Source organism: Streptomyces sp. NPDC088252 (assembly GCF_044740965.1).
Lineage (GTDB): Bacteria > Actinomycetota > Actinomycetes > Streptomycetales > Streptomycetaceae > Streptomyces.
This window is the reverse complement of the sequence record NZ_JBIURS010000007.1, coordinates 56,160-283,132: the sequence shown is the minus strand read 5'-3', so window position 1 is coordinate 283,132 and position 226,973 is coordinate 56,160. Positions and strand designations below refer to the sequence as shown.

The window sequence follows — 226,973 nt, the reverse complement described above, 5'->3', positions numbered from 1 at the left end:
CGGCGACCTCGTGGGCGACCAGCAGCTCGCCGTCCACCAGGAAGACGTCGGCCTCGACGCTGGTGAAACCGTGGGCGAGTGCGTCGTACAGGGGGTGCGTGTGCAGGTAGTCGTTGTGTGCGTGGGCCCGGCGCAACGGGCGCGGGCGGTGCCTGCCCGCGGCCGAGGGCGCGGCGGACACATCGGACGCGGCGGCCGTCTGCGGAGTCGGCACCGCACCTGCGGCCACGGTGGCGAGCGCGGTGCTGACGACGCTTCGACGGGTCGGGAACGCCATGGGTTCTCCCGGGGACGAGGGGGTGGGCCGGACGGTCGGACGCGACCGAGTATGGAGCCGGAATTCCCTCGACGAGGCCCCACCGCACAAGAGTTGACCGGATCGTCCCGCCCTCGTCGCCTGCTGTTCGCCGGGTCAGGCGGGGACGGCCCAGCGTTGGTTGGCGCCGCCGCCGCAGGTGTGGACGATGAGCGGGGTGCCGTTGGCGCTGCCGCCTCCGTAGGCGTCGAGGCACTGCCCGGTGGCGGGATTCACCAGGGCCGTGCCGCTCAATCGCCACTGCTGGGCGGCCGAGCCGTCGCAGGCGGCGGTCCGTACATCCGTGCCGCTCACGGTCATGCAGGTGAACTGGGCGCGAAGGGTGCCGTCGGCGGACCGCACCCAGTTCTGATTGTTGCCGCCGCTGCAGCTCCAGAGGTTCAGCTGAGCTCCGACGGTGCCGCCGGGGATGTCGACGCAGGCACCTCCTGTGCCGGTGATCGATCCGGACGACGAGTTGCCGATGCCGTCCTCGTGCACGCTCCCCCCGCTCTGCCCGGACACCTCGGCATCACTGGAGCAGGTGCTGCTGACGCTGGTGGAGCCGAGGGCGGCCGTGACGGTACCGCCGCCCGACGTGCCGGTGGGGAGGTCGAGGAATGCCTTGGAGTAGGGCGAGTCGGCGCAGGTGGCGGCGTTGTCGTTCCAGTCGAAGTACTCGACCCAGTCGACCATGCCGCCCGGCGCGACCGCCGCACCCGAGCCCACTTGGAGGCTGCCGAGGACGAATGACGTACCGGCGGTGACATCGCTGACCGTGGCCTTATACCAGCCTGCTGTCGTGTCCGGTGCGACGCGGTACCGGTAGTGGTGCCCGGCGGTGAAGCGTTCGCCCAGCCGGCAGGTGTATCCGGCACCGCCCTCGGTGAAGGTCTGACAGTACGTGCCGGCGCTTCCCGCCCGGCCTCCGGTGGAGTCCCAGAGGGAGAAGAGGAACAGACCTGTTCCTGAGCGGTTGCGCTGCATGCCGATGTAGCCGCCGACCCCGTTGGTGAAGCCGAACTGGTGGGACCAGAAGACGTTCGCCCGGCCGGGGTCGGACTGGACGGTCGTTCCGAAGGTGACCTCGTCCAGGGCCGACGTCCCGGCCGGGAACGTGTAGTTGCTGTACGACCCCGGGGTCCGGCCGGACGCGACGGACGGTCCGGCCGACCCCAGGCAGGCGGCGACGACAAGGATCACCGCCATGACGACGACGCGTGCTCTGCGCATGTCCCACTCCTCCTGCCCGACGGACCCGATGAGCGACTAGCCATGAACTCGTCAAGCATGATGGCGTGGGCACCACGCGATGGGCATGGACTTATCCGGTCGGACCCATGGACTCCCGCGATGCTCCCGGTCCGGAGATCTCCTGCCAGCCCACCGTGCGGTCGCACCAGCGTTCCAGCAGCACCCGGTCGTGGCCGACGGCCAGCAGTCCGGCCCCGTGCTCGCGTCGGTACGCCTCGACCACCGCGACCAGTGCGGCCGTCGTCGACGCGTCGAGCATCGCGGTCATCTCGTCGCAGATCAGCCAGCGTGGCCGCAGGACCAACGCCCTTGCCAGGCAGGCACGCTGCAACTGACCGTCGCTCACCTCGTGCGGGCGCCGGTCCAGCAGCTCGGTCGTGAGCCCGACGGCCGGTGCAAGCTCGGCCACCCGGTCCGGCACCTCCGTGCGCCGCCCGGTCGCCCGCAGCGGTTGGGCGATGAGTTCACGCAGACTGAGCCGGGGGTCGGCCGAGAGCCGGGGCTGCTGGAAGACGACGCCGACTGCCGTGCGCTGGGCACGCGGGGCGCCGTGCCGCCAGCCCCGCACCGGTCGGCCGTCGAGCGTGACCGTACCGGCGTCCGGCCGGTGCAGCAGGGCGGCGACCCTGGCCAGGGTGGATTTGCCGCAGCCGCTCGGGCCGAGCAGCCCGACGGACTCCGAGGGGGCGACCGCCAGCGAGGCATCGCGGACGACGGGGTCGCGGGGATCGTATCCGGCGGTGACACACGTGAGTTCAAGCATGGGCGGACTCCTCCGCGTCTGCCCGCGCACCGTGGTGGCAGGCGAGATGGCCGTCGAACGGGGGCGGTACGGAGCACCGGTCGTCGGCGCGGCCGCAGCGGGGCGCGAACGCGCAGCCGTCGGGCAGCGCTCCGAGCTCCGGTGGCATCCCGGGAATGGCGGTGAACGCGCGCTCGGGCAGGGCGTCGAGCAGACCGCGGGCGTACGGGTGACGCGGACCCGGCTCACCGAAGAACCGGTCGGCGTCGTCGAGCTCGATGATGCGGCCCGCGTACATCACGGCGACCCGGTCGGCGATCCGTTCGGCCGCCGCCAGGTCATGGGTGATGATCAGCAGCGCCCGGCCCCCGTCGGTGTGACGGCGCAGTTCGTCCACGGTCCGCTCGACCAGGTCGCGGTCGAGTCCGGTGGTCGGTTCGTCGGCCAGGAGCACGGGCGCGTCACCGATCAGGGCGAGCGCGGTGGCGGCGCGCTGGGCGAGTCCGCCGGAGAGCTGGTGCGGATGGTTGTCCAGGTGGCCGGCCGGAAACGCGGCACGTGCGGCGGCCTGCTCCGCCGCCGCACGCAGCGCCGGCTTCCGGATGCCGGTCAGCTCGCGGAGGGTCTCCTCCAGTTGGGCCCGCACCGTACGGACCGGGGTGAGGTGGGCCGCGGGGCTCTGCGGTACGAGCGCGACGCGGCGGCCCCGTACCGTGCGGGCGAGCGTCCGCTCATCGGCGGTGAGAAGCTCGGTGCCGTCACCGAGCACCGCCGAGCCCGTCGTGCGCGCGTTGCCGGGGAGCAGCCCCAGCAGCGCGGAGGCGAGTACGGACTTGCCGCAGCCGCTCTCGCCGACCAGGGCCAGGCACTCCCCCGCGGCAAGGTCGAAGTGGGCGTCGCTGACGGCCGCGACCTGCCGTCCGCCGCGCATCCGGAAACGGACGGAGAGCCCGCGGACGGAGAGCACCGGGGCCCGCGTGCCCGGCGCCCGCGGATCCGGAGCCTGGGGGTCCGGAGCCTGGGGGTCCGGAGCCTGGGGGTCCGGAGCCTGGGGGTCCGGAGCCTGGGGGTCCGGAGCCTGGGGGTCCGGGTTGGTCTTCACAGCATCAGCTCCGATCGGCGTCGGGGGTTGATCCGTTCCCGCCAGGCGCCGGCGAGACCTGCCAGAGCGAGGGTCGGAACGATCAGGAACAGACCGGGGAAGAGCGTCGGCCACCAGTCCCCGGCGAGCAGCGAACCGCGCGCCTGCTGCACGAGGTTGCCCAGGCTCGCCTGATGAGTGGGAAGTCCGAGCCCCAGGAAGGAGAGGGCGGACTCGTGCCACATGGCGTGCGGCACCATGAGCACCGCCGCGAGACCCGCCTGCGGCAGCACCGCGGGCAGCAGATGCCGGACGACGACCCGCCCGCGCGAGGCGCCGCCGGATATCGCCGCGTCGATGAACGGCCGCGAACGCAGCGACAGCACTTCGGACCGGACGATCCGGGCCGTCGAGAGCCAGTGCGTGAGGGCGACGGACACGATCACCGGTCCGACGCCTGGCCGGAACATCGCGACGACGAAGATGCCGAGCAGCAGATGCGGTACGGACGAGAAGGTGTCCACGAGTCGCATGACGATCCGGTCGGTCCACCCCCCGAACGCGGCGGCGAGCGCGCCGACCGCGGTCCCGATGACGGTGGCGGTGAGCCCGGCGACGATACCGACGAGCAACGAGACACGGAGCCCGTAGACACACCGCAGGAGCAGGTCGCGGCCGACGTCGTCGGTGCCGAACGGGTGCTCCCGGGACGGGGGCCGGAGTTTCGCCGTGAGGTCGACGGCCTGCTGGTCGAGCTGGACCAGCGGCGGTACCAGGAGGACCGCGAGCAGCACCGCGGCGACGATTCCGGCGGAGCTGACGACGCGGATGCGGCGGGTGGTGCGGCGGGCGTTCCCGAGGACGAGTTCAGCCATCGAAGCCCACTCTCGGGTCGGCGAGCGCGTACAGCAGATCGGAGAGGAGGTTGCCGAGGACGACGGCCGCGGTGGCGAGCACCGTGAGTGCGGCGAGCAGCGGGAAGTCGACGGAGGTGGCGGCCTGCACGGTGGCGGCGGCGATGCCGGGCCAGCTGAAGACCGTCTCGACGAGCAGGGCGCCGGTGATGAGTTCGGGGACGCGGGAGCCGATGAGGGTGAGCATCGGCAGCATCCCGGAACGCAGCGCGTGGCCGAGCAGCACGGTGCGTTCACGCAGTCCGCGGGCACGGGCCCCGCGCACCGGGTCCTCGTCGAGCGCGTCGGCGACGCCCTGTCGTACGTAGAGGAAGAACCAGGGCAGTTGGGAGATCCCGAGCACGGCCGCGGGGAGCACCAGATGGGTGGCGACCTGGCCGAAGGTGACCGTGTCACTGGCCGCGTCGGTGAGGCCGCCGGCCGGGAGCGCATCGAGTTTCAGGGCGAAGAACCAGATGGCGAGCAGTCCGAGCCAGAAGGCCGGGGCGGCTTCGAGCGTGTACGCGGCCGAGCTGACACACCGGTCGAGGAGGCCGCCCGGCCTGCGCGCGGCCAGCACACCGAGGCCGGTTCCCAGGACGACGGCGACGAGGAAAGCGGTCGCGGCGAGCAGCACGGACCAGCCCAGGCGTTCGCCGATGACCTCGGTGACCGGTTGACGCATCACGCTGGAGTCGCCGAGATCGCCGCTCAGCGCGGAGGTCAGCCAGTTCCACCAGCGGGTCACGAGGGGCTGGTCGACGCCGAGGTTGGCCCGCAGCTGGTCGAGGTTCTCCTGCGAGGCCGTGAGGCCCGCGGTGCCCGCGTACGCCTTGACCGGGTCGAAGGGGGAGGCGGCGGCCACGGCGAAGACACCGAACGTCACGACGGCCAGGACGGGGACGGCGAGCAGTAGCCGCCGTCCCGCCATCCTGCCCATCGGCCCCCAGGGGAGGCGGTGGCTCACTTCTTCGGCGTCCAGTCCTCGACGTTCCACCACGGGCCGGAAGCCAGACCGTGGTCGTGCGGTTCGACCTGGGTGGTGAGGGCGCCGAAACGGTCCTTCACGACGTAGAGGTGGTCGATGTGGGTGAGAAAGGTGTAGCCGGGGTTCTTCACGAGTTCGCGCTGGACGGTGTCGTAGGCGGCCTTGCGTGCGGCCTTGTCACCGCTTCTGCGGCCGACTTCGAGTGCCTGGTCGACGGCCTTGTTGTCGTACCACGCCATGTTGTTGAAGCCGTCGCCCGCGAGCGAGGACTTCAGCAGCGTGTACTGGTCGAAGTCGGGGTCGGCGGGCGATCCGCCGCCGGCGAGGACCGCGTCCTGCTTCATCCGGGGCTCGATGACCTCCCAGGTCCCGGCCTCGGTGGTGATGGCGATGCCGGCCTTCTTGGCGTCGGAGGCATAGGCGAGCGCGTGGTCCTGGCGGAGCTTGTCGCCGGTGAGGTACCAGAGCGGGAACGCCGCGCGGACGCCGTCCTTGGTGCGGATGCCGTCCTTGCCGGGCTTCCACCCGGCCTCGTCGAGGATCTTCTTCGCGGCGGCCAGGTCGTGGGTGCGTTCGGTGCCCTTGGTGAACCACTCGCTGTCGGTGGGCACGGGACCGTAGGCGGGCCTGCCCTCGCCGTTGAGGATGGAGTCGACCATGGCCCGGCGGTCGACGGCGACATCGAGGGCGCGGCGGATCGCGGTGTCGCCCGCGACCTTGTTGTGGGTGGGCAGGGTCACCGTGCGGTAGTCGTACGTCGTTGCGGCGTACGTCCGCATACCGCTGCCGCGGGCGAAGCCCTTGGCCAGGTTGGGCGGCAGGATCGCGCCGTCGAGTTCGCCGGAGCGCAGCCGGGTGGCGCGCACGTCGTCGTCCTTGATGATCGCCATGGTGAACTTCTTCACCTTCGGCGCGCCGCCCCAGTAGTCGGGGTTGGCCCTGAAGCTCAGCTTCTCGCCCTTGGACCACTTGGTGAGGAGGTACGGGCCGGTGCCGATGGGGTGGGTGGTGAAGGCGCCGGTGTTGACGTCCTGCTTGCCCGCGATGTGCTCGGGGGCGATGGGCAGGACCGTGCGCTGCGCGAAGGGTGCATAGGGGTACTTGAGCGTGAAGACCACGGTGTCGTCGCCGGACGCCTCGACGCTCTTCACCGCGTCGAGTTCGGTCCGGGACGCGTTGTTGGTCTTCTCGTCGAGGATGGTGCGGTAGGTGAAGACGACGTCCTTGGCGCCGAACGGCTTCCCGTCGCTGAACTTCACGCCGCTGCGGAGCCTGTACGTGTACGTCAATCCGTCGTCGCTCACCTCGGGCAGGGCCGTGGCGAGCGCGGGCCGCAGTTTCATGTCCCCGTCGAGGGCGAGCAGCCCGTCGAAGATCTTGGAGTTGCCGTCCTTGCCGTAGCCCAGGAGCGGGCTGAGGCTGTCGGGCTCGTAGGCGATACCGACCACCGTCGAGTCCGCACCCGAGCCGGAGCCGCTGCCGTCCGAGCCGCCCGGTTGTGAACAGGCCGCCGCGGTCAACGACAGCACGGTCGCCAGTGTCACGGCGACCGCTCCCCGTATCGATCGGGCCGTCATACTCTGCACATCCCTTATTGAAGATCGACTGTTGTTGCGAACCAGTCGCAATTAAACAGCAGGTAAAGGGATGCTCGGTACCCCGTTGCACGGGAGAACGACGGAGCGGAGGTGCGTGTGCGCGCACCTCCACTCCCAAGTCCCCCTGTGTCGCGGCTCGTTCGCCCGCGTCCGGTTACGGCGCGGGCAGTTCCACGAGTTCGGCGACGGCCCCGCGATGGTGTCCGGCCGTGCCGTACGCGATCGAGTCGGCCTTGGCGCGCTTGAGGTACAGGTGCGCCGGGTGCTCCCAGGTCATGCCGATGCCGCCGTGCAACTGGATGCACTCCTCCGCCGCGTGCACCGCGACCTTCGAGCAGTAGGCCTGTGCGACGGCCACTGCCAACGGCGTGTCGGGGCTGCCGGTCGCGAGGGCGTCCGCGGCGTTCCGCGCGGCGGCGCGGGCCGATACGACCTCCAGCCAGAGCTGCGCCATGCGGTGCTTGAGGGCCTGGAAAGAGCCGATCGGCCGGTTGAACTGGTGCCGTTCACGGGTGTGGCGGACCGTCTCGGCCAGGCACCACTCGGCGATTCCGAGCTGTTCGGAGGCGAGCAGACCGGCACCGGCCAACAGCCCTCGGCGCACGGCGGCGACTGCGGAAGCGCCGTCGGCCAGGCGGGTTCCGACGGCTCCGGCGAGGGTGACGGTGGCGAGCGGGCGGGTCAGGTCGAGGGGGACGACGGGTTCGACGGTGACGCCTTCGGCGTCGGTCTCCACCGCGTACAGGCCGTCGGTCGTGGGGACCAGCAGTACATCGGCCGCGGACGCGTCGGCGACGCCGGTCATCCTCCCCTCCACCGCGTCGGCGACGACACCGGCCGGTTGCGCGGCTCCTGGCGCCGGGGCGGAGAACGGCACGGCGAGCACCGCGACCTTGCGCCCGGAGGCGAGGTCGCCGAGGAGTCCGTCGACCGGCCCGTCCCGCGTCGGAAGCGCGAGAAGCGTCTCGGTGGCGACGACCGCGCTCGTCAGATACGGGGCGGGGGCGACACTGCGGCCCAGTTCCTCCAGCACCACCGCGGCCTCGCGATGGCCCGCGCCCTGTCCGCCCAGCCTCTCCGGCACCAGCAGCCCGGCGGTGCCGATGTCGGTGGCGAGGGCCTTCCAGAGCCGCGGGTCGTAGGGCGTGTCGGATTCGACGCGGGCGAGCACCGCCGGTGCGTCGCACCGGTCGGTGAGCAGCGAACGCACCGCTGCCCGCAGATCCTCCTCGGCCTCGGAGTACAGCAGATCGGGCGCCTCGGTCTCTTCGGTCGGTGCGTTCATCGGGCGAGGTCCTTCCAGGCGACGTCCTTGTCGTTGCGCGGTTCGACGGGCAGGCCGAGTACACGCTCCGCGACGATGTTGAGCAGTACCTCGCTGGTGCCTCCCTCGATGGAGTTGCCCTTCGCGCGGAGGTATCGGTAGCCGGCGTCACGTCCGGTGAAGTCGACGAGCTCCGGGCGACGCATGGTCCAGTCGCTGTACAACAGTCCTTCCTCACCGAGGAGTTCGACTTCCAGTCCGCTGATCTCCTGGTTGAGCCGGGCGAAGGCCAGTTTCATTCCGGAGCCTTCGGGGCCGGGCTGTCCGGCGACGAGCTGCTGGCGCAGCCGGGTGCCGGTGAGCCTGGCGACCTCGGCCTCGACCCAGAGGGTCAGCAGGCGCTGGTGAAGGTCGTGGGTGCGCAGTTCGGGCCGTTCTCGCCAGGTGCGGGCGACCGGGCCGATCATGCCGCCCTCGCGCGGGACGCGCGCCCCGCCGATGGAGACCCGCTCGTTCATCAGGGTGGTCCGGGCGACCTTCCAGCCTTCGCCGACCGGGCCGAGACGTCTGCTGTCCGGGATGCGCACACCGGTGAGGAACACCTCGTTGAACTCGGCCTCGCCGGTGATCTGGCGCAACGGCCTGACCTCGACGCCGGGGTCGGTCATGTCGCAGATGAAGTAGCTGATGCCGAGGTGCTTAGGCCGGTCCGGATCGGTGCGGGCGATGAGGATCGCCCAGCGGGCCAGATGGGCGCTGGACGTCCAGACCTTCTGCCCGTCGACCACCCAGTCCTCGCCGTCGCGGACCGCGCGGGTGCCGAGCGCGGCGAGGTCGGAGCCCGCGCCCGGTTCGCTGAAGAGCTGGCACCAGACCTCCTCGCCGACCCACAACGGCCGCAGGAAGCGCCGCTTCTGCTCGTCGGTGCCGTAGCCGAGGATGGTGGGGGCGGCCATGCCGAGACCGATGCCGATCCGGCGCGGGTCGTTGTCGGGGGCACCCGCGGCGGCGAGTTCGGCGTCCACGACGGGCTGCAGGGAACGCGGCGCGTCGACACCGCCGAGGCCGGCCGGGTAGTGCACCCAGGCGAGTCCGGCGTCGAAGCGCGCCTTGAGGAAGTCGGTGCGGTCGGTGGTGGCCGGGGGGTGCGCGGCCAGCAGGTCCCGGGTGCGGCGGCGGAGTTCGGCAGCGTCGGGCGCGGTCATCGGGCGGCTCCTTGCGGGAGGACGACGATCCGGCCGGTGGTGGTGCCGTCGGCGACCCGCTGGACGGCGACGGAGGCCCCGCCGAGCCCGACGCGTTCGCTGATCAGCGGCTTGACGGCACCCTGAGCCGCCAGCCTGGTCAGCTCGTCGTGACAGGCGCGGACGGCGGCCGGGTCCTTGGTGTTGTACAGGCCCCAGTGGAGCCCGACGATCGAATAGTTCTTGACGAGGGCGTGGTTCAGCGCCGGAGCGGGGACAACGCCGCTCGCGAAACCCACGACGATCACCCGGCCCTCGAAGGCGATGCACTTCACGGACTTGGCGTACGCGTCGCCACCGACCGGGTCGTACACCACGTCGGCGCCGCGTCCGCCGGTGGCTTCCTTGACCGCGGCGACGATGTCCTCGCCGTGACGGTCGATGACCAGGTCGCAGCCGAGCGCGGCGGCGGTCTCGGCCTTGTCGGAGCCGCCGACCACACCGATGACGGTGGCTCCCGCGGCCTTGCCGAGCTGGACGGCCGCGCTGCCGACACCACCGGCCGCCGCGTGGACCAGGAGGGTCTCGCCCGCCCGGAGGCGCGCCCTGCGGTGCAGGCCGAACCAGCCGGTCTGGTAGCCGATGTGCAGGGCGGCGGCCTCGGCGTCGTCCAGGGTCTCCGGGGCGGGCAGGAGCGCCGACTCGTCCGCGACGACGTACTCGGCGAATCCACCGTTCGGCAGAGTCGGGGTGGCGAGCACCCGCCGCCCGTCCGTGGTCCTGCCGCAGATCTCCACACCGGGGGTGAACGGCAGGGGCGGGCGCACCTGGTACTGGCCCCGGCAGAGCAGCGCGTCGGGGAAGTTGATGTTCGCCGCGAGCACCTGGACGAGCACCTGCCCGTCACCCGGCGTGGGCCGGTCGGTCTCTTCGAGCCGCATCACCTCGCCCGGTTCGCCGTTCCGGTGCACTCGCCATGCCTGCATGAGGGGCCTCCACAACACTGTCGGCATTACCACTGCTCCGGCGCATACTAAGCGGTCGCTTGCTTCTCTGGGAACAACCTGCTCCTACCGGTTTCGGCCTCGGACGCGCAGGGATGCGCCCGGTCCCGCCCGAAACTCTTCGGGCGGGACCGGGCGCGGGACGGTTCCGTGAGCAGGGGGGCGGACGGCGGGATCCCGCCCCCGCTGTCCGCCCGTCGAGCCTCACTCCTGCCCGGTCACCACCACTTCGGCGATCTGCGGCGCCGCCGATCCCGTACGCCAGAGGAGGCGTACCGAGTCGGCCGTACGGGCCGCCGTGCCCACCTGGCTGTAGGGGCCGTCGAGGGCGCCGATGGTCTGCCAGGTTCCGTCGGCGCCCCGCAGCTGGACGTCGGCGCGGCCGGCGGATCCGGCCGACTGCAGCACAGTGACGGACCGTATTGAACGAGCGGCGCCGAGCGCCACCTCCAGCGCCTCCCCCGCCTCAGGGGCGCGGGCCGCTCGGTAGACGGTTGCGGGGTCTCCGTCGGAGGCCGCCCGCAGCGAGGATCCGGCCGCTGCGGGCGGTCCCCCGGTGACGGCGCCGTCCGTGGTCACCACTGCGAACTCCCGCACGACGAGCCAGTTCTCCTGGCCGGCGGTCGCCCGTGCCCGCACGTAGCGCGCCTTGGTTCCGGTGGGCACCGCCGCGGTGACGTCCGGCTTTCCGGAGAAAGCGGTGAGCTGCTGCCACTGTTGTCCGTCGGCCGAGTACTCAAGAACCCCTTCGTGGATGTAGTCGTCGGCGCTGCCGGGTTTGGCCATGGCGAGAGTGATGTCGCCGATGTCCCGTACCCGGCCCAGGTCCAGGGTGATCCCGTCACCGGCGGCGGGCGCCCCGTCGCTCCAGAAGTAGGTGGAGTCGTCGCCGTCGAGCATCCGCGCCGGCGTGTTGCTCTGATACGTACCCAGGCCGGTCGTCACCGAGGGCCGCCCGCTCACCCCGAGTATCCGGTCGTGCTCGGCGTTCGCCGCGTCGATGAAGCGGTCCAGCACCCCGTCACCGACGAGGACCGGTACCTTGCGGCCGTCGAGGCCGGTGTAGGTGAAGGACTTCGCCGCGGTGACCTGGGCGGCCAGTCGCTGCCGGAGTTCCCATGCCTGCGCACCCTTCCCGGCGCGGGCGGCCTCGACCATGCCCAGAGCCGTACGGGCGGCGACGGCCCAGGACTTGGTCGCGTCCAGCCAGGGGCCGGAGTCGGCGAGGAAGCCCCGGTCCGGGAGACTGCCGCGCAACCGGTCGGGGGCGGAGCCGAGCGCGCCGAGCGCCGAGTCGAGACGGGCGGCGTCACCGGACTTCCAGTAGTCGGCGAACTCCAAGGCCAGTTCGGGAGCCTGGTCCTTGTTGAGCGCCGAGCTGTAGTTGACGTCCGCGAAGGCCCTGAGTGCCTTCGCGGTACGGGGGTCGCCCCCCGCGTACTCCTTGAGCCCCTCGCCCCACGAGGTGCGGGGGTCGTACGCGGCGTCGTTCCACGCGTAGTCGGCGACGGTGTACAGGGCGATCTTCGAGGCGTACGGCTGGATCATCGGGTTGGCGGTGATCCCGGCCAGCCTGCCGGGCAGCCCCTTCTCCCTCCCGTTGAACGGGCCGAGCAGCAGCCGGTCGGTCGCGTAGTCGTTGACCGGGTAGTTGTCCCACGTCAGGATCGGGTGGCCGAAGACCGTACGGGCGGCCTCGGCCTCGGCGACGGTCATGGTCGGGGCGACGACTCCCACGCCGGTCCATTCGACGAGGACATCGGGGTCGAGCTGCTCGGACAGCGCCTTCTTGTACGGCGACGCGGAGACGTTGTAATACTCGGTGGGAACCATCTGGAGCGGCTGGGCGCCCGGGTGGGCGGAGATGAACTCCTTGTTGATCCGGTTGAGCAGATAGGCCTGGGCCGCGCCCGCCGCACCGCCGCCGGTCCCCCATTTCGCCTTGTCCTCGGCACAGTTCCAGTCGGTGTAGCTGATGTCGTCGAGCGGCACGGCGAAGGTCCGTACGCCGACGTCCCAGATGGTCTGGAACTTGTCGACCAGCGCCTTGGCGTCCGCATCCGAGCTGTAGCAGACGGAGAGGCCGGGCGAGAGCGCGTAGGTGAACTCGACGTGCCGCTGGACGGCCCGGTCGGTGAGCTCCTTGATCCGGGCCAACCGGTCGGCCGGGTAGGCGTCGCGCCATTTGGCACGGAGATACGGATCGTCCTTCGGCGAGTACACGTAGATGTTCATCTTGTGCTCGCCGTAGTAGTCCAGCTGGTCGAGCCGGGCCTCGTGCGACCACGGGGTGCCGTAGAAGCCCTCGATGACTCCGCGCAGCGCGGTACCGGGCCAGTCGCGCACGGCGAGCCCGGCGACCTCGGCACCCGGATGCCTCTCCTGCGGCAGGACCTGGCGCAGGCTCTGTGCGGCGTAGTACGTGCCGGTGGTGTCCTTGCCCGCGAGGACGATGCGCCCGGCACCGATGCCGAGGACATAGCCGTCGGCGGGCAGTGCGGACGGGCCGTCGAGGCGCAGGGCCGCGAGCGCGGCGGCGTCGCCGACATGGACGGTGAGCCCGCTCCTGCCGGGCTCGTCCCCGCGCACGACGCGCTTCGCTCCGGCCCGGCGCAGCGCGCTCTCCACCACACGCAGGGAGGGTTCGTCGGAGGTCGCGCCCGCCACCAGGGTGACGGTGGGGCTGATGGTGATCCGGTCGGATCGCTTCTTCACGGACTGCGGGGTCGGCGCGATGACCGGAGTGCCCCGGCCCTCGTCGGCCTGCGCCTGACGGGTGGTCCGGGTGCTGTCGGCTGCCTGGGCGGGCGGCACTGCGGTCAGCAGGCCGCCCGCGAGCAGGGTCGCCGCCGCGCCGAGCGCGGTGAGACGGGATGGGCGAGGCGTCACTGGTCCTCCATTGATCACTCAAGTCACCGGAGTCGCGCAACACAACAACACCGCATTCAACATCATGAGGCTTGCATGTCAATGGTCTGGACAACATCAACTCTCTGACCTGGGGATTTGCGTCCAGAACTGCGATTCGTGACGCATGGGCGATGCGCTCATGCATCGACTCCGACAAAGACGATCGCGGCGGACTTTGCATGATCATGCGAGATTATGCATACTCTTCCTATGTCTAAGGTCCTCACCTCCCTCCCCGCCGGCGAGCGCGTCGGCATCGCCTTCTCCGGCGGTCTCGACACCTCGGTCGCCGTCGCATGGATGCGCGACAAGGGCGCCGTCCCGTGCACCTACACCGCCGACATCGGCCAGTACGACGAGCCCGACATCGCCTCGGTGCCCGGCCGCGCGAAGACCTACGGTGCCGAGATCGCGCGCCTGGTCGACTGTCGCGCGGCACTGGTCGAGGAGGGTCTGGCCGCGCTCACGTGCGGGGCGTTCCACATCCGCTCGGGCGGACGCGCCTACTTCAACACCACGCCGCTCGGCCGCGCCGTCACGGGCACCCTGCTGGTCCGGGCGATGCTTGAGGACGACGTACAGATCTGGGGCGACGGCTCGACCTTCAAGGGCAACGACATCGAGCGGTTCTACCGGTACGGCCTGCTCGCCAACCCGCACCTGCGGATCTACAAGCCCTGGCTGGACGCGGACTTCGTGACCGAACTCGGCGGCCGCAAGGAAATGTCGGAGTGGCTCGTCGCCCACGACCTGCCCTACCGCGACAGCACGGAGAAGGCGTACTCCACGGACGCCAACATCTGGGGCGCCACCCACGAGGCCAAGACCCTGGAGCACCTGGACACCGGCGTGGAGACGGTGGAGCCGATCATGGGCGTGCGGTTCTGGGAGCCGTCGATCGAGATCGCCGCCGAGGACGTGACGATCGGCTTCGACCAGGGCCGGCCCGTGACGATCAACGGCAAGGAGTTCGCCTCCCCCGTCGAGCTGGTGATGGAGGCGAACGCCATCGGCGGCCGGCACGGCATGGGCATGTCGGACCAGATCGAGAACCGGATCATCGAGGCCAAGAGCCGCGGCATCTACGAGGCGCCCGGCATGGCCCTGCTGCACGCGGCGTACGAGCGCCTGGTCAACGCGATCCACAACGAGGACACCCTCGCCCAGTACCACAACGAGGGACGGCGCCTCGGCCGGCTGATGTACGAGGGCCGCTGGCTGGACCCGCAGGCGCTGATGGTGCGCGAGTCGCTCCAACGCTGGGTCGGCGCGGCCGTCACCGGCGAGGTGACGCTGCGGCTGCGGCGCGGCGAGGACTACTCGATCCTCGACACCACGGGCCCGGCGTTCAGCTACCACCCGGACAAGCTGTCCATGGAGCGCACCGAGGACTCGGCATTCGGCCCGGTCGACCGCATCGGCCAGCTCACCATGCGCAACCTCGACATCGCCGACTCGCGCGCCAAGCTGGAGCAGTACGCCGGGATCGGTCTGATCGGCACCGCCAATCCCGCCATCGGCGCCGCCCAGGCGGCCGCGACCGGGCTGATCGGCACGATGCCGGAGGGCGGCGCGGAGGCCATCGCCTCCCGCGGCGAGGTCTCCGGCGACGACGAGATGCTGGACCGCGCCGCGATGGAGTTCGGCACGGACTGACCAGTCCCGTCGGACGGAATGCTCGACACCCCGAGGGGAAAGCACCACCGGAGAAGGCCGGCTCGGCGCCCATGGCGCCGGGTCGGCCTTCTCCGCTGTGCGGGCGCCGGTTACGGCGGTACCCGGTCGGCAGCTGCGGCGATCCGCCGGGACCGACCCGGGACCGGCCGGATTCGGCCCCGTCCACGATCGGCCCCGTTCCCGCCTCCCGGCGTTGCCCATCTCTCACCCGAGCAAGCTATACCCCCCGGGGTATCAATGTTAATCTGGAGGAGAGATACCCCCCGGGGTACGCCGTACGGAAGGAGTCGTGTCGTGTTCTTCGTCGACACCATGGAGACAGCGGGCCTCGGCAACCGCAGTTATCTGGCGGGCGGGCAGCGGGCCGCCGTGGTCGTGGATCCGCCGCGCGACATCGACCGGGTCATCGCCGCGGCCGCCCGGCGCGGCGTGCGTATCGCCCTCGTGGTGGAGACCCATCTGCACAACGACTACGTGACCGGCGGCCTGGAGCTGGCGCGCGTCACCGGTGCGCGGTACCTGGTGCCGGCCGCGGCGGAGGTCTCCTTCGCCCGGGTCCCGGTGGCCGACGGTGACATCGCCCCGGTCGACGAATGCCTCACGCTGCGCGCGCTCGCCACTCCCGGGCACACTCCGCACCACACGTCCTACGTGCTGGAGGAGAAAGGCAGGGCAGTCGCCGCCTTCACCGGTGGCTCGCTGCTGATCGGCGGCGTCGGCCGACCCGACCTGCTGGAGCCTCGGCTCACCGCCGAACTGGCGCGCGCCCAGCACGCCTCCGCGCACCGGCTCGCCGACGAGCTCGAAGACACCGTGCCGGTTCTGCCGACGCACGGCTTCGGCAGCTTCTGTTCGTCCACCCGGGGCGAGGGGGCGGCCACGACGATCGGCGAGGAGCGCAGCCGGAACGATGCTCTGGTCAAGGACGTCGACACCTTCGTCGCGGAACTGCTCGCCGGCCTCGACGACGTGCCCGCGTACTACGCGCACATGGGACCGGCCAACGCGGCAGGCCCCGCTCCGCTCGACCTGACCCCGCCGGATACGGCCGACGCCGAGGAGATATCCCGGCGGCTCGCCGCGGGCGAGTGGGTGGTGGATCTGCGCAGCCGGCTGGCGTTCGCCGAGGGCCATGTCGCCGGATCGTTCAACTTCGAGGGCGAGGGACAGCTCGCGACATATCTGGCCTGGCTGATCCCCTGGGGCAAGCCTGTCACCCTCCTCGCGAGCACGGCCGCGGATGTCGCGCACGCGCAGCGGGAGCTGTCGCGCGTCGGCATGGGGCGGCCGGTGGCCGCCGCCACCGGCCGCCCCGAGGACTGGGTGCGCGCACCGGCGGCGCTGCGGTCGTTCCGCAGATCCGACTTCGCGGGTCTGGCGGCCGCACGGGCGCGCGGCGAGGACCCGGTGGTTCTCGATGTGCGCAGGGACGCCGAGCACAGCGGCGGAGCGATCACGGGGGCGCTGCACATTCCCGTGCACGAACTGCGGCGACGGCTGGACGAGGTGCCGCCGGGCGTCGTGTGGGTGCACTGCGCGGGCGGGATGCGGGCGGCGATCGCCGCGTCACTGCTGGATGCGGCGGGACGAGAGGTGGTTGCCGTCGACGACGGCTTCGACGGGGCGGCGGCAGCGGGCCTGAGCCTGACCGTCCCTCTCTCCGCCGACCCGGCCGCCGCCACGGCCTGACCACCCGACGACCACACACCCGCACCCGAGGAGTGTTCTTCATGTCTTCCCTGATGTCCTTGTTCCGGCGCGGCCCCGGCCGCGTCACCCCTGCCGAGGCCGCCCGCATGACCACCGACGGTTCGGCTGTTCTGCTGGACGTACGTGAGTTGCCCGAGTGGAACGCCGGTCACGCGCCGGGGGCGATCCATCTGCCCCTGTCCCGGATCGCCGAGGGCGCGTCGCTGCCCGACTCGGCGACGGGCCGTCCGGTGGTGGTGATCTGTCGCTCCGGCAACCGGTCCCGACAGGCGGCCCGGATCCTCGCCGATCGCGGCGCCCAGGCCGTCGACGTCGTGGGCGGCATGACCTCCTGGGCCACTGAGGGGCTGCCGGTGCGCGACCGGCGCGGGGCGGCGGGCACCATCGCATGACCACGCTCGTTCTGGCGCTGCTCGCCGGGGCGGTGGTCGGTCTGGCCCTCGGCGGACTGGGGGGCGGCGGAAGTGTTCTCGCCGTCCCCGCGCTGATCTATCTGCTCGGCTTCACCCCGGCCGCCGCCACCACTGCCGGGCTCCTCATCGTCATCGCCACGTCTCTCACCGGCCTCGTCGCCCATGCCAGGGAGGGCAGGGTCCGCTGGCGTACGGGCGGGCTCTTCGCTGCGGCCGGAATCGTCCCGGCCGCCGTTGCCGGGGCCCTGTCCATGCGGATTCCGTCCGGGATCCTGACCGCCGCGTTCGCCGTGCTCGCGGTGGTCGCCGCGGTCCGGATGCTCCGGCCGCGGGCCGAGGCCGCGCCGCAGGGCCCAGTTCCCGCCGGGCGGGCCGCACGGGCGGGTGCCGGACTCGGTGCCGTGACCGGGTTCCTGGGCGTGGGCGGCGGTTTTCTCGCGGTGCCCGCCCTGGTCACCGTGCTGGCCGTCCCGATGGCCTCGGCGGTCGGGACCAGCCTGCTGGTCATCACCGTGAACTCCACGGCGGCCCTGGTCACCCGCCTCGCCGCGCCCACCGCGCTGGACTGGGCGGTGATCGCCCCGTTCACGGCGGCGGCGGTCCTCGGGGCCTGGGACGGGCAGCGACTGGCGTCGAAGGTGTCCACGTCCGCGCTCCAACGGATCTTCGGCGTGGTGCTGCTGGCCGTGGCCGTGTTCATGCTCGTCGACGCCGTGGCGTGAGAGCCACGACGTCGATCCACCTGCCGGCCGGTGCCGCCCCCGGCTCAGGCCAGTGAGAGAAAGAGCTTCTCCAGCCGCGTACGCATCTGCTCGCGATCGGCGGGCTCACCGCCACCATCGGCCATGCAGTGCTGCAGGCCCGTGGCGATGATCGCGAAACCGGCCCGGTCGAGCGCCCTGGAGACGGCCGCCATCTGTGTAATGACGTCCTCGCAGTCCCGGCCCTCCTCGATCATCCTGATGATCCCGGCGAGCTGGCCCTGAGCGCGGCGAAGGCGGTTGAGGACCGACTTCAGTTCGTCGGCCGCCATGTCGAGTTCCACACATCCTCCTCCTGATACCCCAAGGGGTATTCTAACCCGAATGGGGAAGGAAGGGACCGAGTCCCTCCCCCAGCCCCGGTGAACGAAAGGAAACACTGCTCGTGACCAACCCCGTCTCCCTCTCCCCCGCCCAGGCCGCGGCCCGTCTCGCGGAGTTCACCGTCATCGATGTGCGGGCTCCCGGCGAGTACGCCTCCGGGCACGTTCCCGGTGCCCTGAACATTCCGCTGGACCGCTTCCCCGAGGCCGTGCCCGCGCTGAAGTCCGCCGCGGCCCGCGGCTCGCTGCTCGTGGTCTGCGCCTCCGGCGTCCGCTCGACCCGGGCCTGCGACATTCTCGCGGCGGCGGACATCGAGGCCGTCACGCTGTCCGGCGGCACCTCTGCCTGGGAGGGCGAGGGGCGCGACCTCGACCGTCCCGCCGGAGCACGGGCGACGTGGCCGATGGATCGTCAGGTCCGGCTCGCCGCCGGTTCGCTCGTGGTGGCCGGCCTGCTGGCCGGGGTGCGATTCCCGGCCGCGCGCTGGATCTCCGCCGGTGTGGGCTCCGGACTCGTCTTCTCCGCCGTGACCAACACCTGCGGCATGGCGGCGGTGCTGTCGAAGCTGCCGTACAACCGTGCCCCTCACTCGGCGACGAACCTGGACGCGACGCTGGACGCCCTGCAGAGCTGAGCGGCCACGCGCGGAGACAGCCCCCCTACGAGCATCGCCCTCCGTGGTGTCAGGAGCCGGTCACGCACCCCGCGTGACCGGCTCCTCCCGTCGAGAGGGGACGGGGTCAGACCTCGTCCCGGACGAGGGCGAGCAGCCGGTCCAGAACGCGCGGTCCGCCCGCGCGCAGCCCGTCGTGCTCGAACTCGTCGGTGACCCAGGTACGGAGCCCGCGGATCGCCGCCGCCGTGCGCAGCGCGTGCCCGGTGTCGACATACATGTCGTCGTGGTAGACGGCGGCGGCGACCGGCACTTCGTTGGCGGCCAGGCGCGCGGGGTCGTACAGCGGTGCCCAGTCGGTACGGGCGGCCAGCAGTTCGGCGGTCTCGCGCAACGGCCGCAGCGCCGGGTCGACCTCGAAGTGCCAGGGGTGGATGCTTTCACCGGTGAAGAGCACCGGGCCGTCGCCCTTGAGCGACTCGGCCGCGTCGAACTGCGGGAACTCGGCACGGACCCGCTCTGCGGCCCAGGCGGTGGGCCGCTCGTCCTGACCGTAGATCGCCTCGTGCATGAGCGCGTACAGCGGATGCCCGGCGAATGAAGCGGCCGTGCGCATGGCTTCCTGGAAGGTGTCGGACAGCTCGGTACCGTGCGGCGTGCGGACGAAGGCGTTCTCCAGCAGATAGTGGAGCTGGTGGCTGCCGCTGCCACCGCCCAGCATGATGCCGAGGGACTGGAATGCCTCGGGCGTCAGACGGTGTCCGGCGCTGTCGGGGCGGTGCTCCGCGAGGTGAGCGGTGATCTCCCGGGCGCGCCCGACATCCTGCGGGTAGCGGGCGTAGTGGGCCGCGACCTTGCGCTCGATCCGCGGGTAGGCGGCCCGGTAGACGTCGTCGGCGTGTGCGTCGAGCGAGGGCAGTCCACCGGTGATGAGGACGGTCTTGAGCCCTTCGGGGGCGGCCGACAGGTAGCGGACGGCGCAGAAACCGCCGAAGGACTGGCCGAGTACCGTCCACGGTTCACCGCCGGTCAGCTGCGGGCGGATCAGCTCGCAGTCGCGCACGATGTTGTCGGAGCGGAAGTGGGCGAGGTAGTCGGCCTGCTCGCGCGGGCCGCCGCGCAGCGGCAGGGTCTGCCGGTTGGCCGGGGTGGAGAGACCGGTTCCGCGCTGGTCCAGGAGCAGCACCCGGAACTCCCGCACGGCCCGTCCCAGCCATGCCTCCGTACCGATGAAACGCCGGGCGCCGAAGCCGGGGCCGCCCTCCAGATAGACCAGCCAGGGCGGTTCCTCGCCGGTCCTGCCGCTCGCCACGGCTTCTCGGCCGAAGATCTCGATCTGCTCACCGCCCGGATCGGTGTGGTCGAGCGGGACCGTGAAATAGCGGTCGGTGAAGATGATGCCGGGTTGCCGGTAGCTGCTCACAAGGTGCTCCTGAATCAGATGTTCCACGCACAGTTCAGCACACGGCCCGCGACACGGACGGTCGCGGCCGGTGTGCGGCCCGCCCGGAGGCCTCCTACCGTGCAGGAATGATCCGGTTCGAGCAGGTCAGCAAGGTCTACCCGGACGGTACGAGCGCGGTCGACGGACTCTCCTTCGAGGTGGCCGAGGGGGAGCTGGTCACCCTCGTCGGCCCGTCCGGCTGCGGCAAGACCACCACGATGATGCTGGTGAACCGGCTGATCGAGCCTTCGTCCGGCCGGATCCTGGTCGGTGGCGAGGACGTCTCCGGCGTGGACCCGGTGAAGCTGCGCCGCCGGATCGGCTACGTCATCCAGCAGGTGGGGCTCTTCCCGCACCGCACGATCCTCGACAACACCGCGACCGTCCCCTCGCTCGTCGGCTGGAAGCGGGCGAGGGCTCGTGAGCGCGCGGCCGAACTACTGGATCTGGTGGGCCTCGACCCGAAGACCTACGGCTCCCGCTACCCCGCCCAGCTCTCCGGTGGCCAGCGCCAACGAGTGGGCGTGGCACGGGCATTGGCCGCCGATCCGCCGGTGCTGCTGATGGACGAGCCGTTCGGCGCAGTCGACCCGGTGGTGCGGGAGCGGCTGCAGAACGAATTCCTGGGCCTGCAGGCCACCGTCAGGAAGACGGTCCTGATGATCACCCATGACATCGAGGAAGCGGTCCGGATGGGCGACCGCATCGCGGTGTACGGAGCGGGGCGCATCGAGCAGTTCGACACCCCGGGGGCTGTGCTCGGGTCTCCCGCGACTCCGTATGTGGCCCGGTTCGTCGGCGCCGACCGGGGCCTGAAACGTCTGTCGGTCACCACGATCGAGCCGGACGATCTGGAGGAGCCGCCGGTCGCCCGGCTGGACGAGCCGGTCCGGTCGGCGGCGGCGCGGCTGGGCGGTGCGGGTGCCCGTTGGGCGGTCGTGCTGAACGGCGAGGGCCACCTGCACGGCTGGGTGGCGACGGACGCGCTGCGGATCGCCGGGGAGTACGGCACGGTCGGGGACCTGGCCCGCAGGATGGACGCCTGGGTACCGGTCGGGGCCCCGCTGAAGCGGGCGTTCAGCGAAATGCTCCAGCACGACGCCGGATGGGTCGCGGTGCTGGACGGCTCACGGTTCCTCGGCGTGCTGACCCCGGCCAAGCTCCACGAGGCACTGCGCCGCTCGGTGGACGCCGACGCACAGGGCGTAGGACGGGACGAGGTGCGGTTCGACTCGGTGGCGGACGCGTAGGGCGCGCTGTACTGCCGCACGCCACGTACCGGTCAGGACTCGCCCTACCGCCCACGCCGGTAGCTGCTGCCGTCCTTCGGTCGGACCAGCAGTCCGGCGACGACCAGATGGCGGCGCAGTGCCGAGCAGTCCTCGTGCACCGTGAGCAGTGCCTCGTTGACCTCGCGTTCGGTGTAGGCCCGGTCCTGCTCGAAGAGCGTCTCGGCGAGGTGTACCAGCAACTGCTCGCGGCGGGCCGTCCTACGGGGGATCGCCGTCAGCCGGCTGTGCGAGAAGAGCGCCGCGACCTGGTGCGAACCGCTTGAATCGTTGTCGGACATGGGAGGGAGCGTCGCAGGCATCCGGCCCGCGGGCAACGTGATTTCACGCGCCCGTGGGCCGGATGCCGCCTCGGGGCCGTCCTGTGGATCGGCGTCGGACCGGCCTTGAGCCGTCCGGTCTCCGCGGACCGCTCGCCCGCCGCGCAGACCGTGTGCGCCGTCGTGGGTACCGAGGCTCGGCGCGGCGCTGTGACCGCTGTTCCCAAGGCACCCTCGTCCGCGCACCGCCCGCCCCGTACGGTGTGATCAACCATCCCTTGCGGTGATCACTCACCCTGCGAAGAAGGCGGTCCTCATGTCCCTGTTCGATCTGCCGCTCGACGAGTTGCGCGACTACCGCAGCCGCTCGGTGGAACCGGAGGACTTCGACGCGTTCTGGTCGCAGACACTCGACGAGGCCCGGTCCCATGATCTCGGCGCCCGGTTCGAGCGGCGTACGGATACGGGGCTGGCGACCGTGGACGTGTACGACGTGACGTTCGCGGGCTTCGGCGGGCACCCGGTCAAGGGCTGGTTCGTCCTGCCCGCGGGCACCACCGAACCACTGCCGGTGGTCGTGGAGTTCATCGGTTACGGCGGCGGGCGGGGACTGGCCCACACCCATCTGCTCTGGGCGTCGGCCGGTTTCGCGCACTTCGTGATGGACACCCGGGGCCAGGGCAGCGGCTGGGTGGTCGGCGACACCCCCGACCCGGTGGGCAGCGCGCCCGCCTTCCCCGGTTTCATGACCCGGGGCATCGAGGATCCGCACGCGTTCTACTACCGGCGTGTGTTCACCGACGCGGTACGGGCGGTGGAGGCGGCGCGCTCGCATCCGCTGACCGACGCGACACGCACCGCGGCCATCGGTGTGAGCCAGGGCGGTGGCATCACGCTCGCCGTCGGCGGACTGATACCCGACCTCGTGGCGATCGCGCCGGACGTGCCGTTCCTGTGCGACTTCCCCCGCGCGCTCACCGTCACCGACCGCACCCCGTACCGCGAGGTAGGCAACTACCTCAAGACGCACCGGGGCCGGGCGGAGCGGGCGCGGACGACCCTGTCCTACTTCGACGGAGTGCACTTCGCCGCGCGCGGGCAGGCACCCGCACTTTTCTCGACCGCCCTGGAGGACATGACCTGCCCGCCCTCGACCGTCTTCGCCGCCTTCAACGCCTACGCCCACCAGGACAAGGCCATCGAGGTGTACGACTTCAACGACCACGAGGGCGGCGGGCCGTTCCAGCAGGCCGTGCAGCTGGGCTGGCTGCCCGGCAGGCTGACGGCCTGACCCGCCAAGCCCTGGCGTCGTGGCCGGGTCGGTCCGCCCGCCGGTGAGCCTCTCCGGTCACAGCACGGTGCGCGTACCGGCGTCGGGCGCCGGGCTCCTCGCGGACACCGTCTCAGGGCCGGATGAGCTTCTTGGACTCCAGATACGCGCGTGCCACGTCCTCGGGCAGCCGTCGCCAGCTGTCGACCCGCTCGTCGAGCCGGGCCAGGTCGGCGGTGGTCAGTACGGTGTTGAGCTTGCCCAGTGCCTTGCGTACGCCTTCGCCGCCCGCCCGGGAGCGGTTGACGACGGGGACGAGGTAGTCGGCGTTCTGCAGGTGCTTGTCGTCGGCGAGCAGGACGAGGCCGAAGGCGTCCAGGGTGGCGTCGGTGGTGGTGGTCAGCACCATCTGGTCCTGACCCTTCTGGACGGCCCGTTTGGCCTGGGTGGTGCCGACGCCCTTGGGGTCCACGGCGGTGACGCGGATGCCGTAGGTCTTCCGCAGCCCCGGTGCGCAGTAGGGGCGCTGAACGCATTCGTCACCGGCGGCCAGCCGCACGGGCAGCCCTGACCGGCCCAGATCGCTGAGGGTCTTCAGACGGTGCTTCGCCGCGTACGGAGCGGCGACCGCGAAGGCGTTCTGGTCGACGGCGCGCCCGGGGTCGAGCACGGTGAGGCCACGCGGTTCGGCGAGGACGCGCAGGGCCCTCATGGTGGCGGCGAGGTCGGGCGAACCGACCGGGGCGGCGTCCGCGCCGTTCTTCCTGGCGTTCAGCCAGTCGGCGAAGGTGGCGGCGTACTCCGGCACGACATCGATCTGGCCGCTCTCCAGCGCCGGTTCGTAGATCTCGCGGTTGGAGACGGAGATGATCTTCGTGGAGTAGCCGGCCCGGCCGAGCAGAGCGGCGTACATCTGGGCGAGGAGATCGCTCTCGGTGAAGCCGGCGGAGCCGATGGTGAGGTGTTTGCTGTCGCCCGGCGGTGCGGTGACCCCGCCCCGGTCCTCCAGGGCGGGACCGGTCGTGCAGGCGCTCGCCGGCAGAAGCACCAGGAGCGCGGAGAGTGCCGGGAGCGGCCTCATCCCGGTCCCTCGCCGCGGCCCCGGTCGGGGGCGAGCCGCTGCACCACTTCGAAGAGCCCTTCGACGACGAGGGCGAAGGCGGCGACGAGAACGGCCCCGGCCACGACCTGCGGGGTCGAGGCGAGGTTGAAGCCCGCAGTGATGATGCGGCCGAGTCCGCCGCCGCCCGCCAGCGCCGCGAGGGTGGCGGTGGCGACGAGTTGCACGGCGGCGATCCGTACGCCGGTGAGAATCAGCGGCAGGGCGAGCGGCACCTCGACACCCAGCATCAGCTGCCTGCCCGTCATGCCCATTCCCCTGGCCGCCCGCACGACGTCGCGGTCGACCTCCCGCATGCCCACGTAGGCGTTGGTGAGCAGCGGCGGTACGGCGAAGAGCACGAGGGCGATGACGGTCGGCCACTGGCCGTGCCCGCCGATCGGGGTGAGGAGCAGCAGCACCAGCACGGCGAAGGTGGGCACGGCCCGGCCGATGTTGGAGAGGTTGACGGCGAGCGCGCCGCCCCTGCCGAGATGGCCGAGGACCAGGGCGACGGGCAGCGCGATCAGACAGCTGATCAGCAGGCAGACGACCGTGAGGAACAGATGCTGGCCGAGCCGGTTCCAGATGCCGCCGTCGCCCGACCAGTGCGCCGCGGTCGTGAGCCAGGTCCAGGCGTCGGCGAGGGTGTTCACGGCCGCCTCCGGGTCCAGGGCGTCAGGATGCGCTGCAGAAGAAGGAGCATCAGGTCGGCGGCGACGGCGATGAGGACGCAGAGGACGGAGGCGGTGAGCACCTGGGCCTTGAAGTACGTGTTCATCCCGGAGTAGATGAGGTTGCCGAGTCCGCCGTACCCGACGATCGCACCGACCGTGACCAGGGAGACCGTGGAGACGGTCGCGATACGCAGTCCGGCCATGGCGGCCGGCAGGGCGAGCGGAAGTTCCACGGCGACGAGCAGCCTCACCGGCCCGTATCCCATGCCGCGCGCGGCCAGCCTGGTCTCCTCGGGCACGGCCCGCAGCCCGGCCAGGATGTTTCGGACGAGCAGGGTGAGCGAGTACAGGACGAGTCCGGCGACGACGAGCGACGCGGAGAGTCCGTACACCGGCAGCAGCAGCGAGAACATGGCGAGCGAAGGCACGGTGTACAGGGTCGTCGTCACGCCGAGAACCGGGCCCGCGGCCCAGCGCCGGTGGCGGGCCGCGAGGGCGAGCGGAACGGCGAGGGCCAGCCCGATGAGTACGGAGGCCGCGGTGAGCTGGAGGTGCTCGACGACGGCGTCGCGGAGGATCTCGCGACGGCTGCTCAGATAGGCACCGCAGAGCCACTCATTGCGCGCGAGGCAGTCGTCGGGAGGCGCGGTCACCCGTCCATTGGAGCGTGGGTGGGCGAGCGGACGCGCGTCCTGATCGGCTGTCCGGGGGGCGTGCGGGCCGGCAGGCGTGCGAGGCGGGCGGCCCGGAGGGCCGCGGCATCCTTGGGACGGGCGGCCCCTCGGCCTACTCGCAGGCCGCTGCCTGCGCCGCGGGCCGCTGGACCTTCTGCACCGTGACGTCGTCCGGCCCGATCCGCCGCCCGTCCGCGGAATGGATCTCCAGCGCCCGGGGCGGGCGGCCGTGCCGCAGATCGACCATCTCCGAATGCGGTTCGTCCGGTTCGAAGAAGTGCCCCTCGCCCCACTGCCGCAGCGCCACGATCACCGGGAAGAGATCCCGGCCCTTGGCCGTCAGCACGTACTCGTGGTACGCGCTGCCGTCGGCCGCCGGGACCATGTCGAGGATGCCGCCCGTGACCAGGCCGCGCAGGCGCGCCGCGAGGATGTTCTTCGCCACGCCGAGACTGCGCTGGAACTCCCCGAAGCGGCGGTTGCCGTCGAACGCGTCGCGGACGATCAGCAGCGACCACCAGTCGCCGATCGCGTCGACCGAACGAGCCACCGGGCAGTCGCTGTCGTTGAAGCGTGTCCGCTTGACCATGCCGTTCCCCTTCGCACCATCGGTTGCAACATGCTACCAGCCAGCGCTACGGTCCTGCTGGTGGCAAGTTGCAACCGATTCGATCGAGGGGTGCCCCATGGCCGACGGCGGGACGACGACGAGAACCGGGAACGCGAGCGGGGCGACACCGGCGAGCGCACAGGCCCGACGCACGACGCTGCTGTTCGCGGTCGCGTCCGGTGTGGCGGTGGCCAATGTCTACTTCGCGCAACCGCTTCTGGTCACCCTGAGCCGGGACTTCGGGATCGGTGCGGCGACCGTCGGCATCGTCGTCACCCTCACTCAGATCGGCTACGGGCTCGGACTGTTCCTGCTCGTGCCGCTCGGCGATCTCGTCGACCGGCGGAGCCTCGTCGTGACCCAGCTGGCGCTGCTGGCAGCGGCGCTCATCGCCACCGGCACCGCCGCCACCGCACCGATCCTGCTGACCGCCCTGGCCGCCGTCGGCCTTCTCGCCGTGGTCACCCAGACCCTCGTGGTCCTCGCCGCATCGCTGTCCGCCCCGGAACGGCGCGGCCGCGCGGTCGGCCTGGTCACCAGCGGAATCGTCATCGGGATCCTGCTCGCCCGCACGGTCTCCGGTGCGCTGGCCGACTTCGCGGGCTGGCGATCGGTCTACCTCACCTCCGCGGCGCTGACGCTCGTACTGGCCCTGGCCCTGTACCGGGTGCTGCCGCGACGCCCGGCGGCGCCCTCCGCCATGCGGTACACGCGGCTCCTGCGCTCGACGCTCGTGCTGTTCGCCGAGGAACGAGTACTGCGGGTCCGCGCCCTGCTCGCCCTGCTGATCTTCGCCGCCTTCAGCACCCTGTGGAGCTGTGTCGCGCTCCCGCTGAGCGCCCCGCCGCTGTCGCTGTCGCACACCGCGATCGGAGCGTTCGGGCTCGCGGGGGCGGCGGGCGCGCTCGCGGCGGCTCCGGCGGGGCGCCTGCACGACCGCGGTCTCGCCGGACGGACAACCGGTATCGCCCTGGTCCTGCTCACCGCGTCGTGGCTCCCCCTCGCCCTCACCCGGCAGTCACTCTGGGCGCTGGCGATCGGCGCGGTCCTCCTCGATCTCGCCGTGCAGGCCGTCCACGTCACCAACCAGAGCCTGATCTACGCGGTCCGCCCCGACGCCGGAAGCCGTCTGATCGGCGGATACATGGTCTTCTACTCGGTCGGCAGCGCCGCGGGCGCCCTCGCCTCGACGACCGTCTACGCGAGGGCCGGGTGGGGCGCGGTGTGCGTACTCGGCGCCGCGTTCAGCGCACTCGCGCTCGTCGTCTGGGCGGCGACCCGCACGGGCATGCCCGCGGCGGGCCCGACGGGGACGTCCACCACGCCCGCCGGCTGACCGGGCGGGTGCCGAGCGTGGCCTGCCTCGCACGGCCGCGTCGAAGACGGGGAGACGCCGCGGACAACGGCGGCGCCTCCCCCGGGCCGTCGTCAGTGCTGCCCGGCCGCCGGTTCCAGCACGAAGACCGGAATCTGCCGGTCGGTCTTGACCTGGTAGTCGGCATAGTCGGGGAACGCGTCGACCGCGCGCTGCCACCACACCGCCTTCTCCTCGCCGGTGACCTCACGGGCGTTCATGTCCTGCCGGACCGGGCCGTCCTGCAACTCCACCCTGGGGTCGGCGACGAGGTTGTGGTACCAGACCGGGTGCTTGGGAGCGCCGCCCTGCGAGGCGACCACGGCGTACGTGCCGTCGTGCTCGACCCGCATGAGCGGGGTCTTGCGGATCTTGCCGCTCCTGGCCCCGCGGGTGGTCAGGATGATGACCGGCAGGCCCCTCAGCGTGGTCCCCTCGGTACCACCGGAACTCTCGAACAACTCGACCTGATCGCGGACCCACTGCGCGGGGCTCGGCTCGTACTCGCCCTTGAGAGGCATGGCATCTGTCCCATCGTCGGCATTCGGTGGTGCGCATACGCGGACACGCGGGTCTTGGTGTGTCCCGTCGCTCCGAGAACTCTTTCATCATCGTGCCCGCCCGGGACGGGGGCGCAACCGCGTGTCATGACGACAGCCGTAGCGGGTTCAAGGGCGCGGCGGGCTCAGCCGCAACTGCAGCATCGCTTCGAATCTGGCCTCCGGATCGTCGAGGTCGATGCCCGCCACCACGGCCAGCCGTCTCAGCCGGTACCGGAAGGTGTTGGGGTGGATATGGACGGCGGCAGCGGCGGCGGGCACATCGCCGAAGGTGCTCAGCCAGGCCTCCAGAGTGTCCGTGAGGGCGGTGTGGTGCTGGGCGTCGTACGCGCGCAGCCGGACGACCGGGCCGTCGGGGAGGTCGTCCTCGGCGGCGATCCGGTCCGTCAGTTCCTCCAGCAGCGAGGCGGCGTAGACGTCCGACAGCCGTGCGGACCGTCGCGGGGTGCGGCCGGATCCCAGGACCCGCAACGCCCGGTCCGCGTCGGCGCGGGAGCGGCGCAGCTCGGCCGGGCGGGCGGCGAGTCGCCCTATGCCGATGACGGCGGGGACACGGTCGCCCACGCGGCCGAGGAACGCATCGGCCACCCGTAGCGCGTGCTCGTCCGAACTCGTGGGCAGGACCGCGTAGGTGACGCCCCCCAGCGAGGCCGCGGCCGTCCGGGGATGGATCGCGGCCAGATGCAGGGCGAGGGCCTCGGCGACGCGGTGGCCCGCGGCCACCCGGTCGGGTGCCGAGGGCTCACCGGTCACCGCGAGTGCCAGTACGCAGGCGGACTGGGCGGACAGGCCCAGCCGCACGGCGGCCTGCGGGGCGTGTGGGCCGCCCTCCAGGACCGTGGCGAGCAGGTCCGCGCGCAACCGCCGTTCGACGTCCTCGCCCGTGCGGTGGCGCAGCAGATGCAGGGCGGCCACCTTCGCGGCCTCGTGCAGGGCCTGCGTACGGTCCTCGCTCAGCGGTCCGTCGACCACGACCCAGATCGACCCGAGGATCTCGCCGCCCGCGCGGACGGCGATCGCGACCCGGGGCTTGTCGGAGATGCCGGCCACATAGACGGGTTCCTCCTTGCGGTAGATGGCCTGGAAGGCGCCGAGTTGCTCCAGGGCGCGCAGTTTCTCGGCGGGCACCTGGCGGTCGAGGACGGTGGCGATCCTGGCGTCGTCGCCCTCGTCCTGCCTGCTGGAGAAGGCGAGCACCCGGCCCCCGCGGTCCTCCACGGTGACCGGGCCGTCCAGCAGCCCGGCCGTCGCGTTGGCCAGCGCGAACAGGTCGCCGACGAGCGGCTCGGCGCCGTCGGCCTCGTCGGGGCCACCGACCGTGCCCAGTTCGTCCGCGGCGAGCAACGACCGCAGCAACGCGGCCACCTGGGCCCAGGACGCGCCGGGCGTCAGTCCGAGCACGGTCAGGCCCGTTCGCGCGGCCGCCTCGGCGACGGGTCCTTCCACCGGGACCGGGGACCGGACCACCACGGCCACCGCGCCGAGCCCGGCCGCCCGGTCGACCAGGGCGGCGACCGGCTCGGCGCCGTACACCCCGACGCCGAGCACCACCGCGCCGGGCAGCCTGGCGGGCTCGTCCAGCGGGTCCTGGATGAGAACTCCACTGACGGTGCGGGCCGGGTCGGCCTCTCCGGCCACCACCTCGATCAACGTCGAACCCAGATCGCTGAGGATCCGGCCGAGCACGGCTCGTGGCTGCTCCGTCATCGTCACAAGGTAGTTGATCGGAGTTCGTCGACGGCGAGCCGTGCCACCCGGCCGATCACGCGGTCCGCCCGGGGATTACGGAAGTCGGGGATGTCGGACCGGGTGAAGACGGCCACCGCCCAGCGCCCGCCGCCGGGGGCCTCGACGACCCCGGCCTCGTTGCGCCAGCCCGGCAGCGTTCCGGTCTTGCCCGCGAGGCGGTAGCCGTCGTCGAAGCCGGACGACAGCCGGTGCGGCCAGATCTGCTGCGCCATCACAGCCCGCACCTCGGCGCACGCCTCGGCCGGCCCGGCCTCGTCGCGCCAGACGAGGGCCAGCAGTTCGACGATGTCACGGGCCGTGCCCCGGGTGGTACGCCGGGGCACGCACACCGACAGCTCCATGACCTTCTCCGGCCCCTGCGCGGTCAGTGCCGCCATCCTCGCGTGTGCCTCGACCTCGGTGGTCACACCGAGATCGGCGAAGAGCGAGCTGGTCAGCTCCAGACAACCACCGATCAAATGGGTCTGCCTCCGTCCCAGTTCGGCGAGCATCGCGTTCACCGTGTCGAGCCCGACCCGGTCCAGCACGACATCGGTGGCGGCGTTGTCGCTCATCGTCATCATCATGTGGACCAGGTCCCGCAGGCTCATCCCGACCGGGTCGGCGCAGCCCGAGGTGCCGATGCCGCCGTCGCGGTACTTCGGATCCACCTCGTGGCGCTCGGTCCGCTCCAGTCGTCCCGCCGCTGCCTCGCGGGCATAGGCGAGGGCGACCGGGATCTTGAAGACGGAGGCCAGGCAGACCGGTTCGTCCGCCGCGACGGCGATCGTCCGTTCGCCGTCGATGTCCCGGGCGAAGAAGAATCCCTCGACACCGGCTTCGTCGAATGCCGTCCGGATCCGTTCCTCGACGGTGGCGGACCGGTCGGCGGTCATCGGCTGATCCATTCGGTGGTCTCCGTCACTTCGGCCAGTTGCCCGGGGACCGGCGAGAGTCCGAGGCCGGGCGCGCGCGGCACGTCGAGATGGCCGTCCTTCAGCACGAACGGTTCGGTGATGTCGGTCCGGTAGTACCGGTCGGAGGCCGAGGTGTCACCGGGCAGGGTGAAGCCGGGCAGCGCGGCGAGGGCGACGTTGGCGGCCCGGCCGAGGCCGGTCTCCAGCATTCCGCCGCACCAGACGGGGACACCGTGCGCGGCGCACACGTCGTGGATCCGCCGGGCCTCCAGATAGCCGCCGACCCGCCCCGGCTTGATGTTGACGACCGAGCAGGCACCCATCGCGATCGCGTCGGCCGCCGAGCGGGCCGAGACAATGGACTCGTCCAGGCAGATCGGGGTTCTCACCCGCTCGGCCAGTGCCGCGTGGCCCCGGATGTCCTCCTCGTCCAGGGGCTGTTCGATCAGCAGCAGCCCGTACGGGTCGAGCCGGGCCAGCTGTGCGGCGTCTGCCAGGGTGTACGCGGTGTTGGCGTCCACCTGGAGCAGTACGTCGTCGCCGAAACGCTCCCGGACCGCGCGCACCGGTTCCACGTCCCAGCCGGGCTCGATCTTCAGCTTGATCCGCAGATAGCCCTCGGCCAGATAGCCGTCGACGGCATCCAGCAGTGCGGGGACCGAATCCATGATCCCGACCGACACCCCGGCCGGCACCCGTTCGGCCGTTGCCCCGAGCCATTGCCCCATCGACAGTTCATGGGCGCGCAGCCAGGCGTCCAGCACCGCGGTCTCCAGCGCGGCCTTGGCCATCCGGTGCCCCTTGAACGCGGCCATTGCCGGGGCGACCGCCCAGGGGTCGAGCTCCGGGAGGGCGGCGAGCGCGGGCACGAGATAGCTGCGCAGCACATCCGCGGCGCCCTCTGTGTACTCCGAGGAGTACAGCGGATCGGCCATGGTGACGCATTCGCCGTAGCCCTCATGGTGCTCGGTCTCGACCCTGATCAGCAGGACCTCCCGGGTGGTCATGGTGGCGAACGAGGTCCGGAACGGTGCGACCAGCGGCATCGCGATCCGGCGCAGTTCCACACCGACGAGCTTCATGCCTGCTTCTCCTGACGTTTGTCGATCACGTACCAGCCGTCCCGGGTGAATCCGGCGACGGTGTGCCCCTCGGTCATCAGGCCGCCGAGCACCTCGCGCAGCGCGTATCGCCATGCGCGGGCCAGGGGTGGGTCGGTGCGGCGCAGCGTCTCGATCTCGGCGGGGATCCGGACCAGGACGGTGTCGCCGTCCCGACGCCCGACAGCGGGACCGCCGTCGGGTTTGGCGTCCAGGCCGACCACCGCGTCTTCGCCCGCGGTGTCGACCGTGACACGGCGGGGTGTGCCCGCGGCGGATCCGACGGCGTGTTCGCCGGTCAGTTCCCAGAGGACCATCAGACGGTCCGTCTCGGTTCCGGCATTGACCTCGTCCTGCATCGCGCCGTAGAAGTCGGCCAGGTACTCGCTCGGCACCGCACCCAGTTTGGCCAGGTTGAAATAGGCGTTGCGGCTGATCAGCGGGTCGAAGGTCCAGGTGACCGCGGTGATGCCGCGGCTCAGGGCCCAGGCCCGCTGATGCAGTTTGACGGCGTGGCCGACGTTGCGGCCCCGGGCGCTGCCGTCCACTCCGGCGATGTGCGAGTGCAGCCCGGCGGTGGCCAGGAAGCCCAGGCAGAATCCGACCATCCGGCCGCCCTGGTGGACACCGACGACATAGCTGCCGGAGTGGGCGAAGACCCGCAGCAGCTCCGGGGTGATCAGCGGATTGCCGGGGTCGGGCCGCCAGACCCGGTCCAGCACCTGGCAGGCCGTCCGCATCTCGTCCAGTCCGTGCAGCTCCGTGACGGTGACGCCGGCCCGGTGCGCCGCCAGGTCCGCGGCGGCGGCCGCGGCGGCGGCCTCCGTGCCGTTCACGCTCTCACCCGGCCTGCCGGCGGCTCGCGTACGAGCGAGGCCACCAGGTGGGCGACCAGTGCCGCGCGACGGGGCAGTTCGGCGACGACCACATGCTCGTCGTCCGCGTGCGCCCCACCGCCGACGGCTCCGAGCCCGTCGAGCGTGGGCGTGCCCGCTCCGGCGGTGATGTTGCCGTCGGAGCCGCCGCCGACCGCCACGCCGCGCAGGGGGCCGAAGCCCAGCTCCTGGTAGCTGCTTCGGGCCAGTTCGAACAGTTCCGCCGAGGCGCTCGTCTGCAGCGGCGGCCGGTCGGGGCCGCCGGACAACGTGAGCGAGGCGCCCGCGAGCACCGATGGGAGGGCCCGCACGGCACGGTCCACCCGCTCCTGTTCGGCGGCGGTCTCCACCCGTACGTCGACCAGCAGCCGGGCACCGTCGGGCACCGTGTTGCGGGTGGTGCCGGAGGAGGCCACGGTCGGCGTCACCGTGGTGCCGGTGGCCGGGTCGGCGAGCGCGGACAACGCCATTACCTGATGGGCCAGTTCAACGGTCGTGTTGACGCCGCGGTGGGGTTCGAGACCGGCGTGCGCGGCGCGCCCGGCGATGTTCAGTTCGTAGCCGGACACGCCCTTGCGCGCGGTTTTCAGTGCGCCGTCCTCGCTCGCCTCCAGGACGAGGACGGCCCGTGTGCGGCGGGCCTCGGCCTCGATCAGGGCGCGCGAGGTCGGGGAGCCGATCTCCTCGTCGCCGGTGAGCAGGACCGACACCCCGTCCAGGTCGTCGAGCACCGACAGTGCGTGGAACAGCTGTGCGACGCCGGCCTTCATGTCGAAGCAGCCGGGTCCGGTCAGCCGGCCCCCGGCCACTGCGAAGGGGTGACCGGCCAAGGAGCCCACCGGCCACACCGTGTCGAAGTGGCCGAGCAGCAGCACCCGGTCACCGGACCCGAAGCGCCAGCGCAGAGCGGGCCGTCCCGAGCCGTCGAGCCACTCGGGCGCCGCGCCGGTCAGCCGGGTTCCGAGCCCGGCGACGACCCGGGCGCAGTCGGCGACGGCGGCCAGGTCCTCACTGGGCGACTCGGTACGGACCAGCGTCTCGATGTCGGCCAGCAGGCCCGGCAGCCCCGCCTCCAGGGCGGTGGCGATTGCGCTCACGTCAGCCCACCTTGGGGGTCGCGCGGCCACCGTGGTGGAGGTAGGGCGTACCGTCGGCGAGTGTGTAGAACACGACCGGGATCCAGGCCTTGAGGCCCGGTCGCTGCACCACGAACAGCCCCGGCTCGACCGGGTGCAGCTCGTACTCCTGCTCCGTGTCGGAGATCAGCCCGGCGAGCGGTCCCGTGATCCGGTCGAGCATCACCAGGCCGCCGTCCCGCTCCACGATCTCCACCCTGCTGGAGAGCCGCTGGTAGACGCCGACGTGGTCGGCGGGGTCCACCGCCACCGGATCCGTCGCCGGCCGGATCGTGCCGCGCATCGTGACCCCGGCCAGCTCCTGGACGATCTCCGCGAACACGTCCCGGTAGAGGCTCATGGTGTCGCCGCCATTGGTGAGCAGGCAGATCGCCAGATCTGCCTCGGGCAGCACTCGCAGGAACGCGCTCTGCCCGATCGTGCCGCCGTCGTGTCCGTACACCCGCTGCCCGTCCCAGCTGTCGAGGAACCAGCCCAGCCCCCAGGCATCGCCCAGGATGTACGGGTCGGGGAGTTCGACCTGCGGGGTCTGCATGGCGGTGGCACCCTCGGCCGAGAGAATCTTGGTGCCGTCCTCGGTGACGCCGTTGTCGAGGTGCAGCCGGGCGAACTTCAGTACCTCGCGCGGCGTCGAGCAGATCAGCCCGGCCGGTCCGGCAGAACGCATCAGCCCCCACTGCGGGGCCTGCACCGGCGGGTCCCCCAGGTGTCCGATGGCGGCCCGGAAGCGCAGCGCCTCCTCCGGCAGGGTCACGGTGTGCGTCAGGCCCAGCGGACGGAACAGACGTTCCCGCATCAGCTCGTCCCACTGGACGCCCGTGACGACTTCCAGGACCCGGCCGAGGAGCGTGAAGCCCGCGTTGCAGTACGACATGGTGGCGCCGAGCGGGTGGTTGGGGGTGGCGTCGCCGAGCAGCGCGACGTACTTCTCCAGGCAGTCGTCGCCCCGGCCGGTGTCGGTGAACAGGTCTCCGTCGATCCCGCTGGTGTGATCGAGGAGATGACGGAGCGTCACACCGGTGGTCAGTTCCTCGTTGGCCAGTCGCAGTTCGGGAAGTACGGAGAGGAGGGGCGCGTCCAGTTCGAGCAGGCCCTCGTCGACCAGGGCCATCGCCACGGTGGTGGTCCACACCTTGGAGATCGAGCCGATCTGGAACAGGGTGTCGGTGGTCGCCGCGATCGCGGCGTCGGTGTTGGCCAGTCCGACGGCGGTCTCGGCGATCAGCTCGCCGCGGTGCAGGATGCCGAGACCGGCGCCGGGGACGGAGTGGCGGGCGGTCAGTTCGGTGAGGCGGGCGGTCCAGCGGGCTGACAGGGCGGTGGTGTCGGTCATGTTCGGCTCCCATTCCGTTTCGTTCTGCGGTTTCGGGGTGTTCGGCGGCTTCAGCGGTCGGTGTGCGTGGTGACCCACTCGATCAGCCGACGGGAGTAGTCCTCCCGGTGCGAGGGCCGACCGTCCAGGAGGAAGAGGTGCGAGCTGCCGGGGTACACGACCAGCCGGACCGGCACGTCCCGGGTGCGCAGCGCGTGGAACCACTGCTCGGCCTGACCGACCGGGCAGGTGTGGTCCGCGCCGCCGTGCAGGATCAGTGTGGGCGCGTGGACCGCGTCCGCGTGGTTGATCGGCGAGAGCTCCGTCAGCCGTTCCGGGTCGCCGATCTCGAAGTCGGCGATCAGGTGTCCTTCCTCGGAGGTGCCGGCCATGCTCCTCAGGTCGACCAGGGTGCCGCCCGGGACGACGGCGGCGAAGACGTCGCTGCGGGCGGAGAGCCAGCAGCTCAGATAGCCGCCGTAGCTGTAGCCGGTGAGCGCGATCCGTTCCGGGTCGACGAGCCCCTCGGCGACGAGGGTGGCGACCGGTTGCAGGACGTCCTGCTCGTCCGTCTCGCCCCAGGCACCCACGGCGGCCGTGTAGAACGCCTCGCCGTAGCCGTCGCTGGCACGGACGTTCAGCGTCAGGACGGTCCAGCCCCGCGAGGCCAGCTCCTGGTGGTAGAGGTGGGCGGGATCGGAGTGCGGCGCCCAGGCGTTGTGCGGGCCGCCATGCACGTCGACCAGCAGCGGCCCGCCCGCGGGCGTCTGCGCGGCCCGGGTGATCATGCCGTGCACCACGGTGCCGTCCGTGAGGGTGAACTCGCGTTCGGTGACCGGGTGGAGGGCGATCTCGGGCAGCGACCGGGCCATGTGGTCGGTCAGTCGCACGGACGGTGCTCCGGCCGACGGCCCGCCCGGATCCCCGGACGTCCAGGCGTCCAGGTCGAGCAGTTCGATCTCGGCGAAGCTCGACGCGTCGGAGACCACCACCGCCGCCCGCCCGGCCTTCGTGGCGACCGAGCATCCGCTGACCCCGGTGCCGACGGGCAGCGGAGATGCGCTGATCCCCGCCGCGTCCACCCGGTACAGGCGGGTGGCGCCCCGATCACGGGCGCAGAACACGATGGCGTCGCCGTGGAACTGCGGCAGCGCACCCGGATAACCCGGCCCGCCGGACAGGACATTGCGGTCCAGGGCGGCGCCGAGCGGCACCGGCGCCGATCCGTCCAGGGGCTGACGCAGCAGTTCCTGATGGCCGACAGCGAACGTGGTCCGGCCGACGACGAGCAGGGCGGATCCGTCGGGGAACCAGCTCACCGGGCCGGCCAGGCCCTCGGCCGGGCCGATCCGGCGGGGCTCGGGCGCACCTTCCCCGACCCCTACGACATGGGCGGCCGAGGTCCCGAGCACGGCCGTGTCCGGGGCGCTCTGCGCCGAGTAGGCGAGCTGTGTGCCGTCGGGCGACCAGGTGGGCGGGCCGGCGTGCCGATCGCCGTGCGTGAGCTGCCTGACCTCGCCCGACTCCACCTCCACCACGAACAGTTGGGTCCGGACCGATCCGATCGTCCCGGCCCCGTCCGCCTTCCAGCCGAGGGCGTCGATGACCACGGGGGCAGTCTCCTCGCGCCGGGTCGCGGGGGCCGAGAAGGCGATCCGTGATCCATCCGGGCTCCAGACCGGCGTGCCCGCTCCCGCCGGGCACCGGGCGGGCGTGGTGAGCGGTACGGCCTCTCCCCCGTCGACGGGGAGCAGATGGACCTGCCCCTCGCGCAGGAACGCCAGCCGCGCCCCGTCCGGGGACCAGCGCGGCGTGGTGTCCGCGGGACCGTGGGTGAGCCGCCGGGCCGGTCCTCCCCCTGCGCGCACCTCCCACACGGAGCGGACCACGCGGTCGTTCTCGGCGTCCTGGGTGGCCAGGGTGTAGGCGACACGTTCCCCGTCCGGGGACAGCGCGGGATCACCGGGGATCTCGAACCGGTACAAGTCGTCGATCTTCAGCGGTCGGGTCATGACGCCTCCTCGGCGAGAGCGAGAGTCGGTACACAGGAGATCAGGTTCCGGGTCGTCGGGTGCTCCGGGCGCTCCAGCACCCGGCCGGTGGGGCCGCACTCGACGAGACGTCCGCCGTCCATCACGGCGACCTGGTCGGACAAGTAGCGGACGACCGCGAGGTTGTGGGAGATGAAGACCATCGCGAAGCCCAGCTCGCGCTGGAGGCGGCGCAGCAGATTGAGCACCGCGCCCTGGACCGACACGTCCAGGGCCGAGGTGATCTCGTCCGCGATCAGCACGGCGGGGCGGGCCGCCAGAGCCCTGGCCAGGGCCACCCGTTGGCGCTGGCCGCCCGAGAGCGCGTCCGGGGTGAGCGCCGCCCGCGCGGGGTCGATGCCGACGAGCTCCAGGTAGTGGGCCACCTCCGCGTCACGTGCCGCGCGGCGTTCACGGGCCGTTGCCCTGCGGACGGCTTTTTCGCGCCGGCCGGACCGCGGGGCCGGTGCCGTGCGGGCGAGAGCTTCGCCCGGGTCGGCTCCGCGGGGCGACGTCAACGCTTCGGCGACCGACGCGCCGACGGTCATGCGCGGGTCGAGCGAGGCGTACGGATTCTGGAACACCAGCTGCACCGGGCTGCGCCCGTGCCGTCGCCCGGCATCGTGCCCGGCGACCAGTACCCGCCCGGAGTGCGTCGGTGCCAGCCCGACGACGGCCTTCCCGAGGGTCGATTTACCCGACCCCGAGCCGCCCACGAGTCCGGTGACCGTTCCCTCCGGCACCAGCAGGTCGACGTTCTCCACCGCGGTGGAGCGACCGTAGCGCACGGTGATTCCGCGCAGTTCGAGTGAGCTCACGGCGTTGCCTCCGCTCCGTTCGAGGTGGTCCGGGCGGGCGTGCCGACCGCCACCGCGTCCACCGGGTACCAGCAGGCGACCCTGTGGCCGGGTCCGGACGAGGTGAGGTCGGGAACCTCGTCGTGGCAGCGGTCCCGGGCGCGTTCGCAACGCGGCGCGAAGGGACAGCCCGGACCCGCCTCCCCCGGTTCCGGCGGGCGGCCGGGGATGGTCGCCAGTTCCGTGCCGGGATCCGTGGCCATGGTCGGGACGGCCCCCACCAGCGCCCGGGTGTACGGGTGGGCCGCACCGCCGATCAGTCCGGCGACGGGAAGATCCTCGACGACCAGGCCGCCGTACATCACCAGGACGCGTTCGCAGACCTGGGCGACGACGGCGAGGTCGTGGGAGATCAGCAGCAACGCGGCGCCGGACTCCTCGCGCACCTCGGCGAGCAGGTCGAGCACCTGTTGCTGGACGGCCACGTCGAGCGCCGTGGTCGGCTCGTCGGCGATGACGAGTTTCGGCTCGCCCATCAGGCCCATCGCGATGACGGCCCGTTGTCGCATCCCGCCGGAGTACTCGTGCGGCCGCTGCCGTGCGCGCCGCTCCGGCGAGGGGATACGGACCGCGCCGAGCCGGTCGGTGGCGCGTGCCATGGCCTGCGCCCGGGACGCTCCGAGGTGCACCTCGGCCACTTCGGCGAGCTGGCGTCCCACCCGCAGGGCCGGATTGAGCGACGCCATCGGGTCCTGGAAGACCATGGCCAGCTCGATGCCCAGGTGCGGGTCCGCGCGCGGATCGTGGCCGTCGAAACGGAGCGTGCCCGCGTCGACCCGTCCCGGGTGCGGGACCAGATCCGCCAGGGCCAGGGCGCTCAGGCTCTTGCCGGATCCCGATTCCCCGACCAGGCCGACGGCTTCGCCGGCGCCGATGTCCAGGGAGATCCCGCGTACGGCGTGTCGGCCGCCGGGAAAGGTCACGCGCAGGTCGCGCGCCCGGACCAGTGGCGCGTCGTCGTCGCCGGGGTCCGTGTCGACCGGTGCCGCGGCCCGCTGTACCGGCGCCGGGACCGGTGTCCGCGGCGTCCGTCGGCCGCCGGCCTGGGCGAGCGCTTCACCGAGCAGCCCGAACACCAGCCCCGTCAGGACGACGGCCGCGCCGGGTGCCAGGGCCGCCGCCGGGTTCACGTAGATCCGGTTCAGCTGCTCGTTGAGCAGCCGCCCCCAGTCGTACTCGGGCGGCTGTACGCCCAGGCCGAGGAACGAGAGGCCGGAGAAGGCCACCAGGATGCCACCGGTCGCCTGGGCGGCGAACAGCACCGACGGCTCGGCTATGTTGGGGAGCAGATGGCGTACCACCAGCCGGAACCGGCCCACACCGAGGATCCGTGCAGCGGCGACGTAGTCCGATCCCGCTACCGAGGCCGTCAGGTTCTGCACCAGCCGTGCCATGGGCGGGACCATGGCCAGTCCCACGGCGAACACCGCGCCGGTGCTTCCGACCCCGAAGATCGTGGCGAGGAAGAGCAGGAACAGCAGTCCGGGAAAGGCCACCAGTACGCCCACGGTCGCGGTGATCAGCCGGCCCGGGCGCCGGCCCACCACCGCCGGTGCGACACCGAGCAGCAGCCCGCCGCCGACCCCGACCACGGCGGCCAGCAGGGTGAGTCGCAGGGTCAGCCGGGTCGCCATCACCACACGGGCGGCGATGTCACGGCCGAGCTGGTCGGTGCCCAGCAGATGCGCGGCGCTGCTGCCCTGGTTGATGGCGTCGGTGTCGACCCGCGCGGCCTGCTCACCGAGCAGGACCGGCCCGAACACGGCGACCAGCGCCACCACCAGGCAGCCGGTCAGCGCGGTGATGCCGATCGGTGTCCGGAACGTGCGCCCCAGCCGGTGCCGCAGTGAGGTGTCCTGATCCTGGTGTGGCATCGTCAACTCCCTCGGACGGTGGACTGGGGGTCGGCGACGGCCACGGCCACGTCGACGGCGAAGGTGATGAGCAGCGCGGCCGCCCCGTAGACCAGCACGACGCCCTGGACCAGCGGATAGTCCTTCTCGGTGATCGCCTGGACGATCGTCGTGCCGAGTCCGGGCCAGGCGAAGACGTTCTCGACCAGTACGGTGCCGGCGAGCAGCGAACTGAACAGCAGGCCGCCCAGGGTGAGCGAGGACGTCAGCAGATTCGGCAGCGCGTGCCGCAGATAGCGCAGCCGGGCCGGAAGCCGCTTCGCCCGCGCGGTGCGCATGTAGTCCTCGCCGAGCACCCGCAGGGTCTCCACCCGGACGATGCGCGACAGTGCGGCCGCCGGGACGACGGTGAGCGCGAGCACCGGCAGTACGTAGGAGTCCGCACCGCCGCGCGAAGCCACCGGGAAGACCGGCCATGCCACGGCGAACGCCGCGACCAGGCCGACCGCCAGCAGGAATTCGGGGACCGCGCCCAGGAAGCCGGTGACGCCGGTGAAGGCCAGCTCACCGCGGCGCCTGCGGCCGTCCTTGGTCAGCACCGCGGCGGTCATTCCGACCGGGACGGCGAGCAGCAGGATCAACGCGAACGCGGGGACGGCGATCTGCAGGGTCGCCGGGAGCCTGCTGGAGATGATCTCGGAGACGGGCATCTGGGCGCCGATCGAGTCACCGAGCCTGCCCTGGAGGAGATGGCCGACGAAGTCCCCGTACTGCTCCGGTAGTGACTGGTCCAGGCCGAGCGAGTGTCTGCGGGCCGCGATCAGCGCCGGGTCGGCGGTGGTGCCGAGCGCCGACCGCACCGGGTCGCCGGGGATCAGATGGATCATGGCGAACGCGGCCGTGATCAGCGCGGCCAGCGAGACCACCAGCCGCCAGGTGCGGCGCAGGACGAATCCGACCCAGGGGCTGCGGGCGGTCGTGCTCAGGGAATCGAGGGTGATCGACGCCATCAGCCGGCGCTCCGCCGCAGAGTGCTGGGGATGATGCCGGAGCCGTCCACCTCGAAGGTGATGCCCTTTCCGTAGTACCGGAGCGGCCTGTTGACGATCGGCACGATGTCGACGTTCTTGACCAGGGCGGCGTCGGCCGCGTTCCACAGGTCGCAGCCCGAGACGCCGGGCTTCGCCGAGGCCTGTGCGGCGAGCCGGTGGTAGTCGGCATTGGCGATGGAGCCGAAGTTGTTGCCCTTGGGCGGTGGCGGCCCGTCGTAGAACTGGGTCAGCTGGTCCGGGAGGACGACCCCGATGGGAGCCCAGGCCACATCCCAGTCGCCGCCGGTGAGGGTGCCGAGGATGCTGGAGGAACCCGTGGGCTTCGCCGATGCCTTCACACCGAAGGACGTCCACTGCTGGACGGCCAGTTCGACCGCCGAGGCGACCTGTGGGCCCTGATTGGTCGGGTGGCTGAGCCCGACGGCGAGCGGCTTGCCGTCCTTGGTCCAGGTGCCGCCGCTCTTCGCCCAGCCCGCGGCGGTGAGTACGGCGGCGGCCCGCGCCGTGTCATGGGCGGGGAGGTTCCCGGTCACCGTGTCGCCGGTGCAGGGGGTGGGAGCCGTCTCCCCGATGCCGGTGGCGGGCCTGCCCTTTCCCCCGGTGGCCACGTTTGCGAGTTGCTTCAGGTCCAGTACGGAGACCAGGGCCTTGCGGACCGCCCGGTCGGCGCCCGGGTGGCCGGCGGCCTGGTTGAAGAGGAGCTGCCCGAAGAGCGCCTGGGTGGTCTCGCGGTTCACCTTGGCCGCGTCCAGCCGGTCCTGGTCGGCGCCGTTGATCAGGGCCCCGTTGATCTGCCCGGCCATCAGGAGATTGGCCGCGGTGGACTCGTTGGCGACCACCTTGAACACCAGCTTTGCGGGGAGGCCGGCTCCGGTGGATCCGCGGGGCCCCCAGGCGTATCCGTCCCGTTTGACGTAGGTGTAGTGGTCGCCCGGAACCGCTTCGGTCAGCCGGTACGGTCCGCTCGCGTCGGTCGCCTTGGCCAGGGCTTCCGGTGTCGCCAGGCTCTTCTTGCAGAGCAGGGGCAGCAGCCGGGACATCTGCACGATGAACGGCGCGGGTTTCGTCGTGGTGACGGTGACGGTCCGGCTCGCCCTGTCGGCCTCGGCCACCGCGGTGACGGGGACGGAGAGCCCGAGCATCGGGGACTGGTTCTTCGGATCGGCGATGTGGTTGTACTCGGCTGCCACGTCGTCGGCGGTGAGCGGCGCCCCGTCCTCGCAGGTCACCCCCGGGCGGATGGTGAACTTCACGGAGGTCGGCGTGGCGGACCATTTCTCGGCCACCCCGGGAACCAGTGAGCCGTCGGCCTCGATGTGCACGAGCGTGTCGTAGGCGAAGGAGTTCATCGACAGTGCGGTGCCGGCCAGTGCCGTGGTGGGGCTGAGGGTGCCCGGATCGGCGGCGACGGCGAGCACCACCGTCGCCCCGCCCCCGCCTTCGGCGGACGAGCCGCCACCGCACGCGGCCGCGGTGGTGACCAGGCCGAGCGCCGTGACCATCGCGGCCGCGGACCGGCCCCCTCGCCTCGTGCCCAATCTCGTCTCCGTGCCTGCGGTGCTGGCCATCGTCACCTCCGGGGGAGCGGCACGCCGCCGCCGAGTGAGGGAACATTAGGCAGCCGTGCACCGGCTCCGAGTGGTCGCGCCGCACGAAAAACCGCCCTGCCGACGGTGCTCCGCGACGAAGACGAAGACGAGGGTGCGGGGGCAGGAACGGTCCGGTCGGGCGGAGCGAAAACCGATCGCGGTCGACTCGGTTGCCTGGAAGCCTGTGGCGCATGTCCGCCCACCACCAGGTACGTGCCCACTACGACGAACGGACGATCGTGGTGCACCAGGCGTACTCACCCGCGGTCGCCGGACCGTCGCTGCGGGCGAACCGGTTCGTGCCGCCGTTCTCGTTCAACCGGATGACCTGGATCAAACCGTCGTTCCTGTGGCTCATGCACCGCAGCAACTGGGCACAGAAGTCCGGGCAGGAACGTGTCCTCGCGGTACGCCTCACCCGTTCCGGCTGGGAGGAGGCGCTGTCCCGGGCCGTGCTGACGACGACCGACCCGGCGGTCGTCGCCCGAGCCCCCGTCCACGTCCAGTGGGATCCCGAGCGTTCACTGCGGGGAGCCGCGCTCAATCACTACAGCATCCAGGTCGGGGTCGGACGCGGGCTGATCCGCACCTTCGCGCAGGACTGGGTCGTCGGCCTCACCGACGTGACGCCACAGGTTCGCAGGATCGCGGCACTCAAGCAGAGCGGCCGGACCGCACAGGCCCAGCGGCTGCTTCCGCCCGAACGGATCTACCCGGTGCCATCGGCCACCGCGCGAAATCTCCTCGTCGACGCGTGAACGCCGCCTCCCGGCCGTCCCGAGCGGCCGCGGTGGCGGCAGGCCGTGCCGTTCGGCGCGCCGGGCCGGGGAGCGGCGGCTTGACGCCGCGTCACTCCGTTCGCTTCGCACCGTGACACGCGGAGCACCGACCGCCTTCCCCGCTACAGCGGTGGCTCGGTGAGGAGTTCCAGCCGCCAGTGGGCGCTCTCCGCATCCCTCGGCGCAACGGCGCCGGCGGCCGCACGGGGAAAGAGACGCTCCAGGAACGGGCCCGGCCGATCGTGTGCCTTCGCAAGCACCGTGGACCGCCCCCGGCGCCGACCGCGTGAGGTTCCACGGTGGCGTCCGCGACGGCATGGCGCACGAAGGGCACGAGCCACGGAGCGTGCCAGGGTGAGGGGTTCGGGCCGCGGGTTCGCCACAGCAACGCAATCCCTCGATCAGGTGTCAGACCACCTGGCGGGTGAATCGAACACCACATCACACCCTCTTCGTCAGCGCCCCCAAGCCTCCCCGGTCGAGCCGAACCTTTGTCCGACGATTCGTCCGTCTTAGCCCGTGACGAGTCCCCGCGCCACGCGTTTTCCGATCACACGTCCGGTAAGGCCGACTTCGAGGAGGAACCGTGAGTCTCCGTCCCATCCCTACTGTTCTTCACCTGGTGTTCGAGAATCGTCCTGCGCACGCGCCACCCCCGCGGCACCTCGTTGACGCCCGGTCCGGCCCGGTCCGTCCCTCGGTGCCGCTCGGGAATCAGGAAGCGGGTGCGGCGTGAAGGTCTTCGGACGGGTACGGATGGCCGAGCCGGCCGTCTCCGCGAGCGAGAAGGAACTGTTCGGCGGTCCCCTGCGCTATGACACGGGCTGGTCCGAGCACGAACTGTCGACACTGGACCTGACCATGCCGGAGGCGGTGCGCGTGCTGCCCCGGCTGGTCGGCACCACCCTGCGGCGGGCCTGGCGCGCCGATCGCCCGGCTCTGGTGGTGCTGGCCGTGAGCGAGATCGGACAGGGGGTCGCCGCAGCGGTCGGGCTGCTCGCGGTCAATGCCGTGATGCACGCGCTGCTCGGCACAAAGGCCCCGGTCGACCGGCTGTACGAGGCGCTGCCCGCAATGGCCGCGGCCGGGGCGATCGCGGTGATCAGCGCGTGCCTGGCCTGCTGGTCCACCGCACGGGCGGGGCGTCTGGAGCCCCTGGTGGAGCGGCTGGCCACGACGGAGTACCTGGCCGCCGCGGCGGCGGTGGAGCTGGAGGCGATCGAGGATCCGGAGTTCCGCCGCCTCATCGAGGTCGCGCAGTACGGCGCCGCCTCCGCCCGGCGCATGATCGGCGCCTGTGTCGCAGCCCTGAACGGCACCATCTCCCTCCTCGCCACCGGCGGCGTCCTCACCGTTCTGCATCCGGCGCTGCTGCCGATGCTGGTGCTGATCGCCGCACCCCGCGGCTGGGGAGCGATGCGGGTGGCGCAGAAACGGTACGTGTCGGTGATGACCTGGATCGAGCACGTGCGGGCGAGCCGTCTGATCGGCACGTTGCTCACGTCCCGCAGCGCGGCTCAGGAGGTGCGCATCCATGCGGTGGGCCGGTTCCTGCTGGAGCGGTACGAGGACATGGCCGAGAGCGCGGAGGCGGAACAGAGACGGCTCGCGACGGACAAGGGCCTCACCGAACTGGTGGCCGCGGGCATGTCCGGGATCGCCGTGGTCGGGACGTACGCCGTCCTGGGCTGGCTCATCGTGTCGGGGCACATGGAACTCGCCGTCGCGGGCACGGCCGTTGTCGCGGTGCGCTCCGGCTCGGCGAACCTCGGCGGCCTCGTCATGAACGTCAATCAGCTCCACGAGGAGAGTCTGTACGTACAGGACCACGACCGATTCCTCGGCGAGGCGGCCCGCCGCGCCATCCCCACCGGTGGTCCGGACCTTCCTGACCGTGTCGGCGCGGTGGTACTGGAGAAGGTGACATACCGATACCCGGACCGTGACGAGCCCGCCCTCGACGAGGTGTCCCTGTCGCTCCCCATGGGGTCGGTGACCGCCGTCGTCGGTGAGAACGGTTCGGGCAAGTCCACGCTGATGAAGGTCGTCGCCGGACTGCTGCTGCCACAGAGCGGCTGTGTGCGCTGGGGAGGCGTGGACGAGACCGATCTCGACCGGGCCCGGCTCTTCGAGCGGGTGTCGCTGCTGACACAGGATTTCGAGCGGTGGCCGGTGACCGCCGCGATGAACATCCGTATCGGACGCCCCCAGCGGGCCGCCACCGACGAGGAGCTGGAACGGTCGGTCGAGTACGCCGGAGCGTCGCCGGTCGTCGCGAAACTCCCCCACGGACTGGCGACGCTGCTGGCCCGCATGTTCCGCGGCGCGTCGGAGATCTCCGGCGGCGAGTGGCAGAAGATCGGTCTGGCCCGCACGCACTGGCGGACGAAGACCTGCGCCGCGGACAGCGTACTGATCGTCGACGAGCCGACCTCGGCCCTGGACCCCGAAGCGGAGATCGCCGCGTTCGACCGGATCCGGCAGCTCGCCGGCCCGCATCGGGCGGTCGTGCTGGTGACCCACCGCATGTCCGGCGTCCGCCACGCCGACACCATCCACGTACTGAACAGGGGCCGACTGATCGAGCACGGCACCCACGACGAACTCATCGCGGCCGACGGGCGCTACGCCTCCATGTTCCGTACCCAGGCGGCCCAGTACGCGCCCCGCACGGACGCCGTCCTCCCGCACCAGAGCACGCCGACGACGCGCGACCATGCGTGAACCGGCGACGTCGCACCGATCAACGCCCGCCGCCCAGAAAGGAGACAGCTCTGCGGACCATCAAGTCCACCACGACGGGCACTGGTTGACCGAAGATCCGTGACGCGCTCCGCAGGGGACCCGCCTCCGACCGGAGGCGGGTCCCCTGCGAGTCGGCTTCGGTGATCAGTGCCTCGGCAGACGGGTTTGGCATATGCCAGGATCGTGTCATGAGTACTTCTTCGCAGTCGCCGGCCGACAGACTTCAGACGGACCGGCCGCACTCGGCTCGGGTTTGGAACTACATCCTGGGCGGCAAGGACAACTACACCGTCGACCACCAGATGGGCGACATGATCCTCACGATGTTCCCGGACTTCGCCGCCGTCGCCCGCCTCCAGCGGGCCTTCCTCGCCCGCGCGGTGCGCTTCCTCACCGCGGAGGCGGGCATCCGCCAGTTCCTCGACATCGGCACGGGCCTGCCCACCGCCGACAACACGCACGAGGTGGCCCAGCGGGTGGCCCCGGAATCCAGGATCGTGTACGTCGACAACGACCCGCTCGTCCTGACCCATGCCCGTGCCCTGCTCACCAGCACTCCCGAGGGTGCCTGCGCGTACATCGACGCCGATGTCAGGGACGCCGACGCGATCCTCTCCGAAGCCGCCAAGACACTGGACTTCAGCCGGCCGGTCGGGCTGACCATGCTGGGGATCATGGGACAGCTGCCCGATGAGGACGACCCCTGGACGCTGGTCGACCGACTGGTGGACGCGCTCCCCCCGGGAAGCTATCTGGCCCTCAGCGACGGCACGAACACAAGTGACGCGCTGAACCACGCAGTTGCCTCCTACAACGCGAACTCGGCCAGTTCGTACCATCTGCGCAGCCCTGAACGGATCGCCGACTTCTTCCACGGTCTGGAACTGGTGGAGCCGGGCGTCGTCAAGACGTCGGCCTGGCGCCCCGATCCCGAACAGAACCCGGCGGACGCCCTGCAGGGCCACGCGGTGAGCGGCGTGGCACTCAAGCGCTGAGCCGCCCGAGTCCTCCGGAAGCCGAAGCCATGTCCTCCACGGCTGCGGCTCCGGAGGACCAGGAGCGCAGCGGGCGTCGGCGGATACCGACCGCCTCACCGGCCCGACGGGCCTGCGCCCAGGTCGAGTTCTACCGGCGTTCGAGCACACCCCGGACGAAGGCCGCCTGGCCCGCGTGTTGCAGATCGTCCGAGATGACACTGATCAGACGCACCCCCAGGGTGACCGGGGGCGACCACGAGTCGTCCACGACGCGGCCCAGCGCCCTGCCGTCGAGCCCACGAAGGAATCGGAGGGTCTGTTCGTGGACGTCGTCGTAGTAGCCGCTCAGCAGTTCGGCCGAACCCACCCGCGCAGCCGCGACGTCCGCACTGCTGTGTCCGTAGCCGGTGGCTTCCTTCGCGAAGGGGAGATCGAAGCGCGAGGCCCAGTCGTGGGTGAACCAGACCTGCTCGATCCCGGCCGCGTCCGATACATGGTCGTCCTGGATCCGGGTCAGGTGCCACACGAGCCAGGCGATCGTGTTCGCCCCGTCGTCGAGGCGGGCATGGAGATCGGCGCGCGAAACGCCCTCGACCGCCGAGTGCACCGCTTCCTGGACGCGAGTGAAAGCATCCGTCAAAAGGTCAATGCTGTTCATGCCCTCACCATGGCCGCTCTCGTACTGCTCCCCCGCCATCGACACGCGCCGCGCCCGACGCGGCCTCGGGCGTGGTGGCGACGGGGAGGCGACCCACATGAGTCGTGGGGGCCACGGACAGTGCGGCAACCGTCATGCCGGGGCTGCGGATCCGCTCCTGTCGCTCGTCAGGTCCGCGAGCCGGGCCAGCCGACGCAGTGAATCCAGCAGAGCCGCGCGGTCATAGGTGCTGGTGGTGACCAGCACCTCGTCCGCCCCGGTCTCCTCGATCACCGCTTCGAGCGCCGGGACCACGTGGTCCTCCGTTCCCTGGAGATGACCGTGCAGTCCCTTCTCGTAGAAGCCACGCTCCTTCTCCGTCATGGTCAGCGCCTCGATCCGTTCGGCCGGGGCGAGCGGCGGGAACACGCCATGCGTCCGGGAGTGGGCCAGGGACCAGGCCTCCGGCACCAGAAGGCGCCGGGCCTCCTCCGCGCTCCTCGCGAGCGCGATCGTTCCCGACACGACGACATAGGGCTCATGGGCCCAGGACGAGGGGCGGAACTCCCGACGGTAGCGCTCGACGGCCCGCAGCAGCGGCTCCCGGCCGCGGAGGTCGCCGACGACCAGCGGCAGCCCGGCCGCGGCGGCGATACCGGCCCCCTCGCCGGTGGCCAGTACGAACGGGGGTATGCGCAGCCCCTCCGCGGGGCGGGCATGAACCTGCGGGTAGGTGCACTGCGTACCCTCCAGCCAGCCGAGGAGTTCGCCGAGCCGGCCGGCGAACTCCTCCGCAGCCGACTTGTCCCGGCCGAGCGCGCGGCGAATGCCGTCGGTGAAGCCCACCGAGCGTCCGAGGCCCATGTCGATCCGGCCGGGGAAGAGCGATTCCAGCACCCCGAACTGCTCGGCCACCACCAGTGGTTGATGATTGGGAAGCATCACACCGCCCGTACCGACCCGAATGGTCGATGTCGCCGCCGCGACAGCCGCTGCCAGCACGGTCGGCGCCGAACCGGCGACGCCCGGCACGCTGTGATGCTCGGACACCCAGAACCGGTGAAAGCCGAGCGCTTCGGCCTCCTGGGCGAGACGCACGGTGTCGCGCAGCGCTTCCGGGCCGTCGTGGCCCTCGCGGGTCCGGGAGCGGTCGAGGACGGAAAACCGGGTGGATGCGATCACAGAGCTCACACCCTTGTTCAACGTCCGGACCGCACCAGGATTCCCCGGCCGGCCGCAGGCGCGCGCGGGCCCGGGACGATGGCGTCCGAGGGCCCGCGGCCGACAGGCGTGCACGGCGTCGGGCGGAGGCGCCGGGGTACGGCCGGGCGCTACTTCATGGGGTAGATGTCCCCACTCGCCATGCCGCTGACCTGATCACTCTCCGCTTCGATCCTGCGGGCCTTGTCCTTCAGGCGCTGACGTTCCTTGGGGTCGGTGGTGCGCTCGGCCGCCTCCTCAAGGTCCTTGGCCTTGGCACGCATCTGCTTCACACGACCTCGGTATTCTTCTGACTCGCTCATGATCACTCCTTGGATCTGCGGCCGGAGCGGGCTCCGCGCACGGAATCACGGAACCGGGCCCTGGAGGCAACGCGTCCCGGTCGGTCACCCACCGTCGGGCGCGACGCAAAAGAGTCCGGCCCGGGTCAGCCGTCAGCCGTCAGCCGTCAGCCGTCAGCCGTCAGCCCAGCGTCCCGGGCGGCCAGTGCCGCTTGGACACGGTTTCCGACCTCCAGGGTAGTCAAGATGCGACTGACGTGGGCCTTCACCGTGCTCTCGCTCATCCGCAGCCGCCCGGCGATCTCCGCGTTGGTGGCTCCTTCCCCGACCAGTACCAGGACATCACGCTCGCGCGGTGTCAGGCGGCCCACCCGGCCGCGTACGGCAGCGGTCCCCGGCCGGACGGCGCGGTGGTAGCGGTCGATCAGCCGCCGGGCCGCGGACGGGTGCAGCATCGCCGATCCGGCCGCCACGAGATGCACGGCCCGCAGGATCTCGGCAGGGTCCGAGTCCTTGAGCAGAAAACCATCGGCACCCGCCGCCAGCGCCTCGTACACGTACGCGTCCAGGTCGAAGGTCGTCAGGGTGATGACGCGTGGCGCATGGGGCAACAGACGAAGTCGCGCGATGGCCGTGATGCCGTCGAGTCGCGGCATCCGTACATCCATGAGCGCTACGTCCACCCGGTGTGCGGCGGCCTCCTCCACGGCCTGGAGGCCGTCGGACGCCTGCGCGACGACTTCGATGCCGGAATCCGTCGCCAGCAGATCGGTCAGGGCCAGTCGGACCAGGGCGTCGTCGTCCACCACCATCGCCCTGATGGACACCTCGCTCACCTCCCGGCCCCCGTCCGGAGCCGCCCGCCGCGTCCCACCGACAGCTTCCCGGCCCGGTACACCAGGGCTCTGCCGACGCTCTTTCCCATGCCCTTGTGCGAGCTCTTGCCCATGCCCATGCCCATGCCGGTCGCCTCGCCTTTACCTTTGCCTCCACCAGTGCCAGTGCCAGTGCCGACGGTCCTTCCCGTGCGCGTTCCGGCCGGACCGGTGACCCACTGCCCGCCCTGTCCGCGTTCCGGTTCGCCGGCCGGCGCGTACAACGGGAGCCGGGCCGCGAGCCGCCATCCGCCGTCGGGTTCCGGGCCGTGGACGAACCGACCGTGCAGCCCGGCCACCCGCTCACCGAGCCCGATCAGGCCGTAGCCCGGGCCTGCCACCTCGTCGCTGCGTCGCACGGGGCCTGTGGTGGGGGAATTGACCAACTCCACCTCGGTGGCGGGCGCGCCGTAGTGCACCCTCAGCCGAACCGCCGTGGCCGGTGCGTGCTTCCGGGCATTGGTGAGGCCCTCCTGGACGAGTCGGTGCACGGCCAGCAGATGGGTGGCGGGCGTGGTGCCCGGATCGCCCGTCACTTCCGCCATCACCTCCTGACCGATGGCCCGTACCTCGTCGAGCAGTTCGGACAGGTTCCGGATCGCGGGAGCGGCGACCGTCCGGCGCCCCGAGTCCTCCCCGTCCCGGTGGCTCCCGTCCTCCTTTGCACGCAGTGCGCCCAGAACGTCCCGGAGATCGGCCAAGGCCTGTGTGGACGTGGCGCGCAGCAACGCGATCCGCTCGCCGACCTGCGGCGGCATGGAATCGGCCCGCAGTGCCAGCACGCCGGTGTGCAGCGCCAACAGGCTCAGCCGGTGTGCCAGCACGTCGTGCATCTCGGCCGCGATCCGGGCACGCTCGGCCGACCTGGCCTGTTCCGCGCGGAGTTCCACCTGTTCGCTCAGCGAGTCGATCAGCCGTCGACGGCTGTGCCACCACAACCCGGCCGTCAGCGCCAGCAAGAACAGCAGTCCGGCACCGTACGACGGTGTCACGCCGCCGCTCAGGGGTGCGGCGCACACCCACGGCAGCACACCCCCGACCGCCCCGGCCGCCACGGCGAGCCGGACCCGGCCCTGGGCGGACAGATGGAAGACCATCACCGTCATGGGCTCATACGCGCCCTGGGCGATCAGCGCCACCGCCGCGGCAGCGAGCACCAGGGGCGGGCGGCGCCAGCGCAAGGGCAGGAGCAGCGTGGCCACGACGGCCGACACCGGCCCCGCGGCAGGAGGCCGTGTGTCGAGGCCGGCCTTCATCACCCCCTGCGCGACCAGCAGCAACACCCCGCCGGACAGCAGCCACTCCGTCCATACCGGACCTCGATGAGGGTATTCGCGTTCCACCGGCCGATCGTAGGCACCTCATCACCCCGGGCCCATCGGCCTCCGGTCGCGTGCGCCCCCTACTTTCGTGGGGGTTCCCTACGCCTCTTTGATGACATCGGTACCGGTTCGCCCGGACACAACGGCCGATTTCCGGAGAGCATGCGCTCCTTAGCGTCGCCGGTATGACTTCATGGCCCCGCTTCACCGACACCCGGCTCTTCGTCACCGAGGCCGTACGCGGCTTCCGTACCACCGGCGCGGTGGCACCCAGCAGCCGGAATCTCGCCTCCGCCCTCTGTGAACCGGCCACCGAGCGGGCCGGACAGCCGCTGGATGTGCTGGAGGTGGGGGCGGGCACGGGCCCCGTCACCCGCTTCCTGCTTCCGTTGCTCGCCCCGGGCAGCTCGCTGGACGTGGTCGAGGCCAACCCGCGCTTCGCGGCCGTCCTGCGGAGCGTCGTCGACGAACGGCGCCCGGACCGGGAGGACCGCTCGACGCATCCGCACGTCCGGCTCCACGGCCACGCACCGAACCCCGGTCGAAGCCCCCTTCAGGTCCGGGTTCACGAGACGCGTATCGAGCTCTTGGACACGCACAAGTCCTACGACGTGATCATCTCGGGCCTGCCGTTCACCAACTTCGGTCCGGACACGGTCGCCTCCCTGATGGACCGCTACCTGGATCTGCTGCGCCCCGGCGGGTCGTTGACCTACTTCGCGTACGTCGGCACCGCCCCGGCCCGCCGGTTGGTCGCCCGCTCCGCCGAGGTGGCCCGGCACCGGGCGGTCGAGGCCGTACTCGCCGCATACCGCCGGCGCGGGCCGGCCCAGGGGCGCACGGTGTGGGCGAACGTCCCACCGGCCCGCGTCTGGCGTCTGGATCCGACGCCCTCACGCACCCGCACCCCCGCTCCGCGCGGCGAACGAACCGCCACGGCCCGCCCGGCCAAGGGGTGAGCGGTCAGCGCCGGGCCCGGCGCCGGGCGCACCTCGATGAGGCCCGGCGTCCCCGGTGGCAGCCCGCGGTCAGGAAACCCAGACCGACGCCCAGCATCCAGGAGTCCTTGGCCATCGGGATGCCGTTCTGGGTGGGGCGCAGACTGCCGGGCTCCCGCATACCGGGAACGCGCAGGTAGAGGCCGAGGAGTCCGCTGGAGAACCCGGTCAGTGCCAGTCCGGCCAGCCGGGTCGGCACGACGGGTGCGAGCAGCGCACCCCCGATCGTGACCTCCGACCAGCCGAGCATCCGGGTGAATCGCCCGGCCTCCAACTTCTCCAGGAACGGGTAGGCGACACAGGCCATGCCGTGCACGGCCCGCGCCGTCTCCTCGTCCGCCTTCAACTTGCTCAGACCGGAGTTCAGGATGAACGCGCCGATGGCGAGGCGCGGGGCCACATCGCGTGGTTCGAACGTCATGGTCATGGGAGCCTCCGTCGATCTGGTATTGGGCCCCTCGACGAGCTTAGCCAGGAGATGCCCGTGGCGCTTCGCAAGGCGCCCCGCCGGTGCGATGCGCATCGCACCGGCGGGGCGCCCGGCAGGATCTCCCGGTGGTGCGCGGCGCACCGTCCGCGGGATCGGGCAGGACGTCGGTCCTCAGGCCGTCCGCCGGTCGGCCCCGGTGCGGTGCTGCGCGTGCCCGGGGGTGATTACGCGGTCCGGCCGACGGCCGCCGCCGACGCGTTGCCCGTCACCGTGACCTGCTGTCCGCGGCCGGTGGCCGTGGAGCTGGTGCTCAGGCAGCTGCCGGACGACGGGTCGGTGGCGGTGGGAAGGCCACCCGTGTGGTCGACGCCGGCCTCGGTGCCGACCGGTTTGCCGTACGTCACGGTGACACGCTGCCCGCAGCCGGCCGAAAGGTAGGGCTCGATGAATCCCTGATCGGCGCTCTTGAACCGGCCCGAGGCCGACGGCAGGCTGAAACTGCCGATGTGTGCCACGGGCGTTCCTGTCGCCGTCTCGACGACGTCGCCGGACATCAGCTGCGTCGCCCCGCTCACCGCGGCGCGTTTCAGCACCAGGGAGTACATCGTTCCCGGCGTGTAGACGAAGCGGACCGCACAGCTCACTCCGGCGCCGCCGTCGGCTCCGTAGGTGCAGTGGTCGTCAGCCGTCGTGGCATCGGCACTGAAGGAGCTGAAGATCGCCTGGAGCACATGGTTGCCGTTCGCGTCCACGGGCTTCGGCTGGAAACCGGCGTACGGGCGTGTGCCGCTCTCCAGGGTGGTGTAGAAGGCGAAGTAGATGCCGGACGCGTCCGGAGCGGAGTCCACCGCCATCGGAAGCGTCAGCGTGGTCACGGGGGTGGGCGCGCCGGTGGTCCAGCGGAGTATCGGAGTCGAGGCCCACGACTGGCCCGCCGCGCCGACGGCGAGCAGTGCGGCGGCGGCGAGGACCGTGCCCGCCCGCATGAGGCGGCGCAGGGGCCTGGCTGGTGCATCCGATACAAAACTTGCAGTGCACATGTCATCTCCTTCGGTGGGACTGCTGCGGCCGGCGATGTTGCGGGCGGATGCGACGGACACGGCAAACTCCCATGGGATCAACGGCACCGGAGTGAAGTGCGGGCCGCGCGCCAGCATGTAAGCGATTGCCATGAAGCCGCAAGAGCGTCCTCAAAGTTTCTAACTTTTACTATGGCCAAGGCATGTGACGGCAACAGTAATCGTTCACATTCAACAGGCATGACCGAGCGAAAAGGCGAGCACGCATCGGATGCCGGCCGACGCCTGGCCCCGACGACCACCCGGCGGATCGGGACGCGCACGCGGCCGTCCCGTTCGAGGACGGATCGGAGATCGGGCTCCCGTTCGATGCCCCACTGCCCGCCGGCCGGCATGACGATCGACGCCCGGTGCCGGACGAAGCGCCGACGGCTTCCGCGGCTCACGGAGCAACCTGAAGCACCCGACCGCCGTCTTGATCCACAACAAGGCGGTTCGCCGCACGTCACCAGCAACCTCCGACCCCCACGAACGCCCGGGTTCGACCACCGGGCGACTATGCACAAAATGTATACATGAAGTGCATAGTTGCTCTGCCGCCGACCCGGCCGCGCGCGAAAGGCACCCATGCACAGCAAGGCAATGGCGCCCGAGTACCAAGGCGCTCTCACCAAGATGTCGGTGAACTCCTCTCTCACGGATGTACTGGCGGAGGGCGTACGTCACTTGAGAGAGGCCGAACTCAGCGGCTCCCAGCAGGAAGTGGCGAAGTGCGGGCTCGCGGTGGCGGAGGCTCATCGCCGGCTCGGCAACGTTGCGGAAGCCGATCGGGCCTGGAAGGCCAGCTACCGGGCCGCCCGCTCGGCCGGTGACCTGGGAGCGATGGCGTGGGCGCTGTGGAGCGGCGGGACGCTCGCCCGGCAGCGCGGTGAACTCAGGCTCGCTTTCCGTCTGTTGGGGCTCGCCGCCGACATGGCAAAGCGCGGCGGGGATGTCGTGGCCCGTGGATACTCCCTCGCCGGCCTCGCCGAGACCGGGCGAATACAGGGCGACTACGGGACTGTCGCGGTGCTGCACGAACAACTGCTCGCCGAAGCGCGGGCCCGTGGCGAGGCACGGCACACCGTGTGGGCCCTGGAGGGAATCGCGCAGATCCACCGCAACACCGGGTCGCTCGACAGCGCCCTGGCCATGTTCGAGGAAGCGGCCGAACTGGCCGGGAACGCGGACGACCGGCGTGGCCGCGCATGGGCCCTGCGCGGCATGGCCGACATCATCTCCCTGCGGGACGACCCCGAGCGCGCTCTGGCCCTGCTGACGGAGGCGGAACTCACCTGCCGCGAGATGAAGTTGTCCAGCGCACTGGCGTACAACCACAAGATGCGCGCCAACGTCTTCTTCCGTGCCCATCGGTACGAGGAAGCACGTCAGGTGTACGAGGAGGCACTCGCGGAGTTCCGCGCGATGGCCGAACCCCGGGGTGAAGCCCTCGCCCGGCTCGGTCTCGTCAAGTCACTGGCCCGGCTCGGCCGGGACCGGAACGAGACCGCCGCCGACCTCGGCGAGCTGCGCCGCACCCTCAGCCGGATCGGCCTGCTCAACGCCCGGGACATGGTGGACAAGGCGTATGCGGAACTCGGCGTGACACCGGTCGGTGCCGATTCGGACGAGGAAAGCGGGCACCGATGACCCCCTCGCCCGTAACCCACCGGGCCACGGCGCCACAGGCCCTCACCCGCTGCCGCGAACTCGTCCGCCCCGCGCTGGCCGGAGCCGTGCAGCGTCTGCACCCCTGGCACGCGGAGATGGCCGCCTTCTCCCTCGGCTGGGACGGAGCGGACGGCAGCCCCGTCCCCGGCTCACAGGGCAAGGGGGTGCGCCAGGCCCTCACGCTGCTCAGCGCCGAAGCCGCCGGCGCACCGGCGGAGGATGCCGTCGTCGGCGCGGTCGCCGTCGAGCTGATCCACGTCTTCTCCCTCCTCCACGACGACATCATGGACGGCGACGAGACCCGCAGACAGCGCGCCACCGTCTGGAAGGTGTACGGGACCGGCCCCGCGATCCTCGCAGGGGACGCGCTCTTCGCACTGGCCGTCCAGACATTGGCCGACTCGCCCGGCGCGCACGGCGCGGCCGCGGTCCGGCATCTCGCCACAACGCTGGCCGACCTGGTGCGCGGCCAGGCCGAGGACCTGCTCTTCGAGACCCGGCCCTGGACCGGACCCGAAGCGGTGCGACCCCACGAGTACCGGTGGATGGCCGAGCACAAGACCGGCGCGCTGCTCGGGTGCGCGACGGGTCTCGGTGGACTCCTCGCCGGAGCCCCGGCCGCGACCGTCGACGCCCTCGCCGGGGCCGGCCGGCACCTCGGAGTGGCGTTCCAGGCCGTGGACGATCTCCTCGGGATCTGGGGGGACCCGGTGCTCACGGGCAAGCCGGTCCACAGCGATCTGCGCAGGCTGAAGAAGACGTACCCCGTCCTCGCGGCCCTGGCCACGGACGAGCCCGCCGCCCGGCATCTCGCCGCGCTCCTGGGTTCCGGCAACCCGCTCGACGCCGCCGCGGCCCGACGGGCGGCCGACCTCGTCGAAGAAGCCGGCGGCCGCTCGGCGACGCTGGCCGAGGCCCACCGGCACCTGGACAGCGCCCGCCGCAGCCTCGACGGCGTTCCCCTGGCCCCGGCCGCGCTCGGTGAACTCCTCGCACTGTTCCCGTTCTTCGTCGAGCGCGCCATGTGACCCGCCGGGCGCCCCGACCGGGCCCCACCCCCGTCCCGGGCCCACGCGCCGGTGGCCGGAAACCCGTCACCCGGGCCCGGCCACCGGTGGCTCGTGAACCATGGCTGCGAACAGGGCGATTCCCCGCCGCCCCGCGGCCTACTCCTCGATGGCTCCGCCGGTCCGCCGGAGGTGCTGCCGGAAGGTGTACGACGGATCGGCTGTGCGCCGGGCCAGATAGTCGTCGAAGGAGGTCTGCTTGCGCAGCGTCTCGCCCGCCCTGATCATGAGGGCCTGTTCGCGCTCGGTGCGGCGGATCTCGTGCGCGGTGGTCAGCACCTCCTCGACACGTGGGGCCGGGACGAACAGCACTCCGTCCTCGTCGCCGAAGACGACGTCCTCCGCGCTCACCAGGTGCGGGCCGAATCGCGCCGTGGTCAGGGCCTCGGGCTCCCGCTCGTCCAACCGGACGGGGCCGGAAGGGTAGTTGCCATAGCTGAACACGGGAACGCCGATCTCCCGCAGTTCCGAGGTGTCGCGGTGCAGCCCCCACACCACCAGGGCCACCACGCCCGCGGCCTCGGCCTCAAGCACCGCCAGGTCTCCCACACATGCCTCGTCCGACCGGCCGCCGTTGTCGATGACCAGCACGTCACCCTGCTCCGCCGCGCCGAACGCCTCCAGGAAGACGTCCACGCTGCCGTAGTGCCGCACCGGCAGCGCCCGGCCCGCGATCCGGTGCCCGGAGACCACCGCGCCGATGCCGGACGGCGCGATGCGAAGAGGCACGTCGACGCGGAGGCAGGCATCGGCCACCAGCGGTGTGGACAGGTCCTCGAAAGCCTTCAGCATGGTTCTCCCTGGCACGGTGCTGCCGTCTCCGGCCGACAGCGGGCGACGTCAGCGGCTTGAGCCGCGATGTTACTTGCGCAGCCCCGATGAGTCGACGGAGCACCGCGTCAGGCCCCGCCGCGGGTGCGGTACGGGCGCCGGGGAGCGCACTTCAGCTCGGGACCGGACCGCTTCGCCGCACCAGCGGCAGGTACACCTCGTCGACGATTTCGACGAGGACGTCGTCCGGTGCGGTGGGAACCCCGCGCATGACGAACTCGTTGCGCAGCAGGACGACGGCCACGGTCGCGACCCGTGGCCGGAGCGCTTCCGGAGCGACTTCCCCACGGGCCACCGCGCGCTCCAGGACGGTCAGCCAGGGGACGGCTGCGGCGTCGCCGGACTGGTCCTGCAGCTGCGCCAGAAGTTCCGCTGCGCCACCGGCCGCGGCGAGGAGTTCACGCAGGATCATGCCGAGCGGGGAGCTCCAGTGGCGGTTCGCCCGGCGCAACAGCTCCAGGACGTCATCGCGCAGATCGCCGGTGTCGGGTGGCCGGACCGTCGTGGTCAGTTGCCGGTAGGCGGCGATGCCGAGCGCGAGGCGGTTCGGCCAGCGACGGTAGATGGCGTTCTTGTTGGTGCCCGCGCGGGCGGCGACCTTGTCCATGGTCAGCCCGGCGTATCCGGATTCGGTGAGTTCATCGACCGCGGCGCGCAGAATCGCCTCCTCCAGGGCAGCTCCGCGTCGGCGCGTCCGTCCGGCGTTCTGCTGCCCCGTCACGTCCCCTGCCATGGCCCCTGCCTCACTCGGTACCGATCACACCTCCATTCTGCTCGGCGTCCCCGACGCACGAAAAATAGGGTACGTTGCGTACCGTATTTCGATTCCGACAAGAGAGGATGCGACCCATGCGGGCCAGAGGCATCAGTTACGACACCGGCTTCGTCCGGAACGGAGTGAACTCCCGCAGGTTCTTCGACCCCGTGGTGGTCGAGCGCGAGTTGCGCATCATCCGCGACGACCTGCACTGCAACGCCGTCCGCGTCATGGGCGGTGATCCGGAACGGGTGGAGCTCGCGGCCACGTACGCCGCCGACCTCGGTCTTGAGATCTGGTTCTCCCCCTATCCCCTCGAACTGACCACCGACGAGATGCTGTCGCTGTTCGCCGACTGCGCCGAGCGCGCGGAGCGGCTCAGGCAGCGGGGGGCCGAGGTCGTGTTCGTCACCGGCGCCGAGCTGAGCATGATGAACAAGGGGTTCCTGCCGGGCGACAGCACCGACGAGCGGGTCGCACTGCTGAGTCGGCCGGAGGGCGTGCGTGAGCACGTGGGCCGGGTCGGTCCGCGGGTCAACGACTTCCTCGGCAAGGCCGCGGCGCTCGTCCGCGAGCGCTTCGGCGGCAAGGTGACCTACGCCTCCGTGCCGCTCGAACGCGTCGACTGGGCGCCCTTCGACATCGCGTCCATGGATCTCTACCGGTCGGCCGAGACCGCCGACCGCTTCGCCGCAGGTGTCCGTGACCTCACTGCGACGGACAAGCCCGTCGCGATCACCGAGTTCGGCGCGGCCGGCTACCGAGGTGCGGGTGACAGGGGCGCCCTCGGTCTGGAGATCGTGGAGTACGACCCGGCCGCCGGTCCGGTCCGGTTGAACGGTGAGTACGTCCGCGACGAGGCCGGTCAGGCCGCGTATCTGCGCGAGTTGCTGGAGGCGTTCGAGGACGGCGGCATCGACAGCGCCTTCGTCTTCACCTTCGCGCTGTACGACCATGTGCACCGCCCCGACGGCGACCCTCGCGAGGACCTGGACCTGGCCAGCTACGGCATCGTGAAGGTCCTGGACGGTCGCCTCGGAGACACCTACCCCGACATGCCGTGGGAGCCCAAGGCCGCGTTCGCCGCCGTCGCCGACCACTACCGGGAACGCTGAGGTGGCGAAAGCGGCCCTGTGCGGGGCGGGTTCACCGTTCGCCCGGGTCGGCGAGGGGAAGCCGGGCCCGTGGCGGACCGGGTCGGGAGTCGGCGGAGATGCCGGACGGGCCGGCCCTGCCCCGCGTCATTCGGACGGCAGGTCCGGCGGCCCGTAGTGGGTGGTCCAGCCGCGGCGCATCTCCCAGGTGGCACCGTCGGCGGAGGCACCCCGCAGACCGTGCACGGTCTCGGCGCCCGCGAGTTCGGCCAGCCGAGGGGTGCCGAGCGAGGCGAAACCGAAGGTGCGGGCCGGTTCCCAGTCGGTGGAACGGCGCAGACGCCGGGCGAGCCGGGCCGTTCCGAGTCTCGTTCCTCAGTGCGCGGTCGGTGAAGGAGTGGGCTTCGGCGTCGCCGCAGCCATGGCGGAAGGGGAGGCGCGGCGAAGCCGGTCGGGCGGCAGTCCGGTCGCCACCCCCGGCGACGCCTTCGCGGAGGCGGGTTTGTCTCTCGCGCGCCGGCCCTCCGGGTGCCCCGTGTGCCACGACGGGCGATGTGCGGAGCCCGGCGGGGGTTCAGCGGGCGTCATGGAAGATGAGGCCCAAGGTCTGGCGCCGCCCGGACTCGACCGCGCCGGTGCCGTGCCGCACGGGGTGCCGGCGGTAGCCGTTCCGGCCCCGGACCGGGCGGTGACGCACCGGAATGATCATCCCTTGGCCCAGCTCCGGCTTGACGACCACGGCCGTGGACTGGGAGCGGGGGCGCTGGTCGACGAAGACGTTCTCCCCGCCCGTGAAGTCGTCGCCCGGCCGGTTGAGCATGATCGCGATCTGCAACGGCAACTCGATGTCGCCGTAGATGTCCTGGTGGAGGCAGGCGTGGTCGCCCTCCCCGTAGGAGAGGATCAGCGGGGTCGGACGGTGCTGGCCGTTGGCCGCGCACTCCTCGGTGAGTTCCGCGAGCGTGTCCGGGAAGGTGCGTTCGCCGAGCATCGGCGCCCGTTGGTCGGCCATCCAGGCCAACGGCGGGTAGAGGCTCTCCCGCAGCACACGGACGAGTGACGGCAGCGGATGCGCGTAGTACTTGTACGTGCCGCGGCCGAAGTTGTACCGCTGCATCACCACCGTGCTGCGGAACACTCCGTCGTCGTCGAACATGCCGATGGGCTCACAGAAGACCTCCGCGCCGGCTTCCGGTCCCTTCGCTGAGCTGAGGACTGTTGCGCAATCGCCGGTACGCCGCGCTCGGGATCACGGGACAGCCCCTGGGGTCCTACGCCGGAGATTCGTCATCGGCCCGACCGGAACGAAAAACGGACCCGCACGCCCCTGTGCATGAGCGCTTCTCGGCTGCGCCCACGTCGAGGTCACCGGGTATGACGCCCATCGACACGGAGAAGGCCCTACCAGTAATGCCGACGGCCGCCTACAGCGTGCCCGACGGCACCCAGGATCCAGAGAATGATGCCGATGACGACGAGCACGACACCGATGGTCCACAGGATCCCGATGCCCGCCACCAGGCCGATGACCAGCAGAATGACACCTAGGACGATCATTACGTCCTCCTATCAAGCACTTTCTCCCAGTATGCGCCCGGCGACCGCTCCCGCAGGTTGACGGAACGGGCCGGGAGGATCACTCGCCGAACCCGCGGAGCCGGTACCAGGCCGCCCGGGGTGCGGACGGGGGCGGCTTGGGGGCGAAGGAGGACGTCGAGCCGGGACACGAACGGATGGACTCGGGCATCCGCGCATCCGCGCATCCGGGCAGGAGGACGTATCGGCAGGAGGACGTACGGGCTCTCGCTGCCGTTCCACGACATTCGGCTCCCGGCCCTTCGGCGACACGGGCCATGAGACGCAGACCGACGACGGTGTTCGACAACAGGCCCCGATGGCGGCGGCGTCCCGGTCGGCAGACACCTCTCCCCCGCGCCGGCCCTCCTGGACGACCGCACGGAAGGCGTCTTCGGCCCGGCCGGACATGCACCGGGCCAACTCGGTCGCAGTCTCGTGCGTCCCCGCCGGTTCCGCCGCGGTGTTCACGGCCATGCAGCCACGGCGGCCGGGGTCGGCGCGATCCATCTCGGCGAGGAGCCGCAGCACCCCGCGCAACCGATTCTTCACGGAAGCCCCCGCGCCCGACTCCCGGGTGCGCCTCGCGGTCCCGGGGCCGTCGGCTCCGCCCATAGGGTGACTTCCCGCGCATGTCGCCGCACGGGCCCGCAACGGCGCGGTCTCTGCTTGGTACCAGCAGGGAATGCCCAGGCCATCGCATCCGCAGCCCGACAACACGGAAGCCGGAGCACCGCCCGAAGGACGGCGCCACCGGATCCGTGCCGCATCACGCCAGGCGTTGCGCGGCATGCCGCGCCCCGCAGCCCGGGACTCGGGCCTGCAGCACGCACGGCCCGGTCAGCCGTACGAGCCACGCGTGAACCCGGCGCTGCGGACGGCCGCCGCGTACTCCTGGCGGATCCTCGTCCTGGGAGCCGTCGTGTACGCCGTCTTCTCGGCACTGGGACGGTTCCACGAGGTGGCGGCGGCCGTCTTCCTCGGTCTGATCGGCGCCGCGTTGTTGCGTCCGGTGGCGGATCTCCTGGCGCGCCGCATGCCCCGGCCGCTCGCCGTCGCCCTCGCGCTGCTCGGCAGTGCCGTCCTCGTCCTCGGTGTTCTTTCCCTCGTCGGCGAGACGGTCGCCGACGAGCGCGCCGGGCTGGAGCGGGAGTTCGGTGACGGTCTCGGCCGCATCGAGCGCTGGCTGGAGGCGCGGCCGTTCCGGCTGAACCCGGCAGCGCTCGACGACATCAAGTCCCGGATCGGGAAGTTCCTGTCCAGCCATCGTTCCATCCTCATCAGCACGGCCGTGAGCGGCGTCGGGCGGCTGGTGGAGGTGGTGACGGTGTTCGTGCTCGGGTTGTTCTGCTCGGTCTTCTTCATCCACTCGGGCGACCGGCAGTGGGACTGGTTCTGCGACCAGCTTCCGCGGACCGCCCGCACCCGGGTCGCGATCGCGGGCCGTGCCGCGTGGCGCACGTTCACCGGGTACACGCACGGCATCCTCCTGGTGGCGGCGACCAACGCGGTACTCGTCGGGCTGGCCCTGTTCGCACTCGGAGTACCACTGGCGCTTCCGCTGGCGCTGCTGGAGTTCTTCGCCGCGTTCATTCCGCTGATCGGCTCGCCGATCGCCCTCGCGGTCGCCGCCGTTGTGGCTCTGGCGTCGAAAGGTCCGATCGTGGCGGCCGTCGTCATCGCGCTGATCGTGGTCATCGGCCAGATCGAGGGCCATCTGCTGCACCCGATCGTGATGAGCTGGGCGGTCCGCCTGCACCCGGTGGTCGTCGCACTCGCGGTGATCAGCGGCGCCATCGCGGCGGGGGTGCTGGGGGCGGTGGTGGCGGTGCCGCTCGTGTCCGTCGTCTGGTCGGTCCATCAGGCACTGCGCCGGGCAGGCGAGTCCGCGGGCGAAACACCTTGAGGGTTTGCAGGCCCCGCGAGCCCGGCCTCAGCCGCTCTCCTCCCAGAAGCCACTCGGGAGACGCAGCGGTACCGGCCCGGGGCCCCGGGCCGGGCCGGGCACGCCAGAAGGCGAATCACCGGGGTGTCCCGTCGTACCACCATCGCCGCCGACGCCTCCTGGGGCCGGTACCGGCCGCCCGGTCCGAGGCAGGTCCCTGCCCCGGCTCGCGGGGTCCTGCCTCGGACCGGGTACAGCCGCCCGTGTCAACGGCGCGTCGCGTGCTCCCTCTTCACCACCAGGCCCTCGGGCGCCTCGATGTGCGCCGTACCGTCCGCGTCGACGGAGATGTCGAGCCGCCCACCCGCGACGTCGAGTCCCTCGACCTTGAGCGGCCGGTACGCCTCCGCGAACGCGGGCGCGACCGTGAGCGTTCCGCCGGGGACATCGGCGGAGAGACCGAGCACCGACTGGAGGATCATGACGGACGAGGCCGCCGCCCAGGCCTGCGGTCGGCAGGACGCCGGATAGGGCGAGGGCCGCGCGTCGGTCGCCGCGCCGTGGCCGGCGAACAGCTCGGGCAGCCGCGCGTCGAAGGCCGCCGACGCGGTCAGCAGCCCCTCGGACAGGGATGCGGCCGCCTCCGGGAACCCGGCCCTGACCAGGCCGTGCACGGCGATGGCCGTGTCGTGCGGCCAGATGGAACCGATGTGGTAGCCGTACGGGTTGTAGGCCACGTGATCGCTGCTCAGGGTCCTCAGACCGTGGCCCGAGTCGAGGTCGGGCGCGCCGAGCCTGGCGGCCAGCAGGGCGCTCTCCTCGTGGTTGAGCAGGCCCGTACCCAAGAGGTGACCGAAGCCCGAAGTGACCGAGTCGACCGGCTTCCTGTCCCGGTCGAGCGCCACGGCCGGGTACGGTCCCCGCTCGTCCTCCACCCAGAAGTGCTTGCGGAAGCGATCGCTCAGCCGCTCGGCCCACTCCTCCCACTGGTCGGCGCCGGGGCGACCGAAGGCGCGCAGCAGGTCCGCTCCACCGCGGGCCGCCTCGTACGCGTACGCCTGGACCTCGCAGAGCGAGATCGGGGACGCGGCGAAGCCCCCGTCGCGGTACCGGATGGAGTCGCCGGAGTCCTTCCAGCCCTGGTTGGCCAGGCCCCGCCCGGTGTGGTCGATGTACTTCAGGAAGCCGTCCCCGTCCGCGTCGCCGTGGTCACGCATCCAGGCGAGGGCGGACTCCGCGTGCGGCAGGAGCTGTTCGACCTGCTCGGGCGCGAGGCCCCAGCGCCAGGAGTCGTGCAGCAGGGTGATCCAGAGCGGGGTGGCGTCGACCGTGCCGTAGTAACAGGGCGGCAGGGAGAAGTTCTCGTTGAAGTCCTGGGTGGCGCGGCGCACTTCGTGCAGGATCTTGCCGGGCTGTTCCTCGGTGTCCGGGTCGGACTTCGCACCTTGTCGCCGGGCGAGCGTGCGCAGTGTGCCGGCGGCGAGTTCGGTGCCCAGCGGCAGCATCATGCGGGCCGCCCACAGGGAGTCGCGGCCGAAGAGGGTGAGGAACCACGGGGCACCGGCCGCCAGGAACTGGTCGGCGGGCTGCTCCGGGTCGGTCAGCCGCAACCGGTCGAGGTCGGCGGCCGACTGGCTCAGCCAGTGGTCGAAGCGCCGGTCGGCGCTGCGCAGCGCCGGTGCACGCCAGGGCAGGCTCCGCGCGGGAGGCGCGGGGAACTGGTCGCCGTCATCGTGCGCCGCCTCGCAGTCCAGTACGGCGGTCCATGACGAGCCGGGGGCGAGTGCGATGTCGTACTCCAGCCGTCCGGCGGCCGGGTCGACGGCGGCGGGCTCCGGGGAGCTGGTGAGGTGTACGGCGAAGCCGTCCCGGGACCAGTCGAGTCCGCTTCCGGTGGCGGAGGCGGTGACCGGGCTCTGCGCGTGTCCCGACTTGACGCGCTCGATCGGGGCGAGGTCCGTCCCGGCGGTGACGATCAGCCGGACACGGACGTGCTGCCGCCCCGCGTTGACGACTTCGAGGGTCTCCTCCAGGTGCCCGGGGGTGACGCGGCGACGCCGGTGCAGGGTGACGGCCGGGTCCGGCGTCTCCTCGCCCAGCCCGCGCAGCACACTGCGGAAGGCAGCACGGTCCGCTCCCTCGAAGGCTCCGCGCACCGGGGCGAGCGCGATTCCGTCCGCCGCGACGGTCAGCCGAGCAAGTGCCCTGCTGTCGCCGTGGTAGAAGCCGTCGGCCGAACCCTCGATCTGCCCGTCGTCGTGCGAGATCGCGAAGCTCGGAGCGTACAGCGTCACACAGGCGTCGTGCAGGAACGGCTGGAGGCCCTCGACCGACGGGCCGACCTCCGTCTCGGAGTTTGTTATGTCGTGGGTCTTGACAGTGGTGTCCAACAGAGCAGAACCTCTCAGGCATTGGAGCGTTCCAAGAACCCTAACGACGACCTCAGGGCGTTGACAATGCTTTTGGAACGCTCCAATAATCTCGTCAGTTCGCACAACCGGTTCCGGAGACTCCCATGCCCCGCTCCCCCAACACCCCCGCGACCAAGGCCGCTTCGGTAACCCTGGCCACGGTCGCGCGGCGGGCCGGAGTCTCTCCGCAAACAGTCTCGAACGCACTCAATTCGCCCGAACTGCTGCGTCCGGAGACCCTGGACCGAGTTCTGCGCACCATCGACGAACTGGGCTATCGCCCGCACCGAGCGGCGCAGACCCTGCGCACCCGCTCCAGCAAGCTCATCGGGTACGGGATCCGCCCCACCGCCCCGGGCACCTCGGCCCCGGTCATGGACCGGTTCCTGCACGCCCTGTCCCAGACGGCCGACGAGGCCGGGTACCGGGTCCTGCTCTTCGCCGCACCCCCCGGCAGCGCGGGCCTGGACGGGTACGAGGAACTCCTCGACCTGCACAGCGTGGACGGTTTCGTGCTCAGCGGCACCGACCGGGGCGACCAGCGCCAGGCCTGGCTGGAGAAGCGCGGCGTACCGTTCGTGGGCTTCGGCCGGATGTGGTCCGGTCGGCAGGTCGGCGACTGGGTCGATGTCGACGGCGCCTCGGGCACGGACGCCGCGGTCGAGCACCTGGTCGGCCTGGGGCATCGCAGAATCGCGTTCCTCGGCTGGCCGGGCGGCTCCGGGGTCGGCGACGACCGCGCCATGGGCTGGCAGCGCGCCATGCGCCGGCACGGACTTCCGGTGCGCGGCAGGCGGGCACGGAGCGTCGATGACATCGCTGCGGCGCAGGCCGCTGTCGGACCGCTGCTCGACGCGGGTGCGACGGCTGTGATAGCCGCCAGCGACATGCTCGCACTGGGCTGCTATCACGCCCTGCGCGAGCGCCGAGCCGTGCCGGGCAGGGATGTCGCGGTCATCGGTTTCGACGACTCCCCCACGGCCGCGCTCCTGTCCCCCGGACTGTCCACCGTCGCCCAGCCGCTTGAGGCTGTCGGCCGCGAATGCGTCCGGCTGCTGCTGGCCCGGATGTCGGACGTCGGCGCTCCGCCCGAACGCGTCCTGCTCGAACCGTCTCTCGTCGTGCGTGACAGCACGTCCGCGTCGGACGACTGAACCACCCCCCAACGCCCGTTCACGGGCCTCTATTCACAGCGCGCCCTTCCGGGCAGCTGAGCCGCAAGTGTCATCCCTCCTGGAGGAACTCATGGGAACCCGTACGGCCGTTGCCGCCTTCGCCACCTGCGCGGCGCTACTGGCCGCCACCGGCTGCTCATCCAGCTTCGGCGACAAGGAGCCGGAGCAGGACAAGGCCGGCAAGCAGAAGCTGACGGTACTGATCGCCACCTCGGGGGACGCCGAGACCCAGGCAGTCAAGGCCGCCGCCGCCGCGTATGAGAAGAAGTCGGGCAACTCGGTCACGGTCGAGACCGCCAAGGACATGAACCAGCAGCTTGCCCAGGCCTTCGCCGGGCACAAGCCGCCGGACGTCTTCTACGTCAACTCCGACCAGTTCGCGAACTACGCCAAGGGCGGCTCGCTGTACCCGTACGGCGACCGGATATCCGACGCCGACGACTTCTCCCAGCAGCTGCGGACCTCGTTCTCGTACGACGGGAAGCTGGTCTGCCTGCCGAAGGACACCTCCACCCTCGGTCTCGCCATCAACACCGACCTGTGGAAGAAGGCCGGGCTGACGGAGAAGGACTATCCGAAGAGCTGGGAGGAGCTGAAGACCGTCGCGGACAAGCTCACCGGCCATGGCGTCACCGGTCTGGTCACCAGTGACGAGTACCAGCGGCTCGGGGTCTTCATGAAGCAGGCGGGCGGCTGGCTCACCGACCCGAGCCAGAAGAAGATGACCGCCGACAGCCCGGAGAACGCCAAGGGGCTCGAGTTCGTCCAGTCCCTGCTCAAGTCCGGCTCGATGAAGTTCGCCAAGCAGGTGGACACCAGCTGGGGTGGGGAGGCGCTCGGCAAGGGCAAGGCCGCCATGACCATCGAGGGCAACTGGCTCGAAGGCGGCATGAAGCTCGACTACCCCGATGTGAAGTACACCGTCGCACCGCTGCCCGCGGGGCCGGCCGGTGAGGGCACCCTCGCCTTCAGCAACTGCTGGGGCGTCGCCGCAGACAGCGCGCACCGCGACGCGAGCGTCGACCTCGTGAAGCACTTGACGTCGGCCAAGCAGCAGGTCGCCTTCGCCGACGCGTTCGGTGTGATGCCGTCGCGGACCAGCGCCCTCAAGACGTACGCCGAGAAGAAGCCCGCCGCCAAGGCCTGGGTGGACGGCAGCGCCTACGCGCAGGGCCCGGTGACGATCGCCGGCTTCGACAAGGTGCTGAGCCAGTTCAACACCGATCTGCAGTCGCTGCGCACCGCCGACCCGAAGAAGATCCTCGCCGACCTCCAGCGCAACGGCGAACAGGCCATCGCGAAGGGCAACTGAGCCCCATGCCCAACCGCACGATGCGCGCGAGCGGTACCCCCCGAACGACCGGCACGCCGGGCGCACCTGACAGCGCACCCGGCGCGACCGGTACGACCGCGAAGGCTCGCGCCCGGCGCGCGGGCCTTCGCGGGGAGGGCACCTGGGGCTGGCTGTTCGTCAGCCCCATGGTGCTCGTCCTCGGCCTGTTCATGGTGCTGCCCATCCTGATGGCGCTGTGGGTGAGCCTGCTGCACTGGGACGGACAGTCCAACCCGTTCTCCAGCCAGGCCGATTTCGTCGGCCTGGACAACTACCGGTCGCTGCTCACGCAGGACGGACTGGACCGCACCCTCTTCGCGACCGCCCTGCGCAACAACGCCTACTACGTTCTGCTGACCGTCCCTCTGCAGACGCTGCTGGCACTGGGGCTGGCCCTGATCGTCAACCAGAAGCTGCTGCGGGGGCGTGGCGCCCTCCGTACGACGTTCTTCTTCCCTTCGGTCACCAGCTCCATCGCCGTCTCCACGGTCTTCCTCTTTCTCTTCCAGGGCAGCGGAGCCGTCAACTCCATGCTGTCCTGGATCGGAGTCAAGGGACCGAACTGGTTCGCCGATCCCCGCGGGGTGCTGTCGCTGATCCTGGGCGGCCTGGGAATCGTCGACCCGGAACGGCCCACCGGGATGCTGGCCGATCACTCCGTCATGGGCCTGTCGTGGTTCGAGTGGCTCTCGGGTCCCTCGGTCGCGATGTGCACACTCATCCTGCTCGCCGTGTGGACCACCTCGGGCACCTTCATGCTGATCTTCCTCGCGGCACTGCAGAACATTCCGCGGGAGCTGGAGGAGTCGGCCGCCATGGAAGGGGTCAACCGTCGCCAGATGCTCCGGTACGTGACACTGCCCGCGCTGCGTCCTGTGCTGTTCCTCGTCCTGACCCTGGGGCTGATCTCCACCTGGCAGGTCTTCGACCAGGTGTATGTGATGGGTCAGGGGGCTCCGGGCAACACGACGCTCACGCCCGCCTTCCTGTCGTACTCCTCGGGCTTCGAGGACGCGGACTTCGGGCAGGGCGCGGCGATCGCGTTCATCCTGCTCGCCCTGATCCTCATCCTCACCGCGTTCCAGCGCTGGGCGCTGCGGGATCGTGGCGCACGCACCGGGAGGAACCGATGACCGCCGTCGGCACGACCGCACGCGACCGGAATCGGCGTTCCTCTCGCCGTCCCGCGTCGCGCGACCGGGCACGCCCCGTCCTGAGCCGCTTCCCGCTGCCGTGGCGGCTCGTGGGGTACTCCGCGGTGCTGGGGCTGGGTCTGCTCTATCTGCTGCCGTTCGTCCTCCAGCTGGTGACCGGCTTCAAGACGGACCCGGACGCCGCCGCGCATCCGCTTGCCCTGATGCCCACCACTCCGACCACGGCCGCGTACCAGCGGCTGTTCGGACTGAGCCAGGCCGCCGGGGAGGTGCCGTTCCTGCGCTGGCTGGGCAATTCGGCGCTGGTGGCGGTGCTGGTCACCGCCGGCCGGGTGCTGTTCGACTCCATGGCGGGATACGCGCTGGCGCGGCTGCGCTTCCGGGGCCGCTCGGTACTCTTCGGCTTCGTGCTCGCGGTGATGGCGGTGCCCGGTGTGGCCCTGCTCATCCCGAAGTTCCTGGTGCTCAACACCTTCGGGCTCTTCGACACGTACACCGGCATGGTCCTGCCGCTGCTGGTGGACGCGGCGGGCATCTTCATCATGAAGCAGTTCTTCGAGTCGGTGCCGCGCGAGGTCGAGGAGGCTGCGCGGGTCGACGGGGCGGGGGTGTTCCGGATCTTCTGGTCCGTCGTCCTGCCGATGGCGAGACCGGCGTTGATCACCTTGACGATCCTGTCCTTCCAGGGGTCGTGGAACGAGTTCACGCACTTCCTCGTCAGCACGCAGTCCGGCCAGTACGAGACGCTCACCACGGGCCTGGCACGCTTCGTGTCGGGCGGACTCGGCGGCGGAACGCAGTATCCGCTGAAGCTGGCGGCCGCCCTGCTCTCCACCCTCCCGGTGGCCGCGCTGTTCTTCTGTTTCCAGCGCTACTTCGTGAACGGCGCCAACGCGGGCGCGGTCAAGGAGTGAGCTCCGGCGCCGTCGGAGACCGACGGCGCCGGGCCCCGCTCGCCATCCGGCCTGATCCGAAGGAAAGGCCCCGAGGGCTGTCCCGTAATCCCTGACAGGCGCACGACGAGAGCTACGGCACCTCGCCGCGTTTTCGGGACGTCCGCATACGTCCAGGGAGCGGACGCCCCTCCGCCTCGCGATGCACCGCATCCGACGCCGCTCGCTGATCCACTCTCTGTTGTGCACCAGGCCGTTAGACTCGGCGGATGGCGAAGTATTTCGACGTGCATCCCGAAAATCCTCAGCAGCGCACCATCCGCACCGTGGCCGACAGCATCCGATCGGGCGCGCTCGTCGCGTACCCGACGGACTCCTGTTACGCGCTGGGATGCCGACTGGGCAGTCGGGACGGTATCGGCCGGATCCGGTCGATCCGGAACCTCGACGACCGTCACCATTTCACTCTCGTGTGCCAGAACTTCGCTCAACTGGGTCAGTTCGTGCACGTCGACAATGATGTGTTCCGCGCGATCAAGGCGGCGACGCCCGGCCGCTACACCTTCATCCTTCCTGCGACGAAGGAGGTGCCGCGCCAGTTGCTGCACCCGAAGAAGAAGACGGTCGGAGTACGGATTCCCGACCACGTCGTCACTCAGGCCCTCCTCGCCGATCTCGGCGAGCCGCTGCTGTCCAGCACCTTGCTGCTGCCCGACGAGGACGAGCCGCTGACGCAGGGCTGGGAGATCAAGGAACGGCTCGACCATGTGGTGGACGCCGTGCTCGACTCGGGCGACTGCGGCACCGAACCGACGACGGTCATCGACTTCTCCGCCGGCGAACCCGAGATCGTGCGCCGGGGAGCGGGCGACACGACAAGGTTCGAGTAGCGGCCCGGAGGCGACGAGACGGTCGAAGCGAGCCGGGGCCAGGCCGTCCGGCACGCACCAGGCATCCTCTTTCCCGGCATCGGCGGACGTCACGGCGCCCGGTCGAGGCGTCAAATGCTGCGAGGGGACCGGACCACCGGCTCCCAGAGACCGCTCAGGTGAGCGTGAAGGACGTCCTGCGCCTCCGGTGGAGTGAAATGGCCGACGAGGACATGTGAGGTGAGACCGTCCGCAAGGGCGAGGAGGGTCCGGGCCTCGCGTTGTGGATCGAGGGGTACGGCGCGGTCGGCGCCCTCGTCCGCTTCCGAGATGAGACGGGCGAACATCTCCTGCAGGGCCGCGTAGTTCGCCTTCAGCGTCCGGGCGAGCGGCTCGCTGACAACCGCCTGCGCGACGAAGGCGAGCCAGACCCTGGCCTCGGCACGGTGTTCCTCCCGGAGCAGTGACATCTCGGCGACCGCGTGGCCCAGGGCGGTGGCCGCCGACTGGGCCGGGCTCCTGACGAGGCGGGCCCGCACGCGCTCGCCGATCCGCTCCCCGATGTGCCCGAGAGCGAACACGAGCATCTCTTCCTTGGTACGGAAGCATCGCTGAACAGCCCCCATCGACACCTGCGCACAGGCGGCGACGTCGCGAAGGGTCACACCCTCCAGTCCGCGCTCGTCGGCAATGCGGCAGACGGCCTCGGCGATCCGGCGTCGCCGCTCCGCGTGATCCACCTGTCTGGGCATCGGTCGCCTCCCTGACGCACGGTGCTCTGTTCCGTGGCCAACTTTATTCGATGCGAGCGTATCGTTTCTCGGGCTACAGTTCCGATGCAAGCGCATCGGAACGTGGACGGGAAAGGATACGAGCACATGCAGGACCCCCTGTGGAAGATGCCGGCCGCCGCTCAGGCGGAGGCAGTGCGCAACGCACACGTCTCGGCTGTCGAACTGATCGAAAGCCACCTGGAACGCATCGCTGAGGTCAACCCACGCATGAACGCGGTCACGCAGCTCCTGGCGGAGCGCGCACGGGCCGCCGCGGCGCAGACCGATCGCCGACGGGCCGCAGGTGAAGAGCTGGGGCCGCTGGCGGGTGTGCCGTTCACCGTGAAGGAGAGCACCGCCGTCGAAGGCGTGCCGACGACGTTCGGCACGGAGCGCTTCCGCGATCTGGTGGCACCGGGCGACGCTCCCCCGGTGGCACGGCTGCGTGCGGCGGGGGCCATCCCCATCGGGCACGGCAACATACCCACCCTGATCCTGGCGGGGATGCACACGCGCAGCGAGCTGTTCGGCGACACGGTCAACCCGTGGGACAGCAGCCGGACCCCGGGCGGCTCCAGCGGGGGTGACGCGGTGGCCGTCGCCACGGGCATGGCAGCGCTCGGACTCGGCAACGACTCCGGCGGGTCGGTACGCGTCCCGGCCCAGTTCTGCGGTGTGGCCGCGCTGAAGCCGTCCACGGGCCGGTTCCCCGCCGACCACCGCATTCTGGGAGCGGACGACCCCGGCCCGGCGTCCCAGATACTGGTCACCGACGGCCCGCTGGCACGGAGTGTGGGCGACCTGCGGCTTGCTTACGAGGCGCTGGCCGGAACCGATCCGCGAGACCCACGTGCCGTGCCGGTGCCCGCCTACGGCGAACCCCTCGCCGGGCCGGTGAAGGTAGCGGTTGTGGCGGACCCCGGCGGGCACGGCGTCCACCCCACGGTTCGCGGAGCCGTCGCGACCGCGGCCGAGGCGCTCCGCGATGCCGGATACGACGTGCGCGAGGTGCGGGACGTACCGCGGATGGACGAGGCCCTTGAGGCGTACGGCCGTATCACCGTGACCGAGTTCGCCCCGAATTGGCCAGTGGTACGCACGCTGCTCGGCGAAGGTGGTGACCGCTACATCGAGATGGCGATGGAGCGGACCCCGCCCGCAAGCGCGGACGAGTTCATGAAGCTGATGGGCACCTGGATGAACATCCGCCGCTCATGGGCCGAATTCCTCGATGAATACCCGCTGTTGCTCGGCCCTTCCTTCACCGAGCCCCCGGTCGAGCCGGGGCTGGAGTCACGCGACAGGGCGGGCCGGGACCGGGTCGCGTCGGGAATGCGTCTGTGCACCGTGACGAGCTTCGTGGGCGTGCCGGGCGTGGCCGTGCCGACCGGAGTGGTCGACGGCCTGCCGTCCGGGGTCCAGGTTGTCGGACGCGCTTTCCGGGAGGACCTGTGCCTGGCCGCGGCCCAGGCGATCGAGGACAGGCTCGGCGTGTTCACCCCGGTCGATCCGCGCATGGGTGCCGGCAGCGGCTCTCGGCCGTGAGCGGAGCCATCCCTGTGCCCGGCAACGGCGAGCACCCGGACCTGGATCGTGAGGGCCGTTGACCATCGGTCACCGGTGGACTCCATCAGCTGATGGGTTCTCCGGTGGCCGCCGAAGCTGCCGAAGTCGTGTCGCAACACCGCTGGCGGGCCTGCTCCGTGAGCGTCTCCCCCGGCGTTCGGCGTGGATCGACCGGGACCGAGTTTCCGCAAAGGGAATCCGTACCGGAGGTCTTCTGTTCCACACTCGACCCATGACGGGTGACGGGCGCAGGAGGCAGGGGAACTTACGGCGGCGGCTGGCGGCCGTGATGTTGGCGGTGGCGGTGGGATGCGCGCCTGTCCTGGTCGGGCCGCCAGGACACGCGATCGCCCAGCCGGAGACCGGTCGGCAGTCGAAACCGAGGATGCCCGACGGCTGGGTGGAGATACCGACGTACGACAACCCGATCACACAGATCGGTTACGACGCCCGGAAGGCCCGGCACAGGGGCAGTCCGAGCGACTGGGGCCGCAACATGGCCGTCGGTTTCGCCGACGTGACCTCCCTCTTGGCCGGGGAGGGAAGAGCGAAGCTCCAGGAGAAGTACGGACCGTACGAGATCCGGGAGGCCGCGGACGATCCCGACCTCTTCGCCGCGCTGGGGCTGGATCCGAGCATCAAGGCCCTGTTGGTGATACCGAAACTCAACGCTCCGAAGGGGGATCACTCCGAGGAGGAGATCTTCCAGGCGCTTGACGAGAGGGGCATCTCTCCGGACCTGCTGGTGGCGCTGTGGTCGGAGCGTTCACCGTGCGCCACCGTGTGCGCGCCCCGGATCAGAAGTCGTGCGAAGAATGTCAAGATCTTCTTCTCCGTGAAGGACAAGTCCTGGCGTGGCGGCAGTGTGAAAACAGTGGAGCGCTTCATCGTGCGTGCTCTCACGGACAAGGCCGACAGTACGGCGCGGAGCGCGAAGTCACCGTCGAAGGAACGGGATGCGGCACTCCAGCGGCAGCAGGAGGCCGCCACCGCCTTCACCCACGGGGAGGCTGCCACCGACTGCTCGCTCGGCTCGCAGGGTCTGGGACGCAGCGAGATCACCCTGACCGCGTACAGCCGCCCGTGCCCGCCCGAGGAACTGGCTTCGGCCCTGGCCAGGATGCTCGGCCGACCCGATTCCAGTCCCGGCGGAATCGACTTCTCCACCCTGGAACTGCGCTACATGGCCGACACCGGCTCGGCGAAGACCGGCCTGCGCTACTCCTTGAGTGCGGTTCCTGTCGCCCCCGTGGCCGCCGGGAACGACGACAACAGCCGGTCCGACGGCGTGAACGCCGTGCGCGAGGCGTCGGATGCGTTCTTCGTGTGGCTGACGCTGCCGACGTCCACGTTCTGGGTGAACCTCAATCCCAGCGAGCCCCGGCGAATCGTGGACGACTCCCTCGGACGGACCGATGCCGGGCGCGTCCTGCTCCAGGCCGACCTGCGCATGAAGAAGACGATCGCCCAGCTGATCCACCCGGACAGCACGCTCGGGGCCCGCTACTGGAAGCAGCTTCGGGGCACGTGCATGTCGATGCGCACCTGGATCGTGCCGGCACCGGCCGAGGTTCATGAGTCGTCCGATCAGCTGTACATCCTGGACGCCCCGCTTTCGGTGAAGATGGAGACCCAGTACCTCAACGCGCAAAACCCGCTCGGTACTCACCGGACCGGCTCGTGCCGGCGGCAGGAGAAGTCCGTCGAGGCGCACAACGAGTCCGTCTTCCGCAGCATGATCCTGCCCCGTGTGGAACGGGCCGTGAACACCGCCCCGGAGTACGCCTCGCTGCGACGCGTCTACCGCAGTCGGGTCGCGGCAGAGTGGTACCGCCGGATCAGTGAGCAGAAGACCACCGCCTATGGCGGGCTCATCAACCGGGGTGACATCGGCGATTGGGCCACCCGCACCCCCTGGAGGCCCGTCGACACCTTCAATGACTACGTCGACTCCTACACCAAGGGCGAGTTCAAGGTGACGCACCGGACCAGGAAGGGCAACACCATCTACACCGACACCTATGTGTTCGGTGGTGTCGACCTGACCAAGGTGCCGTTCCACGAGGTGGCGGACAACGAGTTCAGGGCGAAGTGGCCCAGGATGCCCGACCGTGTCGACCAGTCATGGGGGATGCCCGTCTCCGACACCGGATCGGTCTGGCTGGGCGGTGGCATCTCTCCCTCGAAGGCGCGGCAGGCCGCCGAAGGGGGATCGGGCCTCGACCGGTCCTCCATCGGCCCCGAACTGCGGTGGGCCATTCCGGTCGTTGTGCTCGCCGTGCTCCTGCTGCTCAGGCGTCGGCTGCGCCGTTCCGGGCGACTGCGCGCGTGAGCGGGAGGCGGACGTGGCGGGCGCGCCTCGCTCCACGTCGTAGGGCCCCGGAAGGGTGAGCGCGTCGTCCGGGGCCCTACGGAACAGCGGAACCGTCGCGAGGGCTCGCCGATCTCTCGTCGGCGGCTGAAGAGTTCGTCGACAGGGACCGCTATTCCACGGTGATGGCCTGCACCGGGCAGACGCGGACGGCTTCCTTGACCATCGGGTCGGTCACGTCCTGCTCGTGGCCCGGCAAGAGTTCGCTGAGGCCGTCGTCGTCCTGGGTGAAGACCTTCGGCGCGGTCAGCGCACACTGGCCGGCACCGATGCACACATCTTTGTCGATACTGATCCGCATCACCGCGGCATCCTTTCCGAGAGGGGTCCGGTCACCACGCCACGGGCAGTTCGAGCATGCCCTGGATCGTGTCGCCGGGCTTGAACGGGATCTCGTCGACGGGCGCCGCCAGCCGCAGCTCCGGCAGCCTGTCGAAGAGGGTACGCAGCGCGATCTCCAGCTCGGCGCGCGCGAGGTTCTGGCCGAGACACTGATGGATCCCGAAACCGAAGGCGACATGGTGGCGTGACTGCCGGCCGAGGTCCAGTTCGTCCGGCGCCGCGTACACGGTCTCGTCCCGGTTGATCACCGAAGTGGCCAGCACAACGCCGTCACCTGCGCGGATGGTCACCCCGCCCACCTCCATGTCCTCCGTGGCCACCCGTGAAATGGCGTCGGCGATGGACAGGAACCGGAGCAGTTCCTCGACCGCGCTGGGCATCAGATCCTCGGACGTGCGCAACCGGTCGAGCTGGTCCGGATACTGGAGAAGGGTGAACGTACCCAGGGAGATCATGTTCGCGGTCGTCTCGTGGCCCGCCACCAGCAGGATCTCTGACAGCTGGACCAGTTCCTCGCGGTTGATGGCTCCGCTGTCGAGATGCTGGGCGATGAGCTCGTCGAGCAGACCCTCGCCCGGCTCGGCCCGCTTGCGCGCGATCAGTGTCCGGAAGTACTCGTCGAGTGCGGCCCGTGCGTCCTCTACGTCGGCGGCATCCGGGCCGCGCAGCAGCCTGCGCGACTGAGCCTCGAAGAACTCATGGTCGGCGTACGGAACGCCGAGGAGCGAACAGATCACCATGGAGGGAACGGGCAGCGCGAAGGCACTCACCAGATCGGCGGGCGGCCCCTGCTCGATCATGGCGTCCAGCAACCGGTCCACGGTCTCCTGGATCCTCGGTCGCAACGCGGCGGTCCGCTTCACGGAGAAGCTCGGGATCAGCATCCGGCGCCGCTCGTTGTGCTCGGGATCGTCGACGCCGAGCAGTTCGACGCGACGCTTCGTACTCCGGGCCAACCGCTCCGTGACCATCGGGAACGCGGGGTTCTCCCGGTTCGACGACAGCCGCGGGTCCACCAGCAGCGCACGCGCCTCGGCATGCCCGGTCACCAGCCACACCCGGCGGCCGTCGAAGAGTCTGACCAGGGCCAACGGCCGGTGCCCGTCGCCCTTGGACCGGTACTCGGTCGGCGGGTGGTACGGACAGGTGCGGTCCTGGGGGAAGGAGATGGTCTCGGTATCTGCCATGGCGGGCCTCGCAAACAGGATGGAGGGAGTCCTACCGATCTCCCTCCACTAGATGCCTCAGTCACCTAAATGGTCTACGCGATGTTCGGCCAACTCGTCTCGGAGGCATCCCCTCCGCTCCGGACCCACGGTTCGTGGGCGGGCTCGGGCGACACCCTCCGCCCGGGTATGCCGTTCACCGGAAGCCTAACTCCGCGACCCGCGTCCCGCCCCGGGAACCACCGAGGGGCCCGATCACGGCCGGGAATCGCCCTGGCGCACGCACCCGCCGTACCGGAGCGCGGGGCGCGCACGCGCGTCGCGGATGTGACCGTGCCCGGGCGCCAGGCACCCGGAACACCACCTCGAACGCCACGATCGAGGACGAGCGGCCGCGCGGACCGGCGGCCACGGCGGCGTCTTCGGCTCACGCCGTGTCGTAACGGGCACGCCCTTCGGCCGTGCCCGTGGCGCAGAGACGCGGTTCGGGTTGCGCGAAAGCATCACACCACCGATCCACCCGCCCTTCTGCGCACACCTCGGAACGTCTCACCCACGCCCCTCCGGAAGAGGCCGGCCACAGGTTCACCGCATGTCCCGGACGTGCTCACCTCCCGTCGAATGGCATGCCGAAGGACCGGCACGGGCAGCTTCGGTGCTGCCGTGCCGGTCCCGGCTCACGCGGCGGGTGTGGAGTTCGCCGCTCAGTAGGCCGAGTTGACGTTGTCGATCGAACCGTAGCGGTGGGCGGCGTAGTTGGCGGCCGCGGTGATGTTGGCGACGGGGTTGGTGAGGTCGTGCGCGGTGCCGTCGACGTGGTAGGCGCTGAACGTCGGCTGGATCACCTGGAGCAGACCCTTGGACGGCACACCGTTGCGGGCGTTGACGTCCCAGTTGTTCTGGGCGTTCGGGTTGCCGCCCGACTCGCGCATGATGTTGCGGTGCAGCCCCTCGTAACTCCCCGGGATGCCCTTGGCCTTCATGATGGCCAGCGACTGCTTGATCCAGCCGTCGAGGTTGTTGCCGTACCCCTGGCCGCTCTTGCCGTCGGCCGCCGAGACCTTGGCCACGGAGGCGCCCACCGACTTCACCTCGGCGGCCTGGGCGGAGGTGGACGTCAGGGTGAGGGCGGCCGCCGCGGCACCCAGGGAAGCGATACCGGCGACGGACAGGGAACGGATACGGGCGATACGGGAGGTGCGGGACTGCGTGTGCGTGGTCATACGGAAGGAACTCTCCAATGCGGGGACGTCACGTGGTGCCCGCCGTCTCGATCACGGCGGCCTGCGGAGCGGAGCCCCGCCGTGCGGGCCGGTGCGATCCGGTCCGACGCGATCCGCCCGGCCCGGTCGCGGTCTCCCGCAACGACAGCCATGGTTAACGCCCGACCGAACCCGACGCAAGAATGTGACGTACTACCCAAATTAGGAGCAATGTCCGAAATACTAGATTCTGCGGCATTTTTGTGCCGATCGCGCCGCGCCGGTCCTCCTAGCCTCCTTAGGATGTGACGCACCTCCTATGGGTGGCATCACATCCCAGGGGCCGTATCGAGCGTCTCGACGGGCCTGCGACGGCACCCGAACGGGGCAGCCGACGGGGCCAGTGACGTCCCGCGGTCCCGGCGCGGGACCAGGGTGACAGCGCCTCGCCGCCCCGCACACACTCGACCCCGCCTGCCCCGGGGTGCGGGGGGCCGAGGTCGGCACCCCCCGCACCCCTGTCCAACGGCCGCGGAGGACAGGCAAGGGTCATGGGATCCGGCCGGGTCAGGTCTTCCGCAGGTCCGGGGCCGGGACATCGATGAGCAGCCTCCGCAGCGCGTCCCACGCCACGCGCATCGCTCGGGTGATGGCGGGTGAGTCGCTCCCGACGATGCGTACCCACGCACCGCAGTCATCGGGCAGCGTGCTCGCTCCGAACGCCAGGCCTGTGGCCACAAGCGCCTCGTGGAGGGTGTCCGCCACCCGGGTCGCGGGGGCGAGCGGAGTGACCGCGTACAGGGAGGCCATCAGATCGTGGTCCGCGAAGACCGCCGGACCGGTGACCGCGCCGGGCGCCTGCGGATCGAGGCGGACGCTGTCCACGGCCAGGAGTGTCCCGTCGGGACGCCGGATCTCCAGGTCACTGAAGAGCATGCGGTAGGCATGGCGTTCACCGCGGGCCAGCCGTCCGGCCGCGATCGTCTCGCCCAGGAGCACGGTGGCGGTCGGATCGACGGTCACCCTGGTGTGCTGGTAGAGACGTGCGTCCCGGTACGGGATCAGGGAGTCCGGCAGGTACTCGACGTAACTTCCGTCTCCAGCCGTGAGGTTGACGACCTGGGTCGCGTGGTCGAACTCCATCCGGTGGACCTTGGTGGCGGCCTGGGTGGTGAGGTGCACCGCGGTGCCGGGGCCGCAGTCGATGTCGATCCGGTTGCGGTCGGCCTGGATGACCCCGCCGCCGGTCGACATCAGATAGGTCACCGGCAGATCGGGCCGCGCCGGATCGACATAGAGCGGGCGCATGATCTGCAGCGGTGACTTCTGATAGCGGTCGACGAGCTCGGTCCGGTCGCCCACACGTGCGTAGCGCAGTTCGAGCAGGCCGACCTTGCCGGGGCGCCCGGCGGCCAGCGTGTCCGGGCGACCGGCGAGGTCGAGCATCCGGGCCGGTACCCGCCGGGGTTCGTAGTGCGCGGGTTCCAGCCGCGCGGGCGCCTTGGTCACGCGGAGGCCGCCACCTGGGCGGCTTCGTGGGACAGGAGGAAGTCGGCGATGATGTCGAGTCCCTCTCCGGTGAGGGAATTGGTCAGCACCACCGGCCGTCCGTCCCGGACGCGGTATGCGTCCGACTCCATGACGCCGAGATCGCACCGCACATAGGGTGCGATGTCCACCTTGTTGATGACGAGCAGCTCGCACTCGGTGATGCCGGGGCCCCGCTTGCGCGGCATCTTGTCGCCCTCGGCGGTGTCCAGTACGAACAGGAAGAGGTCGACCAGCGCGGGGCTGAAGGTGAGTGTCAGGTTGTCTCCGCCGCTCTCGAAGAGCAGGGTGTCCACGTCGGGGAAGCGCTCCACGAGTTCGTCCGCGGCGGCCTGGTTCATCGTCGGGTCGTCGCGGACCGCGGTGTGCGGGCAGGCCCCGGTCTCCACCCCCACGATCCTCTCCGCGTCGAGGAGCCCGGCGAGGGTACGGCGCACGTGCGCGGCGTCCTCGCTGGTGTAGATGTCGTTGGTGATGACGGCAGGGGTCCGGCCGCGCTCGATCAGCACGGGCACGAGCGCTTCGATGAGTGCGGTCTTTCCGGAGCCGACCGGTCCGGCGATGCCGACGCGCAGTACGCCGTCCTTGGGCCGCTGCATGAGCTCGTCCTGGTCGTGGTGGTGCCTGGCCTGCATCGGGTCGTGCATGGTGATCCTTCCGGTGTGGTGGTCTTCCAGGTGAGGGAGGGAGGGGCGGATGATGGGGCCTTTCGTCCGGAACACCCCGGGTTCGCATGCCCCGGTGCCGTGCCGCTCGCCGATCCCTGAGGGCTGTGCATCTGACGCCGCGCGCTGATCCGCCAGGGATTGCGGGACAGCTCTCAGCTGGCGAAGAGGCGTGCCTCGGCGCGCTCGTGACGGCCGGCCATGACATCCGCGACCGGGACACACCCTCCGATGTCGGCCAACTCCCGCCGCAGCGCGGCGTCGACGGTCTCCTCGATCACCGGGGCGGCCCCGTGCAGCACGACCTGCGCCCGGCGGTGGTCGGTCAGCCGCAGCCGCACGGCGGCCCCCACGAAACTGGCCGCGAAGGCGAACAGCTCGCAGGTGACCGCCTGGCGGGTCGACAGTCCGTTGGCCGCGTGGACGACGGCGGCGACGACCGGCTGGCAGCCGCGTACGGCTCCCTCCCGGTAGAGGGCCTGGTATCGCTCGATCTGTGGTGTGCGATAGACCTCGCCGGCGAGGTCCAGCAGCTGCCGTCCGGTGCGGACGGCAGCCTGCCGGGCCTCTCGACCCAATTTGGTGGCATGCAACCGCTGTTCCACGGCCACCACCTCCGCCCAGTCGTCGGCGGTGACCGCACGGTGGGCGAGGGCGAGGGCGGTCGCGTCGGCCGGCCCCGCACTGTTGCGCAACAGGTCCTGGAGGAGGGCGGGCAGGCCGCGCGGGGTGACCGCGCGGGCCTGTTGGAAGCCTTCCAGGCCGTGGGAGAGGGTGTAATAGCCGCTGGGGAAAGCCGAGTCGGTGAGCTGGAGTCCGGTCAGCAGCGCCGGGATCGGCATCGGGTCGTTCACGCCGGGGATTCCGTTCGTGCCAGGGGGCCGTCCGAGGTGGTCCGGCCGGTGACGGCGGTCGAGGACGGTCAGACGATGTAGAAGAGGTGGTTGAGCGGGAGCCGCTCCGCCGGCTCGATGGTGGCGGGCTCGCCGTCGACCGTGACCTTGTACGTCTCCGGGTCCACTTCGATGCGCGGCAGCGCGTCGTTGCGCACCATGTGCTCCTTGCCGATGGTCCGGCAGCGCTGCACGGGTTCGATCCGCCGCTGCAGCCCCAGCTTGTCGGGGACGCCCGCGGCGATGGATGCCTGGGACATGAAGGTCACCGACGTGCGCTGCCGGGCACGGCCGTACGTGCCGAACATCGGCCGGTAGTACACCGGTTGCGGTGTGGGCAGCGACGCGTTGGGGTCGCCCATCAGCGCCCAGTTGACCATTCCGCCCTTGATGACCATCTTGGGCTTGGCCGCGAAGGAGTGGATCGGCCAGAGCACGATGTCGGCGAGCTTGCCGGGCTCCAGGGAGCCGATCACGTCCGCGGCACCGACGGCGGTCGCGGGGTTGATCGTCAGCTTGGCCAGATACCGCAGGACACGCGCGTTGTCGTTGCGGGAGCTGTCCTCGGCCAGCGGACCACGCAGATCCTTGCAGTGGTGTGCCGTCTGGAAGGCGCGGACGAAGGACTCGCCGACCCGCCCCATTGCCTGGGAGTCCGACGAGAAGATGCTGATCACGCCGAGGTCGTGCAGAACGGTCTCGGCCGCGATCGTCTCGGCCCGCACCCGGCTGTCGGCGAACGACACGTCCTCGGGGATGTCGCGGGACAAGTGGTGACAGACCATCACCATGTCCAGCAACTCGTCCACCGCGTTGATCGTGTACGGCAGGGTCGGGTTGGTGGAGGCAGGCAGTACGTTGGCCTCGCCGGACACCCGGATGATGTCGGGGGCGTGACCGCCACCGGCGCCCTCGGTGTGGAAGGTGTGGATGGTCCGGCCGTCGATGGCCGACAGGGTGTCCTCGTAGAAGCCGCCCTCGTTGAGGGTGTCGGTGTGAATGGCCATCTGGACGTCGTGCTCGTCTGCTACCCGGAGCGCGGTGTCGATGGTGGCGGGGGTGGCGCCCCAGTCCTCGTGCACCTTCAGTCCGGCCGCGCCCGCCTCGACCTGCTCGCGCAGCGCCTCGGGCAGGCTGCCGTTTCCCTTGCCGAGCAGACCCACGTTGACCGGCAGGTCCTCCACAGCCTCCAGCATCCGGTGGATGTTCCACGGGCCGGGGGTGCAGGTGGTGCCGTTGGAGCCGTCGGTCGGCCCGGTGCCTCCGCCGAAGAAGGTGGTGATGCCGTTGGACAGACCCTCCTGGGCCTGCTGGGGCGCGATGAAGTGGATGTGCGTGTCGACGCCCCCGGCGGTGGCGATGAGGTGTTCGCCGGATATCACCTCGGTGCCGGGGCCGATGACGAGCTTGGGGTCGACTCCGCTCTGCAGATGCGGGTTTCCCGCCTTGCCGACACCGACGATCAGGCCGCCGCGTACGCCGATGTCGCCCTTGACCACACCCAGAACCGGGTCGAGCACCACAACATTGGTGATGACGAGGTCCAGGGCGCCTTCGCGGTTGAGTACGGAGGGGTCCTGGGCCATCCCGTCCCGGATGGCCTTGCCTCCCCCGTAGACGGCCTCTTCCCCGTAGGAACCGGCGTTGTGGTCGTACTCGACCTCGACGACCAGATTGGTGTCGGCCAGGTGGAAGCGGTCGCCGACGGTGGGACCGAACAGATCCGTGTACTGCTTGCGCGGGATGATCGCCATCAGGTACGGGCCCCCTCGTGGTCGGTCTCGGTGTCGCTGTCGTCGTGTGTGAAGCCGAGCTCCGCCGCGCGACGGAGGGCGACGCGCTTGGTGTCCGGGGCCGACAGTCCCCCGTTGACGAGCGCGGCGAAGCCGGTGAGCCGCCCGGTGCCGGCGAAGGCGCACAGCTCCACCTCGCGGGTGTCGCCGGGCTCGAAGCGCACAGCGGTGCCGGACGGGATGTCCAGGCGCATGCCGTAGGCGGCCTCGCGGTCGAAGCGCAGGGCGCGGTTGATCTCGAAGAAGTGGTAGTGCGAGCCGATCTGCACGGCCCGGTCACCGGTGTTGGCGACCGTGAGTGTGATCCTGGCCCGGCCGGCGTTGATCTCGACGGGGTCGTCCCCGTAGAGGTAATGAGCTCCGCCAGACATCTGTGTCTCCTCGGTGTTTCAGGCGCTGATCGGGTCGTGGCAGGTGACCAGCTTCGTCCCGTCGACGAAGGCTGTCTCGACCTGGAGGACGGTGAGCATCTCCCGCACTCCGGGCATCACGTCGTCGACGGAGACGACCTTGCGGCCCAACTCCATGCATTCGGCGACGGTGCGGCCGTCACGCGCGGCCTCCAGGACGGCCTCGGTGATCAGGGCTGCGGCTTCGCTGTAGTTGAGTTTGGTTCCCCGGTTCCTGCGGCGGCGGGCCAGGTCCGCGACCACATAGACGTGGAGTTTGTCGATTTCCCGCGGTGCGAGGTTCATGGCGTCACATTGCTTTCTCGGACGAGATGCCGGGCCGGCCCAGGAGTGGACCAGCCGCCAGGAAGAGCCAGGTCGTCACGGTGAACGGCCAGGTGAAGGGGTATCCGCCGGAGGGCTGGGCAACTGCTTCCCAGGCAGCGGTGAACGGGACGGAGGCCGCCGCGGCGAGCGCGGCGTACCCGGCGGTCCACGGAGTGGGAGTCAGGAAGGTGGCTGTCAGCGCGATCGCGCAGAGCACCGCGTTGTATCCGTACAGCCCCTCGGTGATCCGGTCGGCGGGCAGTCCTGTCAGGCAGGCGGTCAGGAACGCGACGACGCTGGCGCCGATCGCCGCGACGGCGGCGATCCGCGAGGCGACGAGCAGCCCGACGAGCAGGATCAGGCCCGCGTACCACTTGTCCAGGTAGAAGATCTGACCGATGTTGTTGCAGAGCGCCCGCCCGGTCTCCGCGGCTGTCGTGGTCGTGAATCCCGAGACGCGTGCGGCCGGACCGGCGGCGACCGGCGCCTTGGACAACGTGACCACCAGCGCCCCGGCGACCAGACAGTAGGGGGCCGTCAGCACCGGCAGCCCGAGGGGACCGAGGAGGCGGCCCGCCGCGGCGCTCAGCACCGAGCAGACCGCCGCGCCGAGCACGGCCAGCACGGCGGTTTGCCACGAGGTGCCGAGCCGGACGACGAGGGCGATCCCGGTCAGGCAACCGCAGTAGCCCTGCAGCCCGTTGGCCAATCCCTTCCGGTCGGCTCCCAGGAGCGCCGCGGCGGCGGTGGACGAGGCAGCACCCAGCAGGCCGTACACACCCAGTCGCCATCCGTCCACGAACAGCGCCACGGTGAACAGCAGCCCGGCCCATGCGTTCGAGCTGAGTGCGACCTGGGCGACGCCGCGCAGTTGTATCTGTCCGGCGCGGGTAGAGGCCCAGTTCTTCGCCTGCACCACCTGTTCCACTGCAGGCATGTCTTCTCCTTTGAGGACATGACGAAATCACCAAAGCCCCCCGCATCCGGGACGCTTTGAATCTTGATCAACATTCTGTTGAGACCGTACGCCCGGCATGGGCGGGCCAGGGGTACGAAAATTCGATGCTCAGCGTGACCACATGGACGCGATCAGACATATCCGCTGCTGAGGGGATGCGATTCCCGGGCCTGCAACGACGATTTCCAGCCCCGTCGCGTCAATTTCTTGGTCAGAGGTTGAACATTCCGTACCTGTCGTTTGACCGAACCGGGCGGGCGCGACCACACGTCTCGCCCTCTTCGCGCGGGGCCCGCGAGGGTGCCGCGCTCGGCGCACCCCGTGCGGCGGCCCGCCGCGCACCCGTACGGGCATGCCGCTCGAAGTATCCCGAATCCGCGACGACTTGACGTACACAGCGCGGATATTTGCGTGGCGGAACTCCGCCTCGGAAACGCGCCCGTGTGTGACGTCGAGGGCGCGCCCCCGCCGCTCGATCCGGAAGCGCAGCGTCCCTACGCGGCCCTGACGGCCCGTCGGAAAATGCGGTCGAATTCGGGCAGCTGGGGAGTGAAGAGGTGGAGGGACCACTCGCCGTCGAGTACGCGGGTCCAGGCGGTGTCCGGAGAACCCGCAGGGTCGGTCGCCGGGCGGGACCCGAGGAAGTCGTCGCAACTGGCCCCAGGGTTCCCGCCGGTTGAGGGGAGAAGAGTCACGTACGAGCACGGCCTCCGACGGGGACGGCTGGTCATCCGCGCACGTCAGCATGGGAGCCGTGGGTCGAGCGACACCGTCCGTCTGCTCCCCCTCGGCATCCTCCTCCACGCGCCTCACCTCTCGCGCGTGCCCGTAACCGGAGCGGCGATGAAAGACCAGCCTTCATTCCTGCGCACTGTCGGCGGCTTCCTTTCCCGGTACGTGCCGCCACCCGCGCTGACCGGCTTCCTCGTACTGCTGGTGGCGATGTTCGCCGTGTCGTACGAGGTCGGCTCCGCCGTCGGCCCGGTCGCCCCGGGAATGCGCTCCACCCCTGTCGGTGACAGTGGTGGCGGTCGGTCAGAACCACGCGGTCACGACATGGGTGACATGTGCTCAGGTGATGGACGATGACGACTGCCCGGTCCACGAGCACCCTCACGACCACCGATCTGGTCATCGGTGGGATGACCTGCGCGGCGTGCGTGAACCGCGTGGAGAAGCGTCTCACCCGGCTCGGCGGGGTGACTGCCACGGTCGATCCCGCCACCGGGCGGGCCAGGGTGAGCCATCCCGCCGCGGTCACGGCGGACGATCTCGTGGCCGTAGTCGAACGGGCCGGATACACGGCCGAACTCACGCCGGTGACCGAACCGCGGGCAGCGACCGGCCGGTCGGACCGAGCTCGGGACGCGGCAGTGCCCGAGCGCGATCGGCTGTTGATCACCGCGCTGCTCGCCGTGCCGGTGCTCGTGCGGTCCATGGTGCCTTCACTGCAGTTCCGCAACGGGCAGTGGCTGTGCTTCATGTTGTGCGCCCCGGTTGCCGTGTGGAGCGCCTGGCCCTTCCGTCTGCAGGCGCTGCGCGGGCTGCGACACGGTTCGGCCACGATGGACACCCTGGTCTCCCTCGGAGTCATCGCATCGTTGTGCTGGTCCGTGTACGCGCTCTCTCTCGGCGGAGCGGGCGCTGCGGGCATGCGCATGCCCTTCGTCCTGCTTCCGTCCGCCGACGGCGGGATCGGACACGTCTATCTGGAGGCCGCTGTCGCGGTACCGCTGTTCGTCCTGACCGGCCGGTTCCTCGAAGCGCGGGCCCGCAGCGGTACGGGTGAGGCCCTGCGCTCACTGGCCGGGCTGGCCGTCAAGGACGTGACCGTGCGGGAGAACGGGCGAGAGCGAAGAGTGCCTGTCGAGCGACTGCTGGCCGGGCAGCAGTTCGTGGTACGTCCTGGCGAACGGGTCGCCACCGACGGGGTGGTCGTCTCACCTGGCCAGCCGTCCCCCGCACGGCATCCCGATTCCCGGGTTCCGCATCACCGAGGAAGGACGTCATGACGAAGGACTCCGCGATGAAGGACCTCGGGGCGAACGGCGGTCGCCGACGGCTGGTCTCCGTCGCGGCGGCGCCTGCGCGAGGGGCTGGTCGCCGCTCTCGCCCCCTTGACGGCCTGCTCCGTGGCGCTCGGCGGGCTCACGGCCTGGACCGCCACGGGTGCCGCCGGAAGCCCGCCCCGCATCGAGGTCGGCGACGGGCGGGTCTTCGTGCCCCACAACAGCGAGGGGAACACCGCGGTGTTCTTCCGGATCGTCAACAACGGCGGGGTGGACGACCGGCTGGTGGCCGTCACCTCCGCGGCCGTCGACAGCGCCATGCTCAGCCGGCATGTGCGTCACGACGGCGGCGCGGGCTCCATGCGCCTGATCGGCTCCGCCGGTGTGCCGGCCGGGAGGACGCTGGCCATGTCGGCGAACACGGTGGACGTGATGGTGAAGCCGAAGGGCCATCGACAGGCCGGCGAGACGCTGCCCTTCGTGCTGCACTTCCGCCACAGCGATCCGATCGAGACCGTGGCGGTCATGGTGCGGCCAGGCGGCTGAACCGGCCGCCGTCACCGCCGCCACACCGACGAGGTCCGGCTCGCCCTTCGCGGGCTCCACGGCGCCGATGCCCGCCGTGGTGTCCGCGCTGTGACTCCGGGTGAGTGTCATGGACAACATCCCCAGTCCGTCCACCGGGCGCGGGCCGAGGGCTTCGAGCAGGAAGGGCTGCAGCACCGAGAACGCCGTGGCACAGGTGGGCAAGGCCGTCGACCTGTCAGCTCCTGTCACCTGCGCCGCCGATGTACCTCGTCCGCCCGCACCGATGTCTCCGCCCCACGCCACTGGCCGTTCCCCGGCCACGTCAGGAGTCGGCGCCAAAGGCAGTCCGGTTCCCCACCGATTCTGTGGCGTGCGCCACACGTCACAGCGCCGAGGCCGTCGCCTTCGCACTTTTCGTACCCACCCGCGGCGACCGTGGGAGGAATGCAAGGATGGGCCAGCCATGACTCCAGGCCGAGGTTGTCGCGCGGTACGCGCTGCGGTGTTCGCAGCGACGTGTGTGCTGCTCGCTGCCCTCGGCCACGTCCTCATGTCCGGTACGGCCGTCCCCTGGTGGGCCATGGCCGCCGCCTTCACCGCGACTGCCACCGCTGCCTGGCTCCTCGGTGACCGCGAACGCGGCGTTCTCACGGTGACCTCGATGGTGGTGGTCGCACAAGCGGCGCTGCACACCGGTTTCTCCCTGGCTCAGGCGACGGTTCGTCCCTCGGTGCCGGACGGCGTGTCCTTCGCCCAGCAGTGGGCCCGGTCCCTGCTGTGCGGGCCGACGGGCTCGGCCCGGATCACCGACACGGAAGCCGTACGCATCGTCACCGAAGCGGGCCTCGGCAGCCGACTGCACCAACCACCGCCCGGCGCCGCGCACATGACCATGCCGGGCGGGATGCAGCACGCCCATCACGGCATGCGGGCGATGACGGACCACGTGGCCCTCGTGCCCACCGGACACGACATGGGCGGCATGTCGTCGACCGGAATGCTGGCCGCCCACCTACTGGCGGCGCTGCTCTGCGGCCTCTGGCTGGCCTGCGGAGAGCAAGCCGCCTTCCGCCTGCTGCGTGCCTGCGCGGGATGGATCATCGCGCCCCTGCGCCTGCTCCTGCGCCTCCCCACACCTCTTCACCGGCCGCGCCTGCACGGCCGTCGTGACCACCGAGCCCGCGTCCCGCGGCAGCTCTTCCTCATCCACGCCCTCACCTCGCGGGGTCCGCCGTCCGGGATCGCTGTCATCTGACAGCCGGATTCCCGACGTGCCGGTGTCCATCACCGCACGCCTCGGGCATCGGCATCGCCCGTGGGCGATGCCGTACACCTCACCGGCTCCGCGCACACGCGGAGCCGGATCCCGGACCCCGGAAGGACATCAGGCGATGCCCCCTGCCCAGCCACCGGCCGCGGCCGACGACGGCACCACACGCGACACCCACGGCGCCGACGAGCCCGTGACGCGTCTGGCGCTGGCCGCACGCGACGGCTCCCCCGACGCCGTCGACCGGTTCGTACGCGCCCTGCACCGCGACGTATGGCGTTACGTCGCCCACCTCGGCGCCGACCCCCAAGCCGCCGACGACCTCACTCAGGAAACGTTCTTGCGCGCTCTCGGCAGCCTCCACCGGTTCGAGGGGCGTTCCTCCGCTCGCACCTGGCTGCTCTCGATCGCCCGCCGCACCGTCGTGGACAGCCTCCGACATGCCGCCGCCCGGCCCAGAATCTCGGACCGGGACGACTGGCAGACCGCGGTCGAGAGGGCACAACCACGTGATCTGCCCGGGTTCGAGGACGGAATAGCACTCGCCGACCTCCTGGCCGCACTCCCGGCGGAACGCCGTGAGTCCTTCGTGCTCACCCAGCTCGTCGGACTCCCCTACGTGGAGGCCGCGGCGGCCCTGGGGTGCCCGGTCGGCACCGTTCGTTCACGTGTGTCCCGTGCCCGCGGCGCGCTGCTCGACCTGCTGAGAGACGCGGAGACCCACACCACGCACGGGGGGCCGGTACGACCTGCCCCCGGTGGCCGGGCCCCGGCGCTCCTGTCCACCGCGGCCTGAGAAGCCGACGGCGTACGCTCCACGGGGCGCCGGCGCCGGGCTCGACCGGTCCGGCGCCCCTCCGTCCAACTGCGGTCCCGGCCCGCCACGGACGGACGAAGTCGAGCGGAGCGCGAACGCGCTCGACGTACGCCCATTCCGGCTTGCGGTTTCCGCTGCGTCAACTCCTACGGTCGTCCCTGTGGCCGGAGGGACCGGCCGGGTGATGGGAGGCACGGCAATGGCCTGGTCGATCGCGGATGTGGCCCGGATGTCCGGGGTGACGTCCCGGACGTTGCGGCACTACGACGAGATCGGTCTGCTGCCGCCTGCGCGGATCGGAAGCAACGGGCACCGCTACTACGAAGAGGCCGGTCTGTTGCGACTGCAGCAGATCCTGCTGATGCGGGAGTTGGACCTGGGACTGCGCGAGATCCAGATGGTCCTGGACAGCCAGGCCGACCAGGTGACCGTGTTGCGCGAGCACCACCGGCGGCTCCTCGGGGAGCGTGACCGGCTGGAGACGCTCGCCCGCACGGTCGAGCGAACCATCGCCGAACTGGAGGAAGGCAAGGAACACAACGACATGGCAAGGATCAACAGGCCGGAGAACCTGTTCGAGGGATTCGAGCACTCCGACGCCGACGCAGAGGCCGAGGCGGAGGTGCGCGAGCGGTGGCCGCAGGCCTGGGAGCAGTCCCGAAAGGCCGTCGCGGCGATGACCGCCGAGGATCAGGAGCAATGGCAGCGTGAGGTGACGGCACAGATGATCCGCATCGCGGAGTTCATGGTGGCCGGCACGCCGGTTGCCGATCCTGCGGTGCAGGCCGAAGTGGATTCCCATCATCAGGACATCTGTCGGTTCTGGTCCCCGAACGCGGTCGCCTACAAGGGATTGGGCCAGACCTACGTCGATGACCCGCGAATCCGGGCGAACTACGACAGGATCGCCGACGGTTTGGCCGTCTACCTGCGTGACGCGATGGTCGTCTACGCCGACGCCCGGCTGAGCTGACCGGCGGCTGACACCGCCGGGGGGCTGCAGACCCCCGGCGACAGACGACTCGCCCCATGCGCGGAACGCCCGTGGTCCCGGTCGACCGGCGCCCGTGCCGGGGCGGGCGGTGGGCAACCGGCACGGCGCAGAGATCGTCCGCCAGGACCACACCGAAAAGAATTTTGCACACCACGCAAAATTACATAGCATGCACCCCATGAGTGCCGACGACATGTCTCTCGGACTGCGCGAACGCAAGAAGCGTGCGACGCGTGACGCCCTTGCGGACGTGGCGTTGCGCATGGCCGCGGACCGTGGGATCGAGAACGTGACCGTGGAAGCGGTCACCGATGCGGCCGGCGTCTCCGTGCGCACCTTCTTCAACTACTTCCCCTGTTTGGAAGACGCGATCACCCGTCCCGATCAGGACAACGCCGAGCGGGCCCGTCGGGCGGTACTCAACGCACCGAAGGAACTCACGGCACTCAATGCCCTGCGCGAGGCGATCGGCCAGGAGCTCGCCCACATCGAGGAGGATCACGAACGCTGGGAACTCCAGATGGCCGTGCTCAGGACGAGTCCTTCGCTGCTTCCCGGATTCCTGGCCGCACAGGGCGCGGACGAGCGCGCCCTGGTCGCTGTCGTGGCCGAACGCCTCGGCCAGGACCCCGAGTCCGATCTCTACCCTCGGCTTCTCGCGCATGTGGTGATCGCCGCCGTGCGCGCCGCCGTCGAGCTCTGGGTGGCATCCGGCCGTACCCGCACGTTCCAGAGCATCTATCGCGAGGCGTTCAACTCGCTGGCCGACGGTCTGAGCGGCTGAAGCACATCCGAAGCCCCCAGCCGGGGGCCCTTCACCAGAGAATGAGGAACGTCAGCCGATGACCGCTGCCGTCACACCCGAAACCGGTGCGCCCGAGGGGGCGGCGCCAGGCGCCATGACACGTCGCCACATACTCCAGGCCATGTCGGGCCTGATGGCCGGCATGTTCGTGGCCATCCTGGCCTCCACCGTGGTCTCCAACGCCCTCCCCAGGATCATCGCCGATCTGCACGGCAGCCAGTCCTCCTACACCTGGGTGGTCACCGCCGAGCTTCTGGCGATGACGGCGACCGTCCCGATCTGGGGCAAGCTGTCCGATCTCTACGACAAGAAGCTGCTCATCCAGCTCTCCCTCTCGATGTTCATCGTCGGCTCGCTCGTCGCCGGCTTCTCGCACAGTGTCGGCCTGCTCATCGTGAGCCGCGTGGTGCAGGGCATCGGTGCGGGCGGTCTCACCGCGCTGGCCCAGGTGGTGATGGCAGCGATCATTCCGCCGCGTGAACTCGGCCGGTACTCCGGCATCTTCGGCGCCGTCTTCGCCGTCGGCACCGTCGCGGGACCGCTCATCGGCGGTGTGCTCGTGGACACCTCCTGGCTGGGGTGGCGCTGGTGCTTCTTCATCGGTGTGCCGTTCGCCCTTCTCGCGATCGTGCTGCTCCAGCTGACCCTGAAGCTGCCGACGGTCCGCAGAGAAGTGAAGATCGACTACCTCGGCGCCGTCCTCATCATGAGCGGGGTCAGCGCACTGCTGCTGTGGGTGACCCTCGCGGGCAACCGGTTCGACTGGGCTTCGTGGCAGACCGCCGCACTGGTCTCCGCCGGTCTGGTCCTGCTGGTCGCGGCGGTCGTGGTCGAATCCAGGGTCCAGGAGCCGATGATCCCGCTGGACATCTTCCGCAACCGCACCGTCACGCTGACGACGGTGGCGAGCCTGTTGGTCGGTGTGGCCATGTTCGGCGGCACGGTGTTCCTCTCCCAGTACTTCCAGATCTCGCTCGGCAAGTCTCCGACCGTCGCGGGCCTGATGAGCCTGCCGATGATCCTCGGTCTGATGCTGTCCACGACGATCGCCGGGCAGATCATCTCCGCCCGGGGCAAGTGGAAGGGCTTCCTCATCGCAGGCGGCATCATCATGACCGCAGGCATGGGCCTGCTGTCCACGATCAGCGCGGACTCCTCGTTCGGGCTGCTCAGCGTCTACATGGTGGTTCTCGGCGTCGGCGTCGGCATGCTGATGCAGAACCTGGTCCTGGCGGCCCAGAACGACGTACCCGCGTCGGAACTCGGCGCGGCGACCTCGGTGCTGTCGTTCTTCCGCAGCCTCGGTGGGGCGATCGGCACGAGTGCGCTGGGCGCCGTGCTGGGCCACCGGGTGGCGAGCGAGCTGGAGAAGGGCTTCGGCGGGGCGGCGGGCGGCGGGGGAACCGGGCACGGCGTTCCCGACCTCTCCACGCTTCCCGCACCGGCCCGGCTGGTCGTCGAGCACGCGTACGGCGTCGCGACCGCGGATGTCTTCCTGATCGGAGCCCCCTTCGCGTTTCTCGCCCTGATCGCGGTGCTCTTCATCAAGGAGAAGCCGCTCAAGACGCAGAGCGGCATGGAGCGGCTCGCACAGGAGAATGCCGCCGCGGCAGGGGCGCCGTCGGCCCCGACGCACTGAGCACACCGAGTTGGAGGAGGAGGGCCGCCGTGCCCGGACAGAATCTGCGGACGCGCAGGATGCAGCGTACGCGTGAGGACGTGGCACGTACGGCGGCCGAACTCTTTCTCGCCCAGGGGTACGAACAGACCACCGTCGACCAGATCGCGGAGACGGCGGAGGTCTCCCCACGCACGGTCTTCCGCTACTTCCCCGCCAAGGAGGATCTGGTGCTGGCCCCGCTGACCGCGAGCGGGGACGCGCTGGTCGCGGCCCTTCGGTCGCGACCGGAGGAAGAGAACCCCATGCGTGCGATGCGCGCGGCGTTCGGTGCGGTTCTGCGCACTCTGGAGGAAGGCGGCGCATCGGGTGTCGATGCGTCGCTTCTCCGGCTGATCGACCGGACGCCCGGCCTGAACGCCGAACTGCTGCGCCGTACCGCCGGACTTGAGGCTCGGCTGGCCGAGGTCATCGCGGAACGGGAAGGCATCCGCACCGGTTCCGACATGCGCCCCCAGCTGATGGTCGCCGTCTTCGTCACGGCCGGCCGCGTGGCGACGCGGAACTGGTGCGGCCAGGAACCCACCACTGCGTCGCACCTCGGTGCGCTGCTGGAATCCGTCCTCGACCAGATGGGTCCGGGACTCTTCGGGGACTGGCGCAGCAGGAGCGAGGTCGGCACGGACCCGTCACGGCCGTAGCTTGAGGAGCGGGGGCTCGGGTTGAACAACTGGTCGCCGGAGGTGGATGAGGTGCTGGAGGCGTCGGGATGGGCGCCTGGGCGGGGGTGGATACGGGGCGTCGGCGATCCATGTTCGAATCAGTCGGCCTTGCCGTGCACGACCCTGCGGAAGCCTTCCTGTGACCCCGCTTTTCGCGGCACGGGCGATGTGCTACTGGGTCCGCCCGTCGCCGCCGCGAGTTACTCGGCCTCCCGAGTCGGCCAAGTGGCGCCACGCATGACCCGACGCGCATTGGCCTCCGCGTCCCGTTCGAAGCGGTCGGAGGGGTCGGACACCTTCAGCCCTGCACCGTTGTCAGTGCCGGCGACAGGCCCCTGGCGTTGTTGGATGACGTGGGTGAGTTCGTGGGCGAGGGTGTGCCTGTCGGCGCCACCATCACCGATGACGACGTGATTGCCGCTGGTGTAGGCGCGAGCGCCGACTTCGGCGGCGGACGCCTGAGCGGCACTGTCGTCGTGGATGCGCACATCGGAGAAGTCGGCACCGAGGCGGCTCTCCATATCGGCGCGAGTGGTGCCGTCCAGTGGCCTGCCGTTGGTACGGAGGACGTCCTGGACCGCGGAGCGCTGCACCGGAGCCGGCGTGGAGTGGGGGCCATGGTCGGCATCGCGCTGGTGATGTTCCTGTGCCCAGGAGTGCCCGGCCTGCCGGAGCATCTGTACGACGGCGGCATTCCCGACGGCGGACTGCAGGGCAAGTAGTCCCAGGGGCCGGCTGCGAGCCGCAGCCGCGGATCCGTGGGCCACCGAACGGACGTCGCCTGTCCCCTTCGATCTGACGCTCTCGTGGCGCTGCAAGAGGGCTTCTTTCCTAGGAGGGATACGGCTTCGTCCTGCATACGCGGTGAGCGAGCACGGGCGCCAGGTACTTGAGGGCAGAGTGAACGGGCCACGCGGGCAATCACCCACGACTGTGGCAGCTGTTCGTGCTCGGCGAGGGCGCGAGCAGCGGACGGCAGACCACTGAATCCCGCGGCGCGATCAACAACGTGCCCGAGGTGATCACACGTACGTCCACGAACGGTGGTATCACCTGTCATCAGGACAGGAGATACCACCGCGTTCATTTTCAGGGCAGGAATTCGTAGAACGGGCCGTCCGGCGCGAAGTTGCGAGAACAGACCGTCACGTCCCTGCCCTTGAGGTAAGCCAGCAGCCACTCACCGAACGTCATCTCGTAGAGAGTCCAGGCCGGACTGTCGAACTCCTGAACCAGGATGCGCCAGGGTGACGATGGGTTGTCGGGAATGCGAAGGAAAACCGCCTCGCCCGTCGTGGCCGACGCCACTGGTATCAGTTCCCCGGGGTCCGCCCCCACCGGACTCGGCAGGAACTCCGTCATGTCCTCATCGCGCCAGAGCTCGAGATCCCCCCTGATATTTTCTCCCAGACTGTGCAGAAGATGGCCGGCGGGGTGCTTCAGATACAACTGCTTATTGATCTCTATCGAGCCGTAGGCATCCACGATCTCACGGAAGTCCGCAGGAAATTCAATACCCAGTTCCTGCTCCAGTCCGATCCATGGAGCCGGATCCGACCAGTTGAACCGGGGTTCGCCCAAGAGGGCTGTGATCTCTGGAAGCGTTGTCACCACTAGGTCCTTCTTGCACGTCGAGCGGGTGCCTGTCTTGGAGTTGACCGCAGTACAGGCGACAGTCTCCTCGGCCTCCTGAGCCGTACATGGTCGCCCCCACCTGAACGGTGACAGGAACGGCCGAGTGAGGGTCTCCGTTCACCACCTCGACCTGACCTGGTGCTTCCGCGAGCGACGCTGTCCGAGAGGCGGTCAGAACAACGCACGGGCCGAAGCCCGCGAAGAATGTCCGACGGTAGGCCGACGCGGCGGAGCCCCGGACACGGGCGGCGAGTGGTCGTGGACATCGAGGCCGCCCGCCTGACGCCGCCCCTGGACCTGGACCTGGACCTGGCCCCACGTGATCACAGCGCGTGCGCGCGCCTGCTCCTGTGATCCGAACACGACACAAGTACAGCGTGCGGACCAGATCCTCCTCGTGTCGGATCTTCTTGCTCACGAGATGTCAGTGAGGTTTTCTCAGCGAAATGATCTCATAAGGTGACTCGACCCAGGGGATCCCGCGAGCCGCGATGAGTCCTGCGGCGTCCGGCGGTCGTACTGTCGAACCCGTTACCGAGGAGGACTTCTGATGCGCAGCGTGACCTATTCGATGAGCGTCTCACTTGATGGCTACATCGTCGGGCCGGACGGCGACTTCAACTGGACGGCGCCCGCCGAGGAGGTCTTTCGCTCCTGGATCGACGAAATTCGAGAGGTCGACGTCCACCTGTTGGGACGACGGCTGTACGAGACGATGTTGTACTGGGAGACAGCCGACCAGGATCCATCGCTCGACGACTCCATGCTCGAGTGGGCCGCGATCTGGAAGCGGCTCCCCAAGGTGGTGTTCTCCACCACGCTGTCGGCGGTGCAGGGCAACGCCCGCCTGGCCTCCGGCGGCCTGGCGGAGGAGATCGCGCGATTGCGAGCAGAGCCGGGGGAGGGTGACATCGCGATCGGCGGCGCGACTCTCGCCGCCGAGGCAGCCGCGTCGGGTCTGATCGACGAGTACCGGGCCAGGGTCTATCCGGTGCTGGTTGGCGGTGGCATTCCGTTCTTTCCCCAGCACGAGCGCCGGGTGGATCTCGAACTCGTCGAGACCCGCACCTTCAGCTCGAGAGTCGTCCACCTCCGCTACCGCGTGGCGCGTTAGCCGGCTCGTCCGCCGAGCCCCAGTGAGAACGGGCCAGTCAGTGACGTCTTCTCAGTGGAGATCGCTTCCAGTGTCTGTTGAGGACGAGGGCGGCGCGGGTGATGTCGCCGATTCGGCTTGGGCTGACGGAGACATGTTGCAGGATGCGCCAACGTTGTTTGAGTTCGGCGGCGGTGCGTTCGCTCAGGACGCGGACGTTTCTGATCAGGGCGTTCGTTGCACGGGTGTCGGCATGCAGGGCCTGCACGGACTGGCCCTTGGGACGGCGAACGGGGACCCGGATCCCGATACCCGCACCGATATGGCCTTTGTTCGCCAAAGTCGGCATTCCCTCGGCGGCTGCCTTGTACAGCGCGGGTAGTGCGTGGCAGCGGGCGTCGGCGTGAAGCCTCTGGCTGTCGCGAACGTGATCTTGCGGTGCGACCTGTCCCATCAGAGGCTTCACGCCTGTCCGCGACCGACTCCCACGCGTCCGACCTGCACACGCGCGCACGATTCACGCCGCATCGCGGTACTTTGACCTCCGCGTGTCAGTTGCGGTGGTGTCCGGATCTTGAGCGGGAAAGCAGAAGTGCCTTCCGTCCCAGGACGACAGGGATTGTCCAAGGCTTCTGTCGTCTCGTGAGGGAAGGCTCTTTCTACCGCACACTATCGGGTCGCGTCCCGGACTTGTCGTTTCGTCCGATGGTTACAGGGTGGTCTGCCACGCCGGGTCCCGACCGCCGGCCGATCTCGCCGATGTCACTGTCCTGACCGGCGACTTCCACGACACGCTGCACGGGTTGCGACCGCATCACGGTCCTGGACGATGCGCTCGCCCAACTGCCCCCGGCCCACCGAAACGGCACCGAGATCCTCATGCGCGCCAAGAGCGCGGGCAGCGCAAAACCTTCCCGGCCCACCTGTGCCAACTGCGCGAGCGGGGGCTGAACACCTCGCCTCCCTGCCCGGCCCTGATCCGCCGGACAGGCCCCAGCACTGTAGAGCGTGTATCGAGAGTGCTGCCATGCGCCTGAGCTGTGTGCGCGAAGGCTGAGCGCAACTCGGTGGCGTCCGGAGTGAAAGCCAGGAAGGCTTGCGCGCATGGTTTCGGTATTGCAGAACGTGGCGATTGACTGTGCGGATGCCTACGAGCTGGCCCGGTTCTGGAGCAGGGTGACCGACCGCCCACTGCATCCGGAGACCAAACCGGGTGACCGGGAGACTCAGGTGCTGCTGGCGGAGGGTCCAGTGCTGTACTTCAACCAGGTGCTTGAGGCCAAGAAGAGCAAGAACCGGATCCATCTGTGTTTGCGCCCTGATCGTTGACGGCCACGATGCGAACGGCCTCCTCGTGGCGGACCGCGAGTTCGCGTGAGGATGCGGCCCAGGCCCCGTCCCGCTGCCGGCGGCGACACAGGTCGTACACCCGGCCCCAGGGCCCGTGGCACTGTGGGACGTCCCGCCACGGCGCCCCGGTCCGGGTTCGCCGCCTCATGCCATCGATCAGTTGTCGCGGGATCCGTATCGGAGTCCGGCCCGGCTTCTTGTCTCTGGGCAACAGCGGCTCGAACCGGGCCCACTGTGCGCCCGTCAGGTCTCCACGTGTGACAAACCGAGATCATTGCAGTACGGCAATCCGGCCGCCATCGCGTGCCAGCGCTCGTCCGTGAACTTCGACCCGTCGAACGCGGCCCGATGTACGGCGGCGAACACGTGCGCCTGCTCCGGCCCGACCAGCTCGATCCGCACGCCTGGATCCTTCACCGGGTCCGTGAGGTCGCGGCGCAGCGGCGTCCACGGCTCGTCGGCGTTCCAGCCGTCCTCGAACAGCAGATCTTGGACCAGTGCACCCATCCGAGCCTCGATGTTCACCCTCCCCTCGGGCAGCACGCCGCACTCCGGCTCGGTCACGTCTTCAAGCAACCGCTGCGTCAACTCCTCGTCCCGCTGAGCGTCCGGCGCGATTGTCAGCCGCGACAGCCCGGGACCGTCCAGCAGCCCGACGGCGAGAATCTGTCCGTCCCGGCTCCATGTCCTGACCGCCGCGGCGGTCGCTTCCGCACCTGACCGCCAGAACCAGCCCAGGTCCCCCGGATGCAGTTGCATCGGCGCCCCGTCGTTCTGCCACTCGCGCAGGCGGCGACATAGCTGCGGACCATCCCTGCAGGAGACGCCGGCACTGCGTTCCTCGACCAGCCGGTGGAAGATGCGGGCCCGTGTGCCGCTGTTCGCGAGGCGCGTCCGGTTCGACCTTCGGCATCCGCGGCATGGCAGCACCGGACGGGGTTGCCCTGAGCAGCTAGCGCACTCGCCCTGCTCGGGCAGGTCGAGGGCCCGCGCGCTCGGGCTCGGCTCGCATCTCGCCGCCGGGTACGCCGCGACCACGGGTGGACGGGCCGTGCTCGCACCGGGCCGCCCTGACGCGGTCAAGAGAGCGCGGTCACGGCTCAGGAGTTCATGTCCTCGTTCCGGTATACCGGTTCGGCCTGCCGCAGATAGGCCGAACCGGGGGGCCCGGCGACGCCATGTGGTCGACGAAGCGTGCTGCGACCGCTTTGTCGACCACATGCGCAAGTGGCTCGGAGCGTCGGACGGTGGCAGTCGTCGACTGCTACACCTCTACTGCACCTTCCGCGCCACGAATCCCCACTGGTCGACCGGTGCAAGGCCCTCGTCCTCGGCTCGCCAGAGAGTGATCGACCCGAATCCGGGCTCGACCAACTCCATCCCATCGGCACTGGCGAGGATCTCCTCCGGTCGGCGCACCAGATACGGCGGGGTGTCGCCCGACGCATACGCCTCCTGCGCGGCCAGCGTCTGGGGTGTGGCGACCGTGTCGCAGAGGACCAGATAGCTTCCTGTCACTGTGCCGTCCATGTACCGCCGCATGAGTTCGATGCCTGCCTGCGGCTGGAGGTGTCCCAGCGTGGACAGCACCATGACGGCAACGGGTTGTGACATGTCCAGGGTGCGCGCCGCTTCCTCAAGTACCCGCTCGGCTTCCCGCATGTCCGCGTGCACGTAGTCCGTCAGCCCTTCCGGTGCACTTGTCAGCAGGGCGCGGGCGTGTGCCAGGACCAGCGGGTCGTTGTCGACGTACACGATGCGAGCCTTCGGCTCGGTGTTCTGCGCAACCTCATGGGTGCTGTTCTGCACGGGAAGCCCGGTCCCGATGTCAAGGAACTGGGATATTCCCGCTTCGGCCAGATACCGCACCGCCCGCGCCTGAAAGGCCCGTGAGGCCAGGGCGAGTTCCCGTGTCTGGGGATAGCTCGCGATGACTTGGTCTCCCAGCTCCTGGTCCACCGGGTAGTGGTCCTTGCCTCCGATCCAGTAGTTCCAGACGCGGGCCGAGTGCGGAACAGCACTGTGGAAATGCTCTGCGTTGTATGACTCGTGCTTCATAACGCCCTCTTCTATCACGGCTGTTCACGCCTCACGCTCACACCTCACGCCCACGCCTCGGGGTGCCCGGAGAGCGTGTGCCCGCCCGTAGCGAAGAGTTGGCGCTTCGGCCGATCCGTTGCACGGACATCCGCGGCCGCGCATCCCCTGAGCGTCCGGGCGCGGATCGGTCGTGAGCACGAAGAAGAACGGCAGTCGCGGCGGCCACTCCGCATGCGCGAAGACGTCGGCGTCGGCGTCGGCGTCGGTATCGGCGTCGGCGTCGGTATCGGTATCGGCGCGGGCCCGTGAACCACCGATTCCGTGCGCGTATACGCGCCGGAGGCAGCGTCTGCGCTCACCACCGGATGAGCAGCAAGAACCTGGGCAGCCCGTGGATCTACGGCATCGGCAGCGCCCACCCGCGCGCTGTGGTGTTCTTGAACCCGGTTGCTGATGGGGCGCCGACGGCAGACTTCTCGCGTCGGGTGGGCCGGGACATCATGGTGCGACCAGTACCGGTGTGGCAGGAGCCCGGTTCGGTTCAGTTCAGTTCAGTTCAGTTCAGTTCAGTTCAGTTCAGTTCCAGCATCCCCACCGTCTGATCCCCGCTGGTCTCTCCGGTCGGGCGGAATCCAAACCCCAGATAGAAGCCTGTCGGGCCATCCGCTCCGGGATGCCAGGTGGTCGTCAGGCGTGTGCCACCACGACGCCGGATCTCGGTGGCGACGGACTCCACTGCGAAGCGCCCGTAGCCCCGTCCCTGCTTTCCGGCCGCGATGTTGAGGCGCCAGAGCCCGGAGCGGAAGTCCGTGCCTTTGCCTGTCCAGTCGATGTCGAAGAAGGCCATGAGGAACCCGACGACCTCGTCGTCGTCACAGATGAGGCGAGGCCATGCGACAGCGGGGTGGACATATGCCTCGGCGAGAGACTTCATCACTGGCGCCACCAGGTGTTCCTGATCGGGACGGACCCTCAGGTCGATGGCGGTCTCGAAATTGTCAGGGGTGATCTCTTGCAGATGCAGTGAACTCGGCATGTCTGCACCCTATGCAGGCACTGCAAGTGATTTTCGAGGCTTGTCGCCCACCGTCGGCCGGGCCGGTGCTTCTCGGCCGAGCATTCCGGCGACATCACAGCGCACCGAGACCTACCACGCTGCGGAACTTCTACGCTGCGCCGATCGGCCTTCCGGCCACGGGTGCGCGCCGATGGCTGGACCGTGCAGACCATGACCGAGATGACCGAGCGATTCAGCCGGTCGGTGAGGGATTCAGTCGGTTCGACCGTGTTCCGCATCGACGTGCGCGGCCGGCACCGAGGTGCGAGACCGATCGCTGTCCCAGCGCAGGGCGGCGATCGTCGCCGGGAGCGCTGCCAATGCCCAGATGACCACCGTCATCACCACGGCCGTCCAGGCATCCCAGATACGGCCGGCGACAAACGCCACGACGAGCGGTAGGGCCACCACGCCGACGCACTTCGCCGGGCCGAACGGAACCCGGGGTGCGAAGGGGCGGCCGGTGGCGAAGCGGCGGGCCCGACGGGCGCTGCCGAAGGCGGCGACGAAGGCCAGGACCGCCGACCAGACACCGGCCAACATGAGCCCGACGAGCATGGTGGCCTTTTCGTCGGGCAGCCCGGGAAGAATCTCGCTGATCCCGTCGTGGCTGACGGCGACCCGCACGTTCCGCCACGTCATGACCTCCACCTCGTCCCCCGGCTTGATGCGCTCCGACAATTCACCGTGCGAATCAAGGTGCATCGGCCGATCGGCGGGGACACGCCATGGATCAGGCCACAGGTCCGGAGTCGGCAGCGTGATACCCGCTCCTGGTTGCCGGGTTACAGCAATCTCGGTCGTGCCGTCCATGCGGCAACGGGCTGCGTGACCACGTGCGGCGGCCTCGATGTCGTCCGGTACGAACGCTCAAGGCTCGTGGCGATCACTGAAGTCCCAAGTGGAGCGGATTTGAGTGTGATTCAATATTAGGTAAGCCTTACCAAACTTGTTCGGATCACTGGGGGTTGGCATGCAGTGGTCAACGGTCCTCGGGTACGGAGTTGCCTACGGGTCGGTGCTCGGCGTGGTGTTCACTGCGGCGGTGTTCGCCGCTGATGATCTCGGCGATGATCGGGCTCGACGGCGCGCTGGACGACGGCCTGAGTTTCCTGCCCGCGGCCCTCTGCGCGGCCCTCGTCTTCACCACGCTGTCGGTCTGGGATCTGGTCGTGTTCGACTGGATCATCTTCGCCGGACTGCGCCCCCGCCTCCTCGTTCTTCCCGGCACCGAAGGCATGGCGGAATACCGTGACCTGCGCCACCACCTCAGCACCGCACTCAAGGGCAGCCCACTGATCATCATCGTCGGCCTGGTCACCGGAGGAGCCTCGCCCCTCGTCCCGTAGTCGTCGGGACATTCCAGCAGCGCCGAGTTCAGGGGAAAACATGTACGAGACCGCTGGATCCGGCGTTCACCACCGTCGTACCGGCCAAAACCTCTACGGACGCCCTGGTCAGGATCGACGAGGAGGACTTCCCGGTCCGCCGGGCGGCAGTCGAGCTGTGATCATCCCGGGGTGCACGATCAGCGAATCCCGAGGTGCAAACGGCGGACGGTCAGCCAGCCGAACCGGATGGGCTTGGTCGAGAACTGATCCGCCTCGGGTGTTGCGCCAGGTGGCTCAATCACTTCCGCCACGCTCGCGCATCGCGATCCGGGCCAGCTTCGTCAGCATCAGGCCGTTGCGGACCGCGACAATGTAATCCACGGGCAGTCCGTGCATCCGGGTGCCGGGGCCCCGCAGTGGGTGCCAGTCGAGAACGAAGAGGGTGTTGGCGCCCCAGGGGATCAAGTTCATGGCGATGCGAGCTGCGCCGAAAGGATCCGCCTTCGCTTCCAGTTCGAGGCGGTGTTGCGGTTCACAGATGCGGACTACGCACGTGTCGTCGAGAGTCAGTGGGCCGGCACCGACTCGGACTTTCAGGCGGGCGCCCACTTCTGGCCAGTGCGGGTCCGCGGCAAGGACCTGCCGGGTTCCTGTGACCCACTCCCCGTAGCGGTGGCCGTCGGACAGCAGGCCCCAGACCTCGGACGGCGAACTGAGGATCAGACGGTAGTTCCGGGCCACGCTGAGCACGCTCCTTCCGCATCCCTTACCGCTTTCACCGCACCATGGGTGAACTCCGCCCTTCGCGCCGCTCGGCGAATGGCAGCTTCTTCCACGAGCCCGAGCCGTCGACTCCGACATCGATGGCCCCTGGATTCTCACACTGGTCAGCCGTGGCCGTCCTCGGCTCGACGGCTTGGCGCGGCCGTAGAGGGTTTCCAATCCGGCCGCCCACGGACTCGGCCTCCAGCCTCATGCCGGCCGCACCAGCTGCACAATCCGACAGGTCCATACGGGGCTGAGCCGAAACGGATCCCGTAGGAGCCGTTCCCTCATCCATCTGGCGTGGTGCCAACGGCGAGTCGTTCGCATACGTGGGCGAGCGGCGTCGCCGGGACGGCCGTGCATCGCGTGGTGGAGGCACAGCTGACCGCTTCCCCGTGCGCGCCGGTCACCCGGCCGGTAACCGCGCTCGTGAAGCGGAAGGTCGCTACGGATCGGAGACACGGCAGAGTGCCTCCGTCGGCAAGGACGGCCGGTCCCGGAGCGACGTACCGCCAGGTGCGGTCCATCCCCACACCTATTCGAGGCACATGACAGTCCGTCACCATCACCGATGCGCAAGGTGACTGCTATTGATGCGGGCATGAACCGAAGGAAGTACTCACCGTCGTCGGGTCGGCGCGCGCCACGCGCACGGACCGCCCGACTTGCCGCGGCGGCACTGGCAGTCGTCGTCGGCGCCGGAGCGTCGTTGACGCTGGACGTCGGCGCCCGGGCTCAGCCGCGTGCCGCGGGATCCCCTCTGGTCGATGAGACGTTCACGCAAGCCACGGCCCCGCAGTTCACGGGTGTGGGGTCGGCCTGTCTCACCGGCGCCCCGGCCGCCGCCGCGCCGGGTCCCGGCGATCACCCGCTGGGCGGTTGCCCGGAGGGGGTCGGGCCGGTACCGCCCCCCAACGGAGCGCCGCACGGTTACCTGCGGCTGACGGACGCTTCGAACGACCAGACGGGGGCCGTCCTCTACAACCAAGCGCTGCCCGCCAACCAGGGCCTCGACGTCACGTTCGACCAGTGGCAGTACGGGAGCACGACCCCGGCCACCCCCGCCGACGGCATCTCGTTCTTCCTGGTGAACGGTGACGGCGCGCTGACCCACCCGGGCGCCTTCGGCGGCAGCCTGGGGTACGCGCAGAAGCTCCCCGACGACAACCCCACCGCCACGTTCCTGCCCGGTGTGGACCGTGGCTACCTGGGCGTGGGGCTCGATGTCCTCGGGAACTACTTCGGCGACTGGGAACACCGCGGAAACGGTTGCGCCAACCGTTCGCCGGCCGGGACGGGGTTCCGCGTTCCCGCTCCCGGAGCCAACATGGTCACGGTGCGCGGTCCTGGCGACGGGACCGAGGGCTACTGCTTCCTGACCGCCACCACCAGCAACTTCACCACCACCGGGCCCTGGCCGTCGACGCTTCCCGGGATGCTGCAAGGACCGCTGACCGCACTGCCTCCGGGAGCCACCCCCGCCCAGGCCGAGGCCGCGCTCGAACCGTCGCGCCGCCGGGTCCATGTGCAGCTCACCCCGGCACCCAACCCGGTACTCACCGTGTCGGTCGACTTCAACGACGGTACCGGCTCCCACCAGGTGCTCAGCACTCCCGCTCCGCAACCGGTGCCGCCCACGTACAAGTTCGGTTTCGCCGCGTCCACCGGTCTGTTCACCGATGTCCACCTCATCCGCAACGTGCTCGTCACCAGTGACCAGCCGCTGCCGAAGCTGAACCTCGTCAAGCAGGTCAGGCAGCCGCTCCCCGGTGACCTGATGGCCGGGTCGAAGGTGCCGTACGACTTCGTGGTCACCAACTCGGGTGCGACGGACATCACCGGGCTCGCCGTCAATGACCCGAAGATCGGCCCGGTGACCTGTCCCACGACGACGCTCGCGAGCGGTCGGACGGTCACGTGCACCGCCACCTACACGGTCACGGCCGCCGATGTGACGCATGGTTCCATCGACAACACAGCCATCGCGACGGGTACGTCGAACGGCCAGACGGTCACCTCACCGCCGTCCTCACAGAGTGTGCCGATCGAACGGCCCCCCGGTCTCGTCGTGGAGAAGAAGGCGCAGACGCCCGGCCCCTACTCCGTCGGGCAGACGGTCACCTTCTCGTACACCGTCCGCAACACGGGCGGGTTGGAGCTGACCGATGTCAAGGTGAACGACGACCATGTCGCCGACATCACCTGCCAATCGACCACATTGGCCCCGGCGGAGAGTCCGGGCGACAGCACCACCTGCAGTGGCACCTACACGATCACCGCGAATGATGGTACGGCCGGTTCCGTCACCAACACCGCCACGGCGACCGGTAGGACGGACGGCGAGACCATCACCTCTCCGGAGACCCAGCTGACGCTGCCCGTCGGGGCACCGCACATCACGCTGAAGAAGCGGGTTGTCACGCCCGGTCCGTTCTTCGTCGGGACGAAGGTGCAGTACTCCTACATCGTCACCAACACAGGCAGCACAACGTTGGACGACGTGCTGGTCAGCGACGACCGCGTCACCGATGTCATCTGCGACGCGACCTCGCTGGCGCCGGGTGCCTTTACGACCTGCCACGGCACGTACACGATCACCCAGGTCGACGCCAATGCCTGCAAGAAGACCAGGTCGGGCGGCGACGGCAAGCTCTGCCCCGTCACCAACCTGGCGGTGGCGGCAGGTACCGACCCGCAGGGGAACCAGATCGCCAGTACGCCCGCGAAGGTCACCATCGACATCAGCAAGCCGCGGCCTCCCAAGCCCCCGCACCACAAGCCGCCCCACAAGAAGCCCCCGCACCACAAGCCGGTGCACAAGAAGCCCTCACACAAGAAGCCGGTGCACCACAAGCCCGCGCACAAGAAGCCGGCGCACAAGAGGTCTCTCAGCGAGGAAGGATCCAACGGACAGGCACCAGCCTGACAGCAAACAGGGAACCCGACAGTCCGACGAGCCCGACTGCCAGGGGAATCCCGTTCCGGCCGTTCACCTCGCGCCCCGCCCCGAAACGTCCGACGTCCGGAGCGGGGCGCGAGGCATGTCCCGGCCCGTTGGACGGTTGTACTCGGCCACGGCGTCGGTGGCAGTCGGCCGACCGGGGGCCTGCCGCCGGGCGGGGTGGGTCGATGAATGCGGGAGTGGTCGCCCGGCTCGGACCACGGACTCCGGGACACGACGCCCCACTTCCCGAGCACGGCCCGTCCGGGGGGTGACGGCCCAACGGCGGCTGAGGGGTCCGGTTCATCCCCCATCTGCAGCGCACGTCCTCCCTGCATGTGACGGTCTTTCAGCGCCCTCCGTCATGGATCGCTCCGCGCCGGGATCGACCGGTCCAGGCATGGCAGCGCCGCTTGTTCCAGCCGGCTCCGCCGGTGCAGCGAATGGCGCGAGGCTGGGAGTACATGGTTCGGGAGGCGACTTTGCCTGCACTGCTCGGCAACCGCGGCATGGCCGCTCTGGGGCGTCGGGAGGCACTGGCCCACCTGCACCGCCAGGTCAAGGATCCTGAGCTGCGGTCCCTGCTGACCCCGGACTACGCGTTGGGTTGCAAGCGGGTCCTGCTGTCCGACGACTACGACCCGGCACTGGTTCAACCCGACGTCCGCGTCGTCACCGACCCGATCGCGAGCGTCGGTCCGGACGCCGTCCTCACCGCACCGCGCGACGGCCCGCAAACCCCACCCGGTGGCGCCGCACCCGCCGACGCCATCCATCCAGTGGACGTACTGATTCTCGGAACCGGCTCCCGTGTCACCGACGCCTCCTACGCGCAGCGCATCATCGGTGGTGACGGACGGTCCCTGCGCGAGGTCTGGCAGGGGAGCCCGCAGGCATACCTCGGCACGACCGTCGCAGGATTCCCCAACCTGTTCCTCATGGCAGGCCCCAACACGGGCGTGGGACACACCAGCCTCATCTACGTGATCGAGTCACAGATCAACTACCTCATCAGCACCTTGCGGCTGATGCGCAGCCGCAGCCTGGGTGCCGTGGATGTGCGCACGAAGACGCAGCACGCGTACAACGCCGAACTGCGGAACCGAATGGCTCCCACCGTCTGGGCCGCGGGCGGCTGCTCCAGCTGGTACCAGGACCGCACCGGCCGTGTCACCAGCGTCTGGCCCGCGCCGGCCTGGCGGTTTCGCCGTCGCACCCGAGCCATCGACCCGATCGACTACATGTTGACGGCATCGCGCGACGCCCCGGACCGGCACGTCTCCGGCGGGTCCGACCGCGTGGACGCCGGCGAAGCGCAGCCGGGTTCATGACGAGTCCTCGCCACCCCCGGGCGATCGGTTGCGCCTGCGGCCGACGGCGGCTTCTGTCCAAGGAGTCGCTGGTGTCCACGGCACTCAGCCGCACCCCGGCCACGCGGCTCTTCGCCTTCGAGGCGCCGAGCACCGTACTGTTCGCGGTGCCCATGCTGACGGTCACCACAGCAGGCCGTCCCGGAGTGCCCGAATGGGCCCGGTCACTGGGGCCGGCCCTGCTCCTCACGCTGATCGGCACGCTCGTGCATACGTGTCGGCCGACCATCGCCGATGGCCTGAGACCGACCACCCGTGGGGCCACCGGGCCGGGCGAGGGCGTGACCGGGCGACTGCGTCAACAGTCCTCATCGGAAAGGCGGTTGGGTGGCTGCTGGTTCTGTATCCGGCCGCGCTGGTGATCCTGCTGCCGGTCCCCGACACCTGGGTGCGTTTCTGGTTCTGGTCCACGCTGCTTCTCAGCCTGTCCGGGTTGCTCTCACTCTGCATGCTGCTGCGTGGCGCGGGCCACGCCGACTGCCGACAGGGAGGGCTTCTGAAGGCTGCGGGCCGCGGCCGCACGCGGGCCGGAACCGGAAACGGCCTGGCCATGGGGGCCCATCGGCGGTACGCCGCACGCGAAAGACCCGGTGAGTCCCGCCGCCGTGACACTGCCGCGGAACACACCGGGGTGCGGAAGGAGGTCAGGCGCCGCGCTGGACCGGACCGATGAGGGTGCCGGTGGCCACCTGGAACTCGCCCTCGGCGACGGACGTACCGGGGATCTCCCCGTCCGGGGCCTGAAGCGTGAACGACGCCTCCGTCGCGGCGGTGCCGCGGCCACTGTTGGGAACCTGGATGTCGAAGTGCACCGGGTGCCCCGGGCCGAAGGTCACCACGGTCGCCTGGCTGCCGTAGCGTCCGGCAGTGACCCCGATCTCCGAACCACCGTTCGAGAACCGCACGTCGGTGGGTGAACCGGCCAGCTTGCACGGCTCGTATCCGCGCGGCGCGGTCAACGTCACGCGGTAGTGGCGGTGCCCTGCGCTGGCGGGACCCGCGGTGATCTTCGCAATGTGGTTGGCCGGCCGGCAGGCCGAAGGGGCGACACCATCGGCCGATACGGACGAAGCCTGCGCGACTCCCGCACCAGCGACTCCCGTCAGCACAGTGGCGGCGACGGTGACCGCGAACTTCCAGTTCGTACGCATTCTGAACACTCCTTGCCTTGCTCAATGGCCCTGCGGGCGCTCTCCGTCAGAACCATGGTCAATACGATTCCTGCCCCCCGACCCGCACGGCGAATGTCTCAGGATCGACACGGCGGTGCGGCCGGGCGTGTGTCGATGAGCGCCTCGCTCCGGGCACCGCCCTCATCCTGCGTGGGTCCGAGGAGAACAGCGGCACGGGTCCGGCCCGGTTCATGGTTCAGTGCGTTTGGCCGTGGGTACGGGCCTCGGCGGTGGTCTTCAGGTCGCGCAGCCACGCTTCGAGGCCGTTGGCGAGGATCTCGGTCGCGGCGGGAACGTCCGCTTCGACCTGGTCGCCGGTGTGGGTCTCTTCGGTCCGCACGCGGACACCGCCCTCAATCCTGGTGAAGGTCCACACGTGGACGCCGTCGATGCGCAGCCCTTCACCGACCGCGGGGCCCGTCCAGCGGATGCAGGAGTTGCGCTTGAGCTGCTCGACGGTCGAAGTGATGTCCAGGCTGGTGGCAGGGGTCGCAGGATTGGGGGGTACCGGAGTCGTCCACCGGAAGGCCGAGCCCTCCCGGAGGGGCCCCTGGTCGAGGCGTTCGATGGATTTGACAGGGGCCTGCCAGATCGGCCACCGCTCCACGTCGGTCTGCAGCTTCCAGATGGTCTTCAGGGGCGCGTGGATCACGGTCTCGGTCCTGTAGCGGACACGCGCGTCGGGATCGACACCTTGGCCGTGGCACATGAGGGACTTGGCGGAGCGGGAGGGGACGGCCGCGGCAGGTGCCGCGGCGGTACCGAGAAGGCTGACGGCGACGAGTGGGATAGCGAAGAGGGCGGCAGGGACGCTGGTGCTCCTGATGCCGGGCATGGCGGTCTCCTTGTCAGTTGCTGAACAAGCTTTGGTGGTTGAGCGCCCATCGGTCGACGTGCGGGTTTCGCGTCACCGCGCGGGAAGGCTCCGGCGGCCGCACCACCAGAGCCCTTAGAGGCTCTCCCTTGCGTTAGAAGGTATAACGAACCATGCCGGGGGGGCAACACTTTTCGTGATAACCTCTAACGAAACTTTGAAGCTGTACCCGCTCAGATGGGTAAGGGTGGTAACTCGTGACGAAGTCGGACACGAAGACCCCGCGGGAGCGCTATCGGGCCGAGGTGCGCGCGGAGATCAAGGAACGCGCCTGGGAGCAGATCGCCAGGGCGGGAGCGTCCGCGCTCTCCCTCAATGCGATCGCCAAACAGATCGGCATGAGCGGGCCCGCGCTCTACCGCTACTACGCGGGCCGCGACGCACTGATCACCGAACTCGTCAAGGACGCCTACCGAAGCCTCGCCGACACCCTACGCACGGCCGCCGCCACCGGCGCCGACCTGGCCGGACTGGCACACGCCCTGCGCGACTGGGCCCTTCAGGACCCCCAGCGGTACTTCCTCATCTACGGCACGCCCGTCCCCGGCTACCACGCACCCGAGGTAACCACCGCCATCTCCTCCGAGATGATGGCGACCCTGCTCGATGCCTTCATGGCGCTCCCGGGGGACAGCCCCGCGACGTCGTTCGACAAGCACCTGGAGGAGCACCGGGACTGGGCCGGCAACCACCCCGCCCACCCCGCTGTCCTCCATCGGGCCCTGACCTTCTGGACCCGTGTGCACGGAATCCTGTCCCTCGAACTCGCAGGCCACTTCACCGGGATGGGCTTCGACCCCGCCCTGCTTTTCGCGGCCGAACTGGATGACCTGCTGACACGCCGAGCCTGAAGCCGCCCGACCGGGTCTTCGTCGTCACCGGCCTGCGAGGAAGTCGGCTGGCATGACGTCATGAGACCGGCGGGGACGAGGACGCGGACGATGTCCTACGTGGATCCATCGAAGAACTGACGTGGCAGCAAACCGGTCGACAAGCTGCCCACGATCCTCCGGTCGTCCAGCCACTCGGTGCCGCTCGTCAGGCCGTCGCCCCTGTGCGCAGCCACCGCACGTCCCGCACGAGCGTCTGCGCGGCACTGACGAGGGCACCGAAGGCCGAGATCCGAGCACTGACGCGGTTGGTCACACGGACATCCTCAACGACGACCACGACCACGACCACGACCACGACCACAGGGTGATCCCAACGAATCGGCGTGGATCGCTCCCCTGGAGCAATACGACAACGCGCGGAGCTGCCATCTGCGGCAACGTGGTGGTGCCCGGTGCTTGTTGGCGGTCTGCAGGGCACCGCCCGGCGGAGCTGAAGAAGGAAGCAGCACCAGAAACGGTCCGACAGGCTTTGGAGGATGTGAGTGGTCACGAGGCGGCGTGTCGTCCAGGCAGCGGCCGGCGGAATGTTCGCGCTCCTTCCGGCGGCCACTGTGGCTCCACGCCTCCGCGTACCCGGCGGCAGGGGTGTCCTGGATCCGGGAACGGTGGACAAGTACGTCACGCGGCTCGTCGTCCCTTCCACGATGCCGCAGTCCGGCGGCGCCGTCGCTGGCCGCATCGACCACTACGTGATCGGCGTGCGACAGTTCCGGCAGCAGGTACTGCCCCCCGGCCTGCCGGCGACAACCGTGTGGGGGTACGGCTCGACTCTGCATCCGCGCAGCTTCCACTACCCCGCGTTCACCGTCGAGGCCCGCTACGGAACGCCTGTGCGGGTGAGATGGAAGAACCAGCTGTTTGATCGCAAGGGTCGTTACTTGCCGCACCTGCTGCCGGTCGACCCCACACTGCACTGGGCGAACCCGACGGGCGGAACCTCTGCCCGGGACACACGTCCCGGATTCCGCTCGACACCCGGAGCGTACTCGGGCCCGGTGCCGATCGTGACGCACCTCCATGGCGGGCGGAGCACGGAGGAGAGCGATGGCTACACCGAGGCCTGGTACCTTCCCGACGCGGTCGACCTTCCTGCGGGATGCGCTGAAGTCGGTTCCTTCTACGCGGAGTTCAAGGACAAGTTCGAAGACCGGTTCAGCGACGCCTGGGGCCGGGGAGATGCCGTGTTCCAGTACGCCAATGCGGAGAGGGCCTCGACCTTCTGGTTCCACGATCACGCGCTGGGTGTCACGCGGTTGAATGTCTACGCCGGACTGGCAGGGTTCTACCTCCTACGAGGCGGCCCTGCGGACCTTCCCGACGGGGTATTGCCCGGTCCCGCACCCCGGGCCGGCGACCCGCCCGGTCGAAAATATTACGAGATCCCTCTCGTCATCCAGGACCGGTCGTTCCACGTCGACGGCAGCCTCTCCTACCCGGCCGGACGCGCTGCGTTCGACGGATTCAAGGGCCCCTACATTCCGGCCAGCGACATCTCTCCGATCTGGAGCCCCGAGTTCTTCGGCAACACGATGGTGACCAATGGGAGAACCTGGCCGATCCTTCAAGTCGAACCGCGCCGCTACCGGTTCCGGCTTCTCAACGGATGCAACTCGCGGTACCTGATCCTGAAGATCGTCACCCGCCCGCTCGCTCGTAGGCCCGTGCACGCAGTACTCCCCTTCTGGCAAATCGGCAGCGAGGGAGGCTTTCTTCCCGCGCCCGCACGGCGCGACGAATTGCTCATCGCTCCCGCCGAACGCGCCGACGTGATCGTCGACTTCGCGACGGTATCGGTCGGGACCGAGTTGTATCTCATCAATGAGGGCCCCGACAAAGCGTTCCAGGGCGGGAAGGCGGGGGCGGACTTCTCCCCGGCGGACCCGGCCACCACCGGGCAGGTCATAAAGCTCACGGTCGGAGCACTCACCACGCCGGACACGACCGTCCCGCCCTCCCAGCTGTCGCTGCCGTCGATCGAGCCCCTGGGAGAGGCGAGTCGCATCCGACGGCTATCCCTGAGTGAGCAGAACTCCGCGTCACTCCCGCATGTCGGCCCCCGACAAATACTGCTCGGCACCCTTGACCACAACGGAGCCGCTGTGCCGATGCTCTGGGACGACCCCGTCACGGAGAATCCGGCTCTGGGTGCGACCGAGATCTGGGAGATTCACAATCTCACGAAAGATGCCCACCCGATCCACATCCACGAGGTCCAGTTCCAGGTCCTCGACCGGCTGCGGGCCGGCCGTGCCGCCCAGCCCGCAGAGCCGTGGGAGCGCGGGTTCAAAGACACCGCAGTCGCCTACCCGGGTGTCGCCACGAGGCTGAAGGCGACGTTCGACCGGCCGGGCCGGTACGTCTGGCACTGCCACATGCTCGAACACGAGGACAACGAGATGATGCGCCCCTACACGGTCGGATGACGGCGGAGGTTCGCCACTCCCCTGCACAGCGGAGCGCCTCCCCGGAGCGAGATCACCCAGCCGGAACCGTGGACTGCCGGGCACTCCTGCGCCCAGCGACACCCCGCACCGCGGCAGCACCCCCGTGGGTGGCCACGGTGCGCGGCGGCGCTGGTCAGCGTTGCTCGCGCAGCACCGTGAGGCGGCGTTTGTACTCGTCCTCGTCGATTTCCCCTCGGGCGAACCGCTCCGCGAGCAGGTCTTCGGCTCGTCGGCTTCCCCATGCTGCCTCACCGGTGGGCGGGCCGGGCTGATGACTACGACGGGCGTCGGTGAGGTAGTGGGTGAGCGCAACGACCCCGGCGATCAGCAGCGACCAGAACACAATCATGATCACGGTCATGAGGTGCCATCCACCGCCCCAGCCGCCGTGATACCACATCATGCCGATCACCTTCTACAGGACGGCCGACTGTCGACAGTTCCAGGATGGCGCGACGCGGCGCCGTTGAGGAGAGACGGCACGGGCCCTGCCGGGGGCTGAACCGTCCGTACGGGGGTGGTCGCCGGCGAGAACCCGATCAGGGCGCGGGCCTCGGGAGAGTGCGGCACGTCGTGGGCTCCGAGGAACGCGTGGTCGGCCCGGTGCCTCGATGGGTAGGCCCCTGTGGTCCTCGCGTCAATCGTGGGGGACGACGGCGACCGGGCAGCGTGCGTGATGAACGGCTGCCTGGGCCACGGGGCCCAGGGCCGGTGCCGGGGCGCGATGGTGTTGTCGTCGGCCGACGACCAGCAGATCGGCACCTTCGGCGGCCCGTACGACAGCCTTGGCAGGGCTTACGAGTGGGGTGCTGTCGGTGACCTCCACCTGCGGGAACCTGACAGACCAGGGTCGAAGGGTCTGGCTGAGGAGCTTCTGTGCGTCCTGAACCATTCCTTCCGCCATATCGTGGTTGACGCCCCAGGGCACGTATGCGGCCACCGGCAGACTCCGGCCGTGGACGACCCGAAGTGGCAGCCCCCGCACGGCAGCGGTCTCGAACGCGAATTCGAGCAGATCGTCGCAGGGCCCGTCCAGTTTGAGCGCCACCACCACGCCGCCTGCCGCGGTTCGAGTGGGCTGTGGGCCGTCTTCGCCCGTACTGGCTCGCACCAGGACCACCGGCCGTTCGGCGTGTGCCACGACGGGCATGCTGATGTCGCCGAGGAAGAAGCTCTCCACAGGCAACAGCGCTCGCGAACCGAGCACGATCATCTCGGACTCCGATGCCGCTCGCAGGAGCGCGTGCTCGGCATCATCGGCGACCAGGCTGCCGATGACGGGGAGGCCGGGGTGGTGTGCCTGGATCTCTGCCCGCGTGTTGTGCACGATCCGCCTCGCCCAGTAGTTCTGATCCATCTCGGCGGGAATGCGGGTCGATTCCGGCACCAGCAGAGGCCAGGCGTGCAGCAGGCGCAGCGTGAGATTGCGGCGCTCGGCTTCATCGGCGCCCCAACGGGCAGCGGACAGGCTCTCGGGTGAGCCGTCGAGGCCGACGGTGACGACTGGCTCCATGACGACTGCCTCCGTCTCGCAAGAAGCCTGAGTGGCGGTGTGGGGCCGCCTTCCCCCGCTGCTGTCGCCCTTGTGCCCCGGTCCGGGATGTGGAGGACCACGGCACACGATCGACGGGGTGCGCGTCCATGCAGACCCTCACCCCGTCGTGACCGTCTGCGCAGACGCGCGGAGCACGGATTCGCTTCCTTCGACAAGTACCCCAGATCCTGCGGTGGCGCATGCGGAACCCGGTGTGGCGCTCGGGGAGGGAAGCCCGGTCCACGCACGGTGAGCAGGAGGGGGCGCATGCTTCGGTGGTTGTGTACCGACGGGCCGAGACCGCAGGGACACCGCGGTCTCACGCGCCGGTGGGTGAACTCCGTACGTCGTCGGTCCGGTAGGCCAGGTGCTCGGCGACGGACACCACACCGTCGACGCTCCTGCACAACCGTTCGATGATGGGGATCTGGCTCTTGAACTCGACGGATCCGCCGAGGACCACCTCCCCCTGCCGGACCTCGCCCGTCACCGCGGAGGGATCGAGACCCATCGTCCGCTGCAGCACGTCCCGGTTGATCTCCTCACGGATGGCGTCGTCGTGGCGCAGGAAGACCCGTAGCAGGTCTCTGCGGCTGACGATGCCCAGCAGCTTGTCCGCCTCGTCCACAACGGGCAGACGCTTCACATCCTGCACTTCCATGAGGCGGGCCGCCTCCACCACGGTCCACTCCGGACGCGCGCACACCGCGGGGGCCGACATCAACTCCTCCGCTCTCGCCCCCTCGGCCTTGGCCCGCTCCCACGCCTCGATATGCGGCATCGGTGTCAGTCCGGAGGGATCGGCCTGGTCGGACGACTTGCGCAGCAGGTCGGCCTCGGACACCACACCCATGGGCCGGTCGAGTTCGTCCACCACGGGCACCGCGGTGACGTCGTTCTCCGCCAACAGTTTGACGATCTCCTTGAACGGCAGGTCACGCCGCGCCCGGACGACGTCTCGCGTCATGAGCTCTGCAACGGTTCGGTGGTGCATGTGACGCCCCCTTCGGGGTGTGACGGTCAGAAGTGGTCATATGCCGAGTGAATCCGGAACCGGACGCCCATGGTTGAGCCGACCGGGCCCGTTCGGGGAGACAAGTGGGCCCTGAAACGGCCCACGGGACCTGACGGCAGCGGCACGCTGTGCGTGGCAGGTTCGAGTACAGCAACATGATGAGGAAGCGGCGACGCTCGTGCGAGCTCACCCCGGCGATCAGCTTGTTGTCGAAAGTCCGGCGACCGGCACCAGCAGGCACGACGGCCGGATCGTCGGACTCCCCCATGAGGATGGGCGCCCTCCCCACGGCGGGCACCCCGGACACCGCCCATGTGCTGCCGCAGGCTGCCAGGCGGCATGAAGGTCTGACTCCCGAACGAGGAGTTCCTGACCGGCTCAGGGCAGACCTTCGACGACGCCGGCGTTCCGCCGCGCCCACACACCGGTCTTCACCCACGAGGAGTTCGAGAACAACCGCGCGCTCGCGCGCTCTCGCACCGTCGTGCCGCAACAGTCCAGTTCCGCGCATCCGATCGCGTCGCTGAGCTCAGCGAGCCCGGCGCCGGACACGCCCTACCTCTTCGTACGGGTCACGACCGCACCGAAGAGGGCCAGGCCCCTGATGACGACGCGCGGCGTGCCCGGCTTACCGATCCTGCGCGCGGCGCGCTTGTCGAAGACGCCGAACAGGCCGAGGCCCCTCACCTCGACCTCGATGTCGTCCGGAACCACGATCCTGGTGCCGCCCCACAGCGCGACGGTCCGGATCTCCGTGTCCTGGCTGCTGAAGCGTGCCTCGGACAGATCCAGCGTGCCGCCGCCCCACATCGAACCAGAGGGTCATCCGGGACGGCACGACCCACTGGCCCCTGCGCTCGAAGCCGCCGAAGATCCCCGCCACGAAACGCCGGGAGGTCGGCGGGCGGTCCACGACGAGCGCGTCCCGCGGGCCCGGTCGCGGCAGACCCCGGCAGGCGGCCTCCAGATCGCCCCGGGTGCGCGAGGTGTGCACCTCGTCCAGCCGGGGCGCAAGCTGTTCCAGCGGCAGCCGGCCGTTCTCCACTGCGGCCCGCAGCCGCTCCTCGGCCTCGTGGCGCCCCTGGTCCGAAGCCAGGAAGTCGAGGTCGTGCGGCGTCATGGTGTCAACCCTCCGAGATGGGCGGCAAGCACTGAGGACAGGGCAGTGCGGTAGGCGTCGTCGCGCCCCGGCTCGTCGGGGTCGTGGCCGACGTCGGTCAACCAGTAGCGCCGGCCGAGCGCGTAGCCGTACGCGCCGGACATGGCCAGGAGAACGACCATCTCGATCCGCGCCCGGTCCGGCCCCTCGGGCTCGGGGAGGACGGTACGGACCCCCTCCTCGATCGCGTCGACCAGCCGGGACAGATCGGTCGCGGAGTCCGGGGCCTTCTCGACGTCCCAGCCATGCATCCAACCGGCCAACAAGGTTCATGGCCGACCGACTCACCCAACAGGGCTTCGGGTTGGCGATCCGGCCCGCGCTGCCCGGGTCAGGTCGTGGAGGCAGGGCCGGGCGGCAGATGAACCGTCATGATCAGGTGGCAGGTCTCGGCGCCGGAGCCGCGGTAGGCATGGGGGGCATCACCGTCGAAGGTGGCGGTCTGCCCGGCTTCGACGGGGTACTCGGTGCCGTCGACGACCAAGGTCATCCGGCCGGAGGTGACGCTGACGGTTTCCGCGACTCCGGCCTGGTGCGGGTGACTGGGGTACTCCTCGCCGGGCTGCAGTTTCCAGCGCCAGACCTCGACCGGCGCCGGGCCCGAGGTCGTCAGCATCAGCCGGGCTTCGCCGCCCTGCACCCCGGTCCACAAGGGGGCCACGGCGTCGGCGGTCACGACGCGGACGCGACCCTCGGCCGACCCTTCCATCAGCGCGGACACGGAGAGGCCGAGCGTATCGGCCAGCCGGACCAGGGTGGCGAAGTTGGGGTTGCCCTGGGCTTTCTCCAGCCCCACCAGCGCGCCCTTGCTGACCTGGGCGCGTCGGCCGAGCTCGTCCAGGGACAGGCCGGCGCGAGTGCGGGCCGCCCTGACGTTGTGGGCAAGCGTCCGCAGGGCTGCGGCCGTCTCGGCCATCCGATCACCATCCTTGCGAGTGGACCACTGGAATGCACCGTGCGGTCGTTTGGTTGACACGACCCGGTCGATCCGTTGTACGGTTCAGTCATTCCACCGAAATGGTAAGGGATGTTCCGTGATCGCTCTGCTGCTGGCCCTGGGCAGCTCACTCGCTTACGGGTGCGCAGACTTCCTCGGCGGTCTCGGCGCGCGTAGGACTCATGTGCTGCGTACCGTGATGATCGCGGCCCCGGCCAGCCTCGCGGTCGAGATGCTGCTGTGGCCGCTCCTGGGCGCCTCGTTCAGCGCCGGCGCTCTCGGCTGGGGTGCCGCGTCCGGGGTCGCCTCGGCCGCCGCGTTCACCCTGCTCTACCGCACCCTGGCGATCGGCCCGATGAACGTGCTGTCACCCGTGACCGCCGTGGTGTCCGCCGCGCTCCCCGTCGGTGTGGGTCTGCTGCAGGGCGAGCACCTGGGCGCCGCCGGGCTGGTGGGTCTCCCGCTCGCACTCGTGGCGGTGGTGCTGGTCAGCGCCGGAGACAGCACCGGGTCGGCGCGACCTTCACGTACCGCGCTCCTGCTGGCCCTGGGTGCGGGCGCCGCTATCGCCCTTCAGCTGATCTTTCTGCACCAGGCGCCGTCCGACAGCGGGGTGGCGCCGCTGATCGTGGGCCGCGCGGTCTCCTCGGCCGTCACCCTGGCCGCGGCAGGGCTGATGCTCAGCAAGCTCGGATCCGAGCGACCCGCCTACGCGATGTCGGCAGCCGCCGGTGTGCTGGACTCCGTGGCGAACCTGTTGTTCCTGCTCGCCGCCCGCAGCGGGGACCTCGCCGTGGTCGCCGTGATCACTGCCCTCTACCCGGCCGGCACGGTCCTGCTCGCCCGCAGCGTGCTCGCCGAACGCATCCACCGCGGCCAAATCGTCGGCCTGGGTACCGCCGCGGTCGCCGTCAGCCTCCTGGCCCTGACCTGAGCGAGCCCGCAGCCCACCCCTCCCCCCACGCAGCCAGTGCCTCGACGCCCCGCACGCCGGAAGCGCCGCCGCCTGGGCCGCATCGCCCCCTGGAAACCCTGACCACGACCCCGCACGCGCACATGAAACGGAACCTCCGCACATGACCGACTTCCGCCTCGCCCCCGCCATCGCGGGCGCCTTCCCCGACACCCTCATCGCCCTGGTCACCGCCACCGGCGTGTGCGGCCACGAACCCTGGCCCCGGACAACCGCCGCCCTCGAAGACCTGGAGCAGCAACTCGCCGACGGCACCTGGCAGCCCGCCGACGAGACCGACCCCCGTATCGAGGCGTGGCACGCCGCCTACCGCTCCTTCGGCACCAACCCCCGCCGCATCCGCCCCAGCGTCGACGCGCTCGGCCGCCGCTTCGCAAAGAAGGGAACCCTGCCGCGCATCAACCCGGTCGTCGACTCCTACAACGGCGTCTCCGTGCAGCACGGCCTGCCGGCCGGCGCCTTCGACCTGGACCACGTCACCGGTGACATCGACATCCGCCACGCGGACGGCACCGAATCCTTCACCCCGCTCGGCGAACCCGACACCGTCGAGAACCCCAAGCCCGGCGAGATCATCTACGCGGACACCACCGGCGTCCTGACCCGCCACTGGAACCATCGCGACGCCCACCGCACCCGCGTCACCGAGGACTCCACACATGTGGCCTTCGTCCTCGAAACCCTCCGAGCCCCCGATGACGGCCACCTCCTCAAGGCCGCAGCGGAGGAGTTGCAGGGTCTGCTCGCCCTTCACGCCGAACAGACCGCCGTGTACTACCTCGGCCCGGCACAGTCGCGGGTCACCGTCTGAGGTACCAGTGGGGGAAGGTGTTCGGCCCGTGCTGCGCGGGCGAGGCTGGAGACGGTGATGTCCTGGCTGTTTCGCAGCAGGGCGTCGAGGGCCGTCAGGACGCGTTCGCGTCGGCGGATGCGAGGCATGCCGAGGCAGGGCTCCGGCTGCGGCGGACCACGGGGATCACCGAGGGCGTGCTTGCTGCCCGGTCGGGCACGGTCGACCGGGCTCGTCCCGCTGCTGGGCCCGGCCGAGCGGCCCGCACGTGGCTGGAGTCGATCAACGTCCGGGACCGGTCCAACTGCTCGTGGAGCGAGCGCAGAACCGGCGCTGCCCCCTGGAAGACGTGCGTGCGCACGCGCGCTCGACCGTGCCAGGATGGCGTCGGAAAGCGAGGTCTCGTGGACGAGTTGAGGCGATTCCGCCTGGCGCTGGTCGCGTGGGCGGCCGGCGGGGCGGAGGCGGGTGCGGCCGCCGCAGTGGCGCGGGAGCTGGCCGGCGGCGGTGTGCGGACGATCGTGCTCGTCGAGGGGACCAGTGATCAGGTCGCGCTCGAAGCACTGGCCACGCGCTACGGCCGCGACCTCGGTGCAGAGGGCGTCGCGGTGGTACCGCTCGGAGGTGCGACGAACATCGGGCGTTTCCTGGACGTGTGTGGTCCTGCGGGGCTCGGCCTCCCGCTGGCCGGTCTCTGCGACATCGGTGAGGAGCGGCATTTCCGGCGTCATCTTGAACGGGTCGGGCTCGGGTCCGGTCTCGCGCACGCCGAACTGGAGACACTCGGGTTCCATGTGTGCGTCGCCGACCTGGAGGACGAACTGATCCGCGCTGTCGGGGCCGAGGGCGTGCAGCATGTGATCGAGACCCAAGGCGAGATGCGCCCCTTCCACACCTTCCAGGGCCAGCCGGCACAACGGGAACGGCCCGTGGAACACCAGTTGCGGCGCTTCATGGGCACGCACAGCGGTCGCAAGGCGCTCTACGCACAGGCGCTGGTCGCACACCTGCCCCTCGATCGTGTTCCCCGGCCGCTGGAGCGTCTCCTCACTCACGTCTGATACGGCCGGACGCCACTGCGGCGCCGGCGTGGCCCCGTCAGAGGATCGGAGGACGGGCGTCACTGGTCCCGTATCGAGCCATCGGTGTCCGGTGCATGAAGCCGGCAGCCCCGCCCGCCCCGATTGCGACCCGAGCCCGACAGCGAGGAACTGAGCGCGGGGCGCGGTGCGACCGGTCCCGGCATCCGGGCCGGTGCCAGAGGTGGAGTGGGTCGACCACGTGGAACGGATCCGATCCGGGCTCCGGAGTCGTTCGTCCTCGGCTGGTTCCCCACCGAGGAGACTGACGCGTGGGCTGCTCCCCTCGCGGCTTCCACATTCGGCGGCTGAGGGCTTCCGTGCGCGGGTGGGCTGGAGTCGTTCGCAGGGTCGACGCCCTCTGTGGTGGGCTGCCCCGGCGTTTCTCCTCGATGACATCGAGCACCCGGTTGTTCATCTGAGACCCAACCTGGTCCGTTGTAGTACCACTCCCCACGGTGTTGCCACCAACACCCCCAACTCACGGCCTGGGGCCAGTGATCGGGGCTCCGTCCCGGACCAGAGTGGTGCCATGTCCACTCGACGCGAAGCCCTTGCCGCCTCGGCCGCCCTGACCGGCGGCGCCCTCCTGTCCGCCGCCCCGACCGCGGCGGCCGTCCCCCGCGTGGCCCCGGACCGCGCAACGCCCGCACCCGGTCAGCACCCCGGCGGCACCATCGCCCTCACCCACGCCACCGTCCTCGGCGCGGGCCCCGACCACACCGTCCTCATCCACGACGGCCGCATCACCCGTACCGGCCGTTCGGCCGAGGTCCCGATCCCGCGCGGGACGACGACGTACGACCTGACCGGCAAGTACATCGTCCCGGGCGGCCTCGTCGAGGCCCATGTCCACAACGACGGGCCCGAGAGCGTGCTGCCGCCCCTGTTCCCGCTCAACGGCGTGACCGCGGTCCGTGAGATGTGGGGCGGACCCGTCCACCACGAGTGGCGCGACAAGGTCCGCGCGGGCGAACTCCTCGGCCCGCGCTGGGTGATCGCCAGCTCGATCATCGACGGCGGCCCCTCGCTCTGGGCCAATGACACCGGCGAGCGAGTCGTAGAGGTCACCGACGCCCCGTCCGCACGCCGCGCGGTACGGGAGGCGAAGGCAAGCGGCGCCGACTTCGTCAAGGTGTACTCACGGCTCACACCCGAGGCGTACGAGGCGATCGCCGACGAGTCCCGCCGCCAGGGTCTGCGCCACGCGGGCCACTGCCCCGACACCCTGCCCATCGCCCGCGCGAGCGACGCCGGGCAGCAGTCCATCGAGCACCTCCACGCCCTGCTCCTCGCCACCTCCGCCCGGGAGTCCGAGATCAGGCGGGCCATAGCGAAGGTCCGTATCGACGCCACCCTGCACACCAGCTTCGAGCGCTACGCGAGCTGGTTCCGGCAGGTGAATGCTGTGGAGTGGCAGGCGGTGCGGACGTACGACGTCGGCCGTACCCGCGCCCTATTCGACCGGCTCGCCGCCAACGGCACCCGCGTCACACCGACCCTCACCGTCCACCATTCCCTGGAGCGCACCGACCAACTCCAATCCGATTCACCGGAGTTCAAGTATCTGCCCGAATGGATGACCGGCTACTGGCCCACCACCTGGTCCGCCCTCACCGCCGGCCGCACCGCGCAGGACACCGCCAGGATCCATCGGATCTACGAGCACCGGCTGCGACTCGTCGCCGAACTCCACCGGGCCGGCGTGCAGTTGCTCGCGGGCACCGACACCGGCACCGGCTACGCGGTCCCCGGTTTCTCCCTCCACCACGAGCTGGAGCTGCTCTCCGAGGCCGGACTGCCCACCCGGGACGTCCTCCACGCCGCGACCACCGCGCCCGCTCGGATGCTCGGCCTGCCCACCGACCGCGCCGACCTGCTGGTCCTGGACGCGGACCCGCGCACCGACATCCGTCATACGCGGCGGATCGATTCCGTCCTGGTCGCGGGCCGCTACCTGGACCGCGGGGAACGCCTGCGCCTGCTGGCCGACGTGGCGCGTGCCGCCGCCGCGAGCGAGCCCCCGGCCGCGGGGGCCGCGGCCCCCCACGTCTGCGCCCACTGATCACTCGACGGACGCGCCCGAGCCCCTTCGCCGTTTCGGCGAAGGGGCTCGGTGACGGCGCGTGGCGGGGACCGCTGGCGACCGCACAGCGCCAGGTCGGCGCACCCGGCGCCGTGGTTTCAGCGCCACCGGCGGGAGTTCGGGGGCGGGCAGTCGGTCGCCCTCGTAGCCCTTCCTTACCGAAACGGGATGTCTCAGCGCACCCTTCCCCGTGGTTTCAGCGCCACCGGCGGCAGTTCAGGAGCGGGCAGCCGACCTCCGTCGTAGCCATGCACTTCCCCGAACCGAGCGCCGACCATCCAGTCCGAACGCGCCTGCGCGATCTCCTCGTGGGAGCGCCCGATGAAGTTCCACCACATCACGATCTCTTCCGCGAAGGGCTCGCCGCCGAGCAGCATGAGACCCGCGTCGGTGTCCGCGCGCAAGGGGAGTTCGCAGCGCCCGCAGCCGAGGTAGAGCATGGAGCCGGGCAGCACGGGTACGCCGTCGACCTCGGCCTGGCCGGACATCGAGAGCACCGCGTACTCGAAATCCGGATCGAGCGGCAGGCGGGCCTCGGCACCGGCGGACAGGGACACGTCGGCGCCGACGATCGGGGTGTAGGCGGTGCCGGGCGAAGTGGCGCCGTCGAGTCCACCCAGGATCAGGGTCGCGGTGAGGCCGGGCGCGGTGACGGTCGGCAGTTCGGTGTGGTGCTGGAAGTGCGGTTCGACGTGCCGGTGAGCCTCCGGCAGGGCGACCCAGAGCTGGGCGCCGTGGAGAAACCTCGCATGGGACTTCGGGCTCTCCTCGGAGTGGCTGATGGCGCGGCCGGAGGTCATCAGTCCCAGCTCGCGCGGGCGGATCGTCCGCAGGCTGCCGAGGCTGTCCCGGTGCAGGACCTCGCCGTCGTGCAGCCAGCTGACCGTCTGCAGACCCATGTGCGGGTGGGGCGGTACCTGCATCCCTGGTTCGCCGGCGATGTCGTCGGGGCCGTAATGATCGACAAAGGCCCACGCGCCGACCATCCTGCGGCCCAGGTTGGGCAGCAGCCTGCGGACCTCGGTGGACTCACCCAGCTGGACGTGGCGGGGGGTGAGGAGTTCCCGTACGGGCTCGGCGACGACGAAACCCCGTCCTCCGCAGACGGAGAGTGCGGCCTGGCGATCGAGATTGCTCATGGCGCTCAACCTATTCCCGCGCGGGCCCGGGGGTGCCGGTTGCCCACGCCGATAATTTAGTGGAATATTCAACCAGTGCGCTGTGTTCGGGTCAGTGAAGCGTGACCGAGCGCATGGCGCGGTCAGCAGCAGGGCGGGTCCGGGGACGGTCCGTGAAGGAGGAGTCAAGTGAGCGACACCTATTTCGAGTTCGGTACGGCCGCCGAGCGTTGGGACCGTGCGCAGATGTTCTTCGAGGCGAAGGAGTACATGACTGCGGCCCGGATTCTGGAAGGGCTGGTCGAGGAGGCGCCGGAGCAGGTCTCCCCGCGTCTGCTGCTGGCCCGGACCTACTACCACTCGGCGCGGCTCGGCAGGGCCGAGACGGAGCTGCGGGCGGTCCTGGAGCGCGACCCGGTGGAACCGTACGCCCGGCTGATGCTGGGCCGCACGCTCGAGCGCCAGGGCCGGAGCGCGGAGGCGACCGGTCATCTGCGGATGGCGGCGGCGTTCTCCGGGGACTTCGACTTCGACGGTGACCGGAGGACCGGCGCCTGACGGTCGTGCGGGTTCTCAGCGGTCGTGAGGGGCGTTCGACAGACGGTTCGGCCATTCCGTCAGGAGGGCGCCCTCGGCCCGGGCGATTGCCGGGTCGGGCGGCTGTCGCAGCAGTGCGTTCGGCCGGGCCCCGGTGTCCGAGGCCCGGGCCCCGGTGTCCGGCGCCCGGGCCTCGGACGCGGTGACCCCCGTGTCGTCCGTGTCGGCGGAGGTGCCGGACACGTCCGGAGCGAAGGACACGGCGTGCAGGGCGTCGCGGACCTGCCGCGACATGCTCGCGTCGCCGAAGGGCGAGGGGTGGGCGACGGGCATCAGCCGCCATCCCGAACATCGCTGCACCCAGCGCTCGCCGGGGCCCACCAGGCCGCGCAGGACCCCGTTCCGCTGCCCGGCGGACACCCCTCCCGGACAATCCGGATGCCGTGCGCCCGCCCCTCATGATAGTTCACTCGGTCATGACCGACCTTGAGACTCCCCGCCTCCTGCTCCGCCTGATGAGCGCCTCCGACGCCTTGCAGGTGATGGCCGGCACGCCGGGCGAGGGTGCCCGCTGGGCGCCGGGATACCCGCCCGCCGGCGAGATGGCCGCGGCCGAGCGCTTCCTCGACGCCTGCGCGACGACGGGGGATCCGAGCCCCTTCGGCTCGTACGAGATAAGTCGCCGTGGGGACTCCCTCGTGATCGGCGGGATGGGATTCCATGGCGCCCCGGACGAGAACGGGCACGTCACGATCGGCTACGGCCTCGTTCCCTCGGCTCAGGGAAAGGGCTACGCCTCCGAGGCGCTGCGCGCGCTGCTGCTGTTCGCCCGCGAGCAGGGGGTGATCTGTGTGCACGGTGACACCGACCTGGACAACCTCGCGTCGCAGCACGTCATGACAGCCGTCGGCATGCGCCTGGAGAAGGAGGACGCGCAGTTGAAGTACTACCGGATCGATTGGTGCCGGCAGAGCGAGGAGCAGTGAGGGCGCGTCCGTCCGTTTCCCGGGTGCGGTCGCGTCGGGCGGGACGGCGGAACCCGCCGGGAGGCCCCCGGCGGGTTCCGCCGTTCCGCTGGTGGTGAGTGGTACGCCGGTCAGCCGGCTGCGGCGGCGGCCCGGTTCGCCGTACCGTCTCCCGTCGCGACGGTGTCGGCCCTCGGCACGAGAAGCCGTTCCGTCAGGTGGCCGAAGACGAGACCGAAAGTCACCCAGAGGGTGGCCTGTACCGCGAGCGTGGCGAGCCGGAACTCCCAGAGCAGGGTGGCCGGGAAATCCCTTCCGACCTCGTTGAACGAGGGCAGGAACGCGTAGGCGACCCCGATCACGACCGCATAGGCGGCCGATGCGGTGACCGTCGCGTTCCAGTTGCCCAGCCGCGGAGCCAGCCGCTTGCCGAGGATGACGGCGGCGACCGCCAGCAGCACGCTGAGGGCGACCATCAGGAAGAACAGGGCTGTGCGGCGGCCGATGGTGTCGGGGTTGCCGACGGCCGGCGGGTTGGCCGGGTACTTCAGGAACGGCACGATGTACACCGCCAGCAGGGCGGTACCCGCGATCAGGGCGGCCGTGGCCCGTGGGCCGAATCGGCCGATCCGGCCGAGGGCGTAGCAGAAGACGAGGGCGGCGATCCCGCCGATCGCCACACCGAAGACGAGCACGCCGGTGGCAAGACCCGCGGTGGACTGCACGGTGCGGCTGACGAGTTCCTCACCGCCGCCGTGGTCGTGGGCGTGCGACTCTTCGAGGGCGATGGCCGCGTCCACCCGGGACTCGCCGAGCAGGTAGGCGACGACCAGTGCGAGCGCGCCCGCGGCGAGGCCGGCCAGCATGCCGCGGACGAGCAGGGCTCTGACAGATATGGAGTTCATGAGGTCTTCCCCTGGATCGGACGGTGCGTCAGTGGCAGGGGAAACCGAGGAGGTGGCGACCGTCGTGGACCCACTCGTGGACACCCTCGCCGGAGACGACCGCGGTGGCGCCCTGTTCCGCGCCGACGAAGTACAGCAGTACGAGCATGAGGATGCCGAAGAAGACCGCCCAGGCGATGGACTTCAGAGAGATGGGGGTGATCGCCGGTACGGCGGTGGCGGGGACAGCACTCTGTGCCATGGCAGAACCTCCTGAGGGAACACGCGTCCCGATCGTGGTGCCTGAGACGAAGGTGCTGGGTCTGACTTCCCGTACGGGTACGGGTACACAGTGGCGCGACCGTGCCGGATTCTCACCGGACTTCCGTCACACCTTCGTCATGTTCGTCGGACGATACCCCCTGGGAGCGGACAGGGCCACGGCGCCGTCGGCGGGGCCGCAGCGCCCGCATGCCATGGTGGGCGCACGCGAGAGGCCACAGTTCAGGGAGTTGACCGGGCCATGACGGTACAGCTGATGTTGATCTCACCGGCGCTCAACGCCGCGCTGCGCGAGGCCCGCATCGACGACGATGCCCCGCTGGACGCGGCCGGGGCCCGGCGGGCACGTGCCGCCGCCGCGGCGGTGCCACCGGCCGACCGGTATGTGCGCGGGCCGTCCGAACGGTGTGCCGGGACCGCCGACGCGCTGGGGTTGCGTGCCGGGCCCGAACCCGCTCTCCGTGGCTGGGACATGGGCCGCTGGAGCGGACGGAGACTGGCCGAGGTGAGCGGCAGCGAGCCGGACGCTGTGTCGCTATGGATGACCGATCCGTCGGCGGCTCCGCACGGCGGCGAATCGTTGCTGGAGTTCTGCGCCAGGATCGGCGGCCTGCTGGAGGCACTTGAGTCCGGGGACGGCGAGGGGGGCGGCCGCGTGCTGGCGGTCGTCGAGCCCGCCGTGGTGCGGGCGATGGTCGTACGGGCGCTCGCTCTGCCGGCGGAGGCGTTCTGGCGGCTGGATGTCGCCCCGCTCACCCTGACCGGGCTCAGCGGCCGCTCGGGACGGTGGAATCTGCGCTGCGGTCGGCCGCTGTCCCCCGCTGCGCGGAGCCGGCTTCCCCGGTCCGCCCCCACTCGCCTGGACAACTGAGGTGCCGGGGGCCGCGGTCAGCGCATAGTCGGATGGCGCAGCTGGTTCGCCCTGTCCGCCAGACAGACGCGTCGCAAGAGGGAACCCGGTGGGAATCCGGGACTGCCCCGCAGCGGTGAGTGGGAACGACCGCCGTCATCAAGCACTGGCCCCTGAAAGGGCTCCGGGAAGCGATGGCCAGTAGGTGTCTCGTGCGCGAGACGTGCCCACGAGTCCGAAGACCTGCCACTGCCCGTGCGCGTCGGACGCGCCCGGTGATCCCGGTGACCTCGTGGGCGGGTCGGCGTACGGATCGGGCAGGGCACACGCGCGTCGGCACGACGCCGCGGTTCCGTCCGGTCCGTCCTGCCTTCGCGTCTTCGACCCGTCCCGGGGTCGTACCAGGACACACGCTCGCGAAGGAGAGTTCCGTGACCAGCAAGTCCGCAGCCGCGGCAGCCCGGGCCACCGTGTACGGCTGTCCCCGCCAAGGGGCAGACCGGGAACTGAAGAGGGCCGTCGAGGGGTACTGGAAGGGCCGTGTCACCGCGGCCGGCCGGCGGGAGACCGCCGCCGGCCTGCGCCGCGCCAACTGGCTCCGGCTCGTCGACGACGGCATCCACGAGGTCCCGACCGGTGACTTCTCGTACTACGACCACGTACTGGACACCAGCGTGATGGTCGGTGCCGTGCCCACCAGGCACCGCGACACCGTCGAAGCCGACGGGCTGGACGGCTATTTCGCGATGGCCCGCGGGACGCAGGACGTGGCGCCGCTCGAAATGACCAAGTGGTTCGACACCTCCGACGGCCGCCGGCAACTGGGACCTGCGGCCGCCCGGCTCGCCATGGCCGCGGTCCACTCCACCGATGTCGCCGACGTGGCCCCTGAGCTCCTGCGCGTCCTGGTCCAGCAGACACGCGAAACGGTCAGTCTCGGCGTTCTCAGCGGAGACGAGATGGTATTCATCTACCGCGAACGCGGCCCCCAGTCCGTCAGCGTCAACGCTGAGCTCTGAGCCCGGCGCCCACTGCACGCCACCTCCGTCGGCAAGGCGTACCACCCAAGGCCAGGTAGTCAGTGATCTCCCTGAGTTTGCAAGCCAGTTGATGGCGGCGGCCTGGACGACCTGGTCACGGGCGGTCTGGAGGGCGACGGTGAAGCAGCAGCGGTCCGGGTCGGTGCCCGGCAGCGACTCCGCGGCCTCGACCATCACGGTCCGCAGGGCCTGGTAGAGAGTGAGCAGGGCCCACATCTCCTGCTCGACGCCGGCCGGGTCGCCCGAACGCAGGACGCGCCCGTTCGTGATCGTGCGGCGGAGCGCGTAGTACGCCGATTCGTGTTCCCACCGCTGGTGGTAGAGACCTGCCAGCACGGCCGCCGGGTAGTGGCGGGCGTCGGTCAGGGTAGTGACCAGCCGGTAGGAGCCTGTGAAGACGGTCCCGTCCGCGCAGGTCACCGTGATGGTCGCGTCGATGACACGGACTTTCTCCGTACCGATCACCGACAGGTACGAGCCGTCGCCGAGACGCGTCAGCACCGGAGTGCGGCGGTTGCCCCGGAGCCGGCCCAGCACCTGCACGGTGACCGTACGGGTGATGGCCACCACCGGGGCCGAAAGGACATGATGAAACGGCAACGGACCTCCTCGGGAACAAGCTGTCTTGGACGACTGCCTGTACCGACGGGCTCCGTTGCTCCACGCCGAGAATCCCTCAACGGGCTTGCGTGACCAGCGAAAACGCTAACTACCCGGCCTTGGGTCAAGGCCCGAACCGTCCCTCTGCTTGTCACCAGAGCCCTGCGTCCGTCCCAGTCACGACATCCGCGTCGGCTATTGTGCGATGCGCTTCGGACTTCCGGAGCACAGGTCCGCGCCGCTGTGTGCGCAGACGCTGCACCCGTGCTGCGGCAGGGCCGTGTCGCAGTGCGGGTCGCGATCTGTGGGCGCGTCGGATGCGGCCGTGAGTCGCGCTATATATGGGGTGGGGAATGTCCAGACATCGACTGTCTAAAAAGAGCCGCTACATTGCATGGGCGACTGGGGGTGCTGTCGTGGCCGCAGGTGCCGGAATCGCGGCACAAACGTCCATGGCAGCCACCGCCTGGCCCGTACAGAAGACCTACACTGGACGAGCGTTCGACACGTGCACGGCGCCCTCGCTCAATGCGATGAAAGCGTGGAACACTGGGTTCTACGGCGCCGCCGCCGTCTACGTCGGCGGAAAGAACCGTGGCTGCGCCCAGCCCAACCTGACCGCTTCCTGGGTGAAGTCGGTCAACGCCGCCGGCTGGAAGCTCATACCGCTCTACGTCGGCGCGCAGCCGCCCTGCCAGAAGAGCGCGAACCCGGAAAAGTTCACCTCTTCCACGGCTGCCTCCCTCGGCGCAAGTAACGCCAAGGACGCGGTGGCCAAGGCATCAGCGCTCGGGATGAAAGCCGGCAGCCCGATCTACTTGGACATGGAGCCGTACGACATCACCGACAAGGCGTGCAACGACGCCGTCCTGACATACGTGCGCTCTTTCACCAAAACGCTACGCAACGCCACTTACCGTGGTGGCTTCTACGGCTTCAGCAGTTCCAGCGCAAAGGCCATCGCCACCGCCACGAACAAGACTGACTTGCCGGGCAACCTCTGGTACGCGCTGTGGGACAAGAAGAACACGACCACCACAGACTGGCCGTGGAAACCAACTCAGTTCACCGACCACAGTCGTGGTCACCAGTACATGGTCAACAGCAAGGAAACCCGGGGTGGTTATACCATCACGGTCGACCGCAACGCATGGGACGCTCCGGTCGCGATCATCGGCTGAAATACTTCACGCACGACTATGGGCCCGGCCGTCGACAGGCATCGAGCGGGGGGAAGGGCGATCCGAGCTGTACCTCGGCCCCGTGCACCGGGGGGTCGAAGCGGGGATTGTCCAGGCGCAGGTAGTGGTGCTCGTCGTCCCCGAAGGCCGTCTGGTCCGCTGCCGCCAGCGGTAACGGGATGACGCATCGAACCGCGACCGCGGTGTCGATCAGCTCGAAGCGCCGCTCGTCCTTCATGTACTCGCGCGGGTAGCTGCTCTCCGTCAGCCTCCAGTAGGTCCCGTGGAAGGAACCGCCGCCCATGGCCAGGGACTTGTCCGGACCGGCGTTGCGGGCGATCGCCGGGTGCCGCCACGACAGCGCCCGGCGATCGCCCCATCCCATCTTCTTGGTGTCCCAGTAGTCGATCAGGTCGGTGACCTGCGGGGATTTTCCTTGTGGGTCGCTGACCTGACCTTCCCGCAACTGCCTCAAGCGGCTCTTGGTGCACTCCACGGTCCGGCAGTGCTTGGAACGGCAGCCGCAGGGCGCCCAGCGGGCACCTCTCTGCGTCAGGCCCTTCCGCAGCCCGTCACCGATCGGTGGATCCAGGTTTCAGAGGCAGAAGCTGGCTGCCACCCGCAGCCCTGGTCTGACCTTCGGCTAGCCGATGACCGCAATGGTCACCGGCCGTCCGCCCGAAAACATCACCCAGTGCACACGGGCTGAATGTTTGGGTTCGAAAGGCTTATACGGAAGCCCTCAAGGCAAGAAAGCCCAGACGAAAGCCGCCAGCATCGGGACGATGAGTATGTCGAACCATCCGTAGCGAAATCTCCTCGTTGCCGGGATTCCTTCGCCCGCTTCAACGGCCTTCTGTGCCCGAAGTACTGCATGCCTGAGATCCCGCCGCGATCCGTTTGCTCTCTTGCCGTCGAAGATGGAACGTGTCATGGACCATGGCAGCACCACCCCGATTCCTTCCAGCTCGATTGCGCCGCCCCTGCCCTCTCTGCCGAGCAGACGCACCGTGTCCAGCCCTGCATGGTATGCGAAGAAAGGGTTGCACACCGTGACCTCGGTGTCACTCCATTCAATGAACGGCGTGATACCGATGCGAATAAGTATCCAGCTCACCCCACACGGCAGGGACAGGGCCAGAGATGCCTCCCAGACCTCTTTTGGTGCACCGGAATCGAAGAACAGGAAGTAGACGGCTACAGCCATCATTACTGCGACCATTGCGATGGATGTCGAGAAGATGAACTTGTTCCTGTAGCGCATTCTGTAATCCTCAGTGGTGCATGTCCGGCACGGTCGATTGCCTGCCGTTGGTGTGAATTGTGCGATTGAGGAGGCGTTTAAATTTCCTCCTTAATTCTCTTGCAATCCTGCACGGGTAGGAAAGTTGCCAGGGGTGCCGCTCGAATCGTACGGCACCCCTGGTTGTTATTGGAAGCTGCCTAGCAGTAACGCATCTTCCAGCTCATCCCGCAGGTGAGTGTGCCGGTCCAGGAATTACCCGCGTAGTTCCATGCCGTGCGCCGGTAGGAGACCCTCATTGCGTGGCTGCCCCGGCCTGCGGCGTGTCGGCCACCTCGGGAGAATCCGCGACTCGACTTCCACCAGGAGCCCGCGGCGAAACGGCCCGCGCCGACGCCGACTGCGGTCCATGCCGCGGACTTGGCCGTGGACTTCCAGTACTTCTTCGTGCGCCATCGTCCTCCTCGGCCGTCGGCTATGGACGTGGCGGCGAAGACGGCGACGCTGGCGACGGCGCAGGCTCCGGCCGACGCGACGATGCAGGCGGCGGTGGCGCCGTATCCGGCGTAGGTCCGCCAGTTCTTCCGGACGTGGCGGGCGGCGCGCTTGAAGCCGCGCTTGACCTTCTTCCAGCTCCACCACTTTCCGTCCAGGTCGTAGCGGTTGAGCGGGTCGCCGTTGACGTACTCGTACGCGTTGGCTCCGCCGCCGTAGACGGGGTCGATGGACAGGAAGCGTCCGGTGGTGGGGTTGTAGAGGCGGACGCCCATGAGGGTGAGTCCGGTGAGGGTCTCGGTGGAGCGTTGCTTGCCTCCCAGCCAGTTGTAGCGGGTGGCGGACTGGCCGGTGCGGGGGGTGCCGTACTCGTCGCTGTCCAAGGCGACGGGGGCCTTGGAGGTGTCAAGCGGCAGTTGGAGGGCCACATCGCCGTGGATCGTGGTGAGTTGCAGGATGGTGCCGCCGGTTTTGGTGGTGGTGGCGGCGAGGTCACCGGTGGCGGAGTCGACGTTCCGCGTCAACGCACCGGTGGTGGTGTCCTCGGTGATCCAGCGGGGATTGTCGCCGTCGCTGTCGTAGTGGTTGACCTTGGACTGCTCCTGTGTCCAGGTGGTGCCGCTGCCGGCTTCGACCTTCCATGAGCGGAAACGCAGGTTGGCGTCGAGTTGCCAGGTCTGGCGCTTACCGCCCGACGTCTGCTGATGGGCCAGGTCGTTGGCGTAGTAGCCGATGGTGCCGTTCCCCGGGAGGGCGGTGGTGCGGCCGAACGCGTCGTAGGTGTAGCCGGTGTCGACGATGCGGTCGGCGCTGTCGTAGGTGTGACTGGTGGTCGTGCCTCCTGATGTGGGGCAGTCGGCGCCGGGCGTACCGGTGGCCGAGGTGAGGGACTTGCGGTTCGTGCGCGCGTCGAAGGTGTAGCTGCGGCGCGTGCACTCGGTGTTCCACGTGTCCTCGACCGTGGTGAGCCGGCCGGTGGCGTCGTAGCGGTAGGTCTGGTCGGACCAGCCTGCGTGGGATGCGACCTGGCCGTGGATGGACTCGGTCACCGTGTCGGAGTAGACGATCGTGCCGTCGCTGTCGCGGGTGTAGGTCCGGTCAACGGCCGTGCCGGTGGTGTCCTCGGTCTGCTTGAGGGTGTAACCGCCGGGCAGTTTCTCGCTCGACACCGAGCCGTCGGCATCGTAGGTGGCCTGGAAAGTGCCGGCGATGGAGTCAGTGGTCCTGGTGGCCAGGCCACGCGGCTCGATGGCCGTGTCGTAGGTGAAGGTGACGGTGGAGGGGACGTTGTCGGTGGCCTTGACCGGCCGTCCGAGCAGGTCGTACTCGGTGGTGGTCGTGCCGCCGTCGGCATCGGTGTAGGAGATCTGGCGGCCGAGCTTGTCGTATGCCTTGGTGATGGTGCCGCCGGTCGGCGAGGTGGTCTTTACGGCCTGACCGGTGGCCGGGTCGTACTCGGTGGTGGACTCGGGGACCGCCTGGCCGATGCCGCCGGTGATGGCGACCTTGGTCTGACGGCCCGCGTTGTCGTACGTGGTCGTGGTGGTGCGGGTGACGCCGTTGGCGGTTTCGGTGACCTTGCCGGGGTTGCCCCACCAGTCGTATTCGGTGGTGGTGGTCGGCAGTCCGGTCGGGTTGCTGCCGCCGCCGGTGATCGCGCCTGCCGGGCCGGTGGAGCAGACCAGGTCGGCCCACTCCGGGCGCCCGGCACAGGTGCCGGTTCCGGTGGGAGACCAGTACGTCGTCACCCTGGTGGCGGCGTCCGTACCGTTCGCACCCGGCAGGAGTTGCTTGACCGTGCGGCCCTGGGCGTCGTACTCGGTTTTGGTGGTGATGGCCAGCCCGCCCGGGTCCTGGACGGTCTGGGTGGGCAGGCCCTTGGCCCAGTCGTAGACCGTCTGCGACACGCGGGGCTCGCCTTGCACACCAGGGTGCTCACGCACCTGCGCGCCCGTGGTGACCTTGGTGACCTGGTCCTTGACCTTGGCGGTGCCGTCGGTCGGGCGTCCGGCGTCGTACTCGTTGACCGTCCAGGTCCGCGCGGTCACGGAGGTGCCTGCCGGGACGAGGGTGGTGGTGCCTGACTTCAGGTCCGTGGTCAGGTCGATCCGGCGCAGCGGCCCGAACTCTTCGAGTTCCCGTGTACCGGTCTCGTTGTAGACGGAGCGGGTGGCCAGGAGGTCGGCGCGTTCGCCTGTAGGGAGCTGGGCGATGCCCAGGTCGGCCTGGACGGCCCTGTCGTCCGTGGTGAGTCCGAGGGCGACGGCCCGGTTGGCGGCCGACAGTTCACGGACGGTGTTGCCGAACTGGTCGTACTCGGTGGTGGAGATGTGTCCGCCGGGAGTGGCGGAGTTGATCTCGCGTCCGGACACTCCAAGGTAGTGCATGTCGGCCCGCTTGTAGTCACCGGAGGTGAGCGAGCCGCCGGTGTGGGACGCTGGGACGGCGTCGGCCGGGAAGACGGCGGCGGCATCGGTGGGTGTGTCCAGCTGGCCCCACGCCTTCACGTCCGCCGCGCCCATCTTGTACGGGGCGGCGGTGCCGGTCAGGGGCACGTCGTAGACGACGCTGGAGTGGGCCTCGCCTTCGACGGTGTCGACGGTGCCCTGCTTCAGCCCGGGACGGGACGCCTTGAGGAGCATGCCGTCACCGGCGGTGGCGGCGTTGCCGGCCTTGCCGTAGGTGAAGGTCCACGGCAGCTCGCCAGGCGGAGTGAACTTGGTGACCCGTCCGGCGCTGTCGTAGGCGTATTCGGACTTCTGCGCGGGGCTGATCTGCGGGTTCCACGCCTGGCGCAGGCGGCCCGTGCTGTCGTACCCGTACATCTGGGCGGACTTGGAGGTTGCCTCTGCGGCACCGGGGGCGGTGGACCACAGGCGGATCTCCTTGACCTGTCCGCTGTAGTCGCCGAACACTGAGTCTGTGGCGGTGGTGGAGGTGGCGTAGACGAACTCCACCACGCGGCAGCCCTTGGTCACCGGATCGGCGGTGCAGGCGGCGGTGGTCGTGGCCGAGGTGGCGCCGATGATCCGTTTGGGGCGGGCCAGCTTTTTGCCGTCGACGGTCACGGTCTCGGAGATGACGGTCGTGGTGGAGTTGGAGAGGCCGTCCAGCAGGGTACTGGAGACCTGCCAGGTGGTGGCCGCAGCGTCGGGCTTGGTGAACTCGGTCACCGTGCCCTCGGTGTCGGAGAGCGTGAACGAGCCGGTCACGCTGCCCTTGAGAGTGAGATCCTCCGATCCGGGCTCGGGGATCCAGCTGGTCTTGCCCACGTTGGCGGTGAAGTGGGTCTCTTCACCCTCGGAGTCGACGACGGCCACGGCCGTGTCGGACACCCTGCGGATGTGGGAGAAGTCCGAGTCCGTCATCTCCGCGAGGGTGCCGGTCACCCACTCCTTGCCGAAGATCGGCGCCTGGCCTTCCTGCGTCACGCCCTTGTCCGGGGCACGCGACGAAGCGGTACGCGAGACCGAGAGGTCGAACGCGGAGGCGTCGGTGGCGGAGAGGGTGTAGTCGCCAGTGAGCAGGTTCACCGATCCCGGGCCGACGTTCTCCGACGAGGCGCCGGAGGCGTTGCGGTCCACGACGACGGTCAGCGGCTCGGTGCTGCCCGAGGCGGAGCTGGGGCCGGTGAAGTCGGCCTTGATCTGCACGCTGCCGTCGGGGTCGACGGTACTGGTCGCGTTCCAGACCAGAGCGGCGTTCTTGCCGCCCGCCATCGGTACCGGCCACGCGGTCAGAGGTGTGCCGCCGGAGGTGACGTCGGCAGCGGGGATCTTCACCCACGGGTCGGCCTCGGACCGGCGCCAGGAGAAGGAGACTTTGTCGTACTTGCCGGCATCGGCCTCGGCGACCAGGGGCAGGCGGCGTGCGGTGCGCTCGCCCTCACCGGGCTGTATGAACCCGCCGGGGCCCGCGTGGAAGGTGTAGTCGATGGCCTCCGACTTGTTGTCGGCCTTGTCGACGGCCCGAACCTGAAGGGTGTGGGTGCCGTCCTTCGGCGGAGCGATGCTGATGCCCTTGTCGGCACTGGAGCCACCGGTGGCGACCTTGGTCCAGGTCACACCGTCGAGGGACCACTCGAGCCAGTTGTGGTCGCTGCCGGTGGGCGGCGTGACGGTGAACGTGCCGGTCTGCCCTGTGCCCTTGACCCATTTGTCCGACGGGTAGTCCGTCGAGGCGATCTTCGTGGGAGCGGACGGTGCCTTGGTGTCGACCGTAAACGTCTTCCACGCAGACCAGCCCACGTTGTAGTGGCTGCCGTCATAGGGGGAGGTGCGGAACTTGTACGTCTTGCCGTCCGCGAGCATACCTGCGGGGAGGGTCACCGAGGCGACCTGCCCGGAGGGCACGTACTTTGAGACGAGGACGTTGCCGACCTGGGTGTTGGTGGCGCTGTCGAAGACCTGGAAGGTGCCGTTGACCTTGTCACCGTCGGCGTCGACGAACGTGTCGCGCAGCGTCGGGGTGACGGTGTTGACGGTGTAGGCGCCGCCGTAGGAGAAGTACGGCGGGCCCGCTTCCTGCTTCGTACCCGTGCGCGGCCGGTAGTTGTAGGTCACGACCAGCTTCGGCGGGTTGGACGCGGCGTTGGCGGAGTTGACCCGCTTCCACTGCCCCGTGACGTTCTCGTCGGAGGCGCGCAGGCCCATGTGGGACCTGGCCGCCTTGGCCGACGCCCATTCCTGCACCATCGTGGTCACGTCGGCGTTGATCCAGCCGCCCGGCTGCGCGGTGCACGAGGCATTACCCCGTGTCTCCGAGGAGGTGGCCTTCGTCGCGATCCACGTCGGCTGGTTGGGCGCGGCCCAGCGCGACGACGTCGAAGCGGCGCCGGTGGACCACACCTCCCACGGCTGCAAAGGACACGAAGAACCGGTGTAGTTGCCGGAGTGGAAGTTCCACAGCGACAGCTTCGCGTCCATCACTAGCGCGTCGGCGATCGGCGCGGTGTTCCACGAGATGAAGGACCGGGCAGTGCGGTACGTGCCGTCGGCGTTCTTCGTACCCGGGTTGCCCAGGTCCAGCTCGACGTCCGTGGACCAGTCGCGTGTCTCGCCCTGCTGCACGTAGGTGTCGAAGACGTTCGACAGCGCCGATGTCGACGGGTCCACCGTCACCGGGTATTTCGTCGCCGGGTCGGCCAGAAACTTCGCGTCCGGGGTGACCACCAGGTCTATGGTCGAGCCCTTTTTCACGGCTTTCATCGCCACCGGCACTCGGCGGGTGTGCTCGCCGGAGACCGGGTCGATGGTGGCGTCCCACATCACTGGGGCGGGCATCACCGCGGTCTTCTTGTTCTTCTTGTCCGTGAAGAGCACGCTGCCGTCGGATTGTTGCTCGGCCTTCAGGCCCTTGGCCTTCAGCGGCAGGATATAGGTGTAGCTGTCCGTCGTCGGCTTCCGCTTGATCTCCACGAACTGCTCGAAACCGGTGCGCGTGGCCTCCACGACCACGTCTGCGCCGGGAACGGCGTTGACGTACTCCGCACGTGTCCCGTCGAGCGTCGGCTTCGGCAGGCCGCCCTTCCACTGGAGGGTGATCTGCTGGTCACCCTCGCCCAGCGTTACCAGGTCGGTGGCCTTGGCCTCGCGAGCGGCCTTGAGAGACGTCGCCGGCGTGCCTGTCTTCCCTGCAAGTCGCAGGCCCTCCGGGTGCGCGACTGGCTCCACGCCTGAGCCGGATTCACGCAATTCCACATCGACGTCGACCCACTTGCCGTCCCGCTCGAACCGGACGGGACCAGCTGCGAACTCGGTTGTGAGGCTGCCGTCCTTGTTCGCCCATGTCGTGGACGTCTCGGTGCGCTCCGAGAGCGCCTCGACCCGCTTGTCGGACAGCCTCGCCGCGACACGGGCGGAGGGTATGTCCGCTGCCTGGGTCGCTGTCGCCTTCTTCGGCGCATCTGCGGCCTGAGGCGGCGAGGCTGCTCCGGAACTTGTCACGTCGAGCAGGGTGATGGCCATGGCCAAGGCGAGCCCGCCCGCTGTCCAGCGGACGTTCTTCGCGAGCCAAGGCCGCCCGCGCTGCCAATGCGCGGGTCTGTGAACCGTCATGATCTCCGACCCTCTCACCTTCACTTCGGCATCACTGATGTGATGTCAAAGTGAAGGTATGCGTCAGGTAAAGATCGGAAATAGTGACAAGATCACAGAAGATGGACGGGAAACCGTCTATCGAAAGCGGTGACGTGTGTCACTTTCGCACGTCAACGGGCCTGGGATTTCCAGGTACTCACCTTGGCCCTTGCAAGGATTCGGCCACCGGTGATGCGGGGATTCAGGGTCTGATGCACGATCGGGTGACATCTGAACTGGCTTGCCCTGCGGGGCGGGTGGGAAGGACCGGAGCGCCGTACGCCCTACCGCGTGGCGCTGTGCCCTCCGGCCAGCGCCACGCGGTAGGGCGTACGGCGCGGGCCCGACGTGCAGGGAAACTGATCGAGGACATCAAGGCCCTGCGGCTCGACACCTTCGACATCGCCGATCGTCTGAGGTCCTGGCGCGCTCCCTGACCATCAGCCAGTGGAACCGCCCCCTTCCATCAGCGCCGTAGACATCCTCGGGTGGCTCGACCGTCGAGTGCCGCACACCGACCAGGCGTTCGTGGCCCATGAGCTCACGGAGATCGCGGCCTGGCTCATCGATGACGGCTTCGCACCGGACGACCCGGGCCACACGGTGGAGATCAGCGGCCCGTCCCGTATCCGTGGTGACCGCGCCTACCAGGTGGATGTGGGGCAGACCGGTGATCACCTGCGGCCCGCTGCCTCCAACCGGCTCACCCCTGCCCGGTCGGGTCCGCCGGGGGTTCAGGAATATCCGCGCTCACCTCGCCTGCCCGACCCGTGTTCCCAAACCCACAGGCATCGGGCCCGGACGGCCACCCGGCGCCAAGAACAAACGCAGGGCACCTCGCTACGACGTCGGCAAGACCGTCAAACGCCCCGAGACCCTCAGAGGGCGATATGTGGGCTGATGTTTGGTTCGTGATTCGCTGGCTACGAGTGCCTGACGGAACTCGCTGGGTGGGACGCGGCGCCCAGTCGGCCTGCGGCAATCGACTGGGCGCCGAGGCCGGAGGCGCAGGTGAGGGCGATCCGCTCGGGTATCTCAGTGAATCAGGCGGCAGGTGGGCAGGGCTGCCGATGTGAGGGCTTTCCACTGCGGCATCATGAGCGGCCGTCAGCAATGGCGATCGCAGGACCACACTGGAATCGGCAGGAGTGCAGAAAGCCCATGAGTGTCTCCGGATCCGAGCCCGATAGGGTGGCCGACAACGCTGGCGGCGACCCCACGGACCCCGCAGGTCCCACCGGCCGGCTGGCCACCTGGCTTGCCGGCACCTTGCTGGGCGAGGTGCCGCCTTCCGTGCGCGAGCGCGCCAAGCACCTGCTGCTCGACGGTGTCGCCTGTGCCCTGGTCGGAGCCAGGCTCCCTGTCTCCCGCAAAGGTGTCGAGGGGGTCACCGCGCTGGACAACGCCGGGAACGCCGCGCTGATCGGTTGGGGAGCCCGCACGACCAGCGCGCCGTCGGCGGCGATGCTCAACTCCAGCTTCATCCAGGGCTTCGAACTCGACGACTACCACCCGCTCGCCCCGTTGCACAGCAATGCGCTGGTCGTGCCGGCCATGCTCGCGGTGGTCCCGCACGTCGGTGAGGTGTCAGGGTCCCGCTTCCTGCTCGGCGCGATCCTCGGCTATGAGACGGGGCCACGGGTGGGCATGGCCCTGGGGGGCCTGGAGATGATCTCCCGCGGCTGGCATTCGGGGGTGGTCTTCGGTACCCACAGCGCCGCGGTGTCTGCTGGGACGCTCTATGGGCTGGACGCCGCCGGGTTCGAGGACGCCTTGGGGATGGCTGCCACCCAGTCGTGCGGCCTGATGTCGGCGCAGTTCGAGTCGATGGTCAAGCGGATGCAGCACGGCTTCGCCGCGCGCAACGGCCTGACCGCGGCCGCGCTCGCAGCGTCGGGCTACGTCGGTATCAAGCGGGTCTTCGAGCGTGAGTACGGCGGCTTCCTGTCCACCTTCGGAGAGGGGCACCGCCCCGACGCCGGGCAGATCACCGCGGGCCTGGGCGTGGTCTGGGAGACCGAGCGCATCGCGGTGAAGGCGTACGCCGCCATGGGCCTGCTGCACGCCGCCATCGACGCTGCCCTCCACCTGCGGTCGGAACACAAGCTGACGGCCGACCAGGTAGAACGGATCGAGATCGACCTGCCGGAAGCCGCCTATGGACACGGAGGATGGCGGGCGGTCCGGCCGCTCGAGCCGATCGGCGCCCAGATGAACGTGGCCTACACGGTGGCGGTGGCGCTCATCGACGGGGACGTGCTCATCGACCAGTTCGCCGAGAGGCGGATCAACCGCGACGACGTGTGGAACCTGATCGACCGCACGGAAACACGCCACGAACAGGCGTACGACCGGCTCCCGGTCGATGAAAGGCTCACTACACGATTGCGTCTGACCCTGAAAGACGGCGGGGTCTGCGAAGCGGTCGTCCGGCACCCCCACGGCACCGGCGACCGCTTCCTGACCAACGCGGAGATTGTCGACAAGTACCGCAGCCTGACTCACTCCGTGGTCTCCCCGGGCCGCCAGGCCGCCATCGAGAACGCCGTCCTCGACCTCGAAGCCCTCGACGACATCTCCCAGCTGACCGCCCTGCTCACTCCCGCCGTGCGGCCCGCCCTGGACTGAAGGGGCGTCACCGCCCCCGAGGTCAGCTCCCCGCCGGTCATGCGTCGCGCCATGTGGGGGCGGATGACCCGGTCAGCATCCTCGACATCCGGTCACTTATGGCCCAGTACACCCTCGACTCGGCCGAGGCGGGCCGATGCTCGTAGTCGCGCACCAGCCTCCGGTGCAGCATCAAGACCCCGTTCGTCTGCTCCACCACCCATCTCCTGGGCTGCGGCACGAACCCGGTGTCGCCAGGGTTGCGCTTCACTACTTCGACCTCGATGCCCGCCTTCGCCCCGTGGTCCTGGACGGTGATTTTGAACCCCTGGTCCACCAGCGCTTTCTTCACGGCGCCCGGCTGGGTGCCGGCAACCACCCTGTCCGCCCGGGACGGGCGCCCGTCCCGGGCCGCGCACCGTACGCCTCCCTGCAAGAAGTGTGGTCTGTACCAAAGCCTTGACAGCCTCTTGGTTCACTTCTTAAATCGCATACGAACGAAGCCTTCTCCCCGCTCCCGAGAGTTGTCATAGGCATGACATTCTCATGAACCGCACGGGAAGGACCCCCCATGAATTCCCCCCACCTCACCCGACGCCTGCTGGTGTCCGCCCTCTCCGCACTCGCCCTCGTCTCGGCCTCCTCCGGTCCCGCGGCCGGGGTATCCGTCCCCGAACCGCGGGCCGCCACCGCGGCCGGGTCGTTCACCGACGACTTCGACGGCCCCGCGGGCTCCGCCGTCGACGGTGCGAAGTGGCAGATCGAGACCGGAGACAACGTCAACAACCATGAACGGCAGTACTACACGGCCGGGAACGACAACGCGGCACTCGACGGCCGGGGCCATCTGGTCATCACCGCACGCCGGGAGAATCCGAACAACTACCAGTGCTGGTACGGCACGTGTGAATACACCTCGGCACGGCTGAACACATCGGGCCGGTTCACGCAGAAGTACGGGCATGTCGAGGCCCGGATGAAGGTCCCGCGCGGACAGGGCATGTGGCCCGCCTTCTGGATGCTGGGCGACGACATCGGCCAGGTCGGCTGGCCCGCTTCGGGCGAGATCGACGTCATGGAGAACGTCGGCTTCGAACCGTCCACGGTCCACGGGACCCTGCACGGTCCCGGCTACTCCGGCTCCGGCGGCATCGGCGCCGCGTACACCCTGCCCGGTGGGCAGGCGTTCGCCGACGACTTCCACACCTTCGCCGTCGACTGGGCCCCCGGCTCGGTGACCTGGTCGGTGGACGGCAACGTCTATCAGCGGCGCACACCCGCCGATCTCGGCGGCAGCACCTGGGTGTTCGACAAGCCCTTCTTCCTGATCCTCAACCTCGCGGTCGGCGGCTACTGGCCGGGCGACCCCGACGGCGGCACCTCGTTCCCGCAGCAACTCGTCGTCGACCACGTACGGGTCACCACCAGCGATCTCCGGCCGCCGGTCTGACCGCCCCGGCTCGCCCCGCCGGTCACCCCGCTTCCTCGCCGGTGGTTCCCGGCCGTGCCGACGGCGGGGCGACCGTCGGGGACGTGCCCCGGCCGACGTACGCGCCGTCACCGCACGGCGCGTACGTCGGCGTGTCACCCGTGTGCGGGGCGGAGTTCACGCGTCCCGGTACGTCTCCAGCAGGCGCAGCCAGATCTCGCTGATCGTCGGATAGGAGGGGACGGCGTGCCACAGCCGGGCGATGGGGACCTCGCCCGCGACCGCGACCGTCGCCGAGTGCAGCAGTTCACCGATGCCGGGTCCGACGAAGGTGACACCGAGCAGGATCTCCCGGTCGAGATCCACGATCATGCGGGCACGGCCCCGGTAGCCGTCCGCGTACAGGCCGGAGCCCGCCACGGCGGCGAGGTCGTGGTCGACGGCGCGTACGCGGTGTCCGGCCCGCTCGGCCTCGGCGAGGGTGAGACCGACCGAGGCCGCCTCGGGGTCGGTGAAGACGACCTGGGGGACGGCCGCGTGGTCGGCGGTGGCGGTGTGGGCACTCCAGCGGTCGGTCTCCAGCAGCGGGTCGCCCGCCGCACGAGCGGCGATCGCGGCGCCCGCGATGCGTGCCTGGTACTTGCCCTGGTGCGTGAGCAGCGCACGGTGGTTGACGTCGCCGACCGCGTAGAGCCAGCTGGTGCCGTCGACGCGGCAGCTGTCGTCGACGGTGAGCCACGAGCCAGGTGTCAGACCCACCGTTTCGAGGCCGAGGTCATCGGTGCGCGGAGCGCGGCCGGTGGCGAAGAGGATCTCGTCGGCCTCGATGCGTTCACCGTCGTCCAGCTCCACGACGACCGGCCCGTCCGGGGCCGTACGCCGTACGGAGGTGGCGGTGACGCCGGTGCGGATGTCGGCGCCCGCCTCCGTCAGCGCCCGCGCGACCAGCTCTCCCGCGAAGGGTTCCATCTTCGGCAGGAGTCCCTTGCCGCGGATCAGCATCGTCACGCGGGCACCGAGGGCCTGGTAGACCGTGGCCATCTCGGTCCCGACCACGCCTCCTCCGACGATCACGAGGCGGCCGGGCACCTTCTTGGCGCTCGTCGCCTCCCGGCTGGTCCAGGGACGGGCCCCGTCGACGCCGGGCAGGGCGGGTACGACGGCACGGCTGCCCGTGCAGACGGCGACGGCCTGCCGGGCGGTGAGCCGGTGCTCCGTACCGTCGGGGGCGGTGACGGAGACGGCTTTCTCGCCGGTGAGCCGGCCCCGGCCGCGGTAGAGGTCCGCTCCGGTGCCCTCCAGCCAGGCGACCTGCCCGTCGTCCTTCCAGTGCGAGGCCTGGTCGTCGCGGTGGGCGAGGACCGCCGCCGTCTCCAGCGGTCCCTGTGCGGCGTCGCTGAGGCCCGGGACACGGCGGGCGTCAGCGCGGGCGACGACCGGGCGCAACAGGGCCTTGCTGGGCATGCAGGCCCAGTACGAGCACTCGCCGCCGACGAGTTCCGTCTCGACGACCGCCGTGCTCAGTCCGGCGGCCCGCGCCCGGTCGGCGACGTTCTCACCCACCGGACCGGCTCCGATCACCACGACGTCGTACTCGGTGTTGAGGGAAGCATCTGTCATGAGGACAGTCTGATCGCGGGTGTGCGCCGCGGCCACATGGGGGGGCGGAATAGCGCAGGTCCGAGCACCGTTGAGCCGGACAGGTCCGAGCCGGTACAGGAAGAGGTAACAGAGCATGAGCACCGTAGAGCTCACCAAGGAAAACTTCGATCAGGTCGTCAGCGACAACGACTTCGTCCTGATCGACTTCTGGGCTTCCTGGTGCGGCCCGTGCCGGCAGTTCGCGCCGGTCTACGACGCGGCTTCGGAGCGCCACGACGACCTGGTCTTCGCCAAGGTCGACACGGAGGCGCAGCAGGAGCTGGCGGCGGCCTTCGAGATCCGCTCCATTCCCACGCTCATGATCGTCCGGGACAATGTGGCCGTGTTCGCACAGCCCGGCGCGTTGCCGGAGGCCGCGCTGGAGGACGTCATCGGTCAGGCCAGGAAACTGGACATGGACGAGGTCCGCAAGTCCATCGAGGAGCAGCAGAAGGAGCAGAAGTAGGCTCCGCGCGCGCAGAAGCGGGGTGAGGGGCCCGGTCGGCCGACCGGGCCCCCTTCCACGGCCGGAAGCGGCCCGGTCAGCCGTCCGCGTCGATCTCGGCGTCGTTCCGGTCGTTCTTCCCGGCACCCTGCTCCTTGATCCGGACCGAGAGGCCGAGGTCCAGCTCGGCACCGTCGACCAGCAGGGCCTCGACCGTGTGGGTCGTCGTGTCGATGTCCGCCACGATGCCTTCGCCCGCATACCGGGGGTAGCCCGATGCCCCCGTCTCTCCGGTCGCCGCCACGACCGCCGAACGGATGGCGCCGCCGGGCTCGACGGCGTCGGTGGTGTCCTCGGCGAATTCGGGGACCAGCAGGATCTCGTAACTCTGCGGATGGCTCATGGTTCTGACGCTAGGCAAGCGGCGCGTGGTGCGCACGTTGCCGCTCCGTGCGGATCCGGCTCCTCAGCTGGACTCGCGGTGGACGGCTCCGGCCCGCAACAGGTCGTACCGCGCAGGGGCGCCGCCGGGGTGCCGCACCAGGCGGTCCACGAGGTCCGCGAGCGGCTCCGCCGTGGCCAGCTCCATCCGCACGGTGCTGAGCCGGGGTCGCAGCAGTCTGCCGAGCATCAGGTCCTCGGCACCGACCACGGCCGCCTCGCGGGGCACCTCGACACCCGTGTCCTGAAGGGCCCGCATCAGAAGCATCGCGTACTCGTCGTTGTACGCGAACACGGCGTCGAGGCCCAGGGTGCGCCAGCGGGCGGCCAGTCGGGCGGCGGACTCCTCCTCGTACCGCAGCGGCAGCGGTTCGATACGGGCTCCGTGGCTCCGTGCCGCCTGCCGGGCCCCGGCCAGCCGGGGCTCGGCGAACAGGCCGAGACCGGATTCCTCCGGCATGACCACGCCGATGCGACGCCTGCCGCGCTCCAGCAGATGTCCGATCGCCCGGACGCCGACCTCCCGCTGGTCCATGACCAGCGCGTGGGCACCGTCCACCGGCCGCGGGCCGAGCGTGATGACGGCCTTGGCCCCCGATCGCCTGAGTACCGCTATGCCTTGCGGGGTGAGGGCGATCGTGCCGGGCACGATGACGGCGACGGGGCGGAGTTCGGCCCAGACGCGGGGCGCGTCGTCGGCGTCCAGGCTCGTACTGCCGTACTGGACCACGGTGTAGTCCAGGCGTCGCAGCCCCGATTCCAGCTCGTGGAAGAAGTGCTGCTGGAGCGGTCCGGCGGGGAGGTTCACGGTGGGCAGCAGCACCATGCGGGTGTGCCCGGCACGCAGGCTGCGGGCCGCCGCGTGCGGTACGTAGCCGAGTTCGGTGGCCGCCGCCCTGACCCGGCGGCGGGTGGTCTCGCTGATCCGTACGGTCGCGTTGTTGTTCAGGACGTACGACACGGTGGCCCGCGAGACCCCGGCGAGCCGTGCCACATCTGCACTGGTCGGAACGGGGCCTTCGGTGGGCTGCTTCGGTAACTGGCTCATGGCGTCGGGCAGTCTTCCAGACGCGTGCCCCATGGGTACGCCCCGGGGCACGGATGACCTCTTGATGACGGGGCGGAGCGGGGCGACGGCATGCCGGACCGGCCCGCCGGCCCTCGGCGCGCGGGCGGCGCTTCCCGGTGACGGGCGATCAACGCGGCGGTGGTGACGGTGCGTCCGGCGCGGGCGAGGCTTCCGCCGATCACGGCGGTCCGGGCCCGGTGTCCGCAGCCCGGACCCGCTCCACGGCTCGGGCCGTACAGGTCCTACGGTGGGGGAATGACCCTTCAGCACCGTGACGACAGCACCGACGGTACGGCCGAGTTCCCCGGCCGTAGCGGCCAGACGGCGACGCGTGAGGCCGAGCCGCACGAGGTGGGCCCGGTCCGCACCTCGTACGCCCCCGACCGGGACGGCGATCCCGACCCCGGCGAGATCGTCTGGACATGGGTCCCGTTCGAGGAGAACGACGGGCGCGGCAAGGACCGCCCCGTGCTGGTCGTGGCCCGCGAGGCGGCGGGCACCCTGCTCGCCGTACAGCTGTCGAGCAAGCAGCACGACCGGGACCGCGAGTGGGTGGCGCTCGGGGCCGGACCGTGGGACAGCTCGGGCCGCCCGTCCTGGGCCGATCTGGACCGGGTGCTGCGGGTGCACGAGGACGGGATGCGGCGTGAGGCGTGTGCGCTGGACCGGAACCGGTTCGATCTGGTCGCCGACCGCCTGCGGGAGCGCTACGGCTGGCACTGACCGCCGAACGTCCGGGTGAAGGCGGACCGGGTGGCGGATTCGGGGCTGCGGTCGAGGATGCCGAAGACGATCTGCTCGAAGTGCCCGTCGAACCGGCCGCCGTCGAGGAGCAACGCCCGGAACGCACCGGCCACCTGCGCCGGATCGTTGCGGAACACACCGCACCCCCAGGCGCCCAGCACCAGTCTGCGGTACCCGCGCACGGCCGCGACCTCCAGCACCCGTCCGGCCCGGGAGGCGAGCGCGGCGGGGATGCGGTGGGCCTCCTCGGGGGTGCGGCTGCGGATGACCCCGGCGTTGGGCGCCGGGGACGTGAGGAAGCCCGCGGTGTACGGGGTGTCGAGCAGCCGGCCCCGATCGTCGCGGAACACCGGCACACCGGGGGAATGAATCACCCGGTCGGTGTAGAAGGCGCTGCGTACGGCGCGGTGGTGGGCGTAGTACTCAGGGGCGCGCAGCAGCGTGGCGTACAGGGCCGAGCCCCGGCACAGGGCTTCCTCCTGGGCCTGCGCGCCGTTGAGGTATCCGCCTCCGGGATTGCGGGCGGAGGCGTAGTTCAGAACAGCGACCTTGCCCGGCCCTTCGGCGGTCATCCGGCGCGCCGCGCACAGGCTGCTCTCATCGGTGACCTCGACGACCGGGGTGCGGTCGGAGTCGAGCGCCGCGACCGGTACCGGCTCGGGCCCGTACAGCCTGGTCCCCGAGAGCGCGGCGGCCAGCGCACGCTCGATGCTCACCTCACGCCCCTCCTGCGTGCGGTAGCGGCCGGCCGCCACGATGGCCTCGGTCTCTCGCGCGATGCCGCGCAGCCGCGCGCTCATCGGTACTCCCCCGTGTGGTGCATACGGGGCATGCTCGGCGCTCCAGCGGCATGGATGCAACCGAATTTATGACGCACAGGGGCACTCTTGTGCGATCCCCTCGTAAGGGTTTGGCTGGGACGGACGAACCGAGAGCAAGGAGGCCCCGGCATGTCATCCGACACACCCGGCCACGGTCCGCCCGGCCAGGCCCCGCCCCTCGGCGAGGGCGAGACGGAGGACTTACTGCGCTGCATCTGCTTCAAGACCGGACCGCCCCGGACGGTCGGCGTCGAACTCGAATGGCTCATTCACCACCGGGATCTGCCCCGCGTCCCCGTCCCCCACCACCGTCTCGACGCGGCTGCCGCGATCCTCCGGGCCCTGCCCCTGAGCGCGGCGCTCACCTTCGAGCCCGGCGGCCAGCTGGAGCTCAGCTCGCGCCCCGCCGACTCCCTGATGGCGTGCATCGACGCCACCGCCGCCGATCTCGCCACCGTGCGTGACGCCCTGGACCGGGTGGATCTCGTGCCGGTGGGGATCGGCCTCGATCCGTGGCATCCCCCGCGCCGTCTGCTGCACGAGCCGCGCTACGACGCCATGGAGATCTCGTTCGACCGGTCGGGACCGGCCGGCCGCGCCATGATGTGCACCACCGCGTCCGTCCAGGTCTGTCTGGACGCGGGAGAGGAGGAACCCGGTCCGCTCGGCTACGCGCGGCGCTGGCAGCTGTGTCATCTGCTGGGCGCGGTGCTGGTCGCGGTGTTCGCGAACTCTCCTCTCCGGTGCGGGCGCCCGACGCCGTGGCGGTCCACCCGGCAGTCGCTCTGGGCCGACCTCGACCCATGGCGGCCGCTGGCACCGTCCGGTCATCTGCCGCCCCGCGACGCCTGGGCCGCGCATGTCCTGGACACACCGGTGATGTGCATCCGGCAGGACGAGGGGCCGTGGGCCGTACCGGAGGGTCTGACCTTCCGCGAGTGGATCCGTACCGGCGTGCCGAGACCGCCTGTGCGCGACGACCTCGACTACCACATCAGCACATTGTTTCCGCCCGTTCGCCCGCGCGGACATCTAGAGCTGCGCATGATCGACGCGCAGCACGGCGCGGACGGGTGGCTGGTGCCGCTCGCCGTCACCACCGCTCTGTTCGACGACCCGGAGGCCGCCGAGACCGTGTACCGCACCGTCAAACCGCTGGCCGAGACGGCGGGGCCGTGGCCCGCGCCGCGCAATCCGCTCTGGACGGGCGCCGCCCGCGACGGCCTGACCGATCCCGAACTGCGGGCGGCGGCCACCGTCTGTTTCCGGCTCGCGCTGGAGGCACTGCCCCGGATGGGCGCGAGCACGGCGGTGCAGGAGGCGGTGGCGGACTTCAACGACCGCTACGTCGCCCGGGGCCGATGTCCCGCGGACGATCTTCCGAATCCGTTCGCGCCGGGTGAGGCGGGCGGCTCGGGCCACCACGTCGAGGGGTTCCTCTCATGACCGACTCCCCCACACCCGCTCCCTCCGGCCCCACCGGAACGGACGAGGCGGACACCGAGGCGCTCCGGCAGCGTGCACTTGCCGCACTGCTCACCGCGCGCGAACGCACCACGCTTCTCACCGACAGCGTGGACGACCATGAACTGACCTCCCAGCACTCGCCGTTGATGTCCCCTCTGGTGTGGGACCTCGCGCACATCGGCAATCAGGAGGAGCTGTGGCTGCTGCGCGCGGTGGCCGGAAGGAAGGCGATGCGTCCGGAGATCGACGGGCTGTACGACGCCTTCGAGCACCCCCGGGCGACCCGCCCCTCGCTGCCGCTGCTGCCGCCCGCGGAGGCCCGTTCCTACGCCGCGGAGGTGCGCGGACGCGCACTGGACGTCCTCGACGGCACGGCGCTGCACGGTGATCGTCCGCTGGTGCGGTCCGGTTTCGCCTTCGGCATGATCGCCCAGCACGAACAGCAGCATGACGAAACGATGCTGATCACTCATCAACTGAGGTCTGGTCCAGCCGTCCTGACCGCACCACTGCCTCCCGCCCCCACCGACGCGACGGAGCTTGCCACCGAAGTCCTGGTCCCCGGTGGTCCGTTCACCATGGGCACGTCCACCGAACCCTGGGCACTGGACAACGAGCGCCCCGCCCATGTGCGCGACGTACCGGGCTTCTACATCGACACGACGCCGGTCACCTGCGGCGCGTACCAGCGGTTCATCGAGGACGGCGGCTACACCGAGGAGCGCTGGTGGGCACCCGAGGGCTGGGCGATGGTCCGTGAGCACGAACTGACCGGTCCGTTGTTCTGGCACCGGGACGCCGGCCAGTGGCTGCGCCGTCGATTCGGGGTGACCGAGGCTGTGCCCGGGAACGAACCGGTGCTCCACGTCAGCTGGTACGAGGCGGACGCGTACGCCCGGTGGGCGGGGCGCCGACTGCCCTCGGAGGCGGAGTGGGAGAAGGCGGCACGCCATGACCCGGTGTCGGGGCGTTCGCTGCGCTATCCGTGGGGCGACGAGGACCCGACCCCCGAGCGGGCCAACCTGGGCCAGCGCCATCTTCGGCCCGCTGCCGCCGGGGCGTACGCGGCCGGCCGGTCACCGCTGGGCGTGGGGCAGTTGATCGGTGACGTGTGGGAATGGACGTCGAGCGACTTCCTTCCCTACCCGGGATTCTCGGCGTTCCCGTACCGCGAGTACTCCGAGGTGTTCTTCGGTCCGGCCCACAAGGTGCTGCGCGGCGGTTCGTTCGCCGTGGACCCGGTGGCGTGCCGGGGCACGTTCCGTAACTGGGACCTGCCGGTGCGGCGCCAGATCTTCTCCGGTTTCCGTACCGCCAAGGATCTCTGATGTGTCGTCATATCGCCTACCTGGGGCCTCCGGTAGCTCTCGGTGAACTGCTGACACGCCCGCCCCACAGCCTTGTGCGCCAGTCCTGGGCACCGAGGCACCAACGGTACGGGACCGTCAACGCCGACGGTTTCGGCGTCGGCTGGTACGCGGACGGCGATCCGGTGCCCGGACGCTACCGGCGCGCGGGTCCGGTCTGGGGCGATCAGACATTCGCCGACCTGGCCAGAGTGGTGCGCAGTTCGGCGCTGCTCGCCGCCGTGCGCGACGCCACCGAGGCGGGCGCCGACGGCGAGGCGGCCGCCGCGCCGTTCGCCGACGGGCGGTTGCTGTTCAGCCACAACGGTGCGGTGAAGGGCTGGCCCGGCTCGATGGCGCCGCTCGCCGCCGCGCTGCCCCCGTCCGAACTGCTCACGCTCACGGCCCGCTGCGACTCGGCCCTGGTCTGGGCCCTCGTACGGCACCGCCTCGGCGCCGGCGACGAACTGCCGCAGGCGGTGGCCGACACCGTGCTCGACGTGGCGGCGGCGGCGCCGGAAGCACGGCTGAATCTGCTGCTCACCGATGGCACGGCGATCGTGGCGACGGCCTGGGGCGACACCCTGTGGTACCTCGCCGAGCCCGGCCTGCGCACGGTCGTCGCCTCGGAGCCGTACGACGACGATCCGCACTGGCGCGCGGTTCCCGACCGGACGCTGCTGACCGCGACCCGCGCCGAAGTCCTGCTGACCCCGCTCAAGGAGCCCGCCGAGTGAGTCCCTTTCTGCTGACCCGCACCCTGCCGGTGGACGCCACGGACGCGGCGCTGCGCGCCGATGTCCTGCACGGTCTGACCCGGCAACCGAAGACGCTGCCGCCCAAGTGGTTCTACGACGCGCACGGCAGTGAACTGTTCGAGGAGATCACCCGTCTTCCCGAGTACTACCCGACCCGCGCCGAGCGCGAGATCCTGATCGGCCGCGCCGAGGAGATCGCCGGGGCGTCCGGGGCGCGGACCCTGATCGAGCTGGGGTCGGGATCGTCGGAGAAGACCCGGCACCTGTTGGACGCGTTGCCCGAGCTGCGCAGCTACGTGCCGGTCGATGTGAGCGAGAGCGCGCTGCGCGGAGCCTCCGAGGCCCTGCTCGCGCAGCGGCCCGGTCTCTCGGTGCACGCCCTGATCGCCGACTTCACGGGCGCGCTCGCGTTGCCGGGCACCCCGGGGCCGCGGCTGATCGCGTTCCTGGGGGGCACGATCGGCAATCTTCTGCCCGCCGAGCGGTCGGTGTTCCTGAAATCGGTGCGGTCGCTGCTGTCCCCGGGCGACGCGCTGCTGCTCGGCACGGATCTGGTGAAGGACGAGGAGCTGCTGGTCGCCGCGTACGACGACGCGGCCGGGGTGACTGCGGAGTTCAACAAGAACGTACTGAGGGTGGTGAACCGGGAGTTGGGCGCGGACTTCGATCCGTCCGGCTTCGACCACGTGGCGCTGTGGGATCCGGAACGGGAATGGATCGAGATGCGGCTGCGGGCCCGTGAGGCGCTCACGGTGAAGATCCCGGACCTGGATCTGGTGGTGTCCTTCGAGGCCGGTGAGGAGTTGCGTACGGAGGTGTCGGCCAAGTTCCGCAAGGAGGGCGTGCGGGCCGAACTCGCCGCGGCCGGCCTGAGGATGGATCAGTGGTGGACGGATCGCGCGGACCGGTTCGCGCTGTCGTTGGCGACGGCGGTCTGAGCGAGCCGGGCCAGGGCGCGGCGGTCCGGCCCGTCACCCGCCGCGATCGGCGGCAGGACGCGGATCTCGGCGGTCAGCCCCGCCGCCGTCACCACTCGCCACAGTGAGGCGGTCAGCGGATCGTCGCCGACGAAGGCGGCCGCGCCGGCCGGGATGTTGTGCTCCGCCGGTGCGGAGCCGTCGTGACCGGGCGGCCGGGCGGCGGCCGAGCCGTGCGGCGGCGGGGTGCGATAGCTGATGCGTACCGGCCGGACGGCGGCGTCCGCGTCGATCGCCGCCTGGAACACGGCGGGCCCGAACCTGCCACCGCCGCGCCCGCACCAGGTGGTGCCCTCCGGGAAGACGACCACCCGTGAACCACCGCGCAACGCCTCCGCGATGCGGCCCACCGTCGCGGGCAGTGCGCGGAACCGGTCGCGTTCGACGAAGAGCGTGCCGCCGGCGGCGGCGAGCCGGCCGAGCAGCGGCCAGTCGCGTATCTCGCTCTTGGCCAGCATCCGGCCGGGGAACACGGCCGCGACGAGCGGGATGTCCAGCCACGAGATGTGGTTCGCGACGACGAGCGCGCCCGGTGCGACCGCCTCGGGTGCGCCGACGACCCGCACGCGCACTCCGAAGGCCCGCACGACCCCGTACGCCCAGCGCCGGATCAGCCTCTCCCGCGATGTCGGGCCGAGCATCAGCGCGAACGGGGCACCCAGTGCCCCGGCCAGGACGAACGCGCACCCGGCGAGCAGCAGGGCCACGGCCGCCGGGCGGCCCCGCACGCGGCCGTCGTGACCGGCGCAGGCGAGCGGGGTGCAGGGTGCGGTGGGCAACCAGGGGTTCATCGCAGCGGGGCGAGGGCGAGGAAGTGGCGCAGATAGCGGGGGTCGGTACGGCGCAACGACAGCAGCACGTACAGGTCTGCGACGTCGAAGTCGGGGTCGTACGCGGGTGCACCGCAGACCCATGCGCCCAGTCGCAGATAGCCGCGGAGCAGCGGCGGGAGCGTGGCGAGTCCGGTGGGCACCGCTCCCCCTTCTTCGGCTCCGGCGGCGGTGTACTGCCAGAGGCGGTGCGGAGTGACCCAGTGGTCCTCGGGTGCCAGGTGCTTCGTCCGTACGGTCTCCCACGCTCCGGCCGCCGCGACGCCGCCGTCGGCGAGGGGGATCGAGCAGCAGCCGGCCAGCCAGTTGTGCCCGGTGCGTTCCATGTAGCGGGCGAGTCCGGCCCAGATCAGCGCGATGACGGCGCCGTCCCGGTGGGCGGGGTGGACGCAGGACCGGCCGACCTCCACCAGGTCGTCGCGGATGGTGCCGAGCCGTCCGAGGTCGAACTCGCTCTCCGCGTACAGACGCCCGGCGATCCGTGCCCGGTCGGGCGGCAGCAGACGGTAGGTGGCGACGACGTCGCCGGTGATCTCCTCCCGTACCAGCAGATGGTCGCAGTACGCGTCGAACGCATCGCTGTCCAGGCCGGGTTCCGCTCCGTCCAGCCTGGCGCCGAGCTCGCCGGCGAAGACCTGGTGGCGCAGGCGCTGGGCGGCGCGCACCTCGTCCTGGTCCACGGCGAGGGACACCCGGTAGCGCGCCGGGGAGGGAGGGACGGGCTGCGCGGGAACGACGGGGGCGGCGGGGAGAAAGGTGACGGGCAGCGCGTTCATGACGGTCTCCGGGGACGGATCGGCAAGGGCGGCCGCCGGACCGTCGCGCTGCTGCGAAGGCCCGGCCCCTTACTTCTTCCGTGACCGGCTGGATTCGACGTGACCGCATGGGAGAGCCGGGATGTGCGAAGGCTGAATCCCAGGTGTGCCCGCCCGGGGACCGGGGACCGGAGCCGCGCGCGTCAGCCGCCCGCGAGCTGTTCGGTGATCTTCTCAGACGCGGCCTTCGCCTCCGCCTGCGGGTCGCCGCCCTCCAGGACCGCTGTCATGTACGGCTTGATCGGATTGACGGCCTCGACATCCGCCCACTGCGGCGCGTTGGGGGTCGCACGTCCCTTCGTGGCTCCCCGGGCCATCGCCGCGGTGCCCTCCTGTCCCACGATGACACGTGCGAGACCGGGCTTGTTGGGCACGTAGCTCATGGCCTTCGCGAGTTCTTCCTGCCACTTCTGGCCGGCGAGCGCCTTGATCACATCGATGCCCGCGGCGCGCTGGCCCGCCTTCTCCGGCACGATCAGATCGGATCCGCCGGTGAAGACGGAGCCGGGAGACTTCGTGGTCTTGCCCGGGATCGGGAAGTAGCCCAGCTTTCCCTTGAGTTCAGGGTTCAGCTGCTCGATCTGCGCGGCGGCGCCGGGCACCGAGATGATCTGCGCGACGTCGCCCTCGGCGAAGACCTTGGCCTGCGGGGGCCTTTCCTCGTCCGCGTTCTTGGGGCCGTCACCGAGCGCCTGGAGTTGCTTGTAGAAGCTCATGCCCCTGAGCGCGCCGGGGCTGTCCAGGGTGCCTTCCCAGCTGCCGCCCCTCTCCTCGGCCAGTTCGCCGCCCTCGTCCCAGATGAATCCGGCGAGGACGTACCAGTTCTGGCCCGCGAGGTAGATGCCCTGATTGCCGTTCCGGTTCAGCTGGGCGCTGTCCGCGATCCACTCGTCCCGGGTCTTCGGCGGGCTGGTGATACCCGCCTGCTCGAAGAGATCCTTGTTGTAGATCACCACTCGATTGGCCGCGTACCAGGGAATGCCGTACTGGACGCCCTCGATACTGCCCGGGTCGGCGAGGCCCGGCAGCCATTCGTCGCTGCCGAGGTCACGCACGGACTCCAGAGTGAGGTCGCTCAGTCCGCCGCTCTCCGCGTACTGGGAGACCTGGGTGTTGCCGACCTCGATGACGTCCGGGGTGTCCTTGCCCTTGAGCGCGTCGACGACCTTCGGGCCGATGCCGCTCCAGCTCTGGATCTTGAACTCCAGTTCGATGGAAGGATGCTCGTCGCGGTACGCCTTGGTGAAGCGCTCCAGGAAGTCGGCGGACACACTGTCCTTCATCAGCCAGATCGTGACCTTCTTGCTGCCCGACGCCTCCGAGTCCGCGACGAAGCCGCATCCGCCCAGCGCAAAGGTGGAAACGAGCGCGACGGCTCCGACGAGTATGCGGTTCTTCACCAGGTTCACCTTCTGCGAAACGGCACGACAAGATCCAGGACCCGGTGTGGGGGACTGCGGGCGGCGCTCGCACGGGCGTGGCTGGATTTTGGTATGGACCATTGGTTTGGTCAAGGCCCGTTCATCACGCATTCTGCACACCGACCCCTCGCACACCCGGTCCGGGTGGGGCACCGTGGTAAGGAGGAGAGGAGACATAGCATGTCGAATCACACCTATCGGGTCACCGAGATCGTGGGAACCTCCCATGAAGGCGTCGACGACGCCATCCGCAGGGGCATCGCCAGAGCTTCGGAAACGTTGCACAATCTCGACTGGTTCGAGATCACGCAGGTTCGTGGAGAGATCAAGGATGGCCGAATCGAGCACTACCAGGTGGGCCTGAAAGTGGGCTTCCGACTCGACGAACCGAGCTGATCGGGCACGACGGCATCACGAGGGCACCACAATCGCGCCGGCCCGCCTCCGGCCGGTTCCGCAGGACCGGGTTCGGCACGCGACACCGCGCGCTCCCCGAGAGCTTCCGGTCACGCCGTACACCCCGCCCAGGCACCCGGGTTCAGCCACCCACCGTGCACGCACCGGCCCTGCGCACCCTGGTGCCGCGCGCGGCACCAGCACCCCCGTCCACCACAGCCGGTCACGCCGGATTCAGGTTCGACCCTCGCGCTCCTGCGCGTCCTTGAGGGCGGGCGACACCTGCGCCCAACGGGCCCGTACCACGGCGAATCCGGCCCTCTCCGCCGCGTCGCAGACGAGTTCGTCGTCGTCGACCAGCATCCGCACCTCGCGTTCCCGGCCCAGCCGTCGCAGGATCTCCAGCTTGGTGTGCCGGGCGGGCCTGCGGTCGTCGTTTCGGCGCATGTACAACCGCCCCTCGGGCAGGCCCTGTTCCGCCAGCCATGCCACGGTGTCGCGACGGCACCGCTCGGGCCGACCGGTGAGATACCTGATCTCGCAGTCCTCGGCACTGCTCAGCGCCAGCCGGACGCCTTCGGGCAGCGGCGGGTCGTCGACGGCGGCGGAGAAGAAGCCGTCCCAGTCGCGTCGGGGACCCTCCAGCCAGTGCTGCCGGTGGCCGCTGTCGGCGAGCGTGCCGTCCAGGTCGAATACGGCCAGGGGCCGGTGGTCGCTGCTCACGCCCCCCAGCAAATCAGACCAACGCCACTATCAGCAGCACCAGCACGACCACACCGGCCACCACAGCGGCAGCCCGCAGGGACCGGCGCCTCGACCAGATCGGGACGACCTCCGGCCCCTCGCGTCCGGGGAAGACGTAGAAGACGTGGTCGGGATCGTCGGGAATGGTGACCGCGGCCGATTGCAGCCAGCCGATGTCGACGCGTCTGGCCACCTCGCCCCGGCGTGGCGTCAGAGCCGATTCGACCGCCGCGAGATGGGCAGGGTCCAGGCCGTCCGGCAGCGGGGCACCGGCCGAGCCCAGAGTGACCCGCTGCCACGCGCCGGCGCGGCCGGCCTGCTGTCGGAAGCGCAGCGGCGGCGCCGGCTCCGGCAGTCTCGACGAGGACCGGTCGGGGGCCTGAACGACCGATCCCCCGGTCCAGAGGGTGACCAGGCCCGTGCCGTCGCAGGGGTCGTGCGCCGTCGATCTCTCACCCGAGCAGACCGGGCAGACCCGGAAGCCCGTGTCATCGCACTTCGGACACCTCTTGGCACCCCATCCCCGACATTCCGGACAAGCGGTGCGGGGCTTGCGGCACTTCACACAGGCGGTCCGACCGGCAGTGGATTTCTCCCGTGCCGACTCGGACGGTGTTCGGTCCTTGCGGCGTTCGCCGGTGCCGTCGCACCAGGTGCACGGCTCGACGCCCTCGCAGGCCGGGCACACCGGGCCGACGTCGCAGCGCAGCCTTCCCCTGGCCCGGCAGCGCGAGCAGGGCTGCCGCCCACCGTCGCAGCCACAGGGCACCGTTCTCACCGAACCGCGGAGCACGAGTTCCACCGTCCGCGACACCTCCGGGTCCTGCGGCGGATCGACCGGATGGTCGCGCAGATCGCCTTCGTACTCGGCCCGCTTCGACGTGTCGTACGTGCCGGGCCTGGACTCCGGCCGCGTGGTGCGGGTCTCCACGCAGCGGACGATGCGCAGGTCGAGCATCGGGAGCCGGGTGATGTCGGCGCCGGTCCGCCGCAGTTGCGGCCCCTGCCCCGGCCGGCCGATGTGCCGGGCGACGGCTTCGAGGATGTCGTTCTCGGACAGTGCGTCGGCCATGACGACGCTTCCACCTCCCCGGTAGGCGCGCCCACGGGCGGAACGCAGCGTACGGCGGGGCCGCCCGGCGCTCAAGAGGGCGTCAGAAGGGCTTCGCCGACGCCCTGCGGGACGGTTCCGAGGAGTCGCACCCCGACCCGCACACCCGTTCGTTCGTTCGCGGATGTGTGATCATGTACTCACGTTCCGCGTAGACCGTAAAAGGTTGTACAGGATGCGCATGGAACCAAAAGCATTCGTAAAGCTATATTCAGCTTTGTGGCATCCAACGTTAACCATGTGAAGCGAATACTCCTGCGTTCAGGGAAGAGCCCCTACGACGTCGTCCCTGTCGAGCGCGCTCTCCACGAGGACGTGTTCGCCACCAACTCGGGCAACCTGATCTTCAGCGATGCCGCCCACAAGATTTTGGAGACGCCTCGTTCGGAAGTGGTCTCGAACGGCATCGCCACCAGGGTCGCCGACGCCGACCGCATCAACAGCGAGTACGACGTCTTCGTCATCCCGCTCGCCAACGCCTTCCGGCCGTCCTTCGAGCGCCAGCTGGAGCGTCTGACCCAGCTCATCTCGAAGCTCAAGATCCCGGTCGTCGTGCCGGGCGTGGGTGCCCAGACCGGCGTCAATTACTCCGCGGACCGGCTGCGCCCCATGCAGTCCACGGTCTACGCGTTCGTCTCCGCCGTGCTCGACCACAGCGCCTCGATCGGTGTGCGCGGGGAGTTCACCGAGCGGTACCTGCGGGACATGGGCTTCCGTGACGTGGACGTCATCGGCTGCCCCTCGATGTTCCTCAACGGCACCAGGCTCGACATCCGGAAGAGCGGCCGGGCGCTCGGGCCCGACTCACGGATCTCCGTCAACGGATCCCACGACGCCGTGCGGAAGCACAAGCTCGGGCGGATCATCAACCGCACCCACGCCCACTATCCCCATCTCCGGTTCATCGGCCAGAACCTCTCCGAAGCACGTCAGCTGCACTGGCGCGACATGTCCCATCAGAACGCCACGCTGACCGACATCCCCACCCATCCCGACCATCCCATGTACCGGGAGGACAAGGTCCGCGTCTATGTCGACCCGGCCGCCTGGATGGATGACCTCCGGGGCTTCGACTTCTCCTTCGGCTCCCGCATCCACGGCAACATCGCGGCGCTGCTGGCCGGCACGCCCGCCACCGTGCTCTGCGGCGACTCCAGGACGCTGGAGCTGTGCCGCTACTTCGACATCCCGCACCGGATGCTCGCCAAGGCCCCCTCCGACCTCGACCCCGCCGAGCTCTACGCCGAGGCCGACTTCGGACCGCTGACACACGGCCACCAGGAGCGGTTCGACCGGTTCATGAACTTCCTGGACAAGAACGGCCTGGAGAACACCTTCACCCACGGGGACGGCGGTACGGCCTTCGAGGAGCGGATGAGCGGGCTGGCCTTCCCGCCGGGCATCCGCCCGTGGGTCGGCGCCGACGCCTCCACGATGAGCGCGCGCCTGGGCTGGCTCCAGTCCCAGCTGACGGACCTCACCGAGCAGAACAACCAGCTCAAGCGGAAGCTCGCGAAGAACTCCTCGGTGCCGGTCCAGCGCTCCACGTACCAGCGGGCCCGCAGTGTCGTCGGGCGGCCCATCAAGCGCGCGCTGCGTCCGTCCCGCTGAGGCCCTTCGCCCCTGTCCGCCCCCGGTCCGTCGGCGGACAACGGGACGGGCGGGGTGTGTCCGTCGCCCGAGGCCGGTCCGTACAGGGCCGGCCTGCGGCTTCTGCGGGCCCGTGCCCGGCAGCAGTCGCCCCGGGACCGCTCCCGGCGCCTAGAATCGGAGTGTTTGTCCCCAGGCTGCCGCCTCTGCCCCGATCCGTACGGAGTCCACGCGCCCCATGTCCACCCCCCACGATCCGTACGTCCGGGTGCGCGGCGCCCGTGAGCACAATCTCCAGGACGTCTCGGTCGACATCCCGCGCGACACCCTCACCGTGTTCACCGGCGTCTCGGGCTCCGGGAAGTCCTCCCTCGCGTTCGGCACGATCTACGCGGAGGCCCAGCGCCGCTACTTCGAGTCCGTCGCCCCGTACGCCCGTCGGCTGATCCATCAGGTCGGTGCTCCCGCAGTCGGCGAGATCACCGGACTGCCGCCCGCCGTCTCGCTGGAGCAGCGCCGTTCGGCGCCCGGTGCCCGTTCCTCGGTCGGAACGGTCACCACGCTCTCCAACTCCCTGCGCATGTTGTTCTCGCGCGCCGGGAGCTACCCGCCCGGTGCCGAACGGCTGGACTCCGACTCCTTCTCGCCGAACACCGCTGCCGGGGCATGCCCCGAGTGCCACGGTCTCGGCCGCATCCACCGCACCACCGAGGAACTGCTGGTCCCCGACCCCTCGCTGTCGATCCGGGACGGCGCGATCGCCGCCTGGCCGGGGGCCTGGCAGGGCAAGAACCTGCGCGATGTGCTGGACGCGCTCGGCTACGACGTCGACCGCCCGTGGCGCGAGCTGGACGCCGCGGACCGCGAGTGGATCCTGTTCACCGATGAGCAGCCGGTGGTGACCGTCCATCCGGTGCGGGACGCGGCACGCATCCAACGCCCCTACCAAGGCACGTACATGAGCGCCCGCCGCTATGTGCTGCACACCTTCGCGGATTCCAAGAGCCGCACGCTGCGCGCCAAGGCCGAGCGCTTCCTGACCAGTGCCCCCTGCCCGGCCTGCGGTGGCGGCCGGCTGCGCCCGGAGGCGATGGCCGTCACCTTCGCCGGCCGTTCGATCGCCGAACTGGCCGCGCTTGCGCTCACCTCTCTCGCCGAGGTGCTGCGCACGGCGGGCGGAAGCGACACGGCACGGGTCCTGACGGCGGATCTGCTCGCCCGGATCGAGACGGTCACCGAGCTCGGCCTCGGCTATCTCAGCCTCGACCGCACGGCTCCGACGCTGTCCTCCGGCGAGCTGCAACGGCTGCGCCTCGCCACCCAGCTGCGCTCCGGCCTGTTCGGTGTCGTGTATGTACTGGACGAGCCGTCGGCCGGTCTGCACCCGGCGGACACCGAGTCGTTGCTGGGGGTGCTGGGCCGACTGAAGGAGGCCGGTAACTCGGTCTTCGTGGTGGAGCATCAGATGGATGTGGTGCGCCGGGCGGACTGGCTGGTCGACGTGGGGCCGCTGGCCGGTGAGCACGGGGGCAGGGTATTGCACAGCGGTCCGCCGGCCGGGCTCGCGGAGGTGACGGAGTCGGCGACCCGGCGCTTCCTCTTCGACGAGGGCCCCGCACCTGTGCGGCAGGTGCGTACACCGTCGGGGTGGCTGAAACTGAACGGCGTCGACCGCCACAATGTGCGAGGGGTGGACGCCGAGTTCCCGCTGGGGGTGTTCACCGCCGTCACCGGCGTCTCGGGGTCGGGGAAGTCGACCCTGGTCGGTCAGGTCCTGGCCGGTGCGCTCGCCGATCGGCAGGTGTCCGCCACCTCGGGTCCGCCCGCGGAGCCTCCCCCGCCCTGGTGCGCGTCGGCGGAGGGGCTGGAGGCGGTGGACCGCCTCGTGCAGGTCGACCAGAAGCCGATCGGCCGTACCCCCCGTTCCAATCTCGCCACGTACACCGGGCTCTTCGATGTCGTGCGGAAGCTGTTCACCGAGACGGACACGGCGCGCGAGCGCGGCTACAAGGCGGGGCGGTTCTCCTTCAATGTGCCGGGCGGGCGGTGCGAGACCTGCCAGGGCGAGGGTTTCGTCTCCGTCGAGCTGCTCTTCCTGCCCAGTACGTACGCGCCCTGCCCGGACTGTCACGGTGCGCGGTACAACCCACGGACCCTGGAGGTCACCCTGCGCGGCCTGGACATCGCGCAGGTCCTGGATCTGACGGTGGAGTCGGCGGCCGGCTTCTTCGCCGGGACCCCCGCCGCCGGGCGCAGTCTGCGGACGCTGCTCGATGTCGGACTCGGCTATCTGCGGCTCGGTCAGCCGGCCACGGAGCTGTCGGGCGGCGAGGCTCAACGGATCAAGCTGGCCGCCGAACTCCAGCGCACGCGCCGGGGCCACACGCTGTATCTGCTGGACGAGCCGACGACCGGGCTGCATCCCGCCGATGTCGAGGTGCTGATGCGGCAGTTGCACGGACTGGTGGACGCGGGCAACACCGTCGTGGTCGTGGAGCACGACATGACGGTGGTGGCGGGCGCCGACCGGGTGATCGACCTCGGTCCCGGAGGCGGCGACCGGGGCGGCCGGATCGTGGCGGCGGGATCGCCCGCGGAGGTCGCGCACGCGGAGGGCAGCCGCACCGCGGCGTACCTCAGGGCCTCGCTCCGTCTGAGCCGATGACTCAACTCCTCTTCTCCGATGGAGAGTTGCGGCATCAGGCAAGCAATGGGAAATGAAAAGGCAAAGGGCATTGACCGAAGGCTGGTCCAGACCAATTATGGGCATGCCGCACGGCCGCTCCATGCCGTGCGGCATGTGACCCCGGCCGGGAATCACAGGAACGGGCCGCGCCCTCGACCGGGCGCGGCCGAGCCGTGCGATCCGCCCGTTGTCTCACCCGCTGGGAGCACCCCATGAGACGTCCAAGAACACTCGGCGCAGTCCTGAGTGTCCTGGCGACGACCATCGCCTCCGCCGGTCTGGTCCTCGGATCAGGCATCGGCGCCGAGGCCGCCACGACCGCCGCCACTCCCCTGCCCGCGCATGTCTTCGCCCCGTACTTCGAGGCGTACAACGGAGACAGTCCGGCCGCCCTCTCGGAACAGTCCGGCGCCAAGTACCTGACCATGGCCTTCCTCCAGACGGAGGCCCGCGGTTCCTGCACCCCGTACTGGAACGGCGATTCGGGCCAGCCCGTCGCCCAGTCCGTGTTCGGCGCCGACTTCACGTCCATCCGGTCGCGCGGCGGCGACGTGATCCCCTCGTTCGGCGGTTACGCGGCCGACAACGGCGGCACCGAGATCGCCGACAGCTGCACCAGTGTCGACTCGATCGCCGCCGCGTACGAGAAGGTCATCACGACCTACGACGTGTCCCGCCTGGACATGGACATCGAGGACAACTCGCTGGAGAACAGCGCCGGTGTCGACCGCCGCAACAAGGCGATCAAGAAGGTCCAGGACTGGGCCGCCGCCAACGGCCGCTCGGTGCAGATCTCCTACACCCTGCCCACCACCACGAGCGGCCTCGCGGACAGCGGTCTGGCGGTGCTGGAGAACGCCGTGTCCAACGGCACCAGGGTCGACGTGGTGAATCTGATGACGTTCGACTACTACGACGGCGCCTCTCACCACATGGCGCAGGACACCCAGACGGCGATCACCGGTCTGAAGGGCCAGTTGGCCGGCCTTTACCCGTCGAAGACCGACGCCCAACTGTGGGGCATGACCGGCATCATCGAGATGCCCGGCATCGACGACTACGGTCCGGCCGAGACCTTCACCACGGCCGACGCGACCTCTGTCTACAACTGGGCCGTCGCCAAGGGCGTCAGCACCCTGTCGTTCTGGGCGCTCCAGCGCGACAACGGAGGCTGCCCCGGCACCGGGGGCAGCGACACCTGTTCCGGGATCGCCCAGGACACCTGGTACTTCTCGCACACCTTCGCGCCGTTCACGAGCGGCGCGGGTCCGGTGACGGACGACTACTCGGTGGCCGTCGCACCCGGTTCGGCCACGGTCGCCCCCGGTGGCTCCACCACCGCGACCGTGAACACCGCGGTCACCTCCGGCAACGCGAAGACCGTGGCGCTGACGGCGAGCGGAGCTCCCGCCGGCGTGACGGCGACGCTCAGCCCGGCCTCGGTCGCCGCGGGGGGTACATCGAAGCTGACGGTCGGCGCTTCGGCGTCCGCGACGCCCGGCACGTACAAGATCGATGTGACCGGTACGGCGGGCGCACTCAGCCATGCGGCGGCCTTCACCCTGACGGTGTCGGGTCCGGGCGGCGGCACGGGCGCCCTGGTGAACGGCGACTTCGAGACGGGTTCGCTGAGCCCTTGGACCTGTGAGTCCGGTGGCTCGGTCGTCTCCACCCCGGTCCACGGCGGTTCGCACGCGCTCGCGGCGGCGGCCACCTCGTCGCAGACGGGCGAGTGCGCACAGACGCTCACCCTGTCCCCCCGCACCACGTACACGCTGAGCGGTTGGGTGCAGGGATCCTACGGCTACCTCGGTGTGCGGGGAGACGCCTCGGCGAGCACCTGGGGCTCGTCGAGCGGCTACGCCAAGCAGTCGGTGGCGTTCACCACGGGGTCGACCGGGGCGGTGACCGTCTATCTGCACGGCTGGTACGGGCAGGGCACGGTCTACGGTGACGACCTCGCCGTGACGTCCTGACCCGGCGCAGCAGCTGAGACTTCCCGGCCCCGGAGGTGGGCGGCCTCCGGGGCCGGGAACTCGGCCGTTCTCTCAGCGGCGCACCTTGCGGGTCGCCCGCAGCCATTCCTTGTTCATGGCCGAGATCGACGGCAGCGGAATGCCCTTCGGACAGGCCGTGGCGCATTCCCCGGTGAGGGTGCAGCCCCCGAAGCCCTCGCTGTCCATCTGTCCGACCATGTCGAGGACCCGGGTCTCGCGCTCGGGAGCGCCCTGCGGCAGGACGTTGAGGTGGTTGATCTTCGCCGAGGTGAAGAGCATCGCCGAGCCGTTGGGACAGGCCGCGACACAGGCACCGCAGCCGATGCACTCGGCGTGCTCGAAGGCGGAGTCGGCGTCCGGCTTGGGCACCGGTGTGGCGTGCGCCTCGGGGGCGGTGCCGGTCGGGGCGGAGATGTACCCGCCCGCCTGGATGATCCGGTCGAAGGCCGAGCGGTCCACCACCAGGTCCTTGACGACCGGGAAGGCCGAGGCGCGCCACGGTTCGATGTCGATCGTGTCGCCGTCCTCGAAGGACCGCATGTGGAGCTGGCACGTGGTGGTGCGTTCGGGGCCGTGGGCGTCGCCGTTGATGACGAGGCTGCAGGCGCCGCAGATGCCCTCGCGGCAGTCGTGGTCGAAGGCGACGGGGTCGTCGCCGGCGAGGATGAGTTCCTCGTTGAGGGTGTCGAGCATTTCCAGGAACGACATGTCCTGCGAGATGCCGTCCACCTCGTAGGTGGACATGGCGCCGGGGGCGTCGGCGTTCTTCTGGCGCCAGACGCGCAGGGTGAGCTTCATGCGTAGCTCCGCTGGGTGGGGTGGACGTACTCGAAGACGAGGTCTTCCTTGTGCAGGACGGGTGCCTCGCCGGTGCCGGAGAACTCCCAGGCGGCGGCGTAGGAGAACTCCTCGTCCCGACGGGCGGCTTCGCCGTCCGGGGTCTGCGACTCCTCGCGGAAGTGGCCCCCGCAGGACTCGGCGCGGTGCAGGGCGTCGAGGCACATCAGCTCGGCGAGCTCCAGGTAGTCGACGACGCGGTTGGCCTTCTCCAGCGACTGGTTGAACTCGTCGCCGGTGCCGGGCACCTTGATGCGGCGCCAGAACTCCTCGCGGATCTGCGGGATCCGGTCGAGTGCCCTGCGCAGCCCCTCCTCGGTGCGGGCCATTCCGCAGTACTCCCACATGAGTTCACCGATCTCGCGGTGGAAGGAGTCGGGGGTGCGGTCGCCGTCGACGGAGAGCAGCAGGTTCAGTCGGTCCTCGGTGTCCGCGACGACCTCTTCGACGGCGGGGTGCGAGGCGTCGACCTCGTCGTGGTGGGGGTTGCGGGCCAGGTAGTCGTTGATGGTCGACGGCAGGACGAAGTAGCCGTCGGCGAGGCCCTGCATCAGCGCGGAGGCGCCGAGCCGGTTGGCGCCGTGGTCGGAGAAGTTGGCCTCGCCGATCGCGAACAGGCCCGGGATCGTGGTCTGGAGGTCGTAGTCGACCCAGAGTCCGCCCATCGTGTAGTGCACGGCGGGGTAGATCCGCATCGGGGTCTCGTACGGGTTCTCCGCGGTGATCCGTGCGTACATGTCGAAGAGGTTGCCGTACTTCTCCTCGACCTTGTCCCGACCCATCCGCTGGATGGCCTCGGCGAAGTCCAGGTAGACGCCCTGGCCGCCGGGACCGACGCCGCGTCCCTCGTCGCAGACGTTCTTCGCGGCGCGGGAGGCGATGTCGCGGGGGACGAGGTTGCCGAAGGAGGGGTAGATGCGCTCCAGGTAGTAGTCGCGCTCGTCCTCGGGGATCTCGTTGGCGGGGCGGTCGTCGCCCTTGGCCTTCGGTACCCAGATCCGGCCGTCGTTGCGCAGCGACTCGCTCATCAGGGTCAGCTTGGACTGGTGGTCGCCGGTGCGCGGGATGCAGGTGGGGTGGATCTGGGTGAAGCAGGGGTTGGCGAAATAGGCGCCGCGGCGGTGTGCTCGCCAGACGGCGGTGGCGTTGGAGTTCATGGCGTTCGTCGACAGATAGAAGACGTTGCCGTAGCCACCGCTGGCCAGGACGACCGCGTCGGCGAAGTAGGTGTCGATCCTTCCGGTGACGAGATCGCGGGCGACGATGCCGCGGGCCTTGCCGTCGACGATGATCAGGTCGAGCATCTCGGTACGGGCGTGCAGTTCGACGTTGCCCGCGGCGATCTGCCGGGACAACGCCTGGTAGGCGCCGAGGAGGAGCTGCTGTCCCGTCTGGCCGCGCGCGTAGAAGGTGCGGGAGACCTGGACGCCGCCGAAGGACCGGTTGTCGAGGAGTCCGCCGTACTCGCGGGCGAAGGGGACGCCCTGGGCGACGCACTGGTCGATGATCTCCACGGAGATCTGGGCGAGCCGGTGCACATTGGACTCGCGGGCCCGGAAATCGCCGCCCTTGACCGTGTCGTAGAACAGCCGGTGGATCGAGTCGCCGTCGTTGCGGTAGTTCTTCGCGGCGTTGATACCACCCTGCGCGGCGACCGAGTGGGCGCGACGGGGCGAGTCCTGGAAGCAGAACTGGACGACGTGGTAACCCTGTTCGGCCAGTGTCGCGCCGGCCGAACCACCGGCCAGGCCGGTGCCGACGACGATGACGGTGTGCTTGCGGCGGTTGGCCGGGTTGACCAGCTTGGCCTGGAAGCGGCGGGTGTCCCAGCGTTCGGCGACGGGGCCTTCGGGGGCCTTGGTGTCGACGACGGGCGTGCCCGTCTCGTAGTGCGAGTAGTCGGACATGTCAGCTCACGACTCCGGTCATGACGGCGACGGGTACGGAGATGAAGCCCACCGTCAGCACCAGTGCGAGGACGTTGGCGATGGTCTTGAGAGCGCGCTCACGGGTTGCCCTGCCCGCGCCGAGGGTCTGGGCGGCGCTCCAGAATCCGTGCTGCACATGGAGTCCGAGGGCGAGCATGGCGACGATGTAGATCGTGTTGCCGTACCAGGTGGAGAAGGTGTCGATGACGTTCTGGTACGGGTGCCCGGACCGGAACCCGCCGGAGTGCACGGTGCCCGTCGTCAGGTCGAGGATGTGCCAGACGATGAACAGGGCGAGGATGATCCCGCCCCAGCGCATGGTTCGGGTGGCATAGCCGGCGCGCGGCTTCCTGTGGACGTACTTGGCGGGGCGCGCCCTGATGTCGCGGCGGCTCAGCTGGTACGCGGACACGGCGTGCAGCACCACGGCGAGGACGAGCACGACGCGGACGATCCACAGGGCCCACTCGTAGTGCAGGAAGGGCTCCCCCATGGTCCGCAGCCAGTGCGCGTAATGGTTGAACTCGCCGGACCCGAAGAAGATCTTCAGGTTCCCGATCATGTGGACGACCAAGTAGAGGAGCATGATCAGACCACTCACGGCCATGATCGTCTTCTTGCCGACGGACGAGTCCCAGAGCGTACGCGTCATGGACGGCCGTCGGTCCGTCCGTGTTGCCAATGCCATGGACACGACGCTAGGGCCGAAGGACCCCATCAGTCCAAGACATGGTGCGGCTCATGTTCATAGGCTTTGACTATCGCCGCCGTTAGGCTGCGTGTATGCAATTCCAGCAGCTGATGTATTTCGTGGCCGTGGCGGAGACGCGCCACTTCACCCGTGCCGCGGAAGAGGTGCACGTCTCCCAGCCCTCCCTCTCCCAGCAGATCAGGGCGCTGGAGAACGAGCTGGGGGCGGAGCTGTTCAGCCGGGCCCGCGGCAACATCACCCTCACCGACGCGGGCGAGGCCCTGCTGCCGCTGGCCCGCCGGATCCTCGCGGACGCCGACACCGCACGCCACGAGGTGCAGGAGCTGGCGCAGCTGCGCCGGGGCCGGGTCCGGCTCGGCGCGACACCCAGCCTTTGCACCGGTCTCCTGCCCGACGTGCTGCGCGCCTTCCACGACCGGCACCCGGGGATCCAGCTGCTGCTGGAGGAGGGCGGCTCACTGGACCTCGTACGGGAGCTGGCGCGCGGCGCCCTCGACCTCGCCCTGGTCGTGCTGCCGCTGCCCGCCGCCTCCCCTGCGCTCACCACGGTCGAACTGCTCCAGGAGGACCTGGTCGTGGTGTCGTCGGCGCGGGCGCCACGGCCCGGCCGGGGCGGGAGCGTACGGATCGCCGACCTCCAGGGTGAATCCCTGGTGATGTTCCGGCACGGCTACGATCTGCGCGAACTGACCGTCGCGGCCTGTCGCGCGGAGGGTTTCGAGCCGTCGTTCACGGTGGAGGGCGGAGAGATGGACGCGGTGCTCGGCTTCGTCCGGGCGGGGCTCGGGATCGCGGTGGTGCCCAGCATGGTCGCCGTCCGGGCCGGCCACGACCTGCGAACCACACCACTGGCCCGGCCGGGGCTGCGTCGCACGATCGCACTCGCGCACCGCAGCGATGTGGCGCCGCCGCGCGCGGCACGCGAGTTGCAGAAGGTGCTGCTCGCCAGCCGGACGGGCTGATCCGGCCCGTCCGGCCTTCGAGAACCGCGCCGAGACCCTCCCGCGCCCCTCACACCGCGTCGGCCAGCAGCAGCGAGTGGATCCGGTCGGGCGCTCCGGGACGGGCGTAGTACCACCCCTGTGCCGTGTCGCAGCCCAGATTGCGCAACTGCTCCGCCTGGGCCCCGGTCTCCACGCCCTCCACCGTGACCGCGAGGTCCAGGCTGTGCGCCAGCGAGACGATCCCCTCGACGATCTTCATGTCGACCGGGTCCACCGGATGCTGCTGCATTCCCTGGGTGAAGGAGCGGTCCAGCTTGAGTACGCTCACCGGGAGCCGGCGCAGGTTGGCCAGGTTCGAGTACCCGGTACCGAAGTCGTCGAGCGCTATGTCGACGCCCATCTCGGACAGTTGCCGCAGCGGCTTGAGCAGATCGTCGTCCGCACCGATCAGCGCGGACTCGGTGACCTCAAGGCACAGCGCCCCGGGGTCGAGCCCCGACCGCTCCAGTACGTCGACGGTCTCGGCGACCAGCCTCGGGTGGTGCAGCTGCGTCGGGGACAGGTTGACGTTGATCCGCAGCGGACCGCCGTCGCTGTGCCGCTCCTGCCAGAAATTGGCCTGGCGCACGGATTCCTCCAGCACCCAGCGGCCGAGCGGCACGATCAGCCCGGTGTGCTCGGCGAGCGGGATGAACCGGTCGGGACCGAGCACCCCGTGCTGCGGGTGGCACCAGCGCACCAGCGCCTCCGCGCCGTGCACCGAGCCGTCGCCCAGGTGCACCAGGGGCTGGTACTCGATGAAGAACTCACCGCGCTCCAGGGCCGCCGGCAGGGCGGTGGTCAACCCGTGCCGGGTGATGGCACGGGCGTCCGCCTCGGCGTCGGCGAGCTCGAAGCGGTTGCCGCCCGCCGACTTGGCCCGGTACATCGTGATGTCGGCGCTGCGCAGCACCTCGGCGGCGCTGCGTTCACCGGCGGGCCCTTCGACGACCCCGATGGAGCCGCGCACGGTCAGCTCACGCCCTTCCAGGCGGATCGGGGTGCTGAGCACGCCGAGGATCCGGCAGGCCAGCTCGTCGACCTCCGTCCGGGTGTCGGGGCCCGTGGTCAGGGCCACGAACTCGTCGCCGCCGAGCCGTGCCACCATCTCGCCGGGCGCCGTCGCACAGCTCTGCAGCCGGTCGGCGACCTCGACCAGCAGCCGGTCGCCCGACGCGTGGCCGAGGCTGTCGTTGATGGCCTTGAAGCCGTCGAGGTCGAGGTAGCACAGGCCGAAGCGGCTGCCGTCGTCGGTTGAGAGCGCTTTCTCCAACCGCTCGAAGAACAGCGTCCGGTTGGGCAGGCCGGTGAGCGCGTCGTGGGTGGCCTCGTACCGCAGCCGCAGGTTGAGCAGCCGACGCTCCGTGGTGTCCTCCAACAGCGCCAGTTGGTACTCCGGTCTGCCCTCGGCGTCGCGCAGCAGCGACACCGTCAGATTGGTCCACAGGACCGTGCCGTCGTTGCGGTAGTACGGCTTCTCCACCCGGTAGTGCTCGCGTTCGCCGCGGACCAGCTCGTTGTAGTACTTCCAGACCTGCGGCGAGTCCTCCGGGTGGACCCACTCGTTGACCTTGTGGCTGCGCACATGGTGCTCCAGCCCGCCGAACATCCGGGTCAGGGTGTCGTTGACCTCCAGGACATTGCCGTCCAGATCGGCGATCCCGATGCCGACGGCCGCGTCCTTGAAGACGGCGCGGAAGCGTGCCTCCGTGGCGTGCAGGGCCTGCTCGGCATTCGAGCGGGCGGTGAGTGCCGAGCGGGCGATGGCCTCCTGTTCGGCGAGGGTCCGCTCGCGCAGCGCCTCGGTGAAGCCACCCGCGAGGGCGTGCTGCATCCGGGCGCAGCGGGCTCTGCTGTCCTCGGTCGACAGCAGCGTCTCGCCGTTGCCGCCGCAGTAGAGCACGAGATACGAGTCGACCACGCCGAGCGTGCTGCTGAGCGCGTCCGGATCCGTGCAGTGCGCGCCGACGAGGGCGGCGCCCACCTCGCTCGCGGGAACCGCGTCGAAGGGCCGCGCGTGCAGGATGTCGCTGAGCGCACGGGCCAGCGGCAGCAGATGCTGTTCGAACTCCGGGCGCGTCATGGAGGTGGCCGTCGACGGGAAGATGGCCCGGCTCCAGATCGTGGCGAATCTCCGGAGCCGGTCCTCGGGGCCGTCGGGCTCCGTGTCGGGCGCTCCGGACGACTGGGCGGGAATGCTCACGCCTTGCGTCCCACTCCCGCGAAGCCCGAGAAGGCGAATGGGTCCTCGTGCTCCGGCGCCAGAGGGGTGTCGGGGCGCCAGTTCGGCATCGACACGAGTCCGGGCTCGACCATCTCGTACCCCTCGAAGAACCGGCTGATCTCGTCGCGCGAACGCATGATCAGAGGGTTGCGGATGTTCTTGTAGACGCCGACCGCGCCGCCCGCCTCCTCCTGGGTGACCGGAATCCCCTCGTACGACGCGTGGGTGATGACGACGAGACTGCCGGGGGCCAGTGCCTCACGCAGTTCGGTGAGCGCGCTCCGCGGGTCGTCGGAGTCCTCGATGAAGTGCAGTACGGCGACGAGGAGCAGAGCCACCGGACGCTTCAGGTCCAGCAGTTCGGAGATCTCCGGGCTCTTCACGATCTCCCGCGGGCGGCGCAGATCCGCGGCGGCGATCACCGCCCGGTCGTTTCCTTCGAGTACGGCCTGGCTGTGCGCGACCGCGACGGGGTCGTGATCGACATATGCCACCCGGGCCTCGGGGTCGGCCGCCTGCGCGACTTCGTGCACATTGCCGAAAGTCGGTATTCCGGAGCCGATGTCCAGGAACTGGGTGATGCCCTCACTCACCGCATAACGCACGGCCCTGCGCATAAAGGCGCGATTCGCCTGCATGATCTTGGGGAGTCCCGGCAGGAACTCCATCGCCTTGCGAGCCGCTTCCCGGTCCACCTCGAAATTGTGCGATCCGCCCAGATAGAAGTCGTACATGCGAGACACGCTCGGCACAGTGATGTCAATGCCTTGCGGTGCCCAGGCGGGACGCTCCATCGATGTCTCCAACAAGTCGCCACGGCGATCCGGCCATGTTCATGGTCAGTGTTGTCCAGAGGCTACTGATCGACCGCCAGGAGAGCGAGCGGAAACGGAAATTAGTCGTCCGTTATTGGTCACACACCAGTGGCATGTGCGATCGGTCTGTCGCTACGTGTGACATTCGGCGACGAACCGGCCGCACAGAGGCACTTCGGGATACTCGGGGGGCACCCGCAGTTCGGCGTCGGGGGCACCACGTACCATGTGCCGCCGACGCCTTGGCCGTTGGTGTCCTCCCCGACTTCACCTCGCCGGTGAAGGTATGGACCTGACAGCAGTGGATGGCTTGCCGTTCAAGTCCGCCGGGCCGATAGAAAGCGGCAAAACCCTTGCTGGTGACGCCTTTGACATCATTCATCGCCAATGGGCGACGACTGGGCACCTCCATCGGCGGGAACCCGTGCGGACCGGGTTCATCGACCGCGCGACATCCTTCTTGAAGCGATAGACCGTCCTGCCGCGCTTGTCGACGACAATGGCTCCGAGTTCCGGATCCTTCGATGCCGAATGCCCCGCGAGTTCACCGGGTTCGGCGCCGGCCGGCCCTCGGCGTTCACCGCGGCCTCCCCTCACCCGGCGCGGACATGAACCGGCTGTGGCCCACCCGCTGCCCCTGGACATCCCCGACCCGGCGCCGCGCCTCCCCTCGCCCCGACCGCACGCCACCGTGAGCGCATGGAGGGCCTCCGGCGCCCTACGGTGCGAGACATTCCACCGGCGGTACGCAACAACTTCCCTTCACCTCGGCCCGATTGCGATGCGCAGTCGCTCATCCACGGCCCCGGGCAAGGGTGGTGCCCCGTTTTGTTCAACGCGTTCCCAGAATTTCCCCGAGCCGCAAACATCCGGCGCTCCATGTCCCCACCATCAGGGGAATCCGGTCCGCCCCCGGCGTGTGCCGCGCCGGGCCGGAACATGCTCCCCGTCGTGTACGGATCACTCATAGGACGGCTCGCGGCGGCCGTCGTACTCCTCTGGCTGCTGACCGCCCCGGCACCCGCGGTGGCGGACAACTGTGCGTACGCCTCCATCGGGGAGGACGGCGGGAGTTCGGCGGTCGCCGTGTCGGGCGACGGCCACTGTCACGCGGGCCCCATGCCCAAACCGACCCCACCACCCAGACCGGCGCCGCCACCACCGCCACCCCCACCCCCACCGCCACCGCCACCGCCACCGCCACCGCCACCGCCGACCCACGCACCGCCTCCGGAACCGAAGCCTGCACCACCGCCCCCTCCGCCCTCGCCCTCGCCCTCGCCCTCCGTACGCTCCACGCCTCCCGCGCCCCGGCCCGTGGCGCTCCCCACCTACCGCAAGCCGCCACGCAAGGTCCCGCGCCGCGGCACCTCCCTGGTCACCCTCACCCTCATGATCACGGCCCCTGCGGTGTTCGCCGTCGCCGTGCTGCGTCCCCGCTCCCGATGACCTTCGGAGGAAACATGTCGGAATGGCTTGTTCTCGCCCTCGCCATGGTTGCGGCCAGCGCCGTCGTCCTGACGATCGCCGTACTCAGCAACCGCCGGCTCGCGGACGATGACGACCCGTCCGAGACGCCAGACGTCATCGAGTACATGACAATGATGATCGGCGTGGTCTACGCGATCGTGCTGGGCCTCGCCATCGCGGGCGTCTGGGAGGGCCGCAGCGCGGCCCAGGAGTACGTACGCCTGGAGGCCCAGGCCCTGCACGAAGTGAAGGCCCGCTCCGCCGTCTACCCGGCCGAGGTGCGTACGCGCATCCGCACCGATGTCGACGCCTACGTCCGTCACGTCCTCCACGACGAGTGGCGGTCCATGTCGGACCACGGCACCCTCACCGACGAGGGGGCCCGGCTCCTCGACCGGGTACGTGCCGACGTCACCGACTACCGACCGAGGAACGACCACGAGGGGCAGGCATATCAGCCACTGGTCGACGAGGTCGCCGCAGTCGACGACGCCCGCGGGGGACGCGGCCAGAGCGCCGGTGCGACCATGCCGGGCGTGGTCTGGTTCGGGCTGATCACCGGGGCACTGGTGACCATCGGGCTGATCTTCACGCTGCAGATCCGCAGAACCTTCCGCGAACTGCTGCTGGCCGGCCTCTTCAGCGTCCTGATCGCCTTTCTGCTCTTCCTGATCTGGGACTTCGACTCCCCCTTCGGCCGGGGCATCTCGGCCACCTCGGCACCGTTCCTCGATCTGTTCCCCGGGGCGGCAGGCGGATAGCCGTCCACCGAACGCCGAAATACCGGCAATGCGCCGCTCGGGCGAAACCGGTGCCCCGAGCGGCGCACTCGGATCGACGGAGAAATGTGCGACTTCTAGCGTTTGGCCCGTCGAGGTGCATTTCTGACGCTCTGTGGAAATCCGTTCCGCAACTGCTCCTCGGGGACCGGAGGATTCACCCATGCACGCAATAGGCGTCGCACCCGTCGCCCTGCTCGGCGCCGCCGCACTCGTCCCGACCGTCGCGGCCGCATCCGCGTACGCCGCGACGTCGACAGGCGCGTCCTCCGCGACCGGATACACCGTCACTCCGTCGGTGATCGCGCCGGGGAGCCAGGTCGTCCTGGCCGCCCGGGGGTGCTCCACAACCGCCACGGCCGGCTCCGGAGTGTTCGACACGGTCACCATCCCCAGAGGCAAAGCCGCCGCGGCCACCGTCGACCGGGACGCACGGCCCGGCGCCGCCTACGAGGTGACGTTCATCTGCAACACGTCGCCGGACTCCACGACGAGGGTCGGCCTCACGGTCGGTCCGGCCCCCGGCGTGCCCACCACCGGCACTCCGGTCGCTCCGGCCGGTGTGCAGGGCCCACCCGGTGACGGCGTCGCCAGGATGAACGCCGCGAAGGTCGCCACCGGCACGGCGGTGGCGGTGGTCGCCGCCACCGCCGCCATCCATGTGGTGCGCCTGCGCAGGGAGAGCCGCCCGCGCTGAGAGCAGGACAGTGCGGCCCGATACGCCCGTGGGGCCCCGGCGCGGGGGGCCCCCCAGCGGGGGGGCGGGGGGGCGGGGCCCGGCGCGGCCGCCCCCCCCCGGCCGGGCACCCCCCCCCCCCGGTGTGGCCTGCCCGGGGCGCCCCTAACCCCCGGGCCCCCGGCACCGGGCCCACTGGACCGGGGGCGACGGGCGTGCCGGAACGGCGCCGGCGCAGAACGGCGCGGACTTCTCACCGGACCCTCCCCGGCCGGCCGGCGCCGCGGCCGAGTCCCCCGAAGCACCCGCGGGAGACGTCCCCCGCGACGCCGCGCCCGGCGATTCCGCCCGCCGGCCGCGCGCTCACCGGCGCTGCGGCACCGTGATCCGGTAGCCGTCGGCGAGCAGTTCGGGGAGGTACCGCCGCAGCGCGGTCACGCTCTGCGAACGATTGCCTCCCGCGTCGTGCGACAGCACGACGACGCCGGGTGCCGCCCCCTCCCGGACCCTGCGGACGATCGCGCCGACACCCGGTTCGGTCCAGTCCAGCGTGTCGACGGTCCACGCCATCGGTTCCATCCCCAGCTCGGCGCCGATCTCGAAGGAGTTCCGGTTCCACGCCCCGTACGGTGCCCGGAACCAGAGCGGCGCACCACCGGTGATCTTCTCGATCACCTCGCTGGTGCGGCCGATCTCGTCGCGGATGCCGGCCCGCGAGAGCTTGGTGACCAGGGGATGCGTCCAGGTGTGGTTGCCGATGGTGTGGCCGTCGGCGGCGATCGCCCGCACCAGGTCCTGGTTGTCGTGGGCCATCTCCCCGCAGAGGAAGAACATCGCTCGGACATCGTGCTCGCGCAACGTGGCGAGGATGTGCGGGGTGTAGAGCGGGTCCGGGCCGTCGTCGAAGGTGAGCACCATGGCCTGCCCGATCTCGGGCAGCTTCTCGAAGGGCCTGGTGCGGACGGGGGGCGCCGCGGGCCGGAAGCGGGGCGGGGCGCCCGCGGTCATCGGCCGGAGCCGGTAGGCGGAGGGGCGCGCGCGAGGGGCGGACCGGGGTCCCGCGGCGCCCACGACCGGTGCGGAGGTCCGGGACGGTGCTCCGGCCGGGTCTGCGGCGATCACACGCACGGCACCGGCCGTGCCGAGTCCGGCAGCCAGCCTCAGCAGCATTCTGCGCCCCGGCAGCCTCTGATCATTTTTCATGACCAACTGCTCGCACGTCGGTGAGCGCGCCCCGGCCAACGACACCGACCATGTGGGGTTTTGTACCCAATGGAGGGACCGACTCCGGAGCAACCGGCAGCCCCTTCCCAGGTCGCGCCGCATCCGGGGCCGGAGCCGACTCCGGGAGCGGATAGCCTCACTGCCGTGACTGACCAGCAGCCCCACCAGTTCGAACGTGGCACAGACGGCCCGAAAGTGATCGTCTCCGGCCTCGACGGGTCCGATTCGTCCATGCGTGCCGCGGCGTACGCGGCGGGACTCGCCCGTCGGCAGGGAGCCATGCTCGCCCTCGTCTACGTCCAGCCCGTACTGCCCGCCGGGGCCGCGCTCGGCGCACCGGTCGCCGACACGACCGGAGAGGTCGCGGAGGGGCTGGTGAACGAGATCCGGGAAGCGACGGCACGGATGAAGGACATATGGGATGTGCGCTGGGAGTTCCACACCTTCCGCGGGGATCCCTACATCGGGCTCGTGACGGCGGCGGACGAGCTCAAGGCCGATGCCGTCGTGGTGGGAGCGTCGGAATCGGCCGGGCACCGCTTTGTCGGATCGGTGGCCATCCGGCTGGTGAAGGCGGGCCGTTGGCCCGTCACGGTCGTCCCGTGACCGTCGCGGAACCCACGCCTCCGCCGGACGGCACGCCGTCTTTCGTCCCTCCTCCGTCTGGGCCATCATGAGCGCCCGTCAGGGACAGCCGTCAGCGAAGAGGTGACTCATGGCCAGGCTCCGGGTGGGCGAGGGTGTACTGCGCCGCAAACCGATCGAACAGATCGACGAGACGAGGCCGACGGGGGACGTCACCACTCGGCTCACCAGATCGCTCGGGTTGTGGCAGCTCACGGCGATCGGCGTGGGCGGCATCATCGGCGCGGGCATCTTCACCCTCGCCGGCACGGTGGCGAACGGCACCGCGGGACCCGCGGTCCTGCTCTCCTTCCTGATCGCGGGTGTGGCGAGCGCGGCGGCCGCGTTCAGTTACGCGGAGTTCGCGGGCCTGATCCCCAAAGCCGGTTCCGCCTACACCTACGGATACGCGGTGCTCGGCGAGCTGGTGGGCTGGTTCATCGGCTGGGACCTGCTGCTGGAGTACACGGCGATCGTCGCCGTGGTCGCGATCGGCATCTCCGGCTACTTCAGCTTTCTGCTCGGGGAGATGGGGCTCGAACTGCCGAAGTGGATGCTGGGCGCGCCGGGCACCGGGCCGGGCCATCGGGTCGACCTGTTCGCCGCGCTGCTCTGCCTCCTCGTGGCGTACCTCCTGACCCTCGGCATCAAGAACGCCGCCCGCTTCGAAACGGTCGTCGTCGTTCTGAAGGTCCTGGTCGTCCTGCTGGTCATCGGCGTCGGCGTGTTCCACATCAACACCGCGAACTACCACCCGTTCTTCCCGTTCGGCGTGGGCGGTGCCTTCACCGGCGCAGCCACGGTGTTCTTCGCGGTGTTCGGGTACGACGCCATGTCGACGGCCGCCGAGGAGTCCAAGGACGCCCAGCGCCACATGCCCAAGGCGATCCTGTACTCCCTCGCCATCTCGATGGTGCTCTATGTGGCGGCGTGCCTGGTGCTCACGGGGATGCAGAGCTACAAGGACATCGACCCGGAATCCGGGTTCTCCACGGCCTTCAAGTCGGTCGGGCTCAGCGGACTCGCCAATGTGATCGCGGCGGGCGCCATCATCGGCATCCTCACCGTGATGTTCACCTTCATGCTCGGCGTGACCCGGGTGTGGTTCTCGATGAGCCGCGACGGGCTGCTGCCCAAGTGGTTCGCCAAGACCCATCCGACCCGGCACGTACCGACCCGGGTGACCTGGATCGTCGGCGCGGCTTCGGCCGTGATCGCCGGGTTCCTGCCGATCGGCGAGGCCGCCGAGCTGACGAACATCGGCATTCTGCTGGCGTTCGTGGTGGTGTGCATCGCGGTGATCGTGCTGCGCTACAAGCGGCCCGAGCTCCCCCGTACGTTCCGCACCCCCGGCATGCCGTTCGTGCCGGCCCTGGGCGTGGTGTTCTCGGTCTGGCTGATCACCTTCCTGCAGTGGCAGACGTGGGTGCGCTTCGTGGTGTGGTTCCTGATCGGTCTGGTGATCTATTTCGGTTACTCGTACCGGAAGTCCGAGATGGCGAGGACACCGGAGGCGGGAACAGGTACGGGAACGGGTTGATCCGTCGCCCCGTGCTCCTTCGCCCCGTCCGCCGAGAGGACGGGGGCGAAGGGCGGCCCGGCGTCCTGCGAAGCCCCCGACGCCCGCACGGACACCGCGCCGGCCACCGTGCGCACCACCGGGCCGCCCGCCGCCCGACCGTTCACCGCACCATTCGCCGCACTGTGCGACCGCTCGTCGCACGGAGCCGCCCATCGACTGTTCCTCGGAGCCCCGATGCGTTCGTATACGGCAGTCGGCAGCGAAACGGCAGGGGCCACCACGGGGAAGGGCGCTCACGATGACCACCACGACGACCGATGAGCGGGCCCTCGCGGATGTCCAGCGGGAACACGGCCCAGCCCTGTTCCACTTTCTGCTCGGGCTGACCTTCGGCGACCGGCAGCGGGCCGAGGATCTGCTCCAGGAGACGCTGGTGCGGGCCTGGCAGCATCCGGAGGCCTTCGACGCTCCGTACGACTCGATGCGGCCCTGGCTCTTCACCGTCGCGCGGCGCCTGGCGATCGATGCGCGCCGGTCGAGGCAGGCCCGGCCCACCGAGGTGGGCGACGTCGTGCTGGAGACCGCCGCGGGCGAGGACGACACCACCGAGTCCACGGTCTCGGCCCTCGACGTGCGCGACGCGGTGCGCACCCTCAGCCCGGAACACCGCGCCGTCCTCGTCCAGATATATTTCCGCGGCCTCAGCGTGGGCGAGACGGCCCGGGTCCTGGGTGTTCCGGCGGGCACCGTCAAGTCCCGCTCCTACTATGCGCTGCGGCAGCTCTCCCGCAACCTGCCGGGCTACTCCAGCAGGTCGTCCACGCTCAGCAGGGCGAGCAGCGACACGGCCTCCGCGACCTCCACGTAGTCGGCGGCGCAGCGGTCGCACGACTGCAGATGGCGGGAGACCGTACGGGTCTCGTCGGCCGTGAGCGCATCGAGGACGTAGGCGCCGAGCAGCTGCGGCACGTGCGGGCCCTCCCCGGGATCGGCGGTCATCGCATCCTCGTGTCGTGGACGGGTCCGGTCGTGACGGATCCTGTCTTTCTGGCCACGCGGGGCGCGCTCCCCCGGTTCAATGCTCCGTGAAGCCCGGTGCCGAGAAGAGAAAGAGGCGAGACGGGATGCGCCCGGAACGTCAGGATGGAACCAGTGGGGGCGGGCTGCTGGTCCCGATGGCCTGGATGTACGCCGAGTACATGGCCGATGAGCTGCTGCGGACCGGCGATCTGATGGAGCCGTCCACACTGGAGTACCGCGCGGGCCGCGACGCGCTCGCGCTCACCATCTTCCTCTCCGACGACGGTGCGGCCGACGCCCTGCCCGCGGCCCGGCTGGACGAGCTGCGGCTGCTGACCGCGTACGGGACGGCCTGGCGCGGCTGGGTCTGTGAGCGGCTCGACGCGCCGGAGGTGTCCGCCGGGCCCGGGTCCGGGGGAGCGGACCCCGATCTGGCGCTGGCCCGCGCGGCCTGGCGGTGGCTGGAGGAGACCGAACTGCTGGCGGCCGACCTCGACGCGATCGGTCCGCCGCCGTGGGAACCTGTCGGCGACGAGCCGGACGCGGACGAGTCGGCCCAGGTGTGGACGCCCGCCTGGCAGCTGGGGCTGCCGCTGGGGCATCTGGCGATCCATCTGCACTGAACGCCTCCCTGCCCGGTGATCAGGAACCGTGCACCCCCGCACGGTACTTGGGCAACCGCACCGTGATCCTCATCCCTGCGCCGAGGCCCGTCTCGATGACGAGTCCGTAGTCGTCCCCGTACACCTGACGCAGCCTTTCGTCGACGTTCAACAGGCCGATCCCGGTGGAGTGGCCGCCCTCGCCGCGCAGGATGTGGCGCAGGCGTTCGGGGTCCATTCCCGCGCCGTCGTCCTCGATGACGACTTCGGCCTCGGACCCGGCGTCGAGTGCGCTGATGGTGATCCGGATGGGGGTCTCCCCCGCTCGACCGGGACCGAGGGGCCGGGGAGGGCCGACCGCTCCTTCGAGGCCGTGTTTGACCGCGTTCTCGACCAGGGGCTGCAGGCAGAGGAAGGGCAGGGCGACGGGCAGCACCTCGGGGGCGACCTGGAGGGTGACCGCGAGCCGTTCGCCGAAGCGGGCCCTCACCAGCTCCAAGTACTGGTCGATGGAGTGCAGTTCGTCGGCGAGGGTGGTGAAGTCGCCGTGTCTGCGGAACGAGTAGCGCGTGAAGTCGGCGAATTCCAGCAGGAGTTCGCGGGCCCGCTCGGGGTCGGTACGGACGAACGAGGCAATGGCGGCGAGCGAGTTGAAGATGAAGTGCGGGGAGATCTGGGCCCGCAGCGCCCTGATCTCGGCCTCGATGAGCTGGGTGCGGGAGCGGTCGAGCTCGGCCAGTTCCAGCTGTACGCAGACCCAGCGGGCCACCTCCCCGGCCGCTCTCGCCAGCACCGCGGATTCGCGTGGGGCGTAGGCGATGAGTGTGCCGAGCACCCGGTGGTCGACGGTGAGCGGTACGGCGACGGCCCAGCGCAGCGGGCAGTCCAGGTCGTCGCAGTCGCTGTGGAAGGCGGTGTCCCGGCCGCTGGCGAGGAGGCCGCGCACCTGGTCCATGACGTGCCGGCCGTGGTGTTCGCCCTCCCCGTCCCAGACCAGCACCCGGTCGCGGTCGGTGAGGCAGAGGGCGTCGGTGCCGAGCAGGGAGCGGAGCCTGCGGGCGGATTTGCGGGCGCTCTCCTCGGTGAGTCCGGCGCGCAGGGGCGGCGCGGCGAGCGAGGCCGTGTGCAGGGTCTCGAAGGTGGCGTGCTCGACGGGGGTTCCGACATCGCTGGTGCGGACGGGGCGGGCGGTGCGGCGGCCGAGCAGGAAGCCCGCGCCCAGCAGCAGGAGGACGAGCACGGCGTATCCGGCCCCGGTCATCGGTGTCTCCCGGAGGTCAGCGCTTCCGGCAGGTGGAAGCGGGTCATGGCGGCGTTGGTGCCGGGAGGTATGCGGCCGGGCGTGGCGAGGGAGACCAGGACCATGGCGAGGAAACCGACCGGCACCGACCAGACGGCGGGCCAGGCGAGCAGGGCGTGCGGCCAGCCCGGCGGGCGTACGGCGCCGCTGACGGTGATGGCGACGGACAGGAACGCGGAGCCGCCGCCGAGGAGCAGTCCGGCGATCGCTCCGGGCGGGGTGAGCCGCCGCCACCAGATGCCGAGGACCAGGAGCGGGCAGAAGGAGGACGCGGAGACGGCGAACGCCATGCCCACCGAGTCGGCCACCGGCACCCGGCTGACCATCAGCGATCCGGCCAAAGGCACGCATACGGCGAGAACGGTGGCCAGCCGGAAGTGACGTACCCCGCGCGAGGGAAGAACGTCCTGGGTGATGACGCCGGCGACGGCCATCGTGAGGCCGGAGGCGGTCGACAGGAACGCCGCGAAGGCGCCGCCCGCGATGAGCGCGCCGAGCAGATCGCCGCCGAGGCCGCCGATGACCCGCTCGGGCAGCAGCAGCACCGCGGCGTCCGCGTCCCCGCCGTGGATCAGTTCGGGGGCGTACAGCCTGCCCAGGGCCCCGTAGACCGGTGGCAGCAGGTAGAACACGCCGACGAGCGCGAGGACGGCGACCGTGGTGCGGCGGGCGTCGCGGCCGTTGGGGCTGGTGTAGAAGCGGACGACGACATGCGGCAGCCCCATGGTGCCGAGGAACGTCGCGACGATCAGCCCGTAGGTGGCGTACAGCGGATGGTCGGCGCGGAAGACGGAGAGCTGCTCGTCGAACGTGACCCGGGGCTGACCGTCTCCCTGCCAGGCGAGCACGAGGAAGATCGCGGGGACGAGGAGTGCTGTCAGTTTCAGCCAGTACTGGAAGACCTGTACGAAGGTGATGGAGCGCATGCCGCCCGCGGCGACGGCGAGGACGACGACGGACGCCACGAGCACGTCGCCGAGCCAGCCGGGCGCGCCGGTCAGGATCTTGAGCGTCAGTCCCGCGCCCTGGAGCTGCGGTACGAGGTACAGCCAGCCCGCCGCCACGACGAAGACGCTCACCAGCCGGCGCACCTGCCGCGACTCCAGCCGCCCCTCGGCGAAGTCGGGCAGGGTGTAGGCCCCCGACCGGCGCAGCGGCGCGGCGACGAAGACCAGCAGTACGAGATAGCCCGCGGTGTATCCGACCGGGTACCAGAGCATGTCCGGGCCGTGCACGAGCACCAGGCCGGCGATGCCGAGGTAGGAGGCGGCGGAGAGGTACTCGCCGCTGATCGCCGCGGCGTTGAGCCGGGGCCGCACGGTGCGCGAGGCGACGTAGAAGTCGGAAGTGGTGCGGGAGATGCGTAGGCCGAAACCGCCGACGAGGACGGTCGCGGCCACGACCACGGCGACGGCCGCCACCGCGTACGTACGGCTCACTGTGCGGAGCGGCCTTCCACGAGCCTGGCGAAGTCGCGTTCGTTGCGCTCGGCACGCCGCACGTACCACCAGGCGGTCAGGGTCAGCGGCGGATAGGCGGCGAATCCGAGGACCGCCCAGACGAGAGCGGCGCTGTGCAGGGCCTCGAAGACCAGCGGCAGCGTACCGACGACCACGGCGAGGACGGTGAAGGCGGTGATTCCGGCGCGCAACTGGCCGCGCATCAGTGAACGTACGTACGCGCCGCCGAGTACGGTCTGCTCGTCGATCTCCGACTGGGTGCGGTAGCGGGGCAGCGGCCGGACCCGCCGGGGCTCCCCCGTCACCACTTCGCGCCGGGGCGCGGGCTCTGCGGACATGGGCTCGGAGTGTACGCAGCACCGGACCCCGGTGGGAAGAGCCTGCGAGCCCGGGTAGGTCCTGGTCAGCGGCCGGTCTGGCGCATCAGCAGATCGCGCAGCGCCCGGGTGTGGCGACGGCTCACGGCGAGTTCCGCGGTGCCGATGCGCACGCTCATGCTGCCCGCGTCCAGGCGGAGTTCGTCGATCCGGCCCAGCGCGACGAGATGGCGGCGGTGGATGCGTACGAATCCGCGTGAGCGCCAGCGTTCCTCCAGCGTGGTGAGGGGGACCCGGACGAGGTGGCTGCCGGTGCCGGTGTGCAGCCGGGCGTAGTCGCCCTGGGCCTCGGCGTAGGCGATGTCGTCGATCGGGATGAACCGGATCACGCCGCCGAGCTCCACCGGTATCTGGTCGTTGGCGGTGTCGAGCACGGGTGCGGAGCGGCCGCCGACCTGTTCGGCCACCCGGCGGACCGCCTCGGCGAGGCGTTCGCGGCGTACCGGCTTGAGGACGTAGTCGACGGCTTTGAGGTCGAAGGCGTGGAGGGCGAAGCCCTCGTGCGCGGTGACGAAGACGATCAGAGGGGGCGCGGCGAATCCGGCCAGCAACTGGGCGACGTCGAGGCCGGTGAGACCGGCCATGTGGATGTCGAGGAAGACCACGTCGATCGCGGACGGGTCCTCGGGTCCCGCCTCGACTGCGCTGCCGATCCGGCGCAGCGCCTCGGTGGCCCCGGTGGCGCCCTCGGCGCTGCGGATGCGGGGATCGGCGCGCAGGAGGTAGAGGAGCTCCTCCAGGGCGGGTTCTTCGTCGTCGACGGCGAGTACGCGCAGCATGGGGCGGAGTTTAGGACGTGCCGGGGAGTATGGGGCCTCGCGATTCACCGCTTCTTTCCGTACCGAACGGTGTGCGCACCCGTCCACAGGCATCAGCCGTGGATCGAGGTTTATTCTCACGGGAGTTGATGTTTCCTCAGCTTCGGGAGGATGACCCATGGCAGCCGTGCACGTGACCGTGTGGGATGACCGCGATCGGGTCGGAGGAGGCCGGGCCCCGACAGCTTCGGGGGCCCCGGTGACCCCGGCGGCCGCTGCTGCCCCCGCCCTCTTCATCCACAACATCTTCACCTGGGGCAGCGACTCCACGTACGGGTTCGCCGGGCAGCGGCCCCTCGCGGACAGTCGGCGGCTCCTCTTGGTAGATCGCCGGGGCTACGGCGACAGCCCGGACACCGCGCGCAGCGACTTCGACGTCGACGCCGAGGACATCGTGGAGGTTCTCGGCAATGGGGCCTGCGCCGTGGGGCTCGGCGGCGCCCACCTCGTGGGGCACGGGAACGGCGCCGTCGCCGCGCTCATCGCCGCCGCGCGCCGACCCGACCTCGTCCGCTCCCTTGCCCTCATCCAGCCCTCCGCCTTCACCGCCGCCGCGCACCACCCAGTCGTCGCCGACCTCCTCGACCGGGTGCGCGACGGTGCCCCGGGCATCCCGGACGGCGTCACGCCGGAGCAGTATCTACGTGCGTCCACCGAGGGGTTGGGGATGGCTATGCCCGAGCCCACGTCGCGCCGACTCCGTGCCGTTGCCACATCCATGAGGGAGCGGCCCATCTGGGAGGCGGAGATCCCGCTGGAGGTGGTCCGGAGCGCCGCCCTGCCGATTCTGGTGATCTGCGGAACCTGGGAGCGCGCGCCGGCCGCGTACCGCGAGCACGTGGGGCTCCCCCTCATGGCCGTGGCCGAGTCCCTCACGGACTCCCTCGGGGGCCGCCTCCTGCGGGTGCCCGGGTACTACCCGCACACCCAGGAGCCCGCCGCCGTCAACGCGGCCCTTCGGGAGTTCTGGGGCTGACCCAGTTCCGCATCGGCTGCCAGTCCCGCGCGGCCCACCCTTGCCTGGCGGTCCGTCTCATCAGGTGCAAACCGCACGTGGGGCCTGGACTGTCTGATGCCCGGACAGATCGCCTCGGCGAGAGGCTGGATGCGGATGCGGCACAGGTTTCCGCCGGGGCGGCTGCTCCACGGGATGCAGCTGTCCACCCAGTCGCGGAGCTCCCCCTACGCGAAGGGGTGGGAGGCGGACGCCACCGCCGACGCCCTCGCCGCGATCGCCCGCACCTGGTCACCTTCGCGTCCGCCGCCGCACCCACGCCGTTCCTCACCCCGGTCAACTCGACCATCTCCGTCACCAGTCGCGACAGACCACGCTGCTGGGCCAGCCGCATCACCAGGACCAGCCCGGCCTGCGCGATCGGATTCGGGTCATCGAACGCAGCGGAGACCGCCGCCGGCGTGTGGGAAACCTGCATCTCGGAAGTACCTTGCTGATTGCGCGTGCTGGAAGCGTGAAGAACTCCCATCCCTCGCAGGTCACAAGGCACTCCTCCACTTTCCCAGACGTCATCCACAGGCATCAGCCGTGGATCGAGGCCTAACGTGTCCGGATGTCGTCTGTGAACCTGCGTCATTCAGTCCGCGCAATCATCCTCGACGAGGACAAGCGAATCCTCCTCTGCCGGTTCGCGATTCCGGAGCCGGCAGGAACGGTGGTGTGGGCGACTCCCGGCGGAGGAATCGAGCCGGGCGAGACGCCGCTTGCCGCGCTGAGCCGCGAACTGCTGGAAGAGATCGGCCTTGCCGTCCCAACCGATCCTCCGCACGTCTGGCACCAGGAAGTCGCGGCCCCTGGGTACGCCGAGGGCTACGACGGCGTCATCAACGACTACTTTCTCGTACGCACTGAGGCATTCACGCCGCGCGGAACCCTGTCCGACGACCAACTCGCTGCGGAGAACATCAGCGGTACGAAGTGGTGGCACCCGCACGAGATCGCTTCCCATGCCGGTGCCGACCTGTTCTCCCCACGCGACCTCGCGACGCCCTTGACGGCATTGATCACCGCTGGTGTTCCAGCTGCGCCGATCCGACTCGGCCTATGAAACAGACAGTCCGTTCATGAGGCGAGCAGGACGCGCTTCCGCACCTTGCGGCCATCGACCTTCTCGCCTGGACCCGCGTACTGCTGCTGGACGGCGCGGGCGTTGTCCGTAGAGCAATTGGCCCCGCAGGTGGGAGCTTCCGGGCGCCGTGCATGACGGTCCGTGGGTGCACGGCCGTCGCCTGACGGCCGCTGCCGGTGGGCGGACGGATGGATATCGGCTGGTTGGCGGCGGTCACCGTGTCGTCCATCAGGTGTCCCTCGGCGCGCATGTGCATCGCCCGTAGTACGAAGGTGTGCGGGTCGAGTTCGAGGGTGAACCAGGCGGTGATGTCGGGCCGGACGAAGGCCAGCTCGACGACCTCGGAGTCGGCGCGCAGGACGCGGATCGCGGCGGCGGGCCGGAACTCGCTCCGGTAGAAGGCTGTCGGCCAGCCGAACGGGAACCCGCCGCGGTCATGCTGCCAGTGGGCGGCCGGACCGTCCCGGTGGTAACTGTCCGGGCCGATCAGCACCGCGCTGCCGCCCCCGGCGATGCTGTACGCCATCGCGTCCGGGGCGGCGAACCGGTAGTGGGTGAGGACCGCCGGGCCGGTCGTCGACCCGCGCAGGGTCTCATCCATGCGCAGGGAGTGCAGCCGCCCCATGGCCGTGAGCATCCGGGCGAAGTCGGCCCGCCCGTCCGGCGCGGGCAGGGGCAGGGACCGTGTGGCCGTGGCGGGGCCACGGTTGCCGCGCACGCTGACCGTCGTCGTCCAGCGACCGGCGCCGGTCAAAGTGGCGGTGCCGGTGAAGCAGCCGAACCCGCACGGGCGCAATCCGGTCCGCACCGGCGTCGTGCCGTCGGTGCGGTGGGCGGTGAACGCTGCGTCCCGTAGGCCGTCCCCCGGCTGGGCGCCGACCACGGTCAGCTCCACCCGCACCCGGCCAGGACGCGGCGGGCTGAGCGACCAGCCCAGTACGTACGGGCCCGCACCGGCGGCAACCGCCGCTGCCGGCCGGCCGGCCAGGGCCGCCAGTGGAGACCGGCCCGCGGCCTGCTCCGCCGCCACCGTGGCGGCCCGCGGCGGGTCGGGGTAGCCCACAAGCGCACTGGCCACCGCAATCGCGGTCACCGCCGCGACCAACTCCGCACGGACCGCGACCCGCACCCCTCGCGGCCTCGGGACGCGGCGGCGGCGCAGCCAGTAATGAGACAGCCCGGCGACGGTCATCACGGCCAGCGCGGCGGCCTTGCCGAGCACCGCCCGCCCGTACCCGGTGCCGGTGAGCTGGCCCCAGCCGGACAGCTGCTGGGCCGCGTTCCCGACGCCGGTCGCGGCCACGGCCACCGCCGCCATGACCGCGGCCGGGGTCAGCGCGGCCAGCACCGCGATCGCCTGCCGCCCGGCCAGTACGCCCAGCACGATCGCGGCCACCCAGACCGCCGCGGCCAGTAGATGTACGAACAGCACCAACGTGGCCGGCACCGGATGCGCCGCCACGTCGGCATGCCCGGACGCCGCTTCGGCGAACAGCCCGCCCGCCCCCACCCCCACCGCCGACCACCGCAGGACGCGGAGGCGCCCGGCCCGCCAACCGGCACCGACGGCCACACCGACGGCAGGCAGCACCAGCCCGGCCAGCCGCCACCGGCCGGGCGCACCGGCGGTCAGCAGGGTGCCTACCGCGCCCATGCGCCCGGTGGCGATCTCGGCGGCCGACACGGCGGCGCCGAACAGCCCGGCCAGCGCCATCACCGGCCCGGCCACCGCCACCGCCCCGATCCGGGCTGCGGGCACACCGGCCTGCTGCGCACGGCGCGCCAGCAGCGCGGTGCCGGTCCACGACAGCAGGCCCAGCAGCCCGGCCCACCGGCACACCAACCCGGCCCAGCCCTCGGTGGCGGTCGGTCCGGCCGCCACCGACCCGGCGCCCGCCGGCGCGGTGCCGATCCCGAACTGGTAGCTGCCGTGCAGCACGTGTCCGTCGTCCAGAGCGACACTGGTCCACCGCACCGTGTACACACCCGGGGTGAGTGCGCCCAGCCGCCGCTGCATCGCCAGCCCGTCACCGGCGACCGGCCGCGTCGCACCGACCCCGACCTCCCGGCCGCGAGCGTCGGCGACATCGACATGGCTCAACCGCAGGTTCAACGCTTCGTCGAAGCGCAGCACCACCGCCGCCGGAGCCTGCGGCAGCCCGGCCCCTGGTGCCGGACTCGCCGACACCAGACTGGCGTGCGCGAACGCGGGCACCACCGACGCGAGCAGTATCAGCAGTACGGCGGCCACGACCCACCGCGCCCGACACCGCAAGCCGCCGGTGCGGACACGCTGCGCTCCGCAGCCGGCCGTGCGATCCATTCGCGCCTCCCAAGCCAATGCCACAAAAGCGCTAAAAGGGACACGTCTGCAACGATCGCACGGTTCATCCGGCGGGGCCGCGCACAGAAGGTCCCGCCGGGACGGGCGCGACAGCCGTGGATGCTTCGAACCAAGCTCCTCGGCCTCGCCGGGCCTTCACCGGATCCAGTGCCGACCGGCGCATCACAGGCTCCTTGCGCTGCGGCGAAACGCGCTGTCCAGGGCCGGGCGGACCACCCGACGGCTTCCCCGCTGCGCCGGGGCCGGGTGCGACGGACGCCCGCCGGTCCGGGCTGCTTGAGCCGCCGGTCCGGGCTACTTGAGCAGTCTGGACAGGCGGCGGTCGGCCAGTCGCCTGCCTCCGGTCTGGCAGGTAGGGCAGTACTGCAACGAGGAGTCGCTGAACGAGACCTCGCGCACGGTGTCCCCACAGACGGGACACGGCTCGCCGGTGCGTCCGTGGACGCGCATCCCGCTCTTCTTCTCGGCCTTGAGCTTCCCGGCCGCCAGTCCGCCGGAGCGTGCCACCGCGTCGCGGAGGGTGGTGCGCAGCGCGGTGTGGAGCCGGGTGATCTCGTCGTCGGTGAGGTTCGCGGTGAGCAGATACGGCGACATCTTCGCGACGTGCAGGATCTCGTCGCTGTAGGCGTTGCCGATACCGGCGACGAGGGACTGGTCGCGCAGGGCGCCCTTGATCCGTCGGCGTTCCCCGGCGAGCAGCGCGGCGAACGCGTCACGGTCGAAGGAGTCGTCGAGGGGATCGGGGCCCAGACGGGCGATGCCGGGGACCTCGCCCGGGTCGTGCACCAGGTGGACGGAGAGGCGCTTGGTGGTGCCCGCCTCGGTGAGATCGAAGCCGTCGCCGCCGATGAGTACGGTCCGCAGCGCCAGGGGGCCCTTGCCGGGACGCGGCGGCGCGGTGGGGAAGCTGTCCTTCCAGCGCAGCCATCCGGCCCGCGCGAGATGGGTGATCAGGTGCAGCGGGCCGACACCGATGTCCAGGAACTTCCCGTGCCGGGCGATGTCCGTGACGGTGCCGCCGTGCAATGCGGTGAGCGGCGGGTCGTACGTCTTGAGGACGCTCACGTTGAGCGGCAGGACCCGGTCGATCACCCTGCCGACCAGGTGGTCGTCGAGGAAGACCCGCAGGGCTTCGACTTCCGGCAGTTCGGGCATGGTTCCAGACTGCCGGAATCATGGGCCGGACGCCTGTCGGATGCCGTACACGCGCTCCGCCGTGGTGGCGAGGACGAGGCGCCGCTCGTCCTCGGTGAGGGCGCCGATCAGGGTGCGTGCCGTGTCGACGACCTCCTCGTACGTCGCGGCGAGCCGGCACACCGGCCAGTCCGAGCCGAACATCGTCCGGTCCGGCCCGAAGGAGTCCAGGACGGTGTCGGCGTACGGGCGCAGGTCGTTCACGGTCCAGGAGCGCACATCGGCCTCGGTGACCAGGCCGGAGAGCTTGCACGCGGTGTTGGGCCGGGCCGCGAGCGCTCGCAGGTCGTCGGCCCAGGGACGCAGTTCACCGGCCGCCACGGGCGGCTTGCCGGCATGGTCGAGCACGAAGGTCAGCTCGGGCAGCAGAGCGGCGGCCTCGACGGTGGCGGGCAGCTGGTGGGCCTGGACGACGAGGTCGTAGACGAGTCCCGCGTCGGCGACGGCGCGCAGTCCGCGCCGGACGTCGGGGCGCAGCAGCCACTTGGGGTCCGGTTCGCCCTGGACCTGGTGGCGGATGCCGACGAGCCGGTCGCCACCGGGATGTTCGCGCAGGGCGGCGAGGGTGTCCGCGACATCCGGTGCCGTGAGGTCGCACCAACCGACGACGCCCGCGACCAGGTCGCTGTCATGGGCGAGGGCGAGGAATTCGGGGGTCTCCCCGGGCACGGTGACGGTCTGCACGAGGACGGTGGCGTACACCCCCGCGGCGCGTGCCTCGGGCTCCAGTTCGGCGAGGGTGAAGCTGCGCCGGATCGGGGCGAGTTCGTCGCCGGTGATCCATTCCTGGTCGCGCACCGACAGGTCCCAGACATGATGATGGGCGTCGACGATCCGTTCCTGACCGGTCATGTCACAGCTCCCAGGCGACCGGCAGACCGGCTTCGGCACCGTCCGACGAGTAGTCGTGCGCCACGTCGAGCAGTTCGGCCATCCTGGTCTGCCAGGCGACGTTTACGGGGAGTTCCTCCAATGCGGCGAGGAGTGCGGCGTAATCCTCGCAGTCGATGACGTGGAAGAGATCGGTGCCGCTGCGCCAGATCGTCCAGGAGGTGGCGCCCGCCGCCCGGATCGCGGCGGTCAGCTCGGCGGGGACCTCGCGGTGGGCGGCCTCGTACTCCTCGACGCGGTCGGCACGGACCTTGGTGTGCAGGGCGATCCTCATGTCAGTGTCCGTCCTCGGTCAGCAGGCCCTCGGCGCGCAGGTCGTCCCAGAGTTCGTCCGGGATCTCCCGGCGGAGCAGGGCGGCGGCGTCTCGCACCTCGTCCGGGGAACGGGTGCCGACGAGCACTCCGGCCACGGCCGGGTGTGCGAGCGGGTAGTGGAGCGCGGCGGCCCGCAGCGGGACGCCGTGGCCCTCGGTGACTGCCTTCATGCGCAGCGCCCGGTCCAGCAGGGTGAGGGGTGCGGCCGTGTAGTCGTACGTGGCACCGGGGCGCGGGTCGGCGAGCAGCCCGGAGTTGAAGACGCCGCCGACGACGACGCTGCGACCGCGGGCGGCCGCCTCGGGCAGCAGTTCGGTCAGGGCGGACTGGTCGAGGAGCGTGTAGCGGCCCGCGCAGAGCACGACGTCGACGTCGGTGTCGCGCAGGAAACGGGTGAGCATCGCGGTCTGGTTCATTCCGGCGCCGATGGCGCCGACGACACCTTGTGCGCGCAGTTCCTCCAGTTGCGGATAGGCCTCGTGGAACGCGGTCTCCGCGTGGTCGTCCGGGTCGTGCAGATACGCGATGTCGATCCGGTCGAGGCCCAGCCGCTCCAGGCTGTCCCCGATGCTGCGGCGCACGCCGTCCGCGCTGAAGTCCCAGCGGCGGCGGTGGGTGGCTCGCACGGCGAAGCCCTCGGAGAGCCCGTCGGGCATGCTCTCCAGGGCGCCGTCGGCGGGCAGCGGGTCGAGCACCCGTCCCACCTTGGTGGACAGCACGTAGGAGTCGCGGGGCCTGCCGCGCAGGGCCTCGCCGAGCCGTCGCTCGGAGAGTCCGAGTCCGTAGTGCGGCGCGGTGTCGAAGTAGCGGATGCCCTCGTCCCACGCGGCGTCGACGGCGGCCGCGGCCTGCGCGGGGTCGACGGCGCTGAAGAGGTTGCCGATGGCGGCCGCCCCGAAGGACAGTTCGGTGACGTCGACCGCGCTGTTTCCCAGTCTGTTGCGCCGCATGCTTCCGCCGCCCTCCCCGATGATCGCTTCCTGCACAGAGCGAATATTCATCGGATCACTTGGGCACGTCAACACCCCGGACATCATGAACTGCGGCTTCTTCTTGGAAATCTGTCCGATCTATGGTCGATGGAGGACAGCCCGTCAGGGAGGCGGCAGCAGCGTGAGCAGGTGGGCCACCTCGTCGTCGGCACAGCCCGCCAGCCGGTCCAGATCGGGCAGCGCCTTGCCGTCGGCCACCAGTCCGACCTGCACCCGGCCGCCGTACGTGGACAGGGCGACGGCCAGGGACTGACCGCGCGCCAGCGGCGCCATCGGATAGACGGCGCGCAGCGGACAGCCGCCGAGCGAGAGGGCCGAGCGCGGCAGGGGCACGCTGGTGACCAGGACGTCGAAGAGCATCCTGGCCGCGTTCCCGGCGATCGGCGCGCCGAACCGGTGGGCCAGCGACGGCAACTGATCGGCGAGCACCGCGACCGCGCCGGCGCCGCGGAAGGGGCCCGCGGCCTTGTTCCGGTCCATGGCGGCGCGGACGGTTCGGAGCCGTTTCCAGGGATCGGGCTCGGAGACGGGGAGCCCCAGCAGATATGCGGAGAGCTTGTTCCCGGTCGCGGCGGGCTGGCCCGGCCGCCGACGGGAGACCGGCACCAGGGCGCGCGGGTCCTCGGGAGGCAGCGCTTCGCCGCGCTCCAGCATCCACCGGCGCAGCGCCCCGGCCACGACCGCGAGCAGGACGTCGTTGGTCGTTCCCCCGGCGGCCCGCCGGATGCGCTGGACGGCGGCGAGGTCCAGGTCCGCGGTGGCCAGCCGCCGGGTACCGCTGGAGCTCGCGGTGAGTGCGGGTGCTCCGCGCAGATCCAGTCGGCTCGCCCGGACCATGGAGGCACCGACCCCGAACGCCCGCCCGAGATCCTCGATCCGGCCCAGCGCGAGACCGGCCACCTGACGGGGGCCGGGCATCCAGGAGCGGGGCGGGACCGCGCGCGACCGACGGGGGGAGACGGCCCCGCGGGCTCGGCCGGCCAGCGGGGCGATCTCATCGAAGATCCCGGCGCCGATGGCGACGGCCCGCATCCCGTCGGCGAGCGCGTGGTGGAGCTTGACGAGTACGGCGAAGGGGCCGCCGTCCGCGCCCTCGACCAGATACATCTGCCAGGGAGGCAGGCCCCGTTCGAGCGGTCGCTCCATCAGCTCGCCGGCGAGCCGGGTGGCGCCGGCCATGAATCCGTCGTCGTCCCGCGACTCCACGCCGGTCAGGCGTACCCGCTCGATGTGCCGGCGCACATCGAAGTCCTTGTCCACGAACCACGCCGCGCCACCGACCGGCAGCAGCACGTCCCTGACGCGCATCCGCAGCCGGGGAATCGCGGCGGCGCGGCTGCCCAGTAGTTCCGAGACGTTCGCGCCGCGCGCCGGGCCGGGAGCCGGGGCGAACACGGCGAGCGCGCCGAGATGCATCGGGTGGGCATCGGATTCGAGGTGCCAGAAGGCCAGATCGAGGGGTGCCAGTAGCTCAGTGCCCAACGGATCCTCATGTCATCGAAAGACAGACTGCCGGAGTCGCAGTCAATCGCTTGCGGTCGGTTACGGTCAAGCACAGACATGTCACTTTCTGTTACTGTCGGGTAATGCTCGGCGCTGTCGTCATGCACGTTCCGGAATGACGAATTCACACCAGACGCTCTTGCCGCTGCCGCGCGATTCCACGCCCCAGAGGTCCGCCAGCCGGTCCACCAGCATCAGCCCCCGTCCGGACACCCCGGCCTCGCCCGCGTCCCGGCGTCGGGGCAGCGCGCTGGACCGGTCCTCGACATCGACCCGCAGGCGGCGCTCGGGCCCGGTGAGCACCCGGATCGTGACAATGGCCCCGCCGTCGGTGTGCATCAGCGCGTTGGTGATCAGCTCGTCGGCGGCCAGCTCGACCTCGTCGGCCCGTGTCTTGGCGCCCCAGGCGCGTACGGCCGCCCTGATCATGTGCCGCGCGGAGCTCAGCGCCTCCGGGTCGCTCTGGGCGACATGCTGCTGGAGACGGCCGCCCGGCTGGGGTGCGTGTGCGGCCTTGCGGCCCAGCAGCAGGACCGCCACATCGTCCTCCCCGCCGCGCTCGTCGACCTCTTCGCAGAGCTTGTCGGCCAGCTTCTGCAGATCGTGCGGGCCGTCGCGCACCATGGACGTGAGCAGCTGCATGCCCTCGTCGAGATCGGCGCCGGGCAGCTCCACCAGGCCGTCGGTGAACAGCACCAGCGCCTGACCGGGGTCCAGCTCGACCGTGCTGACCGGGTATTCGAGCCGTCCGAACTCGGCCGAGAGGCCCAGCGGCAGCCCGCCCTCCGCGGGCAGTCTGCGGCAGCTGCCGTCGGTGTCGCGCATCAGCGGATCGACGTGGCCGGCCCGGACCAGTTGCACCACTCCGGTCGTCAGGTCGACCTCGGCGTAGGTGCAGGTCGCGAAGCGGTCGGTGTCCAGCTCATGGAGGAAGACGGATGCCCTGGCCATCACCGTGGCGGGGCTGTGCCCCTCGGCGGCGTACGCGCGCAGCACGATACGGAGCTGCCCCATGACGGCCGCGGCGTGCGTGTCATGGCCCTGAACGTCCCCGATGACGGCCCCGACCCGGCCCCCGGGCAGTGGGATGACGTCGTACCAGTCGCCTCCGATGTCCCGGCCCAGCCGGGCCGATCGGTACCGCACGGCGACCTGCGCGCCGGGCACCTCGGGGATCCGGCGCGGCAGCATGGCCTGCTGGAGGCCCTCGGCGAGATCGTGCTCCTGCTCGTACAGCATGGCCCGCTGCAGGCTCTGGGCGATGGAGCTGCCGAGCGCGACCAGGAGATTGCGTTCGTCACCGGTGAAGCCGCCCTTGTCGCTGTAGAGCAGTCCGATCGCGCCGATGGGCCTGGCCTGGGCGATCAGTGGCAGATAGGCGGCGGACGTGATGCCGAGGTGGCTGATGTGGGGCCAGAGGATGGGGTACGAGGTGGCGAAATCCCTGGCGGACTCGATGAAGCGGGGCATGAGCGTTCGGACCACTTCGCTCATCGGGTACGGCTCGTTCGTCCGGGTGTAGCGGGTGCCGGGGACGAACGAGCCCTCCGGGCCGTCCGCCACGAGATGGATGCGCCCGGACTCGATCAGTCCCACGACCAGGCTGGTCGCGCCGAGATGCGCCAGGCCCTGGGAGTTCTTCAGCACCTCGATGACGTCCCGGACCGTCCGGGCGTGGGCCAGTGCGGCCGTGGTGCCCTCCACCAGGCTGGTGCGGCGCCGCCGCTCCGCGTCCAGTTCGCGGCGGGCGGTCGAGTCGTCGAGCTCCTGGGTGGCGTCGCGGACGACACCGATGATGCGAACGGGCCGACCGGTACCGTCGCGCCGGATGAAGGCCTGGGTGTGCGTCCAGCGCAGCGTGCCGTCGCGCCTCAGGATCCTGAAGTACGCGCCGTAGTTGCGCTGTCCGCTCTTGAGCGCCTGCGCGACCATGGCGTCGAGTCGCACACCCTCGTCCGGTGGCACCCGCGGGCCGAGCGACTCCGGCCGGCCGTCGTACTCCTCGGCCCGCAGATCGAACACGTCGAGTGCGGGCCGGTCCATGTGCATGAGGCCACTGTCGAGATCCCAGTCGAAGCTGCCCATACGGTTCAGGGCGAGACTGAGATCCGGGTGGGCGGGCCAGTCGTCCGGGAGTGACAGGGCACCCGCTACCCGATCATCCATGTGGATCACTCTGCCATCATTTGTCCGATTCTTCGAGCGAACCCGAGGCCCTCGGAGGGAATCCCGTGCCGCTCGTCCGGGCGGACGCCGGACGCCTGCCGGGCACCGTACGGCAGCCCACCCGGGCGCCGGGAACCGGCGCCCGCCGAAAGGCCGCAGGTCAGTAGCGGCTACCGTGTCCCGTGGAGCACGGTAAGCCCATCCTTACAACGAGGTCTTCCACCCTGCGCCGCACTGCCCGCGTCAGCCCGTTCTAAGGATCTGCACCCCATGACCCGCCCCGTCCGCGTCGCCATAGTCGGAGCCGGCCCCGCCGGTATCTACGCAGCGGACGCGCTGCTGAAATCCGAGGCCGCACAGGACCCGGGTGTTTCGATCGACCTGTTCGAGCGGATGCCCGCCCCCTTCGGCCTGATCCGTTACGGAGTGGCCCCCGACCACCCTCGGATCAAGGGCATCGTCCAGGCGCTCCACCAGGTGCTCGACAAGCCGCAGCTGCGGCTGTTCGGCAACGTCGACTATCCCGGCGACATCGGTCTGGACGACCTGCGGTCCTTCTACGACGCGGTGATCTTCTCCACCGGCGCGGACGCGGACCGCGCGCTCGACATCCCCGGCAGCTCCCTGGCCGGCTCCCACGGCGCGGCCGACTTCGTCTCCTGGTACGACGGGCACCCCGACGTGGCACGCACCTGGCCCCTGGAGGCGGAGAAGGTCGCCGTGCTGGGTGTGGGCAATGTGGCCCTGGACGTGGCGCGCATGCTCGCCAAGACGGCCGACGAACTGCTTCCGACCGAGATACCCGCCAACGTCTACGAGGGTCTCAAGGCCAACAAGGCCCTGGAGGTGCACGTCTTCGGGCGTCGCGGTCCCGCGCAGGCCAAGTTCAGCCCGATGGAGCTGCGGGAGCTGGACCACTCGCCGAACATCGAGGTCGTCGTCAACCCCGAGGACATCGAGTACGACGCGGGATCGATCGAGACCCGGCGCGGCAACAAGCAGGCCAACATGGTCGCCTCCACGCTGGAGAACTGGGCCATCCGCGATGTCGGCGACCGGCCGCACAAGCTGTTCCTGCACTTCTTCGAGTCCCCGGTCGAGATCCTCGGCGAGGACGGCCGGGTCGCCGGCCTGCGCACCGAGCGGACCGAACTGGACGGCACCGGGAACGTCAAGGGAACCGGGCGCTTCACCGACTGGGACGTGCAGAGCGTCTACCGGGCGGTCGGCTACTACTCGCAGGAGCTCCCGAAGCTCCCGTTCGACGTGGCCTCCGGCACCGTCCCGCACGCCGCGGGCCGGGTCGTCGACGGCGAGGGGCCCATGCCGTCGGTGTACGTCACGGGATGGATCAAGCGCGGCCCGGTCGGCCTGATCGGACACACCAAGGGTGACGCGAACGAGACGGTCGCCTGTCTCCTGGACGACCACGCCTCGGGCCGGCTGCCCGCACCCGAGCGCCCCGAGCCGGAAGCCGTCACCGCTTTCCTGGAGCAGCGTGGCGTCCGATACACCACTCGCGAGGGCTGGCACCGCCTGGACGCGCACGAGCAGGCCCTGGGAGCGGAGCAGGGACGCGAGAGGATCAAGGTCGTGGAGCGCGAGGGCATGCTGGACGCCTCCGAGCCCCGCCACTGACCGCGCGGACCGATGATCTGGCCGACCGTCACCGCGGCCGGCCCGGGAGGGCGGCTCCGTCCACCTCGGCGGAGCCGCCCGGCCCATGACCGCTCAACGTCCCTGCAGCGCCTTGACGTTGTCCCCGAACGTCCATCCCTTCGACCCGTCCCAGTTGAGCGACCAGGTCATCAGGCCCTTGAGGCTGCTGCCGTAGTGGTTCCACGCCTGCGCCACCTGACCGGTCGACATGTGGCCGCCGCCGGCGCCGGGCTGGGCGGGCAGCCCCGGAACCTGCTTGTCGTAGGGGACCTTGATGGTGGTGCCCTGGATGACGAGGCCCTTGTTCAGACAGTCGGTCTGCGCGGTGAATCCTTCGACCGTGCCGGCGGAGTACGAATCCCCCGCGCACCCGTACATGCTGCCGTTGTAGTACTGCATGTTCAGCCACCACAGGCGGCCGTTGTCCGCGTACTTCTTCACGATCGGCAGGTAGGCACCCCAGATCGAGCCGTAGGTGATGCTCCCGCCGGTGACGTAGGCCGTCTCCGGGGCCATCGTCAGACCGAAGTTCGAGGGCATCCGCGCGAGCACCCCGTCGATGATGCGTATGAGGTTGGCCTGCGAGGTGGACAGCTGGTTGATGGTGCCGCTGCCGGTCAGGCCGGTCTCGATGTCGATGTCGATCCCGTCGAAGTTGTACTTCTTCAGGATCGGCACCACCGTCTCGACGAACCGGTCGGCCACGGCGCTGGAGCCGAGGTCGATGCCGGCGGTCGCGCCGCCGATGGACATCAGCGTGGTGAGCCCGGAGGCCTTCGCCTGGCACATCTCGGCGGGTGTCGGGACCTTCACGGTCGCGTCCATTCCGTCCTCCCACAGGACGGTGCCGTCCGACAGGATGACGGGGAAGGCCGCGTTGATCACGTTGTAGCCGTGAGCCGTGATGCGGCTGTCGGTGACCGGGATCCAACCGAGCGGCGGGTGCACGCCGTTGGACGCGCCGTCCCAGTTCTCCCAGTACCCCTGGAGCACCTTGCCCGCGGGCTTCGACTTGACCGCGCACGTGTCCTCCTGCGCGGCGCTCGGCGTCGCGCCGACCAGCATCTGTACAACACATGCCGCCGCGAGGCCCAGCCCCAGCAGGCGCGATGTCCGACCGATCACGTTGCGTCCCCTTTCCAAGCGAATCGAACCATGAATGTCATGATCCTGACAAGCATGGACATCCATCGACCGCGACTCCGCGCGACACGACGCACCCAACGTAGGTTGGTCCAGACCATTCGTCAACGGCCCGAACCACCACCGGCGGCCGGGAACCGGAGGCTGGTTGTGAGTGGAAGTTGACTTAGCTTAGGCTTACCTAAACCTTCGCACTCCGCGCGGGATCCGCCTGCTCCGTCCATCAACCCCTGAGGAACACCCATGTCCCGGTTCACCCGCGTGCGTCGCCGGACGCTCGCCGCAACTGCCGCCGCCGCAGCCTTCGTTCTCGTCCTCGGCGGCTGTTCGTCGGGCGACGACGGCGAGGAGACCTCCGGCGCATCCGGGAAGAGCAGCGGAGCGTTCCCCGTCTCCATCAAGAGCGCCCTCGGCACAGCGGAGATCAAGAAGCAGCCCGAACGGATCGTCACGCTCGGCCAGGGCTCGGCGGAGACCGCCATCGCGCTGGGCCACACTCCGGTGGGCATCGAGAGCTACGAGTGGGGAAGTGACAAGACGGGCTATCTCCCCTGGATCCACGAGGCGGTGGAGAAGAAGGGCGAGAAGCTGCCGACCCAGTTCAAGGGCGGCGAGGACATCGACTTCGAGGCCATCACCGAGCTGGCGCCGGACGTCATCCTCGCGCCGTGGTCCGGGATCACGCAGAAGCAGTACGACATCCTCAAGGACATAGCCCCCACCGTGGCCTACCCCGATCTGGCGTGGAGCACGGACTGGGACCAGCAGATCGAGATCATCGCCAAGGCGCTGGGGCAGCCGGACAAGGCGAAGACCCTCATCTCGCAGATCGAGAAGCAGCTGTCCGACGCTGCGGCGACCCGGCCGAACTACAAGAAGTACAAGTTCTCCTACATCTACACCTCCGGCCCCGGCACCCTCGGCGTGTTCAAGCCCGAGGAGCAGCGCGTCAAGATGGTCTCCTCGCTCGGCCTCACCGTCGACCCGGTGGTGAACTCCTTCAAGGAGACCAAGGGCACCGACTCGGCGCTCATCGGTCTGGAGAACGCCGAGAAGCTGAAGGACAGCCAACTGGTCTTCACCTTCTACACCGATGACAAGACGCGCAAGGAGATCGAGGCACAGCCGCTGTACGCGGCGATCCCCGCGGTCAAGAGCGGCGCCGTGGTCTCCAGCAAGGACAACTCCTTCGTCACCGCCTCCTCGATCATCAACCCGCTCACCGTGCCGTGGGTGATCGACCGATACCTGCCGCTGATCGACAAGGCGGTCAAGGCCGCCGACGGCAGCCGGGGCTGACCGCCACCCACATGGCCGCCACCACACACGCGCCGCCGAGCGGTACCGGCACCTCACGGGCCGGCACCGCTCGGCGGGTGTATTGCGTCGTCGTCGCACTCGTCGTGCTCGCGCTCGCCGTCTTCGCGAGCGTCATGCTCGGCAGCCGGACCACCTCGTTCAGTGATGTGCTGAACGTGCTGTCCGGCACCGCCGACCCGAATGTCACCGCCATCGTCGAGAGCCGGTATCCGAGGACCGCGCTCGGAGTGCTCGCCGGCCTCTGCCTGGCCGTCGCGGGCACGCTCATGCAGGGGGTGACCCGCAATCCGCTGGCTGATCCCGGCCTCCTCGGGATCAACGCGGGCGCCTCCGCGAGCATCGTCACCGCGACGGCCTTCCTCGGGGCGTCGGGCAGTACGGACACCATGTGGTGGGCGCTGCCCGGTGCGCTGATCGCCGGCCTGCTCGTCCATGCGATCGGATCGGCGGGCTCGGGTGCGGGGCTGGTGCGGCTCGTACTGGCCGGTGCGGTGCTCTCCGCCGTGCTGATGGCATACATCCAGGCCGTGACGCTGAGCCGGCCCAAGGTCTTCGACAGCTACCGGTACTGGGTCGTCGGCGCCCTCGGCGGCCGGGACTTCGACGTCTTCTGGTCGGTCCTGCCGTTCGCGGTGGCCGGTCTGCTGATAGCCGCTCTGCTGGGGCCCGGCCTCAACGTGCTCGCACTCGGCGACTCGACCGCGGCGTCCCTCGGGGCGCGTCCGGCCCTCGTGCGGGCGGGCGGGCTGCTCTCGGCCACACTGCTGAGCGCCGCGGCGACGGCGGCGGTCGGTCCGATCGCCTTTGTCGGCCTGGCCGTTCCGCATGTGGTGCGGGCCCTGGTCGGTGTCGAATTCCGGATGCAGATCCTGTTCTCGGCGCTGGTCGGCCCCGCGCTGCTGCTCCTCGCGGATGTCGTGGGCCGTGTGGTCATGCGTCCGCAGGAGTTGATGGTCGGTGTCGTGACCGCGTTCATCGGCGCGCCAGCGCTGCTGGTCGCCGTACGCAGGATGAGGGGCAACGCATGACATCGCATCAGGCCGGAATCCACACCTCCGCTCCCAGCGGGGTCCTGAGAATCGGCCGGACCGTCGCCCTGCCCGTCCGCCGGGTATCGGTGCTGACGGCCCTCCTGCTGTTCGTGCTGCTGGCGGTGGCCGCCGTCGCCACACTCTCGCTCGGCAGGCTCGGCGTTCCGCTCGCCGATCTCGCCGGGGCGCTGACCGGCGGGGCCGAGGGCAAGAACGCGTTCGTCCTGGAACGTCTGCGCGGCCCGCGCCTGGTGGTCGCCCTGGGCACCGGTGGGGCGCTCGGCCTCTCCGGGGCTCTGTTCCAGTCCGTCACCCGCAATCCGCTCGGCAGCCCCGATGTGATCGGCCTGGCCTCGGGCGCCGGGGCGGGCGCCGCGATCGTCGCGCTGATGTTCCCGGACAGCGTGCCGGTGGCGCTCGGCGCGCTGCTCGGCGCCGTCCTCGCCATGGCGCTGGTCTACGTGTCGACCGGTACCGGATTCCGCAATCCCGCCCGGCTCGTCGTCGCGGGGATCGGTGTGGCCGCGATCGGCACGGCGATCACGCAGTATGTCGTCTACGCCATGGAACGGGACCGGGCGACCGTCCTCACCGCCTATGTCAACGGGAGTCTGTCGGCCCGGTCCTGGGACGACGCCACCACGATCTGGCTCGTGCTGCTGGTGGTGGCCCCGCTCACCGCGCTCATCGCACGGCGGCTGGACATCGGGGAGATGGGCGACGACATCGCGGCGGCGCTGGGCTCCGGGCCCCGCAGCACGAAGACGATCACCGTCGTCCTCGCGATCGTGCTCTCGGCGGGTGCCGTCAGCGTGGCCGGGCCCATAGCGTTCATCTCTCTGACGTCCCCGCAGATCGCCAAGCGGATCACCCGGGCCTCCGGCCCGCACCTGGTGCTGTCCGCACTGACCGGCGCGCTGCTGCTGGTCCTGGCGGATCTCTGCGCCCAGCAACTGCCTTTGTTCGACAGCCTGCCCGTCGGCATCTACACGATGGCCGTCGGAGGCGTGTACCTGGGCCATCTGCTGATACGGGAGTGGCGCCGGGGCGTCCTGTGAGGCCCGCCCGGGCCGTCACCCGCCGCTGAAGCAGCCGTACGGCGCCGCCGATACGCCCTCCCGGACGGCCCGTTCACCGTCCTGCGCGGCCGTCGGATCCGTGTCGCCCGTCGGCGATTACGACGGCACGGCTGCCGCCGGATCGGTGGTGCGGCAGCCCGGCACGCTCCGCGACCCGGGAGCGGTGGTCGCCGGTCCGGCGAGCCCGACGCCGTGTCCGGGGTGATCCAACATCCTGCCGACTACGCCGCAATCACTTCCCCCACCCCTCTCTTGAACGTGTTCAAGAGAGGTCGTAGAGTCATCGCCGAACATACTTGAACGCGTTCAAGTCCGGGGGGCTCGATGTCTGTACTGGTCGATCTGATCGTGATGCTGGGCATGCTCGTGGTGGTGCCCGCGGGGCTGCGGCTGGCCGGAACGCCCGAGCTGGACCGGATGCGCCGCCTGTGGCCGCTCTTCGCGGTGCCCGGCGCCGTCGCTCTCTGGCTGCCGCGCGGCGCGCCGGCCACCGCTCTGGCGGCCTGCTACGCGCTCGGGGCCGTACTTCTGGCCCTGCACGCCCCTGTGCGGCTGGTCCGCAGTCGCGCTGCACCCGATGCGTCCGCCGCGGCACCCGACGAGATCGCACTGCTCACCGCTCTCGTCACCCCCTCGATCGCGGCCACCGCGCTGGTCGCCGAACGCTCGGGGCACACCCTCTTCGGCTTCGGGCTCGGCATCCTCGCGCTCACCGTGCCGCACTTCCACTTCGCCGGATTCGCCGCCGCGCTCGTCGCGGGACTCGTCTGCCGGGTCGCCGACAGCGCCGCGGGCAGGTTCGCCGCGCTGAGCGTGCCGCTGGGCACCCTGCTCGTCCTGGCCGGCTACTTCATCGACGACTGGGCCGAGCTGGCCGGGGCGGTGGTCCTCACAGCGGGCATGTGGACCGTCGCCCTCCTGACCTGGCGAGCGATCCGCGGCCGGCAACGGGACCGGACCACCCGACTGCTGCTCGCCACCTCGTCCACCGTGCTCGCGGTCACCATGGTGCTCGCACTGAGCTGGGCACTCGGCGAGGCCACCGGGCTCCCGCACCCCACACTGACCTGGATGGCCGCCACCCACGGTCTCGGCAACGCGCTGGGCTTCGCACTGTGCTCGGTGCTCGCCTGGCAGAGGCTCCAGAACTCCACCGATCACGAAGGCAGGACCGTATGAGCGCCCTCACCTACTCCGAGGTCGGAGCCACCCGTCTGGGCCCGCTCCCCGACGGCTACCACCACCTCCACCACCGTACGCGGGTCGGTCGCGGCCGGGCGGACCTGGCGGCGGCGGGCGCGGCGGTCACCGACTGGCGCATGCATCGCGGCAGCGGGGCCCGGGTCCGCGCGTCGGCGGCCCGCGCCGGGGCCGGGGTCCAGGTCCGGGTGTCGCTCGGCCTCGGCCCGTTCCGGTTCACCGCACCCTGTCTGGTCGTCTGGGCGGCGTAGGAGAGCGATCGCATCGGATTCGGCTACGGGACACTCCGCGGGCACCCCGAACGAGGCGAGGAGTCCTTCGTGGTGGAGCTGGCCGACGACGGGACGGTGTGGTTCACCGTCATGGCATTCAGCCGCCCGGCCGCCTGGTACAGCCGGCTCGCGGGGCCCGTCGTACCGGTGATGCAGCGGTGGTACGCCCGACGGCTCGGCACCACGCTGCGCCGGATCGTCGCCGAGGGGCGCAACGCGCCGGTCTGAGGGGCTGGGCCGGGCCGTGGGCCCGATACTGGAAACGATGGAGTGGTTCACCGCAGACGGGTACTGGCTCAGCCGGCTGATCTTCCAGCGGGCTCTCGCCGGTGTGTATCTGTTCGCCTTTCTCACCGCCGTGCTCCAGTTCCGGGCGCTGATCGGTGAACGCGGCATGCTGCCCGTGCCCGACTTCCTGCGGCGCACGGACTGGCGCAGCGCGCCCGGTCTCTTCCGGCTCCACTACTCCGACCGCTTCTTCGCCGTCGTCGCCTGGACCGGTTGCGCACTCGCCGTAGCGCTGCTCGCGGGCGCGGACTCGTATGTTCCGCTCTGGGCGGCGATGGTCTTCTGGGCACTGCCCTGGGCGCTGTATCTGTCGATCGTCCAGGTCGGCCAGACCTGGTACGGCTTCGGCTGGGAGTCGTTGCTGCTGGAAACCGGCTTCCTCGCGGTCTTTCTCGGCAACGCGGACACGGCTCCACCGGTGCTGGTGCTGTGGCTGCTGCGCTGGGTGCTGTTCCGGGTGGAGTTCGGCGCCGGGCTGATCAAGATCCGCGGCGACGAGTGCTGGCGCAAGCTGACGTGCCTGTACTTCCACCACGAGACCCAGCCGATGCCGGGACCGTTGAGCTGGTTCTTCCACCGGCTGCCGAAGCCCGTCCACCGGGCCGAGGTGGCGGCCAACCATGTCACCCAACTCCTGGTACCGGTGCTCCTCTTCACTCCGCAGCCGGTGGCGAGCGCGGCCGCGGGGCTGATGATCGTCACCCAGTTGTGGCTGGTCCTCTCGGGGAACTTCGCCTGGCTGAACTGGGTGACGATCACCCTCGCCCTGTCCGCCGTCGACTGGTCCCTGTTCACCGAGCCGCCCGCACAGTCCGCGCCACCCCTCTGGTACGAGATCGTCGTCTTCGCGGTCACGGCGCTGGTGGCGTTCCTCAGCTACCGCCCGGCGCGCAATCTCATCTCCCGCCACCAGGTGATGAACCGCTCGTTCGACCCGCTGCATCTGGTCAATACCTACGGCGCGTTCGGGAGCATCAGCCGGGTGAGGCTGGAGGTCGTGGTCGAGGGCACGAAGGAGCGGGTGCTCCACGAGGGGACGGTCTGGCAGGAGTACGGGTTCCGCGGCAAGCCCGGCGATCCGCGTCGGCTGCCCCGCCAGTTCGCCCCCTACCATCTGCGGCTCGACTGGCTGATGTGGTTCGCGGCGCTCTCCCCCGCGTACGCCGGCCCCTGGTTCGGACAGTTCGTGGAACGGCTGCTGGAGAACGACCGGGACACGCTGCGGCTGCTGCGTCACAACCCGTTCTCCGAGGCCCCGCCCACGCATGTCCGCGCCAGGGTGTACCGGTACCGGTACACGACCTGGCGCGAACTGCGGGCCACCGGACGCTGGTGGCACCGCACCTACGTACGCGACTTCATGCCCCCCGTCTCACTGAGGGCCGTCCCGTAGGTCCCGTCCGGCTCAGCCCGACCAGGCGATCTTGAACACCCAGGCGTGCTCTCCGCTCCTGCGGGCCGCCGCCGGTACGTCGATCACCAGCGAGCCGCCCGTGGTGCGCCAGCCGAGCGGCCGGTCGTGACCGAGCAGGGTGACCCGGTCACCGCTGCGGATCGGCACCGGCGCCTCGACGGTCAGGGTGGAGCCGGGCCGGGCCAGGGAGTGGATGTAGAAGGCATTGTCGGGCCGCACGGTGAACCGCAGGTCCTCACCGAGCTGTGGCATCCGTGCCCAGTACGTGGTGTCGTAGATCGCCTCCCCGTTGGTCCTCAGCCACTCCCCCGTCTCGCGCAGCCTGCGCTGCATGATGTCGGGGATCGTGCCGTCGGCCCTCGGCCCGATGTCGAGCAGGAAGTTGCCGTTCTTGGAGACGATGTCGACGAGCGAGTGCACGATCTCCTGCGCCGACATGTACTTCTCGTCCGGCGTCAGGGCGTTGTAGCCGTAGCTGTACGGGTCGAGGCCGCGGCTCGATTCCCACTTCGCGGTGACGATCTGGTCGTACGTCGTGTACTCGGGCGTCGTGAAGTCGTGCGGCCCGATCCCTGAGCGGTTGTTGACGGTGACCTCGATCGGGCGGGCCCGGTTCTTGGCATGGTTGAAGTACTCGGCGAGCACGCGGTGGCTGTCGTTGTCGCCGCCGATGTCGCACCAGAGGATCTCGGGGCCGTACCGGTGGATCAGCTCCAGCATCTGCGGGCCCTGGAACTGGGTGATGTAGTCCTTGCCGGCCGTGTATCCGGTGTAGGGGACGGGCTCCAAGGTGTACGGATTGCGCGGGGCGTGGCCCATCCAGGGATGGTCGGGGTTGAACCACTCGGGCATCGAGAAGTACAGCCCCGGGTGGAGTTCAGGGGTGTGGCGGCGCGAGGCGTCGAAGAGTTCCTTCACGAGGTCTCGCTTCGGCCCCATCCTGACGGCGTTGCGGCCGGAGAGCTTGGTGTCCCAGAGCGCGAAGCCCTCGTGGTGCTTCGAGGTGAGTACGTGGTATTGCGCACCCGCGTCCCGGAACAGTTCCACCCAGGAGCGCGGGTCGAAGCGCTCGGCGCGGAACCGCGGGATGAAGTCGTCGTAGGCGAAGGACTCGCCGTAGGTGTCGCGATGGTGGGCGTAGGTGGGGTTGTTGGGGTCCTGCATCTGGTTCCAGTACCACTCGGCGTACTGTGTGCCGACCGGGGCCCAGGCGGGTACCGAGTAGACCCCCCAGTGGATGAAGATCCCGAACTTGGCCGCCTGGAACCAGTACGGCGCCTGATGGGTGGAGAGGGATTCGTCCGTCGGGGCGTAGTCGGGGACGCCGAGGGTGAGCGAACGGCGGACGGTGGCTGCCTGCTGTCCACGACTGCGGGCGACAACATTGCCGTCCCGGGCGGTGCCGGGTGCGGTGCCGGGCCGGTTGCGGATGCCGATGCGGACGCGGGCCCGGTCGCCGGGGGCGAGCCGGGTGATGCGGGCGGGCGCGACGGTACGGGCTCCGGGCACGTCCACGGCGAGCGTGAGGCCGTCCGAGGCGAGGATGCCGACCGTGCCCGCGTTGACGACGGTGGCCTCGACGCTCTGGGCGCCGGAGTCCAGCAACGAAGCGGTGGAGTGGGCGTCGCGCAGGGTCAACGCCCGCCCCTGGGCCGCTGGTTGGAGGGAGAGCGCGAAGATGTGCAGGGACGGCTTGCCGGCCTCGGCGGGCTGGGTGGTGGGCAGGGTGAGCGCGACGGCTTCCCTGGCCGGGTCGAGCGCGATCTCGCTGACGGCGATGGACACCTGGTGCCCGTCCTTGGCGCCGTCGGCCGTGTAGCGGTACGCGGCGGTGACGGCGCCGCTCCCCGAGTACCAGTCGGGGCCGCCGAGGACCGGGGCCGAGGTGGTGCCGTCGGCGTAGTGGACCGTGGCCTTGCCGGATGCGGCGCCGTAGCTGCACGCGCTGAGGAAGAGGCCGGAGAGATAGCGGCCCGGCGGGAGGTCGATGCGCTGTCCGAGGGCGACGATGTTGTTCCTGACACCCGCTCCGGAACCGGGGAAGAGAAACGCGGTGCCGTCGATGTTCCGTTCTCCGGCGGGGAGTTCCTCGCCGGGGAAAGTGTAGCCGGAGCCGTCGAAGTTGCCGCCGCGGGCATCGGCGGTGTCGATGCCGTCGTTGTCGAACCATCTGTCGAGGGGCACGGGGACGGCTGCGGGGACGGTGCCCCAGTCGCCGTCGTGGGCACCGGCCGCTGCGGGCGTACGGGCGGCTCCGGTTCGCGGGGCCGCATCGGCGGTGGCGGGGGTGAGCAGGGCGGCGCCGACTGCCGCCCCTGCCGTCATTCCGAGTACATGGCGCCTGGGAAGTTCGGTCATGACGTCCGATGATTGGAGCACGAAGCGTACCTGTCAATGCAATCTTCCAGACAGAACGAAACCCGCACCCCACAACCATCCGATGACTGAGCGGATTCACCGTCGGGGCCGAATGATCCACGCCGACCCCGGCCAGGTCCCCTATCTCGATTCCTCCCGGGCCCGCAGCAGCTTGGTGATCTGCCTGACGAGCTCGTCGTCGCTGGTCACGGCCTTGCCCGAGACCAGGGCGCCGAGGCGCTCGGCGGTCTGGAAGTCGTACGCGCGCTCCACCTCCGAGCCCGGCACGCGCTCGTACTCGTCCACGGCGCGGAAGCCGACGGTCAGGTCGACCACCTTCGCGATGAGCCAGGTGAGGACGAAGGAGAACGCGATCACGGAGACGATCGCGACGAGTTGCTTGCCCAACAGCCCCCAGCCACCGCCGTAGAACAGCCCCTTCTTGCCGCTGATGCGTGCGGTGGCGAACAGGCCGACCATGATCAGCCCGATCAGTCCGCCGACACCGTGCACGCCCACCACATCGAGTGTGTCGTCGACGTCGAAGCGGAACTTGAGCGTGATCGCGAAGGCACAGACCGCGCCCACGACGAGGCCGGTGATCACCGCGCCGAGGGTGTTGATCTCACCGCAGGCCGGGGTGATGGCGACCATGCCCGCGACGGCCGAGGAGACGACGCCCATCGTGGTGACCGTGCCGGTGCGCCACTTCTCGACCAGCGGCCAGGTGATCATGGCGCCCGCGGCGCCGAGCTGGGTGTTGATGAAGGCACCGGCCGCCGTGCCCTGATCGCTCAGTGCGGAGCCGGAGTTGAAGCCGAACCAGCCGAACCAGAGCAGCCCGACACCGATCACGACGAGCGGAATGTTGTTGGGCCGTTCCTCACGACGGGCGAAGTCGCGCGGCGCCCGCAGCACGAGCGCGACGGCGAGACCTGCGACGCCGGAGTTGAGTTCCACCGGCAGACCGCCGGCGAAGTCCAGCGCGCCGAGGTGCTTGACGATCCAGCCGTCCTGGTCGAACACCCAGTGCGCGAGCGGGATGTAGACGATGAGCAGCCACAGCACGACGAAGACGAGCCAGCCCTTCATCGTGGCGCGGTCCGCGATCGAGCCGCTCACCAGCGCGACGGTGATGATCGCGAAGCCCATCTGGAACGTGCTGAAGACATACGTGGGGATGTGACCGGACAGTGTGGTCAGCCCGATGTCGTGCATGAACACATGGTCGAGGTTGCCGATGAGTCCGGCGCCGCCGACGTCGGGGCCGAACGCCAGCGTGTATCCGATCGCCCACCAGACGAGCGTGCCGAAGGCGAGCGCGGCGAAGCTCATCTTGATCATCATCAGGATGTGTTTGGTGCGAACCATGCCGCCGTAGAAGAACGCCAGTCCCGGCGTCATCAGCAGCACCATGGCGGTGGCGGCGAGCAGCCAGGCGGTGTCGCCGGAGTCGTACGCGGGTGGCATCGGCGCGGGAGCGGTGTTCATCTGCGATACCTCGTAGGGGTGTGGGGGGTGGGGGCGGGTCGGTCGGGCTACGGTTTACGCAGGTCGGGTGCCGGATGTCCGGTGAGGAGCCGGTGCACGGAGCGCCAGGCGGCGGCATGTGCGGCGGCGACCTCGACGGGGCGGTCGTCCAGGAGCCGGACCCAGGCGCCGCAGTCGCGGGGCAGCACGCTGACTCCGTACAGCACATCGAGCCCGGCCAGCGCCTCGTGCAGGGTGTCGGCGATCTCCGCGGCCGGGACACGATCGGTGACCACGAAGAGCGACGCGACGTGGTCGTGCCCGGCGAAGACGCCCGGCCCGACGACGCCGTTGCCGGGTCCCCCCGCGCCCGGGGTCAGGCGCAGGGTGTCGATGGCGAGGAGGGTGCCGTCGGGCCGGGCGATGTGCAGGTCCGTGGCGAGGATCCGGTAGTCGTGGCGCTCGCCGCGGGCGAGCCGCCCGGCGGTGAGGGTGTCGCCGACGACCGCGGTGGCGCCGCTCGCGACCGTGACCTCGGTCCGCTGGTAGAACCGCGAGTCCTTGAAGGGGATCAGCGGGTCCGGCAGGTACTCGACGTACGCGTCGGCCTCGACCGTCAGATGAACGCGCTGGCTCGCGTAGTCGTGTTCCATCCGGAAGACCTTGGTGGCCGCCTGGGTGGTCAGATGCACCTGGGTGCCGGGACCACAGCGGAAGTCCATCCGGTAGCGGTCGGCCTGGGCGATGCCGCCGCCGGTCGCCATCAGACAGACGTGGCTCATCCCCGGCATGGCGGGGTCGATCCACAGCGGCCGCATGATCTGCAACGGGGTCTTCTGGTAGCGCTCGACGAGTTCGGTGCGCCCGCCCCGCACGGCGAAGGCCAGATCGAGGATCCCCACCTTGGCCGGGGAGCCGGGGGCGAGCGTGTCGGGCACGGATGCCAGGGCCGCCACGTCCGGCGGGACACGGACCGCGGTGTAGTAGTCGTGGGCGAGACGGTCCGGGCCGGGGCGGGGCAGGGTGGGCCGCATGTCAGATCAGCGCCTTGCGGCGCGATTCCAGGAAGTCCGCGATCTCCCCGATACCCACGCCGGTGAGGCAGTCGGTGAGAACCACCGGGCGGTCGTCGCGGACCCGGTGGGCATCGGATTCCATGATGCCGATGTCGGTACGCACATACTGCGCGATATCGATCTTGTTGATGACGAGCAGGTCGGAATCGGTGATGCCCGGCCCACGCTTGCGGGGCATCTTCTCGCCCTCGGCGGTGTCCAGGACGAAGAGGAAGAGATCGACGAGCACGGGGCTGAAGGTGAGGGTGAGATTGTCGCCGCCGGACTCGTAGAGCAGCGTGTCGGTGTCGGGGAAGCGCTCCAGCATCTCGGCGCCCGCCGCCAGGTTCATCGTCGGGTCGTCCCGTACGGCGGTGTGCGGACAGGCGCCCGTCTCGACGCCGACGACGCGCTCCGGTTCGAGGACTCCGTCGAGGGTGCGGCGGATGTGCTGGGCGTCCTCCTGCGTGTAGATGTCGTTGGTGACGACGCTGGGGTGATGACCGCGCTCGATCAGTACCGGGACGAGCGCCTCGATGAGCGCGGTCTTGCCGGATCCGACCGGTCCGCCGATGCCGACCCGCAGTACGTTGTCGTCCATGGTGCTCCCTGTTCGTGGGGTGGTTGGATCAGCTGGCGAAGAGCCGGGCCTCGGCGCGTTCATGACGGCCCGACATGACGTCCGAGGCGAAGACGGTGGCGCCGACATCGGCGAGTTCGCGCCGCAGCGCGGCCTCGACCGCCGCCTCGATGACGGGTGCGGCACCCCGCAGCAGGGTCTGCGCCCTGCGGTGGTCGGTCAGCCGCAGTCTCAGGGCCGCTCCCGCGAAGCTCGCGCAGAACGCGAACAGGTCGGAGGCGACGGCCTGGCGGACCGGCACACCGGTCGCCGCGTAGATGACTCCCGCGGCGACCGCCTGGGTTCCGGGTGCCTCCCGGCGTTCCACACGTTCGAAGTAGTCGTCGATCTCGGGGCGGTCGAAGACCTCCTGGGCGAGGTCGAGAAGCTGCCGGCCGGTCCGGGTGGCGGCCTGACGCATCTCCCGGCCCAGCTTGGTGGCGAACAGATGCTCGTCGATTCCGGCCACGGCCTCCGGTTCGCCCGCCCGTGTCGCCCGGTGGGCGAGTGCGAGCGCGGTGGCGTCGGCCGGGCCGACACCGTGCAGCAGCAGGTCGTCGAGCAGCAGCGACAGACTGTCGGGGTCGACCGCCTCGGCCTGGGCGAAGCCCTCAAGGCTGTGCGACAGCGTGTAGAAGCCGCTCGGGAACGCCGAGTCGGTCAGCTGGAGGCTGACCAGCAGCGGTCCGAGCCCGGACCCGGGCGCCCCGGACCCGACGGCGGCGAGCTCCGCCTCCGTCGGGGCCCGGTCGCCCGGCATGTCGTTCTCATCGCGGTACATCGAGGCCCTAGACCAGGAAGAACAGGTGGTTGAGGGGCAGTTCCTGGGCCGGGTCGATGGTGGCGACCCGGCCGTCGAGGGTGACCTTGAACGTCTCCGGGTCGACCTCGATGTCCGGCAGCGCGCTGTTGCGGACCATGTTGTGCTTACCGATGGTCCTGGTGCGGCTGACCGGCAGCACCTTGCGTTCCAGGCCCAGTTCGGCGGGGACCCCGGCCGCGATTCCGGCCTGGGACATGAAGGTGACATGGGTCGACGGCAGGGCCTTGCCGTACTGTCCGAACATCGGCCGGTAGATCACCGGCTGCGGGGTCGGCAGCGAGGCGTTGGGGTCGCCCATCTGCGCCCAGGAGATGATGCCGCCCTTGATCACCATCTTCGGCTTGGCGCCGAAGGAGTGGATGGGCCAGAGCACGATGTCGGCGAGCTTGCCCTTCTCGATCGAGCCGACGTGGTCGGAGATCCCGGTGGCGATGGCCGGGTTGATGGTGACCTTGGCGAGGTAGCGCAGCACCCGCTGGTTGTCGTTGCGGGCGGAGTCGCCCTCCAGCGTGCCGAGCTTGTCCTTGCAGTGGTGGGCGGTCTGGAAGGCCCGGGTGACGGACTCTCCGACCCGGCCCATGGCCTGCGAGTCGGAGGAGAACATGCTGATCACGCCGAGGTCGTGCAGGACCGACTCGGCGGCGATCGTCTCGGCGCGGACCCGGCTGTCGGCGAAGGAGACGTCTTCGGGGATGTCGTGGCTGAGGTGGTGACAGACCATGACCATGTCGAGGAGCTCGTCCACCGAGTTCTTGGTGTACGGCAGCGTCGGGTTGGTGGAGGACGGCAGGATGTTCGGCTCGCCCGCGACCCGCAGGATGTCCGGGGCGTGACCGCCACCCGCGCCCTCGCTGTGGAAGGTGTGGATGGTGCGGCCGTCGATCGCGGAGCGGGTGTCCTCGAAGAAGCCGCTCTCGTTGAGGCTGTCGGTGTGGATGGCGACCTGGATGTCGTGCCGGTCCGCGACGGACAGCGCGTTGTCGATCACGGCCGGGGTGGCACCCCAGTCCTCGTGGACCTTCAGCGCACAGGCTCCGGCGACGATCTGCTCGTCGAGCGCCTCCGGAAGGCTGCCGTTCCCCTTGCCCATGATGCCGAGGTTGACCGGGAGGGTCTCGGCGGCCTGGAGGAACCGGGCGATGTTGTACGGGCCGGGCGTGCAGGTGGTGCCGTTCGTGCCGTCGGACGGACCGGTGCCGCCGCCGATGAGGGTGGTGATGCCGTTGGTGAGTGCCTGCTCGGCCTGTTGCGGGGAGATCAGATGGACGTGGGTGTCGATGGCGCCCGCGGTGGCGATGAGGTGCTCACCGGCAATGGCCTCGGTTCCGGGCCCGATGACCAGGCCGGGGTGGACGTTGTTCTGGGTCTGCGGATTGCCCGACTTGCCGATGCCGGCGATGAACCCGTCCTTGATGCCGATGTCGCACTTGACGACGCCCACGACGGGGTCGATGAGCACGACGTTGGTGATGACGGTGTCGAGCGCGCCCTGGGCGCTGGTGGCCTGTGGGTCCGAGGCCATGCCGTCACGCATGGTCTTGCCGCCGCCGTAGAGGACCTCGTCCCCGTACTGGCCCTCGCTGAAGTCCTTCTCGACCTCGACGACGAGGTTGGTGTCGGCGAGGTGGAAGCGGTCGCCGACCGTCGGGCCGAACATGTCGGTGTACTGCTTGCGCGGCAGGATGGGCATCAGCGCGTACCCTTCTTCTTCGGCTTGTCCTTGGAGTCCTTCGGGTTCTTCGGGTTCTTCGGACTCCCTGCGTCCTTGGTGTTCCTTCCGTTCTTCGACGGAGTGCCGGAGCCGGCGTCGTTCCGGGCTCCCTGGAAGCCCTGCTCGATCGCCCTGCGGACGGCCTCGACCTTGGCCGGGTGGGACGCGAGGCTTCCGTTGAGCAACCCGCTGAAGCCGACGAGACGTCCGGTGCCGGCGTACGCGCACAGCTCCACCTCGCGGGATCCACCGGGTTCGATGCGCACGGAGGTTCCGGCGGGAATGTCGAGGTGCATGCCGAGCGCCTTCTGACGGTCGAACGACAGCGCCGAGTTCACCTCGAAGAAGTGGTAGTGCGACCCGACCTGGACCGCGCGGTCGCCGGTGTTGCTGACGGTGAGTTTGACCGTGCGGCGGCCCGCGTTGATCTCGATGGGGTCCTTGCCGTAGAGGTATTTCTGACGAAACGTCATATGGTGCTCCTGATGAATGGGCCCGCACCCTGTACGTGCGGGTGCCGACGCGCGTGCTGATGTGGGTGCGTGTGCGTGTGTGCATGTCCGTGACCACGGGTGAGGTCGTGACCCTCGCCGGGCGGGTGGGTGTGCGAGTGGCCGTGCTCGTCGGCGGCGGTCAGCCCGGTCGCGATGCCGTCGTCACCGCGCTCGACCCACTGCCGCCGGGCATCGGCCACGCGCTCGGCGAGGACCCGGGCCAGCGCGGCGGGCGGCACCAGCGGACCGGCGCGTTCGACCCTGGTACCCGGTACGTCCGGCACCTCGGGCAGTACGAAGGCGGCCGGGAGCAGCACCACGCGGGACGCACCGAGCAGCCTGCAGCGCCGCACCCCCTCGACCGGATCGGGATCGCCACCGCCGAAGGCGACCTCGACCAGGGCGTGGCTGCCGTATCGGCGGACCAGGCTCGCGACGCGGTACAGCTCGGCGTCCTCGAACGGGTCGCCGGACGGGGCGGTGACGAGCAGCGCCGCGGCATCGGGGGCGCGGACCGCCGCCGCCCGCAGCCAGGCGACCAGGTGCCCCGAGGTGCCGAACGGCTCGGCGAGCACGGTCCCGGAGCGTTCGTCGGCGGGCAGAGCGCGCAGGGCACGGGCGGTGTCAGCGACGAGTTCCGGGTCTCGGCCGAACGTCATGGGGACGACGCACACCTCCTCGCCGCCGCGCCTGTGTCCGGCGACGCTCCGGAACAGCTCGCGTCCGCCCGGCACGACGGTGACCGCGGGATCCACGAGGCCGTGCAGCGCCTTCCCGTACGCGGCTTCATGCCCGCACACGGCGATCACCCGGCAGCGGTCGGACACCGGGCTCAGCCGCCGATGGGGTCGTGGCAGGACACCAGCTTGGTGCCGTCCACGAAGGATGCTTCGACCTGCAGCAGCCCGAGCATGTCCCGTACGCCCGGCATGGTGTCGTCCTCGCTGACGATCTGGCGGCCGAGTTCCATGCAGTCGGCGACACTCCTGCCGTCCCGCGCGGCTTCCAGGATCGCTTCGGTGATCAGCGCGACGGACTCGCTGTAGTTGAGCTTGAGACCGCGGCCCCGACGTTTGCGGGCCAGGTCGGCCACGACGTACACCAGCAGTTTGTCGATCTCGCGGGGTGCGAGGTTCATCGTCAGTACCTTCCTCGGGGCTGTGCGGGCAGGGGGGGAATGTTCGCGGGCGGGCGGGGTCAGTCGCTGCGGCGAAGGCGCGTCAGCAGCGGGACGGCCGCCATGAACGCCCAGGTCGTGAGGATGAACGGCCAGGTGAAGGTGTGGCCGCCGAACGGCTTGAAGAACGACGTCAGTGAGGCCGTGAGACCGGTGGTGGCCGCGGCCCCGAAGAGCGCGTAGGCCCCGTTCCACACCGTGTTGGTGAGGAAGACCGCGCCGATGGCGATGGCGACGAGAACGGCGTTGTATCCGTAGATGCCCTCGGCGATCAGCGCGGTGGGGGCACCGAGTGCCCAGGCCGCGACGATTCCCATGACGCTGCCGGCCGCCGCGTAGAGCACCACGCGCACTCCGGCGAAGGCCAGACCGACGAGCATGATGAGCCCGACGTACCAGTCACCCACCAGGAAGATCTGCGACACATTGGTGAAGAAGGCGTGCCACAGGTCGTCCCACGAGATGCCGGTGTCCCCGGTGGTGACGCTGGAGACGGCCTTCGGGGCACCGTGCCAGACCCGGTGGAAGGACGGCGCCCCGAGCACCATGACGCCGGAGACCAGACAGAACGGTGCGGTGAGCGCCGTCAGTCCGTACGGGGCGAGCAGGGTGGTCAGCGCCGCCATGAGCAGGGTGCACATGATCGCGCCGACGACGGTGAGCACATAGGTGGCCGGGTGGTGTCCGAGCGAGGTGACCAGCGCGATGCCGGTGAGGCAGCCGCTGTAGCCCTGGAGGCCGAGGGCGATGCCCGACCGGTCGACACCCAGCGCGTAGGCGGTCGCCGTGGAGAGCATCGTGCCGAGCGTGGCGAACAGGCCGATCTGCCAGCCCGCGGCCCACAGCCCGGCGAGGATGAACGCGCCCGTCCAGATCCCGGGTTGGAGGTCGACCTGACCGACTCCGCGCACCGATGCCAGGAGATAGGCGTTCGGCTGCCGGCTTTCGAGCCTGCGAACGGCATCCGGCTCGGCGATGGACAAGGCGGGCTCCAACGGTTGGGCACAGAGGGCCGCTCCCACTGACTGCGCGGAGAGGCCGAAGAACCACTCACCGCCATCCACACATAGGACAGGTCGCTTTTCCCGTTGTGCGGTGTTCAGCTGATCCATTCGAGTGCGGAGCGGCGTCGCTCAGCGCGCTGGGTGTCCCGTGTCCGCCGTCGCTCATTACGTTCGCCGAATGTCCCCGAAGATGGCGCTTCACCGGTTCACCCACCCCGATCACCACCCCGGCGTGCAGCTCACCGTCGTCGCGGTCGTCGCGGTCGGCGGCGCCGCGGGGACGGCGGCCCGCCGCGGCGCCGAACTCCTCTGGCCGACCGGCCCCTCGGCGTTCCCCTGGACGAGCCTGCTGGTCAATGTGGTGGGCTGCTTCCTCATGGGTGTCCTGATGGTCACCGTGAAACAGCGCTTTCCCGGCGCGCCCCGTCTGATCAGCCCGCTCCTGGGCACCGGCCTGCTGGGCGGGTTCACCTCGTTCTCGCTCTACACGGACGACGTCCGGAAGCTGTTCGAGGACGACCGGGCCGGCTACGCGGTCGGCTACCTGCTGCTGACGGTCGTGGTCGCGTTGGCCGCCGTGACGGCGGGAGCGTTCGCCACCCACCTCGCCTTCGGGCGCGACCGCCGCACACAGGACGGCACCTGATGCTCGACTGGCTGCTCGTACTCGCCGGCGGGCTGGTCGGCGCGCCCCTTCGCTACCTGCTCGGGGTGGACGCCAAGTTCCGCCTTCACACCGTCCTTCCTTGGGGTACGTTCGCGGCCAATGCCGGTGCGGCCCTGCTCCTCGGTTTCCTTGCCGAGGCGGTGACCCGAGGCGAACTCGGACCCCGGCTCCAGCTGCTGCTCGCCACCGGATTCTGCGGCGCCCTGTCGACCTGGTCGACGTTCTCCTACGAGCTGCTGACCTTCACCTCGGCTCGCCGTCAGGCCATAGCGGCCGGGTATCTGGTGCTGACCGTCCGCGCGGGCGTCGGGCTCGCGTTCGCCGGGGCCGCGGTGGCGGAACGGTGCTGTGACCGGCGGATGCGCGGGAACGACCGAGCTCCGGCCCGCCCCTTGCGGGATGCGGGCCGGAGCTCGGGGGTGAAGCGGTCGGACGCGAAGCGGTCAGTCGATGCCGGGCAGGATGTGCGGCTCGGCGAGGTCGTCCTCGTAGCCGGCCAGCCGGATCGGTGCGGACCTGGCCCAGACCTCGATGTTGCGGAGCTTCTCGGGCCTGCGGGCCCGTTCTCCGTATCGTTCGGCCGAGGGCTTCTCGTGCTTCGTCAGTTCTGGTGTCGTCACCGCGCACTCCTTTGTGTCGCGTGGCCCCCTGCGTCGCCGACACCCCGGCCTCAACACCAGGAGTCGATCACCCGCGAGGGGCGGGGGAAGGAACAGTACGGTCGCGGTGGCGCCGGGTACGGGGCGGGACGGCGACTTGGTTGAAAGCCTGTCCCAGGACGGTCGGGGAGGGTTTGTGGACTCCTCGATGACGTCCGTTCACATCAGAGTAACCAAATGAGCGCGATCCCGCTCGATGGAATGTGTGCTCTAGGTCACTTTCAGCCACCGGATACGGAAAGGACCCGGCCAGGAGCGGTTCCCGACCGGGTCCGAGGCGCCGCGCGCGCCGCGCCACCCGCCCCCTACCAGTTGGCGGGCGCGTAGTCCTTGAGGAAGCAGCCGTACAGGTCCTCGCCCCCCTCGCCGCGCACGATCGGGTCGTAGACCCGGGCGGCGCCGTCGACGAGGTCGAGCGGGGCGTGAAAGCCCTCCTCGGCGAGGCGGATCTTGTCGGGGTGCGGGCGCTCGTCGGTGATCCAGCCGGTGTCGACCGCGGTCATCAGGATGCCGTCCTTCTGGAACATCTCCTGGGCGCTGGTGCGGGTGAGCATGTTCAGTGCGGCCTTGGCCATGTTGGTGTGCGGATGGCCCGCGCCCTTGTAGCCGCGGCCGAACACGCCTTCCATCGCCGACACGTTGACCACGTAGGCGCGCTTGGCGGCGGTCGCCGCCATCGCCGGGCGGAGCCGGCTGATCAGGATGAACGGCGCGGTGGAATTGCAGAGCTGGACTTCCAGCAGCTCGATCGGCTCGACCTCGTCGACCGTCTGGATCCAGCTGTTGGTGTCATGCAGATCGGGCACGAGACCGCCCGCGTCGATCGCCGTTCCGGCGGCGATCCGCTCCAGGGAGGCGGACCCGGTGACCAGGGCGAGCTCGGTCACGTCCTGCGCGCTCAGGCCTTCCTTGCGGGCGGCCGGAAGCGCCGCGACCCGGTCGACGGTGCCACTGCCGAAGGTGCCGATGACCTCGGCAGCGGGCAGTTCTCCCGCTGGAAGGGGAGCGGACTCCGCGCGGACCAGTTCGCTGTACGCGTTGGCGGAGCGGCGCACCGTCTGCGCCGCGTTGTTGATCAGAATGTCCAGCGGGCCCTCGGCGGCGACCGAGTCCGCGAGCGCGACGACCTGGGCCGGGTCGCGCAGATCGATGCCGACGATCTTCAGTCGGTGGATCCACTCGTCGCTGTCCGGCATCGCCTTGAAGCGGCGGATCGCGTCGTTGGGGAAACGCGTGGTGATGGTGGTGTGCGCACCGTCGCGCAGCAGCCGCAGCGCGATGTACATGCCGATCTTCGCGCGACCGCCGGTGAGGAGCGCGCGGCGGCCGGTCAGGTCGGTCCGCGCGTCGCGGCGCGCCCGGTTCTCCTTGGCGCACTGCTGACAGAGCTGGTGGTAGAACGCGTCCACCTCGACGTACCGGGTCTTGCAGATGTAGCAGGACCGCGGGCGCTGCAGGACGCCCGCGATCTCGGCACGGGCCGAGGACGACGGCAGGATCCCCTGTGTCTCGTCGTCGATGCGGTCGGCCGAGCCGGTCGCGGTGGCCTCGGTGACGGCCTTGTCGTGCGCGGTCTTGGCGGCGCGGCGCTCCTGACGGCGGCGCTGCTTCACGGTCCGGTAGATCCCGGCCGTGGCACGACGCACGGCGATGGCGTCGGGGTGGTCGACCTCGATGGTGTCCAGTTCGTCGAGCACGCTCAGGCAGACGGCCAGCCGCTCCGGGTCGATACCGGGACCGAACTCCTCAGTACCGGGAGCGAGCTCCGGGCTGTCCTCTGTCACCGTCATTGCCGTTCCTCTGTCACTCGTCCCTCGTGGCGCCGACCGCCGTACCGGGTCCTGTCGGGCCGAACGCCCCGGTCAAGTCTGCCATGCACCGGATGCTGCTCCGTTCGTGTGACGTGTCCCGCGAGGTGCCCCGTGGTTCGCCGGGCAGGTCATCGCGTGACTTCGCGCGGGCCGAGCCGCTCCGCCCCGGGGTTCCCCCACGGTTCGGTCACATATGCTTCCCTGCGATACGGCCGGAGCCGGGCCGTACCGTCCGTACACAGGGGGTGGACAGTGGCCGAGCTCCCCGTGGGCGGATCCCCGGCACAGCCCGTGCGCCCGGCCGCCGTCCCCGTGCAGAACGGGCACCCCTCGGCCGGCGGCGGTTCCGTCTGGGACGTCGATGCCGTGATCCTGCTGGTCGAGGACGACGCCGGCGACGCGCTCCTCGTCGAGGAGATGCTCGCGGACAGTGAGCTCGACTCGGCGTTGACCTGGTGCAGGACGCTGACGGAGGCACGCCGGTTCCTGGCAGGCTGCCGGACCCCGTGCTGCGTCCTGCTCGATCTCCACCTGTCCGACGTGTACGGCCTGGACGCCGTGACCAGGATCGTGGAGTCGGCGCCCGACGCGGCCATCGTCGTGCTGACCGGCAGGTCCGAGGCCGATACGGGCCTGTCGGCCGTGGCGACCGGTGCCCAGGACTATCTCGTCAAGGGCCGGCTCGATCCGGAGGCGCTGGGGCGCTCGGTCCGCTATGCCCTCCAGCGCAAGCAGGTCGAGCGGGCCGCCGCCGCGTTGCGTGCCAACCGGCTCATGGCGCAGGAGAACGCCCGTCTGGAGCGCGGTCTGCTGCCCGTGCCCCTGCTGCACGACGAGTCCTTCGAAGCGGTGGCGCGGTACGCACCGGGCCGGGCGCAGGCCCTGCTCAGCGGTGACTTCTACGACGTGGTGCAGACGTCCGACGGCACGGTGCACGCGGTGATCGGCGATGTGTCGGGGCACGGGGCGGCCGAGGCGGCGCTCGGCGTCTGCCTGCGGGTGGCGTGGCGCACGGCGGTGCTGTGCGCCACCGGTCAGGCCGAACAGGTGCGCCTTCTGGAGGAGATCCTCGTCGCCGAACGCTCCGACCCGCATGTCTTCGCCACCGTCACCTCACTGGTTTTCACACCGGACCGATGCCGGGTGCGGGTGGTGCGGGCCGGTCATCCCGGGCTGCTGCTGCGCGGCGGTGCCAGGGTGAGCTGGATCGAGCCCGAGCCGGGCATGGCGCTGGGACTGCTGCCGGGGACGGGGCACTGGAGCGTCTCGGAGCTGTCGCTGCCGGGGGACGGCCGGATCGTCCTCTTCACGGACGGCCTCTTCGAAGGGCGTACGGGACCGAGAACCCGGCTCGGCGAGGACGGGCTGCTCGCCATGGCCCGCCGACACGGGTCACTGGCGGCCCGCGCCTTCGTGGACACCCTGGTCGACGAGGCCGCCGTGGCCGCGTCCCCGTACGGCGGCCTCGCCGACGACGTGGCCGTGCTCCACCTGGGCTGGGGGCGGGAGGAACCGCGGTGAGCGGCCGGGACGCACCACGGTCCCCCCGCCGCTCGGCCTCCCGCCTGTCGGTCCAGAACTGGGTCCATCTGATTCTCGCCGTCTTCGTGCTGGTCGTCTGTGCCGAACTGACCGTCGGTGGCATGGTGCTCGCCCGGATTTCCGACCGCACCACCGAACTGGTGGACCGGATCCAGCCGGCGCGCTCGTCGTCCTTCCAACTGCAGAACGCCCTGCTGGACCAGGAGACCGGGGTCCGCGGATACGCGCTCACCGGTGATTCGACGTTCCTTCGGCCTTACGAGGCGGGGATGCGGGACGAGAAGCTGCGGCTGGCCAGAGTGCGCGCGCTCGTCGGGAACGAGCAGCCCTTCGCCCGCGATCTCGACCGGATCGCCGCGGCCGCGCGGGAGTGGCGCAGCCTGCACGCCGAGCCGCTGGTCGCCGCGGTACGGCAGGACGGCCCCGCGTCCGAGTCCTCCGCCCCGATCCGGCGGAGCAACCGCGAATTCGACACCCTGCGGCGGCTGTACGCCACCCAGCAGGCACACCTCGACGTGGCGCGCGACCGGGCCCGCGCCGATCTGAGCACGGCCCGCACCACCCGCGACCAGGTGCTGATCTCGCTGGTCCTGGGCTTTCTGCTCGCGGTCCTGTCACTGAGTCTGCTGCTGAACCGGATGGTGGGCCGACCGCTGAGCCGGCTGACCGGCGCCTCGGAGACGGTCAGCTCGGGTGCGTTCCACAATCGGATCGAAGTGGACGGCCCGTCCGATGTGCGGGCCGTGGCGGCGGCCGTGGAGGACATGCGTCGCCGTATCGTCGAGGAGCTGGCCGAGTCCCGGGAGCGCGAGACGCTGCTGGCGGACCAGACTCGGGAGCTGCGCCGGTCCAATGGAGAGCTGGAGCAGTTCGCCTATGTGGCCTCGCACGATCTGCAGGAACCGCTGCGCAAGGTCGCCTCGTTCTGCCGGCTTCTGGAGAAACGGTACGGCCCGGAGCTCGACGACCGGGCGCGGCAGTACATCGACTACGCGATCGACGGCGCCGGGCGGATGCAGGTGCTGATCGACGATCTGCTCACCTTCTCCCGTACCGGCCGGGTGCACGACAAGTGGAAACCGGTCGGCCTCGACCGGACCCTCGACCGCGCGCTGACCAATCTCGCGCTGGTCGTCGAGGAGTCCGGTGCGACGGTCGTACGGGAGGGTCCGCTGCCCGAAGTGACCGGGGACGCGACGGCGCTCGCCATGGTCTGGCAGAACCTGATCGGCAACGCGGTGAAGTTCCGCCGCCCCGACGTGCCGTGCAGGATCACGGTCGGCTGTGCGCGGGAGGGCGACGACTGGCACTTCCGGGTGACGGACAACGGCATCGGGATCGCACCGGAGTCCGCGCAGGACGTCTTCGTCGTCTTCCAGCGACTGCACAGCAGGGACGAGTACGAGGGGACGGGCATCGGCCTGGCCCTGTGTCGCAAGATCGTGGAGTTCCACGGCGGCCGGATCCGGCTGGACCCGGAGACCGCCGCCGAAGGCACCTGCATCCACTTCACCCTTCCCGTCGCCCCCTCCGCGCCGGCGCACCCGACGGCGCGACCGTCCGTCGTGGATCCTTCCGCCACAAGGCCGGGCCTTGGCTGAGATCTGCCGGGTTCTCCCCGGAGTGGGACCGTTCGTGGCGGGTAGGCGAACGGCGAGAAGCTGTCATCGAACACCCCTGCGTCGCCCTGGCTGGAGCACATGAACGAACAGGTCACCTCCCGGCCGGCCGGTCGCCCCTCCCCGGGCCGGCCCACGGAGGTTCTGCACAGCGCCGAGGTGTTCGACGGCGAGCCGGGCTGCATCGCGCAGGCCCGGGAGCTGGCCGATCGCTTTCTGGTCCGGCTGGCGGCCGAATGGCTCGCGGTGTTCGGCGAACACACCCGCAGCGATCTGATGCTGGCCGTGAGCGAGCTGGTCACCAATGCCGACCGCTACAGTCAGGGCCCGTATCTGCTGGAGCTGGAGGGCACCGCGGAGCGCGTCAGCGTGACGGTGTACGACAGCAGCACGGCCCTGCCACTGTTCTACTCGCCCGACCCCACACGCCCCGGCGGCCACGGCATGGAGATCGTCGTGGCCCTGTGCGACCGGCTGACCGCCGAGCGCGTACCGGTGGGCAAACGCATCCGGGCCGAGTTCGAGCTGAGCAGCTGAGCTGTGGGGCGGGCGGGACGCCGCCCGCCCCACGACCACGGCCGGTCCGGTGCCTCGGGTGTCCGCGGACGCTGTTGTCCCGAGCCCACGGCTCACCGCCCACCGGTACTCGGACGCTCGTCGGGAAGCCGTTGCCGGGCGCGCTCGTTCCTGGTTTCCCGGCGATCCGGGCCAGAGGTGTGGACGGATACGGCCCGCCCCGGACGGGCCGGAACGGGCCGGAACGCTGTCATGGATCAGCCGGTGGGACACCCCGCCACGACCGGATTCGACGCGTCGCGGACGAGCGCCTCCTGTGCCGCCCTGATGCGTTCGACATCGGGCTTGACGATCCGGCGGTCGTACGTGAGGAGTCCGTTCAACTCTCCCTCGACATCCGAGATCTGGGTGTAGACGGCGCCGTTGCTGCCGTTGCAGGCGAGCTTTCGCACCTCGTCGAGCCGGGCCAGATAGTCGTCGGTGTAGGTGGCCGGGTCGACCGCGATGTACGACTGCTGTACGGCCCAGGCGTGCCCCGGCACGGCCAGGCCGAGCCCGCCGTACTCCCCGCTGACCAGGGCGCGCCTCCCGTCGGGCCGCGGAAGCGCGGGACTCGGGTAGCCGTGCGCGTCGGCGATGTCACCGTTGCCGCCGTCCACCGCGCCGCAGCAGTTGAGGCCGCTCATGTTGTCGACGAGCCGGGTCGGGTCCCAGGACTTGGCCTGCTCGGCGACGCGGGCCTGGTCGTACTGGCCCCAGCCCTCGTTGAAGGTGACCCACATGACGACGGACGGGTGGCTGGAGTGTTCGTCGATCATCTCCTTCATCTCGCGCTCGTACTCGGCTCGCGCGGCGGCGGACGGGTTGACGGTGTTCATCGCGGGCATGTCCTGCCAGACCAGCAGGCCCAGCCTGTCCGCCCAGTAGAACCAGCGGTCGGGCTCGACCTTGATGTGCTTGCGGACGGAGTTGAACCCCATCGCCTTGTGCATCCTCAGGTCGTACGCCAGCGCTTCGTCGGTGGGCGCGGTGTGCAGACCGTCGGGCCAGAAGCCCTGGTCGAGGGTGGCCATCAGGAAGACCGGCTTGCCGTTGAGCACGGTGCGCGGGGTGCCGTTCACCTTCTCGACGGCGATGGACCGCATCCCGAAGTAGCTGCCGACGCGGTCGGAACCGACGGTGACCTTCAGCCGGTACAGATGCGGGTCGTTCGCGGACCACAGGTGCGGGTCGGGCACACCGAGGTCGAGTGCCGCCCCGGTACGTCCGCTGACACTCCCGACCTTGCGGTTCCCGTCGTAGGCGGTGGCCGTGACCGGCACCCCGTCCCGTACGCCGTGCACCTCGACGGCCACCTTCTCGCCCCGGACGTCGGGGGTGAGCTTCAGCGAGTCCACGTGATCGGCGGCGACGGGCTCCATCCACACGGTCTGCCAGATCCCGGACGACGGCGTGTACCAGATGCCGCTCGGGTCCAGGCGCTGCTTGCCCATCGGCGGGTTCTCGCCGTTCGCGGAATCGGTCGGGTCGTGGACACCGACGATCAGCTCCTGGTTGCGGCCGGGCTTCAGCGCATCGGTGATGTCCGCACTGAACTTGTCGTAGCCGCCCTTGTGTTCGGCGGCCTTCCTGCCGTTGACGTACACCTCGGACTGCCAGTCGACGGCCCCGAAGTTCAGCTGAAGACGCTTGTCGGATCCGATCTTCCAGTCCTTGGGAACGGTGAAGGTGCGGCGATACCACATCCGGTCCTCGTGCCGTTCGACCCCCGAGAGCTGCGACTCGACCGGATAGGGAACGAGGATCTTCTCACCGAGCTTTCTGCCGACCGGGGGCCGCTCCCCCGCCCTCGCCGGGGCGTACTCCCATGATCCGTTGAGGTTCTGCCAGTTGTCGCGGGTGAGTTGAGGTCGCGGGTACTCGGGCAGCGCGTTGTGCGGGCCCACCTCATCGGCCCACCCGGTACGCAGTTCGTACTTCGAACGATTGGGCCCACTGGACCAGAAGGCGCCGACGGGCTTGCCGTCCTCCCCCGCCAGGGCCCCCGCACCGTCGTAGCGGACATCGGCGAGCCCCTTGGCGTCACCGTTCTTGTTGCCGACGACCGGCTCCTTGAGCGCGACGGTGAGGCTGCGCGGGTCGGCCGGGTCCGCCTTGACGGCGCCGAGCGGCCACGTGGCACCGCCGATCACGGCATCGAGATGGTTGGCCAGACCGGCGGGCAGGGGCGCGAGCTTCTGCGCGAAGTCCAGCTTGAGGCCACGGCCGTCGGCGAGCACCGTGGCGGCGATGGCTCCGTCGTACGCGAAGTCGTCCGGCAGCCGGAAGGCGGACTGCGGCACCGGCACCTTGCCGCCACCGGGTTCGGTCCACTTCAGGTGAAGGTTGGACCCTCCCTGGTGCTCGAAGAACTCGACCTTGAGGTCGTAGGCCTTGCCCGCGGTCAACTCGACCGGCTGCGAGGTCTGTTCGACCTCCCAGTCGTCGACCCAGTGGTCGATGACCGGCTTCCCGTCGATCCACAGCCGGAAGCCGTTGTCCCCGATCATCGAGAACACGTGCGCTCCGGTCTTCTCCGGAACGATCTTTCCGGTCCAGCGGATGCTGACGTCGTCGCTCTGCCCGGTCGCCGCGACCAACCGCGGCTCAAGCGTGGGGAAGTCGATGTCGGGATCGAATCCGGTGGCCTTGAGCTGCCCGAAGTCGAAGGCGCCGGGGGCGGTATGCGTGTAGTACTCGCCCTTCAGCCCATGCACCTCACCGGTGCCCCCGGGGTCCGGGGCAGCCGAAGCGGCGGGCACCGCGGACAGGCCGGCGGCGCCGAGAACGGCAGCGAGAAGCAGAACCAGTTTCTTTCTGATGCGCACGGATCCTCCTTGTCGAGGAAGGGTGGCGGCTCGTTGCAGCAGGATGTACAACGTTGGAAGGAACGGCAGTTGGCATGACAGCACGACACCCGATCCGCTGTCCAGGTGCATGACAAGTCGGGAACGGCCCGCCCCCTGCCCGGCGTGCACCACGGACACCGCACCCACCCGACCACCCGCCGCGCCGGCCGTCGGCGCGCCCGCAGGTGGCGCACCGATCACTTGAGGATGCCGCCGTTTGCCGACATGTCGGCCCGTGATCACAAGCCCCCGACGCACCACCCCGCCCCAGCCATGAGCAACTCGGGTTGACCATCTCCATTAGTCAACTACAGTTGCTTACATGTCCGCCGCCAAGAATCCCCTTCCTCAAGAGCCCGCTGACACCCTGGCGGCTGTCGTGGCGTTGCGGCGCCTTGCCGATCAACTGGAGGACGCCGCTGTCGAGCAGGCCATGCGAGCGGGCTGGGGCTGGCCACAGGTCTCCGAGGCACTCGGTGTCACCCGCCAAGCCGTCCACAAGAAGCACGCCAAGCGGCTCATCGCCGCCGGAGTCGAGCTGAGGAGGCGCGGCAATGAGCGCGTTTGACAAGTACCTGCACGCGGTCATCGTGCGGGCGACGGACGAAGCCCACGAGGACGGGTCGGCAACAATGGACGCGCACCATCTCCTGTTGTCGATCGCCGCCGATCAGGGGTCCACCGCACAGCAGGTCCTGGCCTCGGCCGGACTCGATCGCGCTGCTGTCCGCGAGGCACTGGACCGAGAGTTCGAGCACAGCCTGAGCGTGATCGGAGTGTCTCCGTCCACCTATGACCTTCCCAGGCCGAGCCACGCTTCCCAGCAGCCCAAGATGGGTGCGTCCGCCAGACTCGCACTGGAGCGGAGCTTCGCCTCCGCCCGCAAGAAGGACCTGCGGTCGGCGCATCTGCTGCTCGGGATCCTGCAGGCTCAAATCGGCACCGTGCCACGTGCTCTCGCCCTGGCCGGTATCGATCAGGCCGAACTGGCCGACCGCGTACGGCAGACGCTCCACAGTCAGGATCAGTGACCACCGGAATCAGCTGACGCGGCCAATTCACCCCGCGGCGGTGCCCTGGCCGGGATGTGCAGCAGGTCCTGCGGGCATGCGCGATGGATCGCATGCTGTGCCGGGGCCCGAGCCCCTGGCGAGAGCCGGTGGGCCACGGAATCACGCTGCGGAGAGGCCGGGCGGCCATCCGCGGGTCGCGCAGGGCGAGGAGAACCACATGCATCAACACACGGCTCGTACGGGCAGCGGCCGACCGGGCGCCGAGCCACCCGAGGCTGCGGTCGCTGTATCCGAGCCCGCACCGGCCTCAAGTGCCAACGAATACGAGGCGATCCGGCGCTTACTTCGGCAAGCCGTGACTCAAGGCGGCCTGCCCGGCATTCTTGCCGAGGTCCGCGACGGCGACCGGCAGTGGTTCGGGACCGCAGGAGTGGCCGACACCCGAACCGGCCGCGAGCGCTCACAGCACGACCGGTTCCGCATCGGCAGCATCAGCAAGACGTTCGTGGCCACCGTCGTGCTGCAACTGGCGGCCGAAGGCCGGCTCAGCCTGGATGACACCGTGGAGCAGTGGCTGCCCGGCATGATCCACGGCCACTACGACGGTGCCGGGGTGAACATCAGAATGCTGCTCAACCACACCAGCGGGATCTTCAACTACACCGATGACCTGGAGGCGCTGAACCGTCACGAGACACACACCCCCGGGTCACTGGCACAGATCGCCGTTTCCCATCCGCCCGCCTTCACACCGGGTTCGGGCTGGGCGTACTCCAACACCAACTACGTCCTCGCAGGCATGATCACCGAACGGGCCACCGGCCGCGGGCTTGCCGAGGAGATCACAGAACGGATCTCCCGCCCACTCGGCCTGACTGGCACGTACCTGCCGCACGGCAGCGATCCGACGATCCACGGGCCGCACTCCCGGCACTACACGAAGCTGTTCCGGACCGACCCCGGCGCGCCGGTCCACGACGCGACCGAGCTCGATTCATCCATGTTCTGGGCGGCCGGCGGCATGATCTCCACCGCCGGGGACCTCAACCGGTTCTTCGGCGCCCTGCTGGGGGGCCGGATACTGCCGCCGGACCAGCAACACGACATGTTCACCACCGTGCCCACCCGCGACTGGATTTCCAACGCCGCCTACGGCCTCGGCGTCTCCTCGGTCGGGCTGCCGTGCGGGAAGACGGTCTGGGGCATGGGGGGTGCGCTCTTCGGATCGTGGTCCTACACCTACGGCACCCGTGGTGGCGAACAGTTGGTCTCCACCAACGTCAACGGCGACTGGAGCGATGGCGGTTGGGACGACCCCATCGGTATCTTCACCGATCTTCTTCAGGCGAAGTTCTGCCGCCGGAGCGGTACCTGAACACCGGAGTCACAGCGCCGGCCGCGTGGTCCGTGCTGCGTCCGTCCGCGGCCCGGCGGGGACGTGGCACGAGCTCGGGAAGCTGGTCCAGCACCGCACCGGAAGGGCCTCCCGCTACCGGCCCCCCTACCGGCTCAACCGGGCAGACCTCCGTCGGCAGCCACTCCGTCAGCCGTTCCTCGTCCGTCACGGCCGACGGCCGGAATCCCTACCGGCGGGCTACTTGCTCCCTGGTGTCCGAACCAGGACTACAGGGCCGAGTGGCGCAACTTCCGCGTGCACCGGGAACGATTCACCGGGATCGGGGCATCTTGTTGAGGTCCCCAGAGGCACATCTACACCCCCACGCCTCATCCCCGCCGGAGCAAGGGGTGCATGCACCATGCGGATGTCCAGGCCGGTCGCGCCCTCGGCGCCCACGAACCCGGGCCTCAAGCGGGACATCGGGCTGATCGGTCTCATCTGGACCTCGGAGGGGTCCATCATCGGGTCCGGCTGGCTGTTCGGCGCACTGTTCGCCGCACAGGCAGCCGGCACGGCGGCACTCGTCTCCTGGGGAATCGGGGCGCTCGCCATCATCGTGCTGGCCTTCGTCCACGCCGAGCTGGGAGCCATGTACCCGGTCGCGGGCGGTACCGCCCGCTTCCCGCACTACGCGTTCGGCAGCGCCGCCGGTGCGTCCTTCGGGTGGTTCTCGTGGCTCCAGGCCGTCACCGTGGCGCCGATCGAGGTCATGGCGTCGCTGAACTATCTCAGCGTCCACGCCCCCTGGGTGCAGACCGGTAAGAATCATCTGACACCCGCGGGATACGGGCTGGCCGTCGCGTTCATGGCGTTCTTCGTCGTCGTCAACTTCTTCGGCATCAAATGGCTCGCCCACACCAACAGCGTGGCGACGTGGTGGAAGGTGGCCGTCCCCGTCTTCACCATCGTCGTTCTGGCCGCCACCACGTTCCACGGCGCCAACTTCGGCTACCAGGGCTTCGCCCCCTTCGGCGCCAAGGGCGTGCTCTCCGCCATCAGCACCAGCGGCATCATCTTCGCGCTGCTCGGCTTCGAGCAGGCGGATCAACTGGCGGGCGAGAGCCGCGATCCCGCCAGGGACATCCCGCGGGCGGTCATCGGTTCGATTCTCATCGGCGTCCTCGTCTACGTGGCACTTCAGGTCGTCTTCATCGCCGCCCTGCCGCACAGCGCGTTCGCCCACGGCTGGGCCGACCTCACCTTCAGTGGAAAGGCGGGTCCGTTCGCCGGGCTCGCCACGTCCGTCGGGCTCGGGTGGCTCGCCACGCTGCTGTACATCGACGCGGTCGTGTCACCGTCCGGCACGGGCCTGATCTACACCACGGCCACCTCACGGGTCTCCTACGGGCTGTCCCGCAACGGCTACGTCCCGGTGGCCTTCGAGCGCACCACCAAGCACGGGGTCCCATGGTTCAGCCTGCTTTTCGCCTTCGTGATCGGGCTCGTCGTGTTCCTGCCGTTCCCCACGTGGCAGAAGCTGGTCGGCTTCGTCACGTCCGCGAGTGTGCTGATGTACGCGGGGGCGCCGCTGGCCTTCGGGTGCCTG

Annotated in this window: 201 protein-coding genes, 11 pseudogenes and 2 riboswitches (2 of these 214 cut by a window edge); of the genes and pseudogenes, 90 read left to right on the top strand and 122 right to left on the bottom strand. The window is 70.0% G+C overall.

Going from position 1 to position 226,973, the window contains the following annotated elements:
* The 11 genes from ACIOHC_RS17295 to ACIOHC_RS17245 all read right to left on the bottom strand — a co-directional run.
* On the bottom strand, positions 1–277 hold the start of the coding sequence (locus ACIOHC_RS17295) for a phosphatidylinositol-specific phospholipase C/glycerophosphodiester phosphodiesterase family protein (RefSeq protein ID WP_401843102.1). 665 nt of this gene lie to the left of the window's left edge; the window shows 277 of its 942 coding nt (coding positions 1–277); it begins with the start codon at positions 275–277; the stop codon falls past the left edge of the window.
* Between the two features lie 135 nt (positions 278–412).
* Entirely contained in the window at positions 413–1,528 is a 1,116-nt protein-coding gene (locus ACIOHC_RS17290) for a ricin-type beta-trefoil lectin domain protein (protein ID WP_351076534.1), read from the bottom strand.
* A gap of 91 nt (positions 1,529–1,619) precedes the next feature.
* A complete protein-coding gene (locus ACIOHC_RS17285; RefSeq protein ID WP_351076537.1) occupies positions 1,620–2,312 on the bottom strand; it encodes an ATP-binding cassette domain-containing protein in 693 nt (230 codons plus the stop codon).
* Positions 2,305–3,393 (bottom strand): oligopeptide/dipeptide ABC transporter ATP-binding protein, encoded by a 1,089-nt coding sequence (locus ACIOHC_RS17280; RefSeq protein WP_401843101.1) that lies wholly within the window; start codon positions 3,391–3,393, stop codon positions 2,305–2,307. Before ACIOHC_RS17280 ends, ACIOHC_RS17285 begins: the two co-directional genes overlap by 8 nt.
* The gene (locus ACIOHC_RS17275; protein ID WP_351076539.1) at positions 3,390–4,247 is read right to left on the bottom strand and encodes an ABC transporter permease; all 858 of its coding nucleotides are present in this window, start codon (positions 4,245–4,247) and stop codon (positions 3,390–3,392) included. Before ACIOHC_RS17275 ends, ACIOHC_RS17280 begins: the two co-directional genes overlap by 4 nt.
* The gene (locus tag ACIOHC_RS17270) at positions 4,240–5,205 is read right to left on the bottom strand and encodes an ABC transporter permease (protein WP_351076569.1); all 966 of its coding nucleotides are present in this window, start codon (positions 5,203–5,205) and stop codon (positions 4,240–4,242) included. The genes ACIOHC_RS17275 and ACIOHC_RS17270 overlap by 8 nt, the downstream gene beginning before the upstream one ends.
* A gap of 23 nt (positions 5,206–5,228) precedes the next feature.
* On the bottom strand, positions 5,229–6,830 hold the full coding sequence (locus ACIOHC_RS17265) for an ABC transporter substrate-binding protein (RefSeq protein ID WP_351076542.1): 1,602 nt from the start codon (positions 6,828–6,830) through the stop codon (positions 5,229–5,231).
* Between the two features lie 175 nt (positions 6,831–7,005).
* Positions 7,006–8,136, bottom strand: coding sequence for an acyl-CoA dehydrogenase family protein (locus tag ACIOHC_RS17260; protein ID WP_351076545.1), 1,131 nt, complete (start codon positions 8,134–8,136; stop codon positions 7,006–7,008).
* Positions 8,133–9,320 (bottom strand): acyl-CoA dehydrogenase family protein, encoded by a 1,188-nt coding sequence (locus ACIOHC_RS17255; RefSeq protein ID WP_351076547.1) that lies wholly within the window; start codon positions 9,318–9,320, stop codon positions 8,133–8,135. The genes ACIOHC_RS17260 and ACIOHC_RS17255 overlap by 4 nt, the downstream gene beginning before the upstream one ends.
* Positions 9,317–10,285 (bottom strand): NADPH:quinone oxidoreductase family protein, encoded by a 969-nt coding sequence (locus tag ACIOHC_RS17250; protein WP_351076550.1) that lies wholly within the window; start codon positions 10,283–10,285, stop codon positions 9,317–9,319. The genes ACIOHC_RS17255 and ACIOHC_RS17250 overlap by 4 nt, the downstream gene beginning before the upstream one ends.
* 222 nt (positions 10,286–10,507) lie before the next feature.
* Complete coding sequence (locus tag ACIOHC_RS17245; protein WP_401843098.1) at positions 10,508–13,192, bottom strand: beta-N-acetylglucosaminidase domain-containing protein; 2,685 nt, start codon at positions 13,190–13,192, stop codon at positions 10,508–10,510.
* Positions 13,193–13,423: 231 nt separating this feature from the next.
* Between ACIOHC_RS17245 and argG the strand changes: the two genes are divergently transcribed.
* The 4 genes from argG (at position 13,424) to ACIOHC_RS17225 (ending at position 17,735) form a co-directional block, all read left to right on the top strand.
* Entirely contained in the window at positions 13,424–14,869 is a 1,446-nt protein-coding gene (argG, locus tag ACIOHC_RS17240; RefSeq protein WP_389637033.1) for an argininosuccinate synthase, read from the top strand.
* Between the two features lie 315 nt (positions 14,870–15,184).
* Positions 15,185–16,579 (top strand): rhodanese-like domain-containing protein, encoded by a 1,395-nt coding sequence (locus ACIOHC_RS17235; RefSeq protein ID WP_401843097.1) that lies wholly within the window; start codon positions 15,185–15,187, stop codon positions 16,577–16,579.
* A gap of 53 nt (positions 16,580–16,632) precedes the next feature.
* Positions 16,633–16,992, top strand: a complete 360-nt coding sequence (locus ACIOHC_RS17230) for a rhodanese-like domain-containing protein (protein ID WP_351083378.1) — start codon at positions 16,633–16,635, stop codon at positions 16,990–16,992.
* Positions 16,989–17,735, top strand: a complete 747-nt coding sequence (locus tag ACIOHC_RS17225) for a sulfite exporter TauE/SafE family protein (protein ID WP_351083364.1) — start codon at positions 16,989–16,991, stop codon at positions 17,733–17,735. The genes ACIOHC_RS17230 and ACIOHC_RS17225 overlap by 4 nt, the downstream gene beginning before the upstream one ends.
* A 44-nt stretch (positions 17,736–17,779) precedes the next feature.
* On the opposite strand, the gene ACIOHC_RS17220 is transcribed toward ACIOHC_RS17225, so the two are convergent.
* On the bottom strand, positions 17,780–18,058 hold the full coding sequence (locus ACIOHC_RS17220) for a metal-sensitive transcriptional regulator (RefSeq protein ID WP_351083362.1): 279 nt from the start codon (positions 18,056–18,058) through the stop codon (positions 17,780–17,782).
* Between the two features lie 101 nt (positions 18,059–18,159).
* On the opposite strand from ACIOHC_RS17220, the gene ACIOHC_RS17215 reads away from it, so the two are divergent.
* Positions 18,160–18,732, top strand: a complete 573-nt coding sequence (locus ACIOHC_RS17215) for a rhodanese-like domain-containing protein (protein ID WP_351083360.1) — start codon at positions 18,160–18,162, stop codon at positions 18,730–18,732.
* 106 nt (positions 18,733–18,838) lie between these two features.
* Here ACIOHC_RS17215 and ACIOHC_RS17210 read toward each other — a convergent pair whose 3' ends face one another.
* Positions 18,839–20,134 (bottom strand): alpha/beta fold hydrolase, encoded by a 1,296-nt coding sequence (locus tag ACIOHC_RS17210; protein WP_401843095.1) that lies wholly within the window; start codon positions 20,132–20,134, stop codon positions 18,839–18,841.
* Between the two features lie 107 nt (positions 20,135–20,241).
* Here ACIOHC_RS17210 and ACIOHC_RS17205 point away from each other — a divergent pair, with 107 nt between their 5' ends.
* On the top strand, positions 20,242–21,405 hold the full coding sequence (locus ACIOHC_RS17205) for an ABC transporter ATP-binding protein (RefSeq protein WP_401843093.1): 1,164 nt from the start codon (positions 20,242–20,244) through the stop codon (positions 21,403–21,405).
* A gap of 44 nt (positions 21,406–21,449) precedes the next feature.
* Here ACIOHC_RS17205 and ACIOHC_RS17200 read toward each other — a convergent pair whose 3' ends face one another.
* On the bottom strand, positions 21,450–21,725 hold the full coding sequence (locus ACIOHC_RS17200) for a DUF2087 domain-containing protein (RefSeq protein ID WP_401843092.1): 276 nt from the start codon (positions 21,723–21,725) through the stop codon (positions 21,450–21,452).
* A 295-nt stretch (positions 21,726–22,020) separates the two neighbouring features.
* On the opposite strand from ACIOHC_RS17200, the gene ACIOHC_RS17195 reads away from it, so the two are divergent.
* Positions 22,021–22,995, top strand: coding sequence for an acetylxylan esterase (locus ACIOHC_RS17195; protein ID WP_351083375.1), 975 nt, complete (start codon positions 22,021–22,023; stop codon positions 22,993–22,995).
* Between the two features lie 112 nt (positions 22,996–23,107).
* Here the strand turns inward: ACIOHC_RS17195 and ACIOHC_RS17190 are convergent, their stop codons facing one another.
* The 4 genes from ACIOHC_RS17190 to ACIOHC_RS17175 all read right to left on the bottom strand — a co-directional run bounded on the left by ACIOHC_RS17190 (position 23,108) and on the right by ACIOHC_RS17175 (position 26,013).
* Complete coding sequence (locus ACIOHC_RS17190; protein WP_351083352.1) at positions 23,108–24,055, bottom strand: ABC transporter substrate-binding protein; 948 nt, start codon at positions 24,053–24,055, stop codon at positions 23,108–23,110.
* Complete coding sequence (locus ACIOHC_RS17185) at positions 24,052–24,729, bottom strand: ABC transporter permease subunit (RefSeq protein ID WP_351083351.1); 678 nt, start codon at positions 24,727–24,729, stop codon at positions 24,052–24,054. The genes ACIOHC_RS17190 and ACIOHC_RS17185 overlap by 4 nt, the downstream gene beginning before the upstream one ends.
* Positions 24,726–25,403 carry an ABC transporter permease gene (locus ACIOHC_RS17180; RefSeq protein WP_351083349.1) on the bottom strand — a complete coding sequence of 226 codons (678 nt, stop codon included), beginning with the start codon at positions 25,401–25,403 and terminating at the stop codon, positions 24,726–24,728. The genes ACIOHC_RS17185 and ACIOHC_RS17180 overlap by 4 nt, the downstream gene beginning before the upstream one ends.
* Before the next feature lie 133 nt (positions 25,404–25,536).
* Positions 25,537–26,013: a helix-turn-helix domain-containing protein gene (locus ACIOHC_RS17175; protein ID WP_351083347.1), complete on the bottom strand. Its 477-nt coding sequence runs from the start codon at positions 26,011–26,013 to the stop codon at positions 25,537–25,539.
* Positions 26,014–26,110: 97 nt separating this feature from the next.
* Between ACIOHC_RS17175 and ACIOHC_RS17170 the strand changes: the two genes are divergently transcribed.
* Positions 26,111–27,370 carry an MFS transporter gene (locus ACIOHC_RS17170; protein ID WP_351083345.1) on the top strand — a complete coding sequence of 420 codons (1,260 nt, stop codon included), beginning with the start codon at positions 26,111–26,113 and terminating at the stop codon, positions 27,368–27,370.
* 92 nt (positions 27,371–27,462) lie between these two features.
* Here ACIOHC_RS17170 and ACIOHC_RS17165 read toward each other — a convergent pair whose 3' ends face one another.
* From ACIOHC_RS17165 to ACIOHC_RS17110, 12 genes are all read right to left on the bottom strand, one after another.
* Positions 27,463–27,909: a nitroreductase family deazaflavin-dependent oxidoreductase gene (locus tag ACIOHC_RS17165; RefSeq protein WP_351083343.1), complete on the bottom strand. Its 447-nt coding sequence runs from the start codon at positions 27,907–27,909 to the stop codon at positions 27,463–27,465.
* Between the two features lie 147 nt (positions 27,910–28,056).
* Positions 28,057–29,655 carry a helix-turn-helix domain-containing protein gene (locus tag ACIOHC_RS17160; protein ID WP_351083340.1) on the bottom strand — a complete coding sequence of 533 codons (1,599 nt, stop codon included), beginning with the start codon at positions 29,653–29,655 and terminating at the stop codon, positions 28,057–28,059.
* Positions 29,656–29,657: 2 nt separating this feature from the next.
* Entirely contained in the window at positions 29,658–30,584 is a 927-nt protein-coding gene (locus ACIOHC_RS17155) for a serine hydrolase (RefSeq protein WP_401843089.1), read from the bottom strand.
* The gene (gene menC / locus ACIOHC_RS17150; RefSeq protein ID WP_351083337.1) at positions 30,569–31,675 is read right to left on the bottom strand and encodes an o-succinylbenzoate synthase; all 1,107 of its coding nucleotides are present in this window, start codon (positions 31,673–31,675) and stop codon (positions 30,569–30,571) included. Before menC ends, ACIOHC_RS17155 begins: the two co-directional genes overlap by 16 nt.
* Positions 31,672–32,529 carry a GNAT family N-acetyltransferase gene (locus ACIOHC_RS17145; protein ID WP_401843087.1) on the bottom strand — a complete coding sequence of 286 codons (858 nt, stop codon included), beginning with the start codon at positions 32,527–32,529 and terminating at the stop codon, positions 31,672–31,674. Before ACIOHC_RS17145 ends, menC begins: the two co-directional genes overlap by 4 nt.
* Positions 32,526–33,665, bottom strand: a complete 1,140-nt coding sequence (locus ACIOHC_RS17140; RefSeq protein ID WP_351083333.1) for a M20 family metallopeptidase — start codon at positions 33,663–33,665, stop codon at positions 32,526–32,528. The genes ACIOHC_RS17145 and ACIOHC_RS17140 overlap by 4 nt, the downstream gene beginning before the upstream one ends.
* 1 nt (position 33,666) lies before the next feature.
* Positions 33,667–35,037: a serine hydrolase domain-containing protein gene (locus ACIOHC_RS17135; protein ID WP_351083331.1), complete on the bottom strand. Its 1,371-nt coding sequence runs from the start codon at positions 35,035–35,037 to the stop codon at positions 33,667–33,669.
* Positions 35,038–35,087: 50 nt separating this feature from the next.
* Positions 35,088–37,028, bottom strand: coding sequence for a prolyl oligopeptidase family serine peptidase (locus tag ACIOHC_RS17130; RefSeq protein WP_401843085.1), 1,941 nt, complete (start codon positions 37,026–37,028; stop codon positions 35,088–35,090).
* Positions 37,025–37,864 (bottom strand): ATP-binding cassette domain-containing protein, encoded by an 840-nt coding sequence (locus ACIOHC_RS17125; RefSeq protein ID WP_365693123.1) that lies wholly within the window; start codon positions 37,862–37,864, stop codon positions 37,025–37,027. Before ACIOHC_RS17125 ends, ACIOHC_RS17130 begins: the two co-directional genes overlap by 4 nt.
* Complete coding sequence (locus ACIOHC_RS17120; protein WP_365693124.1) at positions 37,861–39,777, bottom strand: dipeptide/oligopeptide/nickel ABC transporter permease/ATP-binding protein; 1,917 nt, start codon at positions 39,775–39,777, stop codon at positions 37,861–37,863. Before ACIOHC_RS17120 ends, ACIOHC_RS17125 begins: the two co-directional genes overlap by 4 nt.
* Positions 39,778–39,779: 2 nt before the next feature.
* Positions 39,780–40,766 carry an ABC transporter permease gene (locus tag ACIOHC_RS17115; protein ID WP_351083322.1) on the bottom strand — a complete coding sequence of 329 codons (987 nt, stop codon included), beginning with the start codon at positions 40,764–40,766 and terminating at the stop codon, positions 39,780–39,782.
* A complete protein-coding gene (locus ACIOHC_RS17110; RefSeq protein WP_365693125.1) occupies positions 40,766–42,376 on the bottom strand; it encodes an ABC transporter substrate-binding protein in 1,611 nt (536 codons plus the stop codon). The genes ACIOHC_RS17115 and ACIOHC_RS17110 overlap by 1 nt, the downstream gene beginning before the upstream one ends.
* Positions 42,377–42,588: 212 nt before the next feature.
* Between ACIOHC_RS17110 and ACIOHC_RS17105 the strand changes: the two genes are divergently transcribed.
* From ACIOHC_RS17105 to ACIOHC_RS17095, 3 genes are all read left to right on the top strand, one after another.
* Positions 42,589–43,155 carry a DUF4291 domain-containing protein gene (locus ACIOHC_RS17105; RefSeq protein WP_401843084.1) on the top strand — a complete coding sequence of 189 codons (567 nt, stop codon included), beginning with the start codon at positions 42,589–42,591 and terminating at the stop codon, positions 43,153–43,155.
* Positions 43,156–43,932: 777 nt separating this feature from the next.
* Positions 43,933–45,900: an ABC transporter ATP-binding protein gene (locus ACIOHC_RS17100; RefSeq protein WP_351083373.1), complete on the top strand. Its 1,968-nt coding sequence runs from the start codon at positions 43,933–43,935 to the stop codon at positions 45,898–45,900.
* 209 nt (positions 45,901–46,109) lie between these two features.
* A complete protein-coding gene (locus tag ACIOHC_RS17095; RefSeq protein ID WP_351083316.1) occupies positions 46,110–46,916 on the top strand; it encodes an SAM-dependent methyltransferase in 807 nt (268 codons plus the stop codon).
* Positions 46,917–47,046: 130 nt separating this feature from the next.
* On the opposite strand, the gene ACIOHC_RS17090 is transcribed toward ACIOHC_RS17095, so the two are convergent.
* From ACIOHC_RS17090 to ACIOHC_RS17070, 5 genes are all read right to left on the bottom strand, one after another.
* On the bottom strand, positions 47,047–47,556 hold the full coding sequence (locus ACIOHC_RS17090; RefSeq protein ID WP_351083314.1) for a DUF664 domain-containing protein: 510 nt from the start codon (positions 47,554–47,556) through the stop codon (positions 47,047–47,049).
* 132 nt (positions 47,557–47,688) lie between these two features.
* Positions 47,689–48,726, bottom strand: coding sequence for an MsnO8 family LLM class oxidoreductase (locus tag ACIOHC_RS17085; protein ID WP_365693130.1), 1,038 nt, complete (start codon positions 48,724–48,726; stop codon positions 47,689–47,691).
* Positions 48,727–48,866: 140 nt separating this feature from the next.
* On the bottom strand, positions 48,867–49,058 hold the full coding sequence (locus tag ACIOHC_RS17080) for a DUF6381 family protein (RefSeq protein WP_351083309.1): 192 nt from the start codon (positions 49,056–49,058) through the stop codon (positions 48,867–48,869).
* 146 nt (positions 49,059–49,204) lie between these two features.
* Positions 49,205–49,849: a response regulator gene (locus ACIOHC_RS17075; protein ID WP_376217896.1), complete on the bottom strand. Its 645-nt coding sequence runs from the start codon at positions 49,847–49,849 to the stop codon at positions 49,205–49,207.
* 20 nt (positions 49,850–49,869) lie between these two features.
* Positions 49,870–51,255 carry a sensor histidine kinase gene (locus ACIOHC_RS17070; protein ID WP_401843082.1) on the bottom strand — a complete coding sequence of 462 codons (1,386 nt, stop codon included), beginning with the start codon at positions 51,253–51,255 and terminating at the stop codon, positions 49,870–49,872.
* A 164-nt stretch (positions 51,256–51,419) separates the two neighbouring features.
* On the opposite strand from ACIOHC_RS17070, the gene ACIOHC_RS17065 reads away from it, so the two are divergent.
* Positions 51,420–52,193: a methyltransferase gene (locus ACIOHC_RS17065; protein WP_351083305.1), complete on the top strand. Its 774-nt coding sequence runs from the start codon at positions 51,420–51,422 to the stop codon at positions 52,191–52,193.
* Between the two features lie 4 nt (positions 52,194–52,197).
* Here ACIOHC_RS17065 and ACIOHC_RS17060 read toward each other — a convergent pair whose 3' ends face one another.
* Positions 52,198–52,659 (bottom strand): hypothetical protein, encoded by a 462-nt coding sequence (locus ACIOHC_RS17060; protein ID WP_351083303.1) that lies wholly within the window; start codon positions 52,657–52,659, stop codon positions 52,198–52,200.
* Positions 52,660–52,886: 227 nt separating this feature from the next.
* Entirely contained in the window at positions 52,887–53,702 is an 816-nt protein-coding gene (locus ACIOHC_RS17055) for a hypothetical protein (RefSeq protein ID WP_351085601.1), read from the bottom strand.
* Positions 53,703–54,308: 606 nt separating this feature from the next.
* Between ACIOHC_RS17055 and ACIOHC_RS17050 the strand changes: the two genes are divergently transcribed.
* Together ACIOHC_RS17050 and ACIOHC_RS17045 are read left to right on the top strand one after the other, a co-directional pair.
* Positions 54,309–55,370 carry a tetratricopeptide repeat protein gene (locus tag ACIOHC_RS17050; RefSeq protein ID WP_351085603.1) on the top strand — a complete coding sequence of 354 codons (1,062 nt, stop codon included), beginning with the start codon at positions 54,309–54,311 and terminating at the stop codon, positions 55,368–55,370.
* Positions 55,367–56,419: a polyprenyl synthetase family protein gene (locus tag ACIOHC_RS17045; protein WP_351085605.1), complete on the top strand. Its 1,053-nt coding sequence runs from the start codon at positions 55,367–55,369 to the stop codon at positions 56,417–56,419. Before ACIOHC_RS17050 ends, ACIOHC_RS17045 begins: the two co-directional genes overlap by 4 nt.
* A gap of 138 nt (positions 56,420–56,557) precedes the next feature.
* Here ACIOHC_RS17045 and ACIOHC_RS17040 read toward each other — a convergent pair whose 3' ends face one another.
* Both ACIOHC_RS17040 and ACIOHC_RS17035 read right to left on the bottom strand, forming a co-directional pair.
* The gene (locus ACIOHC_RS17040; protein ID WP_351085607.1) at positions 56,558–57,250 is read right to left on the bottom strand and encodes an RraA family protein; all 693 of its coding nucleotides are present in this window, start codon (positions 57,248–57,250) and stop codon (positions 56,558–56,560) included.
* 151 nt (positions 57,251–57,401) lie between these two features.
* Positions 57,402–58,022, bottom strand: a complete 621-nt coding sequence (locus ACIOHC_RS17035) for a TetR/AcrR family transcriptional regulator (RefSeq protein ID WP_351085609.1) — start codon at positions 58,020–58,022, stop codon at positions 57,402–57,404.
* Between the two features lie 116 nt (positions 58,023–58,138).
* Here ACIOHC_RS17035 and ACIOHC_RS17030 point away from each other — a divergent pair, with 116 nt between their 5' ends.
* Complete coding sequence (locus tag ACIOHC_RS17030; RefSeq protein ID WP_401843079.1) at positions 58,139–59,161, top strand: hypothetical protein; 1,023 nt, start codon at positions 58,139–58,141, stop codon at positions 59,159–59,161.
* 553 nt (positions 59,162–59,714) lie between these two features.
* Here the strand turns inward: ACIOHC_RS17030 and ACIOHC_RS17025 are convergent.
* The 3 genes from ACIOHC_RS17025 to ACIOHC_RS17015 form a co-directional block, all read right to left on the bottom strand.
* Complete coding sequence (locus ACIOHC_RS17025; RefSeq protein ID WP_389637041.1) at positions 59,715–60,296, bottom strand: 2OG-Fe(II) oxygenase; 582 nt, start codon at positions 60,294–60,296, stop codon at positions 59,715–59,717.
* Positions 60,297–60,541: 245 nt separating this feature from the next.
* On the bottom strand, positions 60,542–60,697 hold the full coding sequence (locus tag ACIOHC_RS17020; protein WP_351085615.1) for a DUF6131 family protein: 156 nt from the start codon (positions 60,695–60,697) through the stop codon (positions 60,542–60,544).
* Positions 60,698–60,709: 12 nt separating this feature from the next.
* On the bottom strand, positions 60,710–61,225 hold the full coding sequence (locus ACIOHC_RS17015; protein WP_401843158.1) for a hypothetical protein: 516 nt from the start codon (positions 61,223–61,225) through the stop codon (positions 60,710–60,712).
* 280 nt (positions 61,226–61,505) lie between these two features.
* Here ACIOHC_RS17015 and ACIOHC_RS17010 point away from each other — a divergent pair, with 280 nt between their 5' ends.
* Positions 61,506–62,621 (top strand): AI-2E family transporter, encoded by a 1,116-nt coding sequence (locus ACIOHC_RS17010; RefSeq protein ID WP_389637043.1) that lies wholly within the window; start codon positions 61,506–61,508, stop codon positions 62,619–62,621.
* Between the two features lie 245 nt (positions 62,622–62,866).
* Here ACIOHC_RS17010 and ACIOHC_RS17005 read toward each other — a convergent pair whose 3' ends face one another.
* Complete coding sequence (locus tag ACIOHC_RS17005) at positions 62,867–64,990, bottom strand: glycogen debranching N-terminal domain-containing protein (RefSeq protein WP_365694171.1); 2,124 nt, start codon at positions 64,988–64,990, stop codon at positions 62,867–62,869.
* A 125-nt stretch (positions 64,991–65,115) separates the two neighbouring features.
* On the opposite strand from ACIOHC_RS17005, the gene ACIOHC_RS17000 reads away from it, so the two are divergent.
* The 5 genes from ACIOHC_RS17000 (at position 65,116) to ACIOHC_RS16980 (ending at position 70,456) form a co-directional block, all read left to right on the top strand.
* On the top strand, positions 65,116–66,165 hold the full coding sequence (locus tag ACIOHC_RS17000) for a LacI family DNA-binding transcriptional regulator (RefSeq protein ID WP_351085621.1): 1,050 nt from the start codon (positions 65,116–65,118) through the stop codon (positions 66,163–66,165).
* Between the two features lie 91 nt (positions 66,166–66,256).
* Positions 66,257–67,498 carry an extracellular solute-binding protein gene (locus ACIOHC_RS16995; protein ID WP_389637045.1) on the top strand — a complete coding sequence of 414 codons (1,242 nt, stop codon included), beginning with the start codon at positions 66,257–66,259 and terminating at the stop codon, positions 67,496–67,498.
* Positions 67,499–67,503: 5 nt separating this feature from the next.
* Positions 67,504–68,652, top strand: coding sequence for a sugar ABC transporter permease (locus tag ACIOHC_RS16990; RefSeq protein ID WP_351085625.1), 1,149 nt, complete (start codon positions 67,504–67,506; stop codon positions 68,650–68,652).
* Positions 68,649–69,587, top strand: coding sequence for a carbohydrate ABC transporter permease (locus ACIOHC_RS16985; RefSeq protein WP_351085627.1), 939 nt, complete (start codon positions 68,649–68,651; stop codon positions 69,585–69,587). Before ACIOHC_RS16990 ends, ACIOHC_RS16985 begins: the two co-directional genes overlap by 4 nt.
* 248 nt (positions 69,588–69,835) lie before the next feature.
* Positions 69,836–70,456: an L-threonylcarbamoyladenylate synthase gene (locus ACIOHC_RS16980; RefSeq protein ID WP_351085629.1), complete on the top strand. Its 621-nt coding sequence runs from the start codon at positions 69,836–69,838 to the stop codon at positions 70,454–70,456.
* A gap of 110 nt (positions 70,457–70,566) precedes the next feature.
* On the opposite strand, the gene ACIOHC_RS16975 is transcribed toward ACIOHC_RS16980, so the two are convergent.
* On the bottom strand, positions 70,567–71,187 hold the full coding sequence (locus ACIOHC_RS16975; RefSeq protein WP_401843076.1) for a TetR/AcrR family transcriptional regulator: 621 nt from the start codon (positions 71,185–71,187) through the stop codon (positions 70,567–70,569).
* 126 nt (positions 71,188–71,313) lie between these two features.
* On the opposite strand from ACIOHC_RS16975, the gene ACIOHC_RS16970 reads away from it, so the two are divergent.
* On the top strand, positions 71,314–72,753 hold the full coding sequence (locus ACIOHC_RS16970) for an amidase (protein WP_351085632.1): 1,440 nt from the start codon (positions 71,314–71,316) through the stop codon (positions 72,751–72,753).
* A gap of 406 nt (positions 72,754–73,159) precedes the next feature.
* On the top strand, positions 73,160–75,106 hold the full coding sequence (locus ACIOHC_RS16965) for a nucleic acid/nucleotide deaminase domain-containing protein (RefSeq protein ID WP_401843075.1): 1,947 nt from the start codon (positions 73,160–73,162) through the stop codon (positions 75,104–75,106).
* 151 nt (positions 75,107–75,257) lie between these two features.
* Here ACIOHC_RS16965 and ACIOHC_RS16960 read toward each other — a convergent pair whose 3' ends face one another.
* The 10 genes from ACIOHC_RS16960 to ACIOHC_RS16915 form a co-directional block, all read right to left on the bottom strand.
* Positions 75,258–75,446, bottom strand: coding sequence for a ferredoxin (locus ACIOHC_RS16960; protein WP_351085636.1), 189 nt, complete (start codon positions 75,444–75,446; stop codon positions 75,258–75,260).
* A gap of 31 nt (positions 75,447–75,477) precedes the next feature.
* Entirely contained in the window at positions 75,478–76,674 is a 1,197-nt protein-coding gene (locus tag ACIOHC_RS16955) for a cytochrome P450 (protein ID WP_351085638.1), read from the bottom strand.
* A 683-nt stretch (positions 76,675–77,357) separates the two neighbouring features.
* Positions 77,358–77,876 carry a transglycosylase SLT domain-containing protein gene (locus ACIOHC_RS16950; RefSeq protein WP_401843073.1) on the bottom strand — a complete coding sequence of 173 codons (519 nt, stop codon included), beginning with the start codon at positions 77,874–77,876 and terminating at the stop codon, positions 77,358–77,360.
* A 546-nt stretch (positions 77,877–78,422) separates the two neighbouring features.
* Complete coding sequence (locus ACIOHC_RS16945) at positions 78,423–79,301, bottom strand: urease accessory protein UreD (RefSeq protein WP_351084489.1); 879 nt, start codon at positions 79,299–79,301, stop codon at positions 78,423–78,425.
* Between the two features lie 59 nt (positions 79,302–79,360).
* Entirely contained in the window at positions 79,361–80,002 is a 642-nt protein-coding gene (ureG, locus tag ACIOHC_RS16940) for an urease accessory protein UreG (RefSeq protein ID WP_351084487.1), read from the bottom strand.
* A 221-nt stretch (positions 80,003–80,223) separates the two neighbouring features.
* Complete coding sequence (locus ACIOHC_RS16935) at positions 80,224–80,910, bottom strand: urease accessory protein UreF (RefSeq protein WP_389637732.1); 687 nt, start codon at positions 80,908–80,910, stop codon at positions 80,224–80,226.
* 80 nt (positions 80,911–80,990) lie between these two features.
* A complete protein-coding gene (ureC, locus tag ACIOHC_RS16930; protein ID WP_389637683.1) occupies positions 80,991–82,715 on the bottom strand; it encodes an urease subunit alpha in 1,725 nt (574 codons plus the stop codon).
* The gene (locus ACIOHC_RS16925) at positions 82,715–83,125 is read right to left on the bottom strand and encodes an urease subunit beta (protein WP_351084479.1); all 411 of its coding nucleotides are present in this window, start codon (positions 83,123–83,125) and stop codon (positions 82,715–82,717) included. The genes ureC (ACIOHC_RS16930) and ACIOHC_RS16925 overlap by 1 nt, the downstream gene beginning before the upstream one ends.
* A gap of 18 nt (positions 83,126–83,143) precedes the next feature.
* On the bottom strand, positions 83,144–83,449 hold the full coding sequence (locus ACIOHC_RS16920; protein WP_351084477.1) for an urease subunit gamma: 306 nt from the start codon (positions 83,447–83,449) through the stop codon (positions 83,144–83,146).
* A gap of 4 nt (positions 83,450–83,453) precedes the next feature.
* The gene (locus ACIOHC_RS16915; RefSeq protein WP_365694295.1) at positions 83,454–84,407 is read right to left on the bottom strand and encodes an urea transporter; all 954 of its coding nucleotides are present in this window, start codon (positions 84,405–84,407) and stop codon (positions 83,454–83,456) included.
* Between the two features lie 864 nt (positions 84,408–85,271).
* Between ACIOHC_RS16915 and ACIOHC_RS16910 the strand changes: the two genes are divergently transcribed.
* The 9 genes and pseudogenes from ACIOHC_RS16910 (at position 85,272) to ACIOHC_RS16870 (ending at position 93,170) form a co-directional block, all read left to right on the top strand.
* On the top strand, positions 85,272–85,517 hold the full coding sequence (locus tag ACIOHC_RS16910) for a hypothetical protein (protein WP_389637685.1): 246 nt from the start codon (positions 85,272–85,274) through the stop codon (positions 85,515–85,517).
* A pseudogene (locus tag ACIOHC_RS16905) lies at positions 85,514–86,368 on the top strand (cation transporter); the annotation flags it as partial. The gene ACIOHC_RS16910 and the pseudogene ACIOHC_RS16905, both read left to right, overlap by 4 nt.
* Before the next feature lie 177 nt (positions 86,369–86,545).
* Positions 86,546–86,983 carry a copper chaperone PCu(A)C gene (locus ACIOHC_RS16900; RefSeq protein ID WP_365694291.1) on the top strand — a complete coding sequence of 146 codons (438 nt, stop codon included), beginning with the start codon at positions 86,546–86,548 and terminating at the stop codon, positions 86,981–86,983.
* A 484-nt stretch (positions 86,984–87,467) separates the two neighbouring features.
* Complete coding sequence (locus ACIOHC_RS16895; protein WP_389637686.1) at positions 87,468–88,220, top strand: hypothetical protein; 753 nt, start codon at positions 87,468–87,470, stop codon at positions 88,218–88,220.
* A gap of 136 nt (positions 88,221–88,356) precedes the next feature.
* Complete coding sequence (locus ACIOHC_RS16890) at positions 88,357–89,031, top strand: sigma-70 family RNA polymerase sigma factor (protein WP_365694287.1); 675 nt, start codon at positions 88,357–88,359, stop codon at positions 89,029–89,031.
* A gap of 220 nt (positions 89,032–89,251) precedes the next feature.
* A complete protein-coding gene (locus tag ACIOHC_RS16885; RefSeq protein ID WP_365694299.1) occupies positions 89,252–90,025 on the top strand; it encodes a MerR family transcriptional regulator in 774 nt (257 codons plus the stop codon).
* Between the two features lie 199 nt (positions 90,026–90,224).
* Positions 90,225–90,830: a TetR family transcriptional regulator gene (locus ACIOHC_RS16880; protein WP_351084465.1), complete on the top strand. Its 606-nt coding sequence runs from the start codon at positions 90,225–90,227 to the stop codon at positions 90,828–90,830.
* 58 nt (positions 90,831–90,888) lie between these two features.
* On the top strand, positions 90,889–92,490 hold the full coding sequence (locus ACIOHC_RS16875; protein ID WP_365694284.1) for an MDR family MFS transporter: 1,602 nt from the start codon (positions 90,889–90,891) through the stop codon (positions 92,488–92,490).
* Between the two features lie 29 nt (positions 92,491–92,519).
* Positions 92,520–93,170 (top strand): TetR family transcriptional regulator, encoded by a 651-nt coding sequence (locus tag ACIOHC_RS16870; protein WP_351084461.1) that lies wholly within the window; start codon positions 92,520–92,522, stop codon positions 93,168–93,170.
* Between the two features lie 221 nt (positions 93,171–93,391).
* On the opposite strand, the gene ACIOHC_RS16865 is transcribed toward ACIOHC_RS16870, so the two are convergent.
* Positions 93,392–93,784, bottom strand: a complete 393-nt coding sequence (locus ACIOHC_RS16865; RefSeq protein ID WP_389637688.1) for a DUF4157 domain-containing protein — start codon at positions 93,782–93,784, stop codon at positions 93,392–93,394.
* A gap of 496 nt (positions 93,785–94,280) precedes the next feature.
* The gene (locus ACIOHC_RS16860) at positions 94,281–94,802 is read right to left on the bottom strand and encodes an SMI1/KNR4 family protein (RefSeq protein ID WP_351084459.1); all 522 of its coding nucleotides are present in this window, start codon (positions 94,800–94,802) and stop codon (positions 94,281–94,283) included.
* Positions 94,803–95,376: 574 nt separating this feature from the next.
* Here ACIOHC_RS16860 and ACIOHC_RS16855 point away from each other — a divergent pair.
* Positions 95,377–95,940, top strand: a complete 564-nt coding sequence (locus tag ACIOHC_RS16855; protein WP_365694282.1) for a dihydrofolate reductase family protein — start codon at positions 95,377–95,379, stop codon at positions 95,938–95,940.
* Positions 95,941–95,977: 37 nt separating this feature from the next.
* Here ACIOHC_RS16855 and ACIOHC_RS16850 read toward each other — a convergent pair whose 3' ends face one another.
* The gene (locus ACIOHC_RS16850) at positions 95,978–96,373 is read right to left on the bottom strand and encodes a transposase family protein (RefSeq protein WP_365694280.1); all 396 of its coding nucleotides are present in this window, start codon (positions 96,371–96,373) and stop codon (positions 95,978–95,980) included.
* A 650-nt stretch (positions 96,374–97,023) separates the two neighbouring features.
* On the opposite strand from ACIOHC_RS16850, the pseudogene ACIOHC_RS16845 reads away from it, so the two are divergent.
* Positions 97,024–97,242, top strand: a pseudogene (locus tag ACIOHC_RS16845) (VOC family protein); the annotation flags it as partial.
* On the opposite strand, the gene ACIOHC_RS16840 reads toward ACIOHC_RS16845, so the two are convergent.
* The 3 genes and pseudogenes from ACIOHC_RS16840 to ACIOHC_RS16830 form a co-directional block, all read right to left on the bottom strand.
* A complete protein-coding gene (locus ACIOHC_RS16840; protein WP_401843069.1) occupies positions 97,181–97,480 on the bottom strand; it encodes a transposase in 300 nt (99 codons plus the stop codon). The pseudogene ACIOHC_RS16845 and the gene ACIOHC_RS16840 sit on opposite strands and share 62 nt — an antisense overlap.
* Before the next feature lie 62 nt (positions 97,481–97,542).
* Positions 97,543–98,118: pseudogene (locus ACIOHC_RS16835) on the bottom strand (GNAT family N-acetyltransferase); the annotation flags it as partial.
* 423 nt (positions 98,119–98,541) lie between these two features.
* Positions 98,542–99,327, bottom strand: a complete 786-nt coding sequence (locus ACIOHC_RS16830; RefSeq protein ID WP_365694501.1) for an SAM-dependent methyltransferase — start codon at positions 99,325–99,327, stop codon at positions 98,542–98,544.
* 347 nt (positions 99,328–99,674) lie between these two features.
* Between ACIOHC_RS16830 and ACIOHC_RS16825 the strand changes: the two genes are divergently transcribed.
* Positions 99,675–99,911, top strand: a complete 237-nt coding sequence (locus ACIOHC_RS16825; protein ID WP_401843067.1) for a hypothetical protein — start codon at positions 99,675–99,677, stop codon at positions 99,909–99,911.
* Here ACIOHC_RS16825 and ACIOHC_RS16820 read toward each other — a convergent pair.
* Positions 99,881–100,345, bottom strand: a complete 465-nt coding sequence (locus ACIOHC_RS16820) for a GNAT family N-acetyltransferase (protein ID WP_351084448.1) — start codon at positions 100,343–100,345, stop codon at positions 99,881–99,883. The two genes, ACIOHC_RS16825 and ACIOHC_RS16820, sit on opposite strands and share 31 nt — an antisense overlap.
* A gap of 234 nt (positions 100,346–100,579) precedes the next feature.
* Positions 100,580–101,179 (bottom strand): hypothetical protein, encoded by a 600-nt coding sequence (locus ACIOHC_RS16815; protein WP_401843066.1) that lies wholly within the window; start codon positions 101,177–101,179, stop codon positions 100,580–100,582.
* A gap of 257 nt (positions 101,180–101,436) precedes the next feature.
* On the opposite strand from ACIOHC_RS16815, the gene ACIOHC_RS16810 reads away from it, so the two are divergent.
* Positions 101,437–101,715, top strand: coding sequence for a hypothetical protein (locus tag ACIOHC_RS16810; protein WP_365694505.1), 279 nt, complete (start codon positions 101,437–101,439; stop codon positions 101,713–101,715).
* 276 nt (positions 101,716–101,991) lie between these two features.
* Here ACIOHC_RS16810 and ACIOHC_RS16805 read toward each other — a convergent pair whose 3' ends face one another.
* Complete coding sequence (locus ACIOHC_RS16805) at positions 101,992–102,438, bottom strand: SRPBCC family protein (protein ID WP_351084441.1); 447 nt, start codon at positions 102,436–102,438, stop codon at positions 101,992–101,994.
* A 625-nt stretch (positions 102,439–103,063) separates the two neighbouring features.
* On the opposite strand from ACIOHC_RS16805, the gene ACIOHC_RS16800 reads away from it, so the two are divergent.
* From ACIOHC_RS16800 to ACIOHC_RS16790, 3 genes are all read left to right on the top strand, one after another.
* A complete protein-coding gene (locus tag ACIOHC_RS16800) occupies positions 103,064–105,388 on the top strand; it encodes a hypothetical protein (protein ID WP_401843064.1) in 2,325 nt (774 codons plus the stop codon).
* Between the two features lie 497 nt (positions 105,389–105,885).
* Positions 105,886–106,734, top strand: a complete 849-nt coding sequence (locus tag ACIOHC_RS16795) for a hypothetical protein (RefSeq protein WP_401843063.1) — start codon at positions 105,886–105,888, stop codon at positions 106,732–106,734.
* A 71-nt stretch (positions 106,735–106,805) separates the two neighbouring features.
* A complete protein-coding gene (locus ACIOHC_RS16790; protein ID WP_401843061.1) occupies positions 106,806–107,135 on the top strand; it encodes a hypothetical protein in 330 nt (109 codons plus the stop codon).
* Between the two features lie 282 nt (positions 107,136–107,417).
* Here ACIOHC_RS16790 and ACIOHC_RS16785 read toward each other — a convergent pair whose 3' ends face one another.
* Both ACIOHC_RS16785 and ACIOHC_RS16780 read right to left on the bottom strand, forming a co-directional pair.
* The gene (locus tag ACIOHC_RS16785) at positions 107,418–107,924 is read right to left on the bottom strand and encodes a DUF4232 domain-containing protein (RefSeq protein ID WP_401843060.1); all 507 of its coding nucleotides are present in this window, start codon (positions 107,922–107,924) and stop codon (positions 107,418–107,420) included.
* A gap of 217 nt (positions 107,925–108,141) precedes the next feature.
* Entirely contained in the window at positions 108,142–108,780 is a 639-nt protein-coding gene (locus ACIOHC_RS16780; RefSeq protein ID WP_401843058.1) for an SRPBCC family protein, read from the bottom strand.
* A gap of 236 nt (positions 108,781–109,016) precedes the next feature.
* Between ACIOHC_RS16780 and ACIOHC_RS16775 the strand changes: the two genes are divergently transcribed.
* Both ACIOHC_RS16775 and ACIOHC_RS16770 read left to right on the top strand, forming a co-directional pair.
* The gene (locus tag ACIOHC_RS16775; protein WP_351084427.1) at positions 109,017–109,670 is read left to right on the top strand and encodes a TetR/AcrR family transcriptional regulator; all 654 of its coding nucleotides are present in this window, start codon (positions 109,017–109,019) and stop codon (positions 109,668–109,670) included.
* 647 nt (positions 109,671–110,317) lie between these two features.
* On the top strand, positions 110,318–112,135 hold the full coding sequence (locus ACIOHC_RS16770) for a multicopper oxidase family protein (RefSeq protein WP_401843056.1): 1,818 nt from the start codon (positions 110,318–110,320) through the stop codon (positions 112,133–112,135).
* A 154-nt stretch (positions 112,136–112,289) separates the two neighbouring features.
* Here ACIOHC_RS16770 and ACIOHC_RS16765 read toward each other — a convergent pair whose 3' ends face one another.
* The 3 genes from ACIOHC_RS16765 to ACIOHC_RS16755 form a co-directional block, all read right to left on the bottom strand.
* Positions 112,290–112,559: an SHOCT domain-containing protein gene (locus ACIOHC_RS16765; protein WP_389637703.1), complete on the bottom strand. Its 270-nt coding sequence runs from the start codon at positions 112,557–112,559 to the stop codon at positions 112,290–112,292.
* Between the two features lie 234 nt (positions 112,560–112,793).
* Entirely contained in the window at positions 112,794–113,669 is an 876-nt protein-coding gene (locus tag ACIOHC_RS16760) for a universal stress protein (RefSeq protein ID WP_365694183.1), read from the bottom strand.
* Between the two features lie 340 nt (positions 113,670–114,009).
* Positions 114,010–114,684, bottom strand: a complete 675-nt coding sequence (locus tag ACIOHC_RS16755; RefSeq protein ID WP_376278817.1) for a CBS domain-containing protein — start codon at positions 114,682–114,684, stop codon at positions 114,010–114,012.
* 199 nt (positions 114,685–114,883) lie between these two features.
* Between ACIOHC_RS16755 and ACIOHC_RS16750 the strand changes: the two genes are divergently transcribed.
* Positions 114,884–115,048, top strand: coding sequence for a DUF1918 domain-containing protein (locus tag ACIOHC_RS16750; RefSeq protein WP_389637706.1), 165 nt, complete (start codon positions 114,884–114,886; stop codon positions 115,046–115,048).
* Positions 115,049–115,260: 212 nt separating this feature from the next.
* On the opposite strand, the gene ACIOHC_RS16745 is transcribed toward ACIOHC_RS16750, so the two are convergent.
* From ACIOHC_RS16745 to ACIOHC_RS16730, 4 genes and pseudogenes are all read right to left on the bottom strand, one after another.
* Positions 115,261–115,515 carry a LiaF domain-containing protein gene (locus ACIOHC_RS16745; RefSeq protein ID WP_365694187.1) on the bottom strand — a complete coding sequence of 85 codons (255 nt, stop codon included), beginning with the start codon at positions 115,513–115,515 and terminating at the stop codon, positions 115,261–115,263.
* Positions 115,516–115,705: 190 nt separating this feature from the next.
* Positions 115,706–115,825: pseudogene (locus ACIOHC_RS16740) on the bottom strand (hypothetical protein); the annotation flags it as partial.
* Positions 115,822–116,115, bottom strand: a complete 294-nt coding sequence (locus ACIOHC_RS16735) for a hypothetical protein (protein WP_401843054.1) — start codon at positions 116,113–116,115, stop codon at positions 115,822–115,824. The gene ACIOHC_RS16735 and the pseudogene ACIOHC_RS16740, both read right to left, overlap by 4 nt.
* An 80-nt stretch (positions 116,116–116,195) precedes the next feature.
* Positions 116,196–116,780 carry a helix-turn-helix domain-containing protein gene (locus tag ACIOHC_RS16730; protein WP_401843053.1) on the bottom strand — a complete coding sequence of 195 codons (585 nt, stop codon included), beginning with the start codon at positions 116,778–116,780 and terminating at the stop codon, positions 116,196–116,198.
* A 118-nt stretch (positions 116,781–116,898) separates the two neighbouring features.
* On the opposite strand from ACIOHC_RS16730, the gene ACIOHC_RS16725 reads away from it, so the two are divergent.
* Entirely contained in the window at positions 116,899–117,735 is an 837-nt protein-coding gene (locus ACIOHC_RS16725) for an EamA family transporter (RefSeq protein WP_401843052.1), read from the top strand.
* Between the two features lie 142 nt (positions 117,736–117,877).
* Positions 117,878–118,585: a phenylalanine--tRNA ligase beta subunit-related protein gene (locus tag ACIOHC_RS16720; RefSeq protein ID WP_351085652.1), complete on the top strand. Its 708-nt coding sequence runs from the start codon at positions 117,878–117,880 to the stop codon at positions 118,583–118,585.
* Between the two features lie 149 nt (positions 118,586–118,734).
* On the opposite strand, the pseudogene ACIOHC_RS16715 reads toward ACIOHC_RS16720, so the two are convergent.
* A pseudogene (locus tag ACIOHC_RS16715) lies at positions 118,735–118,874 on the bottom strand (IS5/IS1182 family transposase); the annotation flags it as partial.
* 94 nt (positions 118,875–118,968) lie between these two features.
* Between ACIOHC_RS16715 and ACIOHC_RS16710 the strand changes: the two are divergent.
* Positions 118,969–119,625 (top strand): ATP-dependent endonuclease, encoded by a 657-nt coding sequence (locus tag ACIOHC_RS16710; protein WP_351085654.1) that lies wholly within the window; start codon positions 118,969–118,971, stop codon positions 119,623–119,625.
* Between the two features lie 550 nt (positions 119,626–120,175).
* Entirely contained in the window at positions 120,176–121,708 is a 1,533-nt protein-coding gene (locus tag ACIOHC_RS16705) for an amidohydrolase family protein (protein WP_401843050.1), read from the top strand.
* 194 nt (positions 121,709–121,902) lie between these two features.
* On the opposite strand, the gene ACIOHC_RS16700 is transcribed toward ACIOHC_RS16705, so the two are convergent.
* Positions 121,903–122,868, bottom strand: coding sequence for a pirin family protein (locus ACIOHC_RS16700; RefSeq protein ID WP_351085658.1), 966 nt, complete (start codon positions 122,866–122,868; stop codon positions 121,903–121,905).
* 168 nt (positions 122,869–123,036) lie between these two features.
* On the opposite strand from ACIOHC_RS16700, the gene ACIOHC_RS16695 reads away from it, so the two are divergent.
* Positions 123,037–123,405, top strand: a complete 369-nt coding sequence (locus ACIOHC_RS16695; RefSeq protein WP_351085660.1) for a tetratricopeptide repeat protein — start codon at positions 123,037–123,039, stop codon at positions 123,403–123,405.
* A 15-nt stretch (positions 123,406–123,420) separates the two neighbouring features.
* Here ACIOHC_RS16695 and ACIOHC_RS16690 read toward each other — a convergent pair whose 3' ends face one another.
* Positions 123,421–123,804: a hypothetical protein gene (locus ACIOHC_RS16690; protein WP_401843049.1), complete on the bottom strand. Its 384-nt coding sequence runs from the start codon at positions 123,802–123,804 to the stop codon at positions 123,421–123,423.
* A gap of 56 nt (positions 123,805–123,860) precedes the next feature.
* Here ACIOHC_RS16690 and ACIOHC_RS16685 point away from each other — a divergent pair, with 56 nt between their 5' ends.
* Positions 123,861–124,370, top strand: a complete 510-nt coding sequence (locus ACIOHC_RS16685; RefSeq protein ID WP_351085664.1) for a GNAT family protein — start codon at positions 123,861–123,863, stop codon at positions 124,368–124,370.
* Positions 124,371–124,480: 110 nt separating this feature from the next.
* On the opposite strand, the gene ACIOHC_RS16680 is transcribed toward ACIOHC_RS16685, so the two are convergent.
* Positions 124,481–125,254 (bottom strand): CbtA family protein, encoded by a 774-nt coding sequence (locus tag ACIOHC_RS16680; protein WP_351085666.1) that lies wholly within the window; start codon positions 125,252–125,254, stop codon positions 124,481–124,483.
* 28 nt (positions 125,255–125,282) lie between these two features.
* Positions 125,283–125,495 carry a CbtB-domain containing protein gene (locus ACIOHC_RS16675; protein WP_401843048.1) on the bottom strand — a complete coding sequence of 71 codons (213 nt, stop codon included), beginning with the start codon at positions 125,493–125,495 and terminating at the stop codon, positions 125,283–125,285.
* A 3-nt stretch (positions 125,496–125,498) separates the two neighbouring features.
* Positions 125,499–125,647, bottom strand: a riboswitch (adenosylcobalamin (AdoCbl) riboswitch).
* A 109-nt stretch (positions 125,648–125,756) separates the two neighbouring features.
* On the opposite strand from ACIOHC_RS16675, the gene ACIOHC_RS16670 reads away from it, so the two are divergent.
* From ACIOHC_RS16670 to ACIOHC_RS16660, 3 genes and pseudogenes are all read left to right on the top strand, one after another.
* The gene (locus tag ACIOHC_RS16670) at positions 125,757–126,386 is read left to right on the top strand and encodes a histidine phosphatase family protein (protein ID WP_401843047.1); all 630 of its coding nucleotides are present in this window, start codon (positions 125,757–125,759) and stop codon (positions 126,384–126,386) included.
* A gap of 25 nt (positions 126,387–126,411) precedes the next feature.
* A riboswitch (cobalamin riboswitch) is annotated at positions 126,412–126,631 on the top strand.
* A 165-nt stretch (positions 126,632–126,796) separates the two neighbouring features.
* Positions 126,797–127,171 (top strand): annotated as a pseudogene (locus ACIOHC_RS16665) (5-methyltetrahydropteroyltriglutamate--homocysteine S-methyltransferase); the annotation flags it as partial.
* Positions 127,172–128,358: 1,187 nt separating this feature from the next.
* The gene (locus ACIOHC_RS16660) at positions 128,359–129,186 is read left to right on the top strand and encodes a glycoside hydrolase domain-containing protein (protein WP_351085674.1); all 828 of its coding nucleotides are present in this window, start codon (positions 128,359–128,361) and stop codon (positions 129,184–129,186) included.
* Positions 129,187–129,202: 16 nt separating this feature from the next.
* On the opposite strand, the gene ACIOHC_RS16655 is transcribed toward ACIOHC_RS16660, so the two are convergent.
* The 3 genes from ACIOHC_RS16655 to ACIOHC_RS16645 all read right to left on the bottom strand — a co-directional run bounded on the left by ACIOHC_RS16655 (position 129,203) and on the right by ACIOHC_RS16645 (position 136,890).
* On the bottom strand, positions 129,203–129,661 hold the full coding sequence (locus ACIOHC_RS16655) for a hypothetical protein (RefSeq protein ID WP_351085675.1): 459 nt from the start codon (positions 129,659–129,661) through the stop codon (positions 129,203–129,205).
* A gap of 267 nt (positions 129,662–129,928) precedes the next feature.
* Positions 129,929–130,450, bottom strand: coding sequence for a hypothetical protein (locus ACIOHC_RS16650; protein ID WP_351085677.1), 522 nt, complete (start codon positions 130,448–130,450; stop codon positions 129,929–129,931).
* 179 nt (positions 130,451–130,629) lie between these two features.
* Positions 130,630–136,890 (bottom strand): DNRLRE domain-containing protein, encoded by a 6,261-nt coding sequence (locus ACIOHC_RS16645; RefSeq protein WP_401843155.1) that lies wholly within the window; start codon positions 136,888–136,890, stop codon positions 130,630–130,632.
* Positions 136,891–137,713: 823 nt separating this feature from the next.
* Here ACIOHC_RS16645 and ACIOHC_RS16640 point away from each other — a divergent pair.
* Both ACIOHC_RS16640 and ACIOHC_RS16635 read left to right on the top strand, forming a co-directional pair.
* Positions 137,714–137,902, top strand: a pseudogene (locus tag ACIOHC_RS16640) (transposase); the annotation flags it as partial.
* 290 nt (positions 137,903–138,192) lie between these two features.
* Complete coding sequence (locus ACIOHC_RS16635) at positions 138,193–139,629, top strand: MmgE/PrpD family protein (protein ID WP_401843046.1); 1,437 nt, start codon at positions 138,193–138,195, stop codon at positions 139,627–139,629.
* Positions 139,630–139,666: 37 nt separating this feature from the next.
* Here ACIOHC_RS16635 and ACIOHC_RS16630 read toward each other — a convergent pair.
* Positions 139,667–139,960: pseudogene (locus ACIOHC_RS16630) on the bottom strand (IS5/IS1182 family transposase); the annotation flags it as partial.
* A gap of 219 nt (positions 139,961–140,179) precedes the next feature.
* Here ACIOHC_RS16630 and ACIOHC_RS16625 point away from each other — a divergent pair.
* Positions 140,180–141,040, top strand: a pseudogene (locus ACIOHC_RS16625) (family 16 glycosylhydrolase); the annotation flags it as partial.
* Between the two features lie 174 nt (positions 141,041–141,214).
* Here ACIOHC_RS16625 and ACIOHC_RS16620 read toward each other — a convergent pair.
* The gene (locus tag ACIOHC_RS16620; RefSeq protein ID WP_351084369.1) at positions 141,215–142,657 is read right to left on the bottom strand and encodes an NAD(P)/FAD-dependent oxidoreductase; all 1,443 of its coding nucleotides are present in this window, start codon (positions 142,655–142,657) and stop codon (positions 141,215–141,217) included.
* Between the two features lie 115 nt (positions 142,658–142,772).
* Here ACIOHC_RS16620 and trxA point away from each other — a divergent pair, with 115 nt between their 5' ends.
* Positions 142,773–143,144, top strand: coding sequence for a thioredoxin (gene trxA / locus ACIOHC_RS16615; protein WP_351084371.1), 372 nt, complete (start codon positions 142,773–142,775; stop codon positions 143,142–143,144).
* 76 nt (positions 143,145–143,220) lie between these two features.
* Here trxA and ACIOHC_RS16610 read toward each other — a convergent pair whose 3' ends face one another.
* Positions 143,221–143,526, bottom strand: a complete 306-nt coding sequence (locus ACIOHC_RS16610) for a hypothetical protein (protein WP_351084373.1) — start codon at positions 143,524–143,526, stop codon at positions 143,221–143,223.
* 63 nt (positions 143,527–143,589) lie between these two features.
* Positions 143,590–144,612, bottom strand: a complete 1,023-nt coding sequence (locus tag ACIOHC_RS16605; protein WP_351084375.1) for a LacI family DNA-binding transcriptional regulator — start codon at positions 144,610–144,612, stop codon at positions 143,590–143,592.
* Between the two features lie 276 nt (positions 144,613–144,888).
* On the opposite strand from ACIOHC_RS16605, the gene ACIOHC_RS16600 reads away from it, so the two are divergent.
* Entirely contained in the window at positions 144,889–145,356 is a 468-nt protein-coding gene (locus ACIOHC_RS16600) for a type II toxin-antitoxin system PemK/MazF family toxin (protein WP_351084377.1), read from the top strand.
* Here ACIOHC_RS16600 and ACIOHC_RS16595 read toward each other — a convergent pair.
* Entirely contained in the window at positions 145,341–146,177 is an 837-nt protein-coding gene (locus ACIOHC_RS16595; RefSeq protein ID WP_401843045.1) for a TIGR02452 family protein, read from the bottom strand. The two genes, ACIOHC_RS16600 and ACIOHC_RS16595, sit on opposite strands and share 16 nt — an antisense overlap.
* A 150-nt stretch (positions 146,178–146,327) precedes the next feature.
* On the opposite strand from ACIOHC_RS16595, the gene egtA reads away from it, so the two are divergent.
* The 4 genes from egtA to egtD are packed head-to-tail and all read left to right on the top strand — an operon-like array spanning position 146,328 to position 150,707.
* Complete coding sequence (gene egtA, locus ACIOHC_RS16590; protein WP_351084381.1) at positions 146,328–147,644, top strand: ergothioneine biosynthesis glutamate--cysteine ligase EgtA; 1,317 nt, start codon at positions 146,328–146,330, stop codon at positions 147,642–147,644.
* A complete protein-coding gene (egtB, locus tag ACIOHC_RS16585; protein WP_351084383.1) occupies positions 147,641–148,993 on the top strand; it encodes an ergothioneine biosynthesis protein EgtB in 1,353 nt (450 codons plus the stop codon). The genes egtA and egtB overlap by 4 nt, the downstream gene beginning before the upstream one ends.
* Complete coding sequence (gene egtC, locus ACIOHC_RS16580; protein WP_351084385.1) at positions 148,993–149,748, top strand: ergothioneine biosynthesis protein EgtC; 756 nt, start codon at positions 148,993–148,995, stop codon at positions 149,746–149,748. The genes egtB and egtC overlap by 1 nt, the downstream gene beginning before the upstream one ends.
* Positions 149,745–150,707, top strand: a complete 963-nt coding sequence (egtD, locus tag ACIOHC_RS16575; protein WP_351084387.1) for an L-histidine N(alpha)-methyltransferase — start codon at positions 149,745–149,747, stop codon at positions 150,705–150,707. Before egtC ends, egtD begins: the two co-directional genes overlap by 4 nt.
* On the opposite strand, the gene ACIOHC_RS16570 is transcribed toward egtD, so the two are convergent.
* From ACIOHC_RS16570 to ACIOHC_RS16560, 3 genes are all read right to left on the bottom strand, one after another.
* Positions 150,650–151,537, bottom strand: coding sequence for a lysophospholipid acyltransferase family protein (locus ACIOHC_RS16570; RefSeq protein ID WP_365693674.1), 888 nt, complete (start codon positions 151,535–151,537; stop codon positions 150,650–150,652). The genes egtD and ACIOHC_RS16570 overlap by 58 nt on opposite strands.
* Entirely contained in the window at positions 151,534–152,352 is an 819-nt protein-coding gene (locus ACIOHC_RS16565) for a GNAT family N-acyltransferase (RefSeq protein ID WP_351084390.1), read from the bottom strand. The genes ACIOHC_RS16570 and ACIOHC_RS16565 overlap by 4 nt, the downstream gene beginning before the upstream one ends.
* Positions 152,353–152,534: 182 nt before the next feature.
* On the bottom strand, positions 152,535–153,791 hold the full coding sequence (locus ACIOHC_RS16560) for an extracellular solute-binding protein (RefSeq protein WP_351084393.1): 1,257 nt from the start codon (positions 153,789–153,791) through the stop codon (positions 152,535–152,537).
* Positions 153,792–153,992: 201 nt separating this feature from the next.
* On the opposite strand from ACIOHC_RS16560, the gene ACIOHC_RS16555 reads away from it, so the two are divergent.
* Positions 153,993–154,208 (top strand): dodecin, encoded by a 216-nt coding sequence (locus ACIOHC_RS16555; RefSeq protein WP_351084395.1) that lies wholly within the window; start codon positions 153,993–153,995, stop codon positions 154,206–154,208.
* A 234-nt stretch (positions 154,209–154,442) separates the two neighbouring features.
* Here the strand turns inward: ACIOHC_RS16555 and ACIOHC_RS16550 are convergent, their stop codons facing one another.
* On the bottom strand, positions 154,443–154,931 hold the full coding sequence (locus ACIOHC_RS16550) for a hypothetical protein (RefSeq protein ID WP_351084398.1): 489 nt from the start codon (positions 154,929–154,931) through the stop codon (positions 154,443–154,445).
* Positions 154,932–154,944: 13 nt separating this feature from the next.
* Positions 154,945–156,024, bottom strand: a complete 1,080-nt coding sequence (locus ACIOHC_RS16545; RefSeq protein WP_389637726.1) for a hypothetical protein — start codon at positions 156,022–156,024, stop codon at positions 154,945–154,947.
* A gap of 258 nt (positions 156,025–156,282) precedes the next feature.
* Between ACIOHC_RS16545 and ACIOHC_RS16540 the strand changes: the two genes are divergently transcribed.
* The 3 genes from ACIOHC_RS16540 to ACIOHC_RS16530 all read left to right on the top strand — a co-directional run bounded on the left by ACIOHC_RS16540 (position 156,283) and on the right by ACIOHC_RS16530 (position 162,315).
* Positions 156,283–157,674, top strand: coding sequence for a polysaccharide pyruvyl transferase family protein (locus ACIOHC_RS16540; protein ID WP_351084402.1), 1,392 nt, complete (start codon positions 156,283–156,285; stop codon positions 157,672–157,674).
* 217 nt (positions 157,675–157,891) lie between these two features.
* On the top strand, positions 157,892–160,318 hold the full coding sequence (gene uvrA / locus ACIOHC_RS16535) for an excinuclease ABC subunit UvrA (protein ID WP_389637728.1): 2,427 nt from the start codon (positions 157,892–157,894) through the stop codon (positions 160,316–160,318).
* Positions 160,319–160,551: 233 nt separating this feature from the next.
* On the top strand, positions 160,552–162,315 hold the full coding sequence (locus ACIOHC_RS16530; RefSeq protein ID WP_351084405.1) for a glycosyl hydrolase family 18 protein: 1,764 nt from the start codon (positions 160,552–160,554) through the stop codon (positions 162,313–162,315).
* Between the two features lie 72 nt (positions 162,316–162,387).
* Here ACIOHC_RS16530 and ACIOHC_RS16525 read toward each other — a convergent pair whose 3' ends face one another.
* From ACIOHC_RS16525 to ACIOHC_RS16515, 3 genes are read right to left on the bottom strand one after another with little or no spacing between them, the layout of a single operon-like run.
* Positions 162,388–163,134, bottom strand: a complete 747-nt coding sequence (locus ACIOHC_RS16525; RefSeq protein ID WP_365693679.1) for a succinate dehydrogenase/fumarate reductase iron-sulfur subunit — start codon at positions 163,132–163,134, stop codon at positions 162,388–162,390.
* A complete protein-coding gene (locus ACIOHC_RS16520) occupies positions 163,131–165,080 on the bottom strand; it encodes a fumarate reductase/succinate dehydrogenase flavoprotein subunit (protein ID WP_365693681.1) in 1,950 nt (649 codons plus the stop codon). The genes ACIOHC_RS16525 and ACIOHC_RS16520 overlap by 4 nt, the downstream gene beginning before the upstream one ends.
* A gap of 1 nt (position 165,081) precedes the next feature.
* A complete protein-coding gene (locus tag ACIOHC_RS16515) occupies positions 165,082–165,789 on the bottom strand; it encodes a succinate dehydrogenase (protein WP_351084412.1) in 708 nt (235 codons plus the stop codon).
* Positions 165,790–165,884: 95 nt separating this feature from the next.
* Between ACIOHC_RS16515 and ACIOHC_RS16510 the strand changes: the two genes are divergently transcribed.
* Positions 165,885–166,775: a LysR substrate-binding domain-containing protein gene (locus tag ACIOHC_RS16510; protein WP_351084414.1), complete on the top strand. Its 891-nt coding sequence runs from the start codon at positions 165,885–165,887 to the stop codon at positions 166,773–166,775.
* A gap of 49 nt (positions 166,776–166,824) precedes the next feature.
* Here ACIOHC_RS16510 and ACIOHC_RS16505 read toward each other — a convergent pair whose 3' ends face one another.
* Both ACIOHC_RS16505 and ACIOHC_RS16500 read right to left on the bottom strand, forming a co-directional pair.
* The gene (locus tag ACIOHC_RS16505; RefSeq protein WP_351084416.1) at positions 166,825–168,999 is read right to left on the bottom strand and encodes an EAL domain-containing protein; all 2,175 of its coding nucleotides are present in this window, start codon (positions 168,997–168,999) and stop codon (positions 166,825–166,827) included.
* Positions 168,996–169,814, bottom strand: coding sequence for an SAM-dependent methyltransferase (locus ACIOHC_RS16500; protein WP_351084418.1), 819 nt, complete (start codon positions 169,812–169,814; stop codon positions 168,996–168,998). The genes ACIOHC_RS16505 and ACIOHC_RS16500 overlap by 4 nt, the downstream gene beginning before the upstream one ends.
* Before the next feature lie 1,338 nt (positions 169,815–171,152).
* Between ACIOHC_RS16500 and ACIOHC_RS16495 the strand changes: the two genes are divergently transcribed.
* The 3 genes from ACIOHC_RS16495 to ACIOHC_RS16485 all read left to right on the top strand — a co-directional run bounded on the left by ACIOHC_RS16495 (position 171,153) and on the right by ACIOHC_RS16485 (position 172,781).
* A complete protein-coding gene (locus ACIOHC_RS16495; protein ID WP_351084420.1) occupies positions 171,153–171,284 on the top strand; it encodes a hypothetical protein in 132 nt (43 codons plus the stop codon).
* A 14-nt stretch (positions 171,285–171,298) separates the two neighbouring features.
* Positions 171,299–172,066, top strand: coding sequence for a hypothetical protein (locus ACIOHC_RS16490; RefSeq protein WP_351084421.1), 768 nt, complete (start codon positions 171,299–171,301; stop codon positions 172,064–172,066).
* 181 nt (positions 172,067–172,247) lie between these two features.
* Positions 172,248–172,781, top strand: coding sequence for a hypothetical protein (locus ACIOHC_RS16485; protein ID WP_351084423.1), 534 nt, complete (start codon positions 172,248–172,250; stop codon positions 172,779–172,781).
* 342 nt (positions 172,782–173,123) lie between these two features.
* On the opposite strand, the gene ACIOHC_RS16480 is transcribed toward ACIOHC_RS16485, so the two are convergent.
* Positions 173,124–173,963 (bottom strand): polysaccharide deacetylase family protein, encoded by an 840-nt coding sequence (locus ACIOHC_RS16480; RefSeq protein WP_351081347.1) that lies wholly within the window; start codon positions 173,961–173,963, stop codon positions 173,124–173,126.
* A gap of 165 nt (positions 173,964–174,128) precedes the next feature.
* Between ACIOHC_RS16480 and ACIOHC_RS16475 the strand changes: the two genes are divergently transcribed.
* The 3 genes from ACIOHC_RS16475 to ACIOHC_RS16465 all read left to right on the top strand — a co-directional run bounded on the left by ACIOHC_RS16475 (position 174,129) and on the right by ACIOHC_RS16465 (position 176,998).
* Positions 174,129–174,590: a universal stress protein gene (locus tag ACIOHC_RS16475; RefSeq protein WP_351081349.1), complete on the top strand. Its 462-nt coding sequence runs from the start codon at positions 174,129–174,131 to the stop codon at positions 174,588–174,590.
* A 109-nt stretch (positions 174,591–174,699) separates the two neighbouring features.
* Entirely contained in the window at positions 174,700–176,148 is a 1,449-nt protein-coding gene (locus tag ACIOHC_RS16470; RefSeq protein ID WP_401843038.1) for an amino acid permease, read from the top strand.
* Between the two features lie 280 nt (positions 176,149–176,428).
* Positions 176,429–176,998 (top strand): sigma-70 family RNA polymerase sigma factor, encoded by a 570-nt coding sequence (locus tag ACIOHC_RS16465; protein ID WP_401843036.1) that lies wholly within the window; start codon positions 176,429–176,431, stop codon positions 176,996–176,998.
* On the opposite strand, the gene ACIOHC_RS16460 is transcribed toward ACIOHC_RS16465, so the two are convergent.
* Complete coding sequence (locus tag ACIOHC_RS16460) at positions 176,932–177,129, bottom strand: zf-HC2 domain-containing protein (RefSeq protein WP_351081354.1); 198 nt, start codon at positions 177,127–177,129, stop codon at positions 176,932–176,934. The genes ACIOHC_RS16465 and ACIOHC_RS16460 overlap by 67 nt on opposite strands.
* A 125-nt stretch (positions 177,130–177,254) precedes the next feature.
* Here ACIOHC_RS16460 and ACIOHC_RS16455 point away from each other — a divergent pair, with 125 nt between their 5' ends.
* Complete coding sequence (locus tag ACIOHC_RS16455; RefSeq protein ID WP_365694214.1) at positions 177,255–177,773, top strand: hypothetical protein; 519 nt, start codon at positions 177,255–177,257, stop codon at positions 177,771–177,773.
* A 19-nt stretch (positions 177,774–177,792) separates the two neighbouring features.
* Here ACIOHC_RS16455 and ACIOHC_RS16450 read toward each other — a convergent pair whose 3' ends face one another.
* The 4 genes from ACIOHC_RS16450 to ACIOHC_RS16435 all read right to left on the bottom strand — a co-directional run bounded on the left by ACIOHC_RS16450 (position 177,793) and on the right by ACIOHC_RS16435 (position 181,668).
* Positions 177,793–179,013: a histidine kinase gene (locus tag ACIOHC_RS16450; RefSeq protein ID WP_351081358.1), complete on the bottom strand. Its 1,221-nt coding sequence runs from the start codon at positions 179,011–179,013 to the stop codon at positions 177,793–177,795.
* Entirely contained in the window at positions 179,010–180,491 is a 1,482-nt protein-coding gene (locus ACIOHC_RS16445) for a cation acetate symporter (protein ID WP_365694212.1), read from the bottom strand. The genes ACIOHC_RS16450 and ACIOHC_RS16445 overlap by 4 nt, the downstream gene beginning before the upstream one ends.
* Positions 180,488–180,850, bottom strand: coding sequence for a hypothetical protein (locus ACIOHC_RS16440; RefSeq protein ID WP_351081362.1), 363 nt, complete (start codon positions 180,848–180,850; stop codon positions 180,488–180,490). Before ACIOHC_RS16440 ends, ACIOHC_RS16445 begins: the two co-directional genes overlap by 4 nt.
* Positions 180,851–180,915: 65 nt before the next feature.
* Positions 180,916–181,668, bottom strand: a complete 753-nt coding sequence (locus tag ACIOHC_RS16435; RefSeq protein WP_351081364.1) for a LytTR family DNA-binding domain-containing protein — start codon at positions 181,666–181,668, stop codon at positions 180,916–180,918.
* 157 nt (positions 181,669–181,825) lie between these two features.
* Between ACIOHC_RS16435 and ACIOHC_RS16430 the strand changes: the two genes are divergently transcribed.
* Together ACIOHC_RS16430 and ACIOHC_RS16425 are read left to right on the top strand one after the other, a co-directional pair.
* Entirely contained in the window at positions 181,826–182,683 is an 858-nt protein-coding gene (locus ACIOHC_RS16430) for an alpha/beta hydrolase (protein ID WP_351081366.1), read from the top strand.
* A 592-nt stretch (positions 182,684–183,275) separates the two neighbouring features.
* Positions 183,276–183,770, top strand: coding sequence for an NUDIX domain-containing protein (locus ACIOHC_RS16425; RefSeq protein ID WP_351081368.1), 495 nt, complete (start codon positions 183,276–183,278; stop codon positions 183,768–183,770).
* On the opposite strand, the gene ACIOHC_RS16420 is transcribed toward ACIOHC_RS16425, so the two are convergent.
* The 7 genes from ACIOHC_RS16420 to ACIOHC_RS16390 all read right to left on the bottom strand — a co-directional run bounded on the left by ACIOHC_RS16420 (position 183,727) and on the right by ACIOHC_RS16390 (position 193,196).
* The gene (locus tag ACIOHC_RS16420) at positions 183,727–186,042 is read right to left on the bottom strand and encodes a copper resistance protein CopC (protein WP_401843034.1); all 2,316 of its coding nucleotides are present in this window, start codon (positions 186,040–186,042) and stop codon (positions 183,727–183,729) included. The two genes, ACIOHC_RS16425 and ACIOHC_RS16420, sit on opposite strands and share 44 nt — an antisense overlap.
* Positions 186,043–186,429: 387 nt before the next feature.
* Complete coding sequence (locus ACIOHC_RS16415; protein ID WP_351081372.1) at positions 186,430–187,290, bottom strand: DNA-formamidopyrimidine glycosylase family protein; 861 nt, start codon at positions 187,288–187,290, stop codon at positions 186,430–186,432.
* Between the two features lie 18 nt (positions 187,291–187,308).
* The gene (locus tag ACIOHC_RS16410) at positions 187,309–188,181 is read right to left on the bottom strand and encodes an amidohydrolase family protein (protein ID WP_389637375.1); all 873 of its coding nucleotides are present in this window, start codon (positions 188,179–188,181) and stop codon (positions 187,309–187,311) included.
* A gap of 1 nt (position 188,182) precedes the next feature.
* Positions 188,183–188,494, bottom strand: a complete 312-nt coding sequence (locus tag ACIOHC_RS16405; RefSeq protein WP_401843033.1) for an L-rhamnose mutarotase — start codon at positions 188,492–188,494, stop codon at positions 188,183–188,185.
* 1 nt (position 188,495) lies between these two features.
* Complete coding sequence (locus ACIOHC_RS16400) at positions 188,496–189,485, bottom strand: aldo/keto reductase (protein ID WP_351081377.1); 990 nt, start codon at positions 189,483–189,485, stop codon at positions 188,496–188,498.
* Positions 189,486–189,629: 144 nt separating this feature from the next.
* Positions 189,630–191,009 carry a wax ester/triacylglycerol synthase family O-acyltransferase gene (locus ACIOHC_RS16395; RefSeq protein WP_401843031.1) on the bottom strand — a complete coding sequence of 460 codons (1,380 nt, stop codon included), beginning with the start codon at positions 191,007–191,009 and terminating at the stop codon, positions 189,630–189,632.
* Positions 191,010–191,129: 120 nt separating this feature from the next.
* Entirely contained in the window at positions 191,130–193,196 is a 2,067-nt protein-coding gene (locus tag ACIOHC_RS16390) for a SpoIIE family protein phosphatase (protein WP_351081379.1), read from the bottom strand.
* Between the two features lie 270 nt (positions 193,197–193,466).
* On the opposite strand from ACIOHC_RS16390, the gene ACIOHC_RS16385 reads away from it, so the two are divergent.
* Positions 193,467–194,834, top strand: coding sequence for an FAD-dependent oxidoreductase (locus ACIOHC_RS16385; RefSeq protein ID WP_401843029.1), 1,368 nt, complete (start codon positions 193,467–193,469; stop codon positions 194,832–194,834).
* A 93-nt stretch (positions 194,835–194,927) separates the two neighbouring features.
* On the opposite strand, the gene ACIOHC_RS16380 is transcribed toward ACIOHC_RS16385, so the two are convergent.
* Complete coding sequence (locus tag ACIOHC_RS16380; RefSeq protein WP_389637391.1) at positions 194,928–195,977, bottom strand: chitinase; 1,050 nt, start codon at positions 195,975–195,977, stop codon at positions 194,928–194,930.
* A gap of 264 nt (positions 195,978–196,241) precedes the next feature.
* Here ACIOHC_RS16380 and ACIOHC_RS16375 point away from each other — a divergent pair, with 264 nt between their 5' ends.
* The 6 genes and pseudogenes from ACIOHC_RS16375 to ACIOHC_RS16350 all read left to right on the top strand — a co-directional run bounded on the left by ACIOHC_RS16375 (position 196,242) and on the right by ACIOHC_RS16350 (position 202,581).
* A complete protein-coding gene (locus tag ACIOHC_RS16375) occupies positions 196,242–197,297 on the top strand; it encodes an iron-siderophore ABC transporter substrate-binding protein (RefSeq protein ID WP_389637370.1) in 1,056 nt (351 codons plus the stop codon).
* A gap of 11 nt (positions 197,298–197,308) precedes the next feature.
* A complete protein-coding gene (locus ACIOHC_RS16370; protein ID WP_401843027.1) occupies positions 197,309–198,346 on the top strand; it encodes a FecCD family ABC transporter permease in 1,038 nt (345 codons plus the stop codon).
* The gene (locus ACIOHC_RS16365) at positions 198,343–199,407 is read left to right on the top strand and encodes an iron chelate uptake ABC transporter family permease subunit (protein WP_351081386.1); all 1,065 of its coding nucleotides are present in this window, start codon (positions 198,343–198,345) and stop codon (positions 199,405–199,407) included. Before ACIOHC_RS16370 ends, ACIOHC_RS16365 begins: the two co-directional genes overlap by 4 nt.
* Before the next feature lie 345 nt (positions 199,408–199,752).
* A complete protein-coding gene (locus tag ACIOHC_RS16360; protein ID WP_351081388.1) occupies positions 199,753–200,607 on the top strand; it encodes a YndJ family protein in 855 nt (284 codons plus the stop codon).
* Positions 200,604–201,128 (top strand): annotated as a pseudogene (locus ACIOHC_RS16355) (DUF1990 family protein). Before ACIOHC_RS16360 ends, ACIOHC_RS16355 begins: the two are co-directional and overlap by 4 nt.
* Positions 201,129–201,165: 37 nt before the next feature.
* Positions 201,166–202,581 carry a lipase maturation factor family protein gene (locus tag ACIOHC_RS16350; RefSeq protein ID WP_351081392.1) on the top strand — a complete coding sequence of 472 codons (1,416 nt, stop codon included), beginning with the start codon at positions 201,166–201,168 and terminating at the stop codon, positions 202,579–202,581.
* Between the two features lie 12 nt (positions 202,582–202,593).
* On the opposite strand, the gene ACIOHC_RS16345 is transcribed toward ACIOHC_RS16350, so the two are convergent.
* From ACIOHC_RS16345 to ACIOHC_RS16300, 10 genes are all read right to left on the bottom strand, one after another.
* On the bottom strand, positions 202,594–204,960 hold the full coding sequence (locus ACIOHC_RS16345) for an alpha-L-fucosidase (protein WP_401843025.1): 2,367 nt from the start codon (positions 204,958–204,960) through the stop codon (positions 202,594–202,596).
* Between the two features lie 141 nt (positions 204,961–205,101).
* Positions 205,102–206,451 carry an ammonium transporter gene (locus ACIOHC_RS16340; RefSeq protein ID WP_351081396.1) on the bottom strand — a complete coding sequence of 450 codons (1,350 nt, stop codon included), beginning with the start codon at positions 206,449–206,451 and terminating at the stop codon, positions 205,102–205,104.
* Positions 206,452–206,498: 47 nt separating this feature from the next.
* The gene (locus tag ACIOHC_RS16335) at positions 206,499–207,464 is read right to left on the bottom strand and encodes an urease accessory protein UreD (protein WP_365691658.1); all 966 of its coding nucleotides are present in this window, start codon (positions 207,462–207,464) and stop codon (positions 206,499–206,501) included.
* Position 207,465: 1 nt separating this feature from the next.
* Entirely contained in the window at positions 207,466–208,086 is a 621-nt protein-coding gene (gene ureG / locus ACIOHC_RS16330; protein WP_351081400.1) for an urease accessory protein UreG, read from the bottom strand.
* Between the two features lie 28 nt (positions 208,087–208,114).
* Positions 208,115–208,885 carry an urease accessory protein UreF gene (locus ACIOHC_RS16325; RefSeq protein ID WP_401843024.1) on the bottom strand — a complete coding sequence of 257 codons (771 nt, stop codon included), beginning with the start codon at positions 208,883–208,885 and terminating at the stop codon, positions 208,115–208,117.
* A gap of 7 nt (positions 208,886–208,892) precedes the next feature.
* Positions 208,893–210,617, bottom strand: a complete 1,725-nt coding sequence (gene ureC, locus ACIOHC_RS16320; protein ID WP_351081404.1) for an urease subunit alpha — start codon at positions 210,615–210,617, stop codon at positions 208,893–208,895.
* Entirely contained in the window at positions 210,617–211,111 is a 495-nt protein-coding gene (locus ACIOHC_RS16315; RefSeq protein WP_401843022.1) for an urease subunit beta, read from the bottom strand. Before ACIOHC_RS16315 ends, ureC (ACIOHC_RS16320) begins: the two co-directional genes overlap by 1 nt.
* The gene (locus ACIOHC_RS16310; RefSeq protein WP_351081407.1) at positions 211,108–211,959 is read right to left on the bottom strand and encodes a cobalamin biosynthesis protein CbiX; all 852 of its coding nucleotides are present in this window, start codon (positions 211,957–211,959) and stop codon (positions 211,108–211,110) included. The genes ACIOHC_RS16315 and ACIOHC_RS16310 overlap by 4 nt, the downstream gene beginning before the upstream one ends.
* A gap of 5 nt (positions 211,960–211,964) precedes the next feature.
* On the bottom strand, positions 211,965–212,270 hold the full coding sequence (locus ACIOHC_RS16305) for an urease subunit gamma (protein WP_351081409.1): 306 nt from the start codon (positions 212,268–212,270) through the stop codon (positions 211,965–211,967).
* 59 nt (positions 212,271–212,329) lie between these two features.
* The gene (locus ACIOHC_RS16300) at positions 212,330–213,292 is read right to left on the bottom strand and encodes an urea transporter (protein ID WP_351081411.1); all 963 of its coding nucleotides are present in this window, start codon (positions 213,290–213,292) and stop codon (positions 212,330–212,332) included.
* A 199-nt stretch (positions 213,293–213,491) separates the two neighbouring features.
* Between ACIOHC_RS16300 and ACIOHC_RS16295 the strand changes: the two genes are divergently transcribed.
* Entirely contained in the window at positions 213,492–213,959 is a 468-nt protein-coding gene (locus tag ACIOHC_RS16295) for a CrcB family protein (protein ID WP_351081413.1), read from the top strand.
* Positions 213,959–214,318 (top strand): annotated as a pseudogene (locus ACIOHC_RS16290) (fluoride efflux transporter FluC); the annotation flags it as partial. The gene ACIOHC_RS16295 and the pseudogene ACIOHC_RS16290, both read left to right, overlap by 1 nt.
* A 105-nt stretch (positions 214,319–214,423) precedes the next feature.
* Here ACIOHC_RS16290 and ACIOHC_RS16285 read toward each other — a convergent pair.
* Both ACIOHC_RS16285 and ACIOHC_RS16280 read right to left on the bottom strand, forming a co-directional pair.
* Complete coding sequence (locus tag ACIOHC_RS16285) at positions 214,424–214,600, bottom strand: hypothetical protein (protein WP_351081417.1); 177 nt, start codon at positions 214,598–214,600, stop codon at positions 214,424–214,426.
* A 344-nt stretch (positions 214,601–214,944) separates the two neighbouring features.
* Positions 214,945–216,429, bottom strand: coding sequence for an SDR family NAD(P)-dependent oxidoreductase (locus tag ACIOHC_RS16280; RefSeq protein ID WP_401843019.1), 1,485 nt, complete (start codon positions 216,427–216,429; stop codon positions 214,945–214,947).
* Positions 216,430–216,741: 312 nt separating this feature from the next.
* Here ACIOHC_RS16280 and ACIOHC_RS16275 point away from each other — a divergent pair, with 312 nt between their 5' ends.
* The 3 genes from ACIOHC_RS16275 (at position 216,742) to ACIOHC_RS16265 (ending at position 220,148) form a co-directional block, all read left to right on the top strand.
* On the top strand, positions 216,742–217,971 hold the full coding sequence (locus ACIOHC_RS16275) for a fused response regulator/phosphatase (protein WP_351081441.1): 1,230 nt from the start codon (positions 216,742–216,744) through the stop codon (positions 217,969–217,971).
* Entirely contained in the window at positions 217,968–219,593 is a 1,626-nt protein-coding gene (locus ACIOHC_RS16270; protein WP_401843017.1) for an ATP-binding protein, read from the top strand. The genes ACIOHC_RS16275 and ACIOHC_RS16270 overlap by 4 nt, the downstream gene beginning before the upstream one ends.
* A gap of 99 nt (positions 219,594–219,692) precedes the next feature.
* On the top strand, positions 219,693–220,148 hold the full coding sequence (locus tag ACIOHC_RS16265) for an ATP-binding protein (protein WP_351081423.1): 456 nt from the start codon (positions 219,693–219,695) through the stop codon (positions 220,146–220,148).
* 236 nt (positions 220,149–220,384) lie between these two features.
* On the opposite strand, the gene ACIOHC_RS16260 is transcribed toward ACIOHC_RS16265, so the two are convergent.
* Positions 220,385–222,994 (bottom strand): PA14 domain-containing protein, encoded by a 2,610-nt coding sequence (locus tag ACIOHC_RS16260; protein ID WP_401843015.1) that lies wholly within the window; start codon positions 222,992–222,994, stop codon positions 220,385–220,387.
* Positions 222,995–223,337: 343 nt separating this feature from the next.
* On the opposite strand from ACIOHC_RS16260, the gene ACIOHC_RS16255 reads away from it, so the two are divergent.
* The 4 genes from ACIOHC_RS16255 to ACIOHC_RS16240 form a co-directional block, all read left to right on the top strand.
* Positions 223,338–223,583 (top strand): hypothetical protein, encoded by a 246-nt coding sequence (locus ACIOHC_RS16255; protein ID WP_351081427.1) that lies wholly within the window; start codon positions 223,338–223,340, stop codon positions 223,581–223,583.
* Positions 223,570–224,046, top strand: coding sequence for a Clp protease N-terminal domain-containing protein (locus tag ACIOHC_RS16250; RefSeq protein WP_351081429.1), 477 nt, complete (start codon positions 223,570–223,572; stop codon positions 224,044–224,046). Before ACIOHC_RS16255 ends, ACIOHC_RS16250 begins: the two co-directional genes overlap by 14 nt.
* A 199-nt stretch (positions 224,047–224,245) precedes the next feature.
* Entirely contained in the window at positions 224,246–225,403 is a 1,158-nt protein-coding gene (locus tag ACIOHC_RS16245) for a serine hydrolase domain-containing protein (RefSeq protein WP_389637357.1), read from the top strand.
* 382 nt (positions 225,404–225,785) lie between these two features.
* A protein-coding gene (locus ACIOHC_RS16240; protein WP_351081433.1) for an APC family permease crosses the window boundary here: on the top strand, positions 225,786–226,973 show its 5' portion. 459 nt of this gene lie beyond the right edge of the window; 1,188 of the gene's 1,647 nt are visible here — the first part of the coding sequence; it begins with the start codon at positions 225,786–225,788; its stop codon lies beyond the right edge, outside the window.

Coding starts and splice junctions, on each gene's coding strand:
- ACIOHC_RS16515 (WP_351084412.1), bottom strand. CDS start 165,789: ATGGCATTGGCAACACGGACGGACCGACGGCCGTCCATGACGCGTACG.
- ACIOHC_RS16990 (WP_351085625.1), top strand. CDS start 67,504: ATGCCCAACCGCACGATGCGCGCGAGCGGTACCCCCCGAACGACCGGC.
- ACIOHC_RS16595 (WP_401843045.1), bottom strand. CDS start 146,177: ATGAGCGCGCGGCTGCGCGGCATCGCGCGAGAGACCGAGGCCATCGTG.
- ACIOHC_RS16680 (WP_351085666.1), bottom strand. CDS start 125,254: ATGAACTCCATATCTGTCAGAGCCCTGCTCGTCCGCGGCATGCTGGCC.
- ACIOHC_RS16980 (WP_351085629.1), top strand. CDS start 69,836: ATGGCGAAGTATTTCGACGTGCATCCCGAAAATCCTCAGCAGCGCACC.
- ACIOHC_RS16605 (WP_351084375.1), bottom strand. CDS start 144,612: ATGAGCCAGTTACCGAAGCAGCCCACCGAAGGCCCCGTTCCGACCAGT.
- ACIOHC_RS16890 (WP_365694287.1), top strand. CDS start 88,357: ATGCCCCCTGCCCAGCCACCGGCCGCGGCCGACGACGGCACCACACGC.
- ACIOHC_RS16365 (WP_351081386.1), top strand. CDS start 198,343: ATGACATCGCATCAGGCCGGAATCCACACCTCCGCTCCCAGCGGGGTC.
- ACIOHC_RS17040 (WP_351085607.1), bottom strand. CDS start 57,250: ATGCTGAAGGCTTTCGAGGACCTGTCCACACCGCTGGTGGCCGATGCC.
- ACIOHC_RS17265 (WP_351076542.1), bottom strand. CDS start 6,830: ATGACGGCCCGATCGATACGGGGAGCGGTCGCCGTGACACTGGCGACC.
- ACIOHC_RS16265 (WP_351081423.1), top strand. CDS start 219,693: ATGAACGAACAGGTCACCTCCCGGCCGGCCGGTCGCCCCTCCCCGGGC.
- argG (WP_389637033.1), top strand. CDS start 13,424: ATGTCTAAGGTCCTCACCTCCCTCCCCGCCGGCGAGCGCGTCGGCATC.
- ACIOHC_RS16415 (WP_351081372.1), bottom strand. CDS start 187,290: ATGCCCGAACTGCCGGAAGTCGAAGCCCTGCGGGTCTTCCTCGACGAC.
- ACIOHC_RS17095 (WP_351083316.1), top strand. CDS start 46,110: ATGAGTACTTCTTCGCAGTCGCCGGCCGACAGACTTCAGACGGACCGG.
- ACIOHC_RS16935 (WP_389637732.1), bottom strand. CDS start 80,910: ATGCCGATCCCGGCGCTGCTGACCGGACTCCAGCTCACCGACTCGGCT.
- ACIOHC_RS16720 (WP_351085652.1), top strand. CDS start 117,878: ATGACCGACTTCCGCCTCGCCCCCGCCATCGCGGGCGCCTTCCCCGAC.
- ACIOHC_RS16830 (WP_365694501.1), bottom strand. CDS start 99,327: ATGAAGCACGAGTCATACAACGCAGAGCATTTCCACAGTGCTGTTCCG.
- ACIOHC_RS17090 (WP_351083314.1), bottom strand. CDS start 47,556: ATGAACAGCATTGACCTTTTGACGGATGCTTTCACTCGCGTCCAGGAA.
- ACIOHC_RS16875 (WP_365694284.1), top strand. CDS start 90,889: ATGACCGCTGCCGTCACACCCGAAACCGGTGCGCCCGAGGGGGCGGCG.
- ACIOHC_RS16435 (WP_351081364.1), bottom strand. CDS start 181,668: ATGCTGCGCGTACTCGCCGTCGACGACGAAGAACCCGCCCTGGAGGAG.
- ACIOHC_RS17080 (WP_351083309.1), bottom strand. CDS start 49,058: ATGAGCGAGTCAGAAGAATACCGAGGTCGTGTGAAGCAGATGCGTGCC.
- egtA (WP_351084381.1), top strand. CDS start 146,328: ATGTCATCCGACACACCCGGCCACGGTCCGCCCGGCCAGGCCCCGCCC.
- egtC (WP_351084385.1), top strand. CDS start 148,993: ATGTGTCGTCATATCGCCTACCTGGGGCCTCCGGTAGCTCTCGGTGAA.
- egtB (WP_351084383.1), top strand. CDS start 147,641: ATGACCGACTCCCCCACACCCGCTCCCTCCGGCCCCACCGGAACGGAC.
- ACIOHC_RS16825 (WP_401843067.1), top strand. CDS start 99,675: ATGAGCAGCAAGAACCTGGGCAGCCCGTGGATCTACGGCATCGGCAGC.
- ACIOHC_RS16785 (WP_401843060.1), bottom strand. CDS start 107,924: ATGCGTACGAACTGGAAGTTCGCGGTCACCGTCGCCGCCACTGTGCTG.
- ACIOHC_RS16425 (WP_351081368.1), top strand. CDS start 183,276: ATGTCGTCTGTGAACCTGCGTCATTCAGTCCGCGCAATCATCCTCGAC.
- ACIOHC_RS16450 (WP_351081358.1), bottom strand. CDS start 179,013: ATGACCGGGGCCGGATACGCCGTGCTCGTCCTCCTGCTGCTGGGCGCG.
- ACIOHC_RS17255 (WP_351076547.1), bottom strand. CDS start 9,320: ATGACCGCGCCCGACGCTGCCGAACTCCGCCGCCGCACCCGGGACCTG.
- ACIOHC_RS16765 (WP_389637703.1), bottom strand. CDS start 112,559: ATGATGTGGTATCACGGCGGCTGGGGCGGTGGATGGCACCTCATGACC.
- ACIOHC_RS16245 (WP_389637357.1), top strand. CDS start 224,246: ATGCATCAACACACGGCTCGTACGGGCAGCGGCCGACCGGGCGCCGAG.
- ACIOHC_RS16730 (WP_401843053.1), bottom strand. CDS start 116,780: ATGGCCGAGACGGCCGCAGCCCTGCGGACGCTTGCCCACAACGTCAGG.
- ACIOHC_RS16675 (WP_401843048.1), bottom strand. CDS start 125,495: ATGGCACAGAGTGCTGTCCCCGCCACCGCCGTACCGGCGATCACCCCC.
- ACIOHC_RS17195 (WP_351083375.1), top strand. CDS start 22,021: ATGTCCCTGTTCGATCTGCCGCTCGACGAGTTGCGCGACTACCGCAGC.
- ACIOHC_RS17035 (WP_351085609.1), bottom strand. CDS start 58,022: ATGGCAGGGGACGTGACGGGGCAGCAGAACGCCGGACGGACGCGCCGA.
- ACIOHC_RS16925 (WP_351084479.1), bottom strand. CDS start 83,125: ATGTCTGGCGGAGCTCATTACCTCTACGGGGACGACCCCGTCGAGATC.
- uvrA (WP_389637728.1), top strand. CDS start 157,892: ATGTCCACCCCCCACGATCCGTACGTCCGGGTGCGCGGCGCCCGTGAG.
- ACIOHC_RS17200 (WP_401843092.1), bottom strand. CDS start 21,725: ATGTCCGACAACGATTCAAGCGGTTCGCACCAGGTCGCGGCGCTCTTC.
- ACIOHC_RS17230 (WP_351083378.1), top strand. CDS start 16,633: ATGTCCTTGTTCCGGCGCGGCCCCGGCCGCGTCACCCCTGCCGAGGCC.
- ACIOHC_RS16465 (WP_401843036.1), top strand. CDS start 176,429: ATGACCACCACGACGACCGATGAGCGGGCCCTCGCGGATGTCCAGCGG.
- ACIOHC_RS16315 (WP_401843022.1), bottom strand. CDS start 211,111: ATGACGTTTCGTCAGAAATACCTCTACGGCAAGGACCCCATCGAGATC.
- ACIOHC_RS17275 (WP_351076539.1), bottom strand. CDS start 4,247: ATGGCTGAACTCGTCCTCGGGAACGCCCGCCGCACCACCCGCCGCATC.
- ureG (WP_351081400.1), bottom strand. CDS start 208,086: ATGGACGACAACGTACTGCGGGTCGGCATCGGCGGACCGGTCGGATCC.
- menC (WP_351083337.1), bottom strand. CDS start 31,675: ATGAAGCTCGTCGGTGTGGAACTGCGCCGGATCGCGATGCCGCTGGTC.
- ACIOHC_RS16370 (WP_401843027.1), top strand. CDS start 197,309: ATGGCCGCCACCACACACGCGCCGCCGAGCGGTACCGGCACCTCACGG.
- ACIOHC_RS17175 (WP_351083347.1), bottom strand. CDS start 26,013: ATGGTCAAGCGGACACGCTTCAACGACAGCGACTGCCCGGTGGCTCGT.
- ACIOHC_RS16965 (WP_401843075.1), top strand. CDS start 73,160: ATGCCCGACGGCTGGGTGGAGATACCGACGTACGACAACCCGATCACA.
- ACIOHC_RS17020 (WP_351085615.1), bottom strand. CDS start 60,697: ATGATCGTCCTAGGTGTCATTCTGCTGGTCATCGGCCTGGTGGCGGGC.
- ACIOHC_RS16670 (WP_401843047.1), top strand. CDS start 125,757: ATGACGGTACAGCTGATGTTGATCTCACCGGCGCTCAACGCCGCGCTG.
- ACIOHC_RS17015 (WP_401843158.1), bottom strand. CDS start 61,225: ATGGATCGCGCCGACCCCGGCCGCCGTGGCTGCATGGCCGTGAACACC.
- ACIOHC_RS17115 (WP_351083322.1), bottom strand. CDS start 40,766: ATGGCGTCGATCACCCTCGATTCCCTGAGCACGACCGCCCGCAGCCCC.
- ACIOHC_RS16510 (WP_351084414.1), top strand. CDS start 165,885: ATGCAATTCCAGCAGCTGATGTATTTCGTGGCCGTGGCGGAGACGCGC.
- ACIOHC_RS16700 (WP_351085658.1), bottom strand. CDS start 122,868: ATGAGCAATCTCGATCGCCAGGCCGCACTCTCCGTCTGCGGAGGACGG.
- ACIOHC_RS16620 (WP_351084369.1), bottom strand. CDS start 142,657: ATGACAGATGCTTCCCTCAACACCGAGTACGACGTCGTGGTGATCGGA.
- ACIOHC_RS17105 (WP_401843084.1), top strand. CDS start 42,589: ATGTCCGCCCACCACCAGGTACGTGCCCACTACGACGAACGGACGATC.
- ACIOHC_RS17000 (WP_351085621.1), top strand. CDS start 65,116: ATGCCCCGCTCCCCCAACACCCCCGCGACCAAGGCCGCTTCGGTAACC.
- ACIOHC_RS16800 (WP_401843064.1), top strand. CDS start 103,064: ATGAACCGAAGGAAGTACTCACCGTCGTCGGGTCGGCGCGCGCCACGC.
- ACIOHC_RS16610 (WP_351084373.1), bottom strand. CDS start 143,526: ATGAGCCATCCGCAGAGTTACGAGATCCTGCTGGTCCCCGAATTCGCC.
- ACIOHC_RS17135 (WP_351083331.1), bottom strand. CDS start 35,037: ATGACCGACACCACCGCCCTGTCAGCCCGCTGGACCGCCCGCCTCACC.
- ACIOHC_RS16480 (WP_351081347.1), bottom strand. CDS start 173,963: ATGAAAAATGATCAGAGGCTGCCGGGGCGCAGAATGCTGCTGAGGCTG.
- ACIOHC_RS17205 (WP_401843093.1), top strand. CDS start 20,242: ATGATCCGGTTCGAGCAGGTCAGCAAGGTCTACCCGGACGGTACGAGC.
- ACIOHC_RS16975 (WP_401843076.1), bottom strand. CDS start 71,187: ATGCCCAGACAGGTGGATCACGCGGAGCGGCGACGCCGGATCGCCGAG.
- ACIOHC_RS16280 (WP_401843019.1), bottom strand. CDS start 216,429: ATGACGGTGACAGAGGACAGCCCGGAGCTCGCTCCCGGTACTGAGGAG.
- ACIOHC_RS16325 (WP_401843024.1), bottom strand. CDS start 208,885: ATGTACCGCGATGAGAACGACATGCCGGGCGACCGGGCCCCGACGGAG.
- ACIOHC_RS16430 (WP_351081366.1), top strand. CDS start 181,826: ATGGCAGCCGTGCACGTGACCGTGTGGGATGACCGCGATCGGGTCGGA.
- ACIOHC_RS16335 (WP_365691658.1), bottom strand. CDS start 207,464: ATGCGGCCCACCCTGCCCCGCCCCGGCCCGGACCGTCTCGCCCACGAC.
- ACIOHC_RS17050 (WP_351085603.1), top strand. CDS start 54,309: ATGCACAGCAAGGCAATGGCGCCCGAGTACCAAGGCGCTCTCACCAAG.
- ACIOHC_RS16660 (WP_351085674.1), top strand. CDS start 128,359: ATGTCCAGACATCGACTGTCTAAAAAGAGCCGCTACATTGCATGGGCG.
- ACIOHC_RS16915 (WP_365694295.1), bottom strand. CDS start 84,407: ATGCCTGCAGTGGAACAGGTGGTGCAGGCGAAGAACTGGGCCTCTACC.
- ACIOHC_RS17290 (WP_351076534.1), bottom strand. CDS start 1,528: ATGCGCAGAGCACGCGTCGTCGTCATGGCGGTGATCCTTGTCGTCGCC.
- ACIOHC_RS17100 (WP_351083373.1), top strand. CDS start 43,933: ATGGCCGAGCCGGCCGTCTCCGCGAGCGAGAAGGAACTGTTCGGCGGT.
- ureC (WP_389637683.1), bottom strand. CDS start 82,715: ATGGCGATCATCCCGCGCAAGCAGTACACGGATCTGTTCGGTCCCACC.
- ACIOHC_RS17250 (WP_351076550.1), bottom strand. CDS start 10,285: ATGCAGGCATGGCGAGTGCACCGGAACGGCGAACCGGGCGAGGTGATG.
- ACIOHC_RS16455 (WP_365694214.1), top strand. CDS start 177,255: ATGCGCCCGGAACGTCAGGATGGAACCAGTGGGGGCGGGCTGCTGGTC.
- ACIOHC_RS17055 (WP_351085601.1), bottom strand. CDS start 53,702: ATGTGCACTGCAAGTTTTGTATCGGATGCACCAGCCAGGCCCCTGCGC.
- ACIOHC_RS16295 (WP_351081413.1), top strand. CDS start 213,492: ATGTCCCCGAAGATGGCGCTTCACCGGTTCACCCACCCCGATCACCAC.
- ACIOHC_RS16255 (WP_351081427.1), top strand. CDS start 223,338: ATGTCCGCCGCCAAGAATCCCCTTCCTCAAGAGCCCGCTGACACCCTG.
- ACIOHC_RS17160 (WP_351083340.1), bottom strand. CDS start 29,655: ATGACGGAGCAGCCACGAGCCGTGCTCGGCCGGATCCTCAGCGATCTG.
- ACIOHC_RS17075 (WP_376217896.1), bottom strand. CDS start 49,849: ATGGTGGTGGACGACGACGCCCTGGTCCGACTGGCCCTGACCGATCTG.
- ACIOHC_RS16565 (WP_351084390.1), bottom strand. CDS start 152,352: ATGAACGCGCTGCCCGTCACCTTTCTCCCCGCCGCCCCCGTCGTTCCC.
- ACIOHC_RS16745 (WP_365694187.1), bottom strand. CDS start 115,515: ATGTGGGGCGGCGGCACGCTGGATCTGTCCGAGGCACGCTTCAGCAGC.
- ACIOHC_RS16520 (WP_365693681.1), bottom strand. CDS start 165,080: ATGTCCGACTACTCGCACTACGAGACGGGCACGCCCGTCGTCGACACC.
- ACIOHC_RS16525 (WP_365693679.1), bottom strand. CDS start 163,134: ATGAAGCTCACCCTGCGCGTCTGGCGCCAGAAGAACGCCGACGCCCCC.
- ACIOHC_RS16375 (WP_389637370.1), top strand. CDS start 196,242: ATGTCCCGGTTCACCCGCGTGCGTCGCCGGACGCTCGCCGCAACTGCC.
- ACIOHC_RS16850 (WP_365694280.1), bottom strand. CDS start 96,373: ATGGGACAGGTCGCACCGCAAGATCACGTTCGCGACAGCCAGAGGCTT.
- ACIOHC_RS16250 (WP_351081429.1), top strand. CDS start 223,570: ATGAGCGCGTTTGACAAGTACCTGCACGCGGTCATCGTGCGGGCGACG.
- ACIOHC_RS16490 (WP_351084421.1), top strand. CDS start 171,299: ATGTCGGAATGGCTTGTTCTCGCCCTCGCCATGGTTGCGGCCAGCGCC.
- ACIOHC_RS16685 (WP_351085664.1), top strand. CDS start 123,861: ATGACCGACCTTGAGACTCCCCGCCTCCTGCTCCGCCTGATGAGCGCC.
- ACIOHC_RS16820 (WP_351084448.1), bottom strand. CDS start 100,345: ATGCCGAGTTCACTGCATCTGCAAGAGATCACCCCTGACAATTTCGAG.
- ACIOHC_RS16440 (WP_351081362.1), bottom strand. CDS start 180,850: ATGTCCGCAGAGCCCGCGCCCCGGCGCGAAGTGGTGACGGGGGAGCCC.
- ACIOHC_RS16945 (WP_351084489.1), bottom strand. CDS start 79,301: ATGCTCGACCTCGCCGGTCGCCCGGACACGCTGGCCGCCGGGCGCCCC.
- ACIOHC_RS16735 (WP_401843054.1), bottom strand. CDS start 116,115: ATGCATGGCTGGGACGTCGAGAAGGCCCCGGACTCCGCGACCGATCTG.
- ACIOHC_RS17155 (WP_401843089.1), bottom strand. CDS start 30,584: ATGGATCAGCCGATGACCGCCGACCGGTCCGCCACCGTCGAGGAACGG.
- ACIOHC_RS16780 (WP_401843058.1), bottom strand. CDS start 108,780: ATGCCCGGCATCAGGAGCACCAGCGTCCCTGCCGCCCTCTTCGCTATC.
- ACIOHC_RS17285 (WP_351076537.1), bottom strand. CDS start 2,312: ATGCTTGAACTCACGTGTGTCACCGCCGGATACGATCCCCGCGACCCC.
- ACIOHC_RS16345 (WP_401843025.1), bottom strand. CDS start 204,960: ATGACCGAACTTCCCAGGCGCCATGTACTCGGAATGACGGCAGGGGCG.
- ACIOHC_RS17120 (WP_365693124.1), bottom strand. CDS start 39,777: ATGCCACACCAGGATCAGGACACCTCACTGCGGCACCGGCTGGGGCGC.
- ACIOHC_RS16885 (WP_365694299.1), top strand. CDS start 89,252: ATGGCCTGGTCGATCGCGGATGTGGCCCGGATGTCCGGGGTGACGTCC.
- ACIOHC_RS16970 (WP_351085632.1), top strand. CDS start 71,314: ATGCAGGACCCCCTGTGGAAGATGCCGGCCGCCGCTCAGGCGGAGGCA.
- ACIOHC_RS17270 (WP_351076569.1), bottom strand. CDS start 5,205: ATGGGCAGGATGGCGGGACGGCGGCTACTGCTCGCCGTCCCCGTCCTG.
- ACIOHC_RS16485 (WP_351084423.1), top strand. CDS start 172,248: ATGCACGCAATAGGCGTCGCACCCGTCGCCCTGCTCGGCGCCGCCGCA.
- ACIOHC_RS16955 (WP_351085638.1), bottom strand. CDS start 76,674: ATGGCAGATACCGAGACCATCTCCTTCCCCCAGGACCGCACCTGTCCG.
- ACIOHC_RS16950 (WP_401843073.1), bottom strand. CDS start 77,876: ATGACCACGCACACGCAGTCCCGCACCTCCCGTATCGCCCGTATCCGT.
- ACIOHC_RS16995 (WP_389637045.1), top strand. CDS start 66,257: ATGGGAACCCGTACGGCCGTTGCCGCCTTCGCCACCTGCGCGGCGCTA.
- ACIOHC_RS16545 (WP_389637726.1), bottom strand. CDS start 156,024: ATGGCCGACGCACTGTCCGAGAACGACATCCTCGAAGCCGTCGCCCGG.
- ACIOHC_RS17025 (WP_389637041.1), bottom strand. CDS start 60,296: ATGTTCGACGACGACGGAGTGTTCCGCAGCACGGTGGTGATGCAGCGG.
- ACIOHC_RS17170 (WP_351083345.1), top strand. CDS start 26,111: ATGGCCGACGGCGGGACGACGACGAGAACCGGGAACGCGAGCGGGGCG.
- ACIOHC_RS17130 (WP_401843085.1), bottom strand. CDS start 37,028: ATGACCCGACCGCTGAAGATCGACGACTTGTACCGGTTCGAGATCCCC.
- ACIOHC_RS16760 (WP_365694183.1), bottom strand. CDS start 113,669: ATGGAGCCAGTCGTCACCGTCGGCCTCGACGGCTCACCCGAGAGCCTG.
- ACIOHC_RS17030 (WP_401843079.1), top strand. CDS start 58,139: ATGCGGGCCAGAGGCATCAGTTACGACACCGGCTTCGTCCGGAACGGA.
- ACIOHC_RS16855 (WP_365694282.1), top strand. CDS start 95,377: ATGCGCAGCGTGACCTATTCGATGAGCGTCTCACTTGATGGCTACATC.
- ACIOHC_RS17110 (WP_365693125.1), bottom strand. CDS start 42,376: ATGGCCAGCACCGCAGGCACGGAGACGAGATTGGGCACGAGGCGAGGG.
- ACIOHC_RS16555 (WP_351084395.1), top strand. CDS start 153,993: ATGTCGAATCACACCTATCGGGTCACCGAGATCGTGGGAACCTCCCAT.
- ACIOHC_RS16810 (WP_365694505.1), top strand. CDS start 101,437: ATGATCGGGCTCGACGGCGCGCTGGACGACGGCCTGAGTTTCCTGCCC.
- ACIOHC_RS16390 (WP_351081379.1), bottom strand. CDS start 193,196: ATGGATGATCGGGTAGCGGGTGCCCTGTCACTCCCGGACGACTGGCCC.
- ACIOHC_RS17065 (WP_351083305.1), top strand. CDS start 51,420: ATGACTTCATGGCCCCGCTTCACCGACACCCGGCTCTTCGTCACCGAG.
- ureC (WP_351081404.1), bottom strand. CDS start 210,617: ATGCCCATCCTGCCGCGCAAGCAGTACACCGACATGTTCGGCCCGACG.
- ACIOHC_RS17010 (WP_389637043.1), top strand. CDS start 61,506: ATGCCGCGCCCCGCAGCCCGGGACTCGGGCCTGCAGCACGCACGGCCC.
- ACIOHC_RS16350 (WP_351081392.1), top strand. CDS start 201,166: ATGGAGTGGTTCACCGCAGACGGGTACTGGCTCAGCCGGCTGATCTTC.
- ureG (WP_351084487.1), bottom strand. CDS start 80,002: ATGCAGCGGCCCAAGGACGGCGTACTGCGCGTCGGCATCGCCGGACCG.
- ACIOHC_RS16385 (WP_401843029.1), top strand. CDS start 193,467: ATGACCCGCCCCGTCCGCGTCGCCATAGTCGGAGCCGGCCCCGCCGGT.
- ACIOHC_RS16500 (WP_351084418.1), bottom strand. CDS start 169,814: ATGGAGCGTCCCGCCTGGGCACCGCAAGGCATTGACATCACTGTGCCG.
- ACIOHC_RS16570 (WP_365693674.1), bottom strand. CDS start 151,537: ATGAACCCCTGGTTGCCCACCGCACCCTGCACCCCGCTCGCCTGCGCC.
- ACIOHC_RS16530 (WP_351084405.1), top strand. CDS start 160,552: ATGAGACGTCCAAGAACACTCGGCGCAGTCCTGAGTGTCCTGGCGACG.
- ACIOHC_RS16985 (WP_351085627.1), top strand. CDS start 68,649: ATGACCGCCGTCGGCACGACCGCACGCGACCGGAATCGGCGTTCCTCT.
- ACIOHC_RS16910 (WP_389637685.1), top strand. CDS start 85,272: ATGAAAGACCAGCCTTCATTCCTGCGCACTGTCGGCGGCTTCCTTTCC.
- ACIOHC_RS16645 (WP_401843155.1), bottom strand. CDS start 136,890: ATGGCCATCACCCTGCTCGACGTGACAAGTTCCGGAGCAGCCTCGCCG.
- ACIOHC_RS16460 (WP_351081354.1), bottom strand. CDS start 177,129: ATGACCGCCGATCCCGGGGAGGGCCCGCACGTGCCGCAGCTGCTCGGC.
- ACIOHC_RS16705 (WP_401843050.1), top strand. CDS start 120,176: ATGTCCACTCGACGCGAAGCCCTTGCCGCCTCGGCCGCCCTGACCGGC.
- ACIOHC_RS17060 (WP_351083303.1), bottom strand. CDS start 52,659: ATGACCATGACGTTCGAACCACGCGATGTGGCCCCGCGCCTCGCCATC.
- ACIOHC_RS16920 (WP_351084477.1), bottom strand. CDS start 83,449: ATGAACCTCGCACCGCGGGAAATCGACAAACTCCACGTCTATGTGGTC.
- ACIOHC_RS16960 (WP_351085636.1), bottom strand. CDS start 75,446: ATGCGGATCAGTATCGACAAAGATGTGTGCATCGGTGCCGGCCAGTGT.
- ACIOHC_RS16410 (WP_389637375.1), bottom strand. CDS start 188,181: ATGACCGGTCAGGAACGGATCGTCGACGCCCATCATCATGTCTGGGAC.
- ACIOHC_RS16470 (WP_401843038.1), top strand. CDS start 174,700: ATGGCCAGGCTCCGGGTGGGCGAGGGTGTACTGCGCCGCAAACCGATC.
- ACIOHC_RS16400 (WP_351081377.1), bottom strand. CDS start 189,485: ATGCGGCGCAACAGACTGGGAAACAGCGCGGTCGACGTCACCGAACTG.
- ACIOHC_RS17190 (WP_351083352.1), bottom strand. CDS start 24,055: ATGAGGCCGCTCCCGGCACTCTCCGCGCTCCTGGTGCTTCTGCCGGCG.
- ACIOHC_RS17260 (WP_351076545.1), bottom strand. CDS start 8,136: ATGAACGCACCGACCGAAGAGACCGAGGCGCCCGATCTGCTGTACTCC.
- ACIOHC_RS17165 (WP_351083343.1), bottom strand. CDS start 27,909: ATGCCTCTCAAGGGCGAGTACGAGCCGAGCCCCGCGCAGTGGGTCCGC.
- ACIOHC_RS16650 (WP_351085677.1), bottom strand. CDS start 130,450: ATGCGCTACAGGAACAAGTTCATCTTCTCGACATCCATCGCAATGGTC.
- ACIOHC_RS16880 (WP_351084465.1), top strand. CDS start 90,225: ATGAGTGCCGACGACATGTCTCTCGGACTGCGCGAACGCAAGAAGCGT.
- ACIOHC_RS16600 (WP_351084377.1), top strand. CDS start 144,889: ATGACCCTTCAGCACCGTGACGACAGCACCGACGGTACGGCCGAGTTC.
- ACIOHC_RS16405 (WP_401843033.1), bottom strand. CDS start 188,494: ATGAGGATCGCCCTGCACACCAAGGTCCGTGCCGACCGCGTCGAGGAG.
- ACIOHC_RS16755 (WP_376278817.1), bottom strand. CDS start 114,684: ATGCACCACCGAACCGTTGCAGAGCTCATGACGCGAGACGTCGTCCGG.
- ACIOHC_RS17045 (WP_351085605.1), top strand. CDS start 55,367: ATGACCCCCTCGCCCGTAACCCACCGGGCCACGGCGCCACAGGCCCTC.
- ACIOHC_RS16815 (WP_401843066.1), bottom strand. CDS start 101,179: ATGGACGGCACGACCGAGATTGCTGTAACCCGGCAACCAGGAGCGGGT.
- ACIOHC_RS16305 (WP_351081409.1), bottom strand. CDS start 212,270: ATGAACCTCGCACCCCGCGAGATCGACAAACTGCTGGTGTACGTCGTG.
- ACIOHC_RS16360 (WP_351081388.1), top strand. CDS start 199,753: ATGTCTGTACTGGTCGATCTGATCGTGATGCTGGGCATGCTCGTGGTG.
- ACIOHC_RS17225 (WP_351083364.1), top strand. CDS start 16,989: ATGACCACGCTCGTTCTGGCGCTGCTCGCCGGGGCGGTGGTCGGTCTG.
- ACIOHC_RS16340 (WP_351081396.1), bottom strand. CDS start 206,451: ATGAACACCGCTCCCGCGCCGATGCCACCCGCGTACGACTCCGGCGAC.
- trxA (WP_351084371.1), top strand. CDS start 142,773: ATGAGCACCGTAGAGCTCACCAAGGAAAACTTCGATCAGGTCGTCAGC.